The sequence below is a fragment of the Streptomyces sp. 184 genome (assembly GCF_045781775.1).
Classification (GTDB): domain Bacteria; phylum Actinomycetota; class Actinomycetes; order Streptomycetales; family Streptomycetaceae; genus Streptomyces.
Genome location: NZ_CP123230.1, coordinates 3,496,427 through 3,727,112, shown reverse-complemented (window position 1 = coordinate 3,727,112; position 230,686 = coordinate 3,496,427). Strand labels below are relative to the sequence as shown.

The window sequence follows — 230,686 nt, the reverse complement described above, 5'->3', positions numbered from 1 at the left end:
CTGAGCCCGCGGACCGCGGCGCCTCAGGACTCGCCGGCCAGCTCCGGGTGCTCCGCGAGCAGCCGGGGCGGGGCCGCCTGGCGCCAGGAGTCGGCGACGATGATCTGGAGCTCGTCGAGGTCGTCGAGGGCTGCGATCCGCACCCGTACCCAGGCGAACGGCGCCTCGTGGTCGGCGATCCAGAACTTCCCCGGCTCCGCCAGCGCCAGTTCGTCCCGCTCCACCTTGGGGCAGCGCACCGCGAATGACGTCTCGTCCTCCGGCAGGGTGAGGAACATCTTCCCCTTCACCCGGAAGGTGGGCATGCCCCACGCCAGCTTCTCCGCGGTCTGCGGCAGCGCCATGGCGGTCTTGCGTACGTCCTCGGCGGTGAGGGTCACCGGTGCTCCCCCGTCGGTCACACGTGCTTGTCGAGCCAGTCGAGCAGGTCGGCCTGGACCTCGTCGCGGTTCGTCTCGTTGAGGATCTCATGGCGGGCCCCGGCGTACGCGCGCCAGGTCGGCTCGCGCAGGCCCGCGTAGCGGAAGTCCTCCAGCAGCTCGGCGACGTGCGTGAGGCCCTGGTTGCACGGGTCGCGGTCGCCGACGGCGAGGTGCACGGGCAGGTCGAGGGGGATCCGGGCCACGTTGTACGGGTCGTTGATCTTCCGGGTGCCCAGCACCCAGCCCAGCGACAGCGCGACGTCGAAGGGGAAGCCGCAGCGCTCGTCGGCGACGTAGGCGTCGACCTCGGCGGTGTCGCGGGAGAGCCATTCGAAGCCGGTGCGGTGCTCGTACGGGTCGTTGAAGGACGCGAAGATCTCGGGGACGAAGCCGGAGAGCCCGCCGCGCCCGCGCTCGGCGGCCTCCCCCGCCAGCCGCTGTACCGCGGTCTCGGTCTCCACGCCGGGCAGGCTGCGCAGGATGCCGGTGAGCACCAGGCCGGCCAGGCCCTCGCCGTGCTCCTGGGCGTAGTCGCGGGCGAGCATCGAGCCCATGCTGTGGCCGAGGAGGACGAAGGGCAGCCCGGGGTGGGCGGCGCGCAGCCGGTCGCCGACGGCGGTGAGGTCGTCGACGACGGTGCGCCAGGGGTCGGCGTCGCCGGTGCCGGTGACGCCGTAGCCGCCGGTGGCGGCGGCGGTGGCGCCGTGGCCGCGGTGGTCGGAGGCGACGACGCCGTAGCCGTGGGCGGCGAGGAGGCGGGCGAACCGGTCGTAGCGCAGGCCGTGCTCCGCGGCGCCGTGCACGATCTGCACCAGCGCCCGCGGCCGGCCGCCTTCGGGCAGCCAGGTGTACGCGGCCACGGGGGTGCCGTCCGCGGCCTGGAGGTGGTCGAAGTGCATGCGGCTCGCCTTCCTCGCGATCGATCGGTCCGGTGCGGTGCTCCCGCGGTCGGGGGCGGTCGGGGGCGGTCCGGTGCGGTCCGCCGCGGTGCGGGACCGCCCGGCTCCAGCCTCTCCCGCCGGGGCGCCGGAATCCAGATCAGTCGCCGAAGGAGATCACGAGGTGGTCCTCCACGGGCTCGTAGCCGAGGCGTTGGTACAGCGCGTTGCTGGTGGGGTTGGCGAGGTCGGTGAAGAGGAGCACGTCGCGGACGCCGGCGGCCCGTGCCGCGCTGCTGACGGCGGCGGTGACGGCGGCGCCGTAGCCGCGGCGGCGCAGCGGCGGCGGGGTGTAGACGGGCGCGACGCGGGCCATGCCGGCGACGGTGCGGGTGATGCCGGCGTACGACACGGGCCGGCCGCCGTCCTCCCAGAGCGTCGCGCCGCCGTAGGCGAGCCGGTCGGCCACGGCGCGGGCCGGGTCCCCGGCGCCGGTGCCGGCCTCGGCGGAGAACTGCCGGGTCCATTCGACCAGCAGGTCGCCGTCGTCCCCGGTGCCGGGTCTGGCGTGCCCGGGCGGCGCCGGGTCGGGGGGCACCAGCTCCCCCAGCCGGTAGAGGCGGTGCCGCTCCTCCACGGTGCCGGCCGTGCCGGTGCGCGCGGTCCAGGCGCCGGCGAACGCCTCGGCCGCCGCGCGCCCGGCGTTGACGCCGGGGGTCGGTGACCCGCCGGCCGCGCGCAGCTCCGCCAGCTCGGCGGCGGCGGTCGCCGGCATCCGGCCCAGCAGCACGGGATGCGGCGGGGTGTGCAGGTACGCCCCGGCCACCTGCCCGCCGGGGGCCCGCCACCAGCCGAACTCCGGCGCCCCGTCGCCGAACCGGTCGAGTCCCGCGGCGCCGAGCGCGGTGGTCGCCGTCAGCAGGATGGTGTGCGGGGCGGGCTCGGCGCGCAGGAAGAGTCCGGCCGCGTCGGTGAAGGTGTCGAGGTCGTGTGTCGTCGTCCAGCTCATGCCCCACCCTGCACCGCCGCGGCGTACGGGCGCACATGCGTTTCCGCGTACCGCCCCGGTGTTGACGGTACGCGGGCGGGGGGTCAGCCGCGGCGCCGCTCGCGGACGAGGAGCCACACGAGGCAGGCACCGCCGACGCCGACGGTGACGACGCCGACGGGCAGGACCCGGGGCAGCAGGTGCTGCGCGGCGTGGTCGGCGGCGGCCAGCAGCAGCGCGCCGGTCAGCGCCGAGGCGGTGAGCGCGACGCCGGGGCCGCGGGTCAGGCGCCGGGCGATCTGCGGCGCGGCCAGAGCGACGAAGGCGATCGGCCCGGCCGCCGCGGTGACCGCGGCGGTGAGCACGACCGCGGTGACCGCAGCAGCAGGCGGGTGCGCTCGACACGTACGCCGGGGGCACGGGCGGTGTCGTCCCCCATCTCCATGACGGCCATGGCCCGTTGGCGCGGGCGAGTGCGGCCAGCCGGGCGAGGGGCACGCCGCCGGGCGCGCCCCAACGGCCCGACTCCGGCTCCCGGCTCCGGCTCAGGGCTGCGGGACGCCCGGCTGCTCCACCTCCTGGATGCCCGGCGTGCCCGCCGCCACGTGCACGCGGGCACGGATGGCCACGGGGGCGCCGGGGGTGGAGACGTACGGGACGACGCGGTAGTCGGTGCGCCAGTGCTCGCGGGTCACCTCGCAGACGCCGTAGCCGCGCTGGACGTTGTGGAACCTCATGTGCGGGTTCTCCTGGAGCCAGACCCGGCCCCACTCGTCCTGGTCCGAGCCGTTGCCGCCGGAGCTGATCGAGGTGCCGAGGAACTCGACGCCGACGGTGGCGGATGCGGGGTCGTCGAAGTCGTGCTTGAGGTCGGCCGCCACGCTGCGGTGGGCGTCGCCGGTGACGACGACGAAGTTGCCGATGCCGCGCTTCTCGACGCCGTCGAAGAGGCGCTGCCGCGCGGCGGCGTACCCGTCCCAGGTGTCCATGCCGAACGCCTGCTCGATGCCCTCGGCGGAGTCGCCCTGCATGGTCATGATCTGGTTGGCCATCACGTCCCAGGTGGTACGCGACCGGGTGAGCCCGTCGAGCAGCCACGCCTCCTGCTCGGCGCCGAGCATGGTGCGCTCGGGGTCCAGCCGCTCGTCGCAGTCGAACTGCCGCCCGTCGCCGCACGCCTGGTTGTCGCGGAACTGGCGGGTGTCGACGACGTGGAACTGGGCGAGGGTGCCGTAGGGCAGCCGGCGGTAGAGCTGCATGTGCGGTCCCGCGGGCAGCGAGGAGCGGCGCAGCGGCAGGTTCTCGTAGTACGCCTGGAAGGCGGCGGCGCGCCGCGCCTCGAACTCGGCGCCGCCGACGTCGTCGCCGTCGAGTCCGTCGGCCCAGTTGTTGTCGACCTCGTGGTCGTCGAGCACCACGATCCACGGGTGGGCGGCGTGCTCCGCCTGGAGGTCGGGGTCCAGCTTGTACTGGCCGTAGCGCACCCGGTAGTCGGCGAGGGAGTGGATCTCGCGGGCGGGCAGGTGGCCGCGGCCGACGGCGCCCTGGCCGCTGCCCTCGTAGATGTAGTCGCCGAGGTGGACGACGACGTCCACGTCCTCCTCGGCGAGGTGGCGGTGCGCGGTGAAGTGGCCGTCGGGGTAGTTCTGGCAACTGACGAAGGCGAAGGCCATCGAGGCGATCGCGGCGTCGGCGGCCGGCGCGGTCCTGGTGCGCCCGGCGGCGCTGACGTGCCGGCCGACGCGGAAGCGGTACCAGTACTCCCGGTCCGGCCGAAGCCCCCGGACCTCCGCGTGCACGGAGTGCCCCAGCTCCGGTACGGCCCACTCCACCCCGGCGCGCCGGACCCGCCGGAACCGCGGGTCCTCGGCGACCTGCCAGAGCACCGGCACCTTGTACCCGGGCATCCCGCCCCCGCCGTCCGCCGCCAGCGGCTCGGGCGCGAGCCGGGTCCACAGCACGACCCCGTCCGGCGCCGGGTCGCCGGAGGCGACGCCGAGGGCGAACGGGTCGCCGCGAAAGCGCGGCTCGGCCCACGCGGGCGCGGCGGACAGGGCGGCGACCGGCAGCGCGGCGGCCAGGGACACCCCGGACGCGAGCGCGAGGAAACGGCGGCGGCTGAAACCCGGGGTGCTGGTGAAACGAGACAAGGGGCCTCCCAGTGAGCGGTGCCTGAGTCCTGAGCGACGCGTGGGGGGCCGCACCAACATAGGGGCGTACGGGCACGGTCGGGCACCTCTTGCGGCTATCTCGGTCGAATGACGAACGGGCGCGGAGAATCCGTGTCCGATATCGCTCGGCGCATTCCGTCGTAGGTATAGCCAAAGAACATGCGAACAGGTTGCCGCACACGCGTGCACGGGCAGGTACGGCGCGTCACTGTCGATTCCTGGCCCCGAGGAGACAGAACATGACACCCAAGAGGAACAGGAGTGGCGCAGATTCTCACGAATCGACTCCCGTGGAGGTCACTTTTCCGCCGATCTCATGTCCGATTCCGGCCCGGCTGCACCCCGAGGCGGCGGGTCTCGACGACCACATTCTCGCCTGGGCGCGCCACGCCGACCTGATCCGCGACGGGTCCGCCGCCGGCCACTTCCACCGCGCCGGCTTCGGCCGGTTCGCCGCCGCCGTCTACCCCCGCGCCGACCGGCTGGAGCTGGTCGCCGAGTGGCAGGTCTACAACTGGATCGTCGACGACCAGCTCGACGAGGGCCACGTCGCCCGCACCACCGCCCAGCGGTTGCACACGGCCGCCGAGCTGTGCGCCCAGCTCGACCCCGACCTCAACGCGCCGGCGCCCGCCGGCCCCCTCGCCACCGCGCTCGCCGACCTGTGGGAGCGTACGGCCAAGCCCTTCTCGCACGCCTGGCGCGAGCGGTTCGCCGCGCACTACCGCGACTTCCTGTCCTTCACGATCCTCCCGCACACCGAACCGGCCCGGACGGCCCGCCAGACGCTCGCCGACTTCCGGCGCCGCCGCCGGCTCAACTCCGGCTGCGAGATGAGCTTCGACCTGATCGAGCCCGCGAACTCCGTCGAGATCCCGGCCGCCGTCGCCGCCAGCGACGCGTACCGGGCGGTCCGGGACGCCGCCAACGACGTCATCTCCTGGACCAACGACATCTACTCGGTGCACAAGGAGACCGCCCGCGGCGATCACGACCACCTCGCCGCCGTGCTGTGGCGGCTGAACGGCGGCACCTGGCAGCAGGCCCTCGACGAGGCGGCAGCCCGGGTCGCCGAGCGCACCGAGGACTTCGCGTCCGCCTGCCGCGACGTACGCACCATGCGGCCGCTGTTCGGGCTCGACCCCGGCCGGTGGGCGGTGGTCGAGGCGTCACTCGCCGACCTCGGCGACTGGATCGCGGGCAGCCTGGAGTGGCACGGCTGGTCGCCGCGCTACCGGGAGGTGGCCACCACCGGGGTCGGCAGCGCACCCGCGTACATCGAGCCGCACCTCGTCTGACGGCGCCTCAGCACCCGCGGCGCCTCAGTATCCGCGCCACCACACCACCAGCGTCCGCCACAGCGACGGCCGCCGCCGCCTGCCGGGCGCCGCACGTACGTCCGCCGGGAGGCCGTTGGGCGACGCCTCGGACCCGGGGCCGGGGGCCGGGGCCGCGGCCCCGGGCGCGGAAGCGCTCGCCACCGCGGCCGGTACGCGCTCCGCCGCGGCCGGCGCCCCGTTGGCGGGTACGGAACGGCCCGGCACGACGGAGGCCACCGGCTGACCGGGGGCCGCGCCCGTGTCCGGCCCGACCGGGGTGAAGGCCACGGGCAGCTCGACCAGTTCCCGGGAGAGCAGCGACGTGCGGTGCCTCAGCTCCTTCTCCTCCGCCGCCAGGCGCAGATCCGGCAGCCGGGCCAGCAGCGTGTCGATCCCGGTGTCGGCGATGGCCCGGCCGATGTCCTGGCCCGGGCACTCGTGCGGACCGCCGCTGAACGCCAGGTGCGAGCGGTTGCCGTGCACCGGAACATCCAGGTCGGGGCGGATCTCCGGATCGAGGTTGCCCGCGGCCAGGCCGAGGATCAGCAGGTCACCGGCCTTGATCTGCTGCCCGGCCAGCTCCGTGTCGCCGGTGGCGTACCGCCCGTAGACGGCGGTGAACGGCGGCTCGTCCCAGAGCACCTGCTCCAGCGCGTCCGGCAGCGTCATCTGGCCGCCGGCCAGGTTGCCGCGGAAGCGGCTGTCGGTGAGCACCATGCGCAGCGTGTTCGCGATGAGGTTGGCGGTGGTGGAGTACGCGGCGATCAGCACCAGCCGCAGGTGCTCGACCAGTTCGTCGTCGCCGAGTCCCGAGTCGTGCGCCACCAGCCAGGAGGCGAAGTCGTGGCCGGGCGACGCCTGCTTGCGCGCCACCAGGTCGCGCAGCGTCTGCACGATGTACTCGTTGCTCGCGATGGCCGTCTCGGAGCCCTTGACCATGTCCCGTGCGGCCTCGACCAGTTGCGGGCCGTACGACTCGGTCATGCCGAGCGCCTTGGTCATCACCAGCATCGGCAGGTGCTCCGCGAACTGGCCGACCAGGTCCGCCCGGCCGGTGGGCGCGAACTCGTCGATGAGCTGCCCGGCGAAGCGGGTGACGTGGCGCCGGATGCCGTGCCGGTCGAAGCGCTTCATGCTGTCGGTGACCGCGGAGCGCAGCCGCCGGTGCTCGGAGCCGTCCACGAAGGAGCACATCGGCACCCAGGTGACCAGCGGCAGCAGCGGGTTGTCCGGCCCGACCTGGCCGTCCCGCAGGAAGCGCCAGTTGCGCGAGTCGCGGGAGAAGCGGGTCGGGTTGCGGGTGACGTCCAGCAGCTCGCGGTAGCCGAGGACCAGCCAGGCGGGCAGGTCGCCGTTGACGCGGACCGGCGCGACCGCGCCGTGCTCGGCGCGCAGCTTCTCGTACAGGCCGTACGGGTTCGCCGCCGCCTCGGGGCCGTGCATCCGGGCCGGGCCGTCCGCATCGCCGGCGTGCGCGGGGCAGCCGGGCGGCGGCGCCGCGGCGGCCGGACCGCCGGCGGGGGCGGCGGGGTCAGCGGGGTCAGCGGGGTCAGCGGGGTCAGCGGCCGGGCCGGTGCCCGGATCGGGTGGGTCTGCTGCCGGTACGGGGCCGGAATCGGTCGTCACGACGCCTCCGTGGTCAGGGCGAGGGAGTGCAGGAAGCGCACCAGGGACTTCAGGACGCTGCGGGAGGAGTCGCGGTCACGCGCGTCGCAGGTGATGAGCGGCACGTGCTCGGGGAGGTCGAGCGCGGCGCGTATCTCGTCGAGGGAGTGGCCCGGGGCGTCCGGGAAGCGGTTGACCGCGACGAGGAACGGCACGGCGCCCTCCTCCAGCCGGCCCAGCACGTCGAAGCAGGCTTCGAGCCGGCGGGTGTCGACCAGGACCACGGCGCCCAGGGCGCCCTCGAAGAGGCCCTGCCACAGGAACCAGAAGCGCTGCTGGCCGGGCGCGCCGAACAGGTAGAGCACCAGCCGCTCGTTGAGGCTGATGCGGCCGAAGTCCATGGCGACGGTGGTCTCGCTCTTGTCCGGCACGCCGGCGAGGTGGTCCACGCCCTCGCCGGCCCGGGTCATCGTCTCCTCGGTCGTCATCGGCTCGATCTCGCTCACCGCGCCGACCATGGTCGTCTTCCCGACGCCGAACCCGCCCACGACCTTGACCGACGTGGTCGCCGAGGCCGGCAGCAGATCCTCGCTGCGCGGACCCACGACGGCGTCAAAGCTGTTCGAGTCCATCCATTACTTCCTCGAGGAGTCGCAGATCTGCCACCGGCGGCACGGAAGAGCGGGTCTCGACCGCGCCCTCCGCCATCAGGTCCGCGACGAGCACCGCCACCGCGCTGAAGGGCAGGCGCAGATAGGCGGTCAGCTCGGCGACGGACAGCGGCGCGCGGCACAGCCGGATGATGGCCGCGCGCTCGGGCTGCATCCCGGGCGCCGGCTGCGCCCGGGAGATGACGAGGGTGACCAGGTCGAGTGCGTCCTGGGCGGCGGAGCCGCTGCGCCCTCCGGTGATGACGTAGAGCCGTTCGGGACCGTCGTCGTGCCACTCGTGGTCCGCTTCGCTCATATGGCCTGTCCGTCGCTCCGCGGTGGGCTTGTCAGGTGTGCCCCGATGCGTGCCACGAGATCGCGCATGCGCTGGCCCATCAGGCCGGCGTCGACCCCCTCGTCGGCCGCGACCGCCAGATAGGCTCCGGCACCCGCGGCCATGAGATAGAAGAAGCCGCCGCTGACCTCGATGACCAGCATCCGCATCTTGCCGTTGCTGTGCGGGAAGACGCCGGCGATCGACTTGGCCAGGCTCTGGAGTCCGGCGCAGGCGGCCGCGAGCCGGTCGGCCGTGTCCGGCTCGGTGCCGTGCTGTGCCATCCGCAGCCCGTCGGAGGACAGGACCACGACGTGCCGGGTCTCGGGGACGCTCTCGGCCAGATCCCGGAGCATCCAGTCCATGTCCGCTCGCTGCGCCACGTCAGTCCTCCTCGCCCGATGATGGATTCGACGGTTCCGCCGCCCCGTCGTCGTGCCGGGGGCGGCCGGAGGGTTCCGGCCGTATCTCCTCGGCCTGCGCGCCCTCGCCGCGGGCGGGTCCGCCCGGCTCCTTCCGCTCGTCCGCGGCGCCCGCGGGGGCGGCCTCCCCGGCCGGCGGCTCGCCCTCCAGTCCGCGGGTGAAGTCGCCGAGCCACAGGCCCGGTTCGACGCCGCGGCTCTCCGCGTCGCCGTTCTCGGTCCCGGTCGGGTACGCGGTGGCCGTGCGCCGTCCGGGCGCGTGCCCGCCGGCCGCCGGGGTGGCCGGGGGCACGGCCGGGGCCCGGCGGCGGCGCTGCGGCAGGTTGCCGGCGACCGGTTCGGCGTGCGCGGGCGGCGAGGGCTGCGGGCCCGCCTGCCGCGCGGGCGGCACCCGGTCCCGGGTGCGCCGCAGGCCGGCGCGCGCCTCGGCGCTCCCGGCGATCCCGGCGGGCGGCGGGGTGGAGTTGCGCAGGGGGCGCGGGCCGGAGGTGGCGCCGATGCCGTGCGCGGTGCCGGTGGCGGGCGTGGTGGTGAGCAGGACCTGCGGCACGACGAGCACCGCGCGTACGCCGCCGTACGCGGACGGGCGCAGGGAGACGCGGAAGTCGTACGTCTGCGCCAGCCGGCCGACGACCGCGAGCCCGAGCCGCGGGGTCTCGCCGAGGTCGTTGAGGTCGATGCCGGCCTGGGCCTCGGCGAGCATGTGCTCGGCGCGCTCGCGCGCCTCCTCGCTCAGGCCCACGCCGCCGTCCTCGATCTCGATGGCGACGCCCGACTGCACCTCGGTGGCGGACAGGTGGACCTTGGCGTGCGGCGGCGAGTAGCGGGTGGCGTTGTCGAGGAGTTCGGCGACGGCGTGGATCAGCGGCTCGACGGCCGAGCCCACGACGGCGACCTCGGCCACGGGGTGGAGTTCGACCCGCTGGTAGTCGATGATCCGGGACATGCCGCCGCGCAGCACGCTGTAGAGGGCGATGGCCTTGCCCCACTGGCGCCCGGGGCGGTCGCCGCCGAGCACGGCGATGCTGTCGGCGAGCCGGCCGACCAGCGCGGTGCCGTGGTCGAGCTTGAGCAGGTCGGCGAAGAACTCGTGCCGCCGGCCGTGCCGGTCCTCCATCTCCCGCAGGCTGCGCGCCTGCTGGTGGATGATGGCCTGCACCCGGCGGGCGATGTTGACGAAGCCGCGCTCGGCGGAGACGCGCAGGTCCTCGGCGTTCTGCACCGCCTCGACGACGGAGCGCAGCGCGGTCGCGTGGGCCGCGCGGACCTGCGGGGTCAGGGACTTCTCGGCCTCTATGTCGGTGAGCACGTCCTCGGCGTACTCGCCCCGCTGGAGCCGCGCGACCGCCTGCGGCAGCAGGCCCGCGAGCCGCACCATCTCGGCTTCCTGGGCCGCGAGCCGGCGCTCCCACGCGGCCTGGTGGTCGGCGTGTCTGGCGTACAGCTCGCTGGCGGCCCGCCCGCGGCGCTCGGCCTCGGCAGCGGCCAGCGCGACCACGAGGGCGGCGACGGCGCCGCACACCGCGACGGGCGTACGCACGTCGGCGCCGACGAGCGGCAGGGCGATGGCCGTGCTCACGACCACGACGGCGGTGGGTATCAGCCACCAGCGGACGAAACCGGTCCGCCGGGCGCCGGAGGCGGGTCCCGCTGGATCCATGAGCATCCTCAGAGTCGAACGACTGTGTGACGCCGAGCGGTCACGCTGAGCATCGCAAGCAGCTTAGTGCGCTCCGCTTGCCGCTGGCATAAGTTCTCAGCATGTCCAACCAACGCCCTATTCACGTTAGTTGACAACTACTCAGCCATTCTGTTCTGACCGATTTTCAGCCAGTACCGAGCAGTTCGAGCACATCGTCATCCGTTAGCTGCTCGAAGTCGTCGTACCAGACTCCGACCGCGCCGAACGCCGCCGGCGCGTGCAGACACGTCACATCGTCCGCCTCGCTCCGTACCGCCCGCAGGCCGCCCGGGGAGGCCACGGGCACCGCCAGCGTGAGCCGCGAGGGCCCCGCCGCCCGGGCCGCGCGCAGCGCCGCGCGGGCGGTCACGCCGGTGGCGAGCCCGTCGTCCACGACGACCGTCCAGCGTCCGGCTAGCGCGGGTGCCGGCCGGCCGCCGCGGTAGACCTCCGCGCGGCGGCGCAGCTCGGCGCGCTCCCGTTCGGCGGTGGCCGCGAGGTCGCCGGCGGTGAGTCCGGCGGCGGCGAGCGCGTCCGGGTCGTAGAGCGGCGGGGTGTCGCCCGCCACCGCGCCGAGGCCGTACTCGGGGTGGCGCGGGTGGCCGATCTTGCGGACGGGCAGCACGTCGAGGGGGGCGCCGAGGCCGCGGGCGACCTCGTACGCCACGGGCACGCCGCCGCGCGGCAGCGCGAGCACCACGGCCGCGGGCCCGGCGCCGGGCCGGCCGTCCCGCAGCCGCCGGGCGAGCGCGCGGCCCGCCTCCGTACGGTCCTGGAAGCGCATGGTCCCGCTCCGTCGGGGTCCCCCCGGTCACGTCACATTGTGCGACGGCCCGCGCGGGAACGCACCTCGCGCGGGCCGCGTACGGTCGGGGTCTGCGCGGCCCGCGGGGGCCGCCGGCGGGGTGGCCGTCAGCGGCGGCGCAGGTGCACCACCGTGGCGTCGAGGTCCCCGGCCAGCCCCGTGTGCAGCCCCCGGTGCGCGAGCACCGCCCCCCGCAGCACCTCGCCGGGCTCGCCGCCGGCCAGCACCTCGTACTCCGCGCCGGTGTCCAGCGCGGCGAGGCGCAGCGGCGGCAGCGGCTCGTTGTAGCGCTGGGCCTGGAGCCAGGCGAGGACGACGGCCTCGTCGGCGCGTTCGGGGTCGTCGCCCAGGACGTACTGCACGGCGGTCAGGCCCTCCTGCGGCTCGCGCAGCCGGTAGAGCCGGCCGAGCTGGACGGCGGGGCGGATGCGCTTGTACAGGTCCACCCAGCGGGCGGCCTCGGCCAGCTCCTCGTCGCTCCACCGCGCGAGGTCGCCGCCGACGCCGAGCACGCCGGCCATGGAGCTGACGAAGCGGTAGCGCAGGCTGCTGACGCGGCTCTGCATCTGCTCGTTGGGGCTGTCGGTGACCCAGGCGGCCGTGACCCGGGCGGGGTGGATCTGGCCGATGCCGTGCTGGATGGGCAGCCGGTCGAGCGGGTCGGTGTTGTCGGAGGTCCACACCTGGTCCGTACGGGACAGGATGCCCAGGTCGATCCGGCCGCCGCCGCCCGAGCAGGACTCGAAGGCGACGTGCGGGTGCGCGGCGCGCAGCCGGTCCAGCAGCTCGTACAGCCCCCGCACGTGCGGGACGGACGGGTCGGTGCGCGCGCCGGGCTCGGTCAGGGAGCGGTTGAAGTCCCACTTGACGTAGTCGATGGGCGCGGAGCGCAGCAGCTCGTCGAGCTGCTCCCACAGATGGGTGCGGACGTCGCGCCGGCCGAGGTCCAGCACGAGCTGGTGGCGGAACTCGGTGCGCCGGCGGTCCGGCCGGTGGTGGACCCAGTCGGGGTGGGCGCGGTAGAGGTCGCTGTCGGGGTTGACCATCTCCGGCTCGACCCAGATGCCGAAGTGCATGCCGAGGCCGTGGACCTCGTCGGCGAGCGGCTTCAGCCCTTCGGGGAAGCGGTCGGGGTTGGGCGTCCAGTCGCCGAGTCCGGCCCGGGCGTGGGTGCGCTTGCCGAACCAGCCGTCGTCTACGACGAACAGCTCCACGCCCATCGCCGCGGCCCGCCGCGCCAGCTCGCGCTGGTGGCCCTGCTCGACGTCGAACTTGGTGGCCTCCCACGAGTTGTAGAGGACGGGCCGGGGGATGTGCGCGTCCGGGACGACGTGCGCGAGCTGCCAGGCGTGCCAGGCGCGGGACGCGGCGCCGAAGCCGCCCGCGGTGTAGAGGCCGGCGAAGACGGGCGCGGTGTACGACTCGCCGGGGGCGAGCCGGACCAGCCCGGAGTCGTCGTGCCCGGCGCCGCCGACGGCCTGCACGACGCCGTCGTCGAGCTGCTGCACGGCGATGCGCCAGGACCCGGACCAGGCCAGCGCACAGCCGTAGACCTCGCCGTGCTCCTCGCCCGCGGTGCCGTCGTCGAGGGCGATCCAGGGCAGGTGGCGGTGCGAGGTGTGGCCGCGGCGGCTGCCGATGACGGTCTCGCCGGGGGTCAGCTCGGCGCGCGCGAGCAGGCTCTCGGCGGCCCAGCGGCCGTGCAGGTGGGACAGCCGGCGGCGGTCGGCGCGGGGCAGCGTCCAGGCCGCGGAGTCCAGCCGCAGCAGATCCAGCGCGGGGTCGTCCGGGCCGCCCTCGTGGGCGGCGGTGGCCCAGCGCTCCAGCACGTCGGCGCCGGCGCGCATGCGGTAGTGGAGGGTGACGGCGAGGCGGTGCACGGGGTCGTGGAAGGTGAGCCGCAGCACGTCGCCGGAGGTCTCGGCGCCGCGGAACTCCCACTCGCTGCCCCGCCCGCCGTCGCCGGACGCGGCGCGTACGCAGAGCGCGGGCCGCACGAAGCGGGGCCCGCCCTCCACGGGGTACTCCTCGCGGCCGTCGAGGGGCGATTCGAAGGAGCGGGAGCGCGGCGGGCGCTCCTCGGCCAGCGCCTCGGCGTCGGCGAGCGTGAGCCGCGGTCCCCAGTGGAGATGCAGCAGCTCGTCGTGTCTGCCCAGCCGCAGGGCGTAGCTGCTGTGCGGACCCGACAGCAGCCAGATCCGACCGTTCCCACCGACCTCGACCATTCCGTCTCCCATAACTCAACAGAGATACACAACATCGCAGCCGGGGGGTTCCTTGTCCAGCGTGCCTTTGTCGTACTGTCGAAGTGCCGCGCCTCCCCGACGTTACGGAGCCTCGATGACGCAGACGACCGAGCCGGAGCTGACCGGTGTCCGCAACTTCCGCGACGTCGGCGGTCTGCCCGCCGCCGGCGGGGGGCAGACCCGGCACGGCCGGCTCTACCGCAGCGGGCACCTGGCCCACGCCACCGCCGAGGACGCCGCCTTCCTCGACTCGCTCGGCCTGCACACCGTCTTCGACTTCCGCAACGCCGCCGACATCCGCCTCGACGGCCCCGACATCGACCTTCCGGGCGTACGGAACGTCAACCTGCCGCTCAACGACCCGGCCGAGGGCAAGGAGTTCTGGAAGCTGGTCCGCGACGGCGACATACCCACGCTCAGCTCGCTGCTCGGCGAGGGCAAGGCCGCGGCCCGCATGGAGGACTCGTACCGCGACATGATCCTCCACCGCAACGCGGAGCACTCCCGGGTCCTGCACTCGCTGGCCGACGGCCGCACGCCCGCCCTGCTGCACTGTGCGGCGGGCAAGGACCGGGCCGGGCTGACCATCGCGCTCGCGCTGCTGGCCGTGGGCGTCGAGCGGGAGGCGATCGAGGCGGACTACCTGGAGTCCAACGCCCAGCACCGGCGCTACCGGGTCCAGCGCGGCGAGCGGGCCCAGGGCGGTACCTCGCCCGAGGTGATGGAGCTGCTGAGCCCGCTCTTCGACGCGCGGGCGAGCTACCTGGGCGCCGCGTTCGACACGATCGCCGGGCGCTGGGGCACCGTCGACCGCTACCTGCGCGAGGCGCTGGAGCTGAGCGACGCGACCCTCGAACGGCTGCGCGCGCACCTGCTGACGGCCTGACCGCCGCGGCCGGGGCCGTCCCGGCGGCGCGACGTGTCCTCGGCCGCCGGGCCGCGCGACCCGCCCCGCGGTCAGTCGAGCAGCCCGAGCAGCCCGTTCAGCGGCCGGAGACCGCCTGTTTGGCCAGGGTGCGGCCGAACTCCCAGATCAGCCCGCCGCCCGCGTGCGCCTCGTCCATCACGGAGGTGAACGCGTCCACGAACCGCCGCACTTCGGCCTCGCCGATCACCAGCGGCGGCAGCAGCTTGATGACCTCCTGCCGGTCGCCGGAGACCTGGGTGAGGATGCGGTGGCGCTGGAGCAGCGGCACCACGATCAACTGCGCGAACAGACCCTTGCGGGCGGCCTGGAGCAATGTCCAGCGCCCGCGCAGCTTCAGCGACGCCGGCCTGCCGAACTCGATGCCGATCATCAGCCCCCGGCCGCGCACGTCGTGCAGCAGCTCGTACCGGTCGATCAGCCCCGCAAGCTCCGTGCGCAGCAGGTCGCCGGTGTCCCGGGCGTTCTCGACGAGCTTCTGGTCCTCCAGCACGTGCAGGGTGGCGAGCCCGGCGGCCATCGCGGGCGCGTTGGTGCCGAAGCTCGCCGAGTGCACCAGCACGCGGTCCATGGACGAGTAGACCTTCTTGAAGATCCACTCGCGGCCCAGGGTGGCGCCGACGGGCACGTACCCCCCGGACAGCGCCTTGGCGAGGCAGACGAGGTCGGGCTCGACGCCCTCCTCGTGCTGGTACGCGAAGAACTCGCCGGTACGCCCCATGCCCGTCTGCACCTCGTCGGCGACCAGCAGCCCGCCGTGCTTGTGCAGCAACTCCCGCGCCGTGCGCAGATAGCCCGGCGGCGGCGCGTGCACGCCCTTGCCCTGGATCGGCTCGACCACCAGCGCCGCGACGTCGCCGGCGCGCAGCTCCCGGCCGAGCGCGTCGAGGTCGCCGAGCGGGATCGCGGTGTCCGGCAGCAGCGGCGCGAACCCGTCGCGGAACGCCTCGACGCCGTTGACGGAGAGCGAGCCGGTGGTCAGCCCGTGGAACGCCTGGTCGCAGTAGAGGACGCGGGGCTTGCCGGTCGCGTACCGGGCGAACTTCAGCGCGGTCTCGACGGCCTCGGTGCCGCTGTTGGAGAAGAACACCCGGTCCAGGTGCGGCGTGTGCGTCAGCAGCTTCTCCGCCAGCAGCCCGGGCAGCGGCTGGCAGTCGAAGCGGGTGAGGTCGGCGAGGTCCAGGTCGAGCACGTCGTGCAGGGCCTTGCGGACCACCGGGTGGTTGCGGCCCAGCCCCATGACGCCGAAGCCGGCGAGGAGGTCGAGGTAGTCCCGGCCCTCCTCGTCGTAGAAGTACGCACCCTCGCCGCGCACGTACGTCTTGTCGAAGCCCAGCGTGTGCAGCATCCGCGGCAGTTGGTGGTTGAGGTACCGGGCGTGCAGGTCGTAGCGCTCTCCCCCGCGCTCGGCCAGCAGCGCCCCGATGTCGAAGCTCATCGGGTGCTTTCTTCCCTCTGTCTGGTACGGGCCGGCTCCCCGGCCCGGGCGGCGGGCACCCCGCCGACGGCGGCGGCGATCCGGGCCGGGGTCAGCCCGGCCTCGGCCAGGACCTCGGCCCGCGTACCGTGCGGCAGGAACCGCTCCGGCAGGCCGAACGTGCGCAAGGGTACGTCGACTTCGGCATCCCGCAGCGCCCGGGCGACGGCGGCGCCGACGCCGGAGCCGACGCTGTTGTCCTCGGCCACGGCGACGACGCGGAACCGGTCCGCCAGCGGCGGCAGTTGCGCGTCGACGGGCTTGACCCAGCGCGGGTCGACGACGGTGCAGCCCAGCCCCCGCCCGGCGAGCAGTCCTGCCGCCTCCAGGCAGACGGGCGCCATGGCGCCGGCCGCGACGAGGAGCACGTCCTCGCGCTCGTCGCGGCGCAGCACGTCCATGCCCCCGATCCGTGCGGTCGCGGGTATCGGCTCGGACACCGTGCCCCTGGGGAAGCGGACGACGGTGGGCGTGTCGTCGACGGCGACGGCCTCGCGCAACTGGGCGCGCAACTGGTCGGCGTCACGTGGCGCGGCGATCCTGAGGCCCGGGACGACCTGGAGGATCGACATGTCCCACATGCCGTGGTGCGAGGCGCCGTCCGGCCCGGTCACGCCGGCCCGGTCGAGCACGAACGTCACCCCGCAGCGGTGCAGCGCGACGTCCATCAGCACCTGGTCGAACGCCCTGTCCAGGAACGTGGCGTAGACCGCGACGACGGGGTGCAGCCCGCCGGTCGCCAGGCCCGCGGCGGACACCGCGGCGTGCTGCTCGGCGATGCCGACGTCCCACACCCGCCCGGGGTACGCCGCGGCGAACGCGGCGAGCCCGGTGGGGTGGAGCATGGCGGCGGTGATCGCCACCACGTCGTCGCGTTCGGCGCCGATGCGTACCAGCTCGTCGGAGAAGACCGAGGTCCACGACGGCGCGGTGGCCGGCGCGACCGGCTCGCAGGTGAGCGGGTCCATGACGCCGACCGTGTGGAAGTGGTCGGCCTCGTCGTCCAGCGCGGGCTGGTAGCCGCGGCCCTTCTCGGTCAGGCAGTGCACGAGGACCGGCCCGTGGAACCGCTTGGCGCGGCGCAGCGCGGACTCGACGGCGGCGGTGTCGTGCCCGTCGACGGGGCCGACGTACTTCAGCCCCAGGTCCTCGAACATGCCCTGCGGCGCGAAGGCGTCCTCGAAGCCCTTCTTCGCGCCGTGCAGCGAGTCGTACAGCGGCCTGCCCACCACCGGGGTGCTGCCCCGCACCTCGTTGGCCTTGGCCAGGCCGTCGGCCCAGCCGAGCACCGTGGAGGCGTGGCTGTTCTCGATCACGTCGTGCTCGGACTCGGCCCGCGAGGGGTAGCCGGACAGGCCGCCCCTGCCGCGCAGCGCGGCGAAGTCCTGCCGCCCGGTGAGCAGCTTGTGCACGTACGACTGGTGGCCGGTGTCCCACAGGATGCGGTCGGCCGGCGAGTCGAAGACCCGGTGCAGGGCGAGGGTCAGCTCGACCACGCCGAGGTTCGGCCCGAGGTGGCCGCCGGTGCGGGCGACCGCGTGGACGAGGAACTCGCGGATCTCCCCGGCCAGTTCGGCCAGCCGCTCCGGCGGCAGCGCCTTCAGGTCGCCAGGGCCTCCGATGCTGTCCAGGAGCGGCATCTCATGCTCCTCCCCCTCGGATGCGGTTGCCGCCGACCGTCTCCCGCGCGGCGCGCAGCGACTCCTTCAGGGACGACGTGGTGGCGAGGATGGAGGTGGGCTCGTAGCCGCAGTGGGCCATGCAGTTGGCGCACCGGGGGTCGCGGCCCCGGCCGTACTTCTCCCAGTCGGTGTCCTCGACCAGCTCCCGGTACGTCGGCACGTAGCCGTCGCTCATCAGGTAGCAGGGGCGCTGCCAGCCGAAGAGCGAGTAGTTGGGGATGGCCCAGGCGGTGCACGGGAAGTCGACCTTGCCCTCCAGGAAGTCCAGGAAGAGCGGGCTGTGGTTGAGCCGCCAGCGCTTGCGGTTGCCGCCGGCGAACGCCTTCTTGAACAGCTCGCGGGTCTGCTCGACGCCGAGGAAGTGCTCCTGGTCGGGCGCCTTCTCGTAGGCGTACGCCGGGGAGATCATCATCTCGTCGACCTTGAGGTCGTCGTTGAGGAAGTCGAGGACCTCGACGACGGTCTGCGGGGTGTCGGTGTTGAAGAAGGTGGAGTTCGTGGTGACGCGGAAGCCGCGCCGCTTCGCCTCCTTCATCGCCTCCACGGCCTCGTCGAAGACGCCTTCCTTGGCGACCGACTCGTCGTGCCGCTCGCGCAGCCCGTCGATGTGCACGGCGAAGGCGAAGTAGGGCGAGGGCTCGAACTTGTCGAGCTTCTTGCGCAGCAGCATGGCGTTGGTGCACAGGAAGACGAACTTCCTGCGGGCCACGAGCTGCCGCACGATCTCGTCGATCTGCGGGTGCATCAGCGGCTCGCCGCCCGCGATCGAGACCATCGGCGCGCCCGACTCCAGCACGGCGCCGACCGCCTGGGCCACCGGCATGCGTTGCTTGAGCACGCCCGCGGGATGCTGGATCTTGCCGCAGCCTTCGCACTTGAGATTGCAGGCGAAGAGGGGTTCCAACTCGACGATCAGCGGGAACTTCTCCCGTCGCTTGATCGTCCGCTGCGAGAAGAGATAACCGGCAACCTTGAGCGACTGTCGCAGTGGCATGGCCATTAGGTTTGCCTCCTGGTGATCATCACATGACGGTGCCATTCAGAAAATGCAGGAAGAACTGAGCTGAGCACGCGGTACGCGGTGATGCCACCGCGCAGCGTTCCGAAACGGACGAGTTCATGCTCGGGCGCGTCCACGACCACCCGGACGGCGGCAACCGGCCGGTTCCCGGGGGACGCCGTCGCCGTGCGCAGGGTCGCCGCGGACTCCATGTCGACCGCCACCGCGCCGCGCTCGCGCAGCCGGGCCCGGCCGGCCGCGCCGCGTACGACGTGGTCGGTGCCCAGCAGCAGCCCGGTGTGCACCCGGGTGTCGAGCAGCGCGAGGGCGTCGAGCAGCGGCCCGTTGTCCGGGCAGCCGGTGGTCTCGGCGCCCTCCCGGTCGGCCCGTACGGCATCGGCGACGACGACGTCGCCGGGGCGCATGTCCGGGAGCAGCCCGGCGCAGAAGCCGGCGGCGATCACGGGCGCGCCGTGGAAGGGGTCCTCCGCGAGCCGGCGGGTCACGGCCCGCTCGGCCCGCTGGGGTCCCATCCCGGTGCGCAGCACCGCGACCGGACCCGCGTCGCCGGCCGTGCCCTCGGCGGGCCCGGTGCCCGACCGGAGTGCCCGGCGCTCGATGCCGAGCGCGCAGACCACGAGCAGCGGCGCGGGTGAGTCGGGCATCAGACCTCCCGGCCGTCACCGGCGGCCGGCGTCAGGCCGGCGGTCGCGGACAGGTAGCGGCCGAGTGCGGTGAGCGGGAAGACCATCCGGTACAGGTGGTAGTTGATGGAGAAGTCCCACGGGAAGCCGGTGCCGGTGAACTGCGGCTCGTCCCAGGACCCGTCGGGCAGTTGGGTACGGGCCAGCCAGGCCACGCCGCGCCCCACGGCCGCGCTGTCGTGCTCGCCGGCGGCCAGCAGCGCGAGCAGCGCCCAGCCGGTCTGCGAGGCGGTGGAGTCGCCGCGGGCGATCCACTTCGCGTCGGGGTAGGAGCGCAGGTCCTCGCCCCAGCCGCCGTCGTCGTTCTGCACGTTCTCCAGCCAGGTGACCGCCCGCCGGATCGCCGGGTGCGAGGCGGGCAGCCCGGCGGCGACGAGTGCGGGCACCGCGGAGCCCGTGCCGTACACGTAGTTGACGCCCCAGCGGCCGAACCAGCCGCCGGCCGCCTCCTGCTCGGCGAGCAGCCAGGCGACGCCGCGGCGCGCGTGCGGGTCGTCGCCGAGCTTCTCGCCGGCCAGCATCTCCACGACGTGCGCGGTGACGTCGGCCGACGGGGGGTCGACGACCTCGCCGAAGTCGCAGAACGGCAGCTTGTTGGGGAGCGCCGAGGTGTTGTCCGCGTCGAACGCGCCCCAGGCGCCGTTCTTCGACTGCATGCCCGCCAGCCAGCGCACGGCGCGCTCCACGGCGGCGTCGACGCGCGCCTGGTCGGGGTGCGCGACGCGGCGCAGGGCGAGGACGACCTCGGCGGTGTCGTCGGTGTCGGGGTAGTTGTCGTTGTGGAACTCGAACGCCCAGCCGCCGGGGGCGAGGCCGGGGCGGCGTACGGACCAGTCGCCGGTGGCCAGCACCTGTTCGGCGAGCATCCAGTCGGCGGCCTTGACGAGCTGCGGGTGGTCGGCGGGCACGCCGGCGTCGACGAGCGCGATGGTCGCCAGACAGGTGTCCCAGACCGGGGACTGGCACGCCTCGATCATCCGGACCGGGCCGTCGTCGCGCGCGTCGCCCGGCTCGCCCGCGGCTTCCGCGTCCGCCGCCGTCTTCTCCGTGCCGTCGGTCCAGACCGCGAAGCGGTCGAGCGACTCCAGGCCGGCCTTGAGCACCGGGTGGTCGAGGTCGTAGCCGAGGAGGTGCAGTGCGATCACGGAGTAGACGGCGGGGGGCTGGATGCCGCCCCAGCAGCCGTCGCTCTCCTGGCGCTCGATGATCCATCGGGCGCAACTGCGCAGCGCCGCCTTGCGCAGCGGGCGCAGCGCGACCTTGCGGTACGCGTGCAGCGCCCGGTCCAGCCGCTGGAAGAGGCCGTCCCAGGTCGCGGGCGAGGCGCGCGGGCGGGGCGGGACGGGGTCGCCGGGGTCGGTGTGCAGTTCGTCGAGGGTGAACGGGCCGGGGCGCACGGGGCGTTTGGCGGAGACGACGGTCAGCGGCACGATGGTCTGCCGGGCCCAGCAGCCGAAGTCGTAGATGTTCAGCGGGAACCAGGACGGCAGGTAGATCAGCTCGGGCGGCAGCTCGGGCAGGTCGTCCCAGCGCCACCAGCCGAAGAGTGCGAGCCAGATGCGGGTGAAGACCCGGGTGGCGGCGATGCCGCCGTGCGCGCGCACCCAGGCGGCGGCCCGCGCCATGTGCTCCTCGTCGGGCGCGTCGCCGGCGAGCCGCAGCGCGACGTAAGCCTCGACGGTCGCGGAGAGGTCGCCGGGGCCGCCGTAGAACGTCGCCCAGGCGCCGTCGGGGCCCTGCTCGCGGCGGACGAAGCGGGCGGCGGCCCGGGTGGTGTGCTCGTCGCGTACGCCCAGGAACTCGCGGAGCAGCAGGTCCTCGGCGTCCATGGTGACGTTGGTCTCCAGGTCGCCCTTCCACCAGCCCTCGACGTCCTGCCGGCCGAGGAGGTTGGCGCTCGCCCGCTCGACCGCCTGCCGGGCGGCCAGTAAGGCCGCCGCCGCCCCTGCGGGGGCGGTGTCGGTTGCGTTGCCGCCATCGGCAGTGGCTTTCATGCACACCCCTTTCGAAGGGACGTCCGGACGCGGGGCCCGGGCGTCGGTGTCAGTGCCGGCGTACGACGACGAAGTCGGCGAGCGCGACGAACCGTTCACGGATGTCGTCGGGCAGCTTCACCCCGTCCAGCGAGGCCAGAGCGGTCTCGTGCTGCCTTCGCGCCTCCTCCTGAGTCCACCGGCGCCCCCCGGCTTCTTCGATCAACGCGGCCCGGGCCGCGAATTCTTCCTCGTTGAAGCCGTTTTCCGCATCGGTATTTCCGTCATCGGCACGTTTGGCGTCGGCGGCGAGCATCGTCGCCAGTTCGGCGGAGGCCGGTCCGCCGGCCGCGAGCGCCGCGCACACGGGCAGGGACTTCTTGCGCTGGCGCAGATCGCTCCAGGTCTGCTTGCCGGTGACGGCGGGCTCGCCCCAGATGCCGAGCACGTCGTCCACGGCCTGGAAGGCGAGGCCCAGATGGAGGCCGTAGCGCTCCAGCGCGTCGGCGGCCTCGTCGCCCGCGCCGCCGAGCACGGCGCCGACGGAGCAGGCGCAGGCCAGCAGCGCGCCGGTCTTGTTGCCCTCCATCTCCAGGCACTCGGCGACGGTGACGCTCTCGCGGTGTTCGTACGCGATGTCCTGCGCCTGGCCGTCGATGAGCTTGCGGGTGGCGGTGTTGAGCCGGCGGGCGGCGCGCGCGCCCTCGGGCGTGCCCAGCTCCAGCAGCAGTTCGCCGGCGAGTGCGAAGAGGGCGTCGCCGACGAGGATGGCCTGCGCGGGGCCGTGCACCTTCCACACCGTGTCGCGGTGGCGCCGCTGCTCGTCGCCGTCCATCAGGTCGTCGTGCAGGAGGGAGAAGTTGTGCACCAGCTCGACCGCGACGGCACCGGGGACGCCCGTCTCGGCGGAGGCGCCGGCGGCTTCGGCGGCGAGCAGCGAGAGGAGGGGGCGTACGGCCTTGCCGCTGTCCCCCTCGGCGGGGTTGCCGTGGGCGTCGATCCAGCCGAAGTGGTAGGCGGCGACGGTGTCCATGGGAGGTACGAGCCGGTCGACCACGGAGCGCAGCACGGGGTTCGTCAGCTCCCGGGCGTGGTCCAGCAGGGCCAGCACTGCGGCGGCGCCGGGGGTGGCCGCGGTGGCGGTGTCCGGTTCGGGACGGGGCACGTTCTCTCCTCCGATGACGGATCTCAAACTGCTTCCAGCAGGTTCCGCGGCACTTCTCGACCCAGGACGCCGAGGGTCTCGCGGACCGCGGCGAGGCCGCTGAGCACGGCGCTCTCCATGGTCGCGGGCCATCCGGTGGCGGTCCACGCGCCCGCAAGTGCGAGGCCGGGCAGGTGGGTTCCGGGACCCGGGCGCAGCCGGCCGACGCCCGGGGTCGGGGCGAAGGTCGCGGTGCGCTCGCGGGTGACGAAGAAGTCGCGTACCTCGGCGCCGCGGGCGTCGGGCAGCAGCTTCGCCAGCTCGGGGAGGTAACGCTCGCGCAGTTCGCCGACGGGCCGCTCGATGTCGTCCTGCGCGGCGGACTGGGAGACCGCCACGTACTGGCCGCCCCGGCCGCCGGGGGTGCGGGCGAGGCCGGAGGCGTCCGTGCGGTCGAAGATCCACTGCACGGGGGTGCCGATGGCGGCGACGAACGGGGAGTGCAGCACGCGGCGGTCGTAGACGACATGGAGGTTGAGGATGGGGGCCGTGCCGATCCGGAGCAGCCGGTCCTTGTGGTCGAGCGCGCCCGCGGGCAGCAGTCCGTGCGCCTCGCGCTGCGGTACGGCGAGGACCACGGCGTCGGCGTCGAGCGGCGCGGCGCCGGGGGCACCCGCGCGTTCGGGTCCGGCGGCCACGTCGACCTGCCAGCCGCCGCCGGGGGTACGGCGCAGCTCGGTGGCCCGGGTGCGCAGCAGGATGCGTACGCCGGACCGCTCCAGCCGGCGGCGGGCGAGCGTGTCGTGCAGCTCGCCGAGCGGCACGCGGGCCCAGCCGATGTCGGCGGCGCCGCGCTCGGTGAGCAGCCCGGTCCTGAACACCATCGCGGCCAGCCCCAGCGAGACCTGGGGGGCGAAGGCGTTGAGGGTGGCGACGCCGACCATGTCCCACAGCGCCGAGACCGCGCGGGGCGACTGCCCGTGCCGGTGCAGCCAGCTCGCGAAGTCCACGCCGTCCAGGGCGGGGTCCGCGGGGTCGAGCCGCCGCATCGCCAGCGCGGCGCGGCCCACGCTCGCGCGCTCCGCGAGCGAGAGGTGCGGGTAGCGGGCGAGCCCGGCGGCCAGGTGCAGCGGCACGGGCAGGCCGGAGCGGCCGAGCCGGCCGGTGCGCGGCCCGGGTCCCCTGCGGGCCGGTGCGGCGGCGTCGAGGACGGGCACGTCCAGGCGCTCCTGGAGCGGCGCGAGTCGAGCGCCGCCGACCTCGTCGAGGAACCACCGGTAGGCGGTGCAGCAACGCAGGTAGACGTGCTGGCCGTTGTCGACGCTGAGGTCGCCGCGGCGGAAGGAGAAGGCGAGCCCGCCCAGGCGCGGCCGGCCTTCGAGGAGCGTGACCTCGACGCCGGCGTCGGCGAGTCCCATCGCGGCGGTCATCCCGGCCAGGCCGCCGCCGACCACCACGGCCCGCGGCCGTCTCTCCGGGCCGGCGTCAGCCATCACCGGCCACCTCCCCACCCGTGTCGACACGCACTATGTCTGGCCCGCGACGCCGCGCCGCACACCTTGTCCTGCCACGGCGCACACCCCTGCGCCCCGTGCGCCGCGGCGCACGCCGAGGGCGCCACCGAGCGCTCCCGATCCGTCTCGCGCGCCGCGTTTACGGGCCCGCCCTGCCGTACGTGCGGCAGGGCCGCCGCGCCCGCCGCGGGGGCGGGTGTCACCGGGACCTCCGGCTCGCCTGCCGGGCGTCGACGCCGGCCAGGCCGCGGACCGCGACGTACGCCTTCTCCCGGCCCGGCAGCGACACCCGCCCGCGCAGCACGGCTTCGGGGTCCGCGGCGATCCGCTCCAGCAGCCGGTGGTAGATCCCGGCCATCGCCGCGACGCAGGCGCCGCTGCGCCGGTCGAGCATGGGCAGCAGCCGGTAGCCGTCGGCGAAGAGCGCGCGGGCCCGGCGCACCTCGTACTGCACGAGGCCGGGGAAGTCCGAGCCGGGTGGCGCCGTGGCGCCGTGGAAGCCCGTGGAGCAGCCGAACTTGGCCAGGTCGACCGCCGGCAGGTAGCTGCGGCCCTCGGCGGCGTCCTCGCGCAGGTCCCGCAGGATGTTCGTCAGTTGGAGCGCGAGCCCGAGCGTGTCGGCGTAGCCGGGGGCGCGTTCGGAGTGCCGCGCGCCGGGGACGGTGCCGAACACGCCCAGCGAGAGCCGCCCGATGGCGCCGGCCACGCAGCGGCAGTAGTCCTTCAGGTCCTCCCAGGTCTCGTACTCCTCGCCGCGCACGTCGGCGACGACGCCGTCGATCAGCTCGTCGAGACCGCCGAGCGGGATCGGGAACCGGCGTGCGGCGTGCGCGAGGGCCACCGCGACGGGGTCGGTGTCGTCCTCGGCCACCCGGCCGGCCCGGATCCGGTCGAGCTGCCGCCGGGTGTCCTCCAGCCGGGCGCGCTTGGCGTCGGGCGGCAGCTCGCCGTCGCCGATGTCGTCCACGCGGCGCGAGAACGCGTAGAGCGCGGACATCGCCAGCCGCTTGTCGTACGGCAGGAGTCTGATGCCGTACGCGAAGTTCCGGGCCTGCTGGCCGGTGACGGCCTCGCAGTACCGGTACGCGGTGAGCACCGGTGCGGATGCGTAGGCCGCGCGCGACGATGTGGTCACGGTGCGGTCACCCCTCTCGTCGCAGGGTCGACCCCACCTCGCGCAGCAGCCTGCGCCGGGTGGGCTTCGGGGGTCCGGGGAGCACGTCGTGGCCGGCGGCGGCGACGGCGGCGAGCGCCGCGCGCCCGCCGGCCACGAAGCCGGCGAGCAGCAGTCGCAGCCGGCCGCGCACGCTGGCGACGAGGGGCGCGCCCTCGTCGAGGAGCCGGGCGGCGCGGTCGGCCTCGTACCGGATCAGGGCGCGCACCGGTTCGCCGGCACGGGGCCGGGCGAGGTCCGCTTCGGTGACGCCGAAGCGGCGCATGTCCTCGGCCGGGAGGTAGATGCGGTCCCGGCCCAGGTCCTCGGCGACGTCCTGGAGGTGCTCGACGATCTGCAAGGCGGTGCAGATCGCGTCCGAACGCCGGATGCGCTCGGGACTCTCGGTGCCGGTCACGGCGAGGACCAGCCGGCCGACCGGGTTGGCGGACAGCTCGCAGTAGCCCTCCAGCTCGGCGTACGTCTCGTAGCGCCGCACCTTCTGGTCCTGCCGGTTGGCCTGGAGGAGACCGTGGAACGGCTGCGGGGACAGCCGGTGGCGGCGGACGGTGGGCCGCAGCCGGCGCAGCAGGGGGTGGCCGGGGACCGCGCCGGGGGTGAAGACCCGGTCCAGGTCGGCCTCCAGCGCGTCGAGGAGCGCGAGCGGGTCGTCGGCCTCGTCGGGGCCCAGGCCCAGCGCGGCGGCGTCGGCGCCGCCGGGGGCCAGATCGCCGTCGCCGATGTCGTCGACGAGCCGGGCGTAGCCGTAGAGCGCCATGAGGTCGTCGCGCCAGGCACGGGGCAGGAAGAACGGCGCCACGGGGAAGTTCTCGTCGGCGGCCTGGCCGAGTACGGCGCGCGACGGAGCGTCGTCCGCCGTGGTCACCGGCGACTGCCCTGGGTCGACGCCCCCGGGGCGCAGACGGCGGGCGCGCTTTCGAGCTGGGGTTTCGTCTTCGCCAATGCCGTCACGCCTCCCGTTCTACACCGCGTACCCAGATGTGCCCATTCCGGACACGCCGCCGCCGGCGTCGTGACCCCGAGCAGGTCCGGGGCGACCCCCAAGCTCCCTTATCGCCCCACATGCCGCCAAACAGCACCGGTCCAGCGTACGCCGTACAGGACGAAGACGCGGCATGCGGTGGTCACCTCAGTCACCATGCGCGCGAAGAAGTGCGAAACGCCGTCCTGCGCAAGGCGTTTGCCGGTCACACGGTGAGGCCGTGCAGGATCGTGTTGAGCGTGCGGGTGACGATCGCGTCCCGCTGCGGGGGCGGCAGGTCGTGCAGCGGCCCGTCGAGGATCAGCATGGCGAGCCCGTGCACCGCGGACCAGGCGGCGAACTCCGCGCCCGTCCGCGAGCCCGGCCGCATCACGCCGGCGGCGTCGAGCGCCTCCATGGCGCCGACGAGCAGCCGGAAGGAGCGGGCGTCGCCCGGCCGCAGCTCCGCGGCCCCGCCGTCCTCGGTCCACTTCTCTTGGTCGGGTCCGACCCGGCAGAAGGCGGTGCGGTACATCCCCGGCTCGCCGACCGCGAAGCGGACGTAGCCGAGGCCGAGGGCCATCAGCCGGGCCTTGGCGGCCCCGGCCGGGTCGCCGCCGGGGGGCGGCGCGGTCTCGGCGATCGCCTTCTCCATGGAGTCCGCCAGCCGCCGCTGGCCCTCGTCCTTGACGGCCTGGAGGAGGTCGGCCTGGTTGGCGAAGTGGCGGTACGCGGCCGTCGGCGACACGCCGACGCGCCGGGCCGCCTCGCGCAGCACCACCGCCTCGGGCCCGCCGCCGCGGGCCAGCTCCGAAGCCGCGTCGACCAGCGCGTTGCGCAGGTCGCCGTGGTGGTATCCGGCCTTACCGCCCCTGACCTCGCTCATAGTCGCATCATGCCTCATGTTGACAGCATTAACATCACCTGCAAGGCTCATGTTAACGCTATAAACATTGGGAAGGGGAGCACCGTGCTGACACGCATTGCGGAGCTCGTACTGCGCAGGACCCGGCTCGTGCTCACGCTCGCCGCCGTCGCGGTCGTCGCCATGGCCGCGCTCGGCTTCGGCGCCTTCGGCAAGCTCAGCGGCGGCGGCTTCAGCGATCCGGGATCGCCGTCGAGCAAGGCGCAGGAGGTGATCGACGACAGATTCGGGGGCGATACGAACCTGGTCCTGCTCGTCTCCGCCGAGTCCGGAGGGCCCGGCGGGGACGCGGCCCGCGAACGCGGGCAGCAGGTGACCGAGGGGCTGCGGGCGGAGTCCGACGTCGGCAGCGTCATGTCGTACTGGGACCGCGGCGGCGAGGGACTGACCTCCAGGGACGGGAGCCAGGCCCTCGTCCTCGCCCATGTCGCCGGCGGCGACGAGAAGGAGGCCGACCACGCCAAGGAGCTGACGGACGAGTACACCGGCACCCGCGACGGCGTCACCGTCCGGGCCGGCGGCGGGGCCGCGGTGAGCAACGACGTGTCCACGCAGGTCGCCGCCGACCTGGCGCTGGCCGAGGCGATCGCCGTACCCGTCACCCTCGTGCTGCTGGTCCTCGCCTTCGGCAGCATCGTCGCGGCGCTGCTGCCGCTGGCGATCGGCCTGGTCGCCATCTTCGGCACGTTCGCCGAGCTGTGGGTGCTGGGCAGCCTCACCGACGTCTCGGTGTTCTCGGTCAACCTCACCATCGCGCTCGGCCTCGGGCTGGGCATCGACTACGGGCTGCTGCTGGTCAGCCGGTTCCGCGAGCAGTTGACCGCGGGCGACGAGGTGCCGCAGGCCATCCGGCGCACGGTGGCGACCGCGGGCCGTACGATCGCGTTCTCCTCCGCGACGATCGTCGCGGCCCTCGCCGCGCTGCTGGTCTTCCCGCAGTACTTCCTGCGCTCCTTCGCCTACGCCGGCATCGGCGTCGTGGCCATCGCCGCGATCAGCGCGCTGGTGATCATCCCCGCGCTGCTCGCCGTCCTCGGCCACCGCGTCAACGGCGGCCGGGTGCCGGGCGCCCGGGCCATGCGCCGCACCGACGCGCCGCTGTGGGGCCGCGTCGCGGGCGCCGTCATGCGCCGCCCCGCGCTCACCGCGCTGCCGGTGCTCGGCCTGCTGCTGCTGGCCGCCTCCCCGCTGCTGGGCGTCAGCTACGGCACCCCGGACGAGCGGGTGCTCCCGGAGAGCGCGCAGAGCCGGCAGGTGGCCACCGCGCTGCGCGAGGACTTCGCCGTCGACGACAGCACCGCGATCGACGTCGTCACCACCGGCGCCGTCGCCGGGCCCGACCTCGCTCGTTACGCCACCGAGCTGTCCCGGCTGGACGGCGTCGCCCGGGTCGACGCGAGCAACGGCTCGTACGCCGACGGCGCGGCCGGCCCCGCGAGCCCCGCCGCCGCCGGGCTCGGCCGGCCCGACGCCCAGCGGCTGACGGTCTCCGTCGAGCCGGCGCCCAAGTCGGGCGCGGCCCAGGAACTGGTCGGGGACGTCCGCGCGGTGCCCGCGCCGGGCGGCGTGGAGACCCTGGTCGGCGGCACCGACGCGGAACTCGTCGATGCCAAGGACAGCATCGGCAGCCGGCTGCCGCTCGCCGTCGGGATGGTCCTGATCACGACGTTCGTGCTGCTGTTCCTCTTCACCGGCAGCGTCGTCCAGCCGCTGCGCGCGGTCGTCCTCAACGCCGTCAGCCTGGCCGCGGCCATGGGCGCGATGGTGTGGATCTTCCAGGACGGCCACCTCAGCGGGCTGCTCGGCTTCACGCCGCAGCCGATGGACACGGCGATGACCGTGCTGATGTTCTGCATCGCCTTCGGCCTGTCCATGGACTACGAGGTCTTCCTCACCAGCCGGATCAAGGAGCTGCACGACGCGGGCGCGGACCCGGCCACGGCGGTGACCAGCGGGCTGGCCCGTACCGGCCGGATCGTGACGATGGCCGCGGGGCTGCTGGCCGTCAGCTTCTTCGCCTTCGGCACCGGCGAGGTCAGCTTCCTCCAGATGTTCGGCCTGGGCAGCGGGCTCGCCATCCTCATCGACGCGATCGCGGTGCGCGGCGTACTGGTGCCGGCCGCGATGCGGCTGCTGGGCGGGCGCGCGTGGTACGCGCCGCGCTGGCTGCGCCGGGTGCACGCGCGGGTGGGCCTGAGCGAGGCCCGGCCGGGTCCCGCCGCCGGGCCCGAGCGGAAGCCGGAGCACACCCCCGCGGGGGTGTAGCACGCGGGACGTACGCGAAGGGCCCCGCCGCGCGACGCGGCGGGGCCCTTCGGCGCGTACGCGCGACTACCGCTTGGAGAACTCCTGGTACTCCTTCAGCACGTCGTCCGTCGCCCCGTCCATCACCAACTCGCCCTTCTCCAGCCACAGCACCCGGTCGCAGGTGTCGCGGATGGACTTGTTGGTGTGGCTGACCAGGAACACCGTGCCGGCCTGCTTGCGCAGCTCGCGCAGCCGGGCCTCGGAGCGCTTGCGGAACCTCAAGTCGCCGGTGGCCAGGGCCTCGTCGATCATCAGCACCTCGTGGTCCTTGGCCGCGGCGATGGAGAACCGCAGCCGCGCCGCCATGCCGGAGGAGTACGTCCGCATGGGCAGGGTGATGAAGTCGCCCTTCTCGTTTATGCCGGAGAAGTCGACGATGCTCTGGTACCGCTCGCGGATCTGGTCGCGGGTCATGCCCATCGCCAGCCCGCCGAGCATCACGTTCCGCTCGCCGGTCAGGTCGTTCATCAGCGCCGCGTTGACGCCGAGCAGCGAGGGCTGGCCGTTGGTGTACACCCGGCCGCTGTGCGCGGGCAGCACGCCCGCGATGGCCTTCAGCAGCGTCGACTTGCCGGAGCCGTTGGAGCCGATCAGGCCGATGGCCTGGCCGCGGTACGCCGTGAAGCTCACCCCGCGCACCGCGTGCACCTCGCGCACCCGGTCCTGCTTCTCCCGGCGCAGGATGCGGTTGAGCGCGGCGGAGCCGCTGCCCTTGCCGCGGTTGCCGCCCAGCACCCGGTAGACGATGTGCAGGTCGTCCGCGATGACCGTCGGCACCCGCCCGGCATCCGGGGCGTCGGACTCGGCGCGGCTCGTCGGATGTTCAGCCACGGCCATAACGCTCCTCAGCCTTCCAGAAGAACACGAACCCGAACGCCCCGATCACGACGGCCCAGCCGAGCGCCAGCAGCCAGACGTGCGGCGGCATGTTGTTCTGGCTGTAGTCCCCCATCAGGACGAACCTCATGAGGTCCATGTATACCGCGGCCGGGTTCATCGCGATGAGGTCGGCGGCCCACTTCGGGGCGTTCGCCCGGTCCACCAGCATGTGGTGCAGCGGGAACATCACCCCGGAGCCGTACATCCAGGTGCGCAGGATGAACGGCATCACCTGCGCCAGGTCGGGCGAGTCACTGCCCAGCCTGGCGAAGATCATCGCCAGCCCCGCGTTGAAGAGGTACTGGAGCGCCAGGATCACCGGCACCAGCAGCCACGTCCAGATGGGGAAGTAGCCGAAGCCCAGCAGGAACGCCGCCATCACGATCATCGAGTACAGCAACTGCTGGAGCTGCTGGAGCGAGAAGGAGATCGGGAGCGCGGCGCGCGGGAAGTGCAGCGCCCGCACCAGGCCCAGGTTCCCCGAGATCGAGCGGACCCCCGACATCACCGACTGCTGCGTGAACGTCCACACGAACACACCCGTCACCAGGAACGGGATGTACTCGCTCATCGGCATGCCGCCGCGACCGCCGAGCAGGATGCCGAAGATGAAGAAGAACACCGTGGCGTTCAGCAGCGGTGTCAGCACCTGCCACATCTGCCCCAGCTTCGCCTTGCTGTACTGCGCGGTGAGCTTGGCGCGCGAGAAGGTCAGGATGAAGTGGCGGCGTGCCCAGAGCTGCCGCACGTACTCGGGCAGTCCGGGTCGCGCGCCGCTCACCGAGAGGCCGTACTTGGCGGCCAGCTCGGCCGGGGACAGCCCGTCGTCGGGATGGCGCTTGGGCGGAGCGCCCACTGCCGTATCGCTCACAGTCGGTAACTTTCGTCCTCAGACACTCAACGGTACGAGCTTGTCAGATCACCGGCGGTCGTCCCAGCCGGGTCAGCCGCCACACCGTACGCCACTTCATGGGCCGGCGCGGCCCGCACGGCGCACGCCAGCCCTCTCGGAAGCCTACGAGCCATGATTTCAGCACAGCCGGCGAGGGGCTGCGCGCCACTGTGAGCAGGAACCAGACACCGAGATAGACCGGGACGAGCGGAACGGGCAGGTTCCGGCGGGCCAGCCAGACCCGGTTGCGGGCCACGTTGTGGTGGTACGTGGCGTGCCTGCTGGGCGGCATCGTCGGGTGGTGCAGCACCATGTCGGCGCGGTAGTCGATGTGCCAGCCCGCGTCGAGCGCCCGCCAGGCGAGGTCGGTCTCCTCGTGGGCGTAGAAGAAGTCGTCCGGCAGCCCGCCGACCTCCTGGAACACCGCCGTACGCACCGCGTTGGCGCCGCCGAGGAACGTGGTGACGCGCGAGGAGCGCATCGGGTCGGAGGCGCGCAGCCGGGGCACGTGCCGGCGCTGCGTGACCCCGGTCTCGGGGTCGGCGATACGGAAGCTGACGATGCCCAGGCGCGGGTCGGCGGCGAACGCCTCGCGCACCAGCCGGGCGGTGTCCTGTTGTGGCAGAAGACCGTCGTCGTCGAGGAAGAGCAGCACGTCGACGTCCCGGCCGCCGTCGCCGAACGCCTCGATGCCGACGTTGCGCCCGCCGGGGATGCCCAGGTTCTCGGGCAGCTCCACGACCCGTACGCCCTGCGGGATGTTCGGCACGGTGACGCCCTGGGCGACGACGACCACCTCGACCGGCGCACCGTCCTGCTTGGCGACCGACTCCAGCAGCGCGCGCAGCTCATCGGGGCGCTGCCCCATGGTGATCACGACGGCGCCGACCCGGATGTCCTCCGCGCTCGCCGCCTCCGGCCGCCGGGGCTGGTGTTCATATGTCATTCGGCTCACCGCAACCTGCTGGAGGCCAGAATGCTGACCAGGTGAAGGAGGGTCTGGACCATCGCTATCGCGGCGAGCACGGCGACACCGAGCCGGGAGAAGTACAGGTCCCCCTTGATCAGGTCGAGGATCGCCAGCAGGAGGATGACGAGTGACGCCTCGATCCCCAGGATCAGCCGGTGGAACTTCAGCGCCGACGCCGCCTTGCGGGCCACGGCGACTCCCGACGAGCGCGGCTCGGCCGCGGACTCCTTGACCGGCGGCAGACCCTGCTGGTGGCGGGCGACGCCGACGAGGTCGGTCTCCGCCTTGATCAGCACGGCGCCGAGCGCGGCCAGGGTGCCCAGGAAGGCCCAGAGCCAGTCGACGGAACCGTCGCCCCAGGGGTCGGCGGCGCGCAGGCCGAAGCCGACGAGCACAGCGGCGTCGCAGAGGTACGCGCCGACCCGGTCGAGGTACACGCCGCCGATGGAGAACTGCTGCTTCCAGCGGGCGACCTCCCCGTCGACGCAGTCGAGCAGCAGGTACATCTGGACCATGAGCACGCCCAGCAGGGCCCCGGGGATCCCGGGGACCAGCAGCGCCGGCGCGGCGAGGACGCCGGCCAGGGTCATGACGTACGTGAGTTGGTTGGGCGTCACCCGGGTGTTCACCAGGTGCCGGTCGACGCGCAGCGAGATCTCGCGCATGTACAGGCGGCCGGCCCAGTGTTCCCCGCTGCGCCGGTCCTTCACCCCCGCGGGGTGGACCACGGGACGTAGCTCAGCTACCGATGGCTTTGGCATAGTCGGCGTAGGCGTCTCTGATCTCGTCGGCGGACAGGTCGAGGTGTTCGAGGATCGTGTACCGGCCGGGCCGGGTCTGCGGCGCGAACTCGATGGCCTTCGCGAACTCGTCGTCCGTGAAGCCGATGTCGTCGGCCAGCACGGGCAGCCCGTGCCGGCGCAGCACCTGCGCCATCAGCAGCGCCGTCTCCCGGTCGCCGCGCAGGAAGGTGGCGAAGGTCCCGCCGATACCGCACTGCTCGCCGTGGAGCGCGCAGCGCTTCGGATACAGCAGGTCGAAGGCGTGGCTGATCTCGTGGCAGGCGCCGGAGGCCGGGCGGCTGTCGCCGGCCACCGACATCGCGATGCCGCAGAGCACCAGCGCCTCGGCGAGGATGACGAGGAAGTCGTCGTCGCCGATCCCGCCGGGGTGGCGCAGCACCGAGTTGCCGGCGCTGCGGGCCATCGCGGCGGCGAGCCCGTCGATGGGCTCGGCGGTCTCGCGGTGGGACAGCTCCCAGTCGGCGACCGCGGACAGCTTGCACGTCACGTCGCCGATGCCGGCGCGGACGAAGCGGGCCGGGGCCTCGCGGATGACGTCGAGGTCGATGACGATCGCGATGGGGTTCGGCACGCCGTACGAGCCGCGGCCGGCGTCGTTGTCGAGCGTGGAGACCGGCGAGCAGAGGCCGTCGTTGGCGAGGTTGGTGGCCACGGCGACCATCGGCAGGCCGACGCGCGCGGCGGCGTACTTCGCGGAGTCGATGACCTTGCCGCCGCCGAGGCCGACGACGGCGTCGTAGCGGCCGGTGCGCTTGATGGAGTCGGCCAGCCGCACGGCGCCGTCGATGGTGCCGTCGGCGTCGGCGAACCAGTCGGCGCCGGGCAGCGCCGGCGCGAACCGGTCGCGCAGCGCCTGCCCGGAGCGCGGGCTGATGGCGAAGGCGAGCCGGCCGGAAGGCGCGACGCGCTGGTCGGAGAGGAGGTCTGCGAGGTCGTCCAGCGCCCCGGCCCGGATGTCGACCGTCAGCGGCGACGGGATCAGGCGGGTCAGTACCGGCACGCGATCTCCCTGCCCTTGGCGAGGTCGTCGTGGTTGTCGATCTCGACCCAGGCGATGTCGCCGATGGGCGCGACGTCGATCTTGAAGCCCCGGTTGACCAGCTCCTGGTAGCCGTCCTCGTAGTAGAGGTCGGGGTCGCGCTCGAAGGTGGTCTTCAGCGCGTCGGCCAGCTCGTCCGCGGCCGAGCCCTCGATGAGGGTGACGCCGATGTACTCGCCGGTGGCCGTGGCCGGGTCCATCAGCTTGGTGATCCGCTGGACGCCCTTGTCGGGGTCGGCGACGACCTTCATCTCCTCGTCGGCGAGCTGCTTGACCGTGTCGAGGGCGAGGATGATCTTCTTGTCGCCGCCGCGGGCGGCGAGCAGGGTCTTCTCGACGGAGACGGGGTGGACCGTGTCGCCGTTGGCGAGGATCACGTCGTGTCTGACCGAGTCCCGGCCGCACCACAGGGAGTAGGCGTTGTTCCACTCCTCGGCCTTGTCGTTGTCGATCAGGGTGAGCTTCAGCCCGTACCTGCGCTCCAGGGCCTCCTTGCGCTCGTACACGGCCTCCTTGCGGTAGCCGACGATGATCGCCGCCTCGGTGAACCCGATCTCGGCGAAGTTGCCGAGGGTGAGGTCGAGGACGGTGGTCTCCCCGTCGACGGGCACCAGGGCCTTCGGCAGGGTGTCGGTGTAGGGGCGCAGACGCCGTCCGGCGCCGGCGGCCAGCACGAGGCCGATCATGCGGGTTCTCCTGTTTCGTCGTGTACTGCGGGGGCTCCGGAGGAGACCCAGAAGCGGATGCTCTCGGTGAGCACCACCAGTGCCACGGCCACGGCGATGGCCGCGAGCGCGAACGTGAAGCCTGTGCCTGTCAGCAGGGCCGCCGCCAGCGTGACCGCCAGCGCCCGTCCCTCGTGCCCGCCGATCGCCCGCACCAGGAGGCGCGGGGGCGCACCCGTGCCGCCGCGGATGCGGTACACGGTGTCGTAGTGATGGTAGGCGACCGCGGCCACCAGTCCGAAAGCCGCGGGAAGCGCTCCGTTCACCTCGGAGCGGGCCGCGAGGGCGAGGACGAGGCCGTACTCCGAGGCCCGGAAGACCGGCGGCACGAGCCAGTCCAGCGGGCCGGCGAGCGGCCGGGCGACGGCGAGTGCCGAGGTCAGGACGTAGCAGACGGCGCCTATGAGCGGCCACCAGGTGCCGTACGGCGTGAAGAGCGCCAGCGCCACGAGGAGCGCGCCGCCGGCGGCGGCGACGGCGGGGGTGGCGTACGACGGCAGGGAGCGCACGGGGGCGCGCAGGGAGCGGGCGGCGGCCTCGGCGAGCGGGCCGGTGTCGGTCAGCGCGTCCAGGGCCCTGAGGGCCTGCTCGCTGCGCGGGACGCGGCGCTTGAGTGAGCGCAGCACGCGGCCCGCGGTGGTGTACGAGGCGGCGAGCCCCATGCCGACGAGCAGGACGGTGAAGACGACGCGGGGGGTGGTGACCGCGGTGAGCACCGCGATCAGCGCCCAGCGCTCGCCGATCGGCAGCACCACCATGCGGCGCAGCCACACGGTCCAGCCGAGCCGGTCGAGCCGGTCGGAGAGCGCGGCGGTGGGGCTGTGGTTGGTCGTCGCGGCGGTGGTGCCGGCGATGGACTCGTTGAAGGCGAAGTCCACGACGTGCCGGCAGATCTGGAGCACCATGGCGCCCAGCGCGAGGGCCCACACGTCGTCGCCGTCGGCGTTGGCGGCGCCGATGGCCAGGCCCGCGAAGTAGGCGTACTCCTTGGCGCGGTCGAAGGTGGCGTCGAGCCAGGCGCCCATCGTGGAGTACTGGAGCGAGTAGCGGGCGAGCTGGCCGTCGGTGCAGTCCAGCACGAAGGACAGCAGCAGCAGCACGCCGGCGGCGACGAAGCCGCCGCGGGTGCCGGTGGCCGCGCAGCCGGCGGCGAGCACGGCGGTGGCCAGGGAGGCGGTGGTGACCTGGTTCGGGGTGAGTCCGCGGCGGGCGCACCAGCGGGCCAGGTAGCGCGAGTAGGGGCTGATGAAGAAGGTGGTGAAGAAGCCGTCGCGGCTCTTGACCGCGGCCCGCAGCCGGGCCTTCTCCTCGTCCACGGCGGCGACCGCGTCCGTCGCCCGCGCCCGTGCCAGGGCGTCCTCGGGTACGGCCGCCACCAGCACGCCCAGCTCCGGCCGGGCCAGCGGCTCCCCGGAGTCGGCGAGCTGCGCGGCGGTCTGCTCGGCGACGCCGTCGAGGGTGCGGCTGCGCATCACGGCGCGGGCGAGTGCGGTACGGGCCGCGGGCGTCCGCACCGCGACCACGCCGGGTACGGCCGCGCCGGAGAAGCGGGGGTCGGCCAGCGTGAGGCGCAGGCTGTGCCGGTGGCCGACGAAGCGGCTGTCGACGAGCGCGACCCGGCCGTCCGCGGGCAGCAGCGCGAGGACGGTGGCGGCGTCGGCCACGTCCGCGGCGGTGCGCACGTCGTCGTAGCCCAGCGACCCGAGGTCGCTCTCCAGGGGTGACCCGGGGACGGGCGGGCCGATCAGGATTGCGGTCCGCAGACGAACTCACTCCTTGGCAAGGGGGCGGCAGGCGGGACCGCCCCTCCCCCGTCCGGCCGGGCGGCTGTCGGCAGAGGTTAGCGGATCCCTGGAACCGTGGGTTCACCGCCCGTTCTCCTCGACCGGGTGGCGATCATCATTTCGCAGCCCGCACCCGTGCTCCAAACCGGGGCGGTAGTGTTCCGGCATGACGTGGTTGATCACCGGCGGGGCCGGTTACATCGGCGCGCATGTCGTGCGGGCCATGGCGGGTGCCGGGGAGCGGGTCGTCGTGCTGGACGACGTGTCCACGGGCAACCCGGCCCGGCTGCCCGCGGACGTACCGCTGGTGCGCGGCACGTTCCTGGACCGGCTGCTGCTCGACCGCACCTTCGCCGAGTACGACGTCACGGGCGTGCTGCACCTGGCGGCGAAGAAGCAGGTCGGCGAGTCCGTGGAGCAGCCGCTCTCGTACTACCGGGAGAACGTGCACGGCCTGGGCGTGCTGCTGGAGGCCGTGGTGGCCGCGGGCGTCCGCCGCTTCGTGCTCTCCTCCTCCGCGGCCGTCTACGGCATGCCCGACGTCGACCTCGTCACCGAGGACACCCCCTGCCGGCCGATCAACCCGTACGGCGAGACCAAGCTGGCCGGCGAGTGGCTGCTGCGGGCCACCGGCCGCGCCCACGGGCTGGCCACGGCCTGTCTGCGCTACTTCAACGTCGCCGGCGCCGCCGCCCCGGAGCTGGCGGACACCGGGGTCTTCAACGTGGTCCCGATGTTCTTCGAGCGGCTGACGGCGCACGAGCCGATGCGGATCTTCGGCGACGACTACCCCACCCCCGACGGCACCTGCATCCGCGACTACGTGCACGTCGTCGACCTCGCCGACGCCCACCTGGCGGCGGCCCGCCGCGTCGCCGCACCGGCCGTCTCCGGCGACCTGACGGTGAACCTCGGCAGCGGCACCGGCGTGTCGGTGCGGGAGCTGGCCGAGGTCGTCGCCGATGTCACGGGGCGCCGCGAGCACCCCCCGGTGGTCCGGCCCCGGCGCCCCGGGGACCCGGCCCGGGTGGTCGCGTCGTACGACCTGGCGGCCAAGGAGCTGGGCTGGCTCCCGCGGCTGGACGTGCGCGGCATGGTCGAGTCCGCCTGGGCGGGCTGGCTGCGCAGCCATCCGGCCGCGCGGCGCGGCTGACCAGCCGAGACGTCAGCAGGAGCGTTTCCGCAGGTCAGACGATGAAAACCGACTTCATGTCAAGGTTTGGCGATTACCTCCGGCGCGTAGTTCACTGAGATCGTCGGACGGGCACGAGAGCCTGTCGGCGACCGTCTCGGGAACCGGAGGGCACGCGGCATGGGTGCAGGGCACGACCATTCGCACGGGCCGGCCGGCGGTACGGCCTCCGCCGCGCACCGCGGACGGCTGCGCATCGCCCTGGCCCTCACGCTGTCGGTGCTGGGCCTCCAGGTGGTCGGCGGGGTGATCACCGGTTCGCTGGCGCTCGTCGCGGACGCCGGGCACATGGCGACCGACGTGGTCGGGCTCTCCATGGCGCTGCTGGCGATCCACTTCGCGAACCGGCCGACGAGCGAGCGCCGCACCTTCGGCTTCGCGCGGGCCGAGATCCTGGCGGCGCTGGCCAACTGCCTGCTGCTCTTCGGCGTCGGCGGCTACATCCTCTACCAGGCGGTGCGCCGCTTCATGGATCCGCCGGAGATCGAGGGCGGGCTGACCTTCGCGTTCGGTGCCGCGGGCCTGGTGGTCAACCTGATCTCGCTGGCGCTGCTGATGCGCGGCCGGCAGGAGAGCCTGAACGTGCGCGGCGCCTTCCTGGAGGTGCTGGCGGACGCGCTGGGGTCGGTCGCGGTCATCATCTCGGCGCTGGTCATCGTCACGACCGGCTGGCAGTACGCGGACCCGGTCGCCTCGCTCGCCATCGGCTCGATGATCATCCCGCGGACGTTCCGGCTGCTGCGCGAGGCGCTCGACGTGCTGCTGGAGGCGGCGCCGAAGGACGTGGACGTCTCCGAGGTGCGCACGCACATCCTCGCGCTGCCGGGCGTGGTGGAGCTGCACGATCTGCACGTGTGGACGATCACCTCCGGTATGCCGGTGATATCGGCGCACGTGGTGGTCAAGCCCGACGTGCTGGAGGCCGTGGGTCAGGAGAGGTTGCTGCACGATCTCCAGGGGTGCCTCGGTGATCACTTCGATGTCGACCACTGCACATTCCAGATCGAGCCCGTCGGACACGCCGAGCATGAGGCAAATCTCTGTCATTGAGCAGAGGCCGGTAAGGCAGACTGAATGAGGCGTCCCGTCGTTTCCGCCCGCCGCGGAGACCGGGGCGCCCCTGCACCGGACGCCGTAGATCGGACGCAAAGGATGGTCATGCCGGCCGCTACCACCGAAGAGATCCTGCTGGAGCTCGTCGACCAGGACGGGACCACGATCGGCACCGCGGAGAAGCTGTCCGCGCACCAGGCGCCCGGGCGGCTGCACCGGGCGTTCTCGGTCTTCCTCTTCGACACCGCCGGCCGGATGCTGATCCAGCAGCGCGCGCTGGGCAAGTACCACTCCCCCGGCGTGTGGTCCAACTCCTGCTGCGGCCACCCCTACCCCGGCGAGTCGCCGCTCGCCGCCGCGGCCCGCCGGACCTTCGAGGAGCTGGGCGCCTCGCCCGCGCTGCTCGCCGAGGCCGGGACGGTCACGTACCACCACCCGGACCCCGCCTCGGGGCTGGTGGAGCACGAGTACAACCACCTCTTCGCCGGGCTGCTGCGGGCCGAGGCCCGCCCGGACGCCGACGAGGTCGGCGCGGTCGCCTTCGTCACGCCGGACGAGCTGGTCAAGCGGCATGCCGAGGACCCGTTCTCGGCGTGGTTCATGACGGTGCTGGACGCGGCCAGGCCGGCCATCCGGGAGCTGACGGGGCCGGCATCCGGCTGGTGACGCCGCCGAGCGGGAGCGAGGCCCAGATCACCTTCCCGCCGTCGACGGTGTGCTGCACGTCGCAGGTGCCGCCCGCGTCGTTCGTGATCGTCTTGACCAGCAGCAGTCCCCGGCCGCCCGTCTCGTCGTCGTCCGCCTGGAGGGCCTTCGGGCGGTACGGGTGCTGGTCCGACACGGCGACGCGGACCCAGCCGGCGCTGACGGACAGCTCGACGCCGATCTCCGGGGACAGCACGGCGGCGTGCCGGACCGCGTTCGTCACCAGCTCCGAGACGATCAGCAGCACGCCCTGGAGCAGTTCGTCGCCGAGGGGCACGCGCTGCCGGACGAGGAGGTCGCGTACGGCGTGCCGGGACTGGGGGACGGAGGAGTCGAGCGCCGGGGCGTCGAACTTCCAGGTCCCCTCGTACGTCGCCGGGACCACCTGGCCGGGCTCGGGTCTCGGGCTTCCGCCGTCGTTCACCGCCGGCACCTGCTTTCGCCACCACTCACCCTCCGAGTGTTGGCAATCACCGGAGCTCAACCCCCCATCGCGCAGAACTTGACTGGCTTTCGTCACCTTCCGACCGGCTGCGTCGGCACCGGCCAGCGTTGAGATCGAAAAAATCGGTTGCCGGTACCCTCGGCACCGTCGTACCTTCACAGTGCCCTGTAGTCGACGATTGGAGAAGGTGTTGCTCGTCTGAGGTCTCTACGGCACCGTGCCCGCGGCATATCCCGCGTGCGGCACGTGCGACCTCATGGCTTGAGCCACCTTCCTGTCCTACAGGGCGCCCAGCCCCGCCCTCGTTCCACCCGGCTCTCCCAGGTCGCCGTCCGGTGCCGACGCCGCCCCGTCGCACCCCCACGACCTCACCGGGAGAAGCCATGTCATTTCCCTCCACGCCACACGCCGCCGCCTCCGTCACCTGCACCGGGCTGGCCTTCACCTGGCCGGACGGCACGACCGTCTTCGAGGGCCTCGACCTCGTCGTCGGCCCCGGCCGCACCGGGCTGATCGGCCGCAACGGCACGGGCAAGTCCACGCTGCTGAGGCTGATGGCCGGGGAGCTGGCCCCCGCCGCCGGCACGGTCAGGGCCGCGGGCACCGTCGGCTACCTGCCGCAGAACCTCGTGCTCGACACCGCCGCGCGGGTCGACGAGGTGCTGGGCATCGACGGTGTGCGGCGCGCGCTGCACGCCATCGAGTCGGGCGACGTCGCCGAGGAGCACTTCACGGCCGTCGGCGACGACTGGGACGTCGAGGAGCGCGCCCGCGCCACCCTCGACCAGCTCGGCCTGGCGCACGTCGGCCTCGACCGCACCATCGGCGAGGTCTCCGGCGGCGAGTCGGTGCTGCTGCGGCTCGCCGCGCTGCTCATGCAGCGGCCCGAGGTGCTGCTGCTGGACGAGCCGACGAACAACCTCGACCTGAAGGCCCGCCGCCGGCTGTACGCGGCCGTGGAGTCCTGGCCGGGCGTGATGGTGATCGTCAGCCACGACCGCGAGCTGCTCGACCGCGTCGACCAGGTCGCCGACCTGCGGGACGGCGAGGTCGCCTGGTACGGCGGCAACTTCACGGCGTACGAGGAGGCGCTGGCCGTCGAGCAGGAGGCCGCCGAGCGGACGGTGCGCTCCGCGGAGGCGGACCTCAAGCGGCAGAAGCGCGAGCTGGCCGACGCGCACGAGAAGCTCAGCAAGCGCAAGCGGTACGCCGACAAGCAGTTCGCGAACAAGCGCGAGCCGAAGATCATCATGAACGCGCGCAAGCGGGAGGCCCAGGTCTCCGCCGGCAAGCACCGCATCATGCACGAGGAGCGGCTGAAGGACGCCAGGGAGCGCCTGGACGAGGCGGAGGCGGCGGTACGGGACGACGACGAGATCCGCGTCGACCTGTCGTACACCGCCGTGCCCGCCGGTCGGGACGTGCTGATGCTGCGCGATCTGGAGCTGCGCTACGGCGGGCGGGTCGAGGCGCTCCAGGTGCGCGGCCCGGAGCGGATCGCGCTGACCGGGCGCAACGGCGCGGGCAAGTCGACGCTGCTGCGGACGATCGCCGGGCAGCTCGTGCCGCAGGCGGGCGAGGCGGCGGTGCACGTACCGCTGCGCTACCTGCCGCAGCGGCTCGACGTGCTGGACGACGCGCTGAGCATCGTCGAGAACGTCGCCCTGCTGGCGCCCGAGGCGACCAACCAGCAGATCCGCTCCCGGCTGGCCCGCTTCCTGTTCCGGCAGGGCCGGGCGGACCAGATCGTGGGCACGCTGTCGGGCGGGGAGCGGTTCCGCGCCACGCTGGCGGCGCTGATGCTGGCGGAGCCGGCGCCGCAGTTGCTGATGCTGGACGAGCCGACGAACAACCTCGACATGGCCAGCGCGAAGCAGTTGGTCAGGGCGCTGGAGTCGTACGAGGGGGCGCTCGTGGTCGCCAGCCACGACGTACCGTTCCTGCGCGACATCGGGATCACGCGCTGGCTGCTGCTGGACGAGGAGCTGAGCGACATCGAGCCGCTGTAGGACCCGCGCGCCGGGCCGCCGGGGCGGCGCGGGTGCCCTGGCCCCGCCCTGCCCCGGCCCGGCCGCCCGAGCGGGCGGGCGGGCCCGCCGCCGGGGGCGCGGCCCGCCGTGAGAGGCTCCCGCCCATGAGCGAAGGCGAGCTGCGGTGCGGCGTCGACGGCGGCGTGGCGAGCGTGGTCATCAGCAACCCGGCCAAGCGCAATGCGATGACGCCGGAGATGTGGCGCGCGCTGCCGGGGCTGCTCGCGGGGCTCGCGGCCGACCGGGCGGTGCGCGCGCTGGTGCTCACCGGCGCGGGCGGCACGTTCTGCGCGGGGGCCGACATCGGCTCGCTGCGGGCGGGCAGCGAGGGCACGCAGGGTCTCGCCGAAGCCGCCGAGGAGGCGCTCGCCGCCTTCCCCAAGCCGTCGCTCGCGGTGGTGCGCGGGCACTGCGTGGGCGGTGGCTGCCAGCTCGCGGCGGCCTGCGACCTGCGGTTCGCCGCCGGGGACGCGCTGTTCGGGGTCACCCCCGCCAGGCTGGGCATCGTCTACCCGGCCGGCGCGACGCGCCGGCTGGTGCGGCTGGTGGGCCCGGCGACGGCGAAGTACCTGCTGTTCTCGGCCGACTTGATCGACGCGGCCCGGGCGCTGCGCACCGGCCTGGTGGACGAGGTGCTGCCGGCGGCGGAACTGGACGCGCGGACGGCGGAGTTCACCGGGGTGCTGGCGGCGCGCTCGCAGCTCACCCAGGCGGCGGCGAAGGACTTCGCCGACTCGGCCGCGGTGTACGGGGACGGGGGAGCGCCCGCCGGCGCGGACGCGGTACGTGTCGCGCACTGGGCCGCGCAGGCGCGCGCGGCCGGGGACACCGCGGAGGGCGTCGCCGCCTTCCTGGAACGCCGCGAGCCGCGCTTCACCTGGACCGTCTGACGCCCGCCGCGCGCCCGCGGGCACGAACACACGACCGCACCCTTCGCTCGCTAAGCGTCCGCTCAGTAACATGACCCCATGACGCCACTCCCGCCGCGCGCCGGCCGCCGCTGCCACCAGGTCCTCAACCCGCTGCACTCGGCGATCTACTTCGCGCCGGAGTTCACCGAGGAGTTCGCCGCCCTCGGCATCGACGGCTGGCACGCCGCGTACTTCTCCGCCCGGTCCGCCGCCATGGGCCCCGTCGGCCCCGGCGTGGTCACCGCCACCTTCTACAACTACAGCCACCGCCTGGTCACGGAGCACGTGCCCGCCGCCTGGTCGGCCGCGGACCCGGCCACCGTGCTGGCGGCCCGGCTGCGGGTCGCCGACGCCGTGCTGCGGCGGCTGCTGGGCGAGGAGACGATCGCCTCGCCGGAGCTGGCCGAGGCCGCGGAGCTGGCGCAGCGGGCGGCCGCGGGCGGCGGGCGCGCCGGGCGGGTCCTGTACGCGGCCGAGGCCGGGCAGCCGGTGCCGGACGCCCCGCACCTGGTGCTCTGGCACGCGGCCACCCAACTGCGTGAGCACCGCGGCGACAGCCACAACGCGGTGCTGGCCCTCGGCGGGCTCGACGGGCTGGAGTCCCAGGTCACCCACACCGCCTCCGGCTTCGGCTTCACCCCGGAGTTCGCCCGGGAGTCGCGCGGCTGGGAGGCCGGGGAGTGGGCGGCGGCGCAGGACCGGCTGCGGGCCCGCGGGCTGCTGGCCGCGGACGGCGAGCTGACGGAGGCGGGTACGGCGCTGCGCAAGGGGCTGGAGGACGAGACGGACCGGGTGGACCTCGGCCCGTACGAGCACCTGGGCGCCGCGGGCGTGGCGCGGCTGACCGAGCTGGCCACCGGCTACACCACCACCGCACTGGCGGCGGGGGCGATGCCGAAGGATATCTTCGGCAAAGGCTGACATACGCGGACAGGGCCGCGGGGCACGGATCGCGGGTTGGATGTTTGGGCAAGGCGTGGGTGGCTACCCGCTGTTCTGCACCCGAGCAGCGAGGAGAACAGTGATGCGAGCCATCGCCGACACCCTGCGCATGATCGGCGGCGCCATTGCCACGATCGTGACCCTTCCCTTCCGCCTGGTCGCCCGGCTCTTCAGCGGCGCCTCCCGGGGCGGCCGGAAGACCCGGCGCCGCACCGCCTGACCTCGCCGCCGGCCGGTTCCGGGGCGCGTCCCTTCCACGGTCGGGGACGCGCCCCGGTCGTTTCCGACCCGCCGGGCGACCGGCACCGCTCCCGCCGGTCGCCCGGCTGTCAGCCGGACCTGCCACAATGCACTCCGCCACAGATGACAGAAAGTGGGGCGGACGTGACGGCGTCGGTATCGATTGAGGCCAAAATCGCCGAGGAGCTCGGCGTACGCGAGCGGCAGATCACGGCGGCGGTGCGGCTGCTCGACGACGGCGCCACCGTGCCGTTCATCGCCCGCTACCGCAAAGAGGCGACGGAGATGCTCGACGACGCCCAGTTGCGGACGGCCGAGGAGCGGCTGCGGTATCTGCGCGAGCTGGAGGAGCGGCGGACGGCGATCCTGGAGTCCGTACGCGGGCAGGGCAAGCTGACCGGAGAGCTGGAGGCGCAGATCCGCGCCGCCGACTCCAAGGCCCGCCTGGAGGACGTCTACCTGCCGTACAAGCCGAAACGGCGTACGAAGGCGCAGATCGCCCGCGAGGCCGGGCTGGAGCCGCTGGCGGACGGGCTGCTCGCCGACCCGTCGGTGGCACCGCTCGCCGCGGCCGGCGCGTTCGTGGACGCGGACAAGGGCGTGGCCGACCCGGCCGCGGCCCTGGAGGGCGCGCGGGCGATCCTCACCGAGCGGTTCGGCGAGGACGCCGACCTGATCGGCGAGCTGCGCGAGCGGATGTGGACGCACGGCCGGGCCGCCGCCAAGGTGCGCGAGGGCAAGGAGGAGGCGGGCGCGAAGTTCGCGGACTACTTCGACTTCGCCGAGCCGCTGACCGACCTGCCGTCGCACCGCATCCTCGCCCTCTTCCGCGGCGAGAAGGAGGAGGTCCTCGACCTCGCCCTGGAGCCCGACGCGCCCGGGGCGGCCGAGCAGGAGGGCCCGACGGCGTACGAGCGCGCCATCGCCGCCAGGTTCGGCGTGGAGAACCGGGGGCGGCCCGCCGACCCCTGGCTCGCCGACACGGTGCGCTGGGCGTGGCGCACCCGCATCCTGGTGCACCTCGGCATCGACCTGCGGGTGCGGCTGCGTACGTCCGCCGAGGACCAGGCGGTGGACATCTTCGCCGCCAACCTGCGGGACCTGCTGCTGGCCGCCCCCGCGGGCACCCGCCCCACGCTGGGCCTCGACCCCGGGCTGCGTACGGGCGTGAAGGTCGCCGTCGTCGACGCCACCGGCAAGGTCGCCGCCACCGCGACCGTCTACCCGCACGCGCCGCAGCGCAAGTGGGACGAGGCGCTGGCGGTCCTTGCCGAACTGGCGCGCGTGCACGAGGTGGAGCTGATCGCGATCGGCAACGGCACGGCCTCGCGCGAGACCGACAAGCTCGCCGCCGAGCTGATCGCCGCGCAGCCCGCGCTGAAGCTGACGAAGGTGATGGTCTCGGAGGCCGGGGCGTCGGTGTACTCGGCGTCCGCGTTCGCCTCGCAGGAGCTGCCCGAGCTGGACGTGTCGCTGCGCGGCGCGGTGTCCATCGCGCGGCGGCTCCAGGACCCGCTGGCCGAGCTGGTGAAGATCGACCCGAAGTCGATCGGGGTCGGCCAGTACCAGCACGACCTGGCGGAGACGAAGCTGTCGCGCTCCCTGGACGCGGTCGTGGAGGACTGCGTCAACGGCGTGGGCGTCGACCTCAACACCGCCTCCGCGCCGCTGCTGGCGCGCGTCTCCGGCATCGGCGCGGGACTCGCGGAGAACATCGTGGCGCACCGCGACTCCAACGGGCCGTTCCGCAGCCGGGCGGCGCTGAAGGACGTGCCGCGGCTGGGGCCGAAGGCGTTCGAGCAGTGCGCGGGCTTCCTGCGCATCCGCGGCGGCGACGACCCGCTGGACGCCTCCGGCGTGCACCCCGAGGCGTACCCGGTGGTGCGGCAGATGGTGAAGGCGGGCGGCGCGGAGGTGGCGGCGCTCATCGGCGACACGAAGACGCTGCGGTCGCTGAAGCCGCAGGACTTCACCGACGAGCGGTTCGGGCTGCCGACGGTGACGGACATCCTCAAGGAGCTGGAGAAGCCGGGGCGTGACCCGCGGCCGGCGTTCCGGGCGGCGGCGTTCAAGGAGGGCGTGGAGAAGATCGGCGACCTTCAGCAGGGCATGGTGCTGGAGGGCGTGGTGACGAACGTGGCCGCGTTCGGGGCGTTCGTGGACGTGGGCGTGCACCAGGACGGCCTGGTGCACGTCTCGGCGATGTCGAAGACGTTCGTGAAGGACCCGCACGAGGTCGTCAAGCCCGGCGACATCGTCAAGGTGAAGGTGCTCGACGTGGACGTGCCGCGCAAGCGGATCTCGCTCACGCTGCGGCTGGACGACGAGCCGGGCAAGCCCGCGGGCGGCGGCGGCCGGGGCGGCGGGCGCGACCGGGACCGGCAGGGCCCGCCGCGGCAGCGGGGCGGGAGCCCGGGCGGCGGCGGCCAGGGCGGCGGCCAGGGCAGTGGCGGCCAGGGCGGCGGCGGGCGGCAGCGCGGTGGCGGCGGCCGGCGCCGCGAGGCGCAGCCGGAGAACAGCGAGATGGCGGAGGCGCTGCGCCGCGCCGGCCTGCTCGGGGGCAACGGCGGCAACCGCCGCGGCAAGCGCTGAGCGATCCGCGGGGTGCGGCGGGGCGCCCGGCCGCGCGCCGGGCGGCCCCGCCTTGCCGGCGCGGGCGGGCGCGGCGGCCGTCGTGCGCGGTCGCCGCCCGCGCGCCGGCCGTCAGTGGGCGCCGGCCGTGAAGCCGGCGGTGGCGAGCAGCAGGGCCGCGGAGACCGCGCTCAGCCGGCGGGCCGCGCGGGGGTTCTTGCCGAAGGCGCTGCCCGCGCGGGCCGACACCAGGGCCACCAGCACGTAGGCGAGCGAGCAGTTGACGACGTGCAGCAGCCCGAGGACCGCCGTCTGGGCCCCCAGCGGCAGCGCCGCGTCGGGGTTGATGAACTGCGGGATCAGCGCCAGATAGAGCAGCAGCCCCTTGGGGTTCAGCAACGCCGTGAGCAGGCTCTGCCGCAGCACCGTCGCCGCGCCCGGCCCGGCGCCGGTCTCGGCGAGTTCGCCGGCCGCGCCGCGCAGGCCGCCCGGGCGGCGCAGCGACCGCAGCAGTCCCACGGCGAGGAAGACCAGGTACGCCGCGCCTGCGTAGCGCAGGGCCGGCAGGGCCCCGGGCACCGCGCCGAGCGCCGCCGCCAGGCCGACGGCGGCCAGCACGGTGTGCGCCGCGTAGCCGGTGCCGATGCCCGCGACCGCGTACAGCGCCGCCCGCCGGCCCTGGCCGAGCCCGCGGGCGACGATGTACAGCCAGTCGGGCCCGGGCGTGGCGATGAGCAGCAGGTCGACGCCGAGGAACAGCACCAGCAGATGGGTATCCATGCCGCGAAGGTAGCGGCCGGGAAGGGGCAGCCGATGACCGATCTTCGCTCCTGAAGCCCCGGCGGTAGCAGAATGTGGCGCCATGGACGCCATAGACCGCGCGATCCTGCGCGAACTCCAGCAGGACGGCCGCCTCACCAACGCCGAACTGGCCGACCGGGTACGCCTCACCCCCTCCCCCTGTCTGCGCCGGGTGCGGCAACTGGAGCGGAGCGGCGTGATCCGCGGCTACCGCGCGCTGCTCGACGGCGACTCCGTCAGCCGCGGCTTCCAGGCGTTCGTCACCGTGACGCTGGCCCGGGAGGACCGGGGGACGGTGGCGGAGTTCGAGGGCCGGATCCAGGAGTGCACCGAGGTCGTCGAGGCGCACCGGATCTTCGGCGAGACCGACTTCCTGCTGCGCGTCGCGGTCCGGGACCTCCCGGCGTACGAGAAGTTCAACACCCGCGTGCTGCTCGCCCTGCCGGGTGTGGCCCGGGTGACGTCGCATCTGATGATGAAGACGGTCAAGGAGGACCGGGGCCTGCCGGTACGGTGACCGCCGCGGCCCGGCCCGGCGTGCCCGCATCACAGGCCCAGGAGGCCCTTCGTCAGCGTTGCCGCGCCGCCGGCCAGGCCGAGGATCAGCACCAGCCGGCGCGCGGGCGCCTCGGGCACCCGGTCGCCCAGGGCGCGGCCGATGAGCGCGCCCGCCGCGACGGCGCCCGCGCACAGCGCCCAGGCGTCGGCCGACAGGTCCGGCGGGCCCTTCGCCGCGACCGAGAAGATGTTGATGACGACGCCGTAGAACAGCGCGTTCGGCACGAACTCCCGCACCGTCCAGCCCGCGTTCACGGCGTACAGCGAGACCGCGGGGCCGCCGATGCCCGCGGAGGAGTTCATGAAGCCGCTCACCGCGCCGGCCGTGACCGCCCCGCCGGTGCCGCTCAGCGCATCGGCGCGGGCTCCCGCCATGACGAGCCCGACGGCGGCGCAGACCATCGCGCCCATGCCGGTCAGCACGACGGGCGCGGGCAGCCGGGAGGCCGCGAGGGCGCCGAGCGGCACCGTGCAGACCGCGGCGGCCAGCAGCGGCACCATGGCCCCCGGCCTGACCTGCCGCCAGACGGTGGCCAGGCCGAACACGCTGATGGCGCCGGCGGCGCAGTTGGACAGCCTGACGCCCTCGGCCGGGCCGAGCACCAGCGCCAGCGCGGGCCCGGCGACCAGCGCGAGCCCGATGCCCGCGAGCCGCTGCACGGACGCGCCGAGCAGCAGAACCCCGGCCATGAGCAGGACGTCACCGCTCACAGCAGCCCGGCCAGCCGGTAGAGGACGAGGGAGCCGGCCACGGCGACGTTGAGGCTGGCGCCGGAGCCGACCATGGGTATCTCCACGGCCTCGTCGAGCAGGTCGAGCGCGTCCGGCGGGATGCCGTGCTGCTCGTGGCCGAGGACCATCACCGTGGCGCGGCGCGCGGCGGGCAGGTCTGCCAGGCGGACGGCCTCGTCGGCGAGTTCGACGCCGAGGATGCTCCTGCCTGCGGCGCGCTCCCGCTCCAGCCAGCCCAGCGGGTCGCCGGTCCAGTGCACGCAGACGGGGCGGCGCAGTGTGTTGCCGCGGGCCAGCGCCTCGGGCACCCAGGAGAAGCGGGGCACGACGAGGCAGGCGCCGACGGCGTCACAGGTGCGCAGGAGCGTACCGAGGTTGGCGCCGTGGAGCGGCCAGAGCGGTGCGGCGTAGAGATGGTCCCAACAGGAGTGGGCGCGGGGGCGGCGGCTGCGCTTCAGCTCGCGGGGAGTGCGGGTGCGGATGGCCGGCGCCTCTTGGCTGCGCCGGCGGACCCCCGGGCGGGCGCTCATCGGCGCGGGGCGTGCGCCCCCCGAACGCTTGCGGTACTCACGTGATTCGACATGCGAACAGAATAGCGATCACCATCGGCCGTCCACCACCCCGTACATGCTCCCGGACGGCGGTGCGGCAGACTGCCGGGATGGATTGCGAAGTCATCGTGCTCGGCAGCGGCATCATCGGCCTGACCAGTGCGGTCGTCCTCGCCGAGGGCGGCCGGCGGGTGACGGTGTGGGCGCGAGAGCCGGCGGCGGAGACGACGTCGGCGGTCGCGGGCGGGCTGTGGTGGCCGTACCGGATCGAGCCCGAACACCGGGTCGCCAACTGGTCGGTGCGGTCCTTCGAGGTGTACGAGCGGCAGGCGGAGCGCGCGGCGGAGACGGGCGTGCGGATGCGGACGGGGCTCCAGCTCGGTGCCGCGGTCGCCGGCCTCGGGCCGTGGCGGCGCGCCCTGCGGGAGGTACGGGCCGCGGACGCCGCGGAGTTGCCCGGGGAGTACGCCGTGGGCGTGCGCGCGACGGTGCCGATCATCGACACGGCCACGCACCTGGCCCACCTGCACGACCGGCTGGCCGCCGCCGGCGGGCGGGTCGAGCCCCGCACCGCGGGCTCGCTCGACGAGGCCGGGCGGGCGGCTCCGTACGTCGTCAACTGCACCGGGCTCGGCGCCCGCGAGCTGGTGCCGGACCCGGCGGTGCGCCCGGTGCAGGGGCAGCTCGTCGTCGTGGCGAACCCGGGCGTCGAGGAGTGGGTGGTCTCGGCGTACAGGGACGCGACGGCCACGCTGTACGCGCTCCCCCAGCCGTACGGGCTCGTCCTCGGCGGCACGGCCGTCGAGGACGCCTGGGAGACCGAGCCGGATCCGGAGGTGGCCGCGGGCATCGTGGCGCGCTGCGCGCGCATCCTCCCCGAGGTCGCCGGCGCCCGTGTCCTCGGCCACCGCGTCGGGCTGCGCCCGGCCCGCGCCGCCGTGCGGCTGGAGGCGGAGCGGCTGCCGGGCGGGGCGCTGTGTGTGCACAACTACGGGCACGGGGGCGCCGGCGTGACGGTGGCATGGGGCTGCGCCGAGGAGGCCGCGGGGCTGCTGGCGGCGTAGGACACCGAGCCCCCCGAACCCCCGAACCCCTGCTCCCCCGCACTCCCACCCAAGGGCAGGCGGCCCCGCCGACAACCGGGTCTCCGTACGTCCAGCCGCCGTACGCGCCGGTCCGGCCGCCGGGGCCCCGCTCAGCGGCAGCGTTCGACCGGCCTGCCGTCGGTCAGCTCGTAGACCGCGCGCTGGTCCAGCAGCAGCGGCACCAGCGCGCGCAGCGGCTGCCGCAGCTTCACCAGCGCACCGCCGTCCGGCCGTTCGCGGACCTCGACGCCGTGCAGCGCCAGCTCGTCGCCGACCTCGTGGTACTGCGCGGCGTCGAGCAGGTAGCCGCAGGGCGGGTCGGCGATGACCTGGCCCGGGGCGGGTGGCTCGTTGTCGGCGCCGCCGAGGTAGACGGGGCCGGTGTCGGCGAGGCCGCGGGTGCGGGCCGCGGCGGTGGCGGTGGCCAGCCGGCCGCGGTGGTCGGCGGCGTAGGCGAACGCGGCGTCCACCGCGGTGAGCTGGGAGGTGACGCGGCGCCGGTGGTTGGCGGCGGGGTCGTTGTGCTCGTCGTCGGTGAGCGCGGTGATGCGCGTCTCGACCAGCAGTCCGGCCGCGTGCTTGAGGCCGGCGGTGTTGCGCAGGATGCGCTCCTGGCCGTCGCCGGCGACCTGGCGGACGGGCTCGCCGGTCTGCGGGTCGGTCCAGATGCCGTAGACGCCGCTGCTGTAGCCGGCCTCCTCGACGCCGGGGAAGACGTGGTCCTCGGTCAGGTGGCGGGCCTCGCGGTGGACGGCGTCGTGGGTGTTGGGGTTGCGCGGCCAGAGCGCGAGCACGTCCTTGACGTAGTACGGCTCGGTGGCGTCGAACTCGTGCAGGTCGTGGATGACGTCGGGGCGGTAGTCGCGGATGACGGCGGCCATGGCGCGGCCTTCGGCGGTCTCCAGGGCGACGTGGTCGCGGTTGACGTCGACGCCGTCGGCGTTGCCGCGGGTGTCGGCGACGCGGCCGTCGGGGTTGGCGGTGGGGACGACGAGGACGGAGTTGCGGGCCAGGAAGCGGCGGGTCTCCGCGTCCTTGGCGTACGCGAGGTCGCGCAGGCTGGTCAGGCACGCCTCGCGGCCGGCCGGTTCGTCGCCGTGCTGGCTGCATATGAGGAGGACGACGCTGCCGCGCGCGGCCTGCGCCGGCGTGGGCGGGCCGGGAGCTCCGATGCGTACGAGGTTCAGGGGCCGGCCCTGCTCGGTGGTGCCGATGCGGTCGACGGCGACGCGCCGGCTGTCCTTCGCCACCGTGGCGAGGAACTCCGCCTCCTCCCGCTCGCTGGTCCAGCGGGTCCCGTCGCTCCTCTCGAAGCCGGTACGCGGCGGGTTGGCGGCCTCCGCGGGCGGGCCGGTGAGCGGCGCCAGCACGACGGCCGCGGCGCAGGCCGCGAGGGTGGCCGTGCGGAGCACGGTGACGCGGGGGGCGCGTATGCGCATGGGCGGTCTCCCGGAGGCGGAGCGCGACGAGGGTGGCCAGAAGATAGCGGAGGGTGAACCGCCGCAGAAGCCTCCGTGCACGAAGTCCCGCGGCCGCCGCGCATCCCGGGGCGTCGCGCTCTTTCACAGGACCGGTGAGACAGCAATATTGTTGGACCATGACCCAGGAGACGGAGGCGGCGGGGCTGACCGTGGACGAACTGGCCGCGCGCGCGGGCGTCACCGTGCGTACGGTCCGCTTCTACTCCACCCGCGGGCTGCTGCCCCCGCCGGTCATCGGCCCGCGGCGCGTGGGGCGGTACGGCCCGGAGCACCTGTCCCGGCTCGCGCTGATCGAGGAGTTGCAGCACCAGGGGCTGACGCTGGCGGCGATCGAGCGGTACGTGCAGCAGTTGCCGTCCGGGCTGAGCGCCGAGGACCACGCGCTGCACCGCGCGCTGGTGGCCACGTGGGTGCCGGACGCGGAGACGGTGGTGAGCCGGGCGGAGCTGGAGCGGCGGGCGGGGCGGTCGCTGACCGACGACGACGTGGCGCGGCTGGCGGCGATGGGGGTGCTGGAGCGTACGCCGGAAGGCGGCGGTGCGTACGACGCGGGATCCACGACGGACGGCCGCCCCGAGGGCAGTCCCGACGGCAGTCCCGACCGCGACGCTTTCCGGGTCGATCCGGCGGTCCTGCACCTCGGCGTCCGGCTGCTCGACGTCCCGATCCGGCTGGAGACCGTCCTTGCCGCCCGGGAGGTGGTGCAGGAGCACTCCCGCGCGGTGGCGCGCGAGCTGACCCGGCTCTTCCACGACGAGGTGTGGGAGCCGTTCGGCGAGGCCGGCCCCGATCCGGAGCAGGTGGAGACGATGAAGTCGCTGTCGGCGCACATGCAGCCGATGGTGGTGCAGGCGCTGGTGACGGCCTTCCAGCGGTCGATGAAGGCGGAGCTGCGGGCGTCCTTCCCCGCGGAGTGACCTTGCGCACGTACGCCTGTGACGGGTGAGGTTCCGACCGGCGGACTTAGCGCAACGACATCCGCGAAGTCCGCGGCCGCTCTTGCCCGGAGCCCGACGGTGTTGTCATGCTCATCCGCGTCGCAGTCGCAAACCGCCGTCCGCGCCGAGGAGTTCGAGCATGAGCACACGCCCCCCGCGGGGACGCCGCTGGGCCTTCCCCTTACTCGCCGTGGTGCTCACCGGCGCCGGCCTCACCCTCCCCGGCGCCCTCGCCAGCCCCGAGGCGGAGCCGGACGCCGACCGCTTCAGCCTCGTCGGCATCTCCTGGCCGGCGGGCGGGGGCACGCTCGACGGCACGCCGCAGATACGGACCCGGGACGCCGGCACCGGGCGGTGGACGGCGTGGCGGTCGCTGGAGACCCAGCCCCGGCAGACCGAACCCGGCGTCCCCGCGCCCGCCCGGGCCGCCACCGCGCCGCTGTGGGTGGGCGACTCCGACGCCGCCCAGGGACGGCTGCTCCGCGGCGGCGGTACGGCGCCGCTGCCCGGCCGCGCCCGGCTGGAGCTGGTCGACCCGGCCGACGGGCCCGGGGTGCCCGCCGAGCCCGCGTACACCACGACCGCGACGCGGCCGGCGATCATCTCCCGCAAGCAGTGGGGCGCCAACGAGTCGTGGCGCGACGACCCGCCCGAGTACGGCAGCAGCACGAGGGCGTTCATCGTCCACCACACCGTGGACAGCAACGGCTACTCCTGCTCCCAGGCCCCCTCGATCATCCGCGCGATCTACCGCTACCACACCCGCACCAACGGCTGGAACGACATCGGCTACAACTTCCTCGTCGACAAGTGCGGGCGCATCTACGAGGGCCGCCACGGCGGCGTGACCAAGCCGGTGACCGGTGCGCACACCCTCGGCTTCAACAAGAACACCAGCGGCGCCGCGGTCATCGGCAGCTACGGCTCGGCGTCCGTACCCGCGAAGGTCACCAAGGCGCTGGCCCGGCTCTCCGACTGGCGCCTCGGCGTCGCCGGCCACAGCCGCTCCGGCAAGGTCAAGCTGACCGCGGGGAAGTCCAACGGCAAGTACGACAAGGGCGACGCGACCACTGTTTACCGCGTCACGTCCCACCGCCGGCTCTACCCGACCGCCTGCCCCGGCGCGAAGCTCTACGCCAAGATCGGCACGATCCGCACCATGCGGACCGGCTGAGCACGGGCCACCCCCCGCCGCGGCCCCCGCACCCGCCGATCCGGAGGTGCGGGGGCCGTGCCGGCTCAGTCGTCGTCGGTGAACCGCCCGCCCTGCTCCGCCTTCGCCAGCAGCAGCGCGGGCGGTTCGAAGCGTTCGCCGTACGCCGCCGCCAGCTCCCGGGCGCGCGCCACGAAGCCGGGCAGCCCGCCCTCGTAGCCGTTGACGTACTGGAGCACGCCGCCGGTCCAGGCCGGGAAGCCGATGCCGAAGATGGAGCCGATGTTCGCGTCCGCGACGGACGTCAGCACCCCCTCCTCGACCAGCCGCACGGTGTCCAGCGCCTCCGAGAAGAGCATCCGCTCCTGGAGGTCGCGCAGCGCCGGCGGGTCCTGGTCCGGCCTGGTGAAGTGCTCGCGCAGCCCCGGCCACAGCCGGGTCCGCCTGCCGTCCTCGTAGTCGTAGAAGCCCGCTCCCCCGGCGCGGCCGGTGCGGCCGAACTCCTCGACCATGCGGTCGATGACCGCCTCCGCCGGGTGCGGCGTGTAGCTGCCGCCGGCGGCCTCGACGGCCGCGCGGGTCTCGTCGCGGACCTTGCGCGGCAGCGTGAGGGTCAGCTCGTCCAGCAGCGAGAGCACCTTGGCCGGGTAGCCGGCCTGGGCGGCGGCCTGCTCGACCGTCGCGGGCTCGATGCCCTCGCCGACCATGGCCACGCCCTCCCGGACGAAGTGGCCGATCACGCGGGAGGTGAAGAAGCCGCGCGAGTCGTTCACGACGATCGGGGTCTTGGCGAGCTGCCGTACGAGGTCGAAGGCGCGGGCCAGCGCCTCGTCGCCGGTCTGCTCGCCGCGGATGATCTCGATCAGCGGCATCTTGTCGACGGGCGAGAAGAAGTGCAGTCCGACGAAGTCCCGCGGCCGGGCGACGCCTTCGGCGAGTAGCGTGATGGGCAGGGTGGAGGTGTTGGAGCAGAGCAGCGCGTCGGGCGCGACGACGTCCTGGATCTCCTGGAACACCTTGTGCTTGAGCGCCGGGTCCTCGAAGACCGCCTCGATCACGGCGTCGCAGCCGGCCAGTTGCGCCGGGTCCGCGGCCGGGGTGATGCGGGCCAGCAGCGCGTCCCGCTTCTCCGCGGTCGTACGGCCCTTGGCGAGCTGCTTGTCCAGCAGCCCGGCGGAGTACGCCTTGCCCTTCTCGGCCGCCTCGACCGACACGTCCTTGAGCACCACCTCGATGCCGGCGCGCGCGCAGGCGTAGGCGATGCCGGCGCCCATCATCCCGGCGCCCAGCACGGCGACCTTCGACACGCGCCGCTCGGGGATCCCGTCGGGGCGGGAGCGGCCGGCGTTGACGGCCTGGAGGTCGAAGAAGAACGCCTGGATCATGTTCTTGGCGGTCTGCCCGACGGCCAGGTCCACGAAGTAGCGGGCCTCGATGACCTGGGCGGTCTCGAAGTCGACCTGGGAGCCCTCGACGGCCGCCGCCATGATGTTGCGCGGGGCGGGGAACGGGGCGCCGCCGAGCTGCTTGGTCAGGTTGGCGGGGAACGCCGGGAGGTTGGCGGCGAACTTCGGATTCGCGGGCGTGCCGCCGGGGATCCGGTAGCCGGGCTCGTCCCAGGGCTGCCGCGACTCCGGGTGGGCGTCGACGAACGCGCGGGCGGCGGCGTGCAGTTCCTCCTCGGTCCCGACGACCTCGTGCACGAGCCCGTTCTCCAGCGCCCGCCGCGGCCGGTACTGGGTGCCCTGGAGGAGCACCTTCAGCAGCGCGTCGGTGATGCCCATCAGCCGTACGGTGCGGGTGACGCCGCCGCCGGCGGGCAGCAGGCCCAGGGTGACCTCGGGCAGCCCGATCTTCGAGCCGGGCGCGTCGAGGGCGACGCGGTGGTGGCAGGCGAGCGCGATCTCGTAGCCGCCGCCCAGCGCGGCGCCGTTGAGGGCGGCGACGACGGGCTTGCCGAGCGTTTCGATGCGGCGCAGCGCGCGCTTGACGGCCATGCCGGTCTCGAACGCCTCGCGCGCGTGCTCGCGGTCGATACGGATGAGGTCGTGCAGGTCGCCGCCGGCGAAGAAGGTCTTCTTCGCGGAGGCGAAGACGATGCCGCGCACGCCGTCCCGCTCGGCCTCCAGCCGGTCGGCGACGGCGGTGAGCGACTGGATGAAGTCCGCGTTCATGGTGTTGGCGGACTGGTGGGGGTCGTCCAGGACGAGGGTGACGAGACCGGTGTCGTCCTGCTCCCAGCGGATCGTGTTCGTGTGGCTCATGGTGATGACGTGATCTCCGTAGGCGGGGGGCGGGACGGGTTCAGAGGCGCTCGACGACGGTGGCGATGCCCATGCCGCCGCCGACGCAGAGGGTGGCCAGGCCGTAGCGCAGGTCGCGCCGCTCCAGCTCGTCGACGAGGGTGCCGAGGATCATCGCGCCGGTGGCGCCGAGGGGGTGGCCCAGGGCGATGGCGCCGCCGTTGACGTTGATCCTGTCCAGGCCGACGCCCATGTCGTCGGCGAAGCGCAGCACGACGGCGGCGAACGCCTCGTTGATCTCGATCAGGTCGATGTCGTCGATGCCCAGGCCGGCCCTGGCGAGCGCCTTGCGGGTCGCGGGCGCGGGCCCGGTGAGCATGATCGTGGGCTCGGAGCCGGTGACGGCGGCGGAGACGATACGGGCCCGGGGGGTGAGCCCGTAGCGCCGGCCGATCTCGGCGGAGCCGATGGCGACGAGGGCGGCGCCGTCGACGATGCCGGAGGAATTGCCGGCGTGGTGGACGTGGTCGATCTTCTCGACCCAGTGGTACTTCTGGAGCGCCACCGCGTCGAAGCCGCCCAGCTCGCCGATGTCCGCGAACGCGGGCTTCAGCTTGGCGAGGCCGTCGGCCGTGGTGCCCGGCCTGACGTGCTCGTCCCGGTCCAGCACGGTCAGCCCGGCGCGGTCCGTGACCGGCACCACGGAGCGCTCGAAGCGGCCCTCCTTCCACGCCTGGACGGCCCGCTCCTGCGACATCGCGGCGAACTCGTCCGCGTCCCGGCGGCTGTAGCCCGCGATGGTGGCGATCAGGTCGGCGCTGATGCCCTGCGGGACGAAGCCGACCTCCATGTTGGTCATCGGGTCGTTGAACCAGGCGCCGCCGTCCGAGCCCATCGGCACCCGCGACATCGACTCGACGCCGCCGGCGAGGATCAGGTCCTCCCAGCCGGAGCGGACCTTCGCCGCGGCGATGTTGACGGCTTCGAGACCGGAGGCACAGAAGCGGTTCTCCTGCACGCCGGCGACGCTGTCGGGCAGCCCGGCGGCGATGGCCGCGACCTTGGCGATGTCGGAGCCCTGGTCGCCGTGCGGGCCGACCACGCCGAGCACGATGTCGTCGACGGCGGCCGGGTCGAGGCCGGGGAAGCGGCGGCGCAGCTCGTGGATGAGACCGACCACGAGGTCGATCGGCTTGGTCCCGTGCAGGGCGCCGTTCGCCTTGCCCCGGCCGCGCGGGGTGCGGATCGCGTCGTAGACGTAGGCGTCGGTGACGGACGGCCTCGCGGATGTGGTCACAGTGAGAGCGCCTCTCAGGAGAGCAGGGATCGGCCGATGATCTCTTTCATGATCTCGGTGGTGCCGCCGTAGATAGTCTGGACACGCCCGTCGGTGAAGGCGCGGGCCACGGGGTACTCCGTCATGTAACCGTAGCCGCCGTGCAGTTGCAGACAGCGGTCCGCGGTGCGCTTCTGGAGCTCGGTCGCCCACCACTTGGCCATCGAGGCGTGCACCGCGTCCAGCTCGCCGGCCGCCAGGTCCTCGATGCAGCGGTCGACGAACGTACGGGTCACGGCGCACTCGGTGGCCATCTCGGCGATCTCGAAGCGGATGTGCTGGAACCGGGCCAGCGCCCGGCCGAACGCCTCGCGCTCCTTGACGTACGCCGTGGTGGCCTCGACCAGGTGCTCGGCGGCGGCGACCGCGGCGACGGCGATGGCCATCCGCTCCTGCGGCAGGTTGGTCATCAGGTGGCCGAACGCGCCGTCGCGCTCCCCGAGCAGGTTGTCCTTCGGCACCCGTACGTCGGTGAAGGACAACTCGGCGGTGTCCTGGGCCTTCTGGCCGATCTTGGCGAGGTTGCGGCCGCGCTCGAAGCCCGCGGTGCCGCGCTCGACGACCAGCAGGCTGAGCCCGTGCGCGCCGCCCTCGGGGGTGGTCCTGGCGACCACGACGACGAGGTCGGCCAGGATGCCGTTGGAGATGAACGTCTTGGCGCCGTTGAGCAGCCAGTGGTCCCCCCGGTCCGCGGCGGTGGTGCGGATGCCCTGGAGGTCGGAGCCGGCGCCGGGTTCCGTCATGGCGATGGCGGTGATCAGCTCGCCGGTGCAGAAGCCGGGCAGCCAGCGCCGCTTCTGCTCGTCGGTGGCCAGGGAGGTCAGGTACGGGCCGATGACGTCGTTGTGCAGCCCGACGGCGAGGCCCGCGGCGCCGGCGCGGGCGAACTCCTCGGCCAGTACGGCCGCGAAACGGTAGTCGTCGTGGCCCCCGCCGCCGTACTCCTCGGGGACGGCGAGGCCGAGCAGGCCCTGCCGTCCGGCGGCGAGCCAGGCGTCGCGGGAGACGATGCCGTCGGCCTCCCACTTCTCGTAGTGGGGGGTGACCTCCTTGGCGAGGAAGGTCCGCACGGTCTCGCGGAAGGCCACGTGCTCGGGCCCGTACAGCCGGCGCTTCACCGGTCCTCCTTCAACGGTCCTCCTGGGTGCGGGCCGGGGTCAGGTCGGGGACGTTCCAGTCGCGGGCGACGTCCGCGGCGTCGGCGCCCGGGCGTGCGGGCGGACGGCGTACGGCGCCGGGGGTGGCGGAGAACCGGGGCGCGGGGGCGGGCTGGACGGCGCCGTGGTGCTCGGCGAAGGTGCCGCGGGCGGCGAGGTGCGGGTGGTCGCGGGCCTCGCGCAGGGACAGCACGGGGGCCACGCAGGCGTCGGAGCCGGCGAAGACCTCGGTCCACTCCTCGCGGGTACGCTCCAGGAAGCGCGCGGCCAGGTGCTCGCGCAGCTTCTCCCAGGCGGCGGTCTCGCTCCGCTCGGGGAGGTCGCCGGTCACGCCGAGGAGCCGGACGAACTCGTCGTAGAACGCGGGTTCCAGCGCGCCGACGGCCATGTACCGGCCGTCGGCGGTCTCGTAGACGCCGTAGAACGGCGCGCCGCCGTCCAGGAGGTTGACGCCGCGGCGGTCGTGCCAGGCGCCGGCGGCGAGCATGGCGTGGATCATCGAGGTCAGATGCGCGGTGCCGTCCACGACGGCGGCATCGACGACCTGCCCCTCACCGGTGGTACGGGCGTGCTGTAGTGCGGACAGCACGCCGACGACGAGGTAGAGCGAGCCGCCGGCGTAGTCACCGAGGAGGTTGGCGGGGATGGCGGGCGGGCCGTCGGCGGGGCCGATCATGCCGAGCGCACCGGTGACGGCCACGTAGCCGACGTCGTGGCCGGCGGTTCCCGCGAGCGGGCCGTCCTGGCCCCAGCCGGTCATCCGCCCGTACACCAGCCGGGGGTTGCGGGCCAGGCACTCGGCCGGGCCGACGCCCAGTCGCTCGGCGACGCCGGGGCGGTAGCCCTCGACGAGGATGTCGGCGCGAGCGGCCAGCGCCAGCGCGCCGGCGGCTCCCGCCGGGGACTTGAGGTCCAGGACGACGGAGCGCTTGTTGCGGTTGGTGAGGTCGTGCGCGGGGTCGATGCCGAGGCCGGGGCCGCCGGGCCGGTCGACACGTACGACGTCGGCGCCGAGGTCGGCCAGGAGCATGGCGGCGAACGGGCCGGGGCCGATACCGGCCAGCTCGACCACGCGTACGCCGTGCAGCGGGCCGTGCCCCGTGCTCCCCATCAAGCCCCCAGCGGTGTGACACCAAGTGTGTAACACCAGAGATGATAAGAACACGTTTCAGTGGGCACAAGGGCCGGACGGGTCCGCTCGGGTCGCACACCCGGCGCACGCCCGCCGACACACCGCGGCGGGAACCGCGGGCGCGGCGCGCGGACAGAATCCGCCTCCGCGTCGACGGAACGGCGCCGATGAACCACCCTGGGTGCCATGGCAGACGAGTCCCGACCGCACGACCTCATCCTCTTCGGCGCCACCGGCTTCGTCGGCGGCCTCACCGCCGAGTACCTGGCCCGCCACGCGCCGCCCGGCTGCCGCTGGGCGCTGGCCGGGCGCGACACCGGCAAGCTGGCGGACGTACGCGACCGGCTGGCCGCCATCCGGCCAAAGTGGGGCGACCTGACGCTGCTCACCGCGGACGCCACGGACCCGGCGGCGCTGCGCGGGCTGGCCGAGCAGACCCGGGTGGTGGCCACGACGGTCGGGCCGTACCTGCGCTACGGCGAGCCGCTGGCCGCCGCGTGCGCCGCCGCCGGGACGGACTACGCGGACCTGACCGGCGAGGCGGAGTTCGTCGACCGCGTGTACGTACGCCACCACGAGCGGGCCCGCGAGACCGGGGCCCGGCTGGTGCACGCCTGCGGGTTCGACTGCACGCCCTTCGACCTCGGTGTCCGCTACACCGTCGAGCAGTTGCCGGAGGACGTGCCCCTGCGGATCGACGGCTTCCTGCGCGCCGCCGGCCGGATCTCCGGCGGAACGCTTGCCTCCGCGCTCGGGGTCGTCTCGCGGCCCGTGCCGATGGCGCGCGCGGCGCGGGCCCGCCGCAAGGCCGAGCCGCGGGTGACGGGGCGGCGGGTGCGGGCGCCGCTGGGCGCGCCGACGCGCAGCGGCGCGCTGCGCACCTGGGGACTGCCGATGCCGACGCTGGAGTCGCAGGTGGTGGCGCGGTCGGCCGCCGCGCTGGAGCGCTACGGGCCCGACTTCCGCTACCGCCACTACGCCGCCGTCAAGCGGCTGCCCGTCGCCGCGGGCACCGTGCTGGGCGCCGGGGCCTTCGCCGCGGCGGCGCAACTGCCGCCGCTGCGCAAGGCGATGACCTCCCGGCTGGCGCCGGGCACCGGGCCGAGCGAGGAGCGGCGGGCGCGCAGTTGGTTCTCCGCGCGCTTCGTGGGCACGGGCGGCGACCGGGGGGTGGTGACGGAGGTCAGCGGCGGCGACCCGGCGTACGACGAGACGGCGAAGATCCTCGCGGAGGCCGCGATGTGCCTGGCGTACGACCCGCTGCCGGAGACGTCGGGGCAGGTCACGACCGCGCAGGCGATGGGCGAGGCGCTGACCGAGCGGCTGGTGGCGGCCGGGATGGGCTTCCGGGTACGGCGCACGTCGCCGTAGCGCGAAAGGCGGGCCCGCGCGTGGCGGTGCACGGGCCGCCGCCGCGCCGGGTGCGCGGCCCCGGACGGCGGCGCGTGCCCGCCCGGGGTGGGGCGCCGCGGCATCCCCGCGTCCGGCCGGTACGAGCCGACCGCCGCGGTCCGCACCACCCGCTTGACCGCCGCCCGGCGGCCGGACGCCCCGGCTCCGCCCGGTCGCCCGTACGGACCGGCCGGCCCCCGGTCCGTACGCCCTACTCCTCCGCCGTGCTCACCTCCAGCGCCGCGTCCCGCACCTCGCGCCGCGGATGCGCGCGCAGGGTCCGCAGCGTGGCGCGCCAGGGCTCCGGCCAGCCCGCGCGCTCCCCGGTGGCCCTCGTGAGGGCGACCGCGAACAGGCCCTCCGCGTGCCCGCCCGCCGCCGCCAGCGCGCGGGCCGTCTCCGCCCGGGCGTCCGGCGCGCCCGGCCGGGCGGCCCGGTCCAGCCGGTGGCGCAGCGTGTTGGCCGTGGCCTCGGCGAGCACCGGGCGCCCCTCGTGCAACGCCGCGAGATCCCGCAGCGCCGCCGTCAGCTCCGCCGCCCCGGCCTCCAGGTCGACGGCCGACGTCCGCAGCTCCGCCGCCTGCGGCACGAAGTCGTCGTCCGCGGCGAGCACGTCGGCGAACGCGTGCAGGGTGGGCCGCAGCAGGGCGCGGAGGCCCGGCGCCCGGATGGTCAGCCGCCGCACGAGGGACACCAGCCGCCGGCGCGCGGGCAGGTCGCGGTCCGGCTCCGCGTCCGGCTGGCCGGGGGCGCGGATGCGGAGTTCACGCGCGGCGCGTACGACGGGCTCGCGCGCCGGGTCGTCCGCGGGAGCGTTGGTGGCCAGGGCGACGAGGGCGTGGGCCGCGGGCTCCCACGTGCCCCGGTTGCCGAGGTCGGTGACCACCGCGCACAGCACGTCCGCCGCGGTCGGCGACCACGGCGCCCAGACGGCGAGGCCGGTGTACGCGGCCCAGGCGAGCTGCGGGTCGTCGGTGCGGCTCGCGGCCTCCACCAGGCGCGCGTACCGCGGCCGGTGCTCCTCGCGCAGGTCGGCCGGCTGCGGCCGGAGCAGTTCGAGCCGCACCTGGGGGTCGTCGGCCGCGGCGGTCTCCAGCATCCGCCAGACCTCCGGCCTGCCGAGCAGCCCGCCGGCGAACGCCACGCACGCGGCGCGCACGTCGCGGTGCTGCTCCGGCAGCTCGTACGCGCCGACCACCAGCGCCGCCGCGCGCTCGGCCGGCAGCCGGGTGGCGGCGACGCGGACGGCCTCCTTGCGGCTGGTGACCTTCGCCCCGGCCGCGGATCCGTCCGGGCCGGGCAGCAGCAGCGGGCGCAGGGCCGCCTCGACGCGCGAGGGCGCCGCGTGCCGGGTGGCCCGGGTGGCGGCGTACACCGCGACGCGGGCGCGGTCGCCGCCGGCGTGGGCGAGCAGCAGCGGCAGCGCTTCCTCGGGCCGGTCGGTCCACACCAGGGCGGCGAGCGCGGCCTCGGCGAAGGCGACGTCCTCCGAGCCGGTGTAGCGGAAGACGACGTCGAGGCCGTGGCCGGGTATGCGCGCGGCTTCGGCCAGCGCACGCACGCGCGCGTGCAGCGGGAGCCCGGCGTCGGCCGCGGCCCGGGCCAGCAGCCGGGCGGCGGCGGCCTGCTGGGCGGGCGTCCAGCGCTCCGGCGTGACGACGGGCGGGGTCCAAGGGGTGCCCGGCGTCAGGAACCGGCCCCACGGCGGGGTGTCGCCGAGGACGGTACCCAGCAGGTCGGTACGGGTGCGGGCGAGGACCCCGTACACCGGCGGGAGCACCGCCGCGGACGGCTCCAGCGCCAGCAGCCGGCCAACCCGCGCGTCGCGGCCCACGCGCGGCTGGAGCCACAGCGACACGGCGGTGCGCACGGTCGTGTCGTTGCCGAACTGCACGGCCTGCCACAGGTATTCCTGAAGCTTCGGCATCCCCCAGGCGCGCCGCCCGAGCGCCCGCGCGAGCGCGAACGTCAGCCCGTGGTCGATCTTGTCCGCGCCCGCCTCCAGCCACGGTTCGAGGGCGTCGAAGACGTCGTGCTCCTGGCCGCGGCGCAGCGAGGTGTCCAGCCGGCCGAGGTCGGCGCCGCCGGTGTGGCCGGTGAGCCGGGTGATCGTCCGCAGCGAGAAGCTCACCAGCTCGCGCCGCCCGCCAGCGGCGTGTTCGCGCAGCAGCGCGACGGCCAGGCCGCGCAGCGCCCCGCGGGTGGCCGGGGAGGAGTCGCGGGCGGCGATCGCGTCGGCGGCGATGGAGTGGAGGTGGTCGGCGGCGTCGGCGGTGAAGAGCGCGGGGTGGGTCTCGGCGAGCTGCCGCAGGGCGGCGGAGCGCACCGGGTCCTGGTCGTTGCGCAGCCGCTCGGCCAGCAGCCGGACGGCGCTGGTGACGTCCTCGGGGTGGCCGGAGCGGGCGGCGTTGTCGACGAGCAGGCGGTACGCCTCGGCGCGCTCGTCGGCGTCGGAGCGGCGCAGCGCGGCGAGCAGTTCGCCGCGGGCCTCGGCGACGGGCAGGCAGGCCACCGCGCGCAGCACCACCGACCGGTGCGCGTCGCGCTCGCGGGCCTGCGCCGCCATGCGGCGCGCCTCCGCCGCCCGGCGCGCCCGGGGCAGCGCGTCGAGCAGGGTGGGCGGGAAGTCGTCGTGGGCGGTGTCCCGTTCGGCCATGGCGGCGTCGAAGAGCGCCTCGCGGCCGGACGGGGCGGTGCGGCGCAGCAGGTCGGTGAGCGAGGAGGTGTTCTCCTGCCACAGCCGGGCGAGTTCGGGCAGTTCGGGCGGCGCGGCGGCGACGAGCCGCCGCAGCACGGTGCGTGGGAGCCGGGTCGCCGCGGTCCCCCGGCGCCGCTCCGGGGAGAGCAGCAGGCGCAGGGTGCGGCCGGGGTCCGCGGCCACGAGGCGGTTCAGCCGCTCGTGCACGAGCGGCTGGAGCCCGCCGTGGCAGTACCGCTCCAGCAGTTCCAGCAGGCGGTCCGGGACGCGGTCGGCGAGCGGCGCGACGACGTCGGAGTACCGGACCCACCACGCCGCCCGGCCGCCGGGCGCCAGCAGCCCCAACTGCCGCTCCGCCTCGTCCAGTACGGCCCCCGGGTGCCGGCCGGCGAGGGTGGCGGGGCCGCTGAGCGCGGGCCAGAGCGCCGGCAGCAGGCGGCGTACGGTCTCCTCCGTACAGGCGGGCAGCAGCCGCGCGGCGTCGGCGTCGCCCCACTGCTCGCCGACGGGCCCGACCAGCGCCTCGGCGACGGCGGTGCGCCGGCCGCGGACCACGGCGCGGGTGAGCTGCCTGCGCACGACGGCGGGGGCGTCGTCGAAGGCGGCGACGACCGCGTCGTCGGGCAGCAGCCCGCGCCGTACGGCCTTGACGGCCTGGGCCCGCACCCCGGGGTCGGGGTCGGCGAGCCGGGCGGCGAGGAAGCCGGTGTCGCACCCGACGCGGGCGGCGAACGCCGCGAGCCGGCGGCCGTGGGCGCCGTGCCCCTCCAGCCCGTCGAGGAGCGCGGCCAGTTCGCCGCGCCCGGCGGCCTGCCGGGCGGCGCCGGCCAGCTCGCGCAGGCGCTGCGGGTACGGCAGGGGTTCGAGGGCGCGGATGAGGTCGTCGGCGTGAGGCTGCATGGGACGGCATTGTTCCGTGCCGGGCCGGCACCCGGGCGCCTATCCCCTTGTACGGGCCGGGGGGGGCGGCCGTCAGGCCAAGGAGGGCGTCTCGTCGGTGCGGGTGCGCTTGATCTCGTACAGCCCGGGCACCGCGCCCAGCGTCAGCAGCCCGTCCCACAGCCGCAGCGCGTCCGCGCCGCGCGGCGCGGGCGAGACGACGGGGCCGAAGAACGCGAAGCGGTCGCCGCCGGGCGGGGTGACCGCGAGGACCGGGCTGCCGACGTCCGTGCCGACCAGCGCGATGCCCTCGGCGTGCGAGGCGCGTACCGCCGGGTCGTACGTCTCCGACTCCGCCGCCGCGGCCAGTTGGGCGGGGAGCCCGGCGTCGTCGAGCGCGCGGGCCAGGCCGTCCCACTCGCCGCGCTCGTGCAGCCGCACTGCCAGCGCCGCGTAGTACCGGCCGAGGGCCTCCGTACCGTGGTGCTCCGCGACGGCGGCGCAGACCCGCACCGGCTGCCGCAGATAGGCGCCCCACTCCCCCTCGGGATCCTCGGGGTTGACCTCCCGGCCCTCGTTGAGGACTTCGAGGCTCATGACCCGCCAGCGCACCCGGATGCCGGCGAGCCGGCGCACCTCCCGCAGCCAGCGCGCCGTCGTCCAGGTCCAGGGGCACAGGGGGTCGAACCAGAAGTCGGCCGCGGCGGTGCCTTCTTCGTGCTCGCAGGCGCCGGGGCCGGCCGCGTCGTCCGTCATCACTCCACCGTATCGAGGTGCAGGCGTACGAACCGCGGGCGGTACAGGGCGACGTTGCGGTGCACGTGGGCCGAGACGGTGTCGGCGTTGGCGTCCAGCCAGTTGACGTCGTAGCCGAGCAGCAGCCCGTCGCCGGAGCCGACGCCGGGATGCGCCTGCGGGTTGTACGCGGCGGCGCCGGAGCCCCCGGCCGCGTCCTCGGGCAGCGGCGCGGTGAACGCCTTGTCCGGCCCGTGCCACGGGCCTTCGGGCCGGCACGCCCAGTAGGAGGCGACGGTCGTCAGCCCGCTTCCGCGGGGCCCGCCGGCGTCCATCGTGAACAGCACCCAGGTGTCGCCCCGGCGCACCACGCTGAACGCGCTGCCGACGCCCTTGCGTCCGCCGTCGCCCAGCACCGGCTCGGAGCGGGCCGCGTCCCGGCCCCAGCGCTCGCCGTCCCAGAACCGCCACGCCGAGCGGTCCGCGAGCCGCCCGGCGGGTACGCGCGCGAGGTGCGCGCGGGAGCTGCGCTCGGCCTGCTCGGGGGTGCGGCCGTCGGTGCCGCCCCACACGTACGTCCAGCCGCCGCGGCTGACGGCCGCCGCACCGTAGACGAGGCGGTCGGCCGGGTCGGCGACCCGCGACTGGTCGTCGACCTGGGCGATGCCCTCCAGCCGCAGGTCCGGCAGCGAGAACGTGGCGACCTCGGTGGCCAGCGGCACGCCGTAGATCCACGGCTGCTGTGCCTCCTGCCGGTGCCACAGCAGCACCCGCAGGACCTGCTCGGACGAGCCGGGCGCGCGCGGCTCCACCACGGCGTGCACCGGCCAGCGCCACTGCCGCACCGGGGCTCCGGGCTCGGGGAAGAGCGAGGCGGGTGCGCCGGGGGCGCCGCCCAGGAGGGTGCGTTCGAGGCGGCCGTCCTGGGACATGACCAGGGCGGCGTTGCGGGTCCAGGCGGGCGTGCCCAGGGAGGTGTCGCGCCAGGCGTGCTGCTGGCCCTGCCGGTTGGGCGGCGGCTGCACCTGGCCGAGGTACGGGTCGGAGACCAGCCACAGGGTGCGGCCGTCGGGCAGCCGGACGGAGTGGTTGCCGTCGCCGCCGGTCCAGTCGTCGGTGCGGGCGGCGTCGTTGCCGTAGCGCTCGAACTCGTCCGTCGTCGCGGTGTCGGCGGTCCAGCCGGAGACGGCGAGCCCGGTGCAGGCGCCGGCCCCGTCGTCGGCTCCGTCGTCGTCGGTGAGCACGACGACGAGGCCCACGACGAGCAGCAGGGCCAGGGCGATCCCCGCACCGGCGGTCTGGCGTCGATCCATCGGGGCACGGTAACGGGCGGGGCCGGTGATCCGTAAGGCACCCGGTGGGACGCGGCCCTCGGCCGCCCGTAGGCTGGCGGCGTGGCGAAGCGAGACCTTGCGGTGTTCGACCTGGACGGCACCCTCACCGACACCCGGCACCGGCTGCACCACGTCGCGTCCTCCCCCAAGGACTGGGACGCCTTCTTCTCCGCGGCCACCCTCGACCCGCCGCTGCCCGAAGGCGTGGCGCTGGCCCTCGAATGGGCCGCGACCTGCGAGGTCTGCTACGTGACCGGCCGCCCGGAGCGCACCCGCAGGGACACCGTGGCCTGGCTCGCCGCGCACGGCCTGCCCGAGGGCCCGCTGTGGATGCGCCGCGCGGGAGACCGGCGGCCCGCGCGGGTGGCGAAGCCGGAGCTGCTGCGCCGGGTGGCCCGCGGGCGCACGGTGGCGGTGGTCGTGGACGACGACGAGCCGGTCTGCGCGGCGTACGAGAAGGCCGGCTTCCCGGTCGTACGGGCGGACTGGATGCCGCCCGCCGAGACGCTGCGCACGGCGCAGGAGGACGAGGGCCGCACCTAGCACCCCGCGTGCCGTCCCCGGCAGAGGGCGGCAACGCCCGCGGATCCCGGGCGGGATCGCGGCCCGCCCCTCCCGCCCCGCGGCCGGAGGACTACCCTCGGCGCACATGACCTCCCGCGACGACACCGACATCGACGACACGGGCCTCGACGAGACCGAAAAGACCGGTAAGGCCGGGAAAATCGGAAAGGCCGGAAAGGCCGGAGACAGCGCGGCAACCGGCAGAGGCGCGGCCGGCCGGACCGGCACCGACGCGGGCGACCCCCACACGCCCGGCGCCGGTGACCCGGGCGGCCCGGAGGGCCTGCTCGACGGCGAGGAGGACGAGGAGCCGCCGCCGCCCCGGCTGACCCCGCGCCAGGCACGCCGGGTCCGGGCGCTGACCTCCGCCGGCGTGATGGTGGCCGTGGGGGTGGCCATGGTGGTGCAGTTCCGCAGGGAGCCGTCGCTGCTGACGTTCGCGCTCTACGGGGGCGCGCTCATCCTGTCCGGCACCGCGATCATGCTCAGCCGCGCGGGCCGTACCCGGGTCGCGATGGCGGTGCTGGTCGCCGGCTTCGCGTTCGTCGTCGCCGATCAGCTCCTGCGCTAGCACCGCCGCGGTAGCGGGCGGCGGGGGCGGGTAGGTCACCGGTAGTACGCCGAGTGGGGGGTTCGTTGAACAAGAAGCACACGGCCGCCGCGGCAGCGGTCCTGGTACCCGCGGTCGCCGTCACCGCGGTCCTGCTCGCCCGGCCGCACGGCGGCACCGACGAGCCGGCGCACCGCCCGCCCGCCCGCTCCTCCCCCGCCTCCCCTTCCGCGTCCGGCTCCCCCTCGCCCACGCCGGCGGACGAAGCGCCCGCGCCCGAGGGCCCGGTGCTGGGCGTGAAGCTGGACAACGCCGCCGCCGCCCGGCCGCACACCGGTCTGGAGCAGGCCGACGTCGTGCACGTGGAGCGGGTCGAGGCCGGCATCAGCCGCTTCCTCGCGATCTACGCCTCCGGCCTCCCGGACGTCGTCGGGCCGGTGCGCAGCGCCCGCGAGACGGACCTGGAGCTGCTGGCGCAGTACGACGACCCCGTGCTCGCGTACTCCGGCGCGCAGGGCAAGCTCAAGCCGCACATCAACCGCGCCCCGCTGCGCCCGGTGCCGCCCGAGCAACTGCCCGGCGCGTACTTCCGCGGCACCGACCGGCCCCTCCCGCACAACCTCTACCTGCGCCCCGAGCGCGTCACCGACGCCGCGCCCGAACTCGCCGGCATGGACGCCGCGTCGCTCTACGAGACCGGCGAGGCCCCGGCCGGCGGCCGGAGGACCGCCGAGCGCACGGTGGAGATGCCGGCCGCGAGCTTCACCTTCGACTGGTCGGCGCAGCGGCGCGGTTGGGAGGTCACCATGGACGGCACGCCGGCCACCAGCGGCGGCGAGCGCCTCGCGACGCCGACGGTGGTGCTCCAGGAGACGACGATCCGCAAGGGCGCGTTCGGCGACCGGTGGGGCAACAACTCGCCGTTCACCGAGACCGTCGGCTCCGGCGACGCCACGGTGCTGCGGGACGGCCGGGCGTACGCGGCGGAGTGGGACCGGCCGACGGAGTCGGACCGCACGGTCTTCACGACGCCGGACGGCGAGGCGATGCCGCTGGCGAAGGGGCAGGTGTGGGTGGTGTACGTGCCGCGCGGCTGACCGCGCCGCGGGGCGCGGGGCGCGGGGCATGTTGTACGCGCCCTCAACCCGCCGCCGTGTCCACCTCCGTGTCCGCCTCCGCCCGCAGCACCGCCGCGCCCCTGACGCGCCCCGCCGCGAGGTCGTCCAGGGCGGCGTCCGCCCGGTCGAAGGGGTACGGGGTCACGGTCGCGCGGACGCCGTGCGCGGTCGCGGCGGCGAGGAAGTCCCGGCCGTCCGCGCGGGTGTTGGCGGTGACGCTGCGCAGCACGCGCTCGCGGAACAGGTGCCGGTCGTACGACAGCTCCGGGATCGCGGTGAGGTGGATGCCCGCGACGCTGAGCGTGCCGCCCGCGTCGAGCGCCGCCAGCGCGACCGGCACCAGCTCGCCGGCGGGCGCGAACAGCACCGCCGAGTCGAACGGCTCCGCCGCCGGCTCGTCGACGCCAGCGGCCGTCGCGGCGCCCAGCTCCAGCGCGAGCCGCTGCGCCGCCCGGGAGCGGGTGCGCACATGCACCTCGGCGCCCTGGGCGACGGCGAGCTGGGCGGTCAGGTGCGCGGAGCCGCCGAAGCCGTATATGCCGAGCCGGCCGCCTTCGGGCAGGTCGGCGAGCCGCAGCGCGCGGTAGCCGATGATCCCGGCGCACAGCAGCGGCGCCAGGTCCTCGGCGGCGGGCTCCCTGGGCAGCGCGTACGCGTACGGGGCGGGCACGAGGGCGTACTCGGCGTAGCCGCCGTCCGCGTCCCAGCCGGTGTAGCGCGACTCGGGGCACAGGTTCTCCCGGCCCCGCTCGCACCAGCGGCACCGGCCGCAGGTGTGGCGCAGCCAGGGGATGCCGACGCGGGACCCGATGCGCCGCTCGGCGGCGGCGCCGGCCGCGACCACCTCGCCGACCGCCTCATGGCCGGGCACGACCGGCGTCCTGTGCGGCGGGAGGTCGTGGTCGCGTACGTGCAGGTCCGTACGGCAGACCCCGCACGCCTGCACCCGGACCAGCAGGTCACCGGGGCCGGGCACGGGCACCGGCAGCTCCACCGGCTCCAGCCGGCCCTTCGCGGTGACGGCCCAGGCCCGCATGACCGTCGGCAGCGTCGCTCCCATGCCCCCATCCTCGCGGCCCCCGGCCGCCCCGGTCCACGACGCGCCGGGCGGCGCGCTCCCGTGCGACCTCGGGTGCCCCGGCCCTCGGCGCGCGGAGTGTTCGATCACGCCGCGCCGGGTACCCGCAGGTCACGCCCCCGGAAGGACACCGGAGGTGATCATCGGCTGTGCGCACCGTCAGCGGTGAACACCATGATCGTCGAAAGGAGGTGCGCGTATGCGCATCGCATTTCTCGTCGCCCCCGAGGGGGTCGAACAGGTCGAGCTGACCGAGCCGTGGCAGGCCGTCGTGGAAGCCGGGCACACCCCCCGGCTGGTCTCCACCGGGCCGGGCCGGGTGCAGGCGTTCGACCACCTGGACAAGGCGGACACCTTCGAGGTCGACCAGGCCGTCGCCGACGCCACGACCGCCGAGTACGAGGCGCTCGTGCTGCCGGGCGGCGTCGCCAACCCCGACTTCCTGCGGACGGACGCGGATGCCGTGTCCTTCGCCAGGGAGTTCTTCCAGGCCGGCAAGCCGGTCGCGGCGATCTGCCACGCGCCGTGGCTGCTGGTCGAGGCGGACGTCGTCCGCGGGCGCACGCTCACCTCGTGGCCGAGCCTGCACACGGACATCCGCAACGCCGGCGGCACCTGGGTCGACACCCAGGTGCAGATCTGCGGCGACGGACCCAACACGCTGATCACCAGCCGCAAGCCGGACGACCTGAAGGCGTTCGGCGAGGCGTTCCTGACGGAGTTCGACAGGGCCGCGCAGAGCTGAGCCGGGCGCAGCGGCCGGGCCCGGCGGCGTCAGCGGCGGGGGCGCAGGGCCGCGGTGCGTGTGACGCGGCGGACGCTCCACTCGAAGCCGCCGCGGCACACCACCGTGTGCCGCTCGTCGGTCACGACGCCCTGGGTGCTGATGCGGGCGCGGTCCGCGGTGCCGGCGAGGACGGGGCGCAGCACCTGGACGGCCGACGAGCTGAGCTTGCAGGAGGCGATGAGCCGGCCGCGGGCGGGCGCCAGGTACTCGAACGAGGCGGAGGCGCCGAGCGGCAGCACGCCGTCCAGCTCGCCGGGCGTGTCGCCGGCGGAGAGGATCGCGGCCAGTGCGGCGGCGTCGACGAGGGTGGCGAGGCCGCCGGAGTGCAGTGAGCCGATGACGTTCCCGAGCACGCCGGGGGCCTCGACCGAGACCTCGGCGGCGCCGTCGACGGCCCGCAGCACCGTGAGGCCGGCCGTGCGGTGGGCGGGAACCGGCTCTAACAGCGAGCGCGCCAGGGTGGTGGCATCCATGGAGACATGGTGCCGGGGGCCGGCGAAGGCGGCGGGTCCGGGAGGCCAACTCCGGCTGACCGAACGGTTCCGTCCAGCCGCTCCGGCGCCGGCCGCGGCCCGCTCACTTTGTCGGGCGGGCGGTCAGCACCTCGTGCAGGTCGTACTTCACCGGCTCCTCCAACTGCTCGTACGTGCAGCTCTCCGGCGTGCGGTCCGGGCGCCAGCGGCGGAACTGGGCGGTGTGCCGGAAGCGGGCCCCGTTCTCCATGTGGTCGTACGCCACCTCCAGCACCCGCTCCGGCCGCAGCGGCACCCACGACAGGTCCTTCTGCCCGCTCCACCGGCTCGGCGCCCCCGGCAGCCGCGCCGACTCGTGCGCGTCCTCCTTGGTCCAGTCGGCCCACGGGTGCCGCGCCTGCTCCTCGGGGGCGTCCATCCGCAGCGGCGCCAGCTCCTCGACCAGCTCGGCCCGCCGCTTCATCGAGAACGCCGCGCACACCCCCACGTGCTGGAGCACGCCCTTGTCGTCGTTGATGCCGAGCAGCAGGGAGCCGACGACGGGCCCCGACTTGTGCCAGCGGAAGCCCGCGAGCACCACGTCGGCCGTGCGTTCGTGCTTGACCTTCACGAGCACCCGCTCGTTCTGCCGGTACGGCAGCCCGGTCGGCTTGGCGATTATCCCGTCGAGCCCGGCGCCCTCGTACTGCTCGAACCACTGCTCGGCAACCGCCAGGTCCAGCGTCGCGGGCGCGATGTGCACCGGCGCCTCGGCGTCGGCCAGGGCGCGCAGCAGTGCCTCGCGCCGCCCGGACTGCGGGGTGTCCAGCAGCGAGTCGTCGCCGAGTGCCAGCAGGTCGAACGCGACGAAGCTCGCCGGCGTCTGCTCGGCGAGCATCCGCACCCGGGAGTCGGCGGGGTGGATGCGCTCGGTGAGGGCGTCGAAGTCCAGCCGGTCGCCGCGGACGATGACGATCTCGCCGTCCACCACGCACCGCTCGGGCAGGTTGGCCTTCAGCGCCTCCACCAGCTCCGGGAAGTAGCGCGTCAGCGGCTTGCCGGTGCGGCTGCCGACCTCGACCTCGTCGCCGTCGCGGAAGACGATGGCGCGGAAGCCGTCCCACTTCGCCTCGTAGAGCATCCCGGGCGGGAGCTTCTTCTGCGGCTTGGCGAGCATCGGCTTCACGGGGGGCATCACCGGCAGATCCATGTGCGCAACGGTAAGGCGAGATTCGGACATCCGCTTTACCGTTGCGCACATGGGTGCAGCGATTCAGCTCCAGGCGGGCGACAGAACCGTGCGGCTGTCCAGCCCGGACCGGGTCTTCTTCCCGGCGAAGGGCTACACGAAGCTCGACCTCGCGCGGTACTACGTCGCCGTCGGCGACGGCATCGTACGGGCTCTGCGGGACCGGCCGACGACCCTGGAGCGCTACCCCGAGGGGATAAGCGGCGAGTCGTTCTTCCAGAAGCGCGCGCCGAAGAACACACCCGACTGGATCCCCACCGCCCGCATCACCTTCCCCAGCGGGCGGTACGCGGACGAGATGTGCCCCACCGAGCCGGCGGCGGTCGTCTGGGCGGCCCAGTACGGCACGCTGACGTTCCACCCCTGGCCGGTGCGGCGCGGCGACACCGAGCACCCGGACGAGCTGCGCATCGACCTCGACCCGCAGCCCGGCACGGACTACGACGACGCCGTGCGCGCCGCGCACGGGATGCGCGCCGTCCTCGGCGAGCACGGGCTCACCGGCTGGCCGAAGACCTCCGGCGGGCGGGGGATGCACCTGTTCGTGCCGATCGCGCCGCGCTGGACGTTCGTGCAGGTGCGCCGCGCGGTGATCGCCGCCGGGCGGGAGCTGGAGCGGCGGATGCCGGAGCAGGTCACCACCGCGTGGTGGAAGGAGGAGCGCGGCGAGAAGGTCTTCGTGGACTACAACCAGATGGCCCGCGACCGCACCATCGCCTCCGCCTACTCCGTGCGGCCGCACCCGAACGCGCCCGTCTCCGCGCCGCTGCGCTGGGAGGAGGTGGACGACGCCGAGCCGGACGACTTCGATCTGGTCACCATGCCGAAACGCTTCGCCGAGGTCGGCGACGTGCACGCGGACATGGACGACCACGCCTTCGACATCACCTCGCTGCTGGAGCTGTCCGAGCGGCAGGAACAGGACCACGGCCAGGGCGACATGCCCTATCCGCCGGACCACCCGAAGATGGCGGGCGAGCCGAAGCGGGTGCAGCCCAGCCGGGCGCGCCCGGAGGAGTGACCGCGGCAGGGACCCCGCGGGTGAAACGGCGCGGGTGAGACGGCGCGGGTGAGACGGCCCGGGCGGCGCGGCCGGCCCCCCGGGCGGCGGGAGCACGGGCCGACCGGCCTGCGGCGCAGGCGGTGATCGTAGACTCGGCGCATGCGATTCGGACTTCTCGGCACCGGCCCCTGGGCCGAGCGCGCACACGGCCCCGGGATTCAGGCACACCCGCGGGCGGAGATCGCCGGAGTGTGGGGCCGGCGCCCGGACGCGGCCGGCGCGGTCGCCGACCGCCTCGCCACCCGCGCGTACGACGACGTGGACGCCCTCCTCGCCGACTGCGACGCGGTCGCCGTGGCGCTGCCGCCGGACGTGCAGGCGCCACTGGCGGAGCGCGCCGCCGCGGCGGGCTGCCATCTGCTCCTGGACAAGCCCGTGGCCACCGACGTGGCCGCCGCCGGGCGGGTGGTGGACGCGGTGGAGCGCGCCGGGGTGGCCTCCGTGGTCTTCTTCACGCTGCGCTTTCGCGAGGAGACCGCCGGCTGGCTGACCGAGCGGGCCGGCGAGGAGGGCTGGCTGCTGGGCCGGGCCGACTGGCTCTCGCCCGTCTTCGCCGGCGCCGACACCCCGTACGCGGCCTCGCCCTGGCGCGGCGAGAAGGGCGCGCTGTGGGACGTCGGGCCGCACGCGCTGTCGATGCTGCTGCCGGTCCTCGGCGACGTGGACCCGGCGGTGCCCGGCGCCGTCACGTCCGCGCGCGGCCCGGGCGACACCGTGCACCTCACGCTGCGGCACGCCTCCGGCGCGTCCAGCACGTGCACGCTCAGCCACACCGTCCCGCCGCAGGCGGCCGGCGTCACCGTGCAGCTGCACGGCACGCCGGGGGTGCAGACGCTGCCGCAGCGGGACGACGACGGGCCCGTGCCGGCTTTCGTACGGGCCGTGGACGCGCTGCTGGCGGCGGCCGAGAGCGGCCGGCCGGACCCCCGTGACGTCCACCTCGGGCTGCGCGTGACCGAGATCCTCGCGGCGGCCGAGGAGCGGCTGGCGCCCGCGGGCGGCTGATCCCCCCGCTGATTTCTCCGCCGTCGGCACACCCCTTCTTTCGCGGCCCCCGGCCCGCGCGTCCGGACGTCCGGCGCGCGGGCCGCCGCGTTCTCCTGGCCGCCGAGCGCCGCGCACCGCCGCACCGCGCGGACGCCATGACGTGGCTCACTCCGCAGGCCGTCACGGGCGCGCGCCCGTCCATATGGCACGACTCGGGACACCGGGCGGACCGGGCTCCGGGACCGAGGAGGAATCTTGCGCGTTCTCGTGGCAGGAGCGACCGGAGCCATCGGCACCCCCTGGTGCCGCTGCTCACCTCGGTGGGGCACGAGGTGGTGGCCCTGGCCCGGTCGGCGGACCGGGCGGGGGCCAGGACCCCGAATCTGTACGACGCCGCCCTGGCCGCCGGCGCCGGGCGGTGATCGCGTTCCTGTGCGGGCTCGTCGCCCGCTACCCGCTCACGGGCGCGCGCGTCGTCGACGCCAACGGCGCACCGGCGCTGTCGGTCAGCGTGGACGGCGCGGGCCAGGTGGTGAGCCTGGACGTCCACGACGGGCGGATCCACGGCATCTTCGCGGTGCTGAATCCGAACAAGCTAGGGCGAATGCAGGCGAAGTCAGGCAACGGGGCCTGACAAGGGGCGGCGTGTAGTCCCCGGCACTCGGGGAACCCGGCCTGCGGAGGTGACGAGGATGCTTCTCATCCTGCTGGTACTGCTGCTGGCGCTGCTTCTGTTCGGCGCGGGCTTCGCGGTCAAGGCCCTGTGGTGGATCGCGGTGGCCGTGCTCGTGGTGTGGCTTCTGGGCTTCGTGATGCGCTCCACGCCTGCGGGCGGCGGCCGGCGCTCACGCTGGTACCGCTGGTAGCCGTCGCGGCAAGGCCCCCTGGGGCCCCGCGACTTCGTACCGAGGAGGGCCGTGGCCCCCGCCGGAAAGGCGGGGGCCACGGCTTGTCTCTCCGGCTCCGTCAGGACCCGCCGCGGGCCTCGGCGGCGGTACGGGCCTCGGGCACGGCGCCCAGCAGGCGCAGCCGGTCCAGCGCGGTCTGCCGCGAGGCGATCCCCGCGGCCCCGGCCGCCCACTCGTCCCACTCCGGCCAGCGCACGCGGTCGAAGTCGCCGTCCTCGTAGTCGTCCTCGGCGAGCAACTCCCCCACCACGCGCATACCCTCGGCGTCACCGAGACCGGGCCACCCCAGGTACTCGGTGCGCCACGCGAGCCGGTTCCCGCCGCCCACCGAGCGGTGCAGCAGGTGGACGTCGAAGGCGAGCACGTCGCCCGGCTCCGTCGGCAGCACGGTCTCCGGCACGGGCCAGCCCGGGAACCCCTGGTTCGCGGGGTCGAGATCGCGGTACGCGGCCAGCCGGCGGGCGTACGCCGGGTCGTGCGACCCGGGCAGCACCCGCAGCGCGCCGGTCGGCGCGGTACGGGTCTCCAGATGGGCCAGGAACGTCACCCCGGGCACGTCCGGGCCGACGTCCGTGTGCCAGCCGGCGTTGCCGGTGAAGCACACCGCGCTGGGCACGGTCGGCACGGTCATCCGCCCGCACAGCTCGGCGGAGCCCTGGAACAGCCGCGGGTCGTCGGCGATCAGCGACTGGCTGAAGGGCGTCCGGTCGGCGGCCAGCGGCAGGTAGTCGCCGCGGATGCCGCCCTCGTCGTACGGGTCGGCGTCGGTGCCGAGGCCGCCGTAGGCGTCGGTGAGGCCGGCGGTCACCTCGGCGGTGAGCCGGGCGGTCTCCGCGCGGCCGAGCAGGCCGCGCAGCACCACGTACCCGAAGGCGCGGAAGTGCTGGATCTGCTGGTGGCTGAACAACGACGTCACGACGTCGTCTCCTCTCGTCTCGATGGCAGGTCGTCTCGCGCATCGGACGGGAGGCGGGCCACGGGCCCGTCAGTGTCAAACGAATCCGGTCGGCATGGCCCCACCCTAACCACGCGGCACCGCCGTCCGCCACGGCGTTCGTCCGCACCGGTGTTCGGGGGTCGGCGCACGGGCACTCCGGGGCCAGTGCTTAGACTCGCCCCCGACCACTGATCTTGACCGCATCGGGGGGTTTGCGCCCATGGGCACGACCAAGACCGCCATATCCACCGCCGCCACAGGACTGGCCGCTCTTCTGCTGGCCACGGCGTGCAGCGGGGGCTCGGACGACGACGCGGACGGCCCACGCGACGAGAAGGCGAAGCCCCGCCCGGTGATCAGCGAGGCCCAGGCCCGCAAGGTGCTGGAGAGCTACGTCGAGGCCAACAACGCCGCCAACGCCGAACTGGACCGCAAGGCGCTCGGCGAGGTCGAGGGCGGCGCGCTGTTCCAGCAGAGCCAGGCGCAGTACCGGCAGTTCCCGACGTACGAGAAGAAGTACCAGAAGCTCTACAAGAAGCCGTTCCGCTACCTCGCCGACAAGGCCGAGTACTACATCCCCGCCGACGGGGACTGGTACATGGTCGACGCCCCCGTGGAGGGCCCCGGCTACGACGAGGGCGACCGCAGCCTGCTGGTCTTCGAGCGCGCCGGCGGCGACACCTGGAAGAACGTCGCCTCGGTCGGCATCCAGGGCCGGGTCCCCGAGGTCGCGCGCGGTGCCGGCGGGCTGCCGACCGTGCTGGCCGCCGACGCCGAGGTCGGCACCACCGAACTCGGCGGCCTCGACGACGCGGTCAACGACCTCTACGTCTCGGGCGGCAAGAAGGACGGCAAGCTCCTCGCGGACAGCGAGGTGCGCAAGAACATGGTCAAGGACCACACCACCCGCCGGGACTGGATCAGGCCCGAGCACGACGGCTACTTCGAGACCGAGTTCGAGTCACTGAACCGCAAGTGGGACGACGCGTACGAGCCCGCCTTCCCCGACATCTACGCGCTGCGCACGGCCGACGGCGGCGCGCTGACCGTCTTCAACTCCTACGACGCGCGGGTGGACTTCGCGACCCGGCCGGGCTTCCACATCGTCCCGGGGGACGCCACCAAGCTGTACGTCACGGAGGAGGAGCCGATGGGCGTGCGCGAGTACTACGCCGTGCAGAACGCGGCGCACGTGCCCGGCGACGGCAAGGTCAAGCAACTCGGCGGCGAGGTGGAGATGATCGGCGCGAGCTGACGGGGCGGCTCACCAGTCCGCCGGGTCCGGCGGCGGGAACTCCACCGTGACCGCGAGGCCCCCCTCGGGGCCCGGCACCGTGGTCACCTCCGCGCGGTGCGCCGCGGCGACGGCGGCGACGATGGACAGCCCCAGGCCGTAGCCGCCGCCGGCCGCCCGCGGCTGGAGCCGCTGGAACGGCTCGTACAGGTCGGGGATGCGCTCCGCGGGGATCCGCGGGCCGCTGTTGACGACGCGCAGCATCGGATAGCCCGTCTCCTGCACGCCCGTGGCCACCCGCACCCAGCCGCCGGCCGGGGTGTAACGCAGCGCGTTCTCGACCAGGTTGCCGATCAGCCGCGCCATCAGCCGCTCGTCGCCCGAGGTGACCGCGGGGCGCAGCGAGGCGTGCACGTCCAGCTCGCCCGGCGCGGTACGGGTGCGGTCGTGCAGCACCTCGCGGGCGACGCGGGCGAGGTCGACGGGCTCGCTGACCACCAGCCCGCTCTGGCTGCCGGCCAGCGTCAGCAGCGCCTCGATCAGCCGCTCCTGCTCCTCCCCCGACGCGACGACCCGCTCGCACACGGCGCGCAGCGACGCCGCGTCCGCGCCCGGGCGGGAGAGCGCGACCTCGACCATCGCACGCTGGAGCGTCAGCGGGGTGCGCAGCTCGTGGGAGGCGTTGGCGACGAACCGGCGCTGCGCCTCGAACGCGGAGTCCAGCCGGGACAGCAGGCCGTCGAAGGTGTCGCCGAGGTCCTTCAGCTCGTCGTCGGGGCCCGCTATGGCCAGCCGCGCGTGCAGGTTGTGCTCGGAGATCCGGCGGGCCCGGCCCGCCATGATCCGTACGGGCCGCAGCACCCGGCCGGCCATCACCCAGCCCAGGGCCACGGACACGGCGGTCATCAGGGCGAGCGCGATGCCGGACTGCGCGAGCAGGGCCTGGAGGGCGGCCTCGTGGCGTTCGGTGGCCACGTGCCGGATGTCCGGGTCGCCCTGGCCGCTGCCGCCGACGGAGTCGAACCTGACGAGGACGCCCTTGGTGGCGTTGCCGCGGGCGACGAGGGCGTACGTGATGGCGAGCAGCGCGACGCCGGAGACGAGGAACAGCGCGCCGTACAGCACCGTCAGCCGGAGCCTGACGGTCCAGCGGACCCGGCGGCCGGCACGGCGGGCCCGCTCAGATCCGGTATCCGGCATGGGGGACGGTCTCGATCACCGGCGGGTCGCCGAGCTTGCGGCGCAGCCTGCTGACGGTGACCTTCACGGCGTTGGTGAACGGGTCCGCGGCGCCGTCCCAGGCCCGTTCGAGGAGTTCCTCGGCGGAGACCACCGCGCCCTGCGCGGACAGCAGCAGTTCCAGCACCGCGAGTTCCTTGCGCGACAGGTCCAGCCGGCGGCCGCCGCGGCTGGCGAGGTGCTGCGCGGGGACGAGGGTCAGGTCGCCGCGGGTCAGGACCGGCGGGACGGCGTTCGACGGGCGCCGGCCCAGCGCCCGGATCCGGGCGATCAGCTCGGCGAACGCGAAGGGTTTGGTCAGGTAGTCGTCGGCGCCGAGGCCGAGGCCGTCGACGCGGTCGGCGACGGTGGTGGAGGCGGTGAGCATCAGCACCCGGGTGCTGCTGCCGTGCCTGGTCAGCGCGCGGCACACCTCGTCGCCGTGCAGCCGGGGCAGGTCGCGGTCCAGGACGATCACGTCGTACTCGTCGGCCGTGGCGCGGTCTATGGCCTCCTGGCCGTCGTACGCGAGGTCCGTGTCCATGCCGTCCTCGCGCAGCCCGGTGGCGACGGTCTCGGCAAGCTCCCGGTGATCCTCCACGATGAGCACACGCATGCCGTCAGCGTGCCGGAGACCGCGTAAGCCCCTGGTAACAGCCCAGGTGACAGGGCTGTTGCGGGGGCGGCAGGGCAAGAGAGGGCCGAAGGGGGGCCGGGCGGAGCGGAGCCCCCGCTGCTCGGGGGACAGCAGGGGCACCGCGGTCTGCGGGACATCTCTGCGTATCGGTGCACCCGTGCCGGCTCCCCCGAGCCGACTCCCCCGTGCGGTGCACCGGTACGTCAGGTGGTGGCCAGCGCCTCCGTGGGCGGCAGCCGGGCGGCGCGCACCGCCGGGTAGAACCCGGCGAGGCCGCCGATAAGGAGCGTCGCGCCGATGCCGCCGGCCATCGCCCATATCGGCACCACCGTCGCCCAGTCCTGGGACGTGGCGTAGCCGACGGTCACGCCGATGCCCAGCACCACGCCGCCGAGCCCGCCGAGCGCGGACAGCAGCAGCGCCTCGCAGAGGAACTGGCTGCGGATCTGGCCGCGGGTGGCGCCGAGCGAGCGGCGCAGGCCGATCTCGGAGCGGCGTTCGAGCACGGAGATGACCATGGTGTTGGCCACGCCCACGCCGCCGACGATCAGCGCCACCCCGCCGAGCCCCAGCAGCAGGCCGCTGAGCGTCTCGTCGGTGGCCTCCTTGGCCGCCAGCGCGTCGGAGGGGCGGGAGACGGTGGCCTCGTTGGGGTTCTCCGGGTTGGCGGTGGCGCCGAGGACGGACTGCACGTCCGCGACGGCGGATTCCGCGCTGCGGGTGTAGATCGTCGTGGGGTTGCCCGCGAAGCCCAGTTCGTCCTCGGCGACGTCCCAGCCGACCAGCGCGGCCGAGTCCAGCTCGGGCACCAGCTCGTTGTACGCCGTGATGCCCACGACCGTGAACCACCTGCCGCCCAGCCACACCTGCGAGTCGGGGCCCGACTCGTAGATCCCGAGCTGCTCGGCGGCCTTGGGGCCGAGGACGACCGCGGGGTAGCGGCTGGTCGCCCCGTTCAGCCAGCGGCCGTCGGTGACCGTCAGCCCGACGGACTCCGGTAGGTCGAGACGGGCCGCGCTGACGCTCAGGCCGCCGGTCTGCTCCTCGGGGATCCGGTCGTTGCGGAAGATGCTCGCGTCGGTGCGGCCGACGGCGGAGACGTTCTCGACCTCCGGGATGGCCCCGATCATGCTGACCGACTCCTCCGGCAGGCTGGCCTCGGTGCCCGAGAACGACTGTCCGGGGGTGACGGTGAGCAGGTTGGTGCCCAGCGCGTTCAGCCGGCGGTCCAGGTCCTCCGTGGAGGAGGTGGAGATGCCGACGACGCCGATCATCGCGGCGATGCCGATGGCGATGCCGAGCGCCGAGAGGAACACCCGCATGGGCCGCGACCGCAGCCCCGAGCCCCCGACCCGCAGCACGTCCGCCGGGGTCATCCGGGCGGGCTTCGGCGCGGTGGGCGGCGGCGGTGCGGACGGCTGCGCGCGGTCGATCTCCCTGGTCGCCTGCGGCGCGGTCATCGGGCGGCCTCCTCGGGGAGCCGGGCGGCCGGGAGAGCGGCGCCGGGTGCGGAGTCGTGCTCGATGCTGCCGTCCTTGAGGCGGACTTCGCGGGGCAGGGAGCCGGCGATGTCGCGGTCGTGAGTGATGACGACGACGGTGGTGCCGGCCTCGTGGAGCTGGTGCAGCAGCTCCATCACGACCGCCCCGGAGCGGGAGTCGAGCGCGCCGGTGGGCTCGTCGGCGAGGAGCAGGGGCGGGTCGCCGAGGACCGCGCGGGCGATGGCGACGCGCTGCTTCTCGCCGCCGGAGAGCTGGTGCGGCTCGTGGTAGAGGCGGTGGCCCAGGCCGACGCGGCGCATGGCCCGCTCGGCGAGGCGGCGCCGCTCGGCGCGGGTCCGGCCGCTGTAGAGCAGCCCGTCGGCGACGTTGTCCAGCGCCGGGACGCCGGGCGCGAGGTGGAACTGCTGGAAGACGAAGCCGATGGTGCCCGCCCGCAGGGCCGACAGCTCGCGGTCGCTGAGGCAGTCGATGTCGTGCCCGTCGATGCGGACGGTGCCCGCGGAGGGGCGGTCGAGCGTCCCCATGATGTTGAGCATGGTGGACTTGCCCGAGCCGGACGGGCCGACGACGGCCAGCAGCTCGCCGCGCCGGATGACGACGTCGGCGGAGCGGAGCGCGGCGACGTCCCCGTAGGTCTTGGTGACCCCGGTCAGCTCGACCACCGGATGGGACAGGACGGTCACCTCGGAACCCCCACGGACATGCCTTCTTCGATGCCGTCGCCGGTGACCTCGACCAGCCCGTTGGCGAACATGCCCAGCTCGACGGGCACCGACTCGGTGCTCCCGCCGGCGGTCACCTTCTGCACCGCGTACCCGCCGCCCTGCCGGGCGACGAGCGCGTTCACGGGCACCGCGAGCACGTTCTCGCGGGTGTCCGCCTTGAGCACCACGTCGACGGGCGCGGCCTGGTAGCGGCCGAGCTTGTCCTGCTCCCCGACCTCCAACTGGAGCGGCAGGGTGGACTCCTGCTCCTCCTCGCCCCCGGCGCCGGCGCCGCCGGAAGCGGAGCCCTCGGCGGTGGGCGGGGTGCCGATGTCGGTCACCCTGCCGGCCACGGTGGTGCCGTTGGGCAGCTCGACATCGGCCTTGGTGCCGACCCGTACGAGGTCCTCGAACTGCGCGTCCAGCTCCACCGAGACGACCCGCTCGGTGCCGGTCCAGTCGAGGATCGCCCCTTCGGCCTTGGCACCGGGCCATATCTGGAGGGCGGCGACGCGCCGGGCGCTCTCGGCGGTGACGGCGTCGCCGGCCTCGACGACGCCGGTCTCCTCCCGGCCCGTGTCCTCCTGCCAGTCGGACACCGCGTCCGCGGTGTCCGAGCTGTACGTCTCGTCGACGGTGAACCCGGTGTAGCCGAGCTTGTCGAGGTTGCGTTCGAGCATCTCGACGTCGCCGCCCTCGCTGCCGTCCGACAGCGTGCGGTACAGCGGGGTGTCGCCGTAGAACAGCGGGACCTTCTCGCCGTCCACGCTGTACACGGTGTCGCCGCGCTTGATCGTGGAGCCCTCGTTGGGCATCCAGGTGACGATGCCGGCGCCCTCGGCGGCGGTGCCGCCGGAGTCCTGCGCGGTTCCGCCGCCCTGGGCGGGCTGGCCCGCGTCCGCGCCGCCGCCGGCCGCGCCGATGGCCTGGACCGTGGACACGTCGCCGTATCCGAGGGTGCCGTCGACCGTCTCGCTGCTGGTGAGCGTCGACCGCTTCACCTGGGCCGTGGCGGCGGGGCCCGACGGGCCGGCGGCGGGCTCCTCGGAGTCCTCGCCGCCGAGTGCGCCGGTGGCGGCGAGCCCCGCCGCCGCGGCGACGCCGATCGCGATCACCACGATCAGCGCCATCCGCAGCTTGCGGCTCTTGCGCGCCGGCTCGGTGCCGCCCGGCGCGCCGTCGCCGCCGGGCGGCGGGGCGGCGGTGGCGAGTTCACCGCCGGACCCGCCGGCTTCGGACTCGCCGCCCGCGGTGAGCGGCCCGGGCGAACGGACTTCGAGCGCGCCCGGTGGCCGTTCCCGCAGGTTCAGCTCCTCCGTCTCCTCACGGCTCGTCACTGCGGGCCCCCGCCGATCCGCATGCCGCCGCCGGGGTACTTGTCCTGGCATGCCTGCCGGGCCGGCTCGAACGTCGTCGGGTCGGCGGCACCCATGTCCACGACCATGCTGTTCCCCTCGATCTCCGGGTCGGGGAAGTCGGGCACGCCGTTCTGCCGGATGCACTCCGCCCACTCCGCGACCTTCTCGGAGTCGAGCGGCTCGCCGCCGTTGGGGCCGCCCTGGCGCTGCGGCTGCTTGTCGCGGCAGGCTTCCTCCGCGGACTTGAACTCGGCGGAGTTCGGGTCGAATCCGCCCTGGTTGAACATGACGCCGCCGGTGTCCTGAACCGGGTCCTTGAACTCCGGTACTCCGTTGTCACGCATGCACTGCGCGTACTCGACCGCCTGGTCGAACGGGCCGTTCGGCGAGGCGGACGTGCCGCCGTCGGAGGAGGCGGCCTCGGAATCGTCGGAACACCCCGCCAGCGCAAAGGTGACGACCAGAGCGGACGAGGCGAGCAGGGTCTGCGCGAATGCGCGTTTGCGTGTGGTGAACATGGGCCCAAGTTCTACGCGAGCCGCGGTCACAGGGCGGATACAGAACGCCGCCGGCGAAGGTCGCCGGCGGCGGCTTTCATGAGAGTTCCATGAATAGGCTTCCGTCGGTCGTGCTCAGCGCGCCGCGGGGGTGCGCTTTATCCTCAGGAGAACTTCAGGGAAGCCTGCCGGAACCGGTGGTCCGCTCTTCCCGGTCGGCGCTGTCGTGCAGCGAGATGGCCCGCCCGGGGCACCGTCCGGCGGCGCCGCGTACGGACCTGCCGAGCGCGGCGGCGGGGTGCGCGGTGGTGAGCAGCACCTTGCCGTCGTCCTCGGACTGGTCGAAGACGGCGGGCACGTGCATCATGCACAGCCCCGACCCCACGCACCTGTCGCGGTCGACCCGTACCTCCATCGTCGTCTCCCCTCCCCGGCCGCCGGTCACCAGGCGACCGGCAGCCGCTCCAGGCCGTAGGCGGTCGTGTGCAGCCGGAACGGCACCTCCGCGGCCGGCGCGGCGAGGCGCAGGTGCGGGAAGCGGCGCAGCAGCGCCGGGTAGCCGATGCCGAGTTCCATGCGGGCGAGCGCGGCGCCCAGGCAGTGGTGGATGCCGTGTCCGAAGGCGATGTGGGCGGACGGCTCGCGGGCGGGGTCGAAGCGGTCGGGAATCCCGGTCAGTGCCGGGTCGCGGTTGGCCGCGGGCAGCGAGACGACGACGTGTTCGCCCGCCTTGACGAGTTGTCCGCCGACGGTGACGTCCTCCAGGGCGGTCCGGGGCGTGGGCGCGTGCGGCACGGTCAGGTAGCGCAGCAGTTCCTCGACCGTGCGGTCCACCGCGTCGGGGTCCTCGCGGATCTCGGCGAGCCGGTCGGGGTGTTCCAGCAGCACGAGGGTGCCCAGGCTCAGCATGCCGGAGATGTTGTCGAGGCCGGCGAGCAGCAGCAGCACGCAGACGCCGCGGAGTTCCTTGTCGGTGACGTCGGTTCCGTGGTCGCGTACGAGCATGCCGAGGAAGCCGTCGTCGGGCTCCCGGCGCTGCTCCGCGACCAGGTCGGCGAGGTAGCGCGAGAAGGCGGCCCCGGCGGCGGCCCGCGCCTGCCGGCCGCGGCCCTGGTCGAGGTGCTGCCGGGCGCGGCGCAGGAACGCGCCGCGGTCGTCCCTGGGGACGCCGATCAGCTCGCAGAGCACCGCGCCGGAGACGGGGGTGGCGAACTGCTCCACCAGGTCGGCGGGCGGGCCTGCGCGCTCCACGGCGTCGAGCCGTTCGGCGGTGATCTCCTCGATCCGCGGGCGGAGCCGGCGGATCCGGCGGACGGTGAACTCCGGCGTGAGCATCTTCCGGAGCCGGGTGTGCTCGGGCGGGTCGTAGTCCATGAGCTGCCCGATCATGTCGTCCGGGCGGTAGTCGTCGGCGTACGTCCCGTCCGTGCGGGCCGCGCTGCCGAAGCGGCGGCGGGTGGAGAAGCGGACGTGGTCGCCGAGGACCTGGCGTACCTCGTCGTATCCGGTCACCAGCCAGACGAACTCCTCGCTGTCGCCGGGGCCGACGTCGACCCTGGTGACGGGCCGCTCGGCGGCCAGGCGGCGCAGCTCGGCGGCGGGGTCGAAGCGCGTTCTGCGGGTGTACACGGGCGCGGGCCGGGACGGGCGTGGCATGGGACCCCCTACCAGGCGACGGGGAGCGCTTCGACGCCGTAGTTGGGCGCGAGCGTCCGGTAGCGAAGCTCTTCCGGCGGTACGGCCAGGCGCAGCCCGGGGAAGCGGCGCAGCAGCCGCGGGATGGCGATCCTGAGCTGGACGCGGGTCAGCGGGGCGCCCAGGCAGTAGTGGATGCCGTGGCCGAAGGCCATGTGGGAGGTGACCTCGCGGGTGATGTCGAACCCGTCGTGGCCGGCCCGCTGCTCGCCGTCCCGGGCGGCCCGGTTGACCGCGAGCAGGGAGCAGACGACGACGTCGCCCTTCTTGATCACCGCGTCGCCGACGGGGACGTCCGCGAGGGCGGTGCGCGGCGAGGAGGTGGCGATCACGGACACGTACCGCAGGAGTTCCTCCACCGCGCGGTCGGTCAGCTCCGGCTTCTCCAGCAGCAGTGCGAGCTGGTCGGGGTGGCTGAGCAGCAGCATGGTGCCGAGGCCGAGGGTGCCGGCGACGTTCTCGTAGCCGGCGGCCATCAGCGAGGTGGCGATGCCGGTCAGTTCGCTGTCGGCGACGTCGTCGCCGTGCTCGCGGACCAGCATGCTGAGCAGGTCGTCGCCGGGGTCGCGGCGCTTGCGCGCGACGAGTTGGCTCATGTAGCCGACGTACGCCTTTCCCGCGGTCATCTGCTGCTTGCGGCTGCGGTTGCCGGCCCGGCTGATGTCGAGGTTGCGGGCCAGTTCCGCCTGGTCGTCGCGGGGCACGCCGAGCAGCGCGCAACTGACGAGGCCGGGGATGGGCCAGGCGAAGTGGCGCATGAAGTCGGCGGGCCGGCCGGCGCGTTCGAGGGCGTCGAGGCGTTCGGCGACGATCTCCTCGATGAAGGGCTCCAGCCTGCGCATCCGCCGGTTGGTGAACTCGGGCGTGAGCATCTGGCGCAGCCGGGTGTGGTCCGGCGGGTCGTACTGGAGGAGGTTGCCCTCCTGGATCTGGCGCCGCCGGTCCTCCTCGGTGTCGGCGGGCGGCATGGTGCTGAAGCGGTCCGCGTCGCCGAGGATCTGGCGCACCTCGGCCTGCCCGGTGGCGACCCAGTCGCGGGGGGTTTCGAGCAGCGGCGTCTCCTGGCTCATCCGGCGCAGCTCGGGCAGGGGTTCGAGGCCGTCCCTGCGGTTGTGTACGGGAATCTCCGGTGCCTTGGCCACTCGCGCGCTCCTTTTGCTCGACTCGTGCGTCCTTTCGGTGCGCGCCGGAGAGAAAGGCGCGCGGTGCCGGGCCGCATTGCGGGATGCGGAATCCGGGTTGCGCCGAATTCCGGCTCCCGCAATGCGCCGGCTCATTTCTACGCAGCCTCCTCGGGATTGCCCAGCCGCTTGGCGAGAATGCGGCCGATATGCGCCGCGGGGGCGGATTTCAGCATTCCGAAGTGGTTGGCCTCGATCTCGTGCGGCTCGACGTTCCCGGCGACGTACGGCTTCCAGCTCTCGACGGCGTCGGCGACGGGGAGGCCCGCCGGGCGGTCCTCGGTGGCGACGAACAGCAGCAGGTCGCCCGTCGTACGGCGCGGGGTGTGCTCGGGGGCGAACCCGGCCGAGTTGCGCATGACCTGCTCCATCCGCGAGCGCAGCCGGCCGCTGACCCCGGGGACCGCGGCCTCGTCGCCCCCGGGGCCGACGAGCCGGCCCTGCGGGGCGGAGGCGGCGGCGGCGCGGCCGGCGGCGTCCTCGTTGGAGAAGAGCGAGGTGCCGGCGCCGCCGTCGGGGTAGGCGTCGAGCAGCGCGAGCAGTTCCACGCGCTCGCCCTGCTCCTCCAGCCGGGCCGCGACCGCCTGCGCGAGCATGCCGCCGAAGGACCAGCCGAGCAGGTGGTACGGGCCCTCGGGCTGGACGGTCCTCATCTCGTCCACGTAGTCGGCGGCCATCTCGGCGACGCTCTTGGGCATCGGCTCGGGTCCGGCGAGGCCGCGCGCCTGGATGCCGTACACCGGCCGGTCCTGCGGGAGGTGCGGCAGGAGGACCGCGTAGCTCCAGGCGAGGCCGGTGGCGGAGTGCACGCAGAACAGCGGCGGCAGGCCGCCCTCCTTGCGCAGCGGGAGCAGCACGTCGAGGTCGCCGCCGCCCTCGGGGCGCCGGGTCAGCGCGAGTGCCTCGTCGTGCTCCTCGGCCCGCCGGTCGCGTACGGTCAGCAGCCCCGCGGTGCTCCACCCGGCCCGCTCTCCGGTGCGCAGCATCCGCTCTCCCGCCGGGCCGAACGGGCAGGCCACGAAGTGCTCGCCGGTGAGCCTGGTGCTGCCGTGGTAGCCGCGGGCGAGGGTGGCGCCGGCGACGTACAGGTCGCCGACGGCGCCGGGCGGGACCGGGCGGAGCCGGTCGTCGAGGACGTAGGCGCGGGTGTTGCGCCCCAGGCTGCCGGTGGGCACCCCCGCGGGGAGGGGCGCCCCGGGGGCGGTGGCGTGGTGCAGCCAGGGGCCGGCGGTGCCGGGCGGGCCGTAGCCGGTGACCAGGGCGGCGTCCGGGTGACGGGCGCGCCACTCGCGGGCGTCCACGTCGGAGGCTGCGGCGCCGTCCTCGACGACGGTGACCTCCGCGAACGACGGGTCGCCGGCGGGCAGTTCGGCCAGGGTCCACAGCAGGTCGCGGGTGGTGATCACGCGGCGTGCCGCGTGCGGGTCGGGCTTGCCGAGCAGGACGCTCTCGCCGGCGCAGAGCGCGCCGAGCAGCGGCGTCACCACGGCCTCGACGGGGGCGCGTTCGTCCAGCGTCACCTCCCGGGTCACGTCCCGCGCCGCCTCGCCGGGCCCGGGGTCCCCGGGCCCGTACGCGAGGTGGCCGACCAGCGAGCGGTGCTCGACGACGACGCCCGCGGGCACGCCGTGCGGCGTCGTGGAGTCCAGCAGCAGCGCGGCGTGGCCGGGCCGCGGCCCGCGCTCGCCCGCCTCGTCGGCGGGGCCCGGTCCCGCGTACGTGCCGCGGGCGGCGGCCAGGACGGGGTTGCCGAGCGGGATGACGGTCAGCGCGTGGTCGGCGGGCAGCAGCCCGGCGGTGGTGGCGGTGCAGATCAGCGCAGCGGGCCGGTTGCCGCGCAGCGGCGCGAGCGCCTGCATCGGCCGGTCCGGGCCGGTGAACAGGCAGGCGGCGCCGGCCTTGAGCACGCCGAGCAGCGCGACGGCGAGCCGGGTGCCCAGCGGCAGCGCCACCGCGACGACGTCCTCCGAACCGACGCCGCGGGCGGCCAGCCGGCGGGCGAGCATCCCGGAGGCGGTGTCCAGCGCCCCGTAGGTCAGCGCGCCGTCCTGGTCGGTGACGGCGACGGCGTCCGGGGTGCGCGCGGCCCGCTCGGCGAGCAGGCCGACGACGGTGGTGTCCGGCAGCGGTGCCGCGGTGTCGTTCCACTCCCGTACCAGCCGGTGGTGCTCGGCCGGGTCGAGCAGCACGTCGACGTCGCCGAGGCGCACGTCCGGGTCCTCCGCGACCTGCTCCAGCACGCGCACCAGGCGGCGGGCGAGCGCGGCGGCGGTGGCGGCGTCGAACAGCTCGGCGGCGTAGCGCAGGTGGCCGTCGAGGCCGTCCGCGGAGCCGTCGGCCCGGTACCACTCGCTGAGGCTGACCGACAGGTCCAGCTCGGACGCGGCGGGGCCGAGGTCGAGGCGGCTGGTGCTCAGCCCCGGCAGCTCGGAGGTGTCCTCCTCGTCGGTGGTGCCGTCGTGCACGTCGAGCATGACCTGGACGACGGGGTGCCGGGCCGCGGACGGCGGCAGCTCCAGCACGTCGACCAGGCGCTCGAACGGCAGGTCCTGGTGGCGGCGCGCTTCGAGGTTCGCCTCCCGTACGCGGCCGAGCAGTTCGCGGAACGTGGGGTCGCCCGAGGTGTCGGTGCGCAGCGCGACCGGGCCCGCGAAGGGGCCCACCACGCCCTCCAGCGTGCCCTCCTCGTCCCGCCGCGGCAGCAGCGCGCCGACGGTGACGTCGCCGCCGGCGCCGAGCCGGCCGAGCAGCAGCGCCAGCGCGGCCTGCACGACGGTGAACGCGCCCTCGCCGGCCTCGTCCAGCTCCGTCAGCCGGTCGTGCACGTCGCCGTCGACGCGCAGCGGCACCTGCCCGGTGCGGTGCGTCGCAAGCTGCGGGCGCGGCCGGTCGGCGGGCAGCCGCAGCTCCGGCGCGAGCCCGGCGAGGGTGTCCTTCCAGTACGTCATCTGGTCGCTGATCAGGCTCTCCGGGTCGTCCTCTCCGGCGAGCAGCTCTCGCTCCCAGAGCGCGTAGTCGGCGAACTGGAGGGGCAGCGGCGCGCGTTCGGGCGTACGCCCCTCGCGGCGCGCCCCGTACGCCGCCGACAGGTCGCGCAGCAGCACGTCAAGCGACTCGTCGTCGGCGGCGATGCGGTGCACGACGAGGAGCAGCACGTGCTCCGTCTCCGACAGCGCGAACAGCGCCTGTGTCCACGGCGGCTCGCGGGTCAGGTCGAAGGCGTGCGCGGCGCGGGCCGCCAGCAGCTCCGGCAGCTCCGCCTCGGTCGCCGCCGTCACGTCGAGCCGGGGCCGGGCGTCGGCGCCGCCGAGGATGCGCTGCCGCAGGTCGGCGCCGCCCTCGGCGGCGAAGGTGGTGCGCAGCGTGTCGTGGCGGGCCGCGACGTCCCCCAGCGCCGCGCGCAGCGCGTCGCGGTCCAGTTCGCCGGTCAGCCGCAGCGCGACGGAGGTGCGGTACGCGGCCGAGTCCTCGGCGAGCCGGGACATCAGCCACGTGCGCAACTGGCCCGCGGACGCCGGCACCTCCTCCGGGTGCTCGACGGCGCGCAGCGCGGGCCGGGTCTTGGACGCCAGCATCCGGGTGACGCCCACGGGGGTGGGGGCGCCGAAGAACTGCCGCATGTTCAGCTCGGCGCCGAAGTCCTCGCGGATCCGCCCGGCGAGCCGCATGGCGAGCCCGGAGTCGCCGCCGAGGTCGAAGAAGTTGTCGTCGGCGCCGACCCGTTCGACGCCGAGGACGTCGGCGAACAGGGTGCACAGCGCCTCCTCGGTCTCGCCCTCGGGCGCGCGGCCGGTGGCGCGCTCGGCGAAGTCCGGGGCGGGCAGCGCCCTGCGGTCGAGCTTGCCGTTGGGAGTCAGCGGCAGGCTCTCCAGCGCGAGCACGGCGGAGGGCACCATGTGCGCGGGCAGGCGGGTGGCGGCGTGTTCGCGTACCGCGTCGATGTCCGGCTCCCGGCCGCCGGGGACGATGTAGGCGACGAGGCGGCGGTCGCCGGGGCGGTCCTCGCGTACGACGACGGCGGCGCGGGAGACGTCGGGGTGGGCGGCGAGGACGGCTTCGATCTCGCCGGGCTCGATGCGGAAGCCGCGGATCTTGACCTGCTCGTCGGCGCGGCCCAGGAAGGCCAGTTGCCCGTCGGCCGTCCACGCGGCGAGGTCGCCGGAGCGGTACATGCGCGCGCCGGGGGCGAAGGGGCAGGCGACGAAGCGTTCGGCGGTGAGCCCGCCGCGGCCGATGTAGCCGCGGGCCAGGCCCGGGCCGGCGAGGTACACCTCGCCGGTGACACCCGGGGGTACGGGCCGCAGGAAGTCGTCCAGCACGTAGACGCGGGTGTTGCCGATGGGGCGGCCGATGGGGGGCGGCGGGTCGGCGGAGGCGATGTCCGCGTCGAGGGGGGTGGCGGTGGTGATGACGGTGGCCTCGGTCGGGCCGTACGTGTTCCACACCTTGGCCTGCCGCGACCACTTTGATGCGAGATCAGCGGTCAGCAGCTCCGCGCCGAGCACCCAGTTCCGTACGCCCGTGACCGCGGCCGGGTCGAGGACGCTCAGCAGCGACGGCACCACGCTGGCCACGGACACGCCGGAGCTACGGATCATCTCGGCCAGCGCCGCCGGTTCGACGCGCTCCTCGTCCGACGCGATCGCCAGCGTGCCGCCCGCGGCGAGAGTGACGGCGACATCGAGCACCGCGGCGTCGAAGCTGAACGACGCGAACTGCAACACCGTCACGTCCTGCGCCACGCCCAGGACCGGACGCATCGCCTCCGCCAGATTCGCCGGGCCCTCGTGCGGGACCGCAACGCCCTTCGGACGGCCCGTCGACCCGGATGTGTAGATCACGTACGCCAACTGCCCCGGGTCGGCCACCGTGGCCGGCGGCTCCGCCGACTCCGCAGCGATCTCCCCCGCTACCTCCTCCAGCCGCACCGCACCCTCAGGCGCCAGGTCTCCCGCGCTCAGCACCACCTGCGCACCGGAGTCGGCGACCATGAACGCCAACCGCTCCGCCGGATACGCCGGATCCAACGGCACGTACGCACCACCGGCCTTCCACACCGCCACGATCGCCGCGACCATCTCCACACCACGCGGCAGGCACAGCCCCACCCGAGACTCACGGCCCACACCCAGCCGCAGCAGATACCGCGCCAGCCGATTCGCCCGGGCATCCAACTCCCCGTACGACAGCGCTTCAGCCCCGCACCGCACGGCCACCGCCTCCGGCGACCGCCGCGCCCACTCCTCGATCCGGGCCGGCACCGAACCCGAAGGCACCGCCAGCTCCGTGGCATTCCACCCCGACACCACCGACGCCCGCTCGCCGCCGTCCAGCACGTCCACGTCACCCACCCGCACCGACGGGTCCGCCACCACCTGCTCCAGCACCCGCACCACACGCCGGAAGACCGCCGTGGCCGCGTCGCGGTCGAACAGGTCGGGGCGGTAGTCGAGTTTGCAGCGCATCCGGTCCCCGGCCGGGGTCACGACGAGCGTCAGCGGGTAGTGCGCCGCGTCCCGGGACATGCCCGACGGGCGGATGGTCAGCGCCTCGGGCGTGGCGGCGCCCGCGGGCGGCGGGGGGAAGCTCTCGTAGAGCACCAGGGTGTCGAAGACCGCGCCGGGGCCGGCGAGGCGCTGCACCTCCGGCAGCCCGAGGTGCTGGTGCGTCATCAGCTCCGACTGGCGCCGCTGGAGGTCGGCCAGCAGCTCCAGCACCGGCTGCCCGCCGTCGAGCCGTACGCGCACCGGCAGGGTGTTGAGCAGCAGGCCCACCATCGACTCGACGCCCGCCAGCTCCGCGGGCCGTCCGGCGGCGGTGGCGCCGAAGACGACGTCCGTACGGCGCGCCAGCCGGGCCAGGACGAGCGACCAGGCGCCCTGCACCACGGTGTTGAGGGTCAGTCCCTCCGCCCGGGCCAGGTCCCGCAGGCCCTTGGTGACCTGCTCGGGGACGTCGGCGATGACGTGCTCGGGGAAGACGGCGGCCCGGGTCGGGTCGGCGGGCACGACGAGCGTCGGCTCGTCGGCACCGGCCAGCTCGGCCTGCCAGGCGTCGCGCGCCGCGTCCTTGTCCTGCCGGCCCAGCCACGCCAGGTACTGCCCGTACGACGGCACCCGCTTCAGCCGCGAGGCGTCGCCCCCGGCGGCGTACACGGCGGACAGCTCGGTGAGCAGGACGGGCATCGACCAGCCGTCCATGAGGATGTGGTGGAACGTCATCACCAGCCGGTGCCGGTTCTCCCCGAGGCGTACGAGGAGGAAGCGCATCAGCGGCGCCGCCGCCAGATCGATCCGCTCGGCGAGGCGGCGCGCCGTGAGCCGGTCCAGCTCGGCGCGGGCGTCGTCCTCGGTCAGCGACGACAGGTCCTCCTCCCGCCACGGCAGCTCCACGTCGCGCGCGATGACCTGCACCATCTTCGCTCCGCTGACCTGCCGGAAGCAGGCGCGCAGCGCGGCGTGCCGGGTGAGCAGCGCCTGCCACGACGCGCGCAGCCGGGCGGGGTCCAGCGGCCCGTCGATGTCCAGGGCGGACTGCACGGTGTAGACGTCGGGACCGCTGCCGGCGAGCGCCGCGTGGAAGAGCATGCCTTCCTGTAGCGGCGACAGCGGCCACACGTCCTCGACCAGGGATCGGCTCATCGCACTCTCCTCATCAACGGCTTCGCGCCGGTCGGCCCGGCTGGGACTGCTCGTCGGCGAACGCCGCTTCGAGCTCTTCGATCTGGTTCTGGGCGAGGTCGAGCAGGGGGAAGTCGGAGGGCGTGTGCCCGCCGGCCGCCGGGTCCTCGGTGTGGGCGGCGAGCCCGGCCAGCAGCTCCAGCCAAGCGCCGCCCAGTCGTTCGGCGTCCGCGTCGTCCAGCAGACCGCCGGCCCACGACAGGCTCACGGTCAGCGCCGGGCCCGCGGGCCCGTCCTGGACGACGGCGCCCGCCTCCAGCGCGTGCGCCACGGGCATGCCCGCGGCGGCGGAGCCGCCGACCGCGGTCTCGCCGGCCGGCTGCCAGGCCCGTACGGGACCCGTACGGCCGCCGCCCCCGGGGAAGCGGCCGAGGTAGTTGAAGCCGATCTGCGGCTGCGGCAGCGCCGCCGCGGCCTCGGCCGTCTCGGGGTTGAGGTGGCGCAGCAGCTCGTGGCCGAGGCCGTCCCCGGGGATCTCCTGCGCCTGCTCCTTGACGGACTTCAGCAGCTCACCGGCGGCGGTACCGCCGGCCCGTACGCCGTCGAGGTCGATGCCCGCCGTCCGCAGCCGCAGCGGGTGGACGCCGGTGAACCAGCCCACCGTCCGCGTCGGATCGAGGCCGCCGACGGGCTCGCGGCCGTGGCCCTCGATGTCCACGAGCACGCCGTCGTACGCGCCCTGCCGCCAGTGCGCGACGGCCCCGGCGAGCGTGGCGAGCAGCACCTCGTGGACGCCGCAGTGGAACACCCCGGGCGTACGGCCGACGAGCGTGGCGGCCTGGTCCGCGGGCACGGTCCAGGAGCGGTTGCGCAGCGTGGGGGCGGTGTCGACGGCGGGGTCGAGCGGGCGGCGGCCGAGCGGCGGCTCGGGCTCGCCGAGCAGCGCCGTCCAGTGCTCCAGCTCGGCCCGCCGCCGCTCGCTCGCGGCCTCGGCCACGAGCGTACGGGCCCAGCGGCGGAACGACACCGCGACCGGGTCGAGTGCCGGCTCCTCCCCCGCGGCGGCGGCCTCGCACGCCGCCCGCAGGTCGGGCAGCAGGATCCGCCAGGACACCCCGTCGACCACCAGGTGGTGGACGGCGAGCACCACGCGGCCGACCCGATCGGGCCCGGCGTCGAGCCAGACCGCCCGCACCATCACGCCCGCCGCGGGGTCCAGCCGCGCGACCGCTTCGCGGGCCGCGCCGCTCGCGGCCTCCTCCAGGTCGTCGTCGGCCACGCCCGCGGCGTCGATACGGGTCACCAGCCCGGCCGCGTCGAGCGCACCGCGCTCGGGCACGACGAGCCGGGGGTCCGCGGCATCCGACAGGTCCGTGCGGGCCCGCAGCATGTCGTGCGTGTCGAGCAGCGCGCCGAGCCCCGCGGCCAGCACGTCCGCCGTGAGGTCCGCCGGGGCGCCGACGACGGTCCACTGCGCGAACCGGCCGCCCGCGACGCCCTGTCCGAGCCGACGCATGACGGGCGTCCACGGCATCTCGCCGACGCCCACGTCCGCCACCGCGGCGGCGGCGTCCGCCGCCCCGGCGACCAGCGCCAGCCGCTCCGGGGTCTTCTCCTCGAACACCTGCCGCGGCGTCAGCACCAGCCCGGCGCGGCGGGCGCGGGACGCGAGCTGCATCGAGGTGATGGAGTCGCCGCCCAGCTCGAAGAAGCTGTCGTCGGGCCCGACCCGCTCCAGGCCCAGCACCTCGGCGAACAGCGCGCACAGCGCCGTCTCCGCCGCCGTCCGCGGTTCGCGGGCGGAGACCAGCCCGGCGAAGTCGGGGGCGGGCAGCGCCCCGCGGTCCACCTTGCCGTGCGGGGTGAGCGGCATCCGCTCCAGCGGCACGACGGCCGCCGGCACCATGTACTCGGGCAGCCTTTCGCGTACGTGGTCGCGCAGCGCGGACGGCAGTTCGCCGTCGTCGTACGTCCCGGAGACTGCTGCGGACGGGACGACGTACGCGACGAGCCGGGTCTCGCCGGGCCGGTCCTGCCGGGCGACGACCACGGCCTGCGCCACGTCCGGGTGCGCGCCGAGCGCGGCCTCGATCTCGCCGGGCTCGATGCGGTGGCCGCGGATCTTGACCTGCTCGTCGGCGCGGCCGGCGAAGACCAGCTCGCCGTCCGCCGTCCAGCGCGCCAGGTCGCCGGTGCGGTACATCCGCTCGCCGGTCGCGAACGGGCAGGCCGTGAACCGCTCCGCGGTCTGCCCCGGCCGGCCGCGGTAGCCGCGGGCCAGGCCGGGCCCGGCGACGTACAGCTCGCCGGTGACACCGGGCGCGGCGGGCTGGAGGAAGGCGTCGAGGACGTACGCGCGCACGTTCGCCATCGGGCCGCCGATGGGCACCGGGTCCGTGCCGGGCGTCAGCGGGGCGCTCATCGTGGCGCAGACGGTGACCTCGGTGGGGCCGTACGCATTGATCATCCGCCGCCCCGGCGACCAGCGGTCGACCAGCGCGGGCGGGCACGCCTCGCCGGCGACGACGAGGGTTTCGAGGGTGTCGGGCAGTTCCTCGGCGACGGCCGGCACGCTCGGCGGCACCGTCACGTGGGTGGCGCCGGCGGCACGCAGCGCGTCGCCCAGGGAGACGTGGGGCGGCAGTTCGCCGGCGGTGGCGACGACGAGGGCCGCGCCCGACAGCAGGGCCATGCACAGCTCGGAGACCGCCGCGTCGAAGCTCACCGACGCGAACTGGAGGACCCGCGACCGGGGCCCGACCGCGAAGCGGTCGATCTGCGCGCGGGCCAGGTTGCCCAGACCGCGGTGAGTGGCGACGACGCCCTTGGGGGTGCCGGTGGAGCCGGAGGTGTAGATGACGTACGCCGCATGGTCCGCCGTCAGCGGCCCGCGCCGCTCCTCCGCCCGCAGCACCCCGCCGGGAAGCGCGGCGACCTCGGCGGCCACCGCCGGATCGTCCAGCACCACGGTCCGGAAGCCGCCCGCCGGGAGCACGTCGCGCGTCGCCGAGGTGCACAGGACGACCGCGGGATCGGCGTCGCGTGCCACGAACGCCAGCCGCTCGGCGGGGTAGTCGGGGTCCACGGGTACGAACACACCGCCTGCGAGCGACACCGCGAGCAGCGCCTCGACCAGCGCCGCCGACCGCTCCACCAGCACCGCCACCCGGGTCTCCGGCCCCACACCCGCCGCCACCAGATACCGGGCCAGCCGGCCCGCACGGTCCGCCAACTCCCCGTACGAGAAGGACTCCTCCCCCGCCACCAGGGCCACCGCCTCCGGCGACCGCCCCGCCTGCGCGCCGAACAGCTCGGGCAGGGGGGCGGCGGGGAGCGGTGCCTCGGTGCGGTTCCACTCCCGGGTCACCAGCGCGCGGCCCGCCTCGGTCACGGCCGCCACGCGGCCGACGGGTGCGGCGGGGTCGGCGACCAGTTGGGCAAGCACATGCTCGAAGGACGCGAGGATGTCCTGCGCGCGGTCGCGGTCGAAGGCGTCGGGGCGGTAGATGAAGTCGCCCTGGATGCGCTCGCCGGGGACGGCGATCAGCGTCAGCGGGTAGTGGCCGGTGTCCTCGGTGACCCCCGCGGGGCGGATCGTCAGCGCGTCGGGGTCGGGCGAGCCGGCGGGCGGCGCCGGGTAGTTCTCGAACACCACGAGCGTGTCGAACGTACCGCCCGCGCCGGCCGCCTTCTGCACCTCCTGAAGCCCGATGTGCTGGTGCGCCATCAGCGCCACCTGCCGCCGTTGCAGCTCCGTCAGCATGTCGGCCACCGACCGCGCGCCGTCGAGCCGGACGCGCACCGGCAGGGTGTTGATGAACAGCCCGATGATCGACTCCACGCCCGGCAGCTCCGGCGGCCGGCCCGCGGCGGTGGCGCCGAACACAATGTCGTCGCGGCCCGCGAGCCGCGCCAGCACCAGCGCCCAGGCGCCCTGCACCACGGTGTTCACGGTCACCCCGTGGGCCCGCGCCAGCTCCGCGACCCCCGCGGACAGCTCCGCGCCGAACTCGTAGCGCACCCGCTCCGGCAGCACCGGCGCCCGCACCGACTCCGCCGGCACCACGAGCGTCGGCTCGTCGGCACCGGCCAGCTCCGTGCGCCACGCCTCGCGCGCCGCGTCCTCGTCCTGGCGGGCGAGCCAGCCGAGGTAGTCGGCGTACGAGGCCACGGCCGGGAGCCCGCTCCGGTCGCCGTCCGCGGCGTACGCGGCGGAGACCTCACCGATCAGCAGGGGCAGCGACCAGCCGTCCATGACGATGTGGTGGTTGCTGACGACGAGATGGTGCCGGTCCTCGCCGAGACGTACCAGCAGGAACCGCAGCGGCGGAGCGGCGGTGAGGTCGAACCGCTCGGCTCCCTCCTCGTCCGTCAGCCGGCGCAGTTCCCGTGCCGCGTCGGCCTCGGTGAGCCCGGAGAGGTCCGCCTCGCGCCAGGGCAGGGGTACGTCCCGGGCGATGACCTGCACCGCCTCGCCCGACGCCAGCCGGTGGAAGCCGGCGCGGAGGATGGGGTGCCGGTCGAGGACCGTCGCCCAGGCGGCACGCAGCCGGTCCGTGTCCAGCGGGCCGTCGAGCGCGAGGCCGCGGCGGCCCTCGTAGACGTCGGGGCCGTCGTCGTCGAAGTCCGCGTGGAACAGCAGTCCTTGCTGGAGCGGCGACAGCGGCCACACGTCCGCCAGCGTGGGTACGGCCGCCTCCAGCTCCTCGACGGCGTCCTGGGTGAGGGCGAGGAGCGGGAAGTCGGAGGGGGTGTGCCCGCCGGCCGCCGGGGTCCCGGCGTGTGCGGCGAGGCCGGCGATCATCCGCAGCCAGGCGGCGCCCAGGGCCTCGGCGTCCGCGTCGTCGAGCAGGCCGCCGGCCCAGGTGAGCGTCAGCGTCAGCTCCGCGCCGTCCGGCCCGTCCTGGACGACGGCTCCCGCCTCCAGCGCGTGCGCCACGGGCATGTCGGGGGCGACGGAGCCGCCGAGGGCGGTGTCGCCGGCGGGCTGCCAGGCGCGTACGGACGCGGTCCGCGCGGCGGCGGGGAAGCGGCCGAGGTAGTTGAAGCCGAACTGCGGGCGCGGCAGGGCGGCCATGGCCCCGGCGGTCTCCGGGTTGAGGTGCCGCAGCAGTTCGTGCCCGAGGCCGTCGCCGGGGATCGCCCGGGCCTGCTCCTTCACGGACTTCAGCAGCCTGCCGGCGGCGGCGCCCCCTGCCAGGGCCTCGTCGAGGCGTACGCCGCCGACGTCGAGGCGCACCGGGTGGGAGCTGGTGAACCAGCCCACCGTCCGTGACAGGTCCGCGTCCCCGACCGGCTCGCGGCCGTGGCCCTCGATGTCCACGAGCACGCCGTGGTCCGCCGTGTCCGGCCGCCAGTGCGCGACGGCCCCGGCGAGGGCGGCGAGCAGCACCTCGTGCACGCCGGTGTGGAACGCCGCCGGTGCCCGCCCGGCGACCACGGCGGCCTCGGCGGCCGGCACGGTCCACGACCGGCGGCGCTGGGTCCCGGCGGTGTCGGCGGCGGGGTCGAGCGGGCGGTGGCCGAGGGGCTGTTCGGGGTCGCCGAGGAGGTCGGTCCACGCCTGGAGTTCGGCGGCGCGGTCCGGGGTCGCGGCCTGGGTGACGAGTTCGTGTGCCCAGTGGCGGAAGGAGGTGGGTACGGGGTCGAGGGCCGGCGGCAGGCCGTCGGCGAGTGCGGCGCAGGCAGCTTGCAGGTCGGGCAGCAGGATGCGCCAGGACATGCCGTCGACCACGAGGTGGTGCGCGACGAGGACGAGCCTGCCCACCCGGGACGGCCCGGCGTCCAGCCAGACGACGTGCACCATCGCCCCGTTGCCGGGATCCAGTTGCGCGACGGCGGCACGGGCTTCGCTGCCGGCGAGCGCGTCGAGGTCGTGGGTGTCGGCGGCGTCGACGCGGGTGACGAGGCGGGCCGCGTCGGCGGAGCCGCGTTCGGGGACGACGAGGCGGGGGGCCGCCGGATCCGACACGTCGGCGGAGGCCCGGAGCATGGCGTGCGTGTCGAGCACGGCACCGAGACCGCCGGTCAGTACGGCCTGGGTGAGGGTTCCGGGTGCGCCGACGACCATCCACTGAGCGAACGCGGCGTCAGCCGACCGTACGCCCTGCGCCCGCATCGCCGGCGTCCACGGGACCTCGCCCGTGTCCTCCGCACCGGCCGCCGGGATCGCGGCCCGGGTGGCACCCGCGACGGCTGCCAGCCGCTCGGGGGTCCGCTGCTCGAAGACCTGCCGGGGAGTGAGCACCAGCCCTTCGCGGCGGGCGCGGGAGGCGAGTTGCATGGAGGTGATCGAGTCACCGCCGAGAGCGAAGAAGTCGTCGTCCGCGCCCACGCGCCCGATGCCCAGGACATCGGCGAAGAGCGCACACAACGTCTCCTCCGCGGCGCCCACGGGCGCCCGGCCGGCGGCACGTTCGGCGAGGTCGGGGGCGGGCAGGGCAGCGCGGTCGGTCTTGCCGTTGGGAGTGAGGGGCAGCGCGTCGAGGGTCACGACGGCCGCGGGAACCATGTGCTCGGGCAGGCGGGTGGCGGCGAACTCCCGCAGGTCGTCGGCCGCTACGCCGCCTTCCGAGGCGACGACGTAGGCGACGAGCCGCTTGTCGCCGGGGCGGTCCTCGCGTACGACGACGGCGGCCTGCGCCACGTACGGGTGGGCGGCGAGGACGGCTTCGATCTCGCCGGGCTCGATGCGGAAGCCGCGGATCTTGACCTGCTCGTCGGCGCGCCCGGCGAAGTGCAGCAGCCCGTCGTCGGACCAGCGGGCGAGGTCGCCGGAGCGGTACATGCGCGCGCCGGGCTCGAAGAGGCAGGCGACGAAGCGTTCGGCGGTCAGCCCGCCGCGGCCGATGTAACCGCGGGCCAGTCCCGGGCCCGCGATGTACAACTCGCCGGTGACACCCGGGGGTACGGGCCGCAGGAAGTCGTCCAGCACGTAGGTGTGGGCGTTGCCGATCGGGCGGCCGATGGCAGGAGACGGGTCGGCGGGGGCGATGTCCGCGTCCAGCGGGACGGCGGTGGTGATGACGGTGGCCTCGGTCGGCCCGTACGTGTTCCACACCTTGGCCTGCCGGGTCCAGCGGGAGGCCAGGTCAGCGGTCAGCAGCTCCGCGCCCAGCACCCAGTTCCGTACGCCCGTGACCGCGGCCGGGTCGAGGACGCTCAGCAGCGACGGCACCACGCTGGCCACCGACACTCCCGAGCTACGGATCATCTCCGCCAAGGCCGCGGGCTCTTTCCGCTCCTCGTCGGAGGCGATCGCCAACGTGCCGCCCGCCGCCAGCGTGACCGCCACGTCCAGCACCGCGGCGTCGAAGCTGAACGACGCGAACTGCAACGCCGTCACACCCTCGGCGGCACCGAGAACCGGCCGCATCGCCTCCGCCAGATTCGCCGGGCCCTCGTGCGGGACCGCAACGCCCTTCGGACGGCCCGTCGACCCGGACGTGTAGATCACGTAGGCGAGCTGTCCCGGTTCGACCACCGTGTCCGGCGGCTCCGCCGACTCCGCTCCGATCTCCCCCGCTACCTCGTCCAGCCGCACCGCACCCTCAGGCGCCAGGTCTCCCGCGCTCAGCACCACCTGCGCACCGGAGTCGGCGACCATGAACGCCAACCGGTCCGCCGGATACGCCGGGTCAAGCGGCACGTAGGCGCCACCGGCCTTCCACACCGCCAGGATCGCCGCGACCATCTCCACACCACGCGGCAGGCACAGCCCCACCCGAGACTCACGCCCCACACCCAGCCGCAGCAGATACCGCGCCAGCCGATTCGCCCGGGCATCCAACTCCCCGTACGAAACAGACTCAGCCCCGCACCGCACAGCCACCGCACCCGGCGACCGCCGCACCCACTCCCCCACCCGATCCAGCACCGAACCCGCCGGCACCGCCAACTCCGTGGCATTCCACCCCGACACCACCCGCGACCGCTCCTCGGCCGCCAGCACGTCCACGTCACCCACCCGCACCGACGGGTCCGCCACCACCTGCTCCAGCACCCGCACCAACCGACGGGCCAGTTCCTCCGCCTCGCGCCCGCCGAACAGGTCGGGCCGGTGGGTCACGCGCACGTGCAGCCGGTCGGCCGGGACGACGCCGATGGCCAGCGGGTAGTGAGTGCCGGCCATGCTGCGTACCTGGGTGATGCCGATGTCGTCGTCCGCGGGTTCGGAGCCGGCCAGCCCCAGGTCGTTCCGCGGGTAGTTCTCGAACATCAGCATCGTGTCGAAGGACGCGCCCGCCCCGGCGAGTTCCTGGATCTCCTGGAGGCCGAGGTGCTGGTGGCCCATCAGCGCCGACTGCCGACCCTGCAAGTCGGCGAGCATCTCCACCACCCGCTGCCCGCCGTCCAGCACCACCCGCACCGGCAACGTGTTGATGAACAACCCGACCATGGACTCCACACCCGGCAACTCCGCCGGACGACCCGCCACCGTCGCACCGAACACCACATCACCACGACGCGCCAACCGCGCCAACACCAACGCCCACGCCCCCTGCACCACCGTGTTGACCGTCAACCCACGCCCACGCGCCAGCGCCACCAACCCCGCCGTCGCCTCGTCCGTGAGCCCGACGAGGCGCTCCTCGGGCACGACGGGTTCGCGCCCCGGGTCGGCGGGCACGACGAGGGTCGGCTCGTCCGCACCGGCCAGTTCCGTACGCCACGCCTCCCGCGCGGCGTCCTTGTCCTGCCGGCCCAGCCAGGCCAGGTAGTCGCCGTACGAGGCCGCCGGGCCGCGGGCGGAGTCGTCGCCTCCGGCCGCGTACACCTCGGACACCTCGTTGAAGACGACCGGCATCGACCAGCCGTCGGCGAGGATGTGGTGGCTGGTGATGATCATCCGGTGGGCGCGGTCGCCGAGGCGGATCAGCAGGAACCGCAGCAGCGGGGCCCGCCCCAGGTCCATGGGCCGTCCCAGTTCCTCCGCCGCGAGCCGTTCCGTCTCTGCTTCTGCTCCCGCCTGGGTCGGCTCGCCCGACAGGTCCGCCTCCCGCCAGGGAAGCGGTACGTTGCGGGCGACGGCCTGCACCGCCTCTCCCGACGCCAGCCGGTGGAAGCTCGCGCGGAGGGCGGGGTGGCGGGCGAGGACGGTCTCCCAGGCGGTGCGCAGCCGCTGCTTGTCCAACGACCCGTCGAGCGCAAGGACGCGCTGGCTCTTGTAGACGTCGGGGCTGTCGTCGTCGTAGGTGGCGTGGAAGAGCATGCCCTCTTGCAGGGGCGACAGCGGCCAGATGTCGGCCGGCGCGGGCACGGCCGCTTCCAGTTCCTCGACGGCGTCCTGGCTCAGAGCGAGGAGCGGGAAGTCGGAGGGGGTGTGCCCGCCGGCCGCCGGGTCCTCGGTGTGGGCGGCGAGCCCGGCCAGCAGCTCCAGCCAAGCGCCGCCCAGTCGTTCGGCGTCCGCGTCGTCCAGCAGACCGCCGGCCCACGACAGCGTGAGCGTCAGCTCGGGCCCGGCCGCGGTGTCGCGGACGGCAGCGCTCGCCTCCAGGGCGTGGGCCAGCGGCAGGCCGGGGTCGACGGAGCCGCCGACGGCGGTGCCACCGGCGAGCTGCCAGGCTCCGGGCGGTCCGGCCGGGCCGCCGGCGGCGAAGCGGCCGAGGTAGTTGAAGCCGATCTGCGGCTGCGGCAGCGCCGCCATCGCCTCGGCGGTCTCGGGGTTGAGGTGGCGCAGCAGCTCGTAACCGAGGCCGTCCCCGGGAACGGCGCGCGCCTGTTCCTTCACCGCCTTCAGCAGCGCACCCGCCGCCGGGCCGCCGGCCCGTACGCCGTCGAGATCGATGCCGGACACCGAGGTCCGTACGGGGTGGGCGCTGGTGAACCAGCCCACCGTACGCGCCAGGTCCTCGTCTCCGACCGGCTCGCGGCCGTGCCCCTCGATGTCGACGAGCACACTGTCGTACGCGCCCGGCCGCCGACCGGCGACGGCCCCGGCGAGCGTGGCGAGCAGCACCTCGTGGACGCCGGTGTGGAACACGGCGGGTGTGCGGGCGGTCAGCGTCTCCGCCTGCCCGGCGGGCACGGTCCAGGTGCGCGAGCGCATGGTCGCCGCGGTGTCGCGGGCGGGGTCGAGCGCGCGCGTGCCGAGCGGTGGCTCCGCCTCGCCGAGCAGGTCGGCCCACGCGCCTGCCTCCGCCGTCCGCTCCGGCCGCGCCGCCTGCGCCGTCAGCTCCCGCGACCAGCGCCGGAACGACGTCGCCACCGGCTCCAGCACCGGCTTCCGCCCCTCCTCCACCGCCTCGCACGCCGCCCGCAGATCAGGCAGCAGGATCCGCCACGACACCCCGTCGACCACCAGGTGATGGACCACGAGCACGATCCGCCCGGTCCGGCCATCTCCCGCGTCCAGCCAGACGGCCTGCACCATGACCCCCGCGGCCGGGTCCAGCCGCCCGGCCGCCGCGCGGGCCTCGCGCTCCGCGAGCGCGTCGAGGCCGTCGATGTCGTCCGCGTCCGATGCTTCCGACGCGTCGATACGGGTGACGAGGCCGGCCGGGTCGACCGAGCCCCGCTTGCCGACCGTCAGCCGCGGGTGGGCCGCGTCCGACAGGTCGGTACGGGCGCGCAGCATGTCGTGCGCGTCGAGCACCGCGCGCAGCCCGCCGGTCAGGGCCGGGAGCCCCAGGTCCGCCGGCGCGCCCGCGACCGTCCACTGGGCGAACCCCGGCGCCGCGGCCCGTACGCCCAGCCGCCGCATGACCGGCGTCCACGGCACCTCGCCCACGCCGTCGTCCCGTACCGCCGTACGCCGCCGGGCGGTCCCCGCGACCGGGGCGAGCCGTTCCGGGGTCTTCTCCTCGAAGACCTGCCGCGGGGTCAGCACGTACCCCGCCCGCCGCGCCCGTGACGCGAGCTGCATCGACGTGATGGAGTCGCCGCCCAGCGCGAAGAAGTCGTCGTCCGCGCCGACCCGTTCCAGGCCCAGCACCTCGGCGAAGAGCGCGCACAGCGTCTCCTCCGCCGCGCCCGCCGGCGCCCGGCCGGTCGCTCGCCCGGCGAAGCCGGGGGCGGGCAGCGCCGCCCAGTCGACCTTGCCGTTGACCGTCAGCGGCAGCTCGTCCAGCACCACCACCGCGGCCGGCACCATGTACTCCGGCAGCACGGCGGCGACGTGCCCGCGCAGGTGCTCCGCCTCGACGGCCCGCCCGTCGGGCACGACGTAGCCGATGAGGCGCTTCTCGCCCGGCCGGTCCTCGCGCGCCACCACCACCGCCTGCGCGACGTCCTCGTGGACGGCGAGGACGGACTCCACCTCGCCCAGCTCCACGCGGTAGCCGCGGATCTTCACCTGCTCGTCGGCGCGGCCCGCGAAGTGCAGCAGTCCGTCATCCGTCCAGCGGGCCAGGTCCCCGGTGCGGTACATCCGGCCGCCGTCGCCGAACGGGCAGGCCACGAACCGCTCGGCGGTCAGGTCGGCGCGCCCCAGGTAGCCGCGCGCCAGGCCGGGCCCGGCGACGTACAGCTCGCCGACGACGTCCGGCGGCACCGGCTGGAGGAAGGCGTCCAGTACGTACGCCCGCCGGTTGGCCATCGGCCGCCCGATGGGCAGCACGGCGCCGGCCGGGTCGCCGGGGCGCAGGACATGCCAGGTGGCGCAGAGCGTGATCTCCGTGGGGCCGTACAGGTGCCGTACGGAGATGTCGGGGCACGCCTCGCGCACGCGCGCCACCGCCGCGGCGGACACGACATCGCCGCCGGTGAGGACTTCGCGCAGGCCGGCGAAGCACTCCGGGGACTCCTCCGCGAGGACGCGGAACAGCCCGGCGGTGACGTGCAGTCTGCTCACACCCGCGCCGGACACGGCCCGGCGCACCCGCTCCGCGTCGACCACGCCGGGCTCGGCGATCACGACCCGCCCGCCGGCGGCGAGCGGCACCCACACCTCGTACAGCGAGATGTCGAAGGCGTGCGGCGCGTGCATCAGCACGGCCTCGCCCGGACCGGCGGCCCAGCCGCTCTCGCCGGCGAGCACCGCGACGGCACCGTGCGGCACGGCCACGCCCTTGGGCGTCCCCGTCGAACCGGAGGTGTACATCACGTACGCCACATCCGCGCCGGTCACCGGAGCGGGCGCCGCGGCGGGGCGGTCGGCGACGGCCGCCGCGGCCGGCGGGTCGTCGAGGACGACGAGCACCGGGGCGGCGTCGTCGGGCACCGCCGCGCGGGTCTGCCGGCTGCACACCACGGCCGCGGGGGCGGAGTCGGCCAGCAGGAACGCCACCCGCTCCGCGGGGTAGTCGGGGTCCACCGGCACATACGCCGCGCCGGCCTTCCACGCGCCGAGCAGTGCCACGAGCAGGTCGGCCGACCGCTCCATGACGACGGCGACCCGGTCGCCACGGCGCACGCCCGCGGCCGTCAGATGCGCCGCGAACCGCCCGGAGGCGGCGTCCAGTTCCCCGTACGACAGCGTCCGCGCCCCGTCGGACACGGCCGGCGCGTCCGGCGACCGTACGGCGTGCGCGGCGAACATCTCCGGCACGGAGGCTCCCGGCAGCGGCGTCCCGGTGGCGTTCCACTCCTCCACCACCCGCCCCCGGTCCGCAGCGGCCACCATGTCGATACGGCCCACGGGCGCGGCCGGATCCGCGGCGATCTGCTCCAGCACCCGCACCAGCCGCTCGAAGACCTTCTGCGCCGCGGCGCGGTCGAACAGGTCGGGGCGGTAGTCGAGCTTGAAGCTCATCTGCTCGCCCGGCGCGGCGACGAGGGTGAGCGGGTAGTGCGCCGCCTCCGCGCCGCCGGCCATGCGGATCGCGAACGTGTCGGGGGCGGGCGCCTCTTCGGGCGGCAGGGGGTAGTTCTCGTAGACGACGATCGTGTCGAAGACGCCGCCGGCGCCGGCGAGCCGCTGCACCTCGGGCAGGCCCAGGTGCTGGTGCGCGACGAGCGCGGACTGCCGGTCCTGGAGGGCGGCGAGCATGTCGGCCACCGGCTCCGCGCCGTCGAGCCGGACGCGCACGGGCAGGGTGTTGATGAACAGCCCGACCATCGACTCGACACCCGCCAGCTCCGGCGGCCGTCCCGAGGCGGTGGCGCCGAACACGACGTCCGTACGCCCCGCGAGCCGCGCCACCACCAGCGCCCACGCGCCCTGCACGACGGTGTTGAGGGTCAGACCTCGGGCGCGCGCCAGCGCGACCAGGCCCGTGTACAGCTCCTGCGGGATCTCGGCGATCAGGCTCTCCGGCGCCACCGGCAGCCGGCCCGGGTCGGCGGGCGCCACGAGCGTCGGCTCGTCGGCCCCGGCCAGTTCCGCGCGCCAGGCCGCCCGCGCGGCGTCCTTGTCCTGCCGGCGCAGCCACGCCAGATACTCGCGGTACGAGGTGACGGGCGGCAGCCCGCGCGCGTCGCCGCCCGCCGCGTACACCGCCGACAGCTCGCCGAGCAGCACCGGCATCGACCAGCCGTCCATCAGGACGTGGTGGCTGGTGACGACCAGATGGTGGCGCTCGGCGTCGAGCCGGACGAGGAGCAGCCGCAGCAGCGGCGCGGCGGCCGGGTCGAAACGCGCCGCCCGTGCCCGGGCCGCCAGCCGCTCCGCCTCGGCCAGCGCCTCGGCCTCCGGCCGGTCGGAGACGTCCGCGACCTCCCACGGCAGCGTCACGTCGCGCGCGATGACCTGCACCGCCTCGCCCGACTTCCGCCGCCGGAAGCTCGCGCGCAGCGCGGCGTGCCGCTCCAGCAGCGCCTCCCACGACGCGCGCAGCCTGTCCGGGTCCACGGGCCCGACGAGTTCCAGCAGCCGCTGCCCCTGGTAGACGTCGGGGCCGTCCTCATCGAAGGCGGCGTGGAACAGCAGGCCCTCCTGAAGCGGCGACAGCGGCCACACGTCCTCGACGGCGGATCGGGTCATCGCTCTGTCTCTCCTCACGGCGGATCTCCGGCTGCGGCTCAGGGGTCTGACGGCTTGAGGGACCTGGGGCTCACGGATGGACGGGTTTGGGGATATGGCGGCTTTGCAGGTTCAGGGGACGGGGGTCACTGGAGGTCGTCCTCGGCGAGGTCGGCTTCGAACTCGTCGACCTCGTCCTGGCCGAGGTCGAGAAGCGCGAAGTCGGAGGGGGTGTGCCCGCCGGCCGCCGGGTCCTCGGTGTGGGCGGCGAGCCCGGCCAGCAACTCCAGCCAGACCGCGCCGAGTCGTTCGACGTCCGCGGCGTCCAGCAGACCGTCCGCACGGCTCAGGGTGAGCGTCAGCTCGGGTCCGTCCGGCGTGTCGCGGACCACCGCGTTCGCCTCCAGCGCGTGCGCCACCGGCATGTCCGGTGCGGCGGAGCCGCCGACGGCGCTCTCCCCGGCCGGCTGCCACGGCTCGGGGGAACGGGCCGGGGAAGCGGCGGGGAAGCGGCCGAGGTAGTTGAAGCCGATCTGCGGTTGCGGCAACGCCGCCATCGCCTCGGCGGTCCCCGGCCCGAGATACCGCAGCAGCCCGTGGCCGAGGCCGTCACCGGGCACGGCCTGCGCCTGCTCCTTGACCGCCTTCAGCAGCGCGCCGGCCGCCGGCCCGCCGGCACGCGCGCCGCGGAGGTCGACGCCGGAGACGCCGAGGCGGAGCGGATACGCGGCGGCGAACCAGCCGACCGTACGGGACACGTCCAACCCCCCGACCGGCTGGCGGCCGTGGCCCTCGATGTCGACGAGCACACCGAGCCCGGTGGTCTCCGGCCGCCACTGGACGACGGCCCCGGCGAGGGTCGCGAGCAGCACCTCGTGCACGCCGGTGTGGAAGACGGCGGGCGTACGGGCCGTGAGGGTGGCCGCCTGCTCGGCGGGCACGGTCCAGGTGTGCGAGCGCATGGTGGCCGCGGTGTCGACGGCGGGGTCGAGCGGGCGGCGGCCGAGGGGCGGTTCGGGGGCGCCGAGGACGTCGGTCCACGCCCGGAGTTCGGCGGTGCGCTCTGTGGTTGCCGCCTGGGTGACGAGTTCCTGTGCCCAGCGGCGGAAGGAGGTGGGCACGGGGTCGAGGGCCGGGTGCAGGCCGTCCGCGAGGGAGGCGCAGACGGCCTGCAAGTCGGGGAGAAGGATGCGCCAGGACATGCCGTCGACCACGAGGTGGTGCGCGACGAGCACGAGCCGGCCCACCCGGGACGGCCCGGCGTCCAGCCAGAGCACACGCACCACCGATCCGTCCTCGGGGCGCAACCGACCGGCGGCGGCGCGGGCTTCGCCGGCGGCAAGCGCATCGAGGTCGGAGGCGTCGGCGGCGTCGATACGGGTGACGAGACCGGCGCCACCGACGGAGCCGCGTTCGGCGACGACGAGTCGCGGGTTCGCCGGATCCGACAGGTCGGCGCGGGCCCGCAGCACGTCGTGCGCGTCGACCAGGGCAGCCACACCCGCGGTCAGCACGTCGAGCCCCAGAGCGGCCGGTGCGCCGACGACCGTCCACTGGGCGAACCCGGGCTCTGCCGCCCGTACGCCGTGCGCGCGCATCACCGGCGTCCACGGCGCCTCACCGACGCCCGTGTCCGCGGCGGCCGGGGCCGACTCGAAGTCGGCCACGGTGGCCAGCCGCTCGGGCGTCTTCGCCTCGAAAACCTGCCGTGGGGTGAGCACGAGCCCTTCGCGGCGGGCGCGGGAGGCGAGCTGCATGGAGGTGATCGAGTCGCCGCCGAGCGCGAAGAAGTCGTCGTCAGCGCCCACCCGTTCAAGGCCCAGCACCTCGGCGAACAGCGCGCACAGGGCGGACTCGGTCGCGTTCGCCGGGGCCCGGCCGGACACGCGGCCGGCGAGGTCGGGGGCGGGCAGGGCAGCGCGGTCGGTCTTGCCGTTGGGAGTGAGGGGCAGCGCGTCGAGGGTCACGACGGCCGCGGGAACCATGTGCTCGGGCAGGCGGGTGGCGGCGAACTCCCGCAGGTCGTCGGCCGCTACGCCGCCTTCCGAGGCGACGACGTAGGCGACGAGCCGCTTGTCGCCGGGGCGGTCCTCGCGTACGACGACGGCGGCCTGCGCCACGTACGGGTGGGCGGCGAGGACGGCTTCGATCTCGCCGGGCTCGATGCGGAAGCCGCGGATCTTGACCTGCTCGTCGGCGCGCCCGGCGAAGTGCAGCAGCCCGTCGTCGGACCAGCGGGCGAGGTCGCCGGAGCGGTACATGCGCGCGCCGGGCTCGAAGAGGCAGGCGACGAAGCGTTCGGCGGTCAGCCCGCCGCGGCCGATGTAGCCGCGGGCCAGACCGGGGCCGGCGAGGTACAGCTCCCCCACGACACCCGGCGGTACGGGCCGCAGGAAGTCGTCCAGTACGTAGGTGTGGGCGTTGCCGATGGGGCGGCCGATGGCAGGAGCGGCGTCGTGCGGCTCGATATCAGAGTCGAGGGGGGTGGCGGTGGTGATGACGGTGGCCTCGGTCGGGCCGTACGTGTTCCACACCTTGGCCTGCCGCGACCACTTTGATGCGAGATCAGCGGTCAGCAGCTCCGCGCCGAGCACCCAGTTCCGTACGCCCGTGACCGCGGCCGGGTCGAGGACGCTCAGCAGCGACGGCACCACGCTGGCCACGGACACGCCGGAGCTACGGATCATCTCGGCCAGCGCCGCCGGTTCGACGCGCTCCTCGTCCGACGCGATCGCCAGCGTGCCGCCCGCGGCGAGAGTGACGGCGACATCGAGCACCGCGGCGTCGAAGCTGAACGACGCGAACTGCAACACCGTCACGTCCTGCGCCACGCCCAGGACCGGACGCATCGCCTCCGCCAGATTCGCCGGGCCCTCGTGCGGGACCGCAACGCCCTTCGGACGGCCCGTCGACCCGGATGTGTAGATCACGTAGGCGAGCTGTCCCGGTTCGACCACCGTGGCCGGCGGCTCCGCCGACTCCGCTCCGATCTCCCCCGCTACCTCGTCCAGCCGCACCGCACCCTCAGGCGCCAGGTCTCCCGCGCTCAGCACCACCTGCGCGCCGGAGTCGGCGACCATGAACGCCAACCGGTCCGCCGGATACGCCGGATCCAACGGCACGTAGGCGCCACCGGCCTTCCACACCGCCAGGATCGCCGCGACCATCTCCACACCGCGCGGCAGGCACAGCCCCACCCGAGACTCACGGCCCACACCCAGCCGCAGCAGATACCGCGCCAGCCGATTCGCCCGGGCATCCAACTCCCCGTACGACAGCGCTTCAGCCCCGCACCGCACAGCCACCGCACCCGGCGACCGCCGCACCCACTCCCCCACCCGATCCAGCACCGAACCCGCCGGCACCGCCAACTCCGTGGCATTCCACCCCGACACCACCCGCGACCGCTCCTCGGCCGCCAGCACGTCCACGTCACCCACCCGCACCGACGGGTCCGCCACCACCTGCTCCAGCACCCGCACCAACCGGCGCGCCAGCCCGTCCGCCTTGCCCGCACCGAAGAGGTCCGGCCGGTACGTCACCCGGACTTCGAGGTGGTCGGCGACATCGATGCCGAGGGTCAGCGGGTAGTTGGTCGCTTCGCGGGAGTCCAGTACGTCGATGGACAGTGCGTCGGGTGCCGCGGTCTCCTCGGGCGGGTGAGGGTAGTTCTCGTAGACGACGAGGGAGTCGAAGGTCGCGCCCGGCCCGCCGAGCTTCTGGACCTCCTGGAGGCCGAGGTGCTGGTGGCCCATCAGGGCGGACTGCCGACCCTGCAAGTCTGCGAGCATTTCCACCACCCGCTGCCCGCCGTCCAGCACCACCCGCACCGGCAACGTGTTGATGAACAACCCGACCATCGACTCCACACCCGGCAACTCCGCCGGACGACCCGCCACCGTCGCACCGAACACCACATCACCACGACGCGCCAACCGCGCCAACACCAACGCCCACGCCCCCTGCACCACCGTGTTGACCGTCAACCCACGCCCACGCGCCAGCGCCACCAACCCCGCCGTCGCCTCGTCCGTGAGCCGTGCCTCGGTCTGCTCCGGCAGTACGGCGGCCCGGGCGGGGTCCGCGGGGGCGACGAGCGTCGGCTCGTCCGCACCGGCCAGTTCCGCACGCCACGCCTCCCGCGCCGCGTCCTTGTCCTGCCGGCCCAGCCACGCCAGATAGTCCCGGTACGGGGCGGTTCGCCGCAGTCCGGAGGCGTCGCCGCCCGCCTCGTACGCGGCGGACAGCTCGCCGAGCAGCACCGGCATGGACCAGCCGTCCATGAGTATGTGATGGGTCGTCATCACCAGTCGGTGCCGCCGGGCTCCGAGCCGGACGAGGAGCAGCCGCAGCAGGGGCGGCGCCGCGGGGTTCAGGCGCTCGGCGCGCTCTTCGGCGGCCAGCTTCTCCAGCCGGGCTGCGGCGTCCGGGCCGGTGGCGTCGGACAGGTCGGCTTCGCGCCAGGGGAGCCGGACCTCGCGGGCGATGAGCTGGACGGCCTCGCCGGAGGCGCGCCGGTGGAAGCTGGCCCGGAGTGCTCCGTGGCGGGCGAGGAGCGCCTCCCAGGAGGTGCGCAGGCGGGCGGGGTCCAAGGGGCCGTCGAGGCTGAGAACGAACTGCACGGTGTAGAGGTCGGGGCCGGTGTCGTCGTAGCCGGCGTGGAACAGCAGGCCCTCCTGGAGCGGCGACAGCGGCCACACTTCCAGGGCCGGGCGGGTAGCGGCGGTGTGGGTCTTCACCGGGGCAGTCCTCCTTCGATCTTGCCGGCGATCTCTTCGAGCTGTTCGACGTCGTCCTGGCCGAGGTCGAGGAGGGGGAAGTCGGAGGGGGTGTGGCCGCCGGCCGCCGGGTCCTCGGTGTGGGCGGCGAGGCCGGCGAGCATGTCCAGCCAGCTCTGTCCGAGGCGTTCGACGTCCGTGCGGTCGAGCAGGTCGGGGGGCCAGCCGAGGGTGAACGACAGCTCGGGGCCGGCGGCGGTGTCGCGGATGACGGCGTTGGTGCCGAGGGCGTGCAGTATCGGCATGCCGGGCGGGGCGGACCCGCCGACGGCGGTCTCGCCGGCGGGCTGCCATGCCTCGACCGGGCCCGCGCCGCCCGCGGGGAACCGGCCGAGGTAGTTGAAGCCGATCTCCGGCTGCGGCAGCGCCGCCGCGGCTGCTTCCGTGTCGGCGTTGAGGTAGCGCAGCAGGCCGTGGCCGAGTCCGTCGCCGGGCACGGCCTGGGCCTGTTCCTTGACGGCCTTGAGCAGCCGTCCGGCGGCCGGTCCGCCGGCGCGTACGTCGTCCAGGTCGATGCCGTGCACGTCGAGCCGCAGCGGGTGGACGCTGGTGAACCAGCCCACCGTGCGGGACAGGTCGAGGTCCCCCGCCGTCTCGCGGCCGTGGCCTTCGACGTCGACGAGCACGCCGCCGCGTACTCCCGGCCGCCAGTGGGCCACCGCGGCGGCGAGGGTGGCGAGCAGCACCTCGTGGACGCCGCAGTGGAAGACGGCCGGGGTGCGGCTGGTCAGCGTCACCGCCTGGTCCGCGGGGAGCGTCCACGACCGGTTCTGTAGCGACGCGACCGTGTCGACGGCCGGGTCCGGCGCGCGGCGGGTCAGTGCGGGTGCGCGGGCGCCGAGTTGGGCGGTCCAGCGCGTCAGCTCGGCCCGCCGTTCCGCGCTCGCGGCCTGCGCCGTCAGCTCCCGCGACCAGCGCCGGAACGACGTCGCCACCGGCTCCAGCGCGGGCTTCCGCCCCTCCTCCACCGCCTCGCACGCCGCCCGCAGATCAGGCAGCAGGATCCGCCACGACACCCCGTCGACCACCAGATGGTGTACGAGGAGCGCGATCCGCCCCACGCGGGAGGGCCCGGCGTCGAGCCACACGGCGTGGACCATGACGCCGTTCGCCGGGTCGAGCCGGGCGACGGCCGCTTGGGCGGCCTGCTCGGCGAGCCGGTCCAGATCGCCCGCGTCCGAGGCGTCGATACGGGTCACGCGGCCGGCCGGGTCCACGGAGCCCCGCCCGCCGACGAGGAGCCGGGGGGCCGCCTCGTCGGACAGGTCCGTTCTGGCCCGTAGCACGTCGTGGGTGTCCAGCAGTGCGCCGATGCCGCCGGCGAGCGTCTCCGGCCGGAGGGCCGCGGGGGCGCCGACGACCGTCCACTGGGCGAACTCCCGGCCCGCGGTGCGTTCGCCGAGCCGCCGCATCACCGGCGTCCACGGCACCTCGCCGACGCCGCTGTCCGCGCCGGCGGGCGCTGCCGGTTCGGCGGCCCGGGCGGCGGGCACGGCCAGGCGCTCGGGGGTCCGTTCGTCGAAGACCTGCCGCGGCGTGACCACCAGGCCGGCGCGGCGGGCGCGGGAGGCGAGCTGCATCGAGGTGATCGAGTCGCCGCCGAGCGCGAAGAAGTCGTCGTCGGCGCCGACCCGTTCCAGGCCCAGCACCTCGGCGAAGAGCGCGCACAGGGCGGTCTCCGTCTCGCCCTCGGGCGGCCGGCCGGTGGCGTGCCCGGCGAAGTCCGGTGCGGGCAGGGCGGTCCTGTCGATCTTCCCGCTGGTCGTCAGCGGCAGCCCGGCCAGCACCAGCACCGCGGCCGGGACCATGTAGTCGGGCAGCACCGCCGCGGCGTGCGCGCGCACCCGCCGCGGGTCGACGTCCTGCCTGCCCTGCCCGCCCTGCCCGTTCTGCCCTTCCGGGACGACGTAGCCGACGAGCCGCTTGTCGCCGGGGCCGTCGTCGCGCGCGACGACCACCGCTTCGCCGACTCCGGCGGCCTCCCGCAGCACGGCTTCGATCTCGCCCAGCTCGATACGGTGGCCGCGGACCTTGACCTGCTCGTCGGCGCGGCCGACGAAGACCAGCTCGCCGTCGCCGGTCCAGCGCACGAGGTCGCCGGTGCGGTACATCCGCTCGCCGGGCCCGAACGGGCAGGCCACGAACCGCTCCGCGGTCAGCCCCACCCGCCCCAGGTACCCGCGGGCGACGCCGGCCCCGGCGAGGTACAGCTCGCCCGCCACTCCGGGCGGCACGGGCTGGAGGAACGTGTCCAGCGCGTACACCCGGGAGTTGGTGACGGGGCTGCCGATCGGCGGGGTGCCGCGGGGGTCGCGGATCCGGCCGAGCGTGGAGGCGACGGTGGCTTCGGTGACGCCGTACTCGTTGAACAGCTCGCGGCCCGCCAGCCACCGGCGGCGCAGCTCCGGCGACCCGGGTTCGCCGCCGAGGACGACGCTGCGCAGCTCCGGCAGGCCCTCGGGCGGGACTTCGGCAAGCAGCGTCGGGGTGGTGGCGACGTACGTGACGCCCTCCTCGCGCATCAGGCGGGCGAGTTCGTCGCCGGAGATGTCGAGCCGTACGGGGCCGAGGACGAGCCGGCCGCCGGCGCAGAGCACCGGCCAGATGTCGCTCATCGAGACGTCGAAGCTCGGCGAGACGAGTTGCAGGACGCGGCTGCCGGGGCCGAAGCCGTACTGCGCGATGCGGTCGGCGACGAGGTTGCGCAGGCCGTGGTGGGTGGCGACGACGCCCTTGGGGGTGCCGGTGGAGCCGGAGGTGTAGATGACGTACGCCGCATGGTCCGCCGTCAGCGGCCCGCGCCGCTCCTCCGCCCGCAGCACCCCGCCGGGAAGCGCGGCGACCTCGGCGGCCACCGCCGGATCGTCCAGCACCACGGTCCGGAAGCCGCCCGCCGGGAGCACGTCGTACGTCGCCGAGGTGCACAGGACCACGGCCGGATCGGCGTCCCGCAGGACGAACGCCAGCCGCTCGGCGGGATAGCCGGGGTCCACCGGTACGTACACGCCCCCGGCCAGCGACACCGCGAGCAGCGCCTCGACCAGCGCCGCCGACCGCTCCACCAGCACCGCCACCCGGACCTCGGGCCCCACACCCGCCGCCACCAGATACCGGCCCAGCCGGCCCGCACGGTCGCCCAGCTCCCCGTAGGACAGCGACTGACCGCCGGCCACCACCGCCACCGCCTCCGGCGACCGCGCCACCCGGGCGGCGAACGACTCGGGGGCCGGCGGCTCGGACACGGGCGCCGCGGTGGCGTTCCAGCCGGTGGTGACCAGCGCGCGCCGCGGAGGGTCGACGGCGTCGAGGCGGGCGACCGGCGCGGCCGGGTCCGCGACGAGCTGCTCCAGCACCCGCACGAAGGACGCGGTGACGGTCTCCGCCCGGTCGGGCTCGAACACGTCGCGCCGGTAGAAGAGTTCGGCCCGCAGTTGCTCGCCGGGCCAGGCGATGAGGGTGAGCGGGTAGTGGCCGGCGTCCTGGGGTTCGCCCGCGAAGCGGAGGGAGAGCGCCTCGGGGTCGTCGGACTCGGCGGAGGTGAGGGGGTAGTTCTCGTAGACGACGAGGGTGTCGAACGTGGCGCCGGGGCCGGCGAGCTTCTGCACGTCGGGCAGCCCGATGTGCTGGTGCGCCATCAGCTCGACCTGGCGCCGCTGGAGGTCGGCGAGGAGGTCCGCGGCGGGGCGGGCGGGGTCGAGGCGGACGCGGACGGGCAGAGTGTTGATGAACAGGCCCACCATGGCCTCGACGCCGGGCAGTTCGGGTGGGCGACCGGCGGCGGTGGCGCCGAAGACGACGTCGTCGCGGCCGGTGAGCCGGGCCAGGACCAGCGCCCAGGCGCCCTGCACGACGGTGTTGACGGTCAGGCCGTGGGCTCGCGCCAGCTCCGCGACGTCCGCGGACAGCTCCGCGCCGAGCGTGAAGCGCACCCTCCCGGGCACCACCGGGCCGTCGAGCGCGTCCGGGGGCACCACAAGCGTCGGCTCGTCGGCCCCGGCCAGCTCGGCGCGCCAGGCGGCCTGCGCCCGGCCCTTGTCCTGGCGGCGCAGCCACGCCAGGTACTGCCCGTAGGAGGGGGCGGGCTTGAGCATCGACAGGTCGCCGCCCGCCTCGTACACCGCCGCCAGCTCCCGCACCAGGATCGGCATCGACCAGCCGTCGAGCAGGATGTGGTGGGTCGTCACCACCAGCCGGTGCCGCTCCTCGCCGAGCCGGACGAGCAGCAGCCGCAGCAGCGGGGCCGCCGCGAGGTCGATGCGCAGGGCGCGCTCGGCGTCGGCCAGCGCCTGGGTCTCGGCGAGCGCGTCGGCCTCGGGCAGCGCGGACAGGTCCGCGTCCCGCCAGGGCAGCGCGACTTCTTTGGTGATGAGCTGTACGGCCTCGCCGGAGGGGCGCCGGTGGAAGCTGGCGCGCAGCGCCGGGTGGCGGACCAGCAGCCCGGCCCAGGCGGCGCGGAAGCGGCGCTGGTCCATCGGCCCGTCCACGTCGAGCATGAACTGCACGGTGTAGATGTCCGGGCTGTCGGCGTCGAAACCGGCGTGGAACAGCAGTCCTTCCTGGAGCGGCGACAGCGGCCACATCTCTGCCAGGGCGGAGCCTTTGGCGACGGCTGAGGGGTTCACCGGGTCAGTCCTCCTTGGAGCTTCGCCGCGATCGCTTCGAACTGGTCGATCTCGTCCTGGCCGAGGTCGAGGAGGGGGAAGTCGGAGGGGGTGTGGCCGCCGGCCGCCGGGTCCTCGGTGTGGGCGGCGAGCCCGGCGAGCATGTCCAGCCAGGTGCGGCCGAGGCGGTCGGCGTCCGCCTCGGCCAGGACGCCGCCGGCCCAGGCGAGCGCGAGGGTGACCTCGGGTCCGGCGGGGGCGTCGCGGATGACCGGGTTGGCCTCCAGCGCGTGGGTGACCGCCATGTCGGGTGCGGCGGAGCCGCCGACCGCGGTCTCGCCGGCCGGCTGCCACGCCTTGACGCGGCCGGCGCGGGGGGCGGCCGTGAAGCGGCCCAGGTAGTTGAAGCCGACCTGGGGTGCGGGCAGCGCGGCCAGCACCTCGGCCGTCTCGGGGTTGAGGTGCCGCAGCAGCCCGTGGCCGAGGCGGTCGCCGGGCACGGCCTGCGCCTGTTCCTTGACGGACTTCAGCAGCGCGCCGGCGGCGGGGCCGCCGCCGCGGGCCTCGTCCAGGTCGATGCCGCCGAGTTCGAGCCGCAGCGGGTGGACCGTGGTGAACCAGCCGACGGTCTGCGACGGGTCGAGGCCGCCGACCTCCTCCCGGCCGTGGCCCTCCATGTCCACCAGCAGCCCGGTGTGCCCGCCGGGGCGCCAGCGCGTGACGGCAGCGGCGAAGGTGGCGAGCAGGACCTCGTGCACGCCGCAGTGGTACGCGGTGGGCGTACGGGCGAGGAGGGTGGCGGCCTGCGCCGCGGGCACGGTCCACGACGCGCGGCGCTGGGTGCGCGCGGTGTCGGCGGCCGGGTCGAGCGCGCGCCGGCCGACCAGTGGCTCGGGCTCCACCAGGAGCTTCGTCCACTGCTCCAGCTCCGCCTGGCGGGCCTCGCCCCCGGCCTGGGCGACGAGGGCGCGCGCCCAGCGGCGGAACGACGTCGGCACGGGATGCAGCCGGGGCCGCCGGCCCGCGGCCAGCGCCTCGCAGGCGTTTTGCAGGTCGGGCAGCAGGACGCGCCAGGACACGCCGTCGACCGCGAGGTGGTGGACGACGAGCGCGATACGGCCGGTGCGGTGCGGGCCCGCGTCCAGCCACACCGCCCGCAGCATCCCGGCGCCGGCCGCGGGGTCGAGCCCGGCCGCCGCCTCCGCGGCGGCCCGGCCGGTGGTCTCGTCCAGCTCCCCGTCCGGCACGTCGGCGGCATCGACGCGGGTGACCAGCGCGGCCGCCTCCAGCGAGCCGCGCTCGGGGACGACGAGGCGGGGGCGCGCCTCGGACGGGGCGGTGCGGGCGCGGAGCATGTCGTGCGCGTCCAGCACGGCCCCCACGCCGTCCGCCAGCACCTCGTGCGTCAGCCCGGCCGGTGCGCCGACGACCGTCCACTGCGTGAACCCGGCGGCGGCGACGCCCGCGCCGATCCACCGCATCACCGGCGTCCACGGCACCTCGCCCACGCCCGAGTCGCCGTCCCCGGGCCCGTCCGTGGCAGGCTCGAACGCCCCGGCCCCGGCGGTCTCCAGAGCCACGGCCAGCCGCTCGGGGGTGCGCTCCTCGAACACCTGACGTGGCGTCAGGACGAGTCCCTTCTTGCGGGCCCGGGACGCCAGTTGCATGGACGTGATCGAGTCGCCGCCCAGCTCCAGGAAGCTGTCGTCCGCGCCGACCCGCGCCAGGCCGAGAACGTCGGCGAACAGCGCGCACAGCGCCGTCTCCGCCGCGCCCCGCGGCGCCCGGCCCGTCGCCCTTCCGGCGAAGTCCGGTGCGGGCAGCGCCTTGCGGTCCACCTTTCCGTTGACCGTCACCGGCATCGCGTCGAGCACCAGCACCGCGGACGGCACCATGTACTCCGGCAGCAGCTCCGCCGCGTGCGCGCGCAGCGCGTCCTCGCCGACGCGCCGCCCGCCGTCCGCGACGACGTAGCCCACCAGCCGCTTGTCGCCCGGCCGGTCCTCGCGGGCGACGACCACCGCCTGCCCGACGGCCTCGTGGCGGGCGAGCACGGCCTCGATCTCGCCCAGTTCGACGCGGAAGCCGCGCACCTTCACCTGCGCGTCCGCCCGCCCGGCGAACTCCAGCACGCCGCCCCCGGCCCGGCGCACCAGGTCCCCGGAGCGGTACATCCGCTCCCCCGGCGCGAACGGGCAGGCCACGAACCGCTCGGCCGTCAGCTCCGGCCGGTCCGCGTAGCCGCGGGCCAGGCCGGCGCCGGCGATGTACAGCTCGCCGACCACCCCGGCGGGCACCGGACGCAGGAAGCCGTCCAGCACGTACAGGAGCATGTTGTCGAGGGGCCCGCCGATCGGCACGGGTGACGGGACGGGCCCACCGGGCTCGATGCGGTACGAGGTCGCGAACGTCGTGGTCTCCGTCGGCCCGTACCCGTCCACGACCACCAGCTCCGGGCACGCCGCCCGCACCCGGCGGACCGCCTCCGCCTGCACGGCGTCGCCGCCGGTCCACACCTCGCCCAGCCCGCCCAGGCACTCCGGGTCGTCCTGCGCGAACAGGTGGAACAGCGCGGCCGTAAGCCACATCGCGGAGATCCCGTGCCGCCGGATCAGCTCCCTCAGCCGCGCGGGCGTCACCGCGCCGGGCGGCGCGACGACGACCCGGCCGCCGGTCAGCAGCGGCGCCCACAGCTCGTACGTGGCGGCGTCGAAGGTCTGCGGGGAGTGGAAGAGGACCCGCTCGTGGCCGCGGGCGAACCTGCCGTCCCGAGCCAGCGCCGCCACGTCCCCGTGGGTGACCTCGACGCCCTTGGGCAGTCCGGTCGAGCCGGAGGTGTACATCACGTACGCCACGTCGTCGGCGCCGAGGCGCACGGGCGGCGGCCCGGCCGCGGGGGCGGCGAGCAGTTCGCCGACGCGGGTGACCGGCGCCGAAGGGGTGTCCGAGTGCCGGTCCGCGACGGTCAGTACGGTCCGTCCGAGCGCCAGGCCGGTGCGCGCCGCCGGCCAGTCCGCGGCCACCGGGACGTACCCGGCACCGGCCTTGACGATCCCGAGGAGCACGATCACCAGCTCCGCGGACCGCTCCATGACCACGCCGACGAGATCCCCGCGCCGCACCCCGCGCGCCGCGAGCCCGCCGGCCACCCGGTCCGCCGCCTCGTTCAGCTCCGCGTACGTCCACTCCCGCTCGCCGTCGACCAGCGCGACGGCCTCCGCGCAGCGCGCGGCACGCTCGCCGAACACCTCCGGCAGCGCACCCGCGGCGAGCGGGCGCGCCGTGTCGTTGAAGTCCCGCAGCACGCGCGCCCGCTCGGGGCCGTCGAGGACGTCGAGCCGGCCGACGGGCAGCCCGGGGTCGGCCGCCATCTGCCTCAGGACGTGCACCAGCCGGTCGAGGACGGCGTCGGCGGCGGAGGCGTCGAAGGAGTCGAGCCGGTGGCTCAGCTTCAGCCGCAGCCCGCCCGCGGGGTCGACGACCAGCGTCAGGGGGTAGTTGGTCTCACCCCACACGGTGGCCTCGGTGAAGCGCAGCCCCGCCGGCGCCGGGCCGTGGGCGGCATGGGGGTCGGCCGGGTCGGCCGGGTCGGCCAGGTCGGAGGGGAAGTTCTCGAAGGCCATCACGGTGTCGAAGGTCGCGCCGGGCCCGGCGAGCCGCTGGATGTCCGCGAGGCCCAGGTGCTGGTGGTCCATCAGCGCCGACTGCTGCGCCTGAACGTCGGCCAGGAGGTCCGCGACGCTCCGCGCCGGGTCCAGCCGCACCCGCACCGGGACGGTGTTGATGAACAGCCCCAGCATGTGTTCCATGCCCGGCAGCTCCGCCGGGCGGCCGGCTACCGCGGCGCCCAGGACCACGTCGCCGCGGCCCGCGAGCTGGCCCACGACCATCGCCCAGGCCGTCTCGATCACGGTGTTGAGCGTCACGCCGTACGTGCGGGCCAGTCCTGCCAGTGCCTCGTCCAGCGCGGCACCGGCGGTGCGCACGAGGTCCCGGGAGGGCGCGTCGGTGCCGTCGCGGTCGGCGGGCGCGACGAGCGTCGGCTCGTCCGCGCCGGCCAGGGTCCGCCGCCAGGCCCCCTCGGCGGCAGCCCTGTCCCGGCGGGCCAGCCAGGCGAGGTAGTCGCGGTACGGCGTCACGGGCGGCAGCCCGGCGGCGCTGCCCCCGGCCGCGTAGCAGGCCCACAGCTCGCGCCGCAGGATCGGCACCGACCAGCCGTCGAGCGCGAGGTGGTGGAGCGTGATCACCATCCGGTACCGCTCCGCGCCGAGCCGCAGCAGCGCCACCCGCAGCAGCGGCGGCCGGCTCGGATCGAAGCGCCGGGCGCGCTCGGCGGCGGCGATCCGCTCCGACTCCGCCCACGCCTCCGCGGCCCCGAGGCCGGCCAGGTCCTCCTCGCGCCACGGCAGCTCGACGTCCTGGACGACCACCTGTACGGGCCGGGTCGCCCCGGACGGCTGCCGGAACCCGGCGCGCAGGCTGGCGTGGCGGGCGAGCAGCGCCTGCCACGACGCCCGCAGCACGGCGGCGTCGAGCGGGCCGTCCACGCCGAGCACGAGCTGTCCGACGTAGACGTCGGTGGCTGCCTGCTCGTCGTACACCGCGTGGAACAACAGCCCTTCCTGGAGCGGCGAAACCGGCAGCACCTCCACCAGGTCCGGTACGGCAGCCGCCAGTTCCTCCAGTACCTCGGGCGCCAGGTCGACCAGCGGCGCGTCGGACGGGGCGGGGTCGCCGGCGTCGGTCACGGTGCCGGCGACGGCGGCGAGCCGGGCGGGCGTGCGGAGCTGGAACACCTGGCGCGAGGTGAACGACAGCCCCGCCCGCTGGGCCGCCGACACCAGCAGCATCGAGCGGATCGAGTCGCCGCCGAGCGCGAAGAACGAGTCGTCGGCGCCGGCGCGCTCCACGCCGAGGACATCGGCGAACAGCCCGCAGAGCAGCGCCTCCCGCGGCGTCGCGGGCGCACGGCCCGCGGTTTCGCCGGACGCCTCCGGGGCGGGCAGGGCCTTGCGGTCGAGCTTCCCGTTGGGCGTGAGCGGCAGCGCGTCGAGGACGACGACCGCGGCGGGGACCATGTGCTCGGGCAGCCGGACGGCGGCGAACTCCCGCAGGGCATCCGGCTCGACGCCGTTGCCGTTCGGTACGACGTAGCCGACGAGCCGCTTGTCACCGGGCTGGTCCTCGCGTACGACGACGGCGGTGTGGGCGACGTCCGGATGGGCGGCGAGGACGGCTTCGATCTCGCCGGGCTCGATGCGGAAGCCGTGGATCTTGACCTGCTCGTCGGCGCGCCCGGCGAAGTGCAGCAGCCCGTCGTGGGACCACTTCGCCAGGTCGCCGGAGCGGTACATGCGCGCGCCGGGCTCGAAGGGGCAGGCGACGAAGCGCTCGGCGGTCAGCCCGCCGCGGCCGATGTAGCCGCGGGCCAGGCCCACACCTGCGATGTACAGCTCGCCCACGACACCGGGCGGTACGGGCCGCAGGAAGTCGTCCAGCACGTAGGTGTGGGCGTTGCCTATCGGCCGGCCGATGGCGGGAGAGGGATCGTGCGGTGCGATGTGCGCGTCCAGCGGGGCGGCGGTGGTGATGACGGTGGCCTCGGTCGGCCCGTACGTGTTCCACACCCGCGCCTGCCGGGTCCACCGCGAAGCCAGGTCAGCGGTCAGCAACTCCGCGCCCAGCACCCAGTTCCGTACGCCCGGCACAGCGGCTGGGTCGAGGACGCTCAGCAGCGACGGCACCACGCTGGCCACCGACACACCGGAGCTACGGATCATCTCCGCCAGCGCCGCCGGCTCCACCCGCTCCTCGCTGGCGGCGATCGCCAACGTGCCGCCCGCGGCGAGGGTGACGGCGACATCCAGCACGGCGGCGTCGAAGCTGAACGACGCGAACTGCAACGCCGTCACACCCTCCGCCACCCCCAGCGCCGGACGCATCGCCTCCGCCAGGTTCGCCGGGCCCCGGTGGGGCACGGCGACGCCCTTCGGGCGGCCCGTCGACCCGGATGTGTAGATGACGTACGCCAGTTCATCGAGCCCGACCCGCCGCTCCACCGGCGCACCGGACTCCGCCGCGATCTCCCCCACGGCCTCGTCCAGCCGTACCGCACCTTCGGGCGCCAGGTCTCCCGCGCTCAGCACCACCTGCGCGCCGCTGTCGGCAACCATGAACGCCAACCGCTCGGCCGGATAGGCGGGGTCGAGCGGCACGTAGGCGCCTCCGGCCTTCCACACCGCGAGGATCGCCGCGACCATCTCCACGCCACGCGGCAGGCACAGCCCCACACGCGACTCCCGGCCCACGCCCAGCCGCAGCAGATACCGCGCCAGCCGATTCGCCCGCTCGTCCAGCTCCCCGTACGACAGCGCCTCCGACCCGCACCGCACCGCCACGGCCTCGGCTGCCCGCCACGCCCGCGCCTCGAACCGGTCCAGCACCGAACCCGCCGGCACCGCGAGGTGCGTCTCGTTCCACCCCGACAACACCGCTTCCCGCTCGGCGTCGCCCAGCGCGTCGATGTCGCCGACCCGGGCCCCCGGGTCGGCGGCCATCTGCGTCAGCACGCGGACGAGGCGGTCGGCCACGGCCTGCGCGGACCGCGCGTCGAAGGCGTCCAGCCGGTAGTCGAGCCAGAGCTTCATGCCGTCGTCCGGCTCCACGCCCAGGGCCAGGGCGTACGTGGTGGACTCGCGCAGCCGGGAGCCGGTGAGCCGCAGCGGCTCCGGCGGCGCGCTCGCCGCGGCGCCATAGGTCCGGAACGTCATCAGGGTGTCGAAGGCCGCGGCGGGCCCGGCGAGCCGCTGGATGTCCGCGAGGCCCAGGTGCTGGTGGTCGAGGAGGGCGGTCTGCTGTGCCCGGACGGCGTCGAGGACTTCGGCGATCGTCTGCCCGGGCGCTACCCGCACCCGTACGGGGACCGTGTTGAGGAAGAGCCCGACCATGTCGGCCGTGCCCGGCAGCTCCGCCGGCCGGCCGGCGACCACGGTGCCGAAGACGACGTCGCTGCGGCCCGCGAGCTGCCCCACGACCATCGCCCAGGCGGTCTCCAGCACCGTGTTGAGCGTCAGTCCCCGCCCGCGGGCGAGGTCTTCCAGCGCCGCGGTCAGCTCGGCGCCCGGTTCCGCGACCACCTTGCCGGTGGGCGCCGGTCCGGCGTCCCGGCCGGCCGGTGCCACGAGCGTCGGCTCGTCCACGTCGGCGAGCGCCTGCCGCCACGCCTCGGCAGCGGCTTCGTCGTCCTGGCGGTGCAGCCACGCCAGGTGGTCGCGGTGCGGCGTCGCGGGCGGCAGGACGGAGACGTCACCGCCCGCCGCGTAGAGGGTCCACAGCTCGCGCAGGACGACCGGCAGCGACCAGCCGTCCAGGGCGATGTGGTGCAGGGTGACGACCATCCGGTACCGCTCCGCGCCGAGCCGCAGCAGGGCCACCCGCAGCAGCGGCGCCCGCCCCAGATCGAAGCGCCGCTCCCGCTCGGCGTCCGCGATCCGTTCGGACTCCGCCTGTGCTTCCGCGGCGCCCAGTCCGGCCAGGTCCTCCTCGCGCCACGGCAGCTCGACAGCGTCGACCACCACCTGCACCGGCCGGCCCGTCCCCGCGGGCTGCCGAAAGCCGGCCCGCAGACCGGTGTGACGGTCCAGCAACGCCTGCCACGACACCCGCACCAGGCCCGGGTCCAGCGCCCCGGCCACGTCCACGACGAGTTGGCCGACGTACGCGTCCGGCGTCTGCGCGTCGTACAGCGCGTGGAAGAGCAGGCCCTCTTGCAGCGGCGCGAGCGGGAGTACGTCCACGAGCCCCGGCACCGCGGCTGCCAGCTCGGCCCGCTGCTCCGCGCCGAGATGCAGCAGCGGGGCGTCCGGCCTCGCTTCGGCAGGGCCCTTGCCGCGGGCCGACGCGACCAGGGCCGCCAGGCGCGCCGGCGTCCGGCCCTCGAAGACCTGCCGCGTGGTCAGAGCGAAGCCGGCGTCGCGGGCCGCGGACACCAGCAGCATCGACCGGATCGAATCACCGCCGAGCGCGAAGAAGTTGTCGTCGGAGCCGACGCTCCCGATGTGCAGCACGTCCGCGAACAGCTCGCACATGCGCTGCTCCAGCGGCGTGACGGGACTGCGCCCCCGGGTGGGCTCGCCGAGCGCCGGCGGCGGGAGCGCCGCGCGGTCGACCTTGCCGTTGGGGGTCAGCGGCAGCGCGTCCAGGACCACGAGGGCTGCCGGCACCATGTGCTCGGGCAGCCGCCCGGCGGCGAACTCGCGCAGGACACCGGTGTCTACGCCGCCCCGCATCGCCGCGACGTAGCCGACGAGCCGCTTGTCCCCTGGGCTGTCCTCCCGTACGAGGACCGCCGCCTGCGACACCCGCGGATGGGCGGCGAGCACCGACTGCACCTCGCCGGGCTCGATACGGAAGCCGCGGATCTTGACCTGCTCGTCGGCGCGGCCCACGAACGCCAGCTCGCCCTCGGCCGTCCATCGCGCCAGGTCTCCCGAGCGGTACATCCGCGTGCCCGTCTCGAAGGGGCAGGCGACGAACCGCTCGGCGGTCAGCGCGGCGCGGCCGACGTAGCCGCGGGCCAGACCCGCACCTGCGATGTACAGCTCCCCGGTCACGCCCGGCGGCACGGGGCGGAGCGTGGAGTCCAGCACGTAGACCCGGGCGTTGCCGATGGGGCGGCCGATGGGGGGCGGCGGGTCGTCCGGTTCGATCGCGGAGTCCAGCGGGACGGCGGTGGTGATGACGGTGGCCTCGGTCGGGCCGTACGTGTTCCACACCCGCGCCTGCCGCGTCCAGCGGGACGCCAGGCCGGCGGTCAGCAACTCCGCGCCGAGCACCCAGTTCCGTACGCCCGGCACGGCGGCCGGGTCGAGGACGCTCAGCAGCGACGGCACCACGCTCGCCACGGACACGCCGGAGCTACGAACCATCTCCGCCAGCGCCGCCGGCTCCACCCGATCCTCGTCCGACGCGATCGCCAGCGTGCCGCCCGCCGCCAGCGTGACCGCCACATCCAGCACCGCGGCGTCGAAGCTGAACGACGCGAACTGCAACGCCGTCACACCCTCCGCCACGCCCAGGACCGGACGCATCGCCTCCGCCAGATTCGCCGGACCCTCGTGCGGGACCGCCACACCCTTCGGGCGGCCCGTCGACCCGGACGTGTAGATCACGTACGCCAACTGCCCCGGCTCCAGCGCCGTGTCCAGCGGCTCCGACGACTCCGCCGCGATGTCTTCCGCGGCCTCGTCCAGCGACACCATGTGCGCCGCCGACTCCGATACCACCCCCGCCGTGGCACCGGCCGTCAGCACGACCGCGGCTCCGCTGTCGGCGACCATGAACGCCAACCGCTCCGCCGGATACGCCGGGTCCAGCGGCACGTAGGCGCCACCGGCCTTCCACACCGCCAGGATCGCCGCGACCATCTCCACGCCGCGCGGCAGGCAGAGCCCCACCCGCGACTCCGGGCCCACGCCCAGCCGCGTGACGTACCGCGCCAGCCGGTTCGCCCGCCGGTCCAGCTCCGCGTACGACACGGTGTCCACGCCGCATCGCACGGCGCATGCGCCCGGCGTGCGCCGCGCTCGCGCCTCGAACCGGTCCAGCACCGTCCCGGACGGCACGGAAAGGCCCGTCTCGTTCCACCCCGACACCACCAAGGCCCGCTCCCCCGTACCCAGCAGATCCACGTCGCCCACCCGGGCATCCGGGTCGGCGCTCGCGCGTTCCGCGAATCTCAAGAAGACCTGTCTCTGCGCCGCCACCCCCGACTCCGGACCGGATAGGGATTCGGGGATCGCGGGCGCGGACACCGCGCACCCCACACCGTGCTCGTCTGTCGCCCCGCCGACCGCATTGCCGACGCTCCCGGATCGGGCGAGCAATTCCTCAGCCCGCCCTCGCAGTTCGTGCAGCGTGCTCCCCGGGGTGACCTCGATACGCAGGGCCCCGGGCGTCGTGCCCTCGACGACGACCGCGATGTCCCGGGCACCCGTCGTCCGGTGGAAGAATCCCGCCGTCACGGCCGCGGCCTCTGCCGCGGACGTTTCCAGGTGCGCCGCGAATTCGAGGCCGTCCGTGAGTCGGAGATCCCATGCGCTGCCGGTGGGGCACGGTGTCACATGCACCACTGGCAGGGCAGGGCTGCGCGAATCAGACATTCCTGAGGTCTCCACTGGCTCAATCGGGCGACGTCGGTCAGGGCGATTGCGGACCGCGCGACGCTGCGCGTCCTCTTGCCTGCGGTGGACGAACTCCGTGGGCGCTAGCGCGGTCCCGGGCCGTGCAGGACGGGGCCGGGCCCGCCCATTCCGGGGCCGGGGCCCATTCCCGGCCCGGGGCCGATGAGGATTCCCTGCGGCGGGCCGTCCATCATGGGGCCGTTCGGCGGCATCGGCGCCGTCTCCGGTGCCGGGGCGTCGCCGTTCTTCGGCTGGCGGGAGAACTGCGTGCGGTACAACTCGGCATAGAGGCCGTCGAGTTCGAGCAGTTCTTCGTGGGTGCCGTGCTCCTGTACCTGGCCCTGGTCGATCACCAGGATCTGGTCCGCGTCCCGGATGGTGGAGAGGCGGTGCGCGATCACCAGCGAGGTCCTGCCCGTGAGCGCCGTCTTCAGGGCTCGCTGGAGCGCCGCCTCGGACTCGGAGTCCAGGTGGGCGGTCGCCTCGTCGAGAACCACGATCGGCGGGGCCTTGAGCAGGAGCCTGGCCATGGCGATGCGCTGCTTCTCGCCGCCGGACATCCGGTAGCCCCGGTCGCCGACGAGGGTGTCGAGGCCGTCGGGCAGCGCCTCGATCAGGCTCCAGATCTGGGCCGCGGTGCAGGCTTCGATCATGTCCTTCTCGGTGGCGTCCGGGCGGGCGTAGTGGAGGTTCTGCCGGATGGTGGTGTGGAAGAGATGGGCGTCCTGGGTGACCATGCCGACGGTGTCGCGGAGTGAGGCCAGCGTCAGGTCGCGGAGGTCGTGGCCGCCGATGCGCACGACGCCCTCGCCCGGGTCGTAGAGCCGCGGCACCAGGTGGGTGATGGTCGTCTTGCCGGCGCCCGACGGGCCGACGAGGGCGGTGAGCTTGCCCGCGGGGGCGGTGAAGTTCACGCCGCGCAGGGTCCATGAGGTGTCGCTGCGCTGGGGCGCGGGGCCGGCCAGGGACTCCAGCGAGGCGAGGGAGACGTCCGCCGCGGACGGGTAGCGGAAGGAGACACCCGAGAACTCGATCTCGGGCGCGCCGACGGCCGTGCCGGCCGCGGCCCCGTTCGCGGTGATCGCGGGCAGGGCGCGGGCGTGCGGCTTCTCCTGGATGAGCGGCTTGAGGTCGAGGATCTCGAAGAGCCGGTCGAAGCTGACCAGGGCCATCAGGATGTCCCGCTGGGCGCCGGAGAGCTGGTTGATGGGCGCGAGCAGCCGGGTGAGCAGGGTGGCCAGCGCGACCAGGGTGCCGATCTGGAAGACGCCCTCGATGACGAGCCCGCCGCCGAGCCCGTAGACCAGCGCGGTGGACAGGGAGCCGACGAGCATCATCGACAGGAACAGCAGCTTGGAGTACACCGAGGCGCGGACGCCGAGGTCGCGGCCCTTGCCCGCGAGGTCGGCGAACATCCCGTTCTCGGTCTCGGGCCGGCCGTAGAGCTTGGCGAGCAGCGCGCCGGTGACGTTGAACCGCTCGCTCATGAAGGCGCCGATCTCGCCGTTTACCTGCATGTGCTCGCGCATGACGCGCTGGAGCCGGTGGCCGACGACCTTGCCGGGGAGGATGAACAGCGGGAGCATCACCAGGCTGATCAGCGTGATCGTCCAGGAGAGGTAGAACATCGCGCCCAGCACGAGCAGCGCGGTCAGACCGGCGGAGACGACGGTGGACAGCAGCGACGTCAGGGCCTGCTGCGCGCCGACGACGTCGGTGTTGAGCCGGCTGACCAGCGAGCCGGTCTGCGCGCGGGTGAAGAACCCGAGGGGCTGGCGCTGCACGTGGTCGAAGACCTCCGTGCGCAGGTCGTAGATGAGCCCTTCGCTGACCTTGCCGGAGAGCCATGCCTCGGCGAAGCCGACGACGGTCTGAAACATCGACAGGACCGCGACGGCCACGGCGATCCAGACGACGACGGAGGTGTCCCGGGGCATGATGCCGTTGTCGATGAGGTATTTGAAGAGAATGGGGACGGCCACCACGATTCCCGCGTTGAGCGCGGTGACCGCGAACAGCACGAAAATTCTGAGTCGGTGCGGCCGGGTGTAGGGAAGGATGCGCTTCGCCGTACCCTTCTTCACCTTCTGCCTGGTGACCGAATCCGGCCCGCCGGCGCGCATGATGACCGGCCCGGAGCCGCCAATCATGGCCACGAATTACCTCCAGTGTTCGTCGTCGGGCCCGGGGGTCCTAGCGGGCGGCGGCCTGCTCGTGCCTGGCCATCTCCTCGACCAGGCTCTTCGGCCGCATGTCCGTCCAGTTCTCCTCGATGTAGTCCATGCACGCCTTGCGGCTCTCCTCGCCGAACACGGTCTTCCAGCCGGCCGGAACTTCGGCGAAGGCGGGCCAGAGGGAATGCTGGTTCTCGTCATTTACCAGCACCAGAAAAGTGCCGCTCTCGTTGTCGAACGGATTCGCCATGACCGCTCCCGTCTGTGGGGTTTCCTCAAGACGGCACACACACTAACCAGGCAGGCCAGAGGGCGACAAGGTTGGACAACCGGACGGTGTCCAACTGTGAATTATCAGCAGTTGGACGCGCGTTATTCGGGGGAAACGGAAAGCCCTGTCTCAGAAATTGGCCGGTGCGATGCCGGGCTCCGCGAACCCGGCCGTCCGGCCGTCCTTGCCGGGCCCGTCGTCGCGCAGCGGAAAGGCGACGGTCACGGAGAGTCCACCCCCGGCCCTGGCCTCGGCGGTGAGCGTCGCGTCGTGGGCGGTGGCGATGGAGCGGACGATCGACAGCCCCAGCCCGTGGTGGCCGTCGCCGGCGGTGCGGCGGAGCCGCTGGAAGGGGTTGAAGAGCCGCTCGACCTGGTCCGGCGGGACCGCGGCGCCGGTGTTGCGGACGGAGAGGTACGCGCCCCCGTCCCGTACACCCGTGGCGATCTCGACGCTGCCGCCCGGGACGTTGTAGTCGATGGCGTTGTCGAGGAGGTTGGCCACCAGGCGGTGGATGAGGGCGGAGTCTCCGCAGATGCGGGCGGGCTCGATGGCCGACTCGACGGCCAGCTCGCGCCGGCCGATCTCGGGCCGGAAGGCGGGCAGGACCTCGCCGGTGAGCGCGGCGAGGTCGAGCGGTTCCGCGTTGTCCAGGCCGCGGTCGCTGCTGGAGAGGGTGAGCAGCGATTCCAGGAGGGTGGCCTGCTGCTTGCTGATCGTCAGCAGCCGCTCGAAGTTGGCGCGAAAGGATTCGAGGGTGGCGCCGCGGTCGATGAGCGTCTCCTCAAGCAGCGCGTGTTCGAGGGTGAGGGGTGTGCGCAGCTCGTGGGCGGCGTTGGCGACGAACCTCTTCTGGGACTCCAGCGCCGTCTCCAGCCGGCCGAGGAGCCCGTTGACGGTGTCGGCGAGGTCCTTCAGCTCGTCGGACGGGCCGCCGGCGGCCAGGCGCTCGTGCAGGTTGCGGGCGGAGATGTGGCGGATGGTGCTGGTCATGGTGCGCAGCGGGCGCAGGACGCGGCCCGCGACCACCCAGCCGAGGCCGATGGCGATGACGGACATGATGGCGAGGGCGAGTGCCGACTGCATGAGCAGCCGGTCGAGCATCGCCTCCCGCTGGTGCAACGCCTGCTGGCGCATCTCCTCGACGATGCCGCCCTCGTGGCCGAGCTGCTCGTCCAGCCGGTAGGTGCGGGTGTCCGCCTGGGCGGAGGACCGGGAGGAGCCGTACTGCACGTCCTTGAAGGTCACCAGCCCGCCGGAGGGGCGGGCGACGAGCAGGTACGTGATCGCCAGCAGCACGGCGCCGGACAGGACGAACAGCGAGCCGTACAGGAGCGTGAGGCGCACCCGGACGCGGCGGGGCGTGAGCTGCGCGGACATCGCGCCGACACGCTTCAGGACGGCCAGGTGCAGCCTCGACAGCCCCATGGGCGTACCTCAAATCCGGTAGCCGCTCCGCGGCACCGTCTCGATCACCGGGGGCAGACCGAGTTTGGAGCGCAGGCGGTTGATCGTGGTCTTCACCGTGGTGGTGAACGGGTCGGCCGCCTCGTCCCACACCCGTTCGAGCAGTTCCTCCGCCGACACCACCCGCCCCTGTGCGGAGAGCAGGCACTCCAGGACGGCGAGTTCCTTGGGGGTGAGCGTCAGGCGCTCGCCGGCGCGGGTGGCGAAGCGCTGGGCGGGGTCGAGCCGCAGGTCGCCGTGGACCAGCACGGGCGGTACGGCGGGCTGGGCGCGGCGGGCGAGGGCCCGCAGCCGGGCGACCAGCTCGGCGTAGGCGAAGGGCTTCGGCAGGTAGTCGTCGGCCCCGAGGTTCAGTCCCTCGACGCGGTCGACGATCGTCCCGGAGGCGGTGAGCATCAGCACACGCGCGTGGTGGGGCTGGGAGACCAGTTCCTTGCACACGTCGTCGCCGTGGACGCCGGGGAGGTCGCGGTCGAGGACGACGACGTCGTAGTCGACGGTCATCGTGCGCTCCAGCGCGTCGGATCCGTCATACACGACATCGACGGCCATACCCTCCCGGCGCAGCACCCGCGCCACCGAGTCGGCCAGCTCAGCGTGGTCTTCGACTACCAGAACCCTCATCAGCGGCACCTGCCGGCGGTCTCGCGGGCGCAGAGCGAGGATGCGGCGGATGGGCGTCCGAGGACGACCACCACGGCTGACGATCCCCCACCTTGCGTCACACTGCGGTCACAGCGCTTCACTTCGTCGTGTCCCCGTGCTCGGTTCGAACCGTCCTCAGATTAGCGCGGACCGGCGTAAGGCCGCGGTCAGCAGTCGGGTTCCGGTCGGTGCTTTCCGGCTGGTGGCGGGCCCGGCCGGGCGGCTCGGGCGGGGACGGTGGCGGCGGCGGTGGCGGCGGCGAAGAAGTCGAGGACGGCGGCGTTGACGGCGTCCGGCTTCTCCAGATAGCCGTAGTGGCCGCAGCCGGGGATCTCGACGTACGCGCATCCGGGGACGGCGGCCGCGACCTCGCGCGACAGGTGCGGTCGGATGACGAGGTCGTCGCCGAAGGCGATGACCAGGCACGGGCAGGATATGCGCCGGTACGCACCGAGCCGGTCGCCCATCGCCTGAAGCTCCAACTGCCCGCGGAAAGCCGACATGTCGACGGCGGTCATCTCGAAGACGTCGAGCCAGTCCCGCAGCGCCGTCTCGTCGTTCAGCGTCTCCGGGGAGAGATTCTGGAGGGCGTTGACGTACGCGGCGTAGCGCGGGGGGAGCTTCACGCCGCTGTCGCAGAGGTCGAGTTCGGCGGCGGTCATGGCCGAGACCAGGCCGTCGGCGCGCCCGGTGGGAGCCATGAGGACGGCCTGCCGGACCAGTTCGGGGCGGGCGAGGAGGAGTTCCTGCACGAGGGTCGCGCCCAGGGAGAAGCCGACGACGCGGCACGGGGCGAGGCCGAGGTGCTCGATGAGCGCGGCGATGTCGGCGGCCATGTCACGGAGGGTGAAGCCTTCGAGGCACAGGTCGCTCGGGGGCATGCCGCGGTTGTCGACGGTGATCACCCGGTGGCCGGCGGCGGTGAGGGCGGGCACCTGGTGGGTGCGCCAGATGCGTCCGGGGGCGCCGGTCCCGGTGACCATGACGACCGGATCGCCCGTGCCGTAGTCGTCGAAGCCGAGGGTGATCCCGTTGATCCGGGCGGTCGCCATCGGGCCCGCTCCTCTCCTTGGTGGGCTCCTTCGCGGGCCGGCGGTTCTCTTTCGCCGGCCGGGAGGTCCTTCTCGTGGGCCCGCGGTCCCTCGGCGGCCGGTGCGTCCGCGGCAGCCGGGGCTACCGGCTGCCGCGGGCGGGGGTCACGCGGAGCGCCGGGTGAACCGGCCGGCCTTGCCGACGACGTCCTCGCCGTGGATCCGCATGGCCTGCTGAAGCGCGAACTCGGCCATGTAGCGGCGGAACCCGTCCACCGGTTCCTCGGCGACGTTGAGCATGTGCCGGTTGGGTACGACGGCGGGGCCGCCGAGCCGTTCGACGGCGGCGGCGACGGCCTCGTCCATCCGGGCCGGCTCGACCACCTCGTCGAGCACCAGCCGCGCGTCGGGGTCGGTAGCGGACAGCCGGCGGTCCTGGAGGATGACCTGCCGGGAGATCCGCGGGCCGGTGTGCCGGCCGAGCCGGAAGTTCCCGGCGCCCGGCACGATGCCCTCGCGGGCGGCCGGCAGGGACACGTACGCGTCCGAGGCGGCGAGCACGTGGTCGCAGACGAGCAGGAGTTGCATGCCGCCGCCGATGGCGAAGGTGTCGACCGCCGCGATCCAGGGTTTCTCCACGGTGCGGGCGTGCCAGGGCGCGCCGCCCGCGCCGCGCACGCCGCGGACGATCTTGTGGATGTATCCCAGCTCGCGGCGGAGCAGGAAGCCGACCAGCGAGATGCCGCCCGCGTGCAGGCTCTTGAGGTTGATGCCTGCGCTGAAGACGCGCTTGCCGCGGTACCGCGGATGCGTCATCTCCCCACCGCGCAGCACGGCGACCCGGACGCCCGGGTCGAGCAGCGCGAGGTCGACCGCGGTCTCCATGTCGTCGACCTGCTGCTCGTCCTCGGCGTTGAGGCAGTCGTCGCGGTGCATCGTCAGATACGCCGCGCCGTCGCGCCGTTCGAGGCGGACGGAATGGGTGTCGACCAGGCCGGTCTCGGTGAACCGCGGCAGCAGCTCCAGCGCGCGGGGCGTGGGGCGCAGCATGGCGTCGAGCAGGTGGGGGCCCGCGACGGGGGACGCGAGCACGGCCCGCAGGAAGATGCCCTGGTCGATCTCGTGGCCCTCCTTGTCGGCCTGGAGCCCGGTGCGCTCGGCGGCCAGTTGCGCGGCGGTGGGTACGAGTCCGGGGTACGTGACGGCGGCGGCGGTGACCAGTTCGGCGAGCCGCAGGGGTGTGGTGCGGCCGTCGGTGAGCCGGTCGTAGACCGCCTCGACGTGCCCGTCGAGGAAGGCGGTGCGCAGCGCGCGGGCCTCGTCGAGCACCCCGGCGGCCCGGGTCCGCTGGGCGGGCGAGCGGGCGGCGGGCGGTGGCAGCGCGGCGATCTTCTCCTCGGCCAGGGCGAGCGCGGCGCCGACCTCGGGCCAGCCGTCCCGGGCGTCCGCCGGCCGCCGGTCCGCGGTCACGGGCCCACCCGGGCGGCGTCCGCCCGCAGCGACCGGTCGCAGGCGGCGAGGTGCCGGCCCAGCGCGTCCTCGAAGCTGGTCGTCGTGGCGTCGAAGAGCAACTGCCGGCGGATGGCGACCTCCTTGCCGGACAGCCCGCTGACCAGCCCGGCGGCAGCGGCGACGCCGCTCGCGGGGTCCGCGGCGAGGTCGTCGACGATGCCCAGGGTCCGCGCCTCGGGCGCGTCGATGGGCAGGCCGAACAGCACGGCCCGGCGGATCCCGGCGGCGCCGGCCAGTTGGACGAGCCGGTAGCTCGCCATGCCGGGCCAGGTGGCCTCCCCGTCCCGGGCGACGAGCAGCCGGGCGCCGGGGGTGGCGACGCGGATGTCGGCGGCGAGGAAGGCGTCGAGCGCCGCGCCGCCGCAGTCGCCGCGGGCGACCGCGACGGTGGCCGCCGGCAGCCGTTCGAGCCGGCGCAGCACCCGCTCCCACTTGCTGACCAGTTGGACGTCGAGGCCCCTGGTCCAGCCCGGCCCGGGGGCGCCGGTGACGTGCACCGTGACGATGCCGGTGCCGCCGCCGTCCTCCGCCTCGTCGCAGAGCGTGCCGAGCGCCTTGACGGCCGCGGCCGTCGGCGGCTCGGCCCCGTCGATCATCAGCGTGAGCGTGTCGCTCATCGCACCCTCCGCTCTCACCATCGGACCAGCGCCGTTTCAATCGTGGAGCCCGGGCCCATGGTCATGAGCACGCCGTGGTCTCCGGGGCGGGTGACGTCCTCGTCGAGCAGGCGCTCGTACGAGAAGAGGAACGAGCCGCTCGACACGTTGCCGTAGTCGCGCAGCACGCCGACCGTGTGGCGGACGTCGTGGCGGGTGAGCCCGAGGTTCACGACGACGGCGTCGATCACCTTCTTGCCGCCGGAGTGCACCAGCCAGTGCCGGATGTCGCTGCGGCGCAGCCCGGTGTCCGCGAGCAGCCGGTCCACGACCAGTTCGGCGTGGGCGCCGACGACGTAGGGGATCAGCGGGTCGAGGAAGAAGCTGAACCGGTCCTGGTCGCGGTCCCAGTCGTAGCGCATCGCCTCCAGCGCCTCGGGGATGAGGCAACTGGCGAACTTCAGGACGTCCGGGCCGCGGACGCCGTCGGGAGTGGCCGCGGCCGGGCCGGACATGAGCGCGACGGCGGCGGCGCCGTCGCCGAAGAGGCTGTTGACGACGGCGGTGCGCATGGTCTCGTCGAAGGCGTACGCCGCGGAGCAGGCTTCCGCGCAGAGCACGACGGCGAGTTCGCCCGGGTGCGCGGCCGACCAGCCGGCGACGACGTTCAGCGCGTTCAGCCCCGCGTTGCAGCCCATGCCCACGATGTCGGAGCGGCTACAGTGCCGGTCGATGCCCAGCTCGCGGATCAGCAGCGCGCTGAGCCCCGGGGTGAGGAAGCCGGTGGACGTCACGCAGCACAGGTGGCGCAGGTCCGACAGGTCGTGGCCGGCGCTCTTCAGGCAGGCGCGGAGGGCTTCGGCGCCCATCTCGATCGCCGTGGCCTTGTGCTTGTCGAGCAGGTCGCCCTGCGGCTCGGAGTGCCGGACTCCGTCCTCGTCGGGGGCGGGCAGCGTCAGATGGCGCCGTTCTATCGCGCTGTTGAGGAAGACGGAGCTGATCCTCGGGTCGGTGATGCCGAAGGCGTCGAGCACCTCCTGCTGGGTGTACGACGTGGGGGTGGCGGCCGTGCCCACCCCGAGGATGCGGGGCCGGTACGGGCCGGGCACCTGTGCTGTCGCGGACAGCGGGTCCAGGAGCCGAGCGGGCTCCACGCCGGTGGTCATCGGAAGGTCCACCCCCACATGCGCTTCTTGCTGCGCGGTCGTCGTGCTCTGCTGATGCCGTTCACGTGCGGTCCTTTCGAACTGGAGCCGGACGGATGAGGACGGAGACCGGCCGGGGGCCGGCGGTGTCAACCGGCGCGGGTCTCGGCCTCGATGAAGCGCGCGAGGCGCGCGGTGCCCTCGTCGATCTCCTCGGTGGTCAGATAGCTGGTCGAGAGCCGGAGGGCGCGGTGGCCGCCGCCTCCGGGGTAGAAGTGGCTCATCGGCGTCCAGATGACGCCGAAGTCCTGGGCGGAGCGGGTCAGAGCCGCGTTGCCGGCGCGGAACGGCACCTGCACGGTGAGGAAGAAGCCGCCCTCGGGCCGGTTCCACCGCACCCCCAGGGCGCTCCTGCGGTCGGCGGGCAGCCGCGCGTCCAGGGCCCGGAGCATGGCCCGCATGGCGTCTCCGTAGTACGCGGCCGCGCGGGAGTTCAGCTCGGAGACGAGCCCCTGTGCGGCCAGCAGCGCGCCGGCGACGGCGGCCTGGCTCAGCGACGGGGTGTTCACCGTCACCATGCTCTTGATCTTGGCGAGTTCGTCGGCGAGCAGGCTGGTGGCCCCGGACTCGTCGACGACGGTCTGGTCGGCGACGGCGAAGCCGACGCGGGCGCCGGGGAAGACGGTCTTGGAGTACGAGCCGAGGTGGACGACGCGGCGGGCGCGGTCGAGCGACTTCAGGGTGGGCGGCGGCGGGCCGGGGCTCACCAGCCGGTACGGGCTGTCCTCCAGGACGAGCAGGTCGTGGCGGGCGGCCAGGTCGAGCAGGTCCGTGCGGGCCTGCGGTGTGAGCGTGGCGCCCGAGGGGTTGGAGTGGTCGGGGACCAGGTAGAAGGCCCTGGGCCGGCGGCCGCGCGCCTTCTCCGCCAGCACCGCGGCTTCGAGATCGGCGGCGTTAAAGCCGTCCTCGCGCTCCTCCACCGGGTGCACGGCGATGTCGAGCAGCCGGGCAGCCCCGGTGATGCCGACGTAGCACGGGCTGGCGACCATCAGGACGTCGTCGGGCCCGCCGATGAGGGCGCGCAGCACCAGCAGCATGGCCTCCTGGGCGCCGACGGTCACCACGACGGCCTCGGCCGGCACGTCGATGCCCTCGTCGGCGCGCAGCGACTCGGCGATGATCTCGCGGATCTGACCGGCGGTCGGGCCGTACTGGTAGAGGGCGGTGCGGATCTCCTGCGGCGTGCCGCCCCGGGCGGCCAGGTGGTCGAGGTAGGTCCGCATGTGCGTGAAGACCTGCTCGGTGTCGAAGAACCCGTCGTACGGGCGGCCGGGTGCGAAGGAGATCGCGTCGGGGTAGCGGAGCGTGATCTCGTTGAGGAAGTTCATGGTGTCCAGGACGGGGTCGGACACGCTGCCGTGCAGCTCGGCCTTGCGCAGCGGCGACGAAGGCACGGTGGCGCCGGGCGCCGGGGCGTTCGGTCCCGCGCCGGCGACGAGTGCTTCGGGACCCGGAGCAGCCATGGAATTCCCCCACGCGAAGGCAATTGATGAAGTCGTCTTCCGGCGCTTAGAAAAGCATGTCCGCGTGCATTCCGACAACGGCGTCCAAGAGCGCAATCTGCACACTTGGACACGCGCGGGCGCGCTTGGAAAATTCCGCACTTGGACGGTGGGGTATGTGCGCGTGAAAGGTGACGGGGGTCACCGGGGAGCGGTGCTGAGTTCGGTTTCTCCGCCGTCGGCCTCCGCGTCCCACCCGTCGGCCTTGAGTTTCGCCGCGATTCGACCGGCGTCGGACGGGTGCACCGGGCACCGTACCGTGAATCCGCCGTCGGCGGCGGTGTCCACCGACGCGCTCTCGGCATCCACGCCGAGGCCCGCGACCGCCCCCAGGAAACGCCCCAGTTCCCCCGGCCGGCCGGGGACCGCCACGTGCAGCGCAGGGGTGCGCCCGGCGGGCCGGGGGCGGGCGCCGGGGATCGCGCCGAGGCCGGCGATGCCGCGGTCGAGGAGGTCGACGACGGTCCGCAGGCCCTCCTCGCGGTCCCCGGCGCCGTGCCCGGCGAGCGCGTCGAGCGCCGGCACCAGCCGGGTGAGGTCGGCGTGCACGGCCCGTACGACCCCGGCGAGGGCCGGCGCGTTCGTCTCGATGATGTCCGCCCACAGCCGGGAGTCGCCCCCGGCGATCCGCGTGACGTCGCGCAGCCCCTGGCCGGCCAGCCGGGACACCCCGTCGGGGTCGTCCCGCAGCCGGGCGGCCATCAGACTGGCCAGCAGGTGGGGAACGTGGGAGGTCAGGGCGACGGCTTCGTCGTGGGCGCGGCTGGCCATCACCAGCGGGACGGCGCCGCACAGCTCGGCCAGCCGGCGGGCCCGCGCCAGAGCTGCGGGCGAGGTGAGCCGCGACGGCGTGAGCACCCAGGGGCGGCCCTCGAAGAGGGTGCCGCGGGCCGCCAGCGGCCCGGAGCGCTCCCGGCCGGCCAGCGGGTGCCCGCCGACGTAACGGGCGGGCTGGGGCGCGGCGTTCAACACGGCCCGCTCCGGCACGGTCTTCACGCTGCCCACGTCGGTGTACGCATCGGCGAGCCCGCGTCGCTGCACGTCGACCAGCACCTCGCCCACCTTGCTGGGCGGGACCGCGATCACGGCCAGGTCGACCGGCCCGGGCGGTTCCTCGGCGAGTCCGGCGCCGAGGGCGGCGGCGGTGCGGGCGGCCGTGGCGTCGCGGTCGGAGAGGTACACGGTCACCCCCTGGCGGCAGGCGGCAAGGGCCACGGAGGTGCCGATCAGACCGGTTCCCACGACGGCTATGGAGCGAATCACCAGACATCCCCTGTTCGAAAGAACCTGATCGAAGGATTGCGCTCGGAAGATCCCGCCCGAAAGCCGTGGACCGAATAGCGGAAACGGCGCAACAGCTTATGCACCGGAACCGCCGACCAACAGCGCGGCAGTCCAGAAAAGACGCACGTAGCCAGATTCGCGACCGGTCGCCTACAGTCCGGGAAACGCATGCAACTTCGTGACCAGGGGACAGTCATGCATGATTTCAGCGAGCCCGGAGTTCCGCCCGGCGACGTGGCCATCGACTACGTGGAGATGTACGTCGGAAGTATGGAGGCCGCCGCTTTCGACTGGGTCGACAAGTACGCCTTCTCGGTCGTGGGCACCGGCGGCTCCGCCGGGCACCGCAGCATCGCGCTGCGCCACGGCCGCATCACCCTCGTACTCACCGAAGCCACCTCCGACCAGCACCCCGCCTCGGCCTACGTCGAGGCCCACGGCGACGGGGTGGCCGACATCGCGCTGCGCACCGCCGACGTCCGGGCCGCGTTCGCCGCGGCGGTGGCCGGCGGCGCCGCAGTGGTGCGCGAGCCCGCCGGACACGACGGCGACGGCCCCGAAGTGACGGCCGCCGTAGGCGGGTTCGGGGACGTGGTGCACACGCTCGTGCAGCGCGCCCCCGGGGAGGGCCCGGGGCTGCCCGTGGGGTTCACGCCGGCGCAGCGGGAGCGCGACGGGCGCGCGGACGAGGTGGGGCTCGACGAGATCGACCACGTCGCGGTCTGCCTGGACACCGGCAGCCTCGATCCCACGGTCGACTTCTACCGGCAGGCGCTGGGCTTCGACTTCGTCTTCGAGGAGCGCATCGTCGTCGGCTCGCAGGCGATGGAGTCGAAGGTCGTGCAGAGCCGGTCGGGTGCGGTGACGCTCACGCTCATCCAGCCCGACCCGACCGCGGACCCCGGACAGATCGACGAGTTCCTCAAGGGCCACCAGGGCTCCGGCGTCCAGCACCTGGCGTTCTCCTCGGCAAACGCGGTGCGTTCGGTGCGCACGCTGGCGCGGCGCGGGGTCGCGTTCCTGGCCACCCCGGGCTCGTACTACGACATGCTCGGCGAGCGCATCCCGTCGCTGAGCCAGGCGCGGCTGGCGGACCTGCGGGCGACGAACGTGCTGGCCGACGAGGACCACGACGGGCAGATGTTCCAGATCTTCACCGCCTCCACCCACCCGCGGCACACCCTCTTCTTCGAGGTGATCGAGCGGCAGGGCGCGCAGACCTTCGGCAGCGCGAACATCAAGGCGCTGTACGAGGCCGTGGAGCTGGAGAGGACCGGCCAGCGTGGGCCGTCCCAGCGCTGACACCCCGATCGGCACGACCCACACGCTCGCGGACGTCGAGCGTGCCGCCGCCGCTGTCCTGCCGCCCGAGGTTCGGGACTTCGTGGCGGGGGGCAGCGGCGCGGAGACGACGCTGGCGGCCAACCGGACGGCGCTGGACCGGGTCTGCGTCGTGCCGCGCGCGCTGCGGGACGTCTCGGGCTGTACGACGGAGTCGACGCTGCTGGGACGCCCGGTGGCCATGCCGGTGGCGGTGGCGCCCGTGGCGTACCAGCGGATGGTGTGCCCCGAGGGCGAGACGGCCGCGGCGCGGGCGGCGAAGGCGGCCGGCGTGCCGTTCACGGCGAGCACGCTGAGCAGCGTGCCGATCGAGGAGATCACGGGCGTCGGCGGCTCGGTCTGGTTCCAGCTCTACTGGCTGCGGGACACGGTGCGGACCCTCGACCTGGTGCACCGGGCCGAGGACGCCGGCTGCGCGGCGGTCATGCTCACCGTCGACGTGCCGTGGATGGGCCGCCGGCTGCGGGACGTCCGCAACGGGTTCGCGCTCCCGCAGGGGGTGCGCGCGGCGAACTTCGCCGCCGCGGACTCCACGGCCCACCGGCGCCGCGGCGGCGCCTCGGCGGTGGCGACGCACACGGCCGAGGCGTTCTCGCCCGCGGTCACCTGGGACTCGGTGGCGGCGCTGCGGGCGCACACCCGGCTGCCGCTGGTCCTCAAGGGCGTGCTCGACGCCCGGGACGCGCGCCGCGCGGCGGAGTCGGGGGTGGACGCGGTCGTCGTCTCCAACCACGGAGGGCGGCAGCTCGACGGTGCGGTGCCCGGCATCGACGCGCTCCCGGAGGTCGCCGCGGCGGTGGCGGGCGGCTGCGAGGTCCTGATGGACGGCGGCATCCGCGGCGGCACGGACGTGCTGCGGGCGCTCGCACTCGGCGCCGACGGGGTGCTGGTGGGGCGGCCGGTGGTCTGGGGGCTTGCCACGGCCGGCGAGACGGGTGCGCGGCGGGTGCTGGAGCTGCTGGGCGACGAACTGCGGGACGCACTCGGCCTGTCCGGCTGCTCGGACGTCGCGGCCGCACGCGAACTGCGCACCGTACGGGTCCCGGCGGGCGACGGCGCGGCGGCAGCGCCCTAGCCGTACGCCGCTGCCCCGCGCGAGGCCGCGGCCCGGATCCGGCCGTCGAGACGGCCGGACCCGGGCCGCGGCGGCGTCCGACGGCGGATCCGGGGTCGGCGGGCCGGCGGCACGCGCGGGGCTTCGGCACGGGGTCGTCGCCGCGGTGCAGCCGGCTTCTGACGCCCCGTACGGTCTCGGGCCCGTTCACGCTGTTCCCTCTCTTCTCCCCTGCGGATCGTTCGCGTCCCGCCGTCCAACAGCTCGTTTCGGGGAGTTGGACACCCGTGAGGGCAGGAATCCGCAAGCGGACGCGGGAGGTGGGGATGTTTTTCCGTCAGCCGGTGAGACGATGGAATTTCACCGGCCGGACAGCAGGACGTGCGCGTCTTCATCCCAGCACCATGACGAAGACACGCACGCCACGCAGGGCCGGCCGCCGCGTTCCGGCGGGGGTTCGCCCTGCTTTCCTGCCGTGTTACCTGCCGCGCTTCTCCACGAGGACTCTACGGCGTTCGAAATACGCCGTGGTCACAGCGGCTGGACGCTCTCGCGTTCCATCCGCATCGCGATGTCCTTCCAGATACCGGCGCATTCACGCGCCAGTTGGGCAACGACGCCGCGGCAGTGCGCGGGCACGTTGCCGATGATCTCCTCCCACTCGTCACCGCTGAGCGTGTGAATGTTGAGAAGCCGAAGGAGCGTACGGCCGGTCTCGCTCAGCCGCAGCGCCGGGTCGGCTTTCAGCCGATTCACCGCAGAGCCGCGATCGTCGACCGGTATCCGGACGGCGGCGGCGGTCCCCGCAACGCCGGCGGATACCGCCACCACCTTCGGTCTGCTCTCGATATGCGCCGTACTGCGCTGCCGCGGCACCGGCAGCGGACCCTCTCCCCTGCGCATGCGGTTTCTGACGTCCCTGACCGTTTCCGGGGAGATCCCCGCGGCCCGGGCGACCTGCCGCAGCGACAGGCTCGGATTCTCGTTGATCAGCCGGCTCGCGATCCTGCGCCCCTCACTGCCGTTGAGTGGCCGTACGCGGCCGTCCTGTCCGACCCGGTGGCCGGTGGCGGCGGTGTCCGCCGACTCCCGCCGGCGAATGGCCGCGACGGTCGCCGGGGCGATGCCCGTCACCGACGCGATCATCCGGTCCGACCACTGCGGATGCGACAGTATGATCCTGCTCGCGGCCCGCTTCCGGTCCGCCATGGTGAGCGGCAGCCCGTGGGCGATGTTCGACTCCACGGCGAGGACGAAGGCGTCCGCCTCGGTCCCGTCGAAGAAGCGGACGGCGATGGTGTCCTGACCGCGGAGCTCTGCGGCCCGCAATCGATGAAGCCCATCGATGACCCGCATGGTCGCGCGGTGTACAACGATGGGCGGCAGTTCGGCTTGCGCCTGCGCCAGTACTCTTACATGCTCCCGATCTTCTCCCGAAGACCGAGGCGAGCCCGCTCTGCGTAAGCTGCGGACTTCGACCTCGACCGGCATCTGATCGAGATGCCCCTGCACGGACGTCAACTCCAATTCCTCCCCGATCCAACTTCCGGTGAGCCGGACCACGGCCCGAACCCATACGTGCAATTACCGGAACTCGAACAATCCCTTGACGCACCCGTACTGATACGGTCGCCGGCCGAACCGGCGACCGAGAGGTCAGACCTCTCGATACAGGGGAAGTGAGGGTGACCGGAAAGGCGTCAGATCGACGCGGAGGCAACGCCCCGCAGTCGACGCCATTCGGCTCTCCCCCGCTGCTCGGCTTCGCTCCCGGACGAAGCGAGTGAATGTTCCCCCGTTCGGACATCGACTCTAACAGCGCTGCCCACGATCAGACACCCCGCGCCTCAGCGAACACACGCCACCACAGAAGGCATTTGACATGTGCCGCGCATGCGGGGGTTCGAAAATCACAGCTCGCCCGGGGTGGAGGACGCAAATCCGGGTGGTTGACGCCTCAAGGACCCCGTACGCCACACATTCACCGAAACTCCTCGGACGGCATACGGCGCATGAATCAAGCCGCCTTGTCCCGCCGGCGGGACAAGGCGCGACAGATCGGAGAGGAAGTACCGGAACGCATCATTCCGTCGAACGCGCGTGCATTGGGGCGGGCCGACTCCGACAACGCCGCACCCGCCCCCGAACTTCCGCCCGCCGGTTACCCGGAGGCGTCCGCTAAAGGCTCCTCCGCCGCCTCGTCCAGCATCAGCACCATCCATTCCATCAGTTCCAGACCGACGGCCTCGGCAGCCTTCTGCCACCGCACCCGGCGCTCCGGCACGACGCTCATCTGGACGAGGGACGCACCCGCCCCCTCCGCGGCGATCCGTCGGCTGGCACGGATCTGTTTGCGCAGCTCACTACGTGTCCACCGGCCCCGCTCCGCGCGGCTCAGCCACTCGTCCTGCGCGCTCACGGACATCCCGGCGACCTCCGCATGGTGCTGGAAGCTGAGCTTGTCCCGCCGTCTCGAAGGATGGAATTTCCCCGCCACCCAGGCGTAGTTGCGCAGCGTCTGATAATCGAAAGACGTCTCGGCCAGGGCGCGTTTGTAGCGGTCCGGGTAGTGGCTCCTGCCGTAGATCAGCCAGTCGCCGAGCCACCACGCCGAAGAATCCGCGATAACGAAGATCTGCCGTCCCAGATGGCTCCATTCGGCCAGCGGCAGTCCCGGCGGGAGTGACAGCGCCGTACGCCTGGTGGTGGAACGGCCGTTCACAGCCAGCCGGTTGGGAGGGCGCGAGGGGGCCGGGGACGTCGCCGCCGGCGCCGGGCCCGCGACCGGATGGCCCGAGGCGCGGACCGCCGGGTTCGTCACGGGACCGGCTCCGCGCGTCTCTCCCATGGACATGCTGCGCACCTCACCTGCCGATCTGCGACGCGCTTCCTCGTCAACCCGACCGGACAACCGCCGGCCTGCTCCGCAGGGCCGCGGTCCGCCGACCGGGGCCGCACGCGATCAACCGTGCTGAGCCCATCATCCGTGGCGGCAGGTTGCAGCGCGGTGACAGCGCTCCTCTCCTGCACCTGCTCTCACCTCAACCACCGCTACGGGCGGACCGTGGGTTGCACCGCGGTTACAGCAGGCGTTCCGGCGCAGTAACCCTCCCCCCGATCTACTTGTCATCAAACCCCGAGCCGACGGCGCCGGCCCTGCCGCGCCGGACGAGGAGGCCCCATGGTCACCCAGACCCGGTACTGCGCCGAGTGCGGTGCCGCTTTCACCTGGCGGAGCAGCAGCCCCAGCCGGAGGTTCTGCGGCCCGCGGTGCAAGGCGCGGTGGTGGCGCGGCCACCACCGGCGGGCGGCCGCGGTGGTCGGCGGCGCCGTGTCCCTGGCGGAGAAGCAGGCGCTGCGGGCCGCGGCGCCGCCGAACCTGGGCACCGCGCACGACTGCCCCCACTGCGGGCAGCAGCTCACGGTGGTGAACGTGGTGGTCCCGGTCGAGGACGGCCCCGTGGCCGCCGGCGCGGAGCCCCGTACGCGGGTGTTCGCGGCCGACCGCGGCTGAAGGGCCGGCCGGGCGGCGGGGTTCAGCCGTCGAGGGGCTGGAGTTCCAGCCGGCCGAGGTGGTCCGGGTCGGCGATCACCTCGATGCCGACGATCGTGCCGTTGGCGACGGCGAGCGCAAACGCGATCCTCGGCCGCCCCTGGTGGATCCACACCAGCCCCGGCGCACCGTCCACGAGCGCCGGGCGGGCGGCTCTGAGCCTCCCCGTGAAGACGTCGGCGACCGCCACCGCGCCGCGGACCTCCTCCGCCGCCCCGGCGGCCACCGCGGCGGCGTCGGCGCGAAGCACCACGTCGGGGTCGAGGAGTGCGAGGAGCGCGTGGAAGTCATCCCCGCGCGAAGCGGTGAGGAACGCACCGGCGATCGCACTCCAGCGTGTGGTGACGCCCCAGTCCGCCGGCGTGCCCGTGATCCCGGCGGCGCTGGGGTCGTACGGAACGGAAGAGCGTGCGCCGGGCGCGTCGGCGGCGCGGTGGTCTCCCGCCGCGCCGTCGGCCGCGGGGCCCTGCACGCGCCGCCGGGCGCGGCGGGCCAGGTGCCGGGTCGCGGCCGGCGAGCGGCGTACGATCGGCGCGATCTCGTCGTAGGGGACCGCGAACAGGTCGTGCATCACGAACGCCAGCCGCTCCGCGGGGGCCATCGAGTCGAGCACGGCGAGCAGCGCGATCCCGACGGAGTCGCCGCGGAACAGCTCCCGAGTCCGGTCCGACAGGTCCGTTCCCTCCGACTCGGCCACCTCCACCACGCATTTAGCATCATTTACGGCGTTCATCGCATTTTGCACTTCGGATCCGCCCGGCTCCGGCGGGTCCAGCGGGTCCTCGCCCTGTGCCGCGCGGGTGCGGAGGATGTCCATCGAGACCTGGCCCACGACCGTACGCAGCCAGCCGGCGAAGCTCTCCACCCCGTCCGGCTCCGCGCGGCGCACCCGCAACCACGCCTCCTGCACGGCGTCCTCGGCCAGCCCGGCCGAACCCAGGACCCGGTGGGCGACCGCGCGCAGATGCGCGCGATGCTCCTCGAAGCGCAAGGCCAGGAATTCGTGCTCGTCCATCGGGTCCTTCCTCCGTTCCACCGTGTCACCACCGTGACCAGCGCAGCGCGGCCGATGTGACAGACGGCAGGCCAGGTGCCCATGTCGTGAGACGGCATTGCCCTGGTCGCGGAGCCCGTGGTCCGATCGCCGCATGACTCGCCGCATCGTGATCGTCGGGGCCGGCATCGTCGGCTCGTCGCTGGCCCGGGAGCTGGCCGGTCGGGACGGCTGTGAGGTCACCGTCCTCGACCGCTCCCCCGCCGGGCGGCTGTACGGGTCCACGGGCCACGCGCCCGGCTACGTCGGCGTGCTCGGCGAGGCCCCGGTGCTGACCGGCCTGGCACGGGCGACCGTACGGATCTACCGGGGACTCACCGACGACTACGACTCGCCCGGCGGTGCCCGGCCCGAGGGCGGCGCGGGCTTCGAGGAGACCGGCTGCCTGGAGGTCGCCACCTCGCCCGCGGCGTACGAGACGCTGCGCAGACGCGCCGCCGAGGCCGAGGACGCGGGCCTGGCCGCCCGGCTCGTGGGGCCCGAGGAGGCCGCCGCGCTGGCGCCGCGGCTCGTCGACCCGGAAACGGCCGTGGCCGGGCTGCACTTCCCCGGCGACGGCACCGCCCGCGCCGGGCTGCTCACCGCGGTGCAGCGGCGCCGGGCCGAGGCGGCGGGCGCGGCGTTCGCCGACGGGGCGGAGGCCGCGGGCCTGGAGATACGCGCCGGGCGGGTGCACGGCGTGTGGCTCGCCGACGGCACGCTGCTGCCGGCCGACGACACGGTGCTCGCCTCCGGGATATGGGGCCCGCTGCTCGCCGCGCAGGCGGGCGTGCGGCTGCCGCTGACGCCGGTGTCCCACCCGTACGTCTACGGCGGACCGCACCCGGCGCGGCATCCGCGCGGGCCGTTCGTGCGCTGGCCGGAGCACCACGCCTACGCGCGCGACCACGGCGACCGGGACGGCATCGGCACGTACGACCACGAACTGCGCCCGGTGGCGCCCGCGGACCTCGGGGTGCAGGCCGAGGAGCCCTGGCCGGGCGAGCCGTTCGACGGCGCCGTGGCCGCCGCGCTCGCGCTGCTGCCGCCCGCGCACCGGTTCACGCCCGCCGTACGCCTCAACGGGGTGTTCTCGGTGACCCCGGACAACCTGCCGCTGCTCGGCCCGTTCGAGGGGCTGCCCGGCCTGTGGTCGGCGACGGCGATCTGGGTCACGCACGCCGCGGGCGCGGCGGCCGCGCTCGCGGAGGTGATGGACGGCGGCGAGGCGGGCGCGGGGCTCGCGGCGCTGGCACCGGATCGCTTCGCGGGCGAGCCCGCCGAGGAGCTGCACCGCCGGGCGCTGCGCCACTACCGCGACATCTACGCCGCGGGCTGAGGCGCCGACGGGCCGCCGGGGGCGCGGAGTCGGGCGTCCGGCACCGGACCCGCCGGGCCTGCGCCAGGGCCTGCGCCAGGGCCTGTGGATAACTTCCGGCACCGTCGTTTCGGCGCCGTAGGATCTCCGTGAGATCGCCGGAGGTGCGAAGTGGCCGTGGACAAAACCCCCGAAGCAAGTACGCCGCCATGGCGGATGCTGCTCGCGTACGCGCGTCCGCACCGCTGGGCGCTGCTCGCCGGGGCGCTGCTGTCACTGGCGACGGGTGCCACCGGGCTCGCGCTGCCGCTGGTGGCGCGGTCGCTGATCGACGACCTGTCGGAGGACCGGTCCATCGCCGCGGCGCTCGTGGTGATGTCGGTGCTGGTGGTCGCCAACGCCGGGATCGGGGCGCTGGGTTCGTACGTGCTGCGGCGCACCGCCGAGTCGGTGGTGCTGACGGCGCGGCGCCGGCTCACCTCCTATCTGCTGCGGCTGCGCATAGCGGCCGTGGACCGTACGGAGCCCGGTGACCTGATGGCCCGGGTGACGTCCGACTCCACGCTGCTGCGCGAGGTCACCACCGACACCCTCGTCGGGCTCGGCACCGGCGGTCTGACCGCCGTGGCGACCCTGGTGCTGATGGGCGTCGTCGACCCCGTGCTGCTCGCGGTGACCGCGGGCGTGATCGCCGCCGCGGGCACGGTCATCGGCGTCATCGTGCCGCGCATCAACCGGGCGGCGAAGCGGGCGGCGGAGTCGGTGGGCCTGATGGGCGCGGCCCTGGAGCGGGTGCTCGGCGCGCTGCGTACGGTCAAGGCGTCGGGCGCCGAGCACCGCGAGGAGCGGGCGGTGCACGCGGCGGCGGAGGAGTCGTGGCGGCAGAGCGTGCAGGCCGCCAAGTGGTCGGCGCTCGCCGGGAACACGGCGGGCCTGTCCATGCAGGTCGCGTTCATCACCGTGCTGGCGGTGGGGGGTGCGCGGGTGGCGACCGGGTCGATCGACGTCGGCACGCTGGTCGCCTTCCTGCTCTACGTCTTCTATCTGATGTCGCCGATCCAGCAGGTGGTGGGCGCGGTCGCGCAGTACCAGACGGGGGCCGCCGCGCTGCAACGCATCCGCGAGGCGCAGCAGTTGCCGGCCGAGCCCGTCGCGGAGCCCGCGCCGCTGCCGGAGCCGGGCGCCGAGCCGGCGGCGCTGGCCTTCGAGGACGTCCGCTTCCGGTACGCCGACGACCTGCCCTACGTGCACCACGGCGTCACCTTCGAGGTGCCGCCGCGCGGCATGACGGCGTTCGTCGGCCCGTCCGGGGCCGGCAAGACGACCGTGTTCTCGCTGATCGAGCGGTTCTACGAGCCGGACGCCGGGCGGATACTCCTGGACGGCACCGACATCACCCGCTGGCAGATACCCGCGCTGCGCGCCGCCATCGGGTACGTGGAGCAGGACGCCCCCGTGCTCTCCGGTTCGCTGCGGGACAACCTGCTGCTCGGCAACGCGGCGGCCGGCGAGGGCGACGTGCGGGCCGTGCTGAGGACCACCCGGCTCGACACGCTGGTGGCCCGGCTGCCGCAGGGGCTGGACACCCTCGTCGGCCACCGCGGCACCAAGCTGTCCGGCGGCGAGCGCCAGCGCGTCGCGATCGCCCGCGCGCTGCTGCGCCGGCCCCGGCTGCTCCTGCTCGACGAGGCCACGTCGCAGTTGGACGCGGTCAACGAGGCGGCCCTGCGCGACACCGTCGCGGAGGTGGCGCACCGCACCACGGTGCTCGTCGTCGCCCACCGGCTGTCGACGGTCACCAGCGCCGACCGGATCGTGGTCATGGACGCCGGGGAGGTGCGGGCCGTGGGCACGCACGCCGAGCTGGTCGCCGGCGACCAGCTCTACGCGGAGCTGGCCACCACCCAGTTCCTCGCCGCCACGGCCGGCACCGCATGATGGAAGGCGAACGACCGAGGAGGACCGACGTGCGCCCGGAGCTACAGATCAGCGCCACCAACCCGGAGCACCCCGCCGCGCTGCTCGACCTGCCCTGGGAGCTGCCGCTCGACGCCTGGCCGGAGAACTGCCTGGTCGACCTGCCACGCGGCATCTCACGGCACGTGGTGCGCTTCGCCGAGGCCGGCGCCGAGGTCGTGGCGATCAAGGAGGTGCCCGAGCGCGCCGCCCGCCGGGAGTACGAGCTGCTGCGCGACCTCGACCGGCTCGGCATCCCCGCCGTGGACGCGCTCGCGGTCGTCACCGGCCGCACCGGCGCCGACGGCGAGCCGCTGGAGCCGGCGCTGGTCACCCGTCATCTGGTGGGCTCGCGCCCGTACCGGGCGATGTTCGAGACGACGCTGCGCCCGGGCACCGTGAACCGGCTGATGGACGCGCTGGCCGTGCTGCTCGTGCGGCTGCATCTGGCGGGCTTCGCCTGGGGCGACTGCTCGCTGTCCAACACCCTCTTCCGCCGGGACGCCGGGGCGTACGCCGCGTATCTGGTGGACGCCGAGACCGGGCAGATCCAGCCGCGGCTGAGCCACGGCCAGCGGGAGTACGACATCGAGCTGGCCCGCATGAACATCTCGGGCGAGCTGATGGACCTGGAGGCGTCCGGGGCGCTGCACCCGTCGATCGACCCGATCCCTTTCGGCGCGGCCATCGCCGAGCGCTACGGCGACCTGTGGCACGAGCTGACCCGCGAGTCGGTCTACCCCACCGACAAGCGGCACTACATCGAGCGCCGCATACGCCGCCTGCACGACCTCGGCTTCGACATCGCGGAGATGCAGATCACGCACTCGCCGGGCGGCGACACCGTCTCGTTCGTGCCCAAGGTCGTCGACGCCGGGCACCATCAGCGCCAGTTGCTGCGGCTGACCGGCATGGACACCGAGGAGAACCAGGCCCGCCGGCTGCTGAACGACCTGGAGAGCTGGATGGCGACCCAGGACGACTACGAGCCCGGCGACCCGCTCGGCGCCCGGCCCGAGGTGCTGGCGCACCGCTGGGTGCGGGAGGTGTTCCGGCCGACCGTGCGCGCGGTGCCGCTGAAGCTGCGCGGCCAGCTCGACCCGGCGCAGGTCTACCACGAGGTGCTGGAGCACCGCTGGCTGCTGGCCGAGCAGACGCAGCAGGACGTGGGGCTGGATGCCGCGGTCGCCGACTACGTCGAGACCGTGCTGCCGCGCTCCGCGGCCGGCACCGCCGGCTGACGACGCGGCTCGCCACCCGCCCGGCGCCCGGCGGCGCGCCGCCGACGAGCCGCTGACGGATCGGTGCCGAGCCGCCGACGAGCCGGTGCCGAGCCGCCTGGCGGCCCGGCTTCCGGGGCCGAGCCGTCCGGCTCCCCGCCCCGGCCGCCCGCAGCCTCCCGACGACGCGCGCTGCCGCGGGCCGCCCCCGGCGCGGTAGCGTCCGTCCATGCCCGGGATGTCCGCCGCCACCGCCGCGCTGCTGCTCGGTGCCGTCGTGGTGCTCTGCGCCGCGGCGGCGCTCATCGGCGTGCACGTCGCCCGCAACCGGCAGTACGGCACCCCGCAGGAGCGCGCCGCGTACGAGACGCTGCACACCGCCTCCCTCGCCGCGCCCCCGCTGCGCGCCGGCCTCACCGACGACAGCGCCCGCCGCGCCGCCCCGCACCTGCGCGCCCTGCTCGGCGCGCCCGCCCTCGCGCTCGCCGACGCCAAGGGCGAGCTGCTGGCCTGGGACGGCCCCGAGGGCAAGCCGGGCCACGACCACTCCGAGGCCGTACCCGGGGCCGCGGCGCAGGTGACGGAGAGCGGCCGTACGCAGGTCATCGGCCCCCGCGAGGTGGCCTGCACCTGGCCGGACTGCCCGCTGCGGCACGCGGTGGCCGTGCCGCTGGCGGTCGCCGGCCGCGTCGACGGAGTGCTCGCGGTCTTCGCCTCGCAGGCGTCCGCGGGCCTGGTGCGCGCCGCCTCCGAGGTGGCCCGCTGGGTCTCCGCGCAACTGGAGCTGGCCGAGCTGGACAGCTCCCGGGCCGCCGCCAGCGAGGCCGAGCTGCGCGCGCTGCGCGCGCAGATCTCGCCGCACTTCATCTACAACTCCCTGTCCACCGTCGCCTCCTTCGTCCGCACCGACCCGGAGCGCGCCCGCGAGCTGATCGTGGAGTTCGCCGAGTTCACCCGCTACTCCTTCCGCCGCCACGGCGACTTCACCTCGCTCTCCGAGGAGCTGCGCTGCATCGACCGCTACCTGCTGCTGGAGCGCGCCCGCTTCGGCGGCCGGCTGGAGGTCTCGCTGCGCGTGGCGCCGGAGGTGCTGAGCGTCGTGGTGCCGTTCCTGTGCCTCCAGCCGCTGGTGGAGAACGCGGTACGGCACGGGCTGGAGAAGAAGCCGGGCCCCGGCCGGCTCACGATCACCGCCGCGGACGGCGGCAGCGAGGCGCTGATCAGCGTGGAGGACGACGGCGCCGGCATGGAGGCGGAGACGCTGGCCCGCACCCTGGCCGGGGATCTGGCGGAGCTGGCCGAGCTGGCGGGGGACGCGCCGCGGGCGCCGGGCATCGGGCTGCGGAACGTCGACGAGCGGCTGCGGCAGGTCTACGGGGACGCCTACGGGCTCGTCATCGAGACCGCGCCGGGCGCCGGGACGAAGGTGCACGTCCGGGTGCCGAAGTTCCATCCGGACGCGGTGCAGAGCGGCCCCGGCGGGCTGTGAGCCGTAGACGGGTTTCCATGCCGCCGCGCCCCGCATAGGGTTCCCGCATGCTGCACACTCTCGCCGTCGACGACGAGGAGCCCGCCCTGGAGGAGCTGGCGTACCTGCTGCGCCGCGACCCGCGGGTGGCCGAGGTGCAGACCGCCGGCGACGGGCAGCAGGCGCTGCTGGCCCTGGACCGGGCGCTGGCCTCGGGCCGTTCGGTGGACGCGGTGTTCCTGGACATCGGCATGCCGGGCCTGGACGGGCTGGCGCTGGCCCGGCTGATATCCCGGTTCGCGCATCCTCCGCGGGTGGTTTTCGTCACCGCCCACGAGGACCACGCGGTGGAGGCGTTCGCGCTGCACGCCGCGGACTACGTGCTCAAGCCCGTGGCGCCGGAACGGCTCGCGGAGGCGGTGCGCCGGTGCGCCGAGTCGGCCGCGGAGGCGGCGCCGGAGGAGCCGGAGCAGGGCGGGGCGGCGCCGGAGCGCGCGGCGGTGCCGGACGAGGTCATCAGCGTCGAACTCGCCGGGGTCACGCGGTTCGTCCAGCGCAGCGAGGTGCTCTACGCAGAGGCCCAGGGCGACTACGCGCGGCTGCACACCGGCGGCGGCAGCCACCTGGTCCGCATCCCCCTCGCGACGCTGGAGGAGCGGTGGGGGGCGGCCGGTTTCGTACGCATCCACCGCAGCCACCTCGTCGCCCTGCACCACGTGCGCGAGCTGCGCATGGAGGCGGGGCGCACGTACGTCGTCCTCGGCGGGCACATGCTGGGGGTCAGCCGGCGGCACACCCGCCAGGTCCGCGAGATGCTGATCCGACATCCACCGACGGCGGCGGTGTGAGGTGGCGGGCGATCGGGGGATCTCCGCACCGAAGAGCGGCAGGCGGAACGGCACGCGGCAGGACGACTCACCGCGGAACGGCAAGCAGCCGGGCGGCAGCGGGGGCCAGAGCCCCGCGGCGCCCGCGTCCGGCGTGCCGCACGGCCGCTCCCCGCGGGCCAAGGAGGCGCCGCCGCGGGTGACCGTCGCGCACCCGCGCACGCTGGCCGCCCGCAGCTCCCAGCCGCTGCCCGGCAGCCGCGCCCTCGTCGCCGACGACCTGGGCCGGCAGACGCCGCTGGGCGACGTCTACCTCCGGTCCCTCATGCGCACCCAACTGCGTCTGGCCGCCTTCGTCGTCGGCGCGCTCGCCGTCGTGCTCGGCGCGCTCCCGGTGCTGCTGGCGACGGTGCCCAGCGTGCGCGACTCCACCTTCGCCGGCGTGCCCGTGCCCTGGCTGGTGATCGGGGTCGCGGTGCACCCGGTGATCCTCGCGCTGGCGTGGGTGTACCAGCGCCAGGCGCGCAAGAACGAGGCCGAGTTCGCGGACCTGGTCGAGCGGTCGTGACCGCGGTCGTGACAGGGCACAGCACGTGAACACCGTCCAGCCCGCCGTCGCCGTGGCCGTCGTCTGCGTCGCCACGGCCCTGTTCGGCGTGTACGGGCTGCGCCCCGGCCGGGCCACCTCCGACTTCTACGTGGCCTCCCGCGCGGTGACGCCGCTCCAGAACGCCTCCGCCATCGGCGGCGAGTACCTGTCGGCCGCGTCCTTCCTCGGCATCGCCGGCCTGGTCCTCGCGTACGGCGCCGACATGCTCTGGTACGGCGTCGGCTACACCGCCGGCTATCTGGTCCTGCTCGCCTTCGTCGCCGCGCCGATGCGCCGCTCCGGCGCGTACACCGTCCCGGACTTCGCCGAGGCCCGGCTCCAGTCCACGCGCGTAAGGCAGCTCGCCTCCGTGCTCGTCGTCCTCATCGGCTGGCTGTACCTGCTGCCGCAGCTCCAGGGCGCGGGGCTGACGCTGCGCACCGTGACCGGCGCGCCGCTGTGGGTCGGCCCGGTGGCCGTCGCGGCGGTGGTGATGACGACCGTCGCCTCCGGCGGCATGCGCAGCGTCACGGCGGTGCAGGCGTTCCAGTACTGGCTGAAGCTGACGGCGCTCGCGGTACCGGTGATCTTCCTGCTGCTGGCCTGGCGCGCGGACGGGGCGCCGTGGCCGGACGCCGACGCGCCGCCGCGGTTCCGCGACTCCACGACGGTGACCGTGCACCAGGCGGTCGACGTGCGGGTCGAGGATCCGGTACGGGTCACGGTGGACGGCCGGCTCGACGGCGACCGGCTGGACGGCGAGCGGGTACGCCTCGGCCCCGGCGTGCACGGGATCGGCGACGAGACCCGGGTGACGTTCCCGGCCGGCGCCGACGTGCCGCACCCGGTGGACGAGGAGCCCGTCGACGGCCTCAACTGGACGCGCCCGCTGTCCGGTACGGAGCATCCCGGCTACGGCACGTACTCGCTGCTCATCGCCACCCTGCTGGGCACGATGGGCCTGCCGCACGTCATCGTCCGCTTCTACACCAACCCCGACGGCCCGGCCGCCCGCCGCACCACCTGGACCGTGCTGTGGCTGCTGGCCGCCTTCTACCTGCTGCCGCCGCTCTACGGCGCCCTCGGCCGCCTCTACACCCCCGAACTCCTCATGACCGGCCGCACGGACGCCACGCTGCTGCTGCTCCCCGACCGGCTGCTCGGCGGCGGCCCGGGGGCGGCGATACTCGGCACGCTGCTGACCGCCGGCGCGTTCGCGGCGTTCCTGTCCACCGCCTCCGGACTGACGATGTCGGTGGCCGGCGTGCTGGGGCAGGAGCTGGAGCGCAGACGGGCGCGGCGGGCGACCGGCCCGCCGGGCAAGGCGGCCGACGCGCGCGCGGAGGTACGGGCCACGGTGCTGTGGCTGCGGCTCGCCGGGGTGGCCGCGGCGGCGGTGCCGTGCGTGGCGTCGCTGGTCGTCGTGGAGCGGCCGGTCGCGGACGTGGTGGGGCTGGCGTTCGCCGTCGCGGCCTCGTCGTTCTGCCCGCTGCTGCTGCTCGGCATCTGGTGGCGCGGGCTGACGCCGCAGGGTGCCGCCGCCGGGCTGCTCACCGGCGGCGGAGCGGCGCTGACGACGGTCGCGGCGACGATGTTCGGCGTGCAGCTCGGCGGCTGGCCGGGGGCGTTGCTGGCGCGGCCGGCGGCGTGGACGGTGCCGCTGGCGTTCGCGGTGATGGCGGGGGTCTCGTGGCTGACGAGGCGCAGTGTGCCCAGCGGTACGGCGCACGCCCTGCTGCGGCTGCACGCGCCCGAGTCGCTGGACCTGCCGCGCCGCCCGGGGCGTACGACGGGCTGACCGACCGCTCGTCGTGCCTTCGCTACCGCTCGTCGCATCCGCGCCACCGTTCACGGCACCACCGCCGCGCGGCGGCTCGTGCGGCGGGCCGCCCGCTTCTACGGTTGCCGCGCCCGGCCCGTCCGGACACCCCCGTCCCCGAAGGCGCCCCATGGAGGCCGCGATGAGCAGCACACCACCGACCGGCAGATCGCCGGACGTGTACGAGGAAGTGCAGCAGAGCGAGGAGTTCGGCGAGCTGCGACGCGCGAACCGTTCGTTCGCGTTCCCGCTGACCATCGGATTCATCGCCTGGTACCTGCTGTACGTGCTGCTGTCGAACTACGCCGGCGGCTTCATGGGCACCGAGGTCGTCGGCAACGTCAACGTGGCGTTCGTGCTGGGCATCGGGCAGTTCGTCACCACGTTCGCCATCGCATGGTGGTACTCGCGGCACGCTGCCGCGAAGCTCGACCCCAGGTCTGAGCAGCTCAAGCGGGAGGTCGAGAGCCGCGTGGCCGGCGGCGGCACGGAGGTCGGGAAATGACGGGCACCACCCACGCGCTTCAGATGTTCGCCCAGTCGGAGCCGGGCGAGCACCGCACGCTGATCGTCACGCTGTTCTCGGTGTTCGTCGCGTTCACCCTCGCGGTGACCGTGTGGGCGGGGCGCAAGACGAAGGACGCCACCGACTACTACGCGGGCGGGCGTTCGTTCACGGGCTTCCAGAACGGGCTGGCGATCTCCGGGGACTACATGTCCGCGGCCTCCTTCCTCGGCATCGCCGGCGCCATCGCGCTGTCGGGTTACGACGGGTTCCTGTACTCCATCGGCTTCCTGGTCGCCTGGCTGGTCGCGCTGCTGCTGGTCGCCGAACCGCTGCGCAACTCCGGCCGGTTCACCATGGGCGACGTGCTGGCGTACCGGATGCGCCAGCGTCCCGTGCGGACCGCGGCCGGGGTGTCGACCATCGTGGTGTCGATCTTCTACCTGCTGGCGCAGATGGTCGGCGCGGGCGCGCTCGTCGCCCTGCTTTTGGGGATCACCGGCGAGGCCGGCAAGAACCTCATCGTGGTCCTCGTCGGCCTGGTGATGATCCTGTACGTCACCATCGGCGGCATGAAGGGCACCACCTGGGTGCAGATCATCAAGGCCGTGCTGCTGATCCTGGGCACTCTGCTGATCACGATCCTGGTGCTGGCGAAGTTCGACTTCAACATCTCCCAGTTGCTTGGTGCCGCCGCGGACAACTCCGGCAAGGGCGGGGCGTTCCTGGAGCCGGGGCTGAAGTACGGGGTGACGAGCACCTCGAAGATCGACTTCATCTCGCTGGGCATCGCGCTGGTGCTGGGCACCGCCGGTCTGCCGCACATCCTGATCCGCTTCTACACCGTCCCCACGGCGCAGACCGCGCGGAAGTCCGTGCTCTGGGCGATCGGCATCATCGGCGGCTTCTACCTGATGACCATCGCGCTGGGCTTCGGCGCCGCCGCGCTGATCAAACAAGAGACGATCACCGAGTCCAACGCGGCGGGCAATACGGCGGCACCACTGCTGGCGGAGGAGATCGGCGGCGGAGCGGGATCCACCGGAGGCGCGATCCTGCTCGCAATGATCTCCGCGGTCGCGTTCGCCACGATCCTCGCGGTCGTCGCCGGACTGACCCTGGCGTCCTCGTCGTCGTTCGCGCACGACCTCTACGCCAACGTCATCCGCAAGGGCAAGGCCACCGAGAAGGAGGAGATCGCCGCGGCGCGGATCTCCGCCGTCGGGATCGGCGCGGTCGCCATCCTGCTGGGGGTCTTCGCGGGCAGTCTCAACGTCGCCGGACTGGTGGCCCTGGCCTTCGCGGTGGCGGCGTCGGCGAACCTGCCGACGATCCTCTACAGCCTGTTCTGGAAGCGGTTCACCACCCAGGGCGCGCTGTGGTCGATCTACGGCGGCCTGTTCACGTCGGTGTTCCTGGTGCTGTTCTCCCCGGTGGTCTCGGGCAAGGAGACCAGCATGTGGCCGGGCGTGGACTTCCAGTGGTTCCCGCTGGAGAACCCGGGTCTGATCTCCATCCCGGCAGGCTTCATCCTCGGCTGGCTCGGCTCGATCCTCTCCAAGGACGAGGACGCCACCGGCAAGAAGTACGCCGAACTGGAGGTCCGCTCCCTCACCGGCGCCGGCGCCCACTAGGCACCGCCGCCCGGCCGGCGCGGGCCGTACCAACGGCCCGCCCCGCCACGCCGGTTCACCCCGGCACCCGAGCGGCGGCCGGCCGGCGGTGCCCGAGCGCCTGCCGTCCGGTCGTCACCAACCCCCCTCCCCGGGGGGGCGGGGCACCCTCCTCCGCCCCGCCCCCTCCCCCACGTCCCGCGGGCCCGCGGGGACCGTGCAGCCACGGTCCCCGCGGGCCCGCCGGACTACCCGACGGTCTCCTTCGCCCGTACGTGCAGCGCGTCGAGCGCGGCGCGCACCGCGGGGCTGCCCGTCGCGCCGCGCCGGGTGACCGTCAGGAACGTACGGGACGGCACCGGCGCCCCGGTCACCCGCAGCCGGCGGATCGACGGCACGCCGGAGAGCTGCGCGAGCCGGGGTACGAGCGCGACGCCGAGGCCGTGCGAGACCATCACCCCGGTCACGGTCCAGTCGCACGCCTCGTGGGTCACGTCGGGCCCGAATCCCGCCGCGCTGCACGCCGCGAGCACGTGCTGCCGCGACCAGACGCCCGGAGGGCCGATGATCCACGGCTCCCCCGCCGCCTCGGCGAGCCGGAGGCCGGTGCGCGCGGCCAGCGGGTGGTTCTCGTGCACGACCAGGTCGAAGGGGTCCTCGATGAGCGTGTGCTGCTCGAAGCGCCGGTCGCCGCGGGCCGGGGCGTCGGCGGACGCCTCCACGACGGCGAGGTCCGTCTCGCCGTCGAAGAGCAGGTCGTAGCAGTCCGCGGGCTCCGCCTCGCGCAGCCGTACGTCGAGCCGCGGGTGCTCCGCGCGCAGCGCGCCGGCCACCGGCGCCAGCAGCCGGCACATCGCGCTCGGGAACCCCGCCATGCGCAGCTCCCCCGCCGGCTCCACGTCGAGCGCGTGCAGTTCGGCCGCCGCCCGCTCCCAGTGCGCCTCGATGACGTCGGCGTGCGTGAGCAGCCCGCGGGCCGCGGGCGTGAGCCGCACCCGGCGGCCCTGCGGCTCCAGCAGCCGGACGCCGAGTTCCCGGCCGAGCTGCCGGATCTGCTGCGAGGCGGCGGAGGGGGTGAGATGGAGGGACTCGGCCGCGGCGGTCACGGTGCCGTAGTACGCGACCGCCCGCAGCACGCGCAGCCGGCGCAGGTCAATCATGTAGGTGCTCCTTCACAATGCCGTCCATAAATCCAACCTAGACCTGAATGGACGAAGCTTCCATCCTGGAGTGCGAGGGAACACCCGGGCCCGGGCCGCCGGGCCGCGGACCGACGAGAGACCGCCGGAGCATACGGCGGGGAGAGGACATCCGAGTTGTTCGAGGGACACTGCCCCCACTGCGGTTGGGCGGACAGCACGCCGTTCCACACGGTCTCGCGCCACCGGACGGCCGGCGGGATGACGATCTGGACCCGGTGCCAGTGCGGCTCCCTCCAGATGCGGACGATCGACGCGGCCGGCGGCCGCATCGTCACGCGCGGGCAACCCGCCCCGGACGCGGCCGGCGGCCCGTACCCGGGAGCGCGTCCGCAGCCGGTGCCGCGGGCGGAAAGGTGCCATGACCGCTGACGCACAGAGGGCCGGGGCCGTGCGGAGGGCTTGAACTCCGGGCCCTTCCGGGTGACCGTCTCCACAGGACCGACCGCGATCAGTCCCGCGTACGCCCGCCCGCCCCCGCCCCCGTCAGAAAGCGCACCGTATGACGCAACGCACCCGCCGCCCCAACTTCCTGCTCCTCACCAGCGACCAGCAGCACTGGAACACCCTCGGCCGCGGCAACCCCGAGATCCGCACCCCGCACCTCGACCGGCTCGCCGCGCAGGGCACCGCCTTCGAGCGCGCGTACTGCCCCAACCCGACCTGCACCCCGACGCGCGCGTCGATGATCACCGGCAAGTACCCCAGCCAGCACGGCGCGTGGTCGCTCGGCACCAAGCTGCCCGAGGACCAGCCCACGCTCGGCGGGCACCTGGGCGCCGCGGGCTACGCCACCTCGCTGGTCGGCAAGGCGCACTTCCAGCCGCTCGCGAGCACCGCGGAGCACCCCTCGATCGAGTCGTACCCGCTGCTCCAGGACCTCGACTTCTGGCGGGACTTCCACGGCCCGTACTACGGCTTCGACCATGTGGAGCTGGCCCGCAACCACACCGCGGAGGCGCACGCGGGGCAGCACTACGCGCTGTGGCTGGAGCGGCAGGGGTGCGCGGACTGGCGGCGCTACTTCCGGCCGCCGACCGGCACCCTGGACCCGGCCGTGCGGCACACCTGGCCGATCCCCGAGGAGCTGCACTACAACGCCTGGATCGCCGAGCGCACCGGCGCGCTGCTGGAGGGGTACGCCGAGCGCGGCGGGCCGTTCTTCTGCTGGGCCAGCTTCCTCGACCCGCACCCGCCGTACCTCGTGCCCGAGCCCTGGGACCGGATGTACGACCCGGACGGCCTCACCGTGCCGGAGGCCGTCGCGGGCGAACACGACGGCAACCCGCCGCACTTCGGCCTCACCCAGCAGGACCGGCCGGACTTCTCACCGTGGCAGGAGTCGGGGCAGTACGTCCACGGCTTCCACTCCCACCGGCTGCCGGCCGCCGAGCGGCGGCGGCTGGTGGCGACGTACTACGGGATGGTCAGCATGCTGGACGCGTACGTCGGCCGGATCCTGGACCGGCTCGACGCGCTGGGTCTTGCCGAGGACACGGTCGTGGTGTTCACCACCGACCACGGGCACTTCTTCGGCCAGCACGGACTCCAGGCCAAGGGCGCGTTCCACTACGAGGACCTGCTGCGGGTGCCGTTCCTCGTCCGCCGGCCCGGTCACGTGCCCGCGGGGCGCGCGTCCTCCGCGCTGGTGTCGACCGTCGACCTGGCGCCGACGTTCCTGGAGCTGGCCGGGCTGCCGGTGCCGCGGGAGATGACGGGCGTCAGCCAGGCGGCGGTCCTCACCGGCGGGGCACAGAGCGCGCGGGACCACGTCATCTGCGAGTTCCGGCACGAGCCGACGGCGGTCAGCCTGCGCACGTACGTCGAGGACCGATACAAGCTGACGGTCTATCAGGGGCGTACGTACGGCGAGCTGTTCGACCTGCGCGCCGACCCGGGCGAGACGCGCAACCTGTGGGACGACCCGGGGAGCGCCGGGCTCAAGTCCGAGCTGCTGCTCAGGTACATCTGGGCGGAGCTCGGCAAGGAGCCGATGTGGATGCCGCGCGTGGCGGCGGCGTAGGCACTCCCCGGGCCGTTCCGGTCCGGTCCGCGACCGGACCGCGACCGGTCCGGGGTCAGTCCGGGGTCAGTCCGGGGTCAGTCCCGGTCGACGTACTCGCGCAGATGCTGCGCCGTCAGCGTGTCCGCGTCCGCGACCAGGGCGGCGGGGGTGCCGGTGAACACCACCCGGCCGCCGTCGTGGCCGCCGCCGGGACCGAGGTCGATCAGCCAGTCGGCGTGGGCCATGACCGCCTGGTGGTGCTCGATGACCACCACCGAGTTGCCGTCGTCGACCAGCCGGTCCAGCAGCGCGAGCAGCTTGTCGACATCGGCCATGTGCAGCCCGGTGGTCGGCTCGTCGAGGATGTACGTGGCCGCCTTCTCGGCCATGTGGATGGCCAGCTTCAGCCGTTGCCGCTCGCCGCCGGAGAGGGTGTTGAGCGGCTGGCCGAGGCGCAGGTAGCCCAGGCCCACGTCGGCGAGCCGGCCGAGGATGGCGTGCGCCTGGCCGGCGGGGAAGAAGCCGTGCGCCTCGGCGACCGACATCCCCAGCACCTCGCTGATGTTCTTGCCGCGCAGCGTGTACGTCAGCACCTCGGGCGTGTAGCGCTTGCCCTCGCACTCCTCGCACACGGACGCGACACCGGCCATCATCGCCAGGTCGGTGTAGATCAGCCCGATGCCCTTGCACTTGGGGCAGGCGCCCGCGGAGTTGGCGGAGAACAGCGCGGGCCTGACGCCGTTGGCCTTGGCGAAGGCGGTACGCATCGGGCCGAGCAGCCCGGTGTACGTCGCGGGGTTGGAGCGCCGCGAACCGCGGATCGGCGACTGGTCGGCGACGACGACGCCGTCCCGGCCGGCGAGGTAGCCGTGCACGAGCGAGGACTTGCCGGAGCCGGCGACGCCGGTGATCACGGTGAGCACCCCGAGCGGCACCTCGACGCTCACGTCGCGGAGGTTGTGCAGGTCCGCGCCCTCGACGGCGATGTGCCCGCGCGGCTGCCTGGGCCGCTCGCGCAACCGCACCCGGTGCTCCAGATACCGGCCGGTCAGCGTGCCGGAGGCGCGCAGCCCGGGGACGTCGCCGCTGAAGGTGACGTGCCCGCCGTCGCTGCCGGCGCCGGGTCCGAGGTCCACGACGTGGTCGGCGATCGCGACGACCTCCGGCTTGTGCTCGACCACGAGCACGGTGTTGCCCTTGTCGCGCAGGCGCAGCAGCAGGTCGTTCATGCGCCGGATGTCGTGCGGGTGGAGGCCGATGGTGGGCTCGTCGAAGACGTACGTGACGTCGGTGAGGCTGGAGCCGAGGTGGCGGACCATCTTCACGCGCTGCGCCTCGCCGCCGGAGAGGGTGGCGGAGGGGCGGTCGAGGCTGAGGTAGCCGAGGCCGATCTCGACCAGCGAGTCCAGCAGGTCGCGCAGGTTGTCCAGCAGCGGCCCCACCGACTCGTCCTCGATCGCGCGGACGAACTTGGCCAGGTCGGTGATCTGGAGGGCGGAGCACTCGGCGATGTTCCGGCCCTGGATCTTGGAGGAGAGCGCGGCGGCGGAGAGCCGGGTGCCGCCGCAGTCGGGGCACTCGGCGAAGACGACGGCGCGGTCCACGAAGGCGCGGATGTGGCCCTGGAGCGCGTCGCGGTCCTTCACCAGCCACATCCGCGTGATCTTGGGGATCAGCCCCTCGTACGTGATGTTGTGGTTGCCGACCTTGACCTTGACGGTCTCCTTGTGGAGGAGGTCGTGCCACTCCTGCTCGGTGAAGTCGGCGAGCTTGGCATCCGGGTCGTAGAAGCCGGAGGAGACCAGCACCTCCCAGTACCAGTTGCCGACGGCGAAGTTCGGCACGGTCACGGCGCCCTCGTTGAGCGAGAGCCGGCGGTCGACCAGTTGGTCGACGTCGATCCGGGAGACCTCGCCCAGGCCCTCGCAGCCCGGGCACATGCCCTCGGGGATGTTGAAGCTGAACGCGCCGGAGGTGCCCACGTGCGGCTGGCCGAGCCGGCTGAACAGGATGCGCAGCATCGCGTACGCGTCGGTGGCCGTGCCCACCGTGGAGCGGGAGTTGGCGCCCATCCGCTCCTGGTCGATGACGATGGCGGCGGAGAGGTTGTGCAGCCCGTCGGCGTCGGGCCGGGGCAGGTTCGGCATGAAGGTCTGGACGAAGGCGCTGTACGTCTCGTTGATCAGCCGCTGCGACTCCGCGGCGATGGTGCCGAAGACGAGCGAGGACTTGCCGGAGCCGGAGACGCCGGTGAAGACCGAGAGCCGGCGCTTGGGGATGTCGAGCGAGATGCCGGCCAGGTTGTTCGCCCGGGCGCCGCGCACCTTGATCACGTCGTGGGTGTCGGCGAGGCTCGCCGGACCGGCGGCGGGCCCGGAACCCGGAGGGTCGTTCTCTGCTGCTTGCGCTGAACACATGAGCGATATCCTAATCAAACTTGACTAGCGATCGCTCCCGGGTTTTCGTCGGGCAGGGCGTCGGCCAGCGTCGCCACCGGCCCCAGCGCGTCGAGCAGGCCGCAGCACCGCATGACCCGGTGCGCGCCCACGCTCTCCGGGCAGACGAGCCGCAGCTCACCGCCGCGGTCGCCGGTGCGCCTGCGGGCGCGTACCAGCAGCCGCAGTCCCGAGCAGTCCAGAAACTCCGTACGGCACAGGTCGATGACCACCCGCGGCGCCGGTGCGCCGGTGATCACGTCCAGGTACGGCTCCACGTCGAGCTGCGCGGCGAGGTCGATCTCGCCGTGCAGTTCGAGCACGGTGAACCCGTGCAGCCGGTAGCTCCGCGCGAAGCGCGACTCCACGCGGTCGTCGCCGCCGGTACGCCACGAAGCTCCGGTCACGTCGTCTGTGTACACCACGTGCTCCCCCCACGGGGCCCGTTCTGCCCACCGGGGGCAGGCAGCCGAGATCGAATTCACCGGGGTCCTGGGTGGACCGCCAACCGTAGTGCGGCATGTCGGGACAGGGGCAAGGTTGGCGCAAACGAGCCGGTCAAGATTCCCTCGACCGGGCGATTAATTCACAAACAGCTTGACCGATTCTCGCACGATATGGCAATGGGCGGTGACCGCATCCGGCGCCCCGCGCGTAAGTCCACGCCGCGCCGCGCTTCCGTCCATGGCCGCGGTCCCCGACCGGCTGGTACGCCTGGGCAGTTGCCGTCGTCCGAGGGAGCCGCCATGCCGCAGGAGACCCCAGCGCCAGCACCGCGCAGCCCGTCCGCGCGTACGACGCCCAACCCCGGGCCGTACGCCCGCCGCACCCGCACCCGCCCCTTGAGGCGGTCCCGGACCCGACGCGGCACCCGCGCGCCGTGGCTGGCCGCGGCGGCCGGGATGCTGCTCTCCCTCGCCCCCGGCGTGCCCGCGAGCCAGGCCGCCGAGCCCAACCCCGCGCCCGTCACCGTTCCTTCGGTGCGCTCGTGGGAGGGCGGTCAGGGCGTGTGGGAGCTGACCCGCCACAGCCGGATCGTGCTGAACCGCGGCGACGCCGGGAAGCTGGCGCCCACCGCGGCGGTACTCGCCCGCGAGCTGGACCTCCAGGAAGGGCTGCGCCCCCGGATCGCCACCGGCCGCCCCGGCCGCGGCGACATCGGCCTGTCCCTCGGCGGCTCCGCCCCCTCCCCCGAGGGCTACGAGCTGGACCTCGCCGACTCCGCCCGGATCACCGCCCCCGAGGTCCGCGGCGTGCTCTACGGCACCCGCACCCTGCTCCAGGCGCTGCGCACCGGCGCCGACGGGCACACCGTCCCCCGGGGCACCGTGCGCGACCACCCCACCCACGGCGAGCGCGGCATGATGCTCGACGCGGGCCGCCGGTACTACCCCGTGGACTACCTGAAGCAGCAGATCCGCCAACTCGCCTGGTACAAGCTCAACACCTTCCACCTGCACCTGACGGACTGGAACGGCTACCGCATCGAGAGCGACCGGTACCCCGAGATCGTCGCGGAAGAGCACTACACCAAGCGCCAGTTGCGCGACCTGGAGGACTACGCCGCGCGCTACGGGGTGACCCTCGTGCCGGAGATCGACCTGCCGGGACACGCCGTCGCCATCGGCGACGCCCGCCCGGACCTGGCGTTCGCCTGCGAGTCGATGTCCCGGCCGAGCAACGGCTGGGAGGGCTCCGACCGCGGCCACTGGACGCTGGACTACACCAAGCCGGAGACCCGGCGCTTCGCCCGCGACCTGGTCGCCGAGGTCGCGGACATCTTCGACAGCCCCTACCTCCACATCGGCACCGACGAGATCCCGCTGCGCCCGGCGCAGGAGGCGTGCCCCGAACTCGTCGCGTACCAGGAGAAGCAGGGCTACCCCTACCCCGGCGACGTGCTCGTGGAGTTCATCGACGACGTGGCCGCGGCCGTCCGCGCCGAGGGCAAGAGCGCGCAGGTCTGGCAGTGGTGGGACTTCCAGCAGCCCACCAGCATCGACCCGGACAAGCGCACCGCGGTCACCGAATGGCTCTCGCCCCCCGGCGGCCGGGCCGCCGAGGGCTATCCGACCGTCGGCATGGAGGAGAGCAAGCTGTACATGAGCGCCGGATTCGGCGCCACGCCCGGCGACTACGCCTTCTTCGACGTCCGCGACGTCTACCGCGACTACCCCTTCGAGTCCGCGCCCGACATCCTCGGCTACCGGATGGCCCGCTGGTCCGACCGCACCTACGACTACTCCACGGGCTGGGTCGACTACTTCGCCCGCCGCCCGCTCGCCGTCGTCGGCGACCGCACCTGGGCCGCCCCGGCCGGCTCCCCCGTGCAGCCGTTCCTCGACGCCTACGACCGCGTCGGCGACGCGCTGCCGCTCACGGTGCCCGACCCGGCCGACCCCGAGTCGCAGATCGGCGCCAACCCCGGGCTGTACGGCCAGGACGACTGGACGGCGACGGCCACCAGCGAGGAGAGCGCCGGCGAGCCGGGCGGCGCCGCGCACGCCGTCGACAACGACCCGTACACCCACTGGCACAGCGACTACGGAGCCGCGCTGCCGCAGCAGTTGTCCGTCGACACCGGCGCGCAGCGGCGGCTGGCCGGGGTGCGCTACATGCCGCGGCAGGACGGCGGCGTCAACGGCCGGGTGAAGGACTACGAGGTGCTGGTCTCCGCCGACGGAGAGAGCTGGCGGACCGTGGCCGCCGGCAGCTTCCCCGAGGACCGCACGGAGTTCACCGTGCCGTTCCGGGAGGTGAAGGCGAGGCACATCGCGCTGAAGGTGCTCAGTGAGCACGGCGCGTCGGACACGTTCGCCTCGGTGGCCGAACTCGACGCGGTACGCGCCCGGTGAGCCCGGCGGGCCGCGCCGGGGAGAACGCCCGGTCGCGTGGGCCGTGGGCAGCTACGCACGGATCGAGGGCACCACGGCGTTCGGTCCGGGCCGATCGAGCGGTTCGGCCGCCGCCGAGCCGGTAATTCGGTTGCCGTGCCCGGCCGGCCGCTGCTGCACTGGCCGGGCACGGCAGACCCATGCCCCCTGGCGGAGAGGAAAAGGCGCATGCGCGCAGCGTTCATGTCCACCCAGCAGGCCATCGCCATCCACACAAGGGACATGACGCTTCGTGCACACGCTGAACCTGGGAATCCTGGCCCATGTCGACGCCGGTAAGACCAGCCTGACCGAGCGGCTGCTGCACGCCGCCGGGGTCATCGACGAGGTCGGGAGCGTCGACGACGGCAGCACCCGCACCGACTCGCTCGCGCTGGAGCGCCGGCGCGGCATCACCATCAAGTCCGCCGTCGTCTCCTTCGCGCTCGACGGCATCACCGTCAACCTCATCGACACGCCCGGCCACCCGGACTTCATCGCCGAGGTGGAGCGGGTGCTGCACGTGCTCGACGGCGCGGTGCTCGTGGTCTCCGCCGTGGAGGGCGTGCAGGCGCAGACCCGCGTGCTGATGCGCACGCTGCGGCGCCTGGCCATCCCCACCCTGGTCTTCGTCAACAAGACCGATCGGCGCGGCGCCCGCGACGACTCGCTGGTGCGCGACATCGCCGCGAAGCTCGCACCCGGTGCCGTCGCCATGGGCGCCGTCCGCAAACTCGGCACCCGCGCCGCCGCGTTCACCCCGTACGCGCCGGGCCACCCGGACCACGCGGCCTTCACCGGCCGGCTGGCCGATGTCCTCGCGGGCCACGACGACACGCTCCTCGCGGACTACGTCGCCGACGAGGCGGCCGTGACGTACCGCCGGCTGCGCAAGAGCCTGGCCGAGCAGACCGCGGGCGCGCTCGTGCACCCGGTGTACTTCGGCTCCGCCGCCACCGGCGCGGGCGTCGCGGAGCTGACCGCGGGCATCAAGGAGCTGCTGCCGGCACCCGCGGGCGACGCGGACGGGCCGGCCGCGGGCACGGTCTTCAAGGTCGAGCGCGGTCCGGGCGGCGAGAAGGTCGCGTACGTGCGGATGCTCGCCGGTACGGTACGCACCCGCCAGGAGCTGGCGTACGGCGACGGCGACCGCGCCCCCGTGACCGAGAAGGTCACCGGCATCGAGGTCTTCGAGCAGGGCGCGGCGGTGCCCGCGCCCTGCGTCGGGGCCGGCCGGATCGCGCTGGTGCGGGGCCTGGCGGAGGTGCGCATCGGCGACGCGGTGGGCGCGGCGGTGGGCCGGGCGGCGGACGCGCGGCGGCACCACTTCGCGCCGCCCACGCTGGAGACGGTGGTGGTGCCGGACCGGGCCGGCGACCGCGGCGCGCTGCACGCGGCGCTCTTCCAGCTCGCCGAGCAGGACCCGCTGATCGCGCTGCGCCAGGACGACATCCGGCAGGAGCTGTACGTCTCGCTCTACGGCGAGGTGCAGAAGGAGGTCATCGGTGCCACCCTCGCGGAGGAGTACGGGCTGCCGGTGTCCTTCCGCGAGTCGTCCGTCATCCACGTCGAGCGGCTGGCCGGCGGCGGCTCGGCGTATGAGAAGGGCGACACGGACACGAACCCGTTCCTGGCCACCGTCGGGCTGCACGTCGAGCCGGCGCCGCCCGGCACGGGCGTGGTCTTCGACCTGGCGGTGGAGCTGGGCTCGATGCCGTACGCGTTCTTCAAGGCCGTCGAGGACACGGTCCGCGCGACGCTGCGCCAGGGCCTGTGCGGCTGGGAGGTCCCGGACGTGCGGGTGACGATGACGCACTCCGGCTACTGGCCCCGGCAGAGCCATGCCCACCAGGGCTTCAGCAAGGCCATGTCGAGCACGGGCGCCGACTTCCGCGGCATCACGCCGCTGGTGCTGGCGGATGCGCTGAAGCGGGCGGGCACGCGGGTGCACGAGCCCGTGCAGCGGTTCCGGCTGGAGTCGCCGGAGGACGCGGTGCCGGCGCTGTGGCCGGTGTTCGCGGCGCTGGACGCCGTGGTGGACGCACAGGAGGTGCGCGGCGGGGTCGCGGTGCTGGAGGGCGAGATCCCGGCGGCGCGGGTGCACGGGCTGGAGCGGCGGCTGCCGGGGCTGACCCGGGGCGAGGGGGTGGTGGAGACCGCCTTCGGACGGTACCGGGCGGTGCGCGGGCCGGCCCCGGCCCGGCCGCGGACCGACCACAACCCGCTGGACCGCAAGGAGTACCTGCTGCACGTCCAGCGGCGGGTGTGAGAGGCGGTACGGGTACGGGGTGGTGGCCTCCCGTACCCGTACCGCGGCTGCGGCCTCGCCGCGCGCTCAGCGCGCGGGCGCGGCGAGCGGGTCGCGGGCCAGGATGCGCACCGCCTCCCCGGCGAGCCGCCGTATGTCGCCGCGCGGCTTCTCGGGGTAGCGGTCGCGGCGGCGGGCCCAGGCGTCCTCGTACCCGAACCAGTCGACGGCCTCGGGCTCCGCGCCGGTGGCGAGCGCCGTGTCGAGCGTGGCGAAGTAGGTCTTCCAGCGGCCGTGGTAGAAGTCGCCCAGCAGGCCCTGCCATTCGCGGTTGGCGTAGTCGTGCAGCCCCGCCTCGCTGGCGGCGCGCGGGCCCCAGGTGGTGATGAGCGAGCGCGCGTCGTACTCCAGCAGGTCGCGCTCCGCGCGGTCGGCGCCCCAGGCGCGGGCCTCGGCGAGGTGCCGGCCGAGCAGGTGCTGCGGGTCGGTGCCGACCACCCGGTCCAGCAGCCGGATCAGCTCCAGCCAGGCGGACGCCAGCTCGCGCAGCGCGCCGCGGTCGCCGGCCTCGTACGCCTGCCCGATCCGGGCCAGCAGCGGGCGGCTGCGGTTGGCCACCGCCTGCCTGGTGACGTCCATGAGGTCGTAGCGGTACGCGGCGGAACGGCGCAGTCCGGGGGCGACGGCGAGGAGTTCGGTGAGCGCGCGGTCGAAGGCGGCGATGTCGTAGCGGTCCTCCTGCGGGCTCCAGGCGGCGGCGCTGCGCACGTTCAGACCGGGTCGGGCGCAGAAGAGGCTGTCGGCCCCCTCGCTCCAGGAGTCGGCGCGCGTGGTGCCGTACGCGGTCTCGCGCAGCACCTGCCAGGCGGCAGCCGCGTGCGGGTCGTCGGCGCCGTAGCGGGCGGTGGCGTACTCGCGGAACCAGGCGTCGAGGTCGATCCGGCCCGGGGTCCAGGCCAGTTCGGTGAGCAGGGACATCGCGGCCGGGTTGTTGTCGGCGCCCTCGGGCATCATGGCGATGCCGGCGAGCGCGCTGCCCGGCCGGTCGCGCCAGGCGGGGTACAGCTCGGCCCAGTCGGGGGTGTTGGCGCCGAGGGGGGTGTGGCCGCCGAAGTTCCAGATGGCGCCGAAGGCGTAGGGAGTGCCGAGCCAGTCGGTCTCGCGGTCGGTGACGGTGGGGAAGCGGTCGGAGAGGCCGTCGAGGACGAGCATGCGGTCGCGGTCGACGGCTTCGAGGATCTCCTTGCGCGGGTTGTGCTGCCAGCCGAGTATCGCCCAGAGGGCGTCGGGGTGGGCGCGCCGCAGCGCGGCCTCCACGGCGCGGGCGGCCTCCCCCACCGGTACGTCACCGGGGTCGCCGCCCTCGTGCAGCAGGTCCATCTTGTACAGGCCGGCGGGGCCGAGCAGGTCGCGCTGGTGGCCGTAGAAGGCGGCGGCGACCTCGGCGAAGTGCGGGTCGCGGGGGTCGAGCCAGCCGGGCCGGTCGAAGCCGACCCAGCCGCCCTGCGGGACGACGCGGGCGCCGGGGTTCTTCTCGGCGAAGCCGTCGGGGACGGTGCCGAAGTAGCCGGGGAGCACGGGCGTCATGCCCAGCTCGCGGACGCGCGCGGTGATGCGGGCGCCCAGCTCGGCGCGCAGCCGCAGCAGGCGGGCGGAGACGGGGCCGCCGAAGGACGCCATGTTCTGGAGCAGCCACCAGGGCTGGTGCGCGGGGGCGGGGATCCAGGCGCGCATCTCGGCGTCGGAGTAGCCGAAGGCGCGGAAGGTCTCGTAGTAGACGGCGTCCGTACCGACGCAGACCAGCACCTCGTTGACGCCGTGCAGCGCGAGGACGTCGAGGGCGCGCTCCCAGGCGGCGAAGTCGCGGTAGGCGCCGGTGTAGCCCTCGTTGGTGTCGTTGTACGCGAAGCGGTGCGGCACGTGCGCCTCGCCGGTCAGCGGGGCCGCCGGGGCGGGCAGCCGGGCGGGCAGGTCGAGCTGGTCGCCGTTCCAGGAGATGTGCGCGCGGGCGGTGCGCTTGAGGTACGCGCCGACGCCGGTGAGCAGCGCGCCGGTGCCGGTGGCGGCGACGGCGACACGGCCGTGGGCGGCGGTGACGCGGTAGCGGTCGGGGCCGCCGCCGGGGAGCAGCGACAGCTCGAACTGCCGGTGGTGGCGGGGCAGCAGCCGGGCCAGCGCCCGGCGGGCGCCCGCGGTGCCGTCGCCAGCGCCGCCGCCGTTCCCGCCGTGGTACGTGCCGTCTCCGGCCCCGCCGCCGTACGCCGACGCGGGTGAGGCGAGGCCGAGGGCCGGCAGCAGCACGGCGCCGCCGGCGATCGACGTCCCTGCCAGGAAGTGCCTGCGGTTCACGCTCATCGGTTCCCTCCGGGAAGGCGGTGATCGGGCCTCAGTGCTGGTGCGCGGGCCTGGGCTGGCCGGCCGCGAAGTACCGCGCGAGCGCGGGGTCCGGCGGCGGTACGTCGTAGGCCGTGCCGCCGGAGCGCAGCGAGCGGGTCGCCAGCTCGCCGGCGGCGACGCTCATCCGGGCGGCCAGGGGCGAGGTGTCGGTGGCGCCGCCGAGGCGGACGAAGCGGCAGAACTCGGCGACGACCCGGTCGTCGGCCCGGCCGTGCGCGCCCCCGGCGGCGGGCACGCGGTGGATGGCGTCGGCGCCGGGGCGGTAGCCGGAGGGGCCGGTGTGCCAGACGCGGACCTCGTCGCCGGGCCGGTCGCCGAAGTTCTCCAGCCGGCCCTCGGTGCCGATGACGGTGTAGCTGCGCCAGTAGTCGGGGCTGAAGTGGCACTGCTGGTAGGCGGCGATGACGCCGTTGTCGAGGCGCATGTTCATCACGGAGACGTCCTCGACGTCCACCACGGGGTTCAGGTCGCGGCGCGCGGCGGGCGGCCAGGTGTCGTCCCGGTGCCGGCCGGCGGGGCGCGGGGTGCCGGGCGGGCGGCGGGGCAGGTCGCCGTAGAGCATCAGGGCGCCGAGGGCGTGCACGCGGCTGGTGTAGCCGCCGGCGAGCCAGTGCACGACGTCGATGTCGTGGGCGGCCTTCTGCACCAGCAGCCCGGTGGTGCGGCGGCGTTCTGCGTGCCAGTCCTTGAAGTAGTAGTCGCCGCCGTACGCGACGAAGTGCCGCACCCACACGGTGCGCGGCGCCCCGATGTCGCCGCGGGCGACGATGTCGCGCATCAGCCGGACGACGCCCGTGTGCCGCATGGTGTCCCCGACGTACAGCGGTGAGCCCGTCTCGTACGCGGTGCGCAGGATGGCGTCGCACTCCTCGACGGTGATGCCGAGCGGCTTCTCCACGAAGACCGGCTTGCCGGCTTCGAGCGCGGCGCGGGCGACGGTCGCGTGGGTGTCGTCGGGGGTGGTGACGACGATCGCGTCGATGCCGTCGGCGTCCGCGGCGTCGAGCAGCCGGCGGTGGTCGGCGTACGCGACGGCGCCGGGGAAGCGCGCGGCGACGCCCGCGCGCACCGCCGGGTCGGTGTCGGCGACGGCGGCCACGACGGAGCCCACGCCGGGCCGGTGGGCGGCGTCGGCGAGGTTGCCGCGCAGCCCGAGGCCGACGACCCCCAGCCGCAGGTCCGTCACGATGCTCCCGCGCCCGCTCATGCCCGCACCACGGACATCCCCTTGTCCTCGAACTCGCGCGCCTTGTCCGCCGCCCGGTCGTCGGTGACGAGCACGTCGATGTCCGCGGGCGGGCAGATCCGGGCGAAGGTGCGCACGCCGAGCTTGGTGGAGTCGGCGACCACGACGAGCTTCGCGGCCTGCGCGGCGAGCAGGGCGTTGATGCTCGCCTCGTGCTCGTCGCGGGCGCTGGCGCCGTGCTCGGCGTCGACGGCGTCGGCGCCGACGAAGGCGATGTCGAGGCGGATCTCGCGCAGGATGTGGCCGGCGAGCGGGCCGACCAGCTCGTACGAGGACGGCATGGCGACGCCGCCGGAGACGACGACCTTCACGCTGCGCCGCACCGCCAGCTCGGCGGCGATGTTGAGCGCGTTGGTGACGACGGTGACGGCGGGCTGCCCGTCGCCGCGGGCGCCGTCGCCCCCGGCGGCGCCTTCGGTGCCGCCGCCCCAGTCGGCGCGCGCGGCGAGCGCGCGGGCCACCGCGGCGGTGGTGGTGCCGCCGTTGAGGCCGACGACCATGCCGCGCTCGACCATCGCGGCGGCGGCCCGGCCGATGCGCTCCTTCTCGGCGGCGTCCCGCCCGGCGCGGTGGCGCAGCGGCAGGTCGTACGCCACGTCGTTCGGCACCGCACCGCCGCGGGTGCGGACCAGCAACTGCTGCTCGGCGAGCTGGTCCAGATCGCGCCTGATGGTCGCCGCGGACACGGCCACCTCGGCGGCGACGGCCTCCACGTCGAGCCGGCCGCGCTCGGCGAGCAGCCGCAGCAGCGCACCGTGCCGTTCGTGCTGGTTCAACCCGAATCCTCCCACCTGGGATGCTTGAAGATGCTTGGAATTCTGCCTTAGCATGCACAATTGAACAATGGTTCTCACACAGGGCGGGCGATTGACATGACCTACGTAGCCGCTGAGCTGGCCGATCAGCCCGCGTGCTGGCGCCGGGCGACGGACCTGGCGGGGGTGTACAAAGCGCTGCTTCCGCAGCCCGGCGAGCGGGTCGCCGCCGTCGGCTGCGGCACCTCCTACTTCATGGCGCAGGCGTACGCCGCGCTGCGCGAGGAGGCGGGCCAGGGCGAGACCGACGCCTTCCCGGCCTCCGGCTTCCCGGCGGGCCGGCGCTACGACCGGGTGGTGGCGCTGACCCGCTCCGGCACCACCACGGAGGTGCTGCGGCTGCTGGGCGCGCTGGGGGGCTCGGTGCGTACCACGGCGATCGTCGCCGACGGCGGCACGCCGGTGGCCGAGGCCGCGGACGACACCGTGGTGCTGGACTTCGCCGACGAGCGCTCCGTGGTGCAGACGCGCTTCGCCACCACCGCGCTGACCCTGCTCCGCGCCCACCTCGGGGTGCAGCCGGCGACGGCGGTGGAGGACGCGGAGCTGGCGCTCGTCGAGCCGCTGCCCCAGGGGCTCCTCGCCGCCCGGCAGTTCACCTTCCTCGGCGCCGGCTGGACCGTGGGCCTGGCGAACGAGGCGGCGCTGAAGATGCGCGAGGCGGCGCTGGCGTGGACGGAGTCGTACCCGGCGATGGAGTACCGGCACGGGCCGATCAGCATCACCACCTCCGGCACCGCCACCTGGATGATCGGCGACGCGCCCGCGGGACTGGAGGACGAGGTGCACGCCACCGGCGCGCTGTGGGTCACCGGCGGGCTCGACCCGCTGGCCGAGCTGGTGCGCGCGCAGCGGCTCGCGGTGGTGCTGGCCGGCGCCCGCGGCCTCGACCCGGACGAGCCGCGCCACCTGACCCGCTCGGTGATCCTCAGCCCCGCCGGCTGAGGACCACCGGCGCGGAGCTCAGAACGGGCCCTGGAGGGCGCCGAGCCGGTCGGTCAGCCGCAGGTTCTCGGTGTAGTCGACGGGGCAGGAGATGACGTCCACACCGTCGTGGGCGAGGGCGTCGCGCAGCGTGGGCAGCAGCTCGTCGGCGGACGTCACCGCGTGCCCGCGGGCGCCGAAGCTCTCCGCGTACTTCACCAGGTCCGGGTTGGCGAAGCGGGTGTGGGAGTGGCGCCCCATCTCCAGCTCCATCTTCCAGGTGATCAGCCCGTACTCGTCGTCGACGAGGACGAGCACGGTCATCGGGACGCCCTCGCGGACGGCGGTCTCCAGCTCCTGGGAGTTCATCAGGAACGCGCCGTCGCCGGTCACCGCCAGCACCTGCGCGTCGGGCCGGGCGAGCTTGGCGCCGATGGCGCCGGGCACGGCGAAGCCCATGGTGGACAGGCCGTTGGAGATCAGGCAGGTGTTGGGCTCGTACGTGGGGTAGAGCCGCGCCATCCACATCTTGCCGGCGCCGGTGTCGACGAGGACGATGTCCTCGCGGCCCAGCGCCTCGCGGACGTCGGCGACGACGCGCTGCGGCGCGAGCGGGAAGGCGGCGTTGCGGCGGCCGTGCGCCAGCTCCTCGGCGAGCAGCCCGCGGATGAGCCGGCCGTCGCCGTGGAACGTACGGCCGACGGCGTCCGCGAGGCCGTCGAGCGCCATGGAGGGGTCGCCGAGCACGCCGACCGCGACCGGGTAGTGGGCGTCGACCTCGGCCGGGAACTGGTGCAGGTGCAGGATCTTCTTGTCGCCCCGGGGGTTGATCTTGACCGGGTCGAACTCCTGGAGTTCGTACCCGACGCAGATGAGCACGTCGGCGTTGTCGAAGCCGAAGTTGGTGTAGTCGTGGCGCATGAAGCCGACCGCGCCGAGGGCGTTGGGGTGGTCGTCGGGGAAGACGCCCTTGCCGTTGAAGGTCGTCGTCACCGGGATGTCGAGCCGCTCGGAGAAGCGGACCAGGGCGGCCGTGGCGCCGGCCCGGGTGGCGCCGTGGCCGGCCAGCAGGATGGGGCGCTCGGCGCCTGCCAGCACCTCGGCGGCCCGCTCCAACTGCGCCGGGGAAGGGGCTTCGGGGCGCGGGCGGTTGATGGGCAGCGGGCTCAGCGGCGGATCGGGTACGGCGCCCTCTATGTCCTCGGGCAGGGCGAGGAAGGCGGCACCGGGCCGCTCGCTCTGCGCGGTCTTGAACGCCTGCCGCACCATCTCCGGCACCGCGCCGGCCGTGCGTACCGTCTGGGACCACTGGGCGACCGGGGCGAACATCGCGGGCAGGTCGATGACCTGGTGCGACTCCTTGTGCATCCGGTCCTCGCCGCCCTGGGCGGCGAGTGCGACCACCGGGGTGCTGTTCGTCTGCGCGTCGGCGACGCCGAGCAGCAGGTTGATGGCACCCGGGCCGAGGGTCGCGGAACACACGCCCGCGCGGCCGGTGATACGGCCGTACATCTCCGCCATGAACGACGCGCCCTGCTCATGGCGTACGAGGACGTACTCGATGGACGGGGAGGCGTGGACGGCGTCGACGAAGCGGATGTTCTCCTCGCCCGGCACGCCGAAGACGTGCGTCACGCCCTCCGCCTCCAGGCAGCGCACCAGCAGGTGCGCCACGTCTTCGGGGGTGTCAGCAGTGCTCATGCCCCGAGCGTAACCCGGAGGGCAGACGAAAAGGCCCCGCCGCATTCGGTCGGAGCCTCGGGAATGCTATTATGAGGAATTCTCTGCGCACATTCATAAACCACGAACTAGCGCTGGGAGAAAGTGCGATGCGGGCATTCTATCCGTGCGGGAGCTGAATTGTCAAACGAGGTGCCGAACGAGGAAATGCGGCGCGAGCAGGAATTCCTTGACCTGCTCCAGCAGCGCCTCGCCGAGCTGCGCGAAGGCGCGGAGGCGGGCGTACAGGAGGCCCTGGCGCGGGACGGGGGCAACACCCTCCAGGCCAGGCTGGAGCGCGACGTGCTCGTGGCCGAACAGTCCGGGCTGCTGGCCGCGTTCAACGCCGGCGAGAACGGACTGTGCTTCGGCCGGCTGAGCTTCCGCGACGGCCGCGACCACCACATCGGCCGCATCGGCATGCGCGCGGACGACGAGGAGCGCACCCCGCTCGTCGTCGACTGGCGCGCCGACGTGGCCCGCCCCTTCTATCTCGCCACCGGTCACACCCCCATGGGCCTGCGCCGGCGGCGGCACATCTCCACCGAGGGCCCCCGGGTCACGGCCCTGCACGACGAGATCCTCGACCTCACCGACACCGAACGCACCGGCCTCGAAGGCGCCGACGCCGACGCGGTGCTCCTCGCCGCACTCGACGCCGCCCGCACCGGCCGGATGCACGACATCGTGCAGACCATCCAGGCCGACCAGGACCGCATCATCCGCGCCCCGCACCGCGGCGTCCTCGTCGTCGAGGGCGGGCCCGGCACCGGCAAGACCGCCGTGGCCCTGCACCGCGCCGCCTATCTGCTCTACGCGCACCGCGAGCAGCTCGCCCGCCGCGCCGTGCTCATCGTCGGCCCCAACCCCGCCTTCCTCGGCTACATCTCCGAGGTGCTGCCCGCGCTCGGCGAGACCGGCGTGCTGCTGGCCACCCCCGGCGAGCTGTTCCCCGGCGTCAGCGCCACCGGCACCGACACCCCGGCCGCCGCGGCGGTCAAGGGCGGCACGGCGATGGCGGACGCGCTCGCCGCGTACCTCGAAGGCCGGCAGCGGCTGCCGGAGTCGACCGTCGTCATCCCGCACGAGGACGGCGAGCTGCACCTCGACTACTGGCTGGCCAACGCGGCGCGCAAGCGGGCCCGGGACACCGGGCTGCCGCACAACGCCGCCCAGCCGCACTTCGCGTTCAACGTCATCGACGGCCTGACCCGGCAGCTCGCCGAGCGCCTGGGCGACGACCCGTTCGGCGACGAGAACCTGCTCGGCCCGGACGACATCGCGCAGCTCGGCAAGTCGGTCGCCGCGAACGAGGACGTGCACGCGGCCATCGCGGAGCTGTGGCCGCTGCTCACCCCCGCGGAGCTGGTCGCGGACTTCCTCGCGGACCCGGCGGAGCTGCCCGAGGCGGACGGGGAGTTGATCCGCCGCACCGGCGGGCCCTGGACGCCGGCCGACGTGCCGCTGCTGGACGAGGCGGCGGAGCTGCTCGGGGACGACGGCCCGGCGCAGGCGGCGGTGCGGGCCCGCGCGGAGGCGGAGCGGCAGGAGCGGATCGCGTACGCGCAGGGCGTGCTGGAGATGTCGTACGGCTCGCGCACCCAGGAGTTCGAGGACCGCGACGACGACGAGGCGGAGGTGCTGGCGGCGCACGACCTCATCGACGCCGAGCGGCTGGCCGAGCGCCAGGAGGAGGCCGACCACCGGACGGCGGCGGAGCGGGCGGCGGCCGACCGGACCTGGGCCTTCGGGCACATCATCGTCGACGAGGCGCAGGAGTTGTCGCCGATGGCGTGGCGGCTGCTGATGCGCCGCTGCCCGACCCGCTCGATGACGCTGGTCGGCGACCCGGCGCAGACGGCGGAGCCGGGGGCGTGCGGGGCGTGGGAGGCGATCCTCGGCCCGTACGTGGACAAGCGCTTCGAGCACATCACGCTGGGCGTCAACTACCGTACGCCGGCGGAGATCATGGACGTCGCGGCCGAGGTGGCGCGGGCGGAGGACCCGGGGTACGCGCCGCCGCGCTCGGTGCGCGCCACGGGGGTACGGCCCTGGGCCGAGCGCGCCGGGGAGCCGGCCGGCGCCGTGCCGGCGGCGGTCGCGGCGGCCGTGGCCCGCGAGTCGGGCGGCGCGGGGCGGCTGGCGGTGATCGCGCCCGCGCAACTGCTGCCGGCGCTGGCGGTGGCGCTGCCCGACGCGGCGGCGGGCGCGGCGCCGGACCTGACGCGGCCCGTGGTGCTCCTCGGCCCGCGGCAGGCGAAGGGGCTGGAGTTCGACACGGTGATCGTGGTGGAGCCGGCGCTCTTCGGGAGCAGCGACCTGTACGTGGCCCTGACCCGGGCGACGCAGGGGCTCGGCGTGGTGTACGCCGGTGCGCTGCCGCCGGCGCTCGGCCGCCTGGCGTAGCGGCGGGGAGGTCGGCGCGCCGCACCCGGACCGGGAGGAGTCCGGTGCGGCGCGCCTTGCCCGGCCGCGGCCGGGCTGTCAGGGGGTGCTCACCCGCCGGGTGCCTCGCCGGCCGGGGCGGCGGCCGGTGCGCCCGGGTCCCGCTGCGGGTCGAACTCGGCGTGCAGCCGCCGGGTGTGGTCCACGTACCGCGGCGGGCCGGTCAGCGTCACCGCGGCGGTCAGCCGCGGAGCCGCGCTCGACGCCGACAGCCGCAGCTCCAGCGCGCCCGGCTCGACCACCCGGCGCCCGTCGCGGCCGGTGAACGAGGCCACGTCGGCCGGCACGACCGCCCGTACCCGGCGCTCCTCCCCCGCGCGCAGCGCCACCCGGGCGTAGCCGACGAGGCGCTGCACCGGCTGTACGACGGAGGCGACGGGGTCGTGCAGATAGAGCTGCACGACCTCGGTGCCGTCCCGGTCGCCGGTGTTGCGGACGGTGAACGACAGCCGGAACTCGCCGTCCGTGGCGCACTCCTCGGCCGCCACATCGAGGCCGGACCACGCGAACGTCGTGTACGACAGCCCGTGGCCGAACGCGAACGCCGCGGTCGGGTCGACGTTGGACACCTCGGTGGCCTGGCCGAGGCGGGGCGCGAGATACGTCGTCGGCTGCGCCCCCGGGCCGCGCGGCACGCTGACGGGCAGCCGGCCCGACGGGTTCGTGCGCCCGGCGAGCACCGCGGCCAGGGCCGTCGTCCCCTCCACGCCGGGGAAGAACGACTGCACGATCGCCGCCGCCTCGCCGACCGCCCGGCCCAGCGCGTACGGCCGACCGGCCAGCAGCACGGGCACCACCGGCGTCCCGCTGTCCAGCAGGGCGTCGAGCAGGTCCTGCTGGACGCCCGGCAGCGCGAGCGACTCCGCGTCGCAGCCCTCGCCGCTGGTGCCGCGGCCGAAGAGCCCGGCGCGGTCGCCGAGCGCCGCGATCACGACGTCGGCCTCGCGGGCGGTCCGTACGGCCTCGGCGATGCCGTCGGTCTCCGGGCCGTCGACGGAGCAGCCGGCGGCGACGGTGACGGTGGCGCCGGGGAACTCCCGGCGCAGCGCGTCGTGGAGCGTGGGCAGCCCGATCCCGAGGGGGATCCCCGGGTGCTTGACGCCGACGTGGACGGGGAACGAGTAGCAGCCGAGGACGGCGTGCGGGTCCTCGGCGGTGGGCCCGACCAGCGCGATCCGGCGGGGCCGGTCCAGCGGCAGCGTGCCGTCGTTGGCGAGCAGTACGACGGCGCGCTCGGCGACCTCGCGGGCCAGCTCGCGGTTGCCGTCGGAGTCCAGGTCGACGGTGCCGCGCACGGTGTCCGGGTCCGCCGTCGCGCCCTCGACGCCGGCGAGCGCCTCCGGCACCGGCGACCAGTCGGCGTCCAGCAGCCCCAGCTCGGCCTTCTGGGTCAGCACCCGGCGCAGCGCGCGGTCGACCAGGCCCTCGTCGACCCGCCCGTCGGCGAGGGCCGCGAGCAGCGGCGGTCCGAAGGTCTTGACGGTCGGCAGCTCCACGTCCACGCCGGCCGCCAGCGCGGCGCCGGCGGCCCCGGCCCAGTCGCCGGCCACGCCGTGCAGCGTACGCAGGAAGGAGATGCCGAAGTAGTCGGCCACGACGGTGCCCTCGAAGCCCCAGGCGTCCCGCAGCAGCCCGGTCAGCAGCGACTCGTCCGCGGCCGACGGCACGCCGTCCGTGTCGGTGTACGAACTCATCACCGACCCCACGCCGCTCTCCCGCAGCGCCATCTCGAACGGCGGCAGCAGCACGTCCGCGCGCTCGCGCCCGCCCGCGGCGACCGGCGCGAGGTTGCGCCCGCCGCGGGAGGCGGAGTAGCCGACGAAGTGCTTGAGCGTGGCGAGCACGCCGGCGGACTGGAGGCCCTGGATGTACGCGGTGGCGACCGTGCCGACGAGGTACGGGTCCTCGCCGATGGTCTCCTCCACCCGGCCCCAGCGGGCGTCGCGTACGACGTCCAGCACCGGCGCGAGCCCCTGGTGCACGCCCACGGCGCGCATGTCCCGGCCGATGGCCGCGGCCATCCGCCGCACCAGCGCCGGGTCGAACGTCGCGCCCCACGACAGCGGCACGGGGTACGCGGTGGCCCTCCAGGTCGCGAAGCCGGCGAGGCACTCCTCGTGGGCGAGGGCCGGGATGCCGAAGCGGCCGGCGGCCACGACCCGCGCCTGGGTGCGCATCAGCGACAGCGCGCCGAGCGCGGGGTCGACGGGCGCGGTGCCGAAGGGCCGCGTCAACTGCCCGAGCCCGGCGGGCAGCAGCGCGTCGAGGTCGACGGTCTCCTCCATCTCGTGCTGGTACGGCGCCACTTCCCCGCCCTCCGCGGAGGCGCCGACCCAGATCCCGAAGAGCTGGGCGACCTTCTCCTCGACGGTCATGGCGGCGATCAGCGCCGTCACGCGGGTGCCGATGTCGTGTGCCGGGTCGTTCCACACGGGGGTGGCCGTGTCCGGGGAGTCTGCCCGGGTTGTCTCAACTGCCACGTTCGCGGTCACTTTCCTCCGACGCCCATGAGGCCCTGGACCAGGGCACGCCGGGCGAACAGGTAGACGAGCAGGACGGGAATCATCGACAGGACCACGGCGGCCAGCAGCCCGGGCGCGTCGATCCCGCGCTCGGTCTTGAAGTTGTAGAGGCCGAGCGTGATGACCTTGGTGCTGTCGGACTGGGTCAGGACCAGCGGGAAGAGGAAGCCGTTCCACGCCTGGAGGGCGGAGAAGACCACGATGGTGGAGAGCCCTCCCCGGGAGAGCGGCAGGACGAGTTGGAAGAACACCCGCCGGGGGGTGGCGCCGTCCATGGCCATGGCCTCGAACAGCTCCCTGGAGATGTCCCGCATGGTGCCGCTGAGGATCAGCGCGGAGACCGGCAGGCAGAACGCGGCCGTGGGCAGGATGACGCCGATGAGGTTGTCGTAGAGCCCGGCCTCGCTGATGAGGTAGAACATCGGGACGATCACGGCCTGGAGCGGGATGGCCAGGCCGAGCAGGAAGAGCCGGAAGACGCCGGTGGTGACCGGGCCGCGGCTGCGCACGATGGCGTACGAGAGCGGCGGCACCAGCAGCAGCACGATGCCGACGACGCAGACGGTCACCAGCAGGGTGTTGAGGAAGTACCGGCCGAAGCCGGTGTCGAAGGCGCCGGTGTAGTTGTCGAAGGTGAAGTCGCCGGGGAGGGCCAGCGGGCCGCCCTGGGCGAAGTCCGACCGGGACTTCAGGGTCGCCGAGATCATCACGTACAGCGGCAGCCCGATGAGGAAGAGCCAGACCAGCGAGCCCGCGCCGGCCAGGTAGTTGGGACGCCGTTTCATCACAGGCCCTCCGTGGTGCTGCGCATCTTGTCGTAGCCGGAGAGCCGCACCATGATCAGCGAGATGATCGTCGCCGCCAGCACGAGCACGAGCGCGATGGCCGCGCCGGCGCCGTAGTCGAAGCTCCGGAAGGCGCGCTCGTACATGTAGTACGCGCTGATGGTGGTGTCGGTCCCCGGGCCGCCCTGGGTGAGGATCAGGACGGTCTCGAAGGTGGTGAGCCCGCCGACGACCATGAGGATCATCGAGGTGATCATCGCGTTGCGTAGCTGCGGCAGCGTGACGTGGAAGAACTGCCGGTAGCGACCGGCCCCGTCGACCTCCGCCGCCTGGTACAGCACGGGCGGGATGGCCCGTGCCGCGCCCTGGTAGATCAGGGTGTGGAACGGGGTGAACTGCCAGGTGCTGACGAAGGCCAGGACGCCGATCGCGGTCGCCTGCTCGCCGAAGAGGTTGCCGTCGCCGAAGAGCCAGGTGGCCTCGGCGGGCACCCCGAAGTTCGGGTCGAGCAGGGCGCCCCAGACGACGGCCACCGCGGTGGCGGAGAGCAGCAGCGGGACGAAGTAGACGGCCGAGAGCACCGCGCGGTTCTTCTGGTGGCCGGCCGCCCAGACGCCGATCAGGATGCTCAGCGGGGTCTGGATCGCCACGCCGAGCCCGGTGAGCAGCAGGCTCAGCCAGATGCTCTTGATCATCACCGGGTCGTCGAGGACCCGGCGCCAGTTGTCGAGCCCGGCGAACTCCGGCTCGCCGATGCCGTCCCAGCTCATGAACGACAGCACCACGACCATGATCAGCGGTACGACGGCGAAGGCGGCGAAGAACAGCGTGGCGGGGGCCGCCCAGAGGAATCCCGGGCGGCCCACGTCGGCCACGTTCGTGGTCCGCGTCCGGCGCCGCTCCTTGGACGGAGCGGCGGGGCGGACGCGCGTCATCTGTGTGGTCATGGGGCGTCAGGAGGTCGGCAGGGCCTGCATGGCCGAGATGAAGCCGTCCTCGTCGAGTTCTCCGTTGAAGAACTGCTGGACGGCCTTGTGCATGTCGGTGGCGGCGGACTGCGGGTACGCCTGGTCCCAGGAGAGCTGGAAGTGCGGCGCCTTCGCGACCAGGTCGTACTGGTACGTGGAGTACTCGGGGCTGGCCGCCTGGTCGAGGAAGTCCGGGGTGTTGGCCGTGGTCGGCAGGTTGCCGATGGAGAGCTGGTCCTTCACGAAGGTGTCGGAGTACATGAGCTTCAGGAACTCCGCGATGGCCTCGGGGTGCTCGGCCTTCTTCATCACCGAGTAGTAGTTGTTGGTGTTGCCCGCGAGGTTCGCCGGGTCGCCCTTGCCGCCCTCGACGGCGGGGAAGGCGCTGTAGCCGAGGTCCTCGGCGGCGAACGTCTCGTCCAGGCTCTGCTGGGTGGAGTAGTACCAGGAGCCCATCAGCTCGAAGCCGGCCTTGCCGGAGGCGACGAGCTGCGGGGAGCCGTTGTTGGTGAACTTCACCGAGTCGTACGTGTCCCCGAACGCGCCCGCGTCGACGAGTTCGCGGATCATGCCGAGCGCCCGCCGGCTGTCCTCGCTGTCCCACGCCTCCTCGTCGCCGTCCAGCGCCTTCTGGAACAGCTCGGGCCCGGCGATGCGGTCGTAGAGGTACTGGAACCACATCTGGGTGGGCCACATGTCGCCGCCGCCGAGGGCGATCGGGGTGACGCCGGCGTCCTTCAGCTTCTCCACCGCGGCCAGCAGGTCCTCCCAGGTCTCGGGCGGCTGCACGCCGGCCTCGTCGAGCACCTTCTTGTTGTGGAAGAGCAGCACGGGCTGGGTGCCGCGCATCGGGATGCCGTACGCCTTGCCGTCGACGACCGAGGCGTCGAAGACCGAGGGCAGGAAGTTGTCCTTCAGGCCCGGGTCCTTCTTGATGAAGTCGTCGAGCGGCAGCAGCAGGTCCGCGTCCACGAAGGGCTTGATGCTGCCGCCGCCCCAGTGGAAGAAGACGTCGGGGGCCTGCGGGGTGCTGATGATCGTCTGGAGCTTCTGCTGGTAGTCGGCGCCCGGGATGCTGTCCAGGCGGGCCTTGACCTTGGACGTCTTGTTGAACTCCGCGACGAGCTTCTTCTCCACCTTGTTGGTGGCGTCGCCGTAGACGAGGACGGTGAACTCGTTCTCCCCGGAGGCCGATCCGCCGTCGTCGCCGCAGGCCGCCAGGGTCAGCGCCAGCCCCAGCGCCCAGCCGCCGGCGAGTATGCGGGGCATCCGCCTTCGTGTCTTCATACGTATGCCTCTCGAAAATTTCGTCCCGAACACCGAAAGTCGATGTAGGGCTGGACAGTAGGCGAGCCGCCGCAGACGGTCAACGGGGCTGCGGGCGCGCGACCAAACCGTTACCGCTGACCGTGCCTTATCCTTCGAACCATGCGTGAAGACGACGACGTGGACGGCCGTGTGACCCTGGCCGAGGTAGCCACTCAGGCCGGGGTGTCACTCTCGACGGTTTCGAAAGTTCTCAACGGACGGTCCGATGTCTCTCGGCCCACGCGCACGAAAGTCGAGCAACTGCTGGAGACGCACGGCTACCGCCGCCGGGCCCAGGCCGCCCCGCAGGCGCCGCTCATCGAGCTGGTCTTCCACGAGCTGGAGAGCGTCTGGGCGATGGAGCTGATCCGCGGCGTGGAGAACGTCGCGAAGCAGAACCACGCGAGCGTCGTCCTCACCGAGAGTGGTACGCGGCACGCGCCCGACCCCGACTGGATCGAGGGCGTCCTGCGCCGCCGCCCGCTGGGCGTGGTGCTGGTCTTCTCCACCCTGCCCGACCGGGTGAAGAAGCAACTGCGCTCGCGCGCCATCCCGTTCGTCATCGTCGACCCGGCGGGCGACCCCGAGCCGGACGTGCCCTCCGTCGGCTCCGCCAACTGGGCCGGCGGCATGGCCGCCACCCGCCACCTCATCGACCGCGGCCACCGGCGGATCGCCATCATCACCGGCCCCGAGGACATGATGTGCTCCCTCGCCCGGCTCGACGGCTACCGCTCGGCGATGGCCATGGCGGGCCTGGACGCCGACCCGGCGCAGGTCCGCTTCGGCGACTTCCACGTCCAGGGCGGCTTCGACCACGCCATGGAACTGCTCGACGGGCCCGGCCGGCCCACCGCCGTGTTCGCCGGCAGCGACCTCCAGGCCCTCGGGGTGCTGGAGGCGGCCCGGCTGAAGGGGCTGAGCGTGCCGGACGACCTGTCCGTCGTCGGCTACGACGACGTGCCGCTCGCCCAGTGGTCCAGCCCCGCGCTCACCACCGTGCACCAGCCGCTGCGGCAGATGGCCGAGGAGGCGGCGCAGATGCTGCTGCGCCCCCGCGAGCCTGGCAAGGGCGCGCTGCGCATGGAGCTGGCCACCCGGCTGGTGGTCAGGCAGAGCACGGCGGCGCCCGCGGAGCCCCCGGCCCGGCCGTAGCCGGCGGGCCCGCCGGCCCCTTCCGTACCCGGGCCGGCCGAAGTCCCGTACACCGACCGCGGTTTCGCACACCGGGTACGGCGCCGCGCCGTACCCGCGGACGCGTACCCCGGCAACCTCCCGCCGTCCGGCGGCAACCCACGGCCGGAGCGTGCCGCCGCCAGGCGGGCGCATCCCCCCACCCGCACACGTACCGGACGGAGAGCAGCACATGCGCACGCACAGGAGGAAGCCCCGCACCAAGCTCGTCGTGGCCGTCGCGACGGCCACCGCGGCCGCCACCGCCGCCCTGCTGGTCCCGGGCGCGATGGCCGACGAGGCCGCCCCGGCCGCTGCCGCAGCCATCGGGTTCGGCGCCGGCACCACCGGCGGGGCCGGCGGCCCGACCGAGAGGGTGTCGGACGCGGACGCGTTCACCGAGGCGGTGCAGAGCGACGGCCCGCGGATCGTCGAGGTCGCCGGCACCATCCAGCTCGGCGACATGACCAAGGTCGCGTCCGACAAGACCATCGTCGGCGTCGGCGGCAACGGCCGCATCAGCGGCGGCGGCGGGCTGAACATCAGCGAGGTCAGCAACGTCATCGTGCAGAACCTGACCATCTCCGGCAGCGACGACGACAACGTCAACATCCAGTACTCCACCGACGTCTGGCTGGACCACAACACGCTCACGGACGCCAGCGACGGGAACCTGGACATCAAGCGCGCGTCGGACGACATCACGGTCTCCTGGAACCACTTCCACGGCCAGGACAAGAACGCGCTGCTCGGCCACAGCGACTCCAACGCCGGCGAGGACGCCGACGCCCTGCACGTCACGTACGCCTTCAACTGGTTCGACGGCACCAACCAGCGCAACCCGCGGGTCCGCTTCGGCAACCCCGTGCACGTGCTGAACAACTACTACAACGACATCGGCTCCTACGGCGTCGCCTCCACCGAGGACGCCGGCGTGCTGATCGAGGGCAACTACTTCGAGAACACCGAGGACCCGTTCCACCTCGGCGAGGCAAGCTCGGGACCGGGCTCGATCGTGGCCCGCGACAACCACTTCGACGGCTCCGGCTCCGGTGAGGCCGGCGGCTCCGTCGCATCCATCCCGTACGGCTACTCCGTACAGCCGGCGCAGAGCGTCAAGGGCACCGTCACCGACGGCGCCGGCGCCGGCAACCTCTGAGAGCCAGCGCTGCGCGCCGCGGCCCCGCCGCGGGACACGTCCTGCCCCTCCCGCGGCACGAAGTCCCCCGCGGCGCGCAGCGCTTCGCCGGCGGACGGCACCCCCGCCGTCCGAATTCCCGGCATCCGGTCGGCATGACGGACACGACGGACAGCTCCCCTCTCCGGGGCCGAGGTTGCGGTATTCATCGGGAACCGTGCGCGGGTTATTCTCCTGCGCACCAGGGGCATCCCCCCGACCGTGCGAGCGCACGCACCGTTCCCCCACACCCTCAACCCCACCCCAGGAGGGTCACCATGAGAGTGCGTACCATCTCGGCGATCGCCGCCGGGTTCTGCCTCGCCGTCTCCGGCGTCGCGCTGTCCGCGGCCAACGCCGACCCGCCCGCCGATTCCGCGCGGGCGGCGGTCGAACTGACCACCGTGGCCGAGGCCGAGAACCCCAGCGCGGGCACCGCCGGCCCCGACGGCACGGTATGGATCGCCGAACGCGCCGGCACGGTCCGGGTCCTCACCGACTCCGGCCTCGGCCAGCCCGTGCTCGACATCTCGGACGAGACGACGACGGACGGCGAGCGCGGGCTGCTCGGCATCGCCTTCGACGCGGAGTTCCAGCACTTCTACATATCCTTCACCGACCAGGAGGGCACCAGCACCATCGACGAGTTCGCCGTCGCCGACGGCGCGCTCGACCCCGGCTCCCGGCGCACCGTCCTCACCCAGGAGCAGCCCTACTCCAACCACAACGGCGGCCAGATAGCCGTCGGCCCCGACGGGATGCTGTACATCGCCCTCGGCGACGGCGGCGCCGGCGGCGACCCGCACGACTACGGCCAGAACCTCGGCACCCTGCTCGGCAAGCTGCTGCGGATCGACCCCTCCGGCGGCGACCCGTACGCGATCCCCGAGGACAACCCCTTCGTGGACGACGAGCAGGCGCGCGGCGAGATCTGGGCGTACGGGCTGCGCAACCCGTGGCGCTTCTCCTTCGACGCCGGGACCGGCGACCTGTGGATCGGCGACGTCGGCCAGAACAAGGTCGAGGAGATCGACTACGCGCCGGCCGGCAGCCCCGGCGGCGAGAACTACGGCTGGGGCCGGATGGAGGGTTCGCAGGTCTTCGACGGCGAGGAGCCGTCGAACCACGTGCCGCCGGTCCACGAGTACGACCGCGGCGGCCTCGGCTGCTCGGTCACCGGCGGGTTCGTCTACCGCGGTGAGGCGATCGCGGACCTCGCCGGGCAGTACCTGTTCAGCGACTACTGCGACGGCACCGTGCGCGCGCTCCAGGTCGAGAACGGCGAGGTCACCGGCGAGACCGACCTCGGCGTCAGCGGCGGCGAAGTGATCTCCTTCGTCCAGGGCGGCGACCGCGAGCTGTACGTGCTCGACCTCGGCGGGCCGATCCAGCGTCTGGACCCGGCCGGCTGACACCCGTACGACCCCGCCCGCGGGCCGCCGCAGCGCGGTCCGCGGGCACCGGGCGGCGCACGCCCCATTCCGGTCGCGGGCGCGGGACGTTACCGTGCGGTAGATGAAGCGACCGGGGCTCACGGACCTGACAGGACGACGGATCTTCGTCACCGGCGCGGCGGGCGGCATCGGCCGCGCCACCGCGGCGCTGGCCGCGGACCGGGGCGCGGAACTGTTCCTCACCGACCTGGACGGGGACCGCCTCGACGCCGCCGCCGCGCAGATACGCGCGCGGGGCGGCACGGTGCGCTACACCGGCGCCGCCGACATCGCCGACCTCGACGCCGTACGGGCCGTGGCCGACGGCGTGCACGCCGAGGCGGGCGGTGCGATGGACGTGGTGATGAACATCGCGGGGATCTCGGCGTGGGGCACGGTGGAGCATCTGGAGCACCGGCACTGGCGCGCCATGGTCGAGGTCAACCTGATGGGTCCGGTGCACGTCATCGAGGCGTTCGTGCCGCCGATGATCACGGCCGGCCGCGGCGGGCACCTGGTCAACGTCTCCTCGGCGGCGGGCCTGCTCGGGCTGCCGTGGCACGCGGCGTACAGCGCGGGCAAGTTCGGGCTGCGCGGCGTCTCCGAGGTGCTCCGCTTCGACCTGCGCCGGCACGGCATCGGCGTCAGCCTGGTCTGTCCGGGCGCGGTGGACACGCCGCTCACCGAGACCGTCGAGATCGTCGGCGTGGACAAGGACAGCAAGGCGTTCAAGCGGCTCCAGGCGGGCTTCCGCAAGCAAGCGGAGTCGCCGGAGGCGGTCGCGGAGATGATCCTCAGGGGCATGGCGCGCAACCGCTATCTGGTGCACACCTCCGGGCGGGTACGCGCCGCGCACGGGCTCCAGCGCGCGGCGCCGCCGCTGTACGCGCTGGCGATGCGGGCGATGAACTCCGCCACCCACCGGCTGCTGCGCCGCGCGGTCGTCACCCCGCCCGCGCCCCCGCGCACGGTCACCGCACCGGCCACCGACGCCACCGGGGCCGGCGGGGCCACCGGCGCCGGCAGCCCGGGGGCCCGGCGGGCGGACGGGGACGCGCGGTGAGCGGGCCGCGCATCGCCCCCGGCGGGCGCCGCGACGTGGGCCTGGCCACCTGGCTGCTCAGCCGCGCGGCGGGCCGCGTCGGCGGCACCCGGCCGCCCGCGCTCTTCCTCGTCCTCGGCCGGCACCGCCGGCTCTTCCACGGCTGGCTCCGCTTCGCCGGACGGCTGATGCCCCGCGGCACGCTGCCGCGCCGGGAGACGGAGCTGGTCATCCTTCGGGTGGCGCATCTGCGCGGCTGCGCGTACGAGTTCGAGCACCACCGCAGGCTCGGCCGCCGGGCCGGGCTGACCCCCGCCGACGTCGCCCGGGCCGAGGCCGGCCCGGACGCGGACGGCTGGACGGAGCGGGAGCGCGCGCTGCTCGCCGCCGTCGATGCGCTGCACCGCGACCGGGACCTCGACGACGCCCGCTGGCGGCGGCTGCGTACCCATCTGGACGAGAAGGCGGCGATCGAACTGCTGCTGCTCGCCGGGCACTACGAGATGCTCGCCACCACCATCACCGCGCTGCGCCTGGAGCCGGACCCGCCCCGCTAGCACACGCGACCAGCACACGCGACCAGCACACGCACGCCGCGAAAGCCTTCCCCGTACCCCCGATCGAGGACCGCATTCGGCCGTTCCACAGTTTTCCGACCAATTTTCTAGGAAAACCATTGACGCAGGCCAGCGCGGTGCGCAGGATGGTAGGCATGTCTTCGACGCGGGCGCTTCTCTACCGCCGCAGGCACGTCGACTTCTGTCACGTAGCCAGCGCCGTCTGCCGTCACGGCTAGCCGCCGGCCGACTTCCTCCGCAGCCATGACCCGCCGCCGCCGCGGCCGTCGCCGTCCGCGCGCCGGTGGGCCGGTTCCCCCTGCCCTCCGTCCTCGGGAGACACATGTCCTCCTCGCCGTCCCGCCGCGCCTTCGGCGGACTGCTGGGCTCCGCCGCGACGGCGGCCGCCCTCGGCGCCGCCGCGCCACCCGCCGCCGCCCGGAGCGCCGAAACCCCGTTCCGCGCCGCCGCCGGCCGCACGGCGCGGCGGCCCAACATCCTCTTCGTCCTCGCCGACGACCTCGGCTGGGCCGACCTCTCCAGCTACGGCTCCCCGCACATCCGCACCCCGCACCTGGACCGGCTCGCCCGCCAGGGCGTCCGCTTCACCCAGGCGTACGCGGGCTCCGCGACCTGCTCGCCGACCCGCTTCTCGCTCTACACCGGCCGGCACCCCGGGCGCACGGAGGGCGGGCTCGCCGAGCCGATCGCCGACAAGTCGGCGGGCCTGGCACCGGGCCACCCCACGCTGGCGTCCCTGCTGCGCGACGCCGGCTACGGCACCGCGCTCATCGGCAAGTGGCACTGCGGCTTCCTGCCCGACTACAGCCCCACGCGCTCCGGCTGGGACAGCTTCTTCGGCAACTTCGGCGGGGCGCTGGAGTACTACTCCAAGCTCGGCTCCGGCGGCGAGTACGACCTGTACGAGGGCGAGGTCGCCTACCGCGACCTGCGCTACTACACCCGGGTGCTCACCGAGCGGGCCGTCCGGCACCTGCGCACCCGCGACGAGCAGCCGTGGCTGCTGAACCTCAACTTCACCACCCCGCACTGGCCGTGGATCGCCGACGGCGACGAGGCGGAGAGCGCCGAGATCGTCCGCCGCATCAAGGCCGGTGACCGCCGCGCCCTGTGGCACGCGGACGGGGGCTCGCTGGAGAAGTACCGCGAGATGGTCGAGGACCTCGACCGCTCCGTCGGCCAGGTGCTCGCCGCGCTGCGCGCGAGCGGCCGGGAGCGGGACACCCTGGTCGTCTTCGCCAGCGACAACGGCGGCGAGCGCTGGTCCCACCAGTGGCCGCTGTCCGGCGAGAAGGCGTCGCTCCAGGAGGGCGGGATACGCATACCGCAGATCGCCCGCTGGCCCGCGCGGCTCGACGGCGGCCAGGTCAGCCACGTGCCGGTGTACTCCCCCGACTGGACCGCGACGCTGCTGGAGCTGGGCGGCGCCCGCCCGGCCGCCTCCCACCCGCTGGACGGGCGCAGCCTCGCCGGCTACCTGCTGCGCGACGAGGACCCGCCCGAGCGCGACCTGTTCTGGCGGGTCCGCGGCGAGCGGGCGCTGCGCCGCGGCGACTGGAAGTACCACCGCGGCAAGGACGGCGCGGACCGCCTGTTCGACCTCGCCGACGACCCGCGCGAGCGGGCCGACAAGGCGACCGTACGACCCGGGCTGCTGGCCCGGCTGCGTACCGCGTGGGAGGAGACGGACGCCGGCCTGCTGCCGTACCCCGCGCAGGCCGCCGGCTGACCCGACCGCCCCGCTCCCACCACCCGAAGGAGACCGACCCATGACCAACTCCCTCTCCGCCCCGGCAAGCGGAGCCGACGCCGCGGGCGCCGTACGCCATCTGCGCCTGGTGCGCGAGCCCGCGCGGTACGGCGAGCACACCGCCGACGGCAAGCCCCTCGTCGGCTACGTCGTCCTCGTGCCGCCCGGCCTCGACCCCGCCGACCTCCTGGCCGACGCCGACGCCGCGCCGCTGCACCGGGCGCCGCACAGCGCGGGCCCGCCGGACGCACCGCCCGACACCGGCCCGGTGCGGCTCGACGTCGCCCGCCGGGTGGCCGAGGTCGACGGGCAGCCGATGGACCTGACGTTCCTGGAGTTCGAGCTGCTGGCCCATCTCGTCGCCCACCCGCGGCGGGTGCACTCGCGCGAGTCGCTGGTGACCACCGTCTGGGGCTACAGCCACGTCGGCGACGGCCGCACGGTCGACGTGCACGTCGCGCGGCTGCGCCGCAAGCTCGGCGCGGCCCACCGGCACCGGATCGTGACGGTCCGGCGCATGGGCTACAAGTACGAGCCGATCGAGTCCTGACCCGCCCGCCCCAGGTCCGCAGCGCTCCCCTTCTCCCCTCTCCCCCTCTCCCCCTCTCCCCCTCTCCGCTCCCCTTCTCCCGCCTCCCGCCTCCCGCCTCCCGCCTCCCGCTACCGAAAGGCGAGCTCCCCATGGCCGCCCAACTCCATCTCTCCGCAAGCCTCGACGACCCGACCGCCGGCCACCGCCCCGCCGGTGCCGGCGGGGCGCCGCCCCCACCGCCGTACGCGCGCTGGACCCGGCTGGTGCGCCTCGCCGAGCAGGGCGGTCTCGACTTCGTCACGCTCGACGGCGCGGGCGGACCCGGGCGGCTCGACGTGCTGGCCGTGCTGGCGCAGGCCGCCGGCACGACCAGCCGCATCGGGCTGGTCCCGGCAGTCTCCGCGCTGCCCGCGGGGCGGTTCGCGCCGCTGACGTCCGCGGCGGCCCGGATGGCCGTCGACGGCCGGGCCGGCTGGCTGGTACGGACCGCGCTGCCCGGCGACGGCCCGTTCGGCACCCGGCCCTCCCCCGGGGGCGCCTACGGTGCCGGCCGGGGCGCCGCGGCGGGCCGGCACCCCGCCACCCGCCGGGCCCTGTCCGGCGTGCGGCGGCGCCGGCCGCCCCGGCCGCCGGTGGCGGTGGTGCTGGACGTGCACGGGCCCGACCGGCGCTGGCTCCAGGCCGCCCGGCACGCCGACGTGGTGCTCCTGGACGCCGAGCACCCGGCCGCCGCCCAGGTCTGCCGTGCGGCGCTCAAACACCAGGCGGCGGCCGCGGGCCGCGACCCGCACGCCCTGCGGGTTCTCCTGCGCCTCGGGGTCGACCTCGCCCGCCGCGGCGGGCGCGGGCCGCGCTCCCGGGAGGAGACGATGCACTTCGCCGGGACGCCGGCCGAGCTGGCCGAGCTGCTGGCGGAGTGGCACGCGGAGGGGGTGGCCGACGGGTTCCACCTGCTGCCGGCGCACGCGGCCACCGACATGCTCGCGATCGTGTACGGGCTGGTGCCGAAGCTGCGCGAGCGCGGGGTGTTCCGCTCCGGCTACCGCGGGCGCACGCTCCGCGAGCACCTGGCGCCGATCGCCTGACCGCCGGCCCCCGCGGGAGGACCGGGGCGCCGGTGCACAGCGGCCCCGTACGGCTTCGCAGCCGTACGGGGCCGTTGCCGTGCCGCCCGCGGCCGGCGGTGCTGGCGCCGGCCGGGGCGTTGTGGGGGCGTACGCCGGTCACGTACGCGCACTTCGGTGAACCCGGTGGTGCGCCCGGGCGGGCACGCACGGGCGGCGACGGACAGGAGCAGGGCCCTTCGCACTCCTCCGGGTTCGCGAAGGGCCCTGCCCGTCCGTGTGGAGCCCGGTGCGGCCCCGCGTATCCGCGGTCCGATCACCGGCTCCCACCGATTCCTAGTATTCCCATCGGTGTGCTAGGAATTATGGAAGCAGTAGCCTCGTCGCGTCAACAGGTGTCCGGGGGTGGACCGGTCCCCAAGACGCGAGATCATGGACGACATCGTTCCCGGCTTGCTGGAGGTACCGTGGCCGCGCCCTCGTCTCCCACCGCCGCGGGTCCCGCCCGCCACGTCGTGGCCGTCGTCGGTGCGGGCGCCGCGGGCGCCCTGACCGCGATGCAGCTCTGCGAGACCGCCATCCGGCGCAGCACGCCGCTGGAGCTGGTGCTCATCGACCCGGCGCCCGAGGCGGGCCGCGGCGTCGCCTACGCCACGACCGACCCCCGGCACCGGCTCAACGTCCCGGCCGGCGGCATGAGCTGCTACCCGGACGACCCCACGCACTTCGTGCGCTGGCTCCGGGCCCACGGCGAGCCGGCCGCCTCCGCCTGCGACTTCGTCTCCCGGCACCGCTACGGAGCCTATCTGGCCGACTCCCTCGGCCAGGCCGTCATCCGCGCCCACGGCACCGTCGCCGTCAGCAGGCTGCGGACGAAGGCGACCGGCTGTACGTGGACCGCCGGCGGGCGCGCCACCCTGCGCCTCGCCGACGGTCGCACCCAGCGGGCCGACAGCGTCGTCGTCGCCACCGGCCCCGCGCCCGGCCCCGGCGGCTGGGCCCCGGCGGCCCTGCGCACGCACGACCGCTTCGTCCCCGACCCCTGGGCGCCCGGCGCCCTCGACGCCCTCGCCGGCGACGCCCACCACGGGGACACCCACCACGGCAAGGACGTACTGCTCGTCGGCACCGGCCTGACCGCCGTGGACATGGCGCTGACGCTGGAGCGCACCGGCCGCCGCGTGCACGCCGTCTCCCGCGGCGGCCAACTGCCCCGCCCGCACGCCCTGACCGCGCTGCCGCCGCTCCAGCCGGACCCCGACCTGCCCGGCCTGCCGCTGGCGGAGCTGCGCGCCGCGGTACGCCGCCACGTGGCCGCCGCCGTACGGGCCCACGGCGACTGGCGCCCCGCCGTGGACGGGCTGCGCCCGCTGACGCAACTGATGTGGGCCCGCCTGACCGACGAGGACCGGGCGGACTTCCTGGCCCGCGACGCCTCCCGCTGGAACGTCCACCGCCACCGCATGCCCCCGGCCACCGCGGAGTCCGTCCAGCGGGCGCTGGCCGCCCGGCGGCTGCGGCTGCACAGGGGCCGGGTCCTGGACGTCGCCGAGGGCCCGGAGGGCGGCCTGGCCGTGACGCTGAGCGGCGGGCGGACGCTGCACGTCGGCTGGGTCGTCGACTGCACCGGGCCCGGACTGCGCGTCGAGGAGTGCGCCGACCCGCTGTGGCGGGGGCTGCTCGCCGACGGCACGGCCACGCCGGGCCCGCTGGGCATCGGCGTGGCCACCGACGCCGGGCGGCTGCGCCCGGCCCCCGGCCGCGCCCCGGCGATACGGTCCGGCTCCCCCGCCGCGCCCGCGACGCCCGCGCTGTTCACCCTGGGCTCCGCCCGCCGCGGCGAGCTGTGGGAGACCACCGCCGTGCCGGAGATCCGCGTCCAGGCCGCCGAGGTCGCCGCGGCCGTGCTGGAGCCGCTGCGCGAGCCGGTACGCGGCCGGCGCCGGCCCACCGACGTCAACGGCCTGCCCGTCTCCACCCACGCCGCTGCCGCCGCCTCGTACCGCGCGGGCCTCGAACGGCTGCTGAAGGTCCGCGCCGGCGCCGAGACCGCGTTCGCCCGCGCCGTGGAGCTGGACCCCGGCTTCGCGCTGGGGCACGCCGCGCTCGCGCTCGTCGGGCACGAGTGCGGCGCCGAGGTCGACGTGCCGCGGGCGCTGGCCGACGCCCAGCGCGCCGCGCGGGAGCGCGCGGACGAGCGCGAGCGGGCCTTCGTCGAGGTCGTCACCCGCCGGATCGCCGGCTCCGCCGACTCCGGCGACACCGCGCTGACCCGGCACCTGGCCGCGTACCCGGGCGACGCGCTGGCGCTCAGCATCGCCGTGCCGACCATCGCGTTCTCCGGCGTCACCGACCTGGACGGCGCCATGGCACGCCGGCTGGTGGAGCGCACCACGTCCGCGTACGAGGGGCACTGGTTCCACACCTCGCTGCTGGCCTTCATGCGCCAGGACGACGGCCGCTTCGACGAGGCCGCGGAGCTGGCCCGCCGGGCGCTGGCCGTGGAGCCGGCCGCGGGCCACGCCGTGCACGCGCTCGCCCACGTGCACTACGAGACCGGGGCCCACGAGCGCGGGCGCGACTGGCTCGACAACTGGATCGGCGACCAGGGCCGCGGCGCCACTCACCGCGCCCACTTCTCCTGGCACGTCGCGCTGCACGAGCTGGCGCTCGACGACCCGGATGCGGTACGGCGGCGCTGGTTCGCGCAGTTGGCGCCGGGCCGGGTGAACGGGGTGCGGGCGCTGGTGGACTCGGGGTCGCTGCTGTGGCGGGCCCGGATGTCGGGGTGCTGGACCGGCGAGCAGCCGGTGGAGGGCGTGCTGGCGGCGGTCGAGCGGGAGGTCGTGGAGCGGCCGGCGACGCCGTTCACCGCGATGCACAGCGCGGTGGCGCTGACGGCCGCGGGCGACCTGCCGGCGCTGCGCCGGCTGCGTACCCACGCGGCGGGCGCGGACCCGGTGCAGCGCGAGGTCGTGGCGCCGCTGTGCGAGGCGCTGGAGGCGGTGCTGGAGGAGCGCTGGCCGGACGCGGTGGCGCGGCTGGAGGCGATCCGGCCGGTGCTGCGCAAGGTCGGCGGCAGCGCGGCGCAGCGTGAAGTGGTGGAGGAGACGCTGCTGTTCGCGCTGGTGTCGGGCGGCCGGTGCGAGGCGGCCCGGCGGCTGCTGGAGACCCGGCTGGACCGCCGCGACTCCCCCGCCGACCACCGCCGCCTCGCGTCCCTGCCCGGCCTGGACTGAGCCGCGCCGCGGTCCGTACGGGACCGGCGCCGCCCCGCGGGCGGCGCCGTCCGGCCGCGCCCGCTCAGTCCCCGGCGGCCTCGTCGCGCAGCGGGCGCCAGTACTGGCGCGTGCCCTCCTCGCGCAGCACGCAGCCGAGGCGCTGCGCCTCCTCGCGCAGTTCCTCCGCGTCGGTGGCGTTCTTCTTCCTGAGCGCGTGCTCCCGGGCCTTCAGCACGGCGTTGGCCGCCGCGGACAGCTCCCCGGAGTCCCGCACCCAGCGGTGGTAGCGGCCGGCGTACGGGTCCTCGTGCAGCCACCGGTAGCCGTGCGCGGTGAAGGCCCGGTCGAGGTCGCCGGGCTCCAGGTCCGAGGGCCTGCGCAGCAGTTGGCGGGCGGCGGCGTCGAGGATCACCAGCCGGTCCTTGTCGAGGAATGCGGCGGCGACCTCGGCACGGGCCAGGATGCGCGACTCGCCGTCCTTGTAGACCCGTACGGTGTCGTCCTCGAAGGTCACGCGCATCGCCATCGCGTACGCGAAGAGCCCGCCGCCCAGCCCCAGCACCAGCCCGACGACGGGGCCGGCGACCGCGGTCCAGCCGTCGTCGAAGGAGGCCACCAGCTCGAACGGGCCCTGCATGGGCGCCCATCTGAGGCCGGCGACCCAGTCCGCGGCGTGCGGGACGAGCCAGCCGAGCAGCAGGCCGAGCGCCGGGAGGCCGGCGAGCAGCAGCAGGCGGTACACCAGGCCGGGGCCCACCGTGGTGGCGGAGGGCTTGGCGAGGCGGTCGTCACGGGACATCGCGGGTGCTCCGGAATCCATGGTCGGTCGTCCTTCCTGCCGTTCCCCGGCGACGCTACGGAGGCGGGGCACGGCGGCGGATCGGCCGAAGGTCTGCGGAGCCCGGCGGCGGCTACGACTTTGGTCGCTTCCCGGGCCGCGGCGGGCCAGGCCACGCACGGCCCAGGAACTGTCCACTCAGCGACAAGGACGTGGGCCCTCCCTGCTGGAACGCTGTGAGCAGGCGTTCTCGCCGTCAGAACACCCGGACCTCCCAGAGGACATTCACGTGCGATCCAAGTCCATGCTCACGGCAGTCACCGTCTCCGCGGCCTCCCTGGCCGCCCTCGGCAGCCTCTTCGCCGCCCCCGGCGGCGAGCGCCGGGAACGCCCGCCGTTACGGCGTGACGGACGAGTCGGTGGCGCGGCGGCACGGCTACCACATGCCCGACGACCCCGGGCAGGCCCGTGAGCTTCAGGCGCAGCGTTCATGGCTCGCCGCCCTCGGCCCGGCCGAGGAGCGGGCCCTCCTCGGCGAGGGCGGCTGCGCGGACGAGGCCGCCGCGCGGCTCGGGGCCGGTGGCGCCGTGCCGGGAGCGGAGTGGTTCACCTCGTACGACTTCGACTCGGTCGACGCCTCGGCCGCCGCCCCGCCGGTCCGGCGGGCCGTCTCCCGCTGGCGTACGTGCATGAGCGGGCAGGGGTTCGACTACGCCACCCCGCTCGCGGCGATCGAGGATCCGGCCTGGAACCTCGACGCGAAGCGGGTCACCTCCCGGGAGATCGCGGTCGCCGTCGCGGATGTCGGGTGCAAGCGGGAGAGCGACCTCGTCGCGGTGCGGGCAGCGGCCGAGCGGCGCATCCAGCAGGATCTGATCGCCCGGGAGCCCGGGCGGTTCAGGGAACTGGAGCAGGGCCTGGAGCGCTACCGGCGCAACGCCGACAAGGCCCTCAGCGAGAACTGACCCCGGCCCCGGACCTGGATCGCCAGGACGTGGGAGCAGTGGTTGGTGCGCAGGTCGTACGGGCCGAACACAGGGTCGGGTCCTGGCCGGGGCCTCGCCGGGTCCCGGCCGGACGGGCACCGGCCCCGGAGCCGGGAGGGGCTCCGGGGCCGGTGGGACTCACCGCCGGATCACAGGGGCTGGACGGTGATGTTGCGGTAGCGGACCGCGTTGCCGTGGTCCTGGAGCCGGATGGCGCCGGCGACCGGCGTCTCGGGCTTCCCCGCCCCGGTGGGGCCGTCGACCGCGACGTCGTCCTGGACCTTGACGCCGTTCCACACCACCGAGATGCGCGCGTCCTCGGTCTTGTTGCCGTCGGCGCCGAAGCGCGCGGCGCGGAAGGTGATGTCGTACGTCTGCCAGGTTCCCGGCGGTTTCGCCGCGTTCGCGTCGGCCGCCTTCTTCTTGTAGATGGCGGCGGCGTCGTCGTTCGCCAGCGGGTCCTTGCCGTACGAGTCGAGGATCTGGACCTCGTACCGCTCCTGGAGGTACACGCCGCTGTTGGCGCGGTCCTGCCCGGTGACGTCCGGCGGCAGCTCGGGCAGCCAGAACTCGACGTGCAGCTTGAAGTCCTCGTACGCGTGCTTGGTGCGGATGTCGCCGCAGCAGACCTCCATGGCCTCGCCGTCGAGCAGCGGCCACTGGGGCGTTCTGCCGTCCAGGTGCTGGAAGGCGGAGCGGTCCGCGCCGTCGAAGAGCGTCACGGGCTCGCCGCTGCGGTGGACGGTGAGCAGGTCGAGGTTGACGTGCCCGGTGTCGTCCCCCTCGTTGACGTAGCGGACGGTGTTGGCACCCGCGCGCAGCCTGACCTTCTCCGTCCGGCTCGTCCACTCCTCCCAGGTGCCGGTGGACGCCAGCGGGAGCTGCTTCACCTTCTTGCCGTTGACGTACATGCTGACCGTCTTGGTGCCCTCGGCGGGGTTGGGGCCGTTGGAGTAGCGCAGTCCGACGTCGTAGGTGCCTCCCTTCTCCGTAGTGACGTCGAAGGTGGTGGACGCGCCCTTGGTGCCGTAGCCGGCGACGAAGCCGCTGCCGGAGTAGGCGTCGTGGTCGGTGGCGACGCGCGCGCCGCCGTCGAGCCGGGCCTCCTCGGCCTCGTACGCGGTGGAGGCGGCGCCCGGCTCCACGCCGGGGATGTTGTTGAGGGTGTACCAGGCTTCGGTGCTCCACAGTTCCTGGCCGCCCTCGGCGGTGAACGGGCGCGGGGAGCGCACGTGCACCACGTGCCCGGCCTTGCGGCCCGGGATCTCCAGGGTGACCGTCTTGCGGTCCTCCGAGAGCTGCGCGGAGGTCACCGGCAGCTCCTCCTCGTCCACCTTGGGGCCGCCGTAGTCGGCGGTGGGGACGTAGCGCCACTGGGTGACCGAGTAGCGCTGGGCGAGGGCGTCGGCGGTCTCCTGCGACAGCGGCTTGGTGTACTCCAGCTCGAAGCCGGTCCCGGTGGCGTCCATCGAGACGATGTCGAAGGCGTCGCTCCCGCCGGGCGTCAGCTTCTGAAGGCCGTGGGACAGCTTGCCGGGCTGGCCCCAGTTGCCGCCCGCGCCCAGGCCACCGGCGTAGATCGCACCGTCCGGGCCCATCGTGATGCGGTTGACGCCGACCTCAAGGCCCTGGGTCATCCGGAAGACCGCGCCCTGGTACTCGCCGTTGACCTTCTCCAGATCACCCCGCTGGATACCGCCGTAGGTGATGTCGCCGAAAAGGAGCTGACCCGCGAAGGTGCCCTCCTCCATGTACAGCGGCGTGGTCGGCGAGTTGCCTATCTCGTTCTGCGGCAGCCACAGCACCGGCTGGGTCACCGGCTGGCCGTCGAACGGCCCGTCCGGGTTGGTGTAGTGGTTGAAGAAGCGGTCCTGCTTGACGTGCAGCAGCTTCGACGACGGCAGCCACCCGCCCTGGTTGTCCAGGACGAACAGCTCATCCTCCGGACCCCAGCCGATGCCGTTGGGCGTGCGCAGCCCGCCGGCGATGTAGGAGACCTCACCGGTGTCCTTGTGCACCTTGATGGTCGTGCCGCGGTTCTCCGCCGGCTGCGGATCGGTGGTGGCCCCGCCGTAGTTGATGGCCACGGACAGGTTCAGGTAGAAGTACCCGTCCCGGTAGAGCAGACCGAAAGCGAACTCGTGGAAGTTGCCGCCGAACGGCCAGGTGGCGACGGTCTCGTACGCATCGGTGACATCGTCGCCGTCGTTGTCCTTCAACCGCGTCAGCTCGTGCTTCTGCGACACGTACAGGGAACCGTCGACATACTTGATGCCCTGCGGCTCCTTCAGACCCTCCGCGACCTTCTCCACCGTCACCTGCTCCGGCGAAGTATCACCCGTGACGTTGTCCAGCAGGTAGACCTCACCGGCAACGTTGTCGGTACCGCCCCAGGTGGCCACCGCGAGCCGCCCGTCCGGCAGCCAGTCCAGCGCGGACACCTGCGGCTCGAAACCGTCCGGCCGCAGATCCGTCAGCTCGAAGTCCGGGTGCACGCTGTCCAGCGGCAACCCGTCGCCGGGCGAGTCGGCGGTGCCCTCGCACTCCTTGCGGCCCGGCGCGGTGACGCGGACGACGCCGGCGTCGGTGCTGAGCACCGAGTTCGGCACGACCTCGAACCCGCCGGCGCCCGGCGGCTGCCACGACAGCGTGACCTGCTGGTCGACGCCGGCCTCGAAGTGCTCGATGAAGAGCGAGTGGTAGCCGGCGGTCAGCTCGACGGTGCCGTCCTTGGGGGGATCGGCGCTGTGCAGCCCGTCGTGGTCGATGACGACGTTGTTGTCGATGAGCAGTCGAGAGCCGTCGTCGCTGGTCAGGCGGAAGGTGTAGCTGCCGTCCGCCGGCACGTTGATGTTCGCGATCGTGTGCGAGAGGAAGTTCTCCTCCAGGCCGAAGTCCTCGGTGGTGGTGAAGTCGATCTGCGGCATGAGCTTGTCGACGTTCGGGGTCTGCGCGGGCTTGAGCGTGCAGAGCTCGTCGAGCGGGATCTGCATGTCGTACGTGCGCAGCGTCACGCCGGGCTCCTGCGGCGGGAGTTCGACGAAGGGCTGGTTCTGCGAGCCGGGGGCCCGCTCGGGGTCGGGTGCGGGGTCGGCGCCGGCGGGCGCGGCCCAGAAGCCGCCGACGAGGAAGGCCGCCGCGAGCACCGTGGCCATCCGTCTGCGGGCACGGGAGTACAGCCGTACGGACATTCGTTCCTCCAGACGCAAATGGGGGCGGGAAGAACTTTCAAATTCCGGGCGGGTGCGGCGCTGAGCCTAATGACTTCGTCCGAGGCTGTCCATGCTTTGTCATTTGAGAGAAAAAAGCTCGGGGACCAGCTCGTGGGCGTCGCGGCGGGCGGGGAGCACGGCCTCCTCGGGGGCGGACGTGCCGGGCCAGCGGATGCGTACGCCGGCGTCGGCCCAACCGCCCACGGCGGCGAGGAACTTGTCGAGCGCCGGGTTCGACAGGCCGCGGGCCTGGAGCGGTGCGACGTGCCGGCGGAACAGCTCGGCCAGCCGCCGCTGTACGTCCAGGGCGGCGGCCGGGTCGGAGTGCATCGACTCGTACCAGCGGACCGAGCCGGCCGGGGCGAGGGCGGCGACGTTGGAGTAACTGCCGTGCGCGCCGCGGGCGACGCCGGTGGCGAGCAGGTGGCCGGGGACGAAGACGGAGCAGCGGGCGGTGTGCGGGCGCACGGCCTCGTACCAGGCGTCGTCGCCGCCCGCGGTCTTCAGCCCCACCAGCGCGGGCACCTCGTCCAGCAGCCGGCCGAGCAGCGCGGGTGACACCGGGGTCTTGGCGTGCGGCGGGTTGTAGAGCACCAGCGGCACCGGGTCGGCGGCCTCGGCGACGCGGGCGAGGAAGGCGACGGCCTCGTCGTCGGCGAGCGGCAGCCAGTCCGGGAGGATCACCTGGAGGGCGCCGGGGGCCAGTTCGCGGGCCCGGCGCACGCGGGCGAGCGCGGTCTGCGCCACCGGGTGGGAGGCGCCGATCTGGAACGGCACGCCGGCGGCGGTGCACCGCTCGGCGAGCAGTTCGCCGATGCCGTCGAACTCGTCCTCGGACAGGGTGTGGAACTCGCCGGCCGTGCCGTGCGCGTAGATCCCGTGCAGGCCCGCGGCCAGCAGCGCGTCCAGTTGCCCGGCCAGCCGGCCGCGGTCGATCGCGTCGCCGTCGTCCAGGGGCAGCAGCAGCGTCCCCCAGACCCCGGTGATGTCCTTCGCTCTCAGTGGTGTCATGGCTGGAGCGTACGAGCCGGGCGGCACCGCCTGCCGCGCGGGCCTACAGGCAGCCCGCGGGGAGGCTGGCGCCCCCGGCGTGCAGGTGCCGGAGGGCCGCGGCGATGGAGTGGCAGTCGAAGAGCGCGGAGTGCTCGGCGCCGGCGGCGGGCTTCGGCAGCCCGAGGGCCTGCCAGAGCCGGCCCGAGTTGGCCGAGGCGGTCTGCGGGGCGAGGGTGTTGAGCCAGGGGCGTACGTTGAGGAAGCCGTGGTTCAGGAAGCCGTGCGCGACCTGCTCGCCGCGGGCCCGGGCCCAGCCGACGTTCTCGCCGAGCACGACCATGTCGTTGCCGTACGAGAGCACGGAGCTGCCGGCGCAGAAGCCGAGGAAGTCGCCGAGCGCCGCGGCGGGCTCGCGGCCCTCGCGGTCGAGGGTCTCCTGGTCGATGCCGGTCAGCGCGGTGAAGTACGGGGACAGCCGCGGGTTGGCCACGGGCCGTACCAGGGTCTCGAACTCCTCGGCCACCGCGAACTCCGCGTCCAGCCGCAGGGCGCCGATCTGCACGATCTCGCGCAGTTCGCCCGGCGCCGACCAGTCCCGCTCCGGCGCTCCCGGCCAGGTGGTGAATTCGAGGTCGAAGACGATGAACGTCGACAAGTGGCCCTCCTCCGGTGCCGCGGCAGCCAGCGTACGACCGCGGGCCCGCGGAACGATCAACCGGGGTCGGCGGCGGCCGTGTCGGCGCCTGCGCTCCGCCCGGCGTCCGCGGCGGCCAGGCGGGCGTCGGCCCGGTCGGGGGCGTAGAGGTCGTCGACGACCATGGCGGCGGCGCCGACGAGGGCGGAGCGGTCGCCGAGCCGGGCGGTGACGACGTCGAGGTGCGCCGTGGTCCGCGGCATCGCGCGCCGGTACAGCAGCTCCCGTACGCCGGTGAGGAACGGCACGGACGCCAGCTCGCCGGCGATCATCAGCACCCCGGGGTTGAGCAGCGTGACGACCGTGACCAGCACCTCGCCCACCCGCTGCCCCGCCTCCCGGGCCAGCCGCACCGCCTGCGGGTGCCCGGCGGTCAGCAGGTCGCGCACGTCGGAGCCGGACGTCGCGGGGACGCCGAGGGCGTCGAGCCGGGCGGCGAGCGCGTGCCCGCTGGCGACGGCGGCGAGGCAGCCGTAGGACCCGCAACTGCACAGCGCCTCCCGGCCGTCGTGCAGGCGTATGTGCCCGATGTCGCCGGCGCCGCCGTCGATGCCGCGGTAGATGCCGCCGTCCACGACGACCCCGGCGCCTATGCCGGTGGACGCCTTGACGAGCAGGAAGGCGGTGCAGCCGGGGAAGGAGGCGCGCTGCTCCCCGTACGCCATGAGGTTGGCGTCGTTGTCGACGAGGACGGGGACGTCCGGGGCGCCGTCCAGCCGGGCGGCGAACGTACGCCGCAGGTGCCCGGGGATGGGGTAGCCGTCCCAGCCCGGCATGATCGGCGGCTCCACGACCCGGCCGGCGGCGACGTCCACGGGCCCGGGCACGGACAGGCCGATGCCGCAGACCCGCGCCGCGCTCTCGCCGGCCTCCGCCAGCAGCGGGCCGAACCAGCGGCACACCTCCTCCAGCACGGGCTCCGGCCCGTCCCCGATGACGAGGGGGCCGGTCCGCTCGGCGAGTAAGTTGCCGGCGAGGTCGAGAACGGCGGCGCGGCCGTGCCGGGTCTCCAGGTCGGCGGCGAGGACGACGGCGTGCCGGTCGTCGAACTCCAGCCGCGCGGAGGGCCGTCCGCCGGTGGAGGTGCCGGCCACCTCGCGGATCCAGCCGGCGCGGAAGAGCTGGTCGAGACGGAGCCCGACGGTGGACCGGGACAGGCCGGTGGCCTGCTGAAGCTCGGCGCGGGTGGGCGCCTCGCCGCTGCGGATGAGGCGCAGCAGGCGGCCCGCGCTCGCCGGGTTCCCCGCCATCGTCACCCCTGTTCCTGCTCGTCGGCGCCCCTGGGGGCCGGTACGCCGGCCGCTCGGCCGGTCCGCGCGCGCCGCTGTCTGCCCGGCGCGCTCCCCGAAGAACAGGAGTACCACGCGGAGGCGGCAACCGCCGAGCGGGGCCGAGCCGGAGGGGGCGCCCGGGGTCAGCGGCGGCGGCGCAGGCGGCGTACGGCCAGGGCGACGGCCGCCAGCGCCGCCGCGGCGGCGGTGCCGGCCGCGGCCCGCTTGGCGACCGGCACGCCGGCGGTACGGACAAGGTCCAGCGGCGCCGTCTCCGGGGCGGCGGGCCGTACCGCGGCGCCGGCGCCGGCGTCGGCGCCGGTCGTGGCCGCGGTCCGCGCGGCGGCCTTAGCTCCCTCCGGCTCCGGCTCCGGCTCCGGGCCGGGACCCACGCCCGTGTCGGCCTGCGGCCCGCCGTCCGCGAGCTTCCCCGCCAGGCACTCCGCGAACTGCCCCACCAGCCGGTCGCCCACCTCCGCCAGCACCCCCCGCCCGAACTGCGCCGGCCGGCCCGTGATCGCCAGGTCCGTCACCACCGACACCCGCGTGCCGTCGCCGGTCTCGGTCAGCTCCCCCGTGACCGTGGCCCGCGCGGTGCCCGCGCCGCGGGCCTCCTTGCCGTTGGCGGCCAGCACCATGCGGCGGCCCGCCTCGTCCTTCTCCCGGAAGGACGCCGTGCCCCGGTAGGTGATCGTGATCGGGCCGACCTTCACCTTCACCGTGCCGCGCACGGTCTCGCCGTCGAAGCTCTCGACCGCGGCCCCGGGCATGCAGGGCGCGATGCGCTCGATGTCGAGCAGCGCCCGCCACGCCTCGTCGGCCGGTACGGGAACGGTGAACTCGTGCTCCAGCTCCATGGCGGTCCCTTCGTTGCCGGGTTCGTCGTCATGCGTCGGCCGCTCCCCGCACCACCGCGGCCAGCCGTTCGAGTGCGGCCAGGCTGTGCCCGGCCACGAAGGCGTCGACGTGCGGCAGCACCGCGGCCATGCCGCCGGCGAGCGGCGCGTAACCGGGCCGCGCCTTGCGCGGGTTGGCCCACACCACGCGGTGCGCCAGCCGGTGCAGCCGTCGGGCCTGGGCGCCGAGCAGGGTGACGTCGCCGCGCTCCCAGCCGTCGGAGAGCACGACGACGACCGCGCCGCGGGCCAGGCCGCGCTGCCCCCACCGGTCGAGGAACGCCCGCAGGGTCTCGCCGAGCCGGGTGCCGCCGCTCCAGTCCGGCACGGCGGCGCCGGCGGCGGCCATGGCGGCGTCGGGGTCGCGGTGGGACAGCGGGCGGGTGACGCGGGTCAGCCGGGTGCCGAGGGTGAAGACCTCGGTGGCGGGGGCGGCTTCGCGGGAGCGGGCACGGACGCGGCCGTGGCGGGCGGCGTGGGCGAAGCGCAGCAGGGCGTCGGCGTACGGGGACATGGAGCCGCTGACGTCGAGCAGCAGGACGACGCGGCGCGGCCTGTGCGCCGGGGCGCGGCGGCGCAGGGCGGCCGGCTCGCCGCCGCCGCGCAGCAGTTCCCGTACGGTCCGCCGCGGGTCGACGGCGCCGCGGCGGGCCGGGCGCCGGCGGGCGGTGCGGCGGTGCTCGCCGCGGAGCGCGAACGCCGCGAGCAGCCGGTGGAGTTCGGCGCGCTCCGCGGCGGAGAGGCCGGCGATGTCGCGGTGCCGCAGCACCTCCGCGGAGCCGGCGCGGGCGGCGGCCGGGGCCGCGGGGCCGGTGCGCTCGCCGTCGTCGCCGGTCGCCTCCGCGGCGGCGGGGGCGACGCGGACGCGGGGTGGTGACGCGGTACGGGGCCGGGGCGGTGGCGCCGTGCGGTCGCCGAAGTACGCGGCGAACGCGCGGTCGTAGTGCGCCAGGTCCTCGGCGCTGCCGCAGAGCGTGAGCCGGCCCGCCCAGTACACGTCGGCCCGCCCGGTGCCGAGGGCGTCCACGGCGCCGAGGAACGCCTGAAGCCGCTCGGCCCCCGCCGGCACCCCCAGCTCCCGCAGCGTCCGCGCGAACCCGACCAGCACGGCGACGCCGTCGCCCCGGCCGCCCCGCTCCCCCGCCACCGCGCTCAGTCCCCCCGCGCCGCCGCCAGCAGCCCGCGCAGGTCCAGCGCCACCGCCCGCTCGGTGTCCTCGCGGTACTTCAGCACCGAGCCCAGCGTGGCCACCGCCAGGTCCGCGTCCAGCTCCGTCGCGCCGAGCGCCGCCAGGGCCTCCGCCCAGTCGATGGTCTCCGCCACCCCCGGCGGCTTGACCAGGTCCATGCCGCGCAACCGCTGCACCGCCGCGGTCACCTGCGCGGCGAGCCGCCGCGCCACCCGCGGGCGGCGGCTGCGTACGATCGCCAGCTCCTGGTCGTAGCCGGGGTGGGCGAACCAGTGGTAGAGGCAGCGCCGCTTGAGCGCGTCGTGGACCTCGCGGGTGCGGTTGGAGGTGAGCACGACCGCCGGCGGGGTCCCGGCCCGCAGCGTGCCCAGTTCGGGGATGGTCACCGCGTACTCGGAGAGCAGCTCCAGCAGGAACGCCTCGAACTCGTCGTCCGCGCGGTCGATCTCGTCGATCAGCAGCACGCACGGGTCGGTGCGCAGCGCGCGCAGCAGCGGGCGGGCGACGAGGAACCGCTCGCCGTACAGCTCGTCCTCCAGCCGGGCGGCGTCCGTGACGCCCGCCGCCTCCGCCGCCCGCAGGTGCAGCAACTGGCGCGGGAAGTCCCAGTCGTAGAGTGCCTGGGAGGCGTCGATGCCCTCGTAGCACTGGAGCCGGATCAGCGGGGCGCCCAGCACGTCGGCGAGGGCGGCGGCGAGCGCGGTCTTGCCCGCGCCCGCCTCGCCCTCGCAGAACAGCGGGCGGTGCAGGGTGAGGGCGAGGTGGCAGGCGATGGCCAGGCCCTCGTCGGCGAGGTAGCCGGCCGTCTCCAGCCGCGTCCGCACCTCCCCCGCGGACGCGGGCCGCACGGCTTCCGGCGCCCGCGCGTTGCGGGCGCCGCCGTGCGGCCCGCGCCTCTCCGGCTCCCCCGCCGGCTCCTCACGCGCCACCGCGCTCGCCTCCTCCGGCCGCCCCTCCGGCCGCCGCGTCCCGGCGGCCCGTCACACCGGCCCGGCTGCGGCCAGCACCGCCCTGCGGGTGAGCACCCGGGCCAGGTGTGCGCGGTACTCGGCCGAACCCGACAGATCCGCCGCCGGGCGGGTGCCCTCCGCCGCGGCGGACGCCGCCCGGGCGACCGACTCCCCGGTGGCCTCGGCACCGGCGAGCGCCGCCTCGACGGCCGCCGCACGCACCGGCGTCGGGCCCATGCTGGTCAACCCGATCCGGGCCTCGGCCACCCGCCCGCCGACGCGCCGCACCGCGGCGGCCACGCCGACGAGCGCCCACGCCTGCGCCGCCCGGCTGAACTTCTCGTAGCCAAAGCCCCAGCCGTCGTACTTCGGCACGCGGATCTCGGTGAGCAGTTCGCCCGGCAGCAGCGCCGTGGTCAGGTAGTCGGTGAAGAACTCCCGCGCCGGGACGGTCCGCCGGCCCGCGGGCCCCACCGCGGTCAGCTCCGCGTCCAGCGCGAGCACCACCGCCGGCAGGTCGGCGGCGGGGTCGGCGTGGGCGAGGGAGCCGCCGAGGGTGCCGCGGTGCCGGACGGCGGGGTCGGCGACGGTGGCGGTGGCCGCGGCGAGCAGCCCGGCGTGGCGGCGTACCAGCGGGTCGGCGAGGACGTCGTGGTGCGTCGTCAGCGCGCCGATGACCAGCGCGTCGCCGTCGTCGCGCACGCCGCGCAGCTCCGGTATCCGGCCGGCGTCCACGACGAGGTCGGGGAAGGCGAGGCGCAGCCGCAGCAGCGGCAGCAGGCTCTGGCCGCCGGCGAGCACCTTGGCGTCCCGCCCGTCGGCCTCGGCGCCGGCGAGGGCGACGACGGCGTCGCCGACCGACTCGGGGCGTACGTAGTCGAAGGCCGCGGGGATCATGCGGAGGCTCCTCTCTCCGCTTGCGCGTCTTTCCGCGCCTGCGCGTCCCGGACCGCCCGCCACACGCGCTCCGGCGTGCAGGGCATGCGCACGTCGGTGACGCCCAGCGGGCGCAGCGCGTCGACGACCGCGCCGACGACCGCGGGGGTGGAGGCGATCGTGCCGGCCTCGCCGACGCCCTTGACGCCCAGCGGGTTGGACGTGGCGGGGGTCTCGGTGCGGTCGGTGACGAACTCGGGCAGGTCGGGGGCGGCGGGCACGTGGTAGTCGGCGAGGGTGCCGGAGACGAGGTTGCCGTCGTCGTCGTAGACGGCCTCCTCGTACAGCGCCTGGGCGATGCCCTGCGCCAGCCCGCCGTGCACCTGACCCTCCACGATCAGCGGGTTGATCACCTTGCCGACGTCGTCGACGGCGACGTACGAGCGGATGCGCACCGCGCCCGTCTCCGTGTCCACCTCGACGGCGCACAGGTGGGTGCCGTGCGGATACGAGAAGTTCTCCGGCTCCACGACGTGCCCGGCGTTGATCGTCGGCTCCATGCCGTCCGGGAGGTCGTGGCCGGTGAAGGTCGCGAAGGCGACCTCCTGGATCGTCTTCGCCGCCTCCGGCGAGCCGCGGACGGCGAACGTCCCGGCCGTGAACTCCAGGTCCTCCTCGCTCGCCTCCATCAGGTGCGCCGCGACCCGGCGCGCCTTCGCGACGACCTTGACCGCCGCCTCGTGCACGGCGACGCCGCCGACGACCAGCGAGCGCGAGCCGTACGTGTCCATGCCCTGGGGCGCGACGCGGGTGTCACCGTGGAGCACGTCGACGTCGTCCACGGGCACGCCGAGCACGTCGGCGGCGATCTGGCTCCAGGTGGTGGCGTGCCCCTGGCCGTGCGGGCTGGTGCCGGTGATCACCTCGACCTTGCCGGTGGGCAGCATGCGGATGCTCGCCGCCTCCCAGCCGCCGGCCGCGTAGCGAAGGTCGCGCAGCACCCGGCTGGGTGCCAGGCCGCACATCTCGGTGTACGTGGAGACGCCGATGCCGAGCCGCACGGTGTCACCGCGGGCGTGCCGCTCGCGCTGCTCGGCGCGCAGCGCGTCGTAGCCGAAGTGGGCGAGGGCCCTGTCGGTGGCGGCCTCGTAGTTGCCGCTGTCGTAGGTGAGGCCGGCGACCGAGGTGTACGGGAACTCGCCGTGCCCGATCCAGTTGCGCCGGCGCAGCTCGACGGGGTCGAGGCCGAGTTCCGCGGCGAGTTCGTCCATGACGCGTTCGACGGCGTACGTGGCCTCCGGGCGGCCGGCGCCGCGGTAGGCGTCGGTGGGGGTCTTGGTGGTGAAGACGCCGGTGCAGTGGAAGGCGTAGGCGTCCATCTTGTAGATCCCCGGGTACATGAAGGCGCCGAGGACGGGGATGCCGGGGGTGACGAGCATCAGGTACGCGCCCATGTCCGCCAGCAGGTCGACCTTCATCCCGAGCAGCTTGCCCTCGCGGGTCGCAGCGACCTCGACGTCCTGGATCTGGTCGCGGCCGTGGTGGGTGGCGAGGTAGCCCTCGGAGCGGGACTCGGTCCACTTCACCGGGCGGCCGAGCCGCTTGGCGACGACGAGCGCGAGCGCCTCCTCGGCGTACACCTGGAGCTTGGAGCCGAAGCCGCCGCCGACGTCGGGGGCGACGACGCGGATCTTCTGCTCGGGGATGCCGGTGACGACGGCGAGCATCAGGCGCAGGATGTGCGGGATCTGGGTGGCCGAGTGCAGGGTGTACTCGTCCGTGCCGGTGGCGGCGGGTGCGGCGACGACGGCGCGGGGCTCCATGGCGTTGGGGATGAGGCGCTGCTGTACGTAGCGGCGGGTGACGACGACGTCGGCGCGGGCTTTCGCCGCGGCGTAGTCGCCGCCGGCGAGCGGCCAGTCGAAGCAGCGGTTGGTGCCCTTGCCGGCGTGGACGAGCGGGGCGCCGTCGGCGAGCGCGGCCTCCATGTCGAGCACGGGCGGCAGCGGGGTGTAGTCGACGTCCACGGCTTCGAGCGCGTCGGCGGCGGCGTAGCGGTCGCGGGCGACGACGACGGCGACGGGGTCGCCGGCGTGGCGTACCTCGTCGACGGCCAGCGGCGGGTGGTCGGGGTGGACGATGTCCTCGGTGACGGGCCAGGCGCAGGGCAGGGAGCCGAGTTCGCCGTCGAGGTCGGCGCCGCCGAACGCGGCGACGACGCCGGGAAGTTCGCGTACGGCCGTGAGGTCGAGGCGGTCGATGCGGGCGTGTGCCATCGGGCTGCGCAGCACCGCCATGTGCAGCATGCCGGGCAGGGCCAGGTTGTCGGTCCAGCTCGTCCGGCCGGTGACCAGCCGGGCGTCCTCCTTGCGGGGGTGGGAGCGGCCGATGGCGGGAGCGGCCTGTTCTGCGGTGGTCATATCGCGGCCTCCCCGCCGGCGTCGGTACGGACATCGGCACCGGCACCGGTATCGGCACCGCCGCCGGCGTCGGCTTCGGCCTCGGCCGCCGCGAGGACGGCGCGCACGATGTTCTGGTAGCCCGTGCAGCGGCAGAGGTTGCCCTCCAGGCCGTGCCTGACCTCCTCGGCGGTCGGGTGCGGGTTGGCGCGCAGCAGGTCGCGGGCGGCGAGGATCATGCCGGGCGTGCAGTAGCCGCACTGGAGGCCGTGCTGCTCGTGGAAGGCCCGCTGGAGCGGGTGCCAGCGGCCGTCCCGGGCCAGCCCCTGGATCGTCGTCACCTCCGCCCCGTCCGCCTGGACCGCCAGCATGGAGCAGGACTTGGCGGTCGCGCCGTCCACGTCGACCGTGCAGGCACCGCAGTTGCCGGTGTCGCAGCCGACGGGTGTGCCGGTCAGGCCCAGGCGGTCGCGCAGATAGTGCACGAGGAGCAGGCGCGGCTCCACGTCGTCCTCGTAGGTCGTGCCGTCGACTGTGACCGAGATGCGGCTCATGTGCCCTCCCCGGGTCGGACGGGTCCGTGGCGCTGTGATGTGCGCCACTGTAGGACCGCATCCGGGAGGGGGGAACCGGCCCGACGTGCACGGGAATTCCGCGGGCCGGCCCGGCGGCGCGTCCGGCCGATCGTCCGATGGTGATCATTCTCATCCGAACGAGTGGTACCGGGGTGACGCGCGGGTGCGGCTGATGCGGCGGAACGGTTCGCCGCCGGTCGCCCTTCTAGGGTCGGGCCCGCACCAACCACCCCCGACCGTTTTCGGAAAGGCCCCCCATGAAGCTGCGCACCGCCCTGGGTTCCGCTCTCGCCGCTCTCGCCCTCGTGCTGCCGATGGCCGTACCCGCCCAGGCGGCCGAGGGCGCGTTCCACTACACGTACGTGGACGGCTTCGGCCAGGAGCGGCTCGTCGACCTGCACGACCCGGTCAGCGGCAAGTGCGTCAACCTTCACGGCGTCGGCCACGACGACGTGCTGCCCGGCTACGGCCCGCACAACGAGACCGACACGGCCGCGACCGTCTACGTCGGCGCGAGCTGCACCGGCGCCGAGTGGCGGCTGAGGGCCCACGGCAGGCCGGCCAGGGACGACCTGGAGCTGCGCTCGGTGCGCTTCGACGCCCCGGACGCCCGCTGAGCGGCGGCGGGATCGCGCCGGGCGGTTCGGGAGCCCGGTAGGAGGGCCCGGCCGCGTGCACGCGGCCGGGCCCTCGGGGCGGGAGACCGCCCGGGGTTCAGGCGACGGTCACCGGGTGGCGGACGACCGCGTCGAAGAGGTAGCCCTGGTCGTTATGGACGGTCCGGGCCGGCTGGGTCCTGCCGCGTACGTCGGTGGCGCGGGCGCGTACCTCGGCGGGCCCCGGCCGCTCCGGCCGCCAGCTCGCCGACCAGCGCACCCAGCCGTCGGCGCGGGGGGCGTCCGCGAGCTTCGCGCGGCGCCAGGTCGCGCCGCCGTCGGTGCTGACCTCCACGGCCCGTACGCCGCCGGAGCCGGACCAGGAGCGGCCGGTCAGCCGGTGCGTCTCACCGGCGGCGAGGGTGGCGTTCCAGGGCAGCTCGAAGGCGCTCTTGAGGGTCTGCCGGGTGAGCGGCTCGCTGCCCTGGGGCGGGTAGGAGGCGCCGAACAGGCGGTAGAAGTCGGTGTTCCACGGGGAGTACAGCGGCTCCGCGGAGACCTGCACGTCCCCGACCCACTTGATCGAGGAGATGCCCACCCACGACGGGACGAGCACGCGCACCGGGTGCCCGTGGTCGGCGGGCAGGGGCTCGCCGTTCATCTCGTACGCGAGGATCACGTCGTCCAGCGCCTTGGCCACCGGCAGCGGCCGGCGCACATGGCCGAGGCTGACCCCGTCCACCACGTACTCGTCGTCCAGCCCGCTCGGCATCACGTCGACCGCGCGCCGCGTCAGGCCCGCCCGCCGCAGCACCTCGCCCAGACGCACGCCGCGCCAGCGCGCGACGCCGATGGCGCCGAGGGTCCACGAGGTGCCGGTGACCGTCCCGCCCTGCTGGCTGGTGAAGAAGCTGCGGCCGTTGCCGGCGCACTCCACGAACGCCGAACGGGTCGCGGCGGGCAGCGACTTCAGGTCGTCGAGCCCGAACTCCGCCTGTCCGCCGCGCAGCCCGTCGCCCCAGACGCGCAGGCTCCAGTCGGCGGCGTCGAGCACGGGGGTGACGGTGTGGTTGCGGACGAAGAAGCGGTCGGCGGGCGTGTGGTAGCCGGTGCCCTTCAGGGCCGGCCAGTTGGTCTCGGCGTTGGTGCCGCGGACGGTGAACAGCTCCGGCGGCAGCGGCTTGACGATGCCCGCGGCCCGGGGGGCGGGCGGCGCCGCCCCCGCGGGTGCGGCACCGAGCGCGCCCAGGGCACCGGCCCCGCCGGCCGCGGCGAAGAGCCGCAGCATGTCGCGCCGGGCGACGCCCGGGGTGCGGGCGTCGCCGTCGAGCCACTGGCGCAGGCGGCGGCGGTCGTACGAGGTCTCGTCGGACGGCTGCGTATACGGCATGACGACGATCATCCGGGCGTCCGTCCGCAGAACTCCATTGCCCGTTTGCGAACTTCTCGTGAAACCACCCGGAGGGCGTAGGGGCCGCGGGGCCGGCTCGCACGGTGGCGAAGGGGAGCGCGAGGAACGAGCGTTCGTGCGACGGGCGCGCGCCGCGGGTCGCGCCTGCGGGTGGATTGCGGGCGCGAGGGGCGTAGTCCGGTGCGGCGCCGAGCAACTACCCGCCGTGACCCGGGAGAACACACCGCGCACCGCGCGGCCCGCCGTACGTGCCGCCGTGGTGCTGGCGGCGCTCGCCGCCGTCGGCCCGGCCGCGGTGCCGGCCGCCGCCGGCGCACCGCCGGCCGTCGCCGTACGGGGACTCGCCGTGCCCGCCGACGGGTGCGTACGCATCGGCGCGGACCTGCCGCTGGAGGAGCTGGGGCGGATCGCGCGGGAGCAGGGCGTCGGGGAGGCGGTGCGGCAGGGGTGCGGCAAGAAGCCGCCCCCCACGCCCTCGCCCTCACCGACCCCGACGCCCCCCGCGCCCACTCCGACGCCGACACCCACTCCGACGCCGACGCCGACGCCCTCGCCGCCGCCGCCGTCCGCTGCGCCCTCGCTCCGGGCACCCGCGCCCGAGCCGCCGGAGCCGGTCGCACCCGAGCCCGCGGCGCCGCCGCCCCCCACGCCCGTACCACCGACGCCCACGCCCTCGCCCAGCCCCACGCCGAGTCCCGACCCCTCGCCCACGACGTCGCTGCGGCCCGTGTACCACGAGCCGCCGCCCCGGACGGTCGACGAGGGCACCTCGCCCGTCACCAGAATGCTGCTCTTCGTCGCCCCCGCGATCCTCGCCGCCGCCGCGCTCGGCGGCTCCGGCGCGGCGTCCCGCAACCGCTCCTGACCGCCCCGCAGCCCGCCCGCCGGAGGCAGCCCGTGTCCGAATGGCTCATGCTCACCCTCGCGATGGCCGCTGCCATCGCGGTCGTCGTGCTCATCATCGTCCTCAGACACCGCCGCCCCGACGAGGAGTTCGACCCCTCAGAGACCCCCGACGTCATCGAGTACATGACGATGATGATCGGGGTGGTGTACGCGATCGTGCTGGGCCTGGCGATCGCCGGCGTCTGGGAGGCCAAGAGCAGCGCCGAGGATTCCGTGCAGCGGGAGGCGTTCGCGCTGCACGAGACCAGCGAGCGGCTCGCGGAGTATCCGACCCCGGTGCGCGAGGAGATCCGGGCGGACGTGGCCGCGTACGTCGACTATGCCGTGCAGGTGGAGTGGCCGCGGATGCAGGACGGCGACGGGCTCAGCGAGCGCGGCGACCAACTGCTGGACCGGGTGCGCCGCGCGCTCGTCGCGTACGTGCCGGAGACCGACGCCGAGAACCGCGCGGCCTACGCGCTGCTCGACAAGGTCGCGGAGGCCGAGGAGGCCCGCAACGAGCGGGCGTTGAGCGCGGGGCCCACGATGCCTTCGCTGGTGTGGTTCGGGCTGATCGCCGGCGGGCTGGTGGCCGTCGGCATGGTCTTCGCGCTTCAGATCCAGCGCTCGGCGCGCGAGTTGGTCCTCGCGGGGCTGCACAGCGGGCTGCTGGCGTTCCTGCTCTTCCTGGTCTGGGAGTTCGACCAGCCCTACGTCCGCGACTCGGAGGGGATGCTGGAGCCGTTCACCACGCTCTTCCCGAACGCCGCCGGCTGAGCGCCGGGCGGGCGCCGGCCGGGCGCCGATTCCCCCGCGTCGGTGCACGTCCGGCCTGCTCCGGAGGTTGTAGCGTCGCCGCATGACGAACTCACCGACCGCGCCGCCCCCGGGCGCCGCCGGCAGCACGTTCGCCCTCGGCGGCGACGCGCAGGTCGCCCGCGTCGGCTACGGCACGATGCGGCTCACCGACCACCCCGGCATCCCCCCGTCCGAAGCGATCATCTGGGAGCCGCCGCGGAACCGGGCGGGCGCCGTCGCCGTGCTGCGCCGGGCGGTCGAACTCGGCGTCCGGCTCGTCGACACCGCCGACTCCTACGCCTTCGGCGCCGTCGAGGAGATCGTCGCCGAGGCGCTGCACCCGTACGCGGACGGGGTCGTCGTCGCCACGAAGGCCGGCCTGACCCGGCCGGGGCCGGGGAAGTGGGTGCCGGTGGGGCATCCGGCATATCTGCGGCAGCAGGCGGAGCTGAGCCTGCGCCGGCTGCGTACCGACTGCATCGACCTGTTCCAGTTGCACCGCGTCGACGCCCGGGTGCCGCTGGCCGACCAGGTCGGCGCGCTCAAGGAGCTTCAGGACGAGGGCAAGGTGCGGCACATCGGGCTGTCCGAGGTCTCCGTCGGCCAACTGCGCGAGGCCCGCGAGATCGCGACCATCGCCTCCGTGCAGAACCTCTACAACCTCGCGACGCGCCACCACGAGGCCGTCCTCGACCACACCGCGGCCGAGGGCATCGCCTTCCTGCCGTACTTCCCGATGGCCGTCGGCGAGCTGGCCGCGCCCGGCGGCCCGGTCGCGGAGGTGGCGGCCGAGCTGGGCGCCACGCCGGCGCAGACGGCGCTGGCCTGGCTGCTGCACCGGGCGCCGAACGTGCTGCCGATCCCGGGCACGACGTCGCTCGACCACCTGGCGGAGAACGTCGCCGCGCTTGATCTGGTGCTGTCGGACGAGCAGTTCGCCCGGCTGTCGGCGATCGGCGGCTGAGGCGGCGGCCGACCGGGGCGCGGGGCTACGGGCAGCGCACGACCTGGCCCGCGTACGACAGGTTGCCGCCGAAGCCGAAGAGGAGCACCGGCGCCCCGGACTCGACTCCGCCGCGCGCCACCAGCTTGGAGAACGCCAGCGGCACGCTCGCCGCCGAGGTGTTGCCCGACTCGGTGACGTCGGTGGCGACGATGGCCTGGGGCGCGCCGAGGCTGCGGGCGAGCGGCTCGATGATCCGCAGGTTGGCCTGGTGCAGCACGATCGCGGCCAGGTCGCGCGGGTCCACGCCGCCGCGCTCGCACACGCTGCGGGCGATCGGCGGCAGCTCCTTGATGGCCCAGCGGTAGACGGCCTGGCCCTCCTGCGCGAAGACCGGGGGCGTGCCCTCGATACGTACCGCGGGACCCATCTCGGGCACGGAGCCCCACACGACGGGGCCGATGCCCGCGTCGGCGGGGTCGGCCGCGGGGGCGAGCACGGCGGCGCCGGCGCCGTCGCCGGTGAGGACGGCGGTGGAGCGGTCGTTCCAGTCGGTGACGCCCGTCAGCTTCTCGGAGGCGATGACCAGGGCGCGGCCGGCGGCGCCGGCGCGGATGGTGTGGTCGGCCTGGGCGAGGGCGTGGGAGAAGCCGGAGCAGGCGACGTTGACGTCGATGGCGGCGGGGGCGGGGATGCCGAGCCGCTCGGCGACGCGGGACGCCATGTTCGGCACCCGGTTCTCGGCGGTGCAGGTGGCGACCATGACGAGGTCGACGTCCTCGGTCTTGGTGCCGGCGCCGGCCAGCGCCTTGGCGGCGGCCTGCGCGGCCATCATGTCCACGGTCTCGTCGTCCCCGGCGACGTGCCGGGCGCGGATGCCGACTCTGCTGCGGATCCACTCGTCGCTGGTGTCGACGAACTCGGCCAGGTCGTCGTTCGTCAGCACCTTCCCCGGCTGGTAGTGGCCGAGGGCGAGGATCCGCGAGCCGGTCATGGGCCGCCTCCGCTTTCCGTGAGACTGGTCGTACGGTGCCCTTCGAGTCTGCCGGTTGTGCCCCGGGTTGGGCAGTGGAGATCCATCAAAGCGACGGCGCGGGTCTTTGGCGGGGTGTGCCATTGCCGCGCCGCCGCCTCGTGGTGTCCTCGGTCGCTACGTGAGGGACTGCGGGTAGTCCGTGATGATGCCGTCGACGCCGAGGCCGGCCATCTTGCGCATCGCGCCGGGCTCGTCGACGGTCCAGACGTTGATGTCCATGCCCAGCTCGTGGACGCGGTCGACCAGGGCCTGGTCGGTCACGGTGTACTGCGGGTTGACCTGGTCGGCCCAGTCGGCGAGCGCGATCAGTTCGGCCTCGGTGGGGCGGTCGGCGTCGAGGAAGCCGATGGGCACCTCGGGCATGAGGTTCTTGAAGCCCGTTGCGTCGTCCAGCTCGAAGGACTGCACCGCGAGTCGGTCGGCGGCGAGCGCGCGCTGCACGTAGCGCGGCTTGGACCGCAACAGTTCGGCGAAGTCGGCGGGCAGGCTCGCGTCGTAGTGCCCGCACGGGCTGATCTCGGCCAGCAGGCCGGACCTCCTGTCGACCAGCTCGATGACGCGCTCGACGGTGATGATCGGCTCGCCCGCGAACCGGTCGGAGAACCAGGAGCCGGCGTCCAGGCCGCGCAGTTCGGCCCAGGTGAAGTCGGAGACGCGGTAGCTCGGCCGGCCGGGGTAGACCTCCTCGATGTCGGTGGTCCGCTCCATGGTGCAGTCGTGGAAGTTGACGAGCTTGCCGTCCTTCGTGCGCTGCACGTCGATCTCGACGAAGTCGGCGTCCTGGCGGACCGCCAGCCGGGTCGCGACGGCGGTGTTCTCGGGCGCCACGCCGGAGGAGCCGCGGTGGGCGATGACGTCGGGCCCCGCGGGCGCGGCCTGGGCGACGGACGCGCCGGCGAGGACGCCGGCGGCCGTCAGGGCCGCGAGGACGGGCGCCGCCCGCAGCAGGGTTCTCACGAGCTTCACAATTGACCTTCGCTCTCGTGGTGTTGGTGGTGCTGCCGAGGCTGAAGACGTGACGTTAAACAAACCGGACGATCACGTAAAGAGGGCGTGGTCATGACATGACGATGCTTGCCCGGCGGTGCCCCGGGTGCTGGGATGCGGTGTGCGCGTACGGGCCGGGCGGGCGACGGCGCACGGGAGAGGCGGAGCGATGCGGAGCGTGGGGCGCGGCGGCAGGCTGGGCGGTCTTGCGTTGCTGACCGTGCTGGTCACGGCGCTGGGGGCCGGGTGCGGCGGGCCGGGCCGGCCGGGTCCCGGGCCGGACGGCGGGCAGCCGGAGCGCGAGGTGCGGGGCACGGAGCGGGCGCGGGAGGGGGCGCAGGCGCGCGAGGACCGGGACGGGCGCGGGGCGCGCGCCGTGGGCGTGGCCACGTACAACGTCTACCTCGGAGCCGACCTGAAGCCCCTGTTCTCCGCGGGCAGCCGGGAGGAGCTGGCCGCACGCGCGGGCGAGGTGTACGCGGCCATGGAGGCGACCGACTTCCGCGAGCGCGCGACGGCCATCGCGGACCTGCTGGCGGCGCGCGCGCCCGAGGTCGTGGGGCTCCAGGAGGTGGCCCGCTGGGAGAAGGGCCCGGCCGGCGGCGAGCTGACGGTCCGTTACGACTTCCTGCGGCTCCTGCTCGACGAGCTGGCCGCCCGCGGCACCCCCTACCGGGCCGTCGCCGCGAACGACAACTTCACCGGGCGGATGCCCGTCTCGGCCACCGAGGAGGCGCGGTTCACCGACCGGGACGTGATCGTCGTACGGGACGGGCTGCCCGCCTCCCGGCTGCGGACGGCGCGCCCGGTCTCCGCGGCGTACGACGCGAAGGCCACCCTGCCCTCGCGCATCCCGGGGCTCGCCTTCGAGGTGCCGCGCGGCTGGTCGTCCGCGGACGTCACGGTGCGGGGCGAGACCTTCCGCTTCGCCAACACCCACCTGGAGGCGTTCGGTACCCCCGACGTGCGCGCCGCCCAGGCCCGCGAGCTGGCCGCCGCGCTCGACGGCTCACCCCACCCCGTCGTCCTGGCCGGCGACTTCAACTCCCGCCCCACCGACGGCGCCGGCGCCTACGGGGTCCTCGCCGGGGCCGGCTACGCCGACGCCTGGGCCGCGGCCGGCGGCGACCCGGAGGGCGGCTGGACCGCGGGCCAGAGCGGGTCGCTGCTGGAGGCGGACGAGCTGTCCCACCGCATCGACCACGTCCTGTACCGGCCGGCCGGCGTACGCGCGCTCGCGGCGGAGGTGGTCGGCGACCGGGAGGCCGACCGCTCGGCGCCGACCGGCTACTGGCCGTCGGACCACGCCGGCGTGGTCACCGAACTCCGGCTCGGCGCCGGGCGGTAGCGGGCCCGCGGGTCAGGCCCCCGGGAAGAGCGCCCGCACGACCTCCTCGGGACTGTACGAGGGGACCTCGCCGCGCTTGAGGGAGTTGTCCAGGCGCCGGTCGTACGACTCCCGCGCCGCCCGCATGTGCGCCTCGTCCAGCATGCCGCCCAGGGCCAGCGCCGTGGCGATGCGCTGCGCGATCCGGTCGTCCGGCGCGTACTCGTGCACCAGCATGTACTCCAGCGCCGCCCGCTCCTCGGGGGTCCCGGCCTCGGCGGCGGCCGCCACGAGCCTGTCGTACGGGGAGACCGGCTCCCGTTCCGTCCAGCGGGGGTCGCGGTTGCGGGCCGCCTCCTTGATCACGTGCCGGTAGCCGGCGGGGCCGCGCAGCCGCAGGGTGTCCACGTCCCGGCCGCGCTTGAAGTGCCCTTTGAGCACCAGCACCACGGCGTCCCAGCCGATCTCCGTCGCGTGCCGGGGAGATACCTCGCCGGCGGCGACGAGCCGCCGCACCTCGGGCTCGATGATGCCGTGCAGCGCCGACAGCGCCCGCCCCAGCTTGCGCCGCCGGCCGCCGGGCCACAGGCCCATGGGGTCACCTCGCGTCTCGCCTGGCCGGGGGTCGGGCGGTCGTCACCCTACGGGCGCGCCCGGGGACCGGTCCCGGGAAGGCCGCCCGCGGGCGCGCGCGGTCACAGGCCGATGTGCACCGGCCCGCCGCGCCGGTCGGCGCCCGCGGCCAGACGCCAGGGGACCCGGAAGACCCGGCCGGGTGAGGCGGGCCAGGGCAGGGTGCGGCGGCCGAGCACCCGGCCGTCCTGACGCACCGTCACTCGCGGTGCGCGGACCAGCTCGCCGGACCACAGCAGCAGCCGGCCCCGGGGCGGCGGCGGGTCGCCGGGGCGCAGCAGCCCGGGGGCGACCCAGCGGAACGGGGCGTCGGCGACCAGCGGCACGCCGGGGCCCGGTGCGGGCTCGTGCCCGGCGAGCGCGTGGAGCACCTGGTGGGCGACGTGCCGCCCGTCGAGCGCGGCGACGTCGGCGGTGTCGGCGGGGTGCAGCAGGTTGCCGGCGGCGAAGACGCCGGGTGCGCTGGTGCGCAGCGCGGTGTCGGTGAGCGGCGCGGCGCTGCCCGGGGCGAGGTCCAGGCCCGCGGTGCGGGCCAGTTCGTGGTCGGGCACCCAGTCGCCGGTGAAGACGAGGGTGTCGCAGTCCACGGTGCGGTGCCGCCCGGTGTCCAGGTGCTCGATCTCGACGCCGGTGAGCCGGCCGCGGCCGACGACCCGCACGACGCGGGTGCGGGTGGCGACGGGCACGCCGAGCACCAGCCGCCCGGGGTGGGTGAACGCGGCGTACGACTCGGGCACCCGGTGCTCCGTCGTCATCAGCGCCGTCGCGCAGCCCGCCGACCGCAGGGTCAGCACCGCCGACCAGCTCACCGGCTCGGCGCCGACGACGACCGCGCGCCGGCCGGGCGAACGGCCGTGCAGGTGGACCAGGTTCTGGAGCCGGCCGGTGGTCAGCACGCCCGCTGGCCGGTCGCCGGGGACGAGCCGGGCGGGGCGGGGGCGCTCGCGGGCGCCGGTGGCCAGCACCACGGCGCGGGCCTCGACGCGCAGCAGCCCCCGCGGCGTCGTGACGTCCAGGGCGCGGGCGCCGGCCCAGCCGGTGACGGTGGCCTCGGTGCGGATCGCGGCGCCGGCGGCGATGGCGCGCTCGGTCAGGACGCGGGCGTAGGCGGGGCCGTCGAGGACGCGGTGCAGGTCGCGCAGGCCGTAGCCGGTGTGGTCGCTGTGCCGGGGGATGCCGCCGGGGGCGCGCTCGCGGTCGAGTACCAGGACCCGGCCGGGCGGCAGCCGCGGGGCCAGCCGGGCGGCGGCGGACAGCCCGGCGGGGCCGGCGCCGACCACGACGACGTCGGGGGTCAGGGTGGTGCTCATCGGCCGGGCTCCGGGACGGGGTCGGCGGCGGGATCGGGGCCGGCGGCGGTGGGCGTACCGGCGCTCACCGGCCGGCCTCCAGCAGGGCTTCGACCTCGCCGGCGCAGTAGAAGCCCTGGCAGCGGCCGTTCATGGCGCGGGTGCGGCGGCGCAGCCCGTCGGCTCCGGCCGGCGGCAGTGCCGAGCGCAGCGCGTCGCGGATCTCGCCCTCGGTGACGCGCTCGCAGAAGCAGACGACGCGTCCGTACGCGCCGTCCCTGGCGATCAGCTCCTCGTCGCGGTACGGGCGCCGCCCCGCCTCGCCGAGGTTCGGCATCCGCGGCGGGCCGGGCAGTTCCGTACGCGGCACGAGCGCGAGGCCGGCGGCGCCGAGCAGGTCGCGGACGTGCTCGGCGAGGGCGAGGGAGGCGGACAGCCCGGTGGAGCGGATGCCGCCGGCGAGCAGGTAGCGCCGCCCGGGGTCGGTCTCGACGAGGTAGTCGTCGCGGTCGATCGCCGCGCGCAGCCCCGCGTACGCCGCCGTGACCTCCTCGGCGAGGAGCCGGGGCATCAGGCGTTCGCCCCGGGCCAGCAGGAAGTCGTAGCCGGCGGCGGTGGTGGCGGTGTCGCCGCGGTCGGCGACGTCCTCGGCGGTGGGGCCGAGCATGACGTTGCCGTAGATGGTGGGGCTGATGAGCACGCCCTTGCCGCGGGCGGTCGGCACCGGCAGCACGATGCGCGGGGCGAGGGGGCGGGCGAGCTTGTCGTAGACGAGGAGTTCGCCGCGGCGCGGGGTGACGGTGAAGCGGTCGTGGCCGAAGAGCCCGTCGACGGTGTCAGCGGCCAGGCCCGCGGCGTTGACGACCCAGCGGGCGGTGACGTCACCGGCGGTGGTGCGCAGGGTGGTGGCGGCCGTGCCGGGCTCGGCGGCCTCGACGCGGTGGCCGAGGAGCACGGCGGCGCCGCGTGCCCGCGCCTCGGTGGCGAGCGCCAGGGTGGTGGTCCAGGAGCAGATCACGGACTCGTCCGGGACGGCGAGCCCGCCGAGGGCGCCGGGGCCGAGGGCGGGGACCTGGTCGTAGACCTCCTCGGCGGTGAGGGGGACGCAGTGCTCGTAGCCGTTGGCGACGGCCTTGTCGTGCAGGCGGGGCAGGGCGGCCAGTTCCTCGTCGGTCCAGGCGACGAGGAGGGCGCCGGTGCGTTCGACGGGGATGCCGGTGGCCTTCGCGTACGCGGACAGCAGCGCGTAGCCGCGGCGCACCAGGCGGGATTCGAGGGTGCCGGGGGTGGCGTCGAAGCCGGTGTGGAGGATCGCGGTGTTGGCCTTGCTGGTGCCCTCGCCGACGTCGTCGCGGGCGTCGAGGAGGGCGACGGACAGCTCGTGGCCGGCGAGTTCGCGGGCGACGGCGGCGCCGACGACGCCGGCGCCGACCACCGCCACGTCGTACGGTTCCGCCCGCTCAGCCACGGCCGTCCTCCGGGGGCGCGTCCTCAGGCGGTGCGTCCTCCGCCGGTGCGTCCTGCCGCGGGAGTGCCGCGCCCGCGGCCGTACGCCAGCGGTCGAGGAACTCCTCCGCCCGCGCCCGCGGCCAGCGCGGCTCGTACGTCCGCCCCGGCGTCCACCGCGGCACCGCGTCCGCCGCCGGCAGCTCCGGCTCCAGCGCCATCCGGGCCAGCGCCGCGGCGCCCAGCGCGGTGGCGTGCGGCGAGGGGTAGACGTCGACGGGGACCTGCGACAGGTCGGCCTGCGCCTGCATCAGCGTGCGGCTGCGGGTCAGCCCGCCGTCCACCCGCAGCCGGGTGAGCGGGCCGCCGAGGTCGGCGGCCACCAGCCCCGTGACCTCCGCGACCTGGGCGGCGACGCCCTGGAGGACGGCGAGCACCAGGTGCTCGCGGCGGCTGGCCAGCGTCAGCCCGGCGAACGACGCGGTGGCCTCCGAGCGCCACCAGGGCGCCGCGAGCCCCGCGAACGACGGCACGCACACCACCCCCGCGGCGTCCTGGGCCGCCACCTCGTCCAGCTCCGCGGCCGAGCCGACCAGGCCCAGTTCGGTCAGCCAGCGCACCGCGGAGGCCGCTGTGTACACCTGGCCGTCCACGCAGTACGGGGTGGCGCCGCGGGCCCGCCAGGCGACCGACGTGGTCAGCCCGGAGCCGGAGCGCACCGCGGCCTCGCCGGTGTTGGCGAGCAGGAACGCCCCGGTCCCGTACGTGCACTTGGCCGTGCCCGCGGTCAGACAGCCCTCGCCGAACAGCGCCGCCTGCTGGTCGACCACGAGCCCGGCCACCGGCACCTCGGCGCCGAAGGCGGCGGTGGTGCCGGCCACCTCGTCGCAGGCGACGATCCGCGGCAGCTCCGCGGCGTCGAGCCCGAAGAGGGCGACCAGCTCCGGGTCCCAGTCGACGGCGTCGAGATCGAGCAGCAGCGAGCGGCTGGCGGTGGCGGCGTCGGTGACGTACGCGCCGGTCAGGTGGTGCAGCAGCCAGGTGTCGGTGGTGGTGACGACACCCTCGCGGGTGGCGTTCTCGCGCAGCCAGGTCATCTTCGGCGCGGAGAAGTACGGGTTGAGCACCAGCCCGGTGCGCCGGGCGACCCACCCGGCGGCGTCCGCGCGCTCGTCGCACTGCCGCTGCGACCTGGAGTCCTGCCAGCTCACCGCCCGGGAGAGCGGCTTGCCGGTGGCACGGTCCCAGGCGAGCACCGTCTCGCCCTGGTTGGCCAGCGCCACCGCGTGCACCGGCCGGCCGGCTGCCTCGACCGCCTGCCGCCCGGCGGCCAGCACCGAGGCCAGCAACTGCGCCGGGTCCTGCTCGACCCCGCCGCCCGGCAGGTAGTCGGGTGTCACCGGCACCTCGGCGACGGCCAGGATGCCGCTCCCGCCACCGCCGCCGCTGCCGCCGGCCGGCGCCTCAGGGTCGACGACGAGGGCCTTGGTGCCGGAGGTGCCCTGGTCGATGGCGAGGACGGTCGTCATGGCGGGGCTGGCCTCCTGCGGTCACTGGGCGTGGGCGGGTTCCGCGGACGCGATCAGATGGTCCATCAGGGCGAGCAGCACACCGCGTACCGACTCGCGCTCGCGGGCGTCGAACAGGACGATCGGGGTGGTGGGCTCCTTCAGGGTGAGCGCGTCGCGGATCTCCTCCGGATCGTAGTCCTGCTCGCCGTGGAAGCAGTTGGCGGCCACGACGAACGGCAGGTCCCGGCTCTCGAAGAAGTCGACGGCGGCGAACGAGCGGTCCAGCCGCCGGGTGTCGACGAGCACCACCGCGCCGAGCGCACCGCGCAGCAGGTCGTCCCACATGAACCAGAACCGCTCCTGGCCCGGCGTGCCGAACAGCATCAGCACCGCCACGTCCAGCGTGATCCGGCCGAAGTCCATGGCCACGGTGGTGGCGGACTTCTGCTCGATGCCGGACAGGTCGTCCACGCCCACCCCGGCCGCGCTCAGCCGCTCCTCCGTGCGCAGGGGCGTGATCTCGCTGACGGCGCCGACCGCCGTGGTCTTGCCCACCCCGAACCCGCCGGCCACGAGGATCTTCACGGGTGGGAGGTAGGCGTCCCAGACGGCGTCCGGGGCCAGGGTGTCAGGCTCGCTCAAGGCCGCTCCTGATTCGTCGGAGGAAGTCGATGTTCATGGCGTCCGGATCGCTCATCGGAGGTCTGTGCTCGATGAGCCCCTGCTCCAGGAGCTGGGCGAGGAGGACGGCGGCGGGCGTGAGCCGCATCTCGATACGGGCCGCCAGCTCGGCCACGGCGATGCCGGGGCCGGCGCACAGCCGCAGGATGGTCTGCCACTCCTCGGGGATGCTGCGCGCGTCGTCGGCCAGTACGGCGGCGCGGACCGTGGAGTGCATCGTGAACTGCTCACCGGGCGCCCGGTCGGTGCGTGATCCGGTGAGCGCGAACGTCCGCGTCCTGCGCGTTCCCCGTGGCGCGCTCATTACCGGATACGAGTCCTGCGGGACCCCACGCCGAGCTGGTGCTTGAAGGCGCGGGCGACGCGGACGGTCTCGCGCATGGCGAGGCCGATGGACTCCGGTCCCGAGGTGTAGACGACCAGGGTGCTGCCGTTGCCGCAGGCGGTGAGGATGAGGTGGCTGTGCTCCATGGTGATGTTCAGATGCAGGACGGAGCCGCCGTCGACCGGCATCGACAGCCCGTCGGCGAGGCTGGCGAGGCCGGAGCAGGCGGCGGCGATGGTCTGGACGTCGTCGCGGGTCCAGTCCAGGCCGTAGCCGCAGAGGGCGAGGCCGTCGTCGGCGAGCAGCACGAAGCCGGTGAGGTCCGGCACGAGTTGCAGGTTGTCGCGGAGGTTGTCGAAGACGGCCGCGTCCTCCGGGCTCGCGGGGATGACGTTCTTCACGTGCCTGAGGCTGCTCATCGGTCGCTGTCTTCCTCCGGGTCGGTCAGGGCTTCCTGAAGCTGGGTGAACGCCGACTCGATGCTGTCGAGCGGCCGTCGGTCCATGGCGGTGGCGGGCCGGCGTCTGCCCTCGCGCAGTTGGCCGGCCATGCTGGTGCCGGGTACGCGCTGGGGCAGCCCGGAGGCACGGGCGGCGGGGCGGTCGGGCCCGGGCGCCGGCACGGCCTCGCGGGGCGGCTCGGTCTCGGTCTGGGGGGTGGCGGGGACGGGCAGGGGCATCTCCTCGGTCGGTTCGTACGCGGCTGCCGGGGCCGGGTCTGCTTCCGGGGCCGGTTCCGGCGCGGGGCCCGGGTGCGGCTCGGGGCCCGGGTGCGGCTCGGGACGCGGCTTCTTGGTGCGTACGGGCAGGGGTTCCTCGGCCCGTACATGCTCGGGTTCGGCCGACTCGGCGGGCACCTCTGCGCTCGCCGGAGCCGGGGACTCGGAGGGCGCCGGTGCCGCGGGGCGGGCAGGCAGGCTGTGCCGCGCCGGGGGCGCCGCCTCGTCGTCGGCCGGGCGGACCGGCGCCACCCCGGGCGCCGGATCGACGGGGCGTACCGGACCTCCGGGACCGCCGGCGCGGGCCGGCTCGCGGCGTACCAGACCGGCCGCCGTCGGCTCGCGCCGCTTCGCGGGCCGCGGCCCGGAGCGGCTCGGCAGCGGCTTGCGTACCGGGGTGCGGTCCGCCAGTTGCTCCGGCGCGCCGGTCAGCAGCGCGGACGGCACCAGCACCACCGCCAGCACGCCGCCGAAGCGGCCCTGCTGGAGCGTGACCCGTACCCCGTGGCGCTGCGCGAGCTGCCCGACCACGAACAGGCCGAGCTGGTCGGAGGACTTGGCCAGCACCGCGTACGGCGGCACGTCCAGCAGCCGCCCGTTGAGCGCCTCGAAGTACCAGCTCTCCGGCGCCCGTCCCTTGTCCTCGACCTCGATGGCGACGCCGGTGGCGGTGTGGGTGGCGCGGACGAAGACCTCGTACCCGCTGGGCGAGTAGGTGGTGGCGTTCTCGATCAGCTCGGCGATCAGGTGGGTCAGCTCCCCGGCCACCTCCGGCACCACCCACGCCTCGGCCTGGAACTCCTTGGTGACCTGGGCGAAGCCGCGGGACTCGCCGGCGGCGTCGACGATCAGGTTGGCGATGTGCACGGGCTCGGTGTGCGGGCCCACGACCGAGCCGCCGGAGAGCACCAGCAGGTTCTCCAACTGGCGGCGCACCCGCACGGTGAGGTGGTCCAGCTCGTACAGCTCGGACAGCAGCGCGGGGTCGGTGTCCGCGTAGCGGTGCTGGAGCTCGTCCAGCGTGCGCAGGACGGCGACGATGAGGGTGACGGCCCGCATGGTGACACCCTCGGCGAACTTCTCGAAGCCGAACCGCTCCTCGTGCACGATCCGCGCCGCCTCGACCACCTCCTCCGCGAGCCGGGCGACGACGTTGGAGATCTCGCCGAACTCGTCGGCGGCGGCGATCTGCCCGGGCAGCACCGACAGGTCGACGTCCTCGCCGCGCTGAAGCCGGACGATCATCTGCGGGAGCTGGCGGCGGGCGACGGCCAGCGCGCTGGAGCGCACCTCCTCGGCCCGCCGGACGATGGTGCGGCTGACCCACAGCACGACGGCGAGGACGATCGCGACCAGCACGACGCCGCCGGCGGCGATGCCGTACGCCGTCACGCGCAGTTCGCCGGCCCGGTCCCCGGCGTCGTCGGCCAGCGCCTGGATGCGGGCGGTGGCGAGCCCGGCGAGGCTGGGGCCGAGGCGCTCGTACGCCTGCTTCCAGCCCGCGGTCTCGGCGGGCAGCGTCACCGCGCCGCCCTGCTCCCGGCCCGCGCCGAGCACCGCGTCCTCGATACGGGACTTCTCGGCCCACTCCGCGGAGGTGGTGATGGCGTCGTAGCGGCCCTTCTCGCCGCTGGGCAGCAGCGGTCCCGCCAGCGTCTCGTACGCGAAGCGCTGCACGCCGACGGCCTCGGTGAAGCGGGCGTGGTCCGCGGCGGGCAGCCGGCCGTCCTTCGCGCCGGCCAGCAGGGTGTCCTGAAGCGCCAGCGCCTCGCCGGCCTGGAGCAGGGCGGTCAGCGGGCGGGCGCCCTGCGCGAGGCCGCCGTTGTGGGCGCGCAGCCGGGTGTGCACGTCGATGGTCTGCTCGATGGCGCGGGTGTACGCCTCCAGCGCCTTGTCGCGGTCCCCGGAGCGCTCGGCGGCCCGTTCGCGTACGCCGTCGAGCGCGTCGACGCCCCGCACGGCGGCTTCGAGCAGCGGGCGGGCCGCGGCGGCGGGCGCCTCCTCGGCCAGCTCGCCGAGTTCGACGGCCGCCTCGTCGGTCAGGGCCTGCTGGTTGCCGAGCTGGGCGGTGTTGACCGGGCCGCGGGCCCAGTGCAGCGCGGTCATCCGGCGCTCGGCCTGGAGTTCGGTGACGAGCGCGAACGACGGCTGCTGGAGCCGGTCGAGGGTGTCGGCGTAGTCCTGCACGGCCCCGGCCCGGTTCAGCTCCCGGACGGCGCCGACCGCGGCCAGGGCCGCGAGCGCCGCCGTGACGACCGCGGCCAGGATGCGAAGGAGCGTACGCAGGCGCATGGGGCGCCCGCGGTGGGCGGTGGGAGTGGTTGCGGACATCGGACCTCACGGAGCGCTGGTCGGTTGCGGTCTGGGACGGGGCGCCGGGCCGCCGCCGGGGTGCGGCGGCGGCCCGGCGCGCGTCACACCAGGTCCTTGCCGAGCTCTGCCATCTCGGGGTCGGCGGTGTAGACGGGTGTCTTGTACGAGCGCTTGCCTGCCACCCACCACGAGACGGTGGCCAGCAGCAGGACGGCTGCCAGGGCCACCGAGGCGTAGTTGAACGTGTCCACGGTGACCGGCGACGCCTGCGGCAGGCAGAAGATCACCGTGATCACCGCCACCCAGCAGACCGCGACCCAGCCGATCAGCGAACTCCACCGGCCCAGGTTCCACGGCCCGGGCACGAAGCGGTGCTTGGCGCGCAGCCGCAGATAGATGGGGATCGCGTAGGCGGGGGTGATGCCGATGACGTTGATGGCGGTGACCGCGCCGTACGCCGTCGCCGAGTACAGCGACGGCAGCGCCAGGCAGAACGCGACGGCCACCGACAGCATGACCGCCCGGGTGGGCACGCCGGTACGCGGCGAGACGCGGCGCCACAGCTTGGAGCCGGGCAGCGCACCGTCGCGGGAGAAGGCGAAGACCATCCGCGCGGTGGCGGCGGTCTCGGCGTTGCCGCAGAAGAGCTGGGCGCAGATGACGATGAGCAGCAGGGCTTTCGCGCCGCCTTCGCCGATGGCGTCGATGAAGATCTGCGCGGGTGGTACGCCGGTCGCCGACTCCTGGGTGCCGACGTAGTCCTGGATGGCGAAGGTCAGCCCGGCGAGCAGCACGAACCCGGCGAGCCAGGAGACCCAGATCGCGCGGACGATGCCCTTCGCGGAGCTGACCTGCGCCTGGGTGGTCTCCTCGGACAGGTGGGCGGAGGCGTCGTAGCCGGAGAACGTGTACTGGGCGAGCAGCAGTCCGATGGCGGTGACGTAGAACGGGTTGTTCCAGCCGGTGTCGTTGTTGAACTCGCCGAAGACGAAGCCGGCCGACTGGTGGTGGTCGGGGACGACGACCAGGACGCCGACGATGATCGCGACGCCGGCCAGGTGCCACCACACGCTGATGGAGTTGAGGATGCTGACGACGCGCACCCGCAGCAGGTTCAGCGTCATGTGCAGCACGAGGATGACCGCGAAGATCAGCAGCGTCTTCTCCGCGGTGGGTTCGAAGCCCCACTGGAGGTTGAAGAACGCGCCGATGAACAGGGCGCAGCCGTAGTCGATGCCGGCGATGGCGCCGAGCAGGCCGAGGAGGTTGAGCCAGCCGGTGTACCAGCCCCAGCGGGGGCCGCCCAACTGGTGGGCCATGTAGTAGAGCGCGCCGGAGGTGGGGTACGCACTGGTGACCTCGGCCAGGCCCATGCCGACGCAGAGCACGAAGAGGCCGACGGCCACCCAGCCCCACATCATGACGGCGGGGCCGCCGGTGCTCAGCCCGAAGCCGTACAGGGTCATGCAGCCGGAGAGGATCGAGATGACCGAGAAGGAGATGGCGAAATTGCCGAACGGGCCCATCCGCCGCGCGAGTTCCGGCTCGTAGCCGAGATCGCGAAGGTGGGCGTCGTCGTCCTTGCGCCGGGACGTGCCGGCTGTGCTGACCGGCGCTTGTGACATGGAGTGACCTCCGATGGGGAATGGCAGGGGCATGACAGGGGGCAGAGCGGTCGAAACGGACGGTCGCGCCGGGTCACCCGCCGCCGAGTGCCGTCGAGCGGGCGCGTAAGTACTCGGCCTGGGCCAGGTCCTGCCGCTCGGGGTCCTCGGTCACGTAGGCCCAGGGCAGGAGCGTGGCGTACGGGCCCATGGCGGTGAACACCCGGGCGGCCTCGGGGAACTCGCGGGCGGCGGTGAGCGCGTGGGCCAGGTGGTTCAGGTCCAGCACGGAGCGCACCTCGGAGTTCGTGAGGTCGAACCAGCCGTCGAGCGCGCGCAGCGTGTCCCGCAGGATGTCCTCGCGGGACCACTGCCGGTGCACGAGCGCGTCCCCCCGGCCGCGGCGGCGCTCGAAGTGGTAGTGCTCGGCGTGTGCGAAGAGCGGCAGCACGAGGAGCGGGGAGGCGGACGGGGCCCAGGAGCCCACCCAGCGGGCGAAGTCCATCGCGTACGCCTGCGAGCCGCCGGAGGCGGAGCAGATCTGGAGCACGCGGTGGTACGCCTCGCGGTTGTAGCGGTCGCGCTTGACGACCTCCTCCAGCAGCCCCCACGGCCCGGGGGGCAGCAGGTTCTCCGGCGGCGCCACCCGGTGCTCGGGCCGCTGCTGCCGCGCGTCGACCTGCGCCAGCGCCAGCAGGCACACCCAGGGCACGGGGTCCCCGGGATGCAGCAGCGCCGCCTCCCGGCACGCCTGCCGCGCGTCCTCCTCCAACTGCCCGGCGCTCGGGTGCCGCTGCCGGTGCGCCTGCACGGCCCGCCCGACGGCGACCCGGGCCAGCATCATCCGCGCGTCGGCGCTCTCCGGCTCCTCGTCCAGCCAGATCTGCACCACCGCCGACTTCGCGGCCACCACACCGAGCACCTGCGACCGCGCGGTACGCCCGCCCCAGTCGGCGCCGGTACGGCCGAGCAGGGCGCGCATGGACATCCACCGGCCGACGCGCAAGTCGTCGACCACGGTCCGTAAGTCGTCGTCGAGCCCGGCGAGATGGTAAACGGGCCGGAAGTCCCCGCCGCGCCCGGAACCACCGCCGCGGGCCATCACCGCCCCCCGCGCGCCGCGCGACAGCGCGCGCCACGGCCGGGGCGGAGCGACAGGGGGCGGGGCGGGCCGACTAAGCGGGCGCACCTCGGCGACTGCCATGCGATGTTCATCGAAACCTCGGGCACGCGCACGGGAGTGGTGCGTGGTACTTGTGCGCGGCTTTCCAACGGACGTTCGTGATGGGGTCGAGGGGATCGTAGCGACAGGAGGGCCCTCTGTGTAAGCCACGGCAGAATGTTGCCGACTAGCAACGAAAGGTCTGGACCACCAACCACCGTCCGACCCGTCGCACAACGCAGGTGGAAGCGCCGCCCGTTCGCGGTCGGGCGGCGAGGGGCGGCGCTCCCTTTCGTCTAGGTCAGGCGGTGGTGGTGGTTCGGCGGCGGCGGGTGAGGTAGAGGGCGGCGGCGCCGGCTGTGGTCATGGCTGCGGCGGCGGCGATCAGGGGCGTGGTCGGGGTGCCGTTGCCGGTGGCGGCGAGGGAGTCGGTGCCGCCTACGGAGGCCGGGGTGCCCGTGGTGTCCGCGGAGCCACCGGTGGACTGGGTGCCGCCGGACGTGGGGTCGCCGCCGGGGAGTTCGGCGTCCTCGTCCAGGGTGACGGCCAGGCTGACCGGGTCCAGGGCGGCGCCCGGGTCGTAGAAGCCGCCGAAGGCGCCGGCGCCCTCCTCGGTGAGGGCGGCCGGGATGTCGGTCAGTTCGACGACGTCGTCGGTCGCCGTCAGCTCGGCCGGGTCCACTTCGAGGTCGGCGACGGCGACATCGTCGCTCTCGGTGACCTCGCCGCTCTCCCGGTCCTTGGACGACACGTCCGCGACCAGCGCCGCGCCGTCGCCGTCGGCCTGGACCTTGAAGTCGCTGAACTTCAGGTCCAGTGCGTACGTGCCGTCCTCCTCGTGGGCGAGGAAGCGCACGGTGCCGCCGAAGCCCACGTCGAGCGACGGCTCGTCGGCGTCGAACTCCCCCTGCCCGTCCGGGAAGCGGAACCCGTCCGTCTGCTCGGTGGCGCCTTCGGCGACCTCGATCCTGCCGTTGCCGATCCGGCCCGTGACGTACTCGCGGAAGGACTGCTTCACGCCCCAGTCCAGTCGGCCGTCGACGATCGCACCCGGCGTCTGCGGCGGCTGCTCCGTGCCCCCGTCGGCGCCCGCGGAGGCGCCGCCGGAGGCCGTCGTACCGGACGTCGTGCCGGACGTGGTGCCGGATGTCGTGCCGCCCTGGTCACCGCCGCCGCTCGCGGTGGTGCCGCCGTTTCCGCCCGTCCCGCCGCCGTTGGAGCCTCCGCCGGACGTGCCGTTGTCGCTCGCCGCCTTCACCGACAGGGTCGCCGGATCCAGCTCGGCGCCCTCCTCGTACATGCCGTTGAACGCCTCCGCGCCCTGCGCCGTCAGCGTCGCCGGGATGTCGGCGAACGTCATCGCGCCGTCCGCCCCGCCGCCCGGCCGCACGTCGGTGAGGTCGAGGGCGGCGAACTCCACGTCCTGCGCCGTCTCGCCGGCGGCCGTGACGTCGGCCGTGATCGCGCCCGTGGTGGCGTTCTCGGTGGTGAGCTTGACGTCCGCCAGTTTGATGTCGAACCCGTGGCGGGTGGAGGCGAAGCGGACGCTGCCGGCGAAGGCGGTGTCGACGGCGTGCGTGTCGCGGTCGTACGTGCCGGTGCCCCCGGTGAACGTGAACGGGCCGTTGTCCGGCGCCTGTTCCGCGCCGTCCGCGGTGGTGATCTCGCCGTGCGCGGTGGTCACGACGTACGTACGCCAGCTCTGCTTGACACCCCAGGTCAGGGTGCCGTCGGTGAGGTCGATGGCGGTGGCCCCGGCCTCCGCGCTGTCGGCCGCTGCGGGCAGGGCCAGCGCGACGGCGCTGAGGGCGGTCGCGGCGGCGATGGCTGCGGTGAGGCGCAGCGGGGTGGCGGTCATCTCGTGGTTCTCCTTGGGCATCTCGGTGCTTCAGTCGGTTGTGCCGGGCTTCCCGGCGGCATCGGTGGCT

The 230,686-nt window shown here is 74.4% G+C and carries 166 protein-coding genes and 1 pseudogene (2 of these 167 cut by a window edge); 58 read left to right on the top strand and 109 right to left on the bottom strand.

Annotated features, from left to right (window positions below):
- Positions 1-4, top strand: partial view of a transketolase family protein gene (locus QBL21_RS15575; protein ID WP_407562783.1) — the 3' end only. It extends 926 nt beyond the left edge of the window; the window shows 4 of its 930 coding nt (coding positions 927-930); the start codon falls outside the window, past its left edge; its stop codon occupies positions 2-4.
- 19 nt (positions 5-23) lie between these two features.
- On the opposite strand, the gene QBL21_RS15570 is transcribed toward QBL21_RS15575, so the two are convergent.
- The 5 genes and pseudogenes from QBL21_RS15570 to QBL21_RS15550 form a co-directional block, all read right to left on the bottom strand.
- On the bottom strand, positions 24-344 hold the full coding sequence (locus tag QBL21_RS15570) for an MmcQ/YjbR family DNA-binding protein (protein ID WP_407566442.1): 321 nt from the start codon (positions 342-344) through the stop codon (positions 24-26).
- Between the two features lie 53 nt (positions 345-397).
- Positions 398-1,321: an alpha/beta fold hydrolase gene (locus tag QBL21_RS15565; protein ID WP_407562782.1), complete on the bottom strand. Its 924-nt coding sequence runs from the start codon at positions 1,319-1,321 to the stop codon at positions 398-400.
- Positions 1,322-1,460: 139 nt separating this feature from the next.
- Positions 1,461-2,309 carry a GNAT family N-acetyltransferase gene (locus QBL21_RS15560; RefSeq protein ID WP_407562781.1) on the bottom strand — a complete coding sequence of 283 codons (849 nt, stop codon included), beginning with the start codon at positions 2,307-2,309 and terminating at the stop codon, positions 1,461-1,463.
- Between the two features lie 83 nt (positions 2,310-2,392).
- Positions 2,393-2,751: pseudogene (locus tag QBL21_RS15555) on the bottom strand (iron chelate uptake ABC transporter family permease subunit); the annotation flags it as partial.
- 82 nt (positions 2,752-2,833) lie between these two features.
- Entirely contained in the window at positions 2,834-4,438 is a 1,605-nt protein-coding gene (locus QBL21_RS15550; protein ID WP_407562780.1) for an alkaline phosphatase D family protein, read from the bottom strand.
- Positions 4,439-4,749: 311 nt separating this feature from the next.
- On the opposite strand from QBL21_RS15550, the gene QBL21_RS15545 reads away from it, so the two are divergent.
- On the top strand, positions 4,750-5,757 hold the full coding sequence (locus QBL21_RS15545; protein ID WP_407562779.1) for a terpene synthase family protein: 1,008 nt from the start codon (positions 4,750-4,752) through the stop codon (positions 5,755-5,757).
- Positions 5,758-5,781: 24 nt separating this feature from the next.
- On the opposite strand, the gene QBL21_RS15540 is transcribed toward QBL21_RS15545, so the two are convergent.
- From QBL21_RS15540 to QBL21_RS15510, 7 genes are all read right to left on the bottom strand, one after another.
- Positions 5,782-7,221 carry a cytochrome P450 gene (locus QBL21_RS15540; protein ID WP_407566441.1) on the bottom strand — a complete coding sequence of 480 codons (1,440 nt, stop codon included), beginning with the start codon at positions 7,219-7,221 and terminating at the stop codon, positions 5,782-5,784.
- A 179-nt stretch (positions 7,222-7,400) separates the two neighbouring features.
- Positions 7,401-8,015 (bottom strand): GTP-binding protein, encoded by a 615-nt coding sequence (locus QBL21_RS15535; protein WP_407562778.1) that lies wholly within the window; start codon positions 8,013-8,015, stop codon positions 7,401-7,403.
- Entirely contained in the window at positions 7,996-8,349 is a 354-nt protein-coding gene (locus QBL21_RS15530; protein ID WP_407562777.1) for a DUF742 domain-containing protein, read from the bottom strand. Before QBL21_RS15530 ends, QBL21_RS15535 begins: the two co-directional genes overlap by 20 nt.
- Positions 8,346-8,732: a roadblock/LC7 domain-containing protein gene (locus QBL21_RS15525; RefSeq protein WP_027770884.1), complete on the bottom strand. Its 387-nt coding sequence runs from the start codon at positions 8,730-8,732 to the stop codon at positions 8,346-8,348. The genes QBL21_RS15530 and QBL21_RS15525 overlap by 4 nt, the downstream gene beginning before the upstream one ends.
- 19 nt (positions 8,733-8,751) lie before the next feature.
- Complete coding sequence (locus QBL21_RS15520) at positions 8,752-10,449, bottom strand: sensor histidine kinase (protein WP_407562776.1); 1,698 nt, start codon at positions 10,447-10,449, stop codon at positions 8,752-8,754.
- Positions 10,450-10,615: 166 nt separating this feature from the next.
- Positions 10,616-11,254, bottom strand: a complete 639-nt coding sequence (locus QBL21_RS15515) for a phosphoribosyltransferase (protein WP_407562775.1) — start codon at positions 11,252-11,254, stop codon at positions 10,616-10,618.
- A 128-nt stretch (positions 11,255-11,382) separates the two neighbouring features.
- Complete coding sequence (locus QBL21_RS15510; RefSeq protein ID WP_407562774.1) at positions 11,383-13,500, bottom strand: alpha-galactosidase; 2,118 nt, start codon at positions 13,498-13,500, stop codon at positions 11,383-11,385.
- A gap of 115 nt (positions 13,501-13,615) precedes the next feature.
- On the opposite strand from QBL21_RS15510, the gene QBL21_RS15505 reads away from it, so the two are divergent.
- Positions 13,616-14,407 carry a tyrosine-protein phosphatase gene (locus QBL21_RS15505; protein ID WP_407562773.1) on the top strand — a complete coding sequence of 264 codons (792 nt, stop codon included), beginning with the start codon at positions 13,616-13,618 and terminating at the stop codon, positions 14,405-14,407.
- 97 nt (positions 14,408-14,504) lie between these two features.
- On the opposite strand, the gene QBL21_RS15500 is transcribed toward QBL21_RS15505, so the two are convergent.
- The 10 genes from QBL21_RS15500 to QBL21_RS15455 form a co-directional block, all read right to left on the bottom strand.
- A complete protein-coding gene (locus tag QBL21_RS15500; protein ID WP_407562772.1) occupies positions 14,505-15,884 on the bottom strand; it encodes an aspartate aminotransferase family protein in 1,380 nt (459 codons plus the stop codon).
- Positions 15,881-17,563, bottom strand: a complete 1,683-nt coding sequence (locus QBL21_RS15495; RefSeq protein WP_407562771.1) for a 1-deoxy-D-xylulose-5-phosphate synthase — start codon at positions 17,561-17,563, stop codon at positions 15,881-15,883. The genes QBL21_RS15500 and QBL21_RS15495 overlap by 4 nt, the downstream gene beginning before the upstream one ends.
- 1 nt (position 17,564) lies before the next feature.
- Positions 17,565-18,605, bottom strand: coding sequence for an adenosyl-hopene transferase HpnH (gene hpnH / locus QBL21_RS15490; protein WP_407562770.1), 1,041 nt, complete (start codon positions 18,603-18,605; stop codon positions 17,565-17,567).
- Positions 18,605-19,270 carry a 1-hydroxy-2-methyl-2-butenyl 4-diphosphate reductase gene (locus QBL21_RS15485; RefSeq protein ID WP_407562769.1) on the bottom strand — a complete coding sequence of 222 codons (666 nt, stop codon included), beginning with the start codon at positions 19,268-19,270 and terminating at the stop codon, positions 18,605-18,607. Before QBL21_RS15485 ends, hpnH begins: the two co-directional genes overlap by 1 nt.
- Positions 19,270-21,303: a squalene--hopene cyclase gene (shc, locus tag QBL21_RS15480; RefSeq protein WP_407562768.1), complete on the bottom strand. Its 2,034-nt coding sequence runs from the start codon at positions 21,301-21,303 to the stop codon at positions 19,270-19,272. The genes QBL21_RS15485 and shc overlap by 1 nt, the downstream gene beginning before the upstream one ends.
- 49 nt (positions 21,304-21,352) lie before the next feature.
- Entirely contained in the window at positions 21,353-22,447 is a 1,095-nt protein-coding gene (locus tag QBL21_RS15475; RefSeq protein WP_407562767.1) for a polyprenyl synthetase family protein, read from the bottom strand.
- 23 nt (positions 22,448-22,470) lie between these two features.
- The gene (gene hpnE, locus QBL21_RS15470; protein WP_407562766.1) at positions 22,471-23,919 is read right to left on the bottom strand and encodes a hydroxysqualene dehydroxylase HpnE; all 1,449 of its coding nucleotides are present in this window, start codon (positions 23,917-23,919) and stop codon (positions 22,471-22,473) included.
- Between the two features lie 220 nt (positions 23,920-24,139).
- Entirely contained in the window at positions 24,140-25,075 is a 936-nt protein-coding gene (gene hpnD, locus QBL21_RS15465; protein WP_407562765.1) for a presqualene diphosphate synthase HpnD, read from the bottom strand.
- Between the two features lie 7 nt (positions 25,076-25,082).
- Positions 25,083-25,979: a squalene synthase HpnC gene (gene hpnC, locus QBL21_RS15460; RefSeq protein WP_407562764.1), complete on the bottom strand. Its 897-nt coding sequence runs from the start codon at positions 25,977-25,979 to the stop codon at positions 25,083-25,085.
- Between the two features lie 322 nt (positions 25,980-26,301).
- Positions 26,302-26,961 (bottom strand): TetR/AcrR family transcriptional regulator, encoded by a 660-nt coding sequence (locus tag QBL21_RS15455; protein ID WP_407562763.1) that lies wholly within the window; start codon positions 26,959-26,961, stop codon positions 26,302-26,304.
- Between the two features lie 84 nt (positions 26,962-27,045).
- Between QBL21_RS15455 and QBL21_RS15450 the strand changes: the two genes are divergently transcribed.
- Positions 27,046-29,265 (top strand): MMPL family transporter, encoded by a 2,220-nt coding sequence (locus tag QBL21_RS15450; protein ID WP_407562762.1) that lies wholly within the window; start codon positions 27,046-27,048, stop codon positions 29,263-29,265.
- Positions 29,266-29,331: 66 nt separating this feature from the next.
- On the opposite strand, the gene QBL21_RS15445 is transcribed toward QBL21_RS15450, so the two are convergent.
- From QBL21_RS15445 to QBL21_RS15415, 7 genes are read right to left on the bottom strand one after another with little or no spacing between them, the layout of a single operon-like run.
- Positions 29,332-30,144: an ABC transporter ATP-binding protein gene (locus QBL21_RS15445; protein WP_407562761.1), complete on the bottom strand. Its 813-nt coding sequence runs from the start codon at positions 30,142-30,144 to the stop codon at positions 29,332-29,334.
- Complete coding sequence (locus QBL21_RS15440; RefSeq protein ID WP_407566440.1) at positions 30,131-31,042, bottom strand: ABC transporter permease; 912 nt, start codon at positions 31,040-31,042, stop codon at positions 30,131-30,133. The genes QBL21_RS15445 and QBL21_RS15440 overlap by 14 nt, the downstream gene beginning before the upstream one ends.
- 58 nt (positions 31,043-31,100) lie before the next feature.
- On the bottom strand, positions 31,101-32,024 hold the full coding sequence (locus tag QBL21_RS15435; protein ID WP_407562760.1) for a glycosyltransferase family 2 protein: 924 nt from the start codon (positions 32,022-32,024) through the stop codon (positions 31,101-31,103).
- A 5-nt stretch (positions 32,025-32,029) separates the two neighbouring features.
- Positions 32,030-32,809, bottom strand: coding sequence for a CDP-alcohol phosphatidyltransferase family protein (locus QBL21_RS15430; protein WP_407562759.1), 780 nt, complete (start codon positions 32,807-32,809; stop codon positions 32,030-32,032).
- A complete protein-coding gene (locus tag QBL21_RS15425; protein WP_407562758.1) occupies positions 32,787-33,851 on the bottom strand; it encodes an iron-containing alcohol dehydrogenase family protein in 1,065 nt (354 codons plus the stop codon). The genes QBL21_RS15430 and QBL21_RS15425 overlap by 23 nt, the downstream gene beginning before the upstream one ends.
- Positions 33,839-34,576: a sugar phosphate nucleotidyltransferase gene (locus tag QBL21_RS15420; protein WP_407562757.1), complete on the bottom strand. Its 738-nt coding sequence runs from the start codon at positions 34,574-34,576 to the stop codon at positions 33,839-33,841. The genes QBL21_RS15425 and QBL21_RS15420 overlap by 13 nt, the downstream gene beginning before the upstream one ends.
- The gene (locus QBL21_RS15415) at positions 34,573-36,378 is read right to left on the bottom strand and encodes a DUF5941 domain-containing protein (protein WP_407566439.1); all 1,806 of its coding nucleotides are present in this window, start codon (positions 36,376-36,378) and stop codon (positions 34,573-34,575) included. The genes QBL21_RS15420 and QBL21_RS15415 overlap by 4 nt, the downstream gene beginning before the upstream one ends.
- A gap of 187 nt (positions 36,379-36,565) precedes the next feature.
- On the opposite strand from QBL21_RS15415, the gene galE reads away from it, so the two are divergent.
- From galE to idi, 3 genes are all read left to right on the top strand, one after another.
- Positions 36,566-37,552, top strand: a complete 987-nt coding sequence (gene galE, locus QBL21_RS15410; protein WP_407562756.1) for a UDP-glucose 4-epimerase GalE — start codon at positions 36,566-36,568, stop codon at positions 37,550-37,552.
- A 159-nt stretch (positions 37,553-37,711) separates the two neighbouring features.
- Entirely contained in the window at positions 37,712-38,641 is a 930-nt protein-coding gene (locus tag QBL21_RS15405; protein ID WP_407562755.1) for a cation diffusion facilitator family transporter, read from the top strand.
- Between the two features lie 108 nt (positions 38,642-38,749).
- On the top strand, positions 38,750-39,310 hold the full coding sequence (idi, locus tag QBL21_RS15400) for an isopentenyl-diphosphate Delta-isomerase (RefSeq protein ID WP_407562754.1): 561 nt from the start codon (positions 38,750-38,752) through the stop codon (positions 39,308-39,310).
- Here idi and QBL21_RS15395 read toward each other — a convergent pair.
- Entirely contained in the window at positions 39,243-39,773 is a 531-nt protein-coding gene (locus QBL21_RS15395; RefSeq protein WP_407562753.1) for an ATP-binding protein, read from the bottom strand. The genes idi and QBL21_RS15395 overlap by 68 nt on opposite strands.
- Positions 39,774-40,177: 404 nt before the next feature.
- Between QBL21_RS15395 and QBL21_RS15390 the strand changes: the two genes are divergently transcribed.
- The 5 genes from QBL21_RS15390 (at position 40,178) to QBL21_RS15370 (ending at position 46,509) form a co-directional block, all read left to right on the top strand.
- Positions 40,178-41,803: an ABC-F family ATP-binding cassette domain-containing protein gene (locus QBL21_RS15390; protein ID WP_407562752.1), complete on the top strand. Its 1,626-nt coding sequence runs from the start codon at positions 40,178-40,180 to the stop codon at positions 41,801-41,803.
- A gap of 125 nt (positions 41,804-41,928) precedes the next feature.
- A complete protein-coding gene (locus QBL21_RS15385) occupies positions 41,929-42,714 on the top strand; it encodes an enoyl-CoA hydratase/isomerase family protein (protein ID WP_407562751.1) in 786 nt (261 codons plus the stop codon).
- Positions 42,715-42,792: 78 nt separating this feature from the next.
- The gene (locus QBL21_RS15380) at positions 42,793-43,656 is read left to right on the top strand and encodes an SCO6745 family protein (protein ID WP_407562750.1); all 864 of its coding nucleotides are present in this window, start codon (positions 42,793-42,795) and stop codon (positions 43,654-43,656) included.
- A 103-nt stretch (positions 43,657-43,759) separates the two neighbouring features.
- Complete coding sequence (locus tag QBL21_RS15375) at positions 43,760-43,897, top strand: LPFR motif small protein (RefSeq protein WP_407562749.1); 138 nt, start codon at positions 43,760-43,762, stop codon at positions 43,895-43,897.
- A 143-nt stretch (positions 43,898-44,040) separates the two neighbouring features.
- On the top strand, positions 44,041-46,509 hold the full coding sequence (locus QBL21_RS15370; RefSeq protein ID WP_407562748.1) for a Tex family protein: 2,469 nt from the start codon (positions 44,041-44,043) through the stop codon (positions 46,507-46,509).
- A 111-nt stretch (positions 46,510-46,620) separates the two neighbouring features.
- Here QBL21_RS15370 and QBL21_RS15365 read toward each other — a convergent pair whose 3' ends face one another.
- The gene (locus QBL21_RS15365) at positions 46,621-47,268 is read right to left on the bottom strand and encodes a LysE family translocator (RefSeq protein WP_407562747.1); all 648 of its coding nucleotides are present in this window, start codon (positions 47,266-47,268) and stop codon (positions 46,621-46,623) included.
- An 82-nt stretch (positions 47,269-47,350) separates the two neighbouring features.
- Here QBL21_RS15365 and QBL21_RS15360 point away from each other — a divergent pair, with 82 nt between their 5' ends.
- Positions 47,351-47,806 carry an Lrp/AsnC family transcriptional regulator gene (locus QBL21_RS15360; RefSeq protein ID WP_407562746.1) on the top strand — a complete coding sequence of 152 codons (456 nt, stop codon included), beginning with the start codon at positions 47,351-47,353 and terminating at the stop codon, positions 47,804-47,806.
- Positions 47,807-47,835: 29 nt separating this feature from the next.
- Here the strand turns inward: QBL21_RS15360 and QBL21_RS15355 are convergent, their stop codons facing one another.
- Together QBL21_RS15355 and QBL21_RS15350 are read right to left on the bottom strand one after the other, a co-directional pair.
- Positions 47,836-48,537 carry a TSUP family transporter gene (locus QBL21_RS15355; RefSeq protein WP_407566438.1) on the bottom strand — a complete coding sequence of 234 codons (702 nt, stop codon included), beginning with the start codon at positions 48,535-48,537 and terminating at the stop codon, positions 47,836-47,838.
- Between the two features lie 17 nt (positions 48,538-48,554).
- Positions 48,555-49,109: a TrmH family RNA methyltransferase gene (locus QBL21_RS15350; RefSeq protein WP_407562745.1), complete on the bottom strand. Its 555-nt coding sequence runs from the start codon at positions 49,107-49,109 to the stop codon at positions 48,555-48,557.
- Positions 49,110-49,240: 131 nt separating this feature from the next.
- Here QBL21_RS15350 and QBL21_RS15345 point away from each other — a divergent pair, with 131 nt between their 5' ends.
- On the top strand, positions 49,241-50,194 hold the full coding sequence (locus QBL21_RS15345; protein WP_407562744.1) for an FAD-dependent oxidoreductase: 954 nt from the start codon (positions 49,241-49,243) through the stop codon (positions 50,192-50,194).
- A gap of 131 nt (positions 50,195-50,325) precedes the next feature.
- Here the strand turns inward: QBL21_RS15345 and QBL21_RS15340 are convergent, their stop codons facing one another.
- A complete protein-coding gene (locus tag QBL21_RS15340) occupies positions 50,326-51,654 on the bottom strand; it encodes a M14 family metallocarboxypeptidase (protein WP_407562743.1) in 1,329 nt (442 codons plus the stop codon).
- Positions 51,655-51,812: 158 nt separating this feature from the next.
- Between QBL21_RS15340 and QBL21_RS15335 the strand changes: the two genes are divergently transcribed.
- Positions 51,813-52,613, top strand: a complete 801-nt coding sequence (locus tag QBL21_RS15335; RefSeq protein ID WP_407562742.1) for a MerR family transcriptional regulator — start codon at positions 51,813-51,815, stop codon at positions 52,611-52,613.
- Positions 52,614-52,773: 160 nt separating this feature from the next.
- Positions 52,774-53,808 carry a peptidoglycan recognition protein gene (locus QBL21_RS15330; RefSeq protein ID WP_407562741.1) on the top strand — a complete coding sequence of 345 codons (1,035 nt, stop codon included), beginning with the start codon at positions 52,774-52,776 and terminating at the stop codon, positions 53,806-53,808.
- A gap of 65 nt (positions 53,809-53,873) precedes the next feature.
- Here the strand turns inward: QBL21_RS15330 and QBL21_RS15325 are convergent, their stop codons facing one another.
- From QBL21_RS15325 to QBL21_RS15310, 4 genes are read right to left on the bottom strand one after another with little or no spacing between them, the layout of a single operon-like run.
- On the bottom strand, positions 53,874-56,051 hold the full coding sequence (locus QBL21_RS15325; RefSeq protein ID WP_407562740.1) for a 3-hydroxyacyl-CoA dehydrogenase NAD-binding domain-containing protein: 2,178 nt from the start codon (positions 56,049-56,051) through the stop codon (positions 53,874-53,876).
- Between the two features lie 40 nt (positions 56,052-56,091).
- Complete coding sequence (locus QBL21_RS15320) at positions 56,092-57,327, bottom strand: acetyl-CoA C-acetyltransferase (RefSeq protein WP_407562739.1); 1,236 nt, start codon at positions 57,325-57,327, stop codon at positions 56,092-56,094.
- Positions 57,328-57,341: 14 nt separating this feature from the next.
- Positions 57,342-58,484: an acyl-CoA dehydrogenase family protein gene (locus tag QBL21_RS15315; protein WP_407562738.1), complete on the bottom strand. Its 1,143-nt coding sequence runs from the start codon at positions 58,482-58,484 to the stop codon at positions 57,342-57,344.
- Between the two features lie 10 nt (positions 58,485-58,494).
- On the bottom strand, positions 58,495-59,634 hold the full coding sequence (locus QBL21_RS15310) for a CaiB/BaiF CoA transferase family protein (RefSeq protein ID WP_407562737.1): 1,140 nt from the start codon (positions 59,632-59,634) through the stop codon (positions 58,495-58,497).
- 207 nt (positions 59,635-59,841) lie between these two features.
- Here QBL21_RS15310 and QBL21_RS15305 point away from each other — a divergent pair, with 207 nt between their 5' ends.
- Positions 59,842-61,026, top strand: coding sequence for a saccharopine dehydrogenase family protein (locus tag QBL21_RS15305; protein ID WP_407562736.1), 1,185 nt, complete (start codon positions 59,842-59,844; stop codon positions 61,024-61,026).
- A gap of 232 nt (positions 61,027-61,258) precedes the next feature.
- Here the strand turns inward: QBL21_RS15305 and QBL21_RS15300 are convergent, their stop codons facing one another.
- The 3 genes from QBL21_RS15300 to QBL21_RS15290 form a co-directional block, all read right to left on the bottom strand.
- Positions 61,259-64,645, bottom strand: coding sequence for a hypothetical protein (locus QBL21_RS15300; protein WP_407562735.1), 3,387 nt, complete (start codon positions 64,643-64,645; stop codon positions 61,259-61,261).
- A 72-nt stretch (positions 64,646-64,717) separates the two neighbouring features.
- Positions 64,718-65,380 carry a DsbA family protein gene (locus QBL21_RS15295; RefSeq protein WP_407562734.1) on the bottom strand — a complete coding sequence of 221 codons (663 nt, stop codon included), beginning with the start codon at positions 65,378-65,380 and terminating at the stop codon, positions 64,718-64,720.
- Positions 65,380-66,672 (bottom strand): DUF4185 domain-containing protein, encoded by a 1,293-nt coding sequence (locus tag QBL21_RS15290; RefSeq protein WP_407562733.1) that lies wholly within the window; start codon positions 66,670-66,672, stop codon positions 65,380-65,382. The genes QBL21_RS15295 and QBL21_RS15290 overlap by 1 nt, the downstream gene beginning before the upstream one ends.
- Positions 66,673-66,774: 102 nt before the next feature.
- Between QBL21_RS15290 and QBL21_RS15285 the strand changes: the two genes are divergently transcribed.
- From QBL21_RS15285 to QBL21_RS15275, 3 genes are all read left to right on the top strand, one after another.
- Positions 66,775-67,236, top strand: coding sequence for a hypothetical protein (locus QBL21_RS15285; protein WP_407566437.1), 462 nt, complete (start codon positions 66,775-66,777; stop codon positions 67,234-67,236).
- A 106-nt stretch (positions 67,237-67,342) separates the two neighbouring features.
- A complete protein-coding gene (locus tag QBL21_RS15280) occupies positions 67,343-67,828 on the top strand; it encodes a hypothetical protein (protein WP_407562732.1) in 486 nt (161 codons plus the stop codon).
- A gap of 65 nt (positions 67,829-67,893) precedes the next feature.
- Positions 67,894-68,904, top strand: coding sequence for a DUF3048 domain-containing protein (locus QBL21_RS15275; RefSeq protein ID WP_407562731.1), 1,011 nt, complete (start codon positions 67,894-67,896; stop codon positions 68,902-68,904).
- A gap of 43 nt (positions 68,905-68,947) precedes the next feature.
- Here QBL21_RS15275 and QBL21_RS15270 read toward each other — a convergent pair whose 3' ends face one another.
- Positions 68,948-69,961, bottom strand: coding sequence for a zinc-binding alcohol dehydrogenase family protein (locus QBL21_RS15270; protein ID WP_407566436.1), 1,014 nt, complete (start codon positions 69,959-69,961; stop codon positions 68,948-68,950).
- A 241-nt stretch (positions 69,962-70,202) separates the two neighbouring features.
- Here QBL21_RS15270 and QBL21_RS15265 point away from each other — a divergent pair, with 241 nt between their 5' ends.
- On the top strand, positions 70,203-70,748 hold the full coding sequence (locus tag QBL21_RS15265) for a type 1 glutamine amidotransferase domain-containing protein (RefSeq protein ID WP_407562730.1): 546 nt from the start codon (positions 70,203-70,205) through the stop codon (positions 70,746-70,748).
- A gap of 29 nt (positions 70,749-70,777) precedes the next feature.
- On the opposite strand, the gene QBL21_RS15260 is transcribed toward QBL21_RS15265, so the two are convergent.
- Both QBL21_RS15260 and QBL21_RS15255 read right to left on the bottom strand, forming a co-directional pair.
- Positions 70,778-71,263, bottom strand: coding sequence for a DUF4442 domain-containing protein (locus QBL21_RS15260; protein WP_407562729.1), 486 nt, complete (start codon positions 71,261-71,263; stop codon positions 70,778-70,780).
- A 103-nt stretch (positions 71,264-71,366) separates the two neighbouring features.
- Positions 71,367-72,452 (bottom strand): ATP-dependent DNA ligase, encoded by a 1,086-nt coding sequence (locus QBL21_RS15255; protein ID WP_407562728.1) that lies wholly within the window; start codon positions 72,450-72,452, stop codon positions 71,367-71,369.
- 49 nt (positions 72,453-72,501) lie between these two features.
- On the opposite strand from QBL21_RS15255, the gene ligD reads away from it, so the two are divergent.
- The 4 genes from ligD (at position 72,502) to QBL21_RS15235 (ending at position 75,407) form a co-directional block, all read left to right on the top strand.
- A complete protein-coding gene (ligD, locus tag QBL21_RS15250; protein WP_407562727.1) occupies positions 72,502-73,512 on the top strand; it encodes a non-homologous end-joining DNA ligase in 1,011 nt (336 codons plus the stop codon).
- Positions 73,513-73,653: 141 nt separating this feature from the next.
- Positions 73,654-74,559, top strand: a complete 906-nt coding sequence (locus QBL21_RS15245) for a Gfo/Idh/MocA family protein (protein WP_407562726.1) — start codon at positions 73,654-73,656, stop codon at positions 74,557-74,559.
- A 400-nt stretch (positions 74,560-74,959) separates the two neighbouring features.
- Positions 74,960-75,175: a hypothetical protein gene (locus QBL21_RS15240; RefSeq protein ID WP_407562725.1), complete on the top strand. Its 216-nt coding sequence runs from the start codon at positions 74,960-74,962 to the stop codon at positions 75,173-75,175.
- Positions 75,176-75,233: 58 nt separating this feature from the next.
- Positions 75,234-75,407 (top strand): hydrophobic protein, encoded by a 174-nt coding sequence (locus tag QBL21_RS15235; RefSeq protein WP_407562724.1) that lies wholly within the window; start codon positions 75,234-75,236, stop codon positions 75,405-75,407.
- A 100-nt stretch (positions 75,408-75,507) separates the two neighbouring features.
- On the opposite strand, the gene QBL21_RS15230 is transcribed toward QBL21_RS15235, so the two are convergent.
- The gene (locus QBL21_RS15230; RefSeq protein WP_407562723.1) at positions 75,508-76,365 is read right to left on the bottom strand and encodes a phytanoyl-CoA dioxygenase family protein; all 858 of its coding nucleotides are present in this window, start codon (positions 76,363-76,365) and stop codon (positions 75,508-75,510) included.
- A gap of 241 nt (positions 76,366-76,606) precedes the next feature.
- Here QBL21_RS15230 and QBL21_RS15225 point away from each other — a divergent pair, with 241 nt between their 5' ends.
- Positions 76,607-77,641 carry a hypothetical protein gene (locus QBL21_RS15225; protein WP_407562722.1) on the top strand — a complete coding sequence of 345 codons (1,035 nt, stop codon included), beginning with the start codon at positions 76,607-76,609 and terminating at the stop codon, positions 77,639-77,641.
- A 9-nt stretch (positions 77,642-77,650) separates the two neighbouring features.
- Here the strand turns inward: QBL21_RS15225 and QBL21_RS15220 are convergent, their stop codons facing one another.
- From QBL21_RS15220 to QBL21_RS15105, 24 genes are all read right to left on the bottom strand, one after another.
- Positions 77,651-78,820, bottom strand: coding sequence for a sensor histidine kinase (locus QBL21_RS15220; protein ID WP_407562721.1), 1,170 nt, complete (start codon positions 78,818-78,820; stop codon positions 77,651-77,653).
- On the bottom strand, positions 78,801-79,454 hold the full coding sequence (locus QBL21_RS15215) for a response regulator transcription factor (protein WP_407562720.1): 654 nt from the start codon (positions 79,452-79,454) through the stop codon (positions 78,801-78,803). The genes QBL21_RS15220 and QBL21_RS15215 overlap by 20 nt, the downstream gene beginning before the upstream one ends.
- 224 nt (positions 79,455-79,678) lie before the next feature.
- Entirely contained in the window at positions 79,679-80,935 is a 1,257-nt protein-coding gene (locus tag QBL21_RS15210; RefSeq protein WP_407562719.1) for an ABC transporter permease, read from the bottom strand.
- Complete coding sequence (locus QBL21_RS15205) at positions 80,932-81,660, bottom strand: ABC transporter ATP-binding protein (protein ID WP_407562718.1); 729 nt, start codon at positions 81,658-81,660, stop codon at positions 80,932-80,934. The genes QBL21_RS15210 and QBL21_RS15205 overlap by 4 nt, the downstream gene beginning before the upstream one ends.
- Positions 81,657-83,018, bottom strand: coding sequence for a peptidoglycan-binding protein (locus QBL21_RS15200; RefSeq protein ID WP_407562717.1), 1,362 nt, complete (start codon positions 83,016-83,018; stop codon positions 81,657-81,659). The genes QBL21_RS15205 and QBL21_RS15200 overlap by 4 nt, the downstream gene beginning before the upstream one ends.
- Positions 83,015-83,557 carry a hypothetical protein gene (locus QBL21_RS15195; RefSeq protein ID WP_407562716.1) on the bottom strand — a complete coding sequence of 181 codons (543 nt, stop codon included), beginning with the start codon at positions 83,555-83,557 and terminating at the stop codon, positions 83,015-83,017. The genes QBL21_RS15200 and QBL21_RS15195 overlap by 4 nt, the downstream gene beginning before the upstream one ends.
- 154 nt (positions 83,558-83,711) lie before the next feature.
- Positions 83,712-83,951 carry a ferredoxin gene (locus QBL21_RS15190; RefSeq protein ID WP_407562715.1) on the bottom strand — a complete coding sequence of 80 codons (240 nt, stop codon included), beginning with the start codon at positions 83,949-83,951 and terminating at the stop codon, positions 83,712-83,714.
- Positions 83,952-83,977: 26 nt separating this feature from the next.
- Entirely contained in the window at positions 83,978-85,192 is a 1,215-nt protein-coding gene (locus QBL21_RS15185; RefSeq protein WP_407562714.1) for a cytochrome P450, read from the bottom strand.
- 8 nt (positions 85,193-85,200) lie between these two features.
- Positions 85,201-86,373, bottom strand: coding sequence for a cytochrome P450 (locus QBL21_RS15180; RefSeq protein ID WP_407562713.1), 1,173 nt, complete (start codon positions 86,371-86,373; stop codon positions 85,201-85,203).
- A 137-nt stretch (positions 86,374-86,510) separates the two neighbouring features.
- The gene (locus QBL21_RS15175) at positions 86,511-93,053 is read right to left on the bottom strand and encodes an amino acid adenylation domain-containing protein (protein ID WP_407562712.1); all 6,543 of its coding nucleotides are present in this window, start codon (positions 93,051-93,053) and stop codon (positions 86,511-86,513) included.
- 13 nt (positions 93,054-93,066) lie between these two features.
- Positions 93,067-106,893 carry an amino acid adenylation domain-containing protein gene (locus QBL21_RS15170; protein ID WP_407562711.1) on the bottom strand — a complete coding sequence of 4,609 codons (13,827 nt, stop codon included), beginning with the start codon at positions 106,891-106,893 and terminating at the stop codon, positions 93,067-93,069.
- Positions 106,894-107,018: 125 nt separating this feature from the next.
- Positions 107,019-111,611, bottom strand: coding sequence for an amino acid adenylation domain-containing protein (locus QBL21_RS15165; protein ID WP_407562710.1), 4,593 nt, complete (start codon positions 111,609-111,611; stop codon positions 107,019-107,021).
- Positions 111,608-116,272 carry an amino acid adenylation domain-containing protein gene (locus tag QBL21_RS15160; RefSeq protein WP_407562709.1) on the bottom strand — a complete coding sequence of 1,555 codons (4,665 nt, stop codon included), beginning with the start codon at positions 116,270-116,272 and terminating at the stop codon, positions 111,608-111,610. The genes QBL21_RS15165 and QBL21_RS15160 overlap by 4 nt, the downstream gene beginning before the upstream one ends.
- Positions 116,269-125,991: an amino acid adenylation domain-containing protein gene (locus QBL21_RS15155; RefSeq protein ID WP_407562708.1), complete on the bottom strand. Its 9,723-nt coding sequence runs from the start codon at positions 125,989-125,991 to the stop codon at positions 116,269-116,271. Before QBL21_RS15155 ends, QBL21_RS15160 begins: the two co-directional genes overlap by 4 nt.
- Positions 125,992-126,515: 524 nt before the next feature.
- Positions 126,516-128,582 carry an ABC transporter ATP-binding protein gene (locus tag QBL21_RS15150; protein WP_407566435.1) on the bottom strand — a complete coding sequence of 689 codons (2,067 nt, stop codon included), beginning with the start codon at positions 128,580-128,582 and terminating at the stop codon, positions 126,516-126,518.
- 43 nt (positions 128,583-128,625) lie between these two features.
- Positions 128,626-128,856, bottom strand: coding sequence for an MbtH family protein (locus QBL21_RS15145; RefSeq protein ID WP_407562707.1), 231 nt, complete (start codon positions 128,854-128,856; stop codon positions 128,626-128,628).
- Positions 128,857-129,006: 150 nt separating this feature from the next.
- Positions 129,007-130,305, bottom strand: a complete 1,299-nt coding sequence (locus QBL21_RS15140; protein WP_407562706.1) for a sensor histidine kinase — start codon at positions 130,303-130,305, stop codon at positions 129,007-129,009.
- A 9-nt stretch (positions 130,306-130,314) separates the two neighbouring features.
- The gene (locus tag QBL21_RS15135; protein ID WP_407562705.1) at positions 130,315-130,968 is read right to left on the bottom strand and encodes a response regulator transcription factor; all 654 of its coding nucleotides are present in this window, start codon (positions 130,966-130,968) and stop codon (positions 130,315-130,317) included.
- Between the two features lie 188 nt (positions 130,969-131,156).
- Positions 131,157-132,041, bottom strand: coding sequence for an alpha/beta fold hydrolase (locus QBL21_RS15130; protein ID WP_407562704.1), 885 nt, complete (start codon positions 132,039-132,041; stop codon positions 131,157-131,159).
- A gap of 144 nt (positions 132,042-132,185) precedes the next feature.
- Positions 132,186-133,490, bottom strand: a complete 1,305-nt coding sequence (gene dpgC, locus QBL21_RS15125) for a (3,5-dihydroxyphenyl)acetyl-CoA 1,2-dioxygenase DpgC (protein WP_407562703.1) — start codon at positions 133,488-133,490, stop codon at positions 132,186-132,188.
- Positions 133,487-134,149 (bottom strand): enoyl-CoA-hydratase DpgB, encoded by a 663-nt coding sequence (gene dpgB / locus QBL21_RS15120; RefSeq protein WP_407562702.1) that lies wholly within the window; start codon positions 134,147-134,149, stop codon positions 133,487-133,489. Before dpgB ends, dpgC begins: the two co-directional genes overlap by 4 nt.
- 14 nt (positions 134,150-134,163) lie before the next feature.
- Entirely contained in the window at positions 134,164-135,294 is a 1,131-nt protein-coding gene (gene dpgA, locus QBL21_RS15115; protein ID WP_407566434.1) for a 3,5-dihydroxyphenylacetyl-CoA synthase DpgA, read from the bottom strand.
- Positions 135,295-135,422: 128 nt separating this feature from the next.
- The gene (locus QBL21_RS15110) at positions 135,423-136,796 is read right to left on the bottom strand and encodes a PLP-dependent aminotransferase family protein (protein ID WP_407562701.1); all 1,374 of its coding nucleotides are present in this window, start codon (positions 136,794-136,796) and stop codon (positions 135,423-135,425) included.
- 180 nt (positions 136,797-136,976) lie between these two features.
- Entirely contained in the window at positions 136,977-138,095 is a 1,119-nt protein-coding gene (locus QBL21_RS15105; protein WP_407566433.1) for a prephenate dehydrogenase, read from the bottom strand.
- Positions 138,096-138,314: 219 nt separating this feature from the next.
- Here QBL21_RS15105 and hppD point away from each other — a divergent pair, with 219 nt between their 5' ends.
- Both hppD and QBL21_RS15095 read left to right on the top strand, forming a co-directional pair.
- Positions 138,315-139,421: a 4-hydroxyphenylpyruvate dioxygenase gene (hppD, locus tag QBL21_RS15100; protein WP_407562700.1), complete on the top strand. Its 1,107-nt coding sequence runs from the start codon at positions 138,315-138,317 to the stop codon at positions 139,419-139,421.
- Positions 139,402-140,535, top strand: coding sequence for an alpha-hydroxy acid oxidase (locus QBL21_RS15095; protein ID WP_407562699.1), 1,134 nt, complete (start codon positions 139,402-139,404; stop codon positions 140,533-140,535). The genes hppD and QBL21_RS15095 overlap by 20 nt, the downstream gene beginning before the upstream one ends.
- Before the next feature lie 510 nt (positions 140,536-141,045).
- Here QBL21_RS15095 and QBL21_RS15090 read toward each other — a convergent pair.
- Both QBL21_RS15090 and QBL21_RS15085 read right to left on the bottom strand, forming a co-directional pair.
- Complete coding sequence (locus tag QBL21_RS15090; RefSeq protein ID WP_407566432.1) at positions 141,046-142,026, bottom strand: ParB/RepB/Spo0J family partition protein; 981 nt, start codon at positions 142,024-142,026, stop codon at positions 141,046-141,048.
- A gap of 649 nt (positions 142,027-142,675) precedes the next feature.
- Complete coding sequence (locus tag QBL21_RS15085) at positions 142,676-143,236, bottom strand: LmbU family transcriptional regulator (protein ID WP_407562698.1); 561 nt, start codon at positions 143,234-143,236, stop codon at positions 142,676-142,678.
- 459 nt (positions 143,237-143,695) lie between these two features.
- Here QBL21_RS15085 and QBL21_RS15080 point away from each other — a divergent pair, with 459 nt between their 5' ends.
- Positions 143,696-144,028: a hypothetical protein gene (locus QBL21_RS15080; RefSeq protein ID WP_407562697.1), complete on the top strand. Its 333-nt coding sequence runs from the start codon at positions 143,696-143,698 to the stop codon at positions 144,026-144,028.
- A 22-nt stretch (positions 144,029-144,050) separates the two neighbouring features.
- On the opposite strand, the gene QBL21_RS15075 is transcribed toward QBL21_RS15080, so the two are convergent.
- Entirely contained in the window at positions 144,051-145,082 is a 1,032-nt protein-coding gene (locus tag QBL21_RS15075; RefSeq protein WP_407562696.1) for a sigma factor, read from the bottom strand.
- 133 nt (positions 145,083-145,215) lie between these two features.
- On the opposite strand from QBL21_RS15075, the gene QBL21_RS15070 reads away from it, so the two are divergent.
- The 9 genes from QBL21_RS15070 to QBL21_RS15030 all read left to right on the top strand — a co-directional run bounded on the left by QBL21_RS15070 (position 145,216) and on the right by QBL21_RS15030 (position 156,436).
- Positions 145,216-146,439, top strand: coding sequence for an NAD(P)/FAD-dependent oxidoreductase (locus tag QBL21_RS15070; RefSeq protein ID WP_407562695.1), 1,224 nt, complete (start codon positions 145,216-145,218; stop codon positions 146,437-146,439).
- Positions 146,440-146,634: 195 nt separating this feature from the next.
- On the top strand, positions 146,635-148,356 hold the full coding sequence (locus QBL21_RS15065; RefSeq protein WP_407566431.1) for an ABC transporter ATP-binding protein: 1,722 nt from the start codon (positions 146,635-146,637) through the stop codon (positions 148,354-148,356).
- 29 nt (positions 148,357-148,385) lie between these two features.
- A complete protein-coding gene (locus QBL21_RS15060; RefSeq protein ID WP_407562694.1) occupies positions 148,386-149,615 on the top strand; it encodes a DUF4032 domain-containing protein in 1,230 nt (409 codons plus the stop codon).
- Positions 149,616-149,832: 217 nt separating this feature from the next.
- Positions 149,833-151,083 carry a histidine kinase gene (locus QBL21_RS15055; protein ID WP_407566430.1) on the top strand — a complete coding sequence of 417 codons (1,251 nt, stop codon included), beginning with the start codon at positions 149,833-149,835 and terminating at the stop codon, positions 151,081-151,083.
- 47 nt (positions 151,084-151,130) lie between these two features.
- Positions 151,131-151,910: a LytR/AlgR family response regulator transcription factor gene (locus QBL21_RS15050; RefSeq protein WP_407562693.1), complete on the top strand. Its 780-nt coding sequence runs from the start codon at positions 151,131-151,133 to the stop codon at positions 151,908-151,910.
- A gap of 1 nt (position 151,911) precedes the next feature.
- Entirely contained in the window at positions 151,912-152,457 is a 546-nt protein-coding gene (locus QBL21_RS15045; RefSeq protein WP_407562692.1) for a hypothetical protein, read from the top strand.
- 25 nt (positions 152,458-152,482) lie between these two features.
- Positions 152,483-154,276 carry a cation acetate symporter gene (locus QBL21_RS15040; RefSeq protein WP_407562691.1) on the top strand — a complete coding sequence of 598 codons (1,794 nt, stop codon included), beginning with the start codon at positions 152,483-152,485 and terminating at the stop codon, positions 154,274-154,276.
- A gap of 151 nt (positions 154,277-154,427) precedes the next feature.
- The gene (locus QBL21_RS15035) at positions 154,428-154,802 is read left to right on the top strand and encodes a DUF485 domain-containing protein (RefSeq protein WP_407562690.1); all 375 of its coding nucleotides are present in this window, start codon (positions 154,428-154,430) and stop codon (positions 154,800-154,802) included.
- Positions 154,799-156,436, top strand: a complete 1,638-nt coding sequence (locus tag QBL21_RS15030) for a cation acetate symporter (RefSeq protein WP_407562689.1) — start codon at positions 154,799-154,801, stop codon at positions 156,434-156,436. Before QBL21_RS15035 ends, QBL21_RS15030 begins: the two co-directional genes overlap by 4 nt.
- A gap of 227 nt (positions 156,437-156,663) precedes the next feature.
- Here the strand turns inward: QBL21_RS15030 and QBL21_RS15025 are convergent, their stop codons facing one another.
- A complete protein-coding gene (locus QBL21_RS15025; protein WP_407562688.1) occupies positions 156,664-157,575 on the bottom strand; it encodes a LysR family transcriptional regulator in 912 nt (303 codons plus the stop codon).
- Positions 157,576-158,116: 541 nt separating this feature from the next.
- Here QBL21_RS15025 and QBL21_RS15020 point away from each other — a divergent pair.
- A complete protein-coding gene (locus QBL21_RS15020; protein ID WP_407562687.1) occupies positions 158,117-159,637 on the top strand; it encodes a sulfatase in 1,521 nt (506 codons plus the stop codon).
- A gap of 77 nt (positions 159,638-159,714) precedes the next feature.
- On the opposite strand, the gene QBL21_RS15015 is transcribed toward QBL21_RS15020, so the two are convergent.
- A complete protein-coding gene (locus tag QBL21_RS15015; protein ID WP_407566429.1) occupies positions 159,715-161,952 on the bottom strand; it encodes an ATP-binding cassette domain-containing protein in 2,238 nt (745 codons plus the stop codon).
- 98 nt (positions 161,953-162,050) lie between these two features.
- Positions 162,051-162,476 (bottom strand): anti-sigma factor antagonist, encoded by a 426-nt coding sequence (locus QBL21_RS15010; RefSeq protein WP_407562686.1) that lies wholly within the window; start codon positions 162,474-162,476, stop codon positions 162,051-162,053.
- A 324-nt stretch (positions 162,477-162,800) separates the two neighbouring features.
- On the opposite strand from QBL21_RS15010, the gene QBL21_RS15005 reads away from it, so the two are divergent.
- Both QBL21_RS15005 and QBL21_RS15000 read left to right on the top strand, forming a co-directional pair.
- Positions 162,801-164,909 carry a family 20 glycosylhydrolase gene (locus QBL21_RS15005; protein WP_407562685.1) on the top strand — a complete coding sequence of 703 codons (2,109 nt, stop codon included), beginning with the start codon at positions 162,801-162,803 and terminating at the stop codon, positions 164,907-164,909.
- Positions 164,910-165,180: 271 nt separating this feature from the next.
- Entirely contained in the window at positions 165,181-167,196 is a 2,016-nt protein-coding gene (locus QBL21_RS15000) for a GTP-binding protein (RefSeq protein WP_407562684.1), read from the top strand.
- Between the two features lie 66 nt (positions 167,197-167,262).
- Here the strand turns inward: QBL21_RS15000 and QBL21_RS14995 are convergent, their stop codons facing one another.
- The 3 genes from QBL21_RS14995 to QBL21_RS14985 are packed head-to-tail and all read right to left on the bottom strand — an operon-like array spanning position 167,263 to position 171,594.
- Positions 167,263-169,530, bottom strand: a complete 2,268-nt coding sequence (locus tag QBL21_RS14995) for an alpha-N-acetylglucosaminidase (protein ID WP_407562683.1) — start codon at positions 169,528-169,530, stop codon at positions 167,263-167,265.
- A gap of 31 nt (positions 169,531-169,561) precedes the next feature.
- Positions 169,562-170,779 (bottom strand): Gfo/Idh/MocA family protein, encoded by a 1,218-nt coding sequence (locus QBL21_RS14990; protein ID WP_407562682.1) that lies wholly within the window; start codon positions 170,777-170,779, stop codon positions 169,562-169,564.
- The gene (locus QBL21_RS14985; protein ID WP_407562681.1) at positions 170,776-171,594 is read right to left on the bottom strand and encodes a DeoR/GlpR family DNA-binding transcription regulator; all 819 of its coding nucleotides are present in this window, start codon (positions 171,592-171,594) and stop codon (positions 170,776-170,778) included. The genes QBL21_RS14990 and QBL21_RS14985 overlap by 4 nt, the downstream gene beginning before the upstream one ends.
- A 96-nt stretch (positions 171,595-171,690) precedes the next feature.
- Here QBL21_RS14985 and QBL21_RS14980 point away from each other — a divergent pair, with 96 nt between their 5' ends.
- Positions 171,691-172,578: an SIS domain-containing protein gene (locus QBL21_RS14980; RefSeq protein ID WP_407562680.1), complete on the top strand. Its 888-nt coding sequence runs from the start codon at positions 171,691-171,693 to the stop codon at positions 172,576-172,578.
- An 18-nt stretch (positions 172,579-172,596) separates the two neighbouring features.
- Here QBL21_RS14980 and QBL21_RS14975 read toward each other — a convergent pair whose 3' ends face one another.
- Complete coding sequence (locus QBL21_RS14975) at positions 172,597-174,258, bottom strand: acetolactate synthase large subunit (RefSeq protein WP_407562679.1); 1,662 nt, start codon at positions 174,256-174,258, stop codon at positions 172,597-172,599.
- Between the two features lie 186 nt (positions 174,259-174,444).
- On the opposite strand from QBL21_RS14975, the gene QBL21_RS14970 reads away from it, so the two are divergent.
- On the top strand, positions 174,445-176,682 hold the full coding sequence (locus tag QBL21_RS14970; protein ID WP_407566428.1) for a HelD family protein: 2,238 nt from the start codon (positions 174,445-174,447) through the stop codon (positions 176,680-176,682).
- 89 nt (positions 176,683-176,771) lie between these two features.
- Here the strand turns inward: QBL21_RS14970 and QBL21_RS14965 are convergent, their stop codons facing one another.
- From QBL21_RS14965 to QBL21_RS14950, 4 genes are read right to left on the bottom strand one after another with little or no spacing between them, the layout of a single operon-like run.
- Positions 176,772-179,213 carry a glycoside hydrolase family 3 N-terminal domain-containing protein gene (locus QBL21_RS14965; protein WP_407562678.1) on the bottom strand — a complete coding sequence of 814 codons (2,442 nt, stop codon included), beginning with the start codon at positions 179,211-179,213 and terminating at the stop codon, positions 176,772-176,774.
- Positions 179,210-180,028 (bottom strand): carbohydrate ABC transporter permease, encoded by an 819-nt coding sequence (locus QBL21_RS14960; RefSeq protein ID WP_407562677.1) that lies wholly within the window; start codon positions 180,026-180,028, stop codon positions 179,210-179,212. The genes QBL21_RS14965 and QBL21_RS14960 overlap by 4 nt, the downstream gene beginning before the upstream one ends.
- A complete protein-coding gene (locus QBL21_RS14955; RefSeq protein WP_407562676.1) occupies positions 180,028-180,975 on the bottom strand; it encodes a carbohydrate ABC transporter permease in 948 nt (315 codons plus the stop codon). The genes QBL21_RS14960 and QBL21_RS14955 overlap by 1 nt, the downstream gene beginning before the upstream one ends.
- A 6-nt stretch (positions 180,976-180,981) precedes the next feature.
- Complete coding sequence (locus QBL21_RS14950) at positions 180,982-182,283, bottom strand: ABC transporter substrate-binding protein (RefSeq protein ID WP_407562675.1); 1,302 nt, start codon at positions 182,281-182,283, stop codon at positions 180,982-180,984.
- Positions 182,284-182,424: 141 nt separating this feature from the next.
- Here QBL21_RS14950 and QBL21_RS14945 point away from each other — a divergent pair, with 141 nt between their 5' ends.
- The 9 genes from QBL21_RS14945 (at position 182,425) to QBL21_RS14905 (ending at position 194,292) form a co-directional block, all read left to right on the top strand.
- Positions 182,425-183,459, top strand: a complete 1,035-nt coding sequence (locus QBL21_RS14945; protein ID WP_407562674.1) for a LacI family DNA-binding transcriptional regulator — start codon at positions 182,425-182,427, stop codon at positions 183,457-183,459.
- A 211-nt stretch (positions 183,460-183,670) separates the two neighbouring features.
- Positions 183,671-184,636, top strand: coding sequence for a polysaccharide lyase family 1 protein (locus QBL21_RS14940; protein ID WP_407562673.1), 966 nt, complete (start codon positions 183,671-183,673; stop codon positions 184,634-184,636).
- A gap of 296 nt (positions 184,637-184,932) precedes the next feature.
- Positions 184,933-186,066, top strand: a complete 1,134-nt coding sequence (locus QBL21_RS14935; RefSeq protein ID WP_407562672.1) for a PQQ-dependent sugar dehydrogenase — start codon at positions 184,933-184,935, stop codon at positions 186,064-186,066.
- A gap of 103 nt (positions 186,067-186,169) precedes the next feature.
- Entirely contained in the window at positions 186,170-187,150 is a 981-nt protein-coding gene (locus QBL21_RS14930) for an SDR family oxidoreductase (protein ID WP_407562671.1), read from the top strand.
- Complete coding sequence (locus QBL21_RS14925) at positions 187,147-187,686, top strand: carboxymuconolactone decarboxylase family protein (RefSeq protein ID WP_407562670.1); 540 nt, start codon at positions 187,147-187,149, stop codon at positions 187,684-187,686. Before QBL21_RS14930 ends, QBL21_RS14925 begins: the two co-directional genes overlap by 4 nt.
- Positions 187,687-188,029: 343 nt before the next feature.
- Positions 188,030-189,436, top strand: coding sequence for a sulfatase (locus QBL21_RS14920; RefSeq protein WP_407562669.1), 1,407 nt, complete (start codon positions 188,030-188,032; stop codon positions 189,434-189,436).
- Between the two features lie 40 nt (positions 189,437-189,476).
- On the top strand, positions 189,477-190,007 hold the full coding sequence (locus tag QBL21_RS14915) for a winged helix-turn-helix domain-containing protein (protein WP_407562668.1): 531 nt from the start codon (positions 189,477-189,479) through the stop codon (positions 190,005-190,007).
- Between the two features lie 131 nt (positions 190,008-190,138).
- A complete protein-coding gene (locus QBL21_RS14910) occupies positions 190,139-191,074 on the top strand; it encodes an LLM class flavin-dependent oxidoreductase (RefSeq protein WP_407562667.1) in 936 nt (311 codons plus the stop codon).
- Between the two features lie 494 nt (positions 191,075-191,568).
- Positions 191,569-194,292 carry an FAD/NAD(P)-binding protein gene (locus QBL21_RS14905; protein WP_407566427.1) on the top strand — a complete coding sequence of 908 codons (2,724 nt, stop codon included), beginning with the start codon at positions 191,569-191,571 and terminating at the stop codon, positions 194,290-194,292.
- Positions 194,293-194,356: 64 nt separating this feature from the next.
- Here the strand turns inward: QBL21_RS14905 and QBL21_RS14900 are convergent, their stop codons facing one another.
- On the bottom strand, positions 194,357-195,094 hold the full coding sequence (locus QBL21_RS14900; protein ID WP_407562666.1) for a hypothetical protein: 738 nt from the start codon (positions 195,092-195,094) through the stop codon (positions 194,357-194,359).
- 362 nt (positions 195,095-195,456) lie between these two features.
- On the opposite strand from QBL21_RS14900, the gene QBL21_RS14895 reads away from it, so the two are divergent.
- Positions 195,457-196,017 (top strand): hypothetical protein, encoded by a 561-nt coding sequence (locus tag QBL21_RS14895; protein WP_407562665.1) that lies wholly within the window; start codon positions 195,457-195,459, stop codon positions 196,015-196,017.
- 170 nt (positions 196,018-196,187) lie between these two features.
- Here QBL21_RS14895 and QBL21_RS14890 read toward each other — a convergent pair whose 3' ends face one another.
- From QBL21_RS14890 to QBL21_RS14845, 10 genes are all read right to left on the bottom strand, one after another.
- On the bottom strand, positions 196,188-199,229 hold the full coding sequence (locus QBL21_RS14890; protein ID WP_407562664.1) for a family 16 glycoside hydrolase: 3,042 nt from the start codon (positions 199,227-199,229) through the stop codon (positions 196,188-196,190).
- A gap of 99 nt (positions 199,230-199,328) precedes the next feature.
- Positions 199,329-200,261 carry a dihydrodipicolinate synthase family protein gene (locus QBL21_RS14885; protein WP_407562663.1) on the bottom strand — a complete coding sequence of 311 codons (933 nt, stop codon included), beginning with the start codon at positions 200,259-200,261 and terminating at the stop codon, positions 199,329-199,331.
- Between the two features lie 43 nt (positions 200,262-200,304).
- Positions 200,305-200,898, bottom strand: coding sequence for an exonuclease domain-containing protein (locus tag QBL21_RS14880; protein WP_407562662.1), 594 nt, complete (start codon positions 200,896-200,898; stop codon positions 200,305-200,307).
- 56 nt (positions 200,899-200,954) lie between these two features.
- Entirely contained in the window at positions 200,955-202,187 is a 1,233-nt protein-coding gene (locus QBL21_RS14875) for an ROK family protein (protein ID WP_407566426.1), read from the bottom strand.
- A gap of 164 nt (positions 202,188-202,351) precedes the next feature.
- Positions 202,352-203,065, bottom strand: a complete 714-nt coding sequence (locus QBL21_RS14870; protein ID WP_407562661.1) for an SRPBCC family protein — start codon at positions 203,063-203,065, stop codon at positions 202,352-202,354.
- Positions 203,066-203,093: 28 nt separating this feature from the next.
- A complete protein-coding gene (locus QBL21_RS14865; RefSeq protein ID WP_407562660.1) occupies positions 203,094-204,251 on the bottom strand; it encodes a vWA domain-containing protein in 1,158 nt (385 codons plus the stop codon).
- A gap of 5 nt (positions 204,252-204,256) precedes the next feature.
- Positions 204,257-205,222, bottom strand: coding sequence for an AAA family ATPase (locus tag QBL21_RS14860; protein WP_407562659.1), 966 nt, complete (start codon positions 205,220-205,222; stop codon positions 204,257-204,259).
- A 51-nt stretch (positions 205,223-205,273) separates the two neighbouring features.
- Positions 205,274-206,140 (bottom strand): FAD binding domain-containing protein, encoded by an 867-nt coding sequence (locus QBL21_RS14855; RefSeq protein WP_407562658.1) that lies wholly within the window; start codon positions 206,138-206,140, stop codon positions 205,274-205,276.
- Complete coding sequence (locus QBL21_RS14850) at positions 206,137-208,539, bottom strand: xanthine dehydrogenase family protein molybdopterin-binding subunit (protein WP_407562657.1); 2,403 nt, start codon at positions 208,537-208,539, stop codon at positions 206,137-206,139. The genes QBL21_RS14855 and QBL21_RS14850 overlap by 4 nt, the downstream gene beginning before the upstream one ends.
- Positions 208,536-209,072: a (2Fe-2S)-binding protein gene (locus QBL21_RS14845; RefSeq protein WP_407562656.1), complete on the bottom strand. Its 537-nt coding sequence runs from the start codon at positions 209,070-209,072 to the stop codon at positions 208,536-208,538. Before QBL21_RS14845 ends, QBL21_RS14850 begins: the two co-directional genes overlap by 4 nt.
- Before the next feature lie 278 nt (positions 209,073-209,350).
- Here QBL21_RS14845 and QBL21_RS14840 point away from each other — a divergent pair, with 278 nt between their 5' ends.
- Positions 209,351-209,710, top strand: coding sequence for a hypothetical protein (locus QBL21_RS14840; protein ID WP_407562655.1), 360 nt, complete (start codon positions 209,351-209,353; stop codon positions 209,708-209,710).
- A gap of 97 nt (positions 209,711-209,807) precedes the next feature.
- Here the strand turns inward: QBL21_RS14840 and QBL21_RS14835 are convergent, their stop codons facing one another.
- Positions 209,808-211,091, bottom strand: coding sequence for a sulfite oxidase (locus QBL21_RS14835; protein ID WP_407562654.1), 1,284 nt, complete (start codon positions 211,089-211,091; stop codon positions 209,808-209,810).
- A 214-nt stretch (positions 211,092-211,305) separates the two neighbouring features.
- On the opposite strand from QBL21_RS14835, the gene QBL21_RS14830 reads away from it, so the two are divergent.
- The 3 genes from QBL21_RS14830 (at position 211,306) to QBL21_RS14820 (ending at position 213,747) form a co-directional block, all read left to right on the top strand.
- Positions 211,306-211,965 carry a hypothetical protein gene (locus QBL21_RS14830; protein WP_407562653.1) on the top strand — a complete coding sequence of 220 codons (660 nt, stop codon included), beginning with the start codon at positions 211,306-211,308 and terminating at the stop codon, positions 211,963-211,965.
- Between the two features lie 32 nt (positions 211,966-211,997).
- The gene (locus QBL21_RS14825; protein ID WP_407562652.1) at positions 211,998-212,762 is read left to right on the top strand and encodes a hypothetical protein; all 765 of its coding nucleotides are present in this window, start codon (positions 211,998-212,000) and stop codon (positions 212,760-212,762) included.
- Between the two features lie 82 nt (positions 212,763-212,844).
- Positions 212,845-213,747, top strand: coding sequence for an aldo/keto reductase (locus QBL21_RS14820; protein ID WP_407562651.1), 903 nt, complete (start codon positions 212,845-212,847; stop codon positions 213,745-213,747).
- Between the two features lie 25 nt (positions 213,748-213,772).
- Here QBL21_RS14820 and QBL21_RS14815 read toward each other — a convergent pair whose 3' ends face one another.
- Positions 213,773-214,720 (bottom strand): beta-ketoacyl-ACP synthase III, encoded by a 948-nt coding sequence (locus tag QBL21_RS14815; RefSeq protein ID WP_407562650.1) that lies wholly within the window; start codon positions 214,718-214,720, stop codon positions 213,773-213,775.
- Between the two features lie 156 nt (positions 214,721-214,876).
- Positions 214,877-215,728, bottom strand: a complete 852-nt coding sequence (locus QBL21_RS14810) for a glycerophosphodiester phosphodiesterase (RefSeq protein WP_407562649.1) — start codon at positions 215,726-215,728, stop codon at positions 214,877-214,879.
- A gap of 190 nt (positions 215,729-215,918) precedes the next feature.
- Between QBL21_RS14810 and QBL21_RS14805 the strand changes: the two genes are divergently transcribed.
- Positions 215,919-217,097 carry an endonuclease/exonuclease/phosphatase family protein gene (locus tag QBL21_RS14805; protein WP_407562648.1) on the top strand — a complete coding sequence of 393 codons (1,179 nt, stop codon included), beginning with the start codon at positions 215,919-215,921 and terminating at the stop codon, positions 217,095-217,097.
- Positions 217,098-217,109: 12 nt separating this feature from the next.
- Here QBL21_RS14805 and QBL21_RS14800 read toward each other — a convergent pair whose 3' ends face one another.
- From QBL21_RS14800 to QBL21_RS14745, 12 genes are all read right to left on the bottom strand, one after another.
- Positions 217,110-217,670 (bottom strand): hypothetical protein, encoded by a 561-nt coding sequence (locus QBL21_RS14800; RefSeq protein ID WP_407562647.1) that lies wholly within the window; start codon positions 217,668-217,670, stop codon positions 217,110-217,112.
- Positions 217,671-217,771: 101 nt separating this feature from the next.
- The gene (locus QBL21_RS14795; protein WP_407562646.1) at positions 217,772-219,019 is read right to left on the bottom strand and encodes an NAD(P)/FAD-dependent oxidoreductase; all 1,248 of its coding nucleotides are present in this window, start codon (positions 219,017-219,019) and stop codon (positions 217,772-217,774) included.
- Between the two features lie 64 nt (positions 219,020-219,083).
- A complete protein-coding gene (locus QBL21_RS14790) occupies positions 219,084-220,466 on the bottom strand; it encodes an NAD(P)/FAD-dependent oxidoreductase (RefSeq protein ID WP_407562645.1) in 1,383 nt (460 codons plus the stop codon).
- Positions 220,459-221,973 carry an FGGY family carbohydrate kinase gene (locus QBL21_RS14785; RefSeq protein WP_407562644.1) on the bottom strand — a complete coding sequence of 505 codons (1,515 nt, stop codon included), beginning with the start codon at positions 221,971-221,973 and terminating at the stop codon, positions 220,459-220,461. The genes QBL21_RS14790 and QBL21_RS14785 overlap by 8 nt, the downstream gene beginning before the upstream one ends.
- 21 nt (positions 221,974-221,994) lie before the next feature.
- Positions 221,995-222,597: a GTP-binding protein gene (locus tag QBL21_RS14780; protein ID WP_407562643.1), complete on the bottom strand. Its 603-nt coding sequence runs from the start codon at positions 222,595-222,597 to the stop codon at positions 221,995-221,997.
- Entirely contained in the window at positions 222,584-222,940 is a 357-nt protein-coding gene (locus tag QBL21_RS14775) for a DUF742 domain-containing protein (protein WP_407562642.1), read from the bottom strand. The genes QBL21_RS14780 and QBL21_RS14775 overlap by 14 nt, the downstream gene beginning before the upstream one ends.
- Positions 222,940-223,380, bottom strand: coding sequence for a roadblock/LC7 domain-containing protein (locus QBL21_RS14770; protein ID WP_407562641.1), 441 nt, complete (start codon positions 223,378-223,380; stop codon positions 222,940-222,942). Before QBL21_RS14770 ends, QBL21_RS14775 begins: the two co-directional genes overlap by 1 nt.
- Complete coding sequence (locus QBL21_RS14765; protein ID WP_407562640.1) at positions 223,377-226,010, bottom strand: nitrate- and nitrite sensing domain-containing protein; 2,634 nt, start codon at positions 226,008-226,010, stop codon at positions 223,377-223,379. The genes QBL21_RS14770 and QBL21_RS14765 overlap by 4 nt, the downstream gene beginning before the upstream one ends.
- Positions 226,011-226,093: 83 nt before the next feature.
- The gene (locus QBL21_RS14760) at positions 226,094-227,617 is read right to left on the bottom strand and encodes an amino acid permease (RefSeq protein WP_407562639.1); all 1,524 of its coding nucleotides are present in this window, start codon (positions 227,615-227,617) and stop codon (positions 226,094-226,096) included.
- Between the two features lie 73 nt (positions 227,618-227,690).
- Entirely contained in the window at positions 227,691-228,698 is a 1,008-nt protein-coding gene (locus QBL21_RS14755) for a hypothetical protein (protein WP_407566425.1), read from the bottom strand.
- A gap of 361 nt (positions 228,699-229,059) precedes the next feature.
- Positions 229,060-230,616 carry an HtaA domain-containing protein gene (locus tag QBL21_RS14750; RefSeq protein WP_407562638.1) on the bottom strand — a complete coding sequence of 519 codons (1,557 nt, stop codon included), beginning with the start codon at positions 230,614-230,616 and terminating at the stop codon, positions 229,060-229,062.
- 30 nt (positions 230,617-230,646) lie between these two features.
- A protein-coding gene (locus QBL21_RS14745) for an HtaA domain-containing protein (RefSeq protein WP_407562637.1) crosses the window boundary here: on the bottom strand, positions 230,647-230,686 show its 3' end. 1,499 nt of this gene lie beyond the right edge of the window; only the last 40 of its 1,539 coding nucleotides appear in the window; its start codon lies off the right edge, out of view; it ends in the stop codon at positions 230,647-230,649.

Coding starts and splice junctions, on each gene's coding strand:
- hpnE (WP_407562766.1), bottom strand. CDS start 23,919: ATGGCTGACGCCGGCCCGGAGAGACGGCCGCGGGCCGTGGTGGTCGGC.
- QBL21_RS15565 (WP_407562782.1), bottom strand. CDS start 1,321: ATGCACTTCGACCACCTCCAGGCCGCGGACGGCACCCCCGTGGCCGCG.
- QBL21_RS14845 (WP_407562656.1), bottom strand. CDS start 209,072: ATGAGCCGCATCTCGGTCACAGTCGACGGCACGACCTACGAGGACGAC.
- QBL21_RS15495 (WP_407562771.1), bottom strand. CDS start 17,563: ATGCCGCTCCTGGACAGCATCGGAGGCCCTGGCGACCTGAAGGCGCTG.
- QBL21_RS15330 (WP_407562741.1), top strand. CDS start 52,774: ATGAGCACACGCCCCCCGCGGGGACGCCGCTGGGCCTTCCCCTTACTC.
- QBL21_RS15005 (WP_407562685.1), top strand. CDS start 162,801: ATGCCGCAGGAGACCCCAGCGCCAGCACCGCGCAGCCCGTCCGCGCGT.
- QBL21_RS14840 (WP_407562655.1), top strand. CDS start 209,351: ATGAAGCTGCGCACCGCCCTGGGTTCCGCTCTCGCCGCTCTCGCCCTC.
- QBL21_RS14990 (WP_407562682.1), bottom strand. CDS start 170,779: ATGAGCGGGCGCGGGAGCATCGTGACGGACCTGCGGCTGGGGGTCGTC.
- QBL21_RS14755 (WP_407566425.1), bottom strand. CDS start 228,698: ATGGCCCGCGGCGGTGGTTCCGGGCGCGGCGGGGACTTCCGGCCCGTT.
- dpgB (WP_407562702.1), bottom strand. CDS start 134,149: ATGAGCGACACGCTCACGCTGATGATCGACGGGGCCGAGCCGCCGACG.
- QBL21_RS14850 (WP_407562657.1), bottom strand. CDS start 208,539: ATGACCACCGCAGAACAGGCCGCTCCCGCCATCGGCCGCTCCCACCCC.
- ligD (WP_407562727.1), top strand. CDS start 72,502: ATGGGTGCAGCGATTCAGCTCCAGGCGGGCGACAGAACCGTGCGGCTG.
- QBL21_RS15025 (WP_407562688.1), bottom strand. CDS start 157,575: ATGATTGACCTGCGCCGGCTGCGCGTGCTGCGGGCGGTCGCGTACTAC.
- QBL21_RS14900 (WP_407562666.1), bottom strand. CDS start 195,094: ATGGATTCCGGAGCACCCGCGATGTCCCGTGACGACCGCCTCGCCAAG.
- QBL21_RS15260 (WP_407562729.1), bottom strand. CDS start 71,263: ATGGATGCCACCACCCTGGCGCGCTCGCTGTTAGAGCCGGTTCCCGCC.
- QBL21_RS15435 (WP_407562760.1), bottom strand. CDS start 32,024: ATGACATATGAACACCAGCCCCGGCGGCCGGAGGCGGCGAGCGCGGAG.
- QBL21_RS15135 (WP_407562705.1), bottom strand. CDS start 130,968: ATGAGGGTTCTGGTAGTCGAAGACCACGCTGAGCTGGCCGACTCGGTG.
- QBL21_RS14805 (WP_407562648.1), top strand. CDS start 215,919: ATGCGGAGCGTGGGGCGCGGCGGCAGGCTGGGCGGTCTTGCGTTGCTG.
- QBL21_RS15110 (WP_407562701.1), bottom strand. CDS start 136,796: ATGGCTGCTCCGGGTCCCGAAGCACTCGTCGCCGGCGCGGGACCGAAC.
- QBL21_RS15520 (WP_407562776.1), bottom strand. CDS start 10,449: ATGGATCCAGCGGGACCCGCCTCCGGCGCCCGGCGGACCGGTTTCGTC.
- QBL21_RS15210 (WP_407562719.1), bottom strand. CDS start 80,935: ATGACCGCGCCGCAGGCGACCAGGGAGATCGACCGCGCGCAGCCGTCC.
- QBL21_RS14875 (WP_407566426.1), bottom strand. CDS start 202,187: ATGGCGGGGAACCCGGCGAGCGCGGGCCGCCTGCTGCGCCTCATCCGC.
- QBL21_RS14955 (WP_407562676.1), bottom strand. CDS start 180,975: ATGACCACACAGATGACGCGCGTCCGCCCCGCCGCTCCGTCCAAGGAG.
- QBL21_RS15050 (WP_407562693.1), top strand. CDS start 151,131: ATGCTGCACACTCTCGCCGTCGACGACGAGGAGCCCGCCCTGGAGGAG.
- dpgA (WP_407566434.1), bottom strand. CDS start 135,294: ATGACCACCGGCGTGGAGCCCGCTCGGCTCCTGGACCCGCTGTCCGCG.
- QBL21_RS15510 (WP_407562774.1), bottom strand. CDS start 13,500: ATGGTCGAGGTCGGTGGGAACGGTCGGATCTGGCTGCTGTCGGGTCCG.
- QBL21_RS15170 (WP_407562711.1), bottom strand. CDS start 106,893: ATGACCCGATCCGCCGTCGAGGACGTGTGGCCGCTGTCGCCGCTTCAG.
- QBL21_RS15075 (WP_407562696.1), bottom strand. CDS start 145,082: ATGGACGAGCACGAATTCCTGGCCTTGCGCTTCGAGGAGCATCGCGCG.
- QBL21_RS14950 (WP_407562675.1), bottom strand. CDS start 182,283: ATGAAGACACGAAGGCGGATGCCCCGCATACTCGCCGGCGGCTGGGCG.
- QBL21_RS15150 (WP_407566435.1), bottom strand. CDS start 128,582: ATGATTGGCGGCTCCGGGCCGGTCATCATGCGCGCCGGCGGGCCGGAT.
- QBL21_RS15305 (WP_407562736.1), top strand. CDS start 59,842: ATGGCAGACGAGTCCCGACCGCACGACCTCATCCTCTTCGGCGCCACC.
- QBL21_RS15485 (WP_407562769.1), bottom strand. CDS start 19,270: ATGCCCGACTCACCCGCGCCGCTGCTCGTGGTCTGCGCGCTCGGCATC.
- QBL21_RS15265 (WP_407562730.1), top strand. CDS start 70,203: ATGCGCATCGCATTTCTCGTCGCCCCCGAGGGGGTCGAACAGGTCGAG.
- QBL21_RS15190 (WP_407562715.1), bottom strand. CDS start 83,951: ATGGAGGTACGGGTCGACCGCGACAGGTGCGTGGGGTCGGGGCTGTGC.
- QBL21_RS14775 (WP_407562642.1), bottom strand. CDS start 222,940: ATGAGCGCGCCACGGGGAACGCGCAGGACGCGGACGTTCGCGCTCACC.
- QBL21_RS14960 (WP_407562677.1), bottom strand. CDS start 180,028: ATGAAACGGCGTCCCAACTACCTGGCCGGCGCGGGCTCGCTGGTCTGG.
- QBL21_RS15525 (WP_027770884.1), bottom strand. CDS start 8,732: ATGGACTGGATGCTCCGGGATCTGGCCGAGAGCGTCCCCGAGACCCGG.
- QBL21_RS15035 (WP_407562690.1), top strand. CDS start 154,428: ATGGAGGCCGCGATGAGCAGCACACCACCGACCGGCAGATCGCCGGAC.
- QBL21_RS14885 (WP_407562663.1), bottom strand. CDS start 200,261: ATGACACCACTGAGAGCGAAGGACATCACCGGGGTCTGGGGGACGCTG.
- QBL21_RS14750 (WP_407562638.1), bottom strand. CDS start 230,616: ATGACCGCCACCCCGCTGCGCCTCACCGCAGCCATCGCCGCCGCGACC.
- QBL21_RS15225 (WP_407562722.1), top strand. CDS start 76,607: ATGGGCACGACCAAGACCGCCATATCCACCGCCGCCACAGGACTGGCC.
- QBL21_RS15560 (WP_407562781.1), bottom strand. CDS start 2,309: ATGAGCTGGACGACGACACACGACCTCGACACCTTCACCGACGCGGCC.
- QBL21_RS14940 (WP_407562673.1), top strand. CDS start 183,671: ATGCGCACGCACAGGAGGAAGCCCCGCACCAAGCTCGTCGTGGCCGTC.
- QBL21_RS15530 (WP_407562777.1), bottom strand. CDS start 8,349: ATGAGCGAAGCGGACCACGAGTGGCACGACGACGGTCCCGAACGGCTC.
- QBL21_RS15245 (WP_407562726.1), top strand. CDS start 73,654: ATGCGATTCGGACTTCTCGGCACCGGCCCCTGGGCCGAGCGCGCACAC.
- QBL21_RS15290 (WP_407562733.1), bottom strand. CDS start 66,672: ATGGATCGACGCCAGACCGCCGGTGCGGGGATCGCCCTGGCCCTGCTG.
- QBL21_RS14795 (WP_407562646.1), bottom strand. CDS start 219,019: ATGAGCACCACCCTGACCCCCGACGTCGTCGTGGTCGGCGCCGGCCCC.
- QBL21_RS15360 (WP_407562746.1), top strand. CDS start 47,351: ATGGACGCCATAGACCGCGCGATCCTGCGCGAACTCCAGCAGGACGGC.
- QBL21_RS15130 (WP_407562704.1), bottom strand. CDS start 132,041: ATGGCGACCGCCCGGATCAACGGGATCACCCTCGGCTTCGACGACTAC.
- QBL21_RS15355 (WP_407566438.1), bottom strand. CDS start 48,537: ATGGCCGGGGTTCTGCTGCTCGGCGCGTCCGTGCAGCGGCTCGCGGGC.
- QBL21_RS15145 (WP_407562707.1), bottom strand. CDS start 128,856: ATGGCGAATCCGTTCGACAACGAGAGCGGCACTTTTCTGGTGCTGGTA.
- QBL21_RS14945 (WP_407562674.1), top strand. CDS start 182,425: ATGCGTGAAGACGACGACGTGGACGGCCGTGTGACCCTGGCCGAGGTA.
- QBL21_RS15175 (WP_407562712.1), bottom strand. CDS start 93,053: ATGAGCCGATCCCTGGTCGAGGACGTGTGGCCGCTGTCGCCGCTACAG.
- QBL21_RS14975 (WP_407562679.1), bottom strand. CDS start 174,258: ATGAGCACTGCTGACACCCCCGAAGACGTGGCGCACCTGCTGGTGCGC.
- QBL21_RS15455 (WP_407562763.1), bottom strand. CDS start 26,961: ATGAGCGAGGTCAGGGGCGGTAAGGCCGGATACCACCACGGCGACCTG.
- QBL21_RS14890 (WP_407562664.1), bottom strand. CDS start 199,229: ATGTCCGTACGGCTGTACTCCCGTGCCCGCAGACGGATGGCCACGGTG.
- QBL21_RS15220 (WP_407562721.1), bottom strand. CDS start 78,820: ATGCCGGATACCGGATCTGAGCGGGCCCGCCGTGCCGGCCGCCGGGTC.
- QBL21_RS15385 (WP_407562751.1), top strand. CDS start 41,929: ATGAGCGAAGGCGAGCTGCGGTGCGGCGTCGACGGCGGCGTGGCGAGC.
- QBL21_RS14765 (WP_407562640.1), bottom strand. CDS start 226,010: ATGTCCGCAACCACTCCCACCGCCCACCGCGGGCGCCCCATGCGCCTG.
- QBL21_RS14935 (WP_407562672.1), top strand. CDS start 184,933: ATGAGAGTGCGTACCATCTCGGCGATCGCCGCCGGGTTCTGCCTCGCC.
- QBL21_RS15390 (WP_407562752.1), top strand. CDS start 40,178: ATGTCATTTCCCTCCACGCCACACGCCGCCGCCTCCGTCACCTGCACC.
- QBL21_RS15375 (WP_407562749.1), top strand. CDS start 43,760: ATGCGAGCCATCGCCGACACCCTGCGCATGATCGGCGGCGCCATTGCC.
- QBL21_RS15505 (WP_407562773.1), top strand. CDS start 13,616: ATGACGCAGACGACCGAGCCGGAGCTGACCGGTGTCCGCAACTTCCGC.
- QBL21_RS15540 (WP_407566441.1), bottom strand. CDS start 7,221: ATGCACGGCCCCGAGGCGGCGGCGAACCCGTACGGCCTGTACGAGAAG.
- QBL21_RS15380 (WP_407562750.1), top strand. CDS start 42,793: ATGACGCCACTCCCGCCGCGCGCCGGCCGCCGCTGCCACCAGGTCCTC.
- QBL21_RS14920 (WP_407562669.1), top strand. CDS start 188,030: ATGTCCTCCTCGCCGTCCCGCCGCGCCTTCGGCGGACTGCTGGGCTCC.
- QBL21_RS14970 (WP_407566428.1), top strand. CDS start 174,445: ATGCGGCGCGAGCAGGAATTCCTTGACCTGCTCCAGCAGCGCCTCGCC.
- QBL21_RS15365 (WP_407562747.1), bottom strand. CDS start 47,268: ATGGATACCCATCTGCTGGTGCTGTTCCTCGGCGTCGACCTGCTGCTC.
- QBL21_RS14855 (WP_407562658.1), bottom strand. CDS start 206,140: ATGATCCCCGCGGCCTTCGACTACGTACGCCCCGAGTCGGTCGGCGAC.
- hppD (WP_407562700.1), top strand. CDS start 138,315: ATGCATGATTTCAGCGAGCCCGGAGTTCCGCCCGGCGACGTGGCCATC.
- QBL21_RS15350 (WP_407562745.1), bottom strand. CDS start 49,109: ATGAGCGCCCGCCCGGGGGTCCGCCGGCGCAGCCAAGAGGCGCCGGCC.
- QBL21_RS14870 (WP_407562661.1), bottom strand. CDS start 203,065: ATGGAGCTGGAGCACGAGTTCACCGTTCCCGTACCGGCCGACGAGGCG.
- QBL21_RS15335 (WP_407562742.1), top strand. CDS start 51,813: ATGACCCAGGAGACGGAGGCGGCGGGGCTGACCGTGGACGAACTGGCC.
- QBL21_RS15300 (WP_407562735.1), bottom strand. CDS start 64,645: ATGCAGCCTCACGCCGACGACCTCATCCGCGCCCTCGAACCCCTGCCG.
- QBL21_RS14760 (WP_407562639.1), bottom strand. CDS start 227,617: ATGTCACAAGCGCCGGTCAGCACAGCCGGCACGTCCCGGCGCAAGGAC.
- QBL21_RS15065 (WP_407566431.1), top strand. CDS start 146,635: ATGCTGCTCGCGTACGCGCGTCCGCACCGCTGGGCGCTGCTCGCCGGG.
- QBL21_RS15515 (WP_407562775.1), bottom strand. CDS start 11,254: ATGCGCTTCCAGGACCGTACGGAGGCGGGCCGCGCGCTCGCCCGGCGG.
- QBL21_RS15020 (WP_407562687.1), top strand. CDS start 158,117: ATGACGCAACGCACCCGCCGCCCCAACTTCCTGCTCCTCACCAGCGAC.
- QBL21_RS14835 (WP_407562654.1), bottom strand. CDS start 211,091: ATGATCGTCGTCATGCCGTATACGCAGCCGTCCGACGAGACCTCGTAC.
- QBL21_RS14910 (WP_407562667.1), top strand. CDS start 190,139: ATGGCCGCCCAACTCCATCTCTCCGCAAGCCTCGACGACCCGACCGCC.
- galE (WP_407562756.1), top strand. CDS start 36,566: ATGACGTGGTTGATCACCGGCGGGGCCGGTTACATCGGCGCGCATGTC.
- QBL21_RS15430 (WP_407562759.1), bottom strand. CDS start 32,809: ATGCCAAAGCCATCGGTAGCTGAGCTACGTCCCGTGGTCCACCCCGCG.
- QBL21_RS14820 (WP_407562651.1), top strand. CDS start 212,845: ATGACGAACTCACCGACCGCGCCGCCCCCGGGCGCCGCCGGCAGCACG.
- QBL21_RS15310 (WP_407562737.1), bottom strand. CDS start 59,634: ATGGGGAGCACGGGGCACGGCCCGCTGCACGGCGTACGCGTGGTCGAG.
- QBL21_RS14915 (WP_407562668.1), top strand. CDS start 189,477: ATGACCAACTCCCTCTCCGCCCCGGCAAGCGGAGCCGACGCCGCGGGC.
- QBL21_RS15235 (WP_407562724.1), top strand. CDS start 75,234: ATGCTTCTCATCCTGCTGGTACTGCTGCTGGCGCTGCTTCTGTTCGGC.
- QBL21_RS15270 (WP_407566436.1), bottom strand. CDS start 69,961: ATGCGGGCCTGGGCCGTCACCGCGAAGGGCCGGCTGGAGCCGGTGGAG.
- QBL21_RS14815 (WP_407562650.1), bottom strand. CDS start 214,720: ATGACCGGCTCGCGGATCCTCGCCCTCGGCCACTACCAGCCGGGGAAG.
- QBL21_RS15255 (WP_407562728.1), bottom strand. CDS start 72,452: ATGGATCTGCCGGTGATGCCCCCCGTGAAGCCGATGCTCGCCAAGCCG.
- QBL21_RS14800 (WP_407562647.1), bottom strand. CDS start 217,670: ATGGGCCTGTGGCCCGGCGGCCGGCGGCGCAAGCTGGGGCGGGCGCTG.
- QBL21_RS15370 (WP_407562748.1), top strand. CDS start 44,041: ATGACAGAAAGTGGGGCGGACGTGACGGCGTCGGTATCGATTGAGGCC.
- QBL21_RS15295 (WP_407562734.1), bottom strand. CDS start 65,380: ATGACGGACGACGCGGCCGGCCCCGGCGCCTGCGAGCACGAAGAAGGC.
- QBL21_RS15080 (WP_407562697.1), top strand. CDS start 143,696: ATGGTCACCCAGACCCGGTACTGCGCCGAGTGCGGTGCCGCTTTCACC.
- QBL21_RS14995 (WP_407562683.1), bottom strand. CDS start 169,530: ATGAGCGTGAACCGCAGGCACTTCCTGGCAGGGACGTCGATCGCCGGC.
- QBL21_RS15140 (WP_407562706.1), bottom strand. CDS start 130,305: ATGGGGCTGTCGAGGCTGCACCTGGCCGTCCTGAAGCGTGTCGGCGCG.
- QBL21_RS15070 (WP_407562695.1), top strand. CDS start 145,216: ATGACTCGCCGCATCGTGATCGTCGGGGCCGGCATCGTCGGCTCGTCG.
- QBL21_RS15325 (WP_407562740.1), bottom strand. CDS start 56,051: ATGAGCCACACGAACACGATCCGCTGGGAGCAGGACGACACCGGTCTC.
- hpnH (WP_407562770.1), bottom strand. CDS start 18,605: ATGGCCATGCCACTGCGACAGTCGCTCAAGGTTGCCGGTTATCTCTTC.
- QBL21_RS15185 (WP_407562714.1), bottom strand. CDS start 85,192: ATGCCACGCCCGTCCCGGCCCGCGCCCGTGTACACCCGCAGAACGCGC.
- QBL21_RS15195 (WP_407562716.1), bottom strand. CDS start 83,557: ATGTTCACCACACGCAAACGCGCATTCGCGCAGACCCTGCTCGCCTCG.
- QBL21_RS15420 (WP_407562757.1), bottom strand. CDS start 34,576: ATGATCGGCCTCGTGCTGGCCGCCGGCGCCGGACGGCGTCTGCGCCCC.
- QBL21_RS14980 (WP_407562680.1), top strand. CDS start 171,691: ATGACCTACGTAGCCGCTGAGCTGGCCGATCAGCCCGCGTGCTGGCGC.
- QBL21_RS14930 (WP_407562671.1), top strand. CDS start 186,170: ATGAAGCGACCGGGGCTCACGGACCTGACAGGACGACGGATCTTCGTC.
- QBL21_RS15405 (WP_407562755.1), top strand. CDS start 37,712: ATGGGTGCAGGGCACGACCATTCGCACGGGCCGGCCGGCGGTACGGCC.
- QBL21_RS15445 (WP_407562761.1), bottom strand. CDS start 30,144: ATGGCCGTGGCTGAACATCCGACGAGCCGCGCCGAGTCCGACGCCCCG.
- QBL21_RS15055 (WP_407566430.1), top strand. CDS start 149,833: ATGTCCGCCGCCACCGCCGCGCTGCTGCTCGGTGCCGTCGTGGTGCTC.
- QBL21_RS15570 (WP_407566442.1), bottom strand. CDS start 344: ATGGCGCTGCCGCAGACCGCGGAGAAGCTGGCGTGGGGCATGCCCACC.
- QBL21_RS15535 (WP_407562778.1), bottom strand. CDS start 8,015: ATGGACTCGAACAGCTTTGACGCCGTCGTGGGTCCGCGCAGCGAGGAT.
- QBL21_RS14770 (WP_407562641.1), bottom strand. CDS start 223,380: ATGAGCAGCCTCAGGCACGTGAAGAACGTCATCCCCGCGAGCCCGGAG.
- QBL21_RS15030 (WP_407562689.1), top strand. CDS start 154,799: ATGACGGGCACCACCCACGCGCTTCAGATGTTCGCCCAGTCGGAGCCG.
- QBL21_RS15215 (WP_407562720.1), bottom strand. CDS start 79,454: ATGCGTGTGCTCATCGTGGAGGATCACCGGGAGCTTGCCGAGACCGTC.
- QBL21_RS15280 (WP_407562732.1), top strand. CDS start 67,343: ATGACCTCCCGCGACGACACCGACATCGACGACACGGGCCTCGACGAG.
- QBL21_RS15340 (WP_407562743.1), bottom strand. CDS start 51,654: ATGCGCATACGCGCCCCCCGCGTCACCGTGCTCCGCACGGCCACCCTC.
- QBL21_RS15500 (WP_407562772.1), bottom strand. CDS start 15,884: ATGAGCTTCGACATCGGGGCGCTGCTGGCCGAGCGCGGGGGAGAGCGC.
- QBL21_RS15345 (WP_407562744.1), top strand. CDS start 49,241: ATGGATTGCGAAGTCATCGTGCTCGGCAGCGGCATCATCGGCCTGACC.
- shc (WP_407562768.1), bottom strand. CDS start 21,303: ATGAAAGCCACTGCCGATGGCGGCAACGCAACCGACACCGCCCCCGCA.
- idi (WP_407562754.1), top strand. CDS start 38,750: ATGCCGGCCGCTACCACCGAAGAGATCCTGCTGGAGCTCGTCGACCAG.
- QBL21_RS14785 (WP_407562644.1), bottom strand. CDS start 221,973: ATGACGACCGTCCTCGCCATCGACCAGGGCACCTCCGGCACCAAGGCC.